The sequence below is a fragment of the Variovorax durovernensis genome (assembly GCF_977011995.1).
In genome coordinates this window covers 366,821-590,463 of the sequence record NZ_CDRNCW010000001.1, presented here as the reverse complement: position 1 = coordinate 590,463, position 223,643 = coordinate 366,821, and the positions used below count along the sequence as shown (strand labels likewise).

The following is a 223,643-nucleotide window of genomic DNA, read 5'->3' as shown; positions in this document are numbered from 1 at the left end:
CGGCTCGATGTCGATGCGGGGGCGGTGCCGAAAGCACGCGGCCTGGTCGCAGCTCAGGCAGCCGCGAGCCAGAGGCATTGCGGCTGGCGCATCCACCTCGTTCGCGCGCCGCAGCACGAGCGGCGCAACGACCGCCGGGAACGGCAAGCGGGCGCGGATGCGCAATACCAGCTCGCTGTCGGTCAGCTCCACTTCGAGCCGCCATGCGTGCCTGGCGCGCAGCTTGAGATCGACGTAGTTCCAGAACACCGTCGCGTCGATCGCATCGCCATCGGCCTCGTCGGCCTGCTCGATGCGCGCCGTGTGTCCGTGGCGCTCGACCAGCTCGAACCCCGCGCGCGCAGCGACTGTCGCCAGCGCGTTCGACAACTGGCAGAGGCCGCCGGCCAGCGTCGGCACCACGCAGCCACCGCGCACTTCGCGCCCGACCACGAAGCCGCGCCAGGCAGCAGGCCGGCCGAGCTGGCGCCAGAAACTCAGCAGCTCGCCCGCCGGCACCTCGACTGCATCGAAGGCGCGGCGCGCCACGCGCAGGTTCTGCACCTTGCCGGCCACCAGCGGAAATTCGTCGGCGCGGCCATCGGACCAGAGGGGCGTGCGGTATTGCGCAATGACCGGCGCATCTGCCAGTGCGTGGCTGCCGGCGTGCCAGCGCCGGGCCGAAGGCCGCAGCGCCTCGCGCAGCGCATGGGCAGTGGCCAGCAGCCGCGAGCGCAGCCAGAAATCGATGGCGTCGATGCGGCGCGGCGGCTGCCAGGCCTGCACGCTCACGCGGAGGGGCCTCGCTTGCGCCATTGGCCGAGGTCGGCTTCGATGCGCTCGTTGATGTCGCCGCTCCAGTGCGCGCCGAAGCCCGCGGCGCGCAGCAGCTCGACGATGCGGCGGCCCACGACGACGGTGTTGGCCTCGCGCTGGTCGATCTCGGGGATCATGCCGCCGCTGAACGCCAGGTGCAGGCGGCCGGTGCGCACTGCCGTGTCGAGATCCTGCGAGTGATAGAAGCAGCAGCCGCGGATGCCCGACGCCAGGCGCCCCGCGGCGCGCCATTGCTCGCGCACGTCGTCATGCCCGTCGGCCAGCGAGTTGCCGGCGCGATGCAGCGCGATGATCTTCTCGGCACGCAGCTGCGCGAACACGGCGTCGAGCCGGTCGTATTCGGTCAGCGCAGGCCAACCTGCCTCGGCGGCGCGCTTGGCGGCGCATGCGTTCGCTGCCTCGGCCTTGATCCATGCACGGTCTTCGGCCGTGAGCTCGTCGGGGTCCAGATACTCGTCGGTGATCATCCATTCGACGTCGGCGTCGGGATGGAAGCCGCACCACACGAGATCGTGGATGCGTCCGCGCGTGTCTTCGGGGTCGAGAGTAAGGGCCATGCGTAAGGGGTTGCCACCTCGGTGGCGACGGATCGTGCTTTCGTTTTTTCCTGGCAGGAGCGCTTCGTATTTTCGCCCGACTGCACCACTATGGCGCATTAATGCGAAAGCATGAGGTCTCGCGGCCTGCCCTTCCGCACCACACCATCATGCGGGATGCCCAGCGGCAAGGCAATGCGCCTTTTGGCGGAGACGGCAGCTATGCTCCGCGCCTTCATGCAAGAGCACCAGCCCGCCATCGACGAACGGCTCCCGGAAGAATGGACTTCGGGCGCACCACAGGCCACCGAGCGCGCACCGAAGTCGCCCGCCGATTGGCTCGGCTGGCTGATCGCGCTCGCGGTGCTGGCTTTCTTCGCGGTCTTCGGCTTCCAGGCCATGACCTGGGCACTGGCCGGAGGCTGGCAATGGCTCTGGATGCTGGTCGGCCTGCCGGTGTTCGCGATGTTCTCGGTGCTGACCGTGGTGTTCGTCTGCACCACGCTGCGCGAGCGGCGCCGCGTGCGCGTGGCGCTGGAGAACATCCGGCTGGAGCGCGGCGAGGGCTTGCGCATCGGCGAGCCGCTCGAACTGCGGCTGCGCGCGACTGCGCCCAATGCCAGCGAGGGTGAGCGCACGACGGCGCCAGTGCGACTCACGCTGCGCCTGATGAAGCGCGGCGCCCCCTCGCTGCCCGACACCTGCTGCGACGAGACCGTCATGCAGTGCGAGGACGCGCAAGCGGCGCGGCTGCTCTACACGGGCACGCTGTGCACGCGGCCTGAGGATGGCGGGGCGGCGCTGTGGTTCGTCACGGTCCACGAGACGGACGCAGTTGACGCCGCGCCCTTCCTCGTCGCCCCGCTGCGGCTGCTGCCTGCCCGCTGAATCAGCGCTGCTGCTGGCCGGCAGCAGCGGCGATGGCCTCCAGCACCACCTCGGTCGAACGCACGCGGCCCATGCGCGGGAACACCTGCTGGTTCGCGAAGTCGTGCGGCTCGGCCGCGAGCGAAGTCATCGCGTCTTCCACGAACACCAGTTCGTAGCCACGGTCGAAAGCCGCGCGCGCCGTGGATTCGACGCCGAAGTTGGTCGCGATGCCGCTCATCAACAGCGTCTTGATGCCGCGGCGGCGCAGCTGCTGGTCGAGGTCGGTGCCGTAGAAGGCACCCCACTGGCGCTTGGTGATCCGCACGTCGGCGGGCTGCACTTCGAGTTCGGGCACCAGTTCGGAGAACTCGGGCGGCGGCACCGGCGACCCGGCGGGCCGGCTGATGGATGCATCCGCCGGCAGGCTCAGCAACGCCGCCACGTCCACACGCACCCAGACCACCGTGCCACCGGCCTCGCGCAGGCTGTCGGCAATGCGCTTGCCGCGCTGCACCACGTCGGCAGCGGCATGCGGCGCAAGCTGCCGGGCCACGTTGCTGTTCTGCAGATCGATGGAGATGAGTGCAGTTTGACCGGGATTGATGTCGAAATGTTGGATTTGCATGCAGACCATGATACGGACGCCGTATGAGCCGGCCATGAGCATCGCCATACGCAAAAAGGCCGGACCATGCAGATGCACGGTCCGGCCTTTTATTGAAAGATGCCCACCGAAGCGGGCATGCTGCCGAAGATTACAGCGGCAGGGCGTCGCCGCGAGCTGCGGCACGGGCTGCTGCGCGCACCGCGGCACGGTCCACGGTGCTGGCCAGAACGGGAGCCACGCCCGACGAAGCGCCTTCTGCGTACGGGTCGGCGCTGTGCGCTGCGGCAACAGCTTCGGCACGGACGGCAGCGCGGCTGGTGTTCGACACGAACACTTGGGCCGGGCCGGCGTTGGCGCCGGTGGCGTAGGGGTTGGCGCTGTGCGCGGCCACGACGGCCTGGCTGGCGACGTCGGCGCGGCTGGCGGCCGAGGTCAGCTGATGCACGCCTTCATAGGTTTCGGCGTGGGCGGCGCCAGCGGCGGCCAACAGGGCAATGGAGATAGCGGAGAGGAGCTTCGAGGCGGTCATTTGGATGTCCTTCAATTGGTTCGGTTCTTGTTTCTTGGTCTGGATCAGCTGAAGGGCTGGTCCATGGAAAGAATTGTGCGCCGATCTCTAAGTAAAAACCCTTAGAAAATGGAACCGCGGTGTTCACACGGTGGAAACAATCACGACTCCGGAAAGGAGAAAACGGCTTGTCGTAGAGTGCCGGGATGAGCGCGCAGCCCCCCTCTTCCACCCTTCCGCCCCTGGCTCCGTGGGGCGGCCCGGACACCGTCTTCGATGCGCTGGCGGGCGCCTGGGTCCTGGCGCGAACCATCGAGGGCCAGGCCACCATGACCGGCACCGCGGTGTTCACGGAGGTCGCTCCGGACATGCTCAAGTACCGCGAGGAAGGCCGCATACGGCTGGCCGACGGCAAGGAATTCGACGGGCATCGCGAATATCTCTTCGAGCGCGCGCCGGGCGGCTTCGTGGTGCATTTCGCCGAAACCCCGCCGCGCCTATTCCACGCCATCGGTATCGAACGCGACGGCGCGGCGCTCGCCGGCTCGGCCGTGCACCTGTGCACGCCCGACACCTATGACAGCAGCTACCGCTTCCTGCCGGACGGCTCGTTCGAGATCCGGCACACGGTGCGCGGCCCGCGCAAGAACTACCTGTCGGCCACGGTATTTAACAGGCAGGGCGCGCGGCCCGGCTGAGGAAGACCGATCAGTCGCGGTCGAGCCGCCAGCCCGGCATGCCGCGCATGACCGTCTGCACGAGCATCGCGCAGATGCCGCACTTGATGAGGTCGCCGGGAATGAAGACCAGCATCGCCAGCGCGGCCTGCGACAGCGACATGTGGGCGATCAGCGAAAGCCCGACGATGCCGAAGGCGTAGACCACGCCGATGCCGCCGACCACCGACGCCAGGAAGGCAGCGGCCAGCAGGCCCGTGCCGGTGGCGCCGGCCATGCGCCGCATCGCCAGGCGCATCAGCAGGCCGCAGGCGAAGGCGCCGAACATCCAGCCGAACAGGAAGCCGCCGGCCGGCGCCACGAACACGCTCAGCCCGCCGCGGCCGCCCGGCAGCAGCGGCAGCCCGAGCGCCACCGCGAGCAAAAACAGCGCGATGGCCAGGAAGCCGCGGCGCGGCCCCAGCAGGCAGCCCGCGAGCATCACGCCCAGCGACTGCAGCGTGATCGGCACGCCGAACGGCAGGTCGATCTTCGGGATCAGGCCGAACACCGCCATCAGCGCCGCGAACAGCGCGATGTACGACAGGGAGCGGGACGAACTGAGGGAGCCGGTGGTGGTCATGGCGGTCAATCGCAATCGAAGAAAAAGAGAAGAAGCTCAGCGGCCGAGCCGTGCGGCCAGCGCATCGGCCACGCGCTCCGCGGTCTGCAGGGTGCGGATGGTCAGCGGCGCCAGCAGCCGCAAGCCGCCGCCGTGGCCCGCGCGGGCGCGGTAGGCGTCGTCCAGGCGCTGCCACTGCACATAGAAATTTTCGGCGAAGCGCAGCATCAGGCCAAGGCCGAGCGCGATCCGCTCGGTCGGCACACCCACGCGCTGCAGCGGATGCAGCACCGCTTCGAGCACCGCCAGCAGGTCTTCGAAGCGCGTGGTCAGCGTCAGCATCAGCGCCAGCGTGGCCGCGCTGGCGAGCCGCAGCGCGCTGGCCACGCCCAGCGCGGTCGTGCCCATGGCCCAGTGGAAGCCGATGATCAACGCACCCGCTATCGCCACGCCGAGCAGCATGCGCACGCGGCGCCACGCAGGCGGCCCGAGCGACGCGAAGATGCCGAGCACCACGACGCAGGCCACGGCCAGCGGCAAAGGCCGCTCGACCAGCACCAGCAGCGTGCCGCACACCGACAGCACCGCGAGCTTGGCCCACGCCGCAATCGCGTGCATCCACGTCGGCTGTTCCGAATAGAGGCTACGCACGGCGGCCTCGCTCCAGCGCGGCGCGTTCGCGCACGTTCTCGGCATAGGCCTCGCACACCTCGCGGCCCGGCCCGTCGGCGCGCACCTTGCCCTGGTCGAGCCACAGCACGCGCTCGAAGTCGTAGACGTGTTCGAGCAGATGCGTGGACACGACGATCTGGTGGCCGGTGTCTTCGAGCTGCGCGGCCAGCCGCGCCTGGCTCAAAAGGTCGAGGCTGGCAAAAGGCTCGTCCAGCAGCAGCGTGGCTGGCTCGCTGATCTGCAAGGCCAGCAGGCACACCTGCTGGCGCTGCCCCTGGCTCAGCTCGCCGACCGCGCGCGAGGCCCAGGCTTCGAGCCCGCGCATTGCGAGGAAGTCACGCGCCTGTTGCCGCGCCGCCTGGCGCGTCTCGCCGCGTGCTGTGAGGCTGAAGGCCAGTTCCTCGGCCACGGTAGGAAAGATGATCTGGTCGTCGGGGTTCTGGAACATCAGCCCGACGTGCTTCGACAGCTGCTTGCGGTCGGCCTGCGTATCGAGGCCATGCACGGTCACGCGCCCCTGCTGCGGCTGGTCGAGCCCGCTGATCAGCCGGAACAGGCTGCTCTTGCCGGCCCCGTTGTCGCCGATCAGGCCGATGCGCGCTTCCTGCAGGCTCAGCGTGAGCCCTTCGAAGACATGCTGGTTGCCGCGCACCAGCGTCACCGCGTCGAGGCGGATGCTGTGCGTGGACATGGGTTCTGGCGGGGTCGGCTGCGGCAAGGGGCGCCCACTGTACCCGAACCCGCCCCGGCGGCAGGCGGCTCAGGGCGTGGCGGGAAAGAGCCCGTTGATCTCGCCGACCGACAGCATGCCCTCGCCCATCGCGTCGAAGCGGCCCTGCGCAAAGGCTTCGCCGGCGATGCGCCCCACGAGCCCCAGCGCCGATTGCAATGGGCCGCAGCCCAGGCTGATGCGCCGCGCGCCTGCGCGCGCAAGCTCGTCGGCCGGCGGAGCGCCCGCATAGCCGGCGTATACGTTCAGGGGCAGTCGCACTGCGCTGGCCAGCTCAGCGATCTCCTCGAGGCTGGACATGCCGGGCACGAAGATGCCGTCCGCGCCCGCCGCCGCGTACAGCCGCGCGCGGCGCAGCGCCTCGTCGAAGCGCGCCGCCGGGTCGTCCCAGGGCACGAAGTAGGCGTCGGTGCGCGCATTGATGAAGAAGCGCGCGTCGACCTTGCGAATGGCGGCGATGCGCTCGCACAGCACCTCCGGCGGCGCAAGCTCGCGCATGCCCGGCCGCGTGCCGTCCTCGATGTTGATGCCGGCCGCGCCCATGTCGAACAGCGCGCCGGCCACATCGCGCACCGCCTGCGTGCTGTCGCCGAAGCCGCGTTCGATGTCCACGCTGACCGGCACGCCGGCAACGCGGCAGATGCGCGTGCAGGCCGCGATCAGTTCGCCGGCAGGCATGCGCTCGCCGTCCGCATGGCCGAACGCCCAGGCCATGCCGGCGCTGGTGGTGCCGATGGCTGTAGCGCCCGCGCGCTCGACGATGCGGGCGCTGACGGCGTCCCAGGCGTTGACGAGAACCAGCGGGGCGGGGACGGTGTGGAGACGATGAAAGGCGTCCGTCTTGTGTTGTCGTTGCGCATCGCTGGCTCGCATGGTCATTCGTCCGGGAAGTTGTGGGATGACAGGAGCGTAGGCAAGGCGCGCCACCGCGACTTGGAAAAAGCTGCTATTTCACGCCGTACCGGCGGGCGGCCCGCAGCGCCGCCAGGCTCACAAGCACGCCGAAGCCCACGTAGAACGCCGGCGCGATCTTGCTGCCTGTGGCCGTGATGAGCCACGCGCTGATGAAAGGCGCGAAGCCGCCGAAGATCGCCACACCGAAGCTGTAGCTGACCGACAGGCCGGTGCCGCGCGTGGCCGCCGGGAACAGCTCGGACATCGCCGCGGAGATGGGCCCCCAGTAAGCGGAGGCCACCACGCCCATGGCGGTGAGCGCCACCATCAGCGCCGGCACCGACGGATGGTTCACCAGCAGGTAGAACAGCGGCACGATCATCACGAGCATGACCAGCGCCGCGCTGCGCATGATGGCCAGGCGCCCCACCCGGTCCGACAGGCAGCCGAACACCGGCACCAGCGCGAACTGCAGCAACCCGAACCAGAAGGTGCCGGCGAAGGCCATCGACGGCGGCAGGCCCAGTTGGCGCACCGCGAAGGTGGGCATGAAGAGGCCCGTGTAGGCCACGATGGTCGCGAGGATGATTAGCCCCATCGCCGCCAGCGTGCGCCCGCGCTGGTCCACCAGCGTGGTGCGCACCGGCGTGGCCTCCTGCGCCGCGCGCTTGAACTCCATGCCTTCGTCGAGGTGGCGGCGGATGTACAGGCCGGCCGGCCCGATCAGCAGGCCGAAGAAGAACGGAATGCGCCAGCCCCAGGACAGCAACTGCTCGGGCGTGAGCAGCGTGTTGAGCCCCATGCCGAAGCCCGCCGCCAGGAAGGTGGTAATGCCCTGGCTCGCGAACTGCCAGCTCGAGAAGAAGCCGCGCCGCCGCGGATCCTGCTCGGCCAGCAGCGCGGTGGCGCTGCCGAATTCGCCGCCTGCCGCAAAGCCCTGCAGCAGCCGCGCGAGGATCACGAGCCCCGGCGCCCAAAGGCCGATCTGCGAGAAGGTCGGCGACACCGCGATCAGCAGCGTGCCAAGCAGCATGAGGGCCATCGACAGCGTCAGCGCGTTCTTGCGCCCCCTGGCGTCGGCGTAGGCGCCGAGCACCAGCGAGCCGACCGGGCGCATCACGAAGGTCACGCCGAAAGTGCCCAGCGTGATGAGCAGCGACACGGTGTCGTTCTCCGCGGGAAAGAACAGCTTGGAGATGGTCACGGCGAGAAAGCCGTAGATCACGATCTCGAACCACTCCAGCGCATTGCCAATGGAAATGGCTGTGATGACCCTCAGCGTGCTCTGTCGGGAGGCTGGCTCGGCGGGTTCGGATAGCTCGGCGGCGCGTGGGGCGAGTGTGCTCATGGTGCTTCGTGCTCCAGGGATGGTTGAACTGCAAGGTCCGCGCCCGTCGCGGGCCGGACGCCGAAGTGATGCAGCACGTTTCGCAGCACCCCTTCGAAACAGGGATCGACGCCGAGCACCCAGCTCGCGCCCACGGCGCCGGCGTTGAACACGCGGCCGCCCTGCGGGCGTTCCCAATAGATCATCTCGGCCGAGAGTCCGTCGAGCGACTCGGTCACGTTGGAGAAGTAGTCGAGGTAGGCGTCGAGCCGGCCGGGCCGGTGGCGGCGCCCCTGCGCGATGACCTCGATGCCGCGCTGCGGCTCGGGCAGCTGCTGGCCGGCCGGCAGCGCGTGCGTCATGCGGCGCAGCGTCGCCACGCTCAGGTCCCATTCGTGACCGATGGCCCGCGGCAGGCCGCCGCCCGGCGCATGGCCGAAAGTCGCGCTCTCGGTCAGCCCCAGTGCATGCGGCTGCGTGAACAGGAAGTGCCGCGGCTGCGTTGCGTGGTACACGCCGAAATCGCCGCCGTCGGCAAAGGCCCAGCCCGCCGACTCCAGTCCGATGATCTCGGCGCAGGAACGCCCGGCCTGCCTGAAATGGCCGCCTCGCGCCCAGTCCTGCGAGTGGTACTGCTCGCCGTAGGGGCCGGCCGGTGGACGCACCTTGGCTGCCTCCTCGCTGTCTTCGTCGTTCGCGCCGAGCACCTTGCGCTGCTCCATCACCGTGCACTCTTCGTTGTAGCTCACGCGCAGGTACATGGTGTTGCCCGAAAGCACGATGGCCGTGCCGCCGCCCGACAGGTAGTCGTCGAGCCCGTCGCAGGCAGGCAGCGACCAGTATTCGCTGTGGCCGTTGACGATCACGGTCTTGTAGGCCTTCAGCAGCCCGGGGTCGCGGTGCAGGTCGAGGTCGCTCACCACGTCGTAGTCGTAGCCGGCCTGGTCCAGCCACACATGCAGCCGGCGCTCCAGCCGGGTCCACTGGCAAAAGCCCGCGTCGGCCGGGTCGTACAGCGCGTTGGGGCTGGCATTGGGCCAAGGCATGCGCAGGCCCACCTGGTAGGTCGGCTGGCCGCCGCGGTGGTAGGTGTAGCTGCAGTAGGCCGGGGCCTCGGGATGGCTGTTCTCCAGGCCCGCCGAACGCCGCGGCCAGACCGGATCGCTCGCCGTGTTCTTCGCAAAGGGCGTGCTGGCATAGGCCAGCCAGCTGTTGGTGGCGCACAGCACCAGCACCGGCGCGGGGGCCCGCTGGGCGGCGCGGCGCACGATGAAGCTGATGTCGTATTCGGCCGGCCGGCCGTCAAGCTGGTAGTGCACGCGGCCCACGTACACGCCGGACTTCGCATCCGGCGGAATGCGGAAGGTATGGCTCTCGGGCCAGCGGCAGTCGTACAGGTCGTCGCTCGCCAGCCGCAGGCCATGGCCGCGCGTGGCATCGGCCAGCGGGTCGTAGCCGTCGTCGGAGAACTCGTCCACGCGCCGCGGCTCGAAGGCGGGGCCGACGATCATCCAGGTGCCGTGGTTGACGATACGGCCGGTGCGCTGCTGGCCGCTGGCGTCGGCCACGGTGTCGCCGCGCTCCTCGCGAAGCGGCCAGCAGGCCAGCACCGTGCGACCGCGCGGCGTGTGCAGGCCGCGGTCGGCGAAACGCGCGCGCACCTCGGCCGGCTGCAGCGCATGCGAATAGATCGCGGGCATGACGATGTCGCCTTCCAGGAACGCATCCGCCAGGCCATCGATGCCGCTGCTGCCCAGGCGCAGCGGCGCATGGCCAGGCTGCACCGGACCGGTCCACCGGCCGCGCGCGACCGCTTCGCCGTCGATCCACAGTACCGTCTGCTCGCCGTCCCATGTGGCGACAAGATGGTGCCAGCGCTTGGGCCGCAACGCACCGCCCGCGAGCTGGCCTTCCGCACGGAACGCAGCGCCGTCGCCCAGATAGAAAACCGCGCACCCGGCCTCGTCGATGAAAAGACCATAGCCGCAGGCGCCCGGCAGGTCGTATTGCCCAACAACGCTCTGGCGCGTGCCGATGCTCCACACCTGCACCCAGCATTCCAGCGTGAGAGCGCGCAGCGGCTGGTCGATCCCTCGTGCCACCTGCACGTAGGAACCGGGGTGGATCGGATGCACGCGCGCCGCCGAGGGCGCGAAGGCGTGCAACACCGTGTCGGCCGTGCGGCCTTCGACATCGGGGCCGAGCTGGCACACCGAAAGCGCGTAGGGCACGTCGCTGCTCAGGTGAAAGCGCACCACCTCGCCGGCGGCCACGCTCTTGCGATCGGTGTAGCCATGCACGCCGGGCACGTGCAGCCCACGGTGCGGCGGAATGGGTTGCGGCATCGTGGCTGCCTTCATTGCACCGAGGTGGCCAGGCCCTTGGCCGCGATCTCGTCGGCCAGGCCGCGCAGCGAAAGCGCCAGCAGGTCGGCCAGTTCGTCGATCTCGGCGGGCGTGATGGTCAGCGGCGGCGTGATCATCTGGAAGTCGCCGAAGGCCCCCAGGTTCGCGCGCCGGTTGTACAGCGCGATGCCGTGCTTGAGCCCGTGTTCGGTGAGGCGCGCCGGTGCATTGAAGCTGACCGGCAGCTGCCGTTTCGTCGCCTTGTCGGCCACGATCTCGATGGCGGTGAATAGCCCCTTGCCGCGCACGTCGCCCACGATGGGTGAGCGCTCGGCCACTTCGCGCAGCCGGGCCATCAGCAGCTCGCCCATGTCGCGCGCGCGGCCGACCAGGTCTTGCCGGATCACCTCGCCGACCACCGCATTGGCCACGGCGCACGACAGCGGATTGGTGAAGTAGGTGTGGCCGTGCACGAAGCCGCCGCTGCCGGCCACGGCGTCGACGATGCGGTCGGGCGCCAGCAGCGCACCCAGCGGTGTGTAGCCCGCGGCCAGCCCCTTGGCCAGCGTGACCAGATCGGGTCGTGCCCCGGCCCAATGGTGCGCGGCCAGGAAGGCGCCGGTGCGGCCGGCGCCGCTCATGATCTCGTCGTAGATCAGCAGCACGCCGTGGCGGTCGCAGATCTGCCGCACGCGCTCGAAGTACGCTGCCGGCGACACCACAGCACCGGTCGACAGGCCGCCGATGGGCTCCAGGATGAAGGCCAGCACGGTGTCGGGGCCTTCGCGCACGATGGTGGCCTCCAGCTCGTCGGCGCAGGCCATCGCATGGCTCTCGACCGTGTGGCCATCGGGCACGCGGTACGACAGCGGCGCGGGCACCTTCGGCATCTCGCGCACCATCGGTCCGTAGATCGACTGCGTGTGCGCATCGCCCGTCACGGCCAGGGCACCGAGCGTGGAGCCGTGGTAGCTCGGGTTGCGCGAAATCACCTTGGCGCGGCGCGGCTGGCCGGAGACCACCGCATACTGCCGCGCCAGCTTGATGGCCGACTCGTTGGCCTCCGAGCCGCCGGAGACGAAGAAGGCCCGGTCGAAGCCCTCGCCCGCCAGCGCGCAGACACGGTCCGCCAGTTCGATGCTGTGCTCGCTCTCGAAGAAGCGCGGGTAGGCAAAGGTGACCTGCGCCGCCTGCGCCTGCATGGCCGCCAGCACCTGCGGGTTGCCGTGGCCTATGTTTGCGACCACCGCGCCGGCGGTGGCGTCGAGGAAGCGGCGACCGCCGGCATCCCACAGGTAGATGCCTTCGCCGCGCGCAATGCGCGGCGGCCGGGGCGAGCCCTTGGCGGCATAGAAGCCGAGCACGGAGCCGCCCTTGGGCGTGTCGCCCACGGTGCGGGCGGTGTCTTCGATCGTGGCGCTCATCGGGAAATATCCATTCGAATGTCTTGAACGGGCCCGACGATAGGCAGAGCCGGGCGACATGGGTAGACGTATGGGACGATGAAGTGCTATACGTCTGGCGCATGAAGAACACCCACGACCGGCTCGACCTGCTGGACACTTTCATCAAGATCGGCGAGAGCGGATCGCTCAGCAAGGCGGCACGCCTGCTCGGCACCACGCAGCCTACGGTGAGCCGCCGCCTGCTGGAACTGGAGCGGCTGCTGGGCTGCAAGCTGGCCATCCGCAACACCGCCAACTTCTCGCTCACCGACGAGGGCCGCTCGCTGCTGGCGGAGGCGCACGACCTCACCGACCGCTGGTCGGGCCTTTCGCAGCGGCTGCAGGGCGGGCAGAGCCGGCCCGAAGGCACGCTGCGCGTCATCGGCCCGTCGGGCTACGGCACCGGCTTCCTGACAGATGCGGTGACCGACCTGCGCGCGGCGCATCCGCAGTTGCGCGTCGAGCTCACGCTGACCGACCGGGTGGTCGACCTCGCGGCCTCGGGTGCCGAATGCTGGGTGTGCGTGGGCGAGGTACGCGACCCCGGGCTGGTGTGCCGTCCGCTCGGACGCATGGACCGCGTGCTGATCGCCACGCCCGAGCTGCTCAAGCGCATCGGCCCGGTCACGCTGGCCCGGCTGCCGCAGCTGCCATGCGTGGGACTGGCGCCCTACGTGACGGGCAACGTGCGCCTGATCGATCGTGGCGGGCGTTCGCGCATCGTGGCGCTGGATACGCCCATCCGCACCGACAGCCTGCTGGCAAGCTACCGCGCGGTGCTCAACGGCGCGGGCATCGGCGCGGCGGCGCCATGGATGTGCCACGAAGACGTGCAGGCCGGCCGCCTGAAGCGCGTGCTGCCGAACTGGTGGCTGGAGCCGGTCGGCGTGCATGTCGCGCTGCCGCCAGGGCTGTACCGGCCGGCGCGGGTCACCGCATTCGTGGAGGCATTGCGTGCGCGCATGCACGCGCTTCCGGGATTCCGGGCCGCGCAGTGACGCACGGCACGGCCTACATCAACGCCACCACCGGATACCGCCGCCACTCCAGCTCCGCATGCCGCTTGCCGTGCGCGAAGAGAAAGCCCAGCACCGCGCCCTGATCGGACAGCTTCGCGGGGTTCGCGGCCTTCCATTCTTCGAACCTGCGCTCGAGGTCCGGCTCGTCCTCGAGCATCTGCAGCGCGGTGTCTTCGAACACATAGGCGGAGAAGGCTTCCTTCTTCTCCAGCACGCTGTTGAAGAAGCCCCAGCGAAAGAAGCTGTCGTGGGCTTCTGGCTCCAGCGTCTCGACGGCATAGCGGGCATTGGGCTGGTCCAGCGGCACCCACATGTCGCCCGCGCGCGCCTGGAATGGCTCTGTGTGCGACGAGAGCACCACCCGGTCATGGAACATGTGGCCTTCGTAGGCGCCCGGGCGCGAGGCAACTTCCTGCACGCGGTACACACGAGCCGCGTCGATCAGCTGGTCGGCTTCCAGCCGCCGCATCGCGACGCCATTCCATTGCAGGCGCTCGATCACTTCGCGCCAGGCCTGGGGCACCAGGTAGGCCTTGGGCGCGGCGACCGCGATGTCTTCCACGCAGCGGTCGAAGTGAACGATGTCCTTCTCCCAGGGCTGGTTGCGGTCGTAGGCCAGCCTTTCGTAATTGCCGAGCTTGCTGGGCGTTCGCACGGCCTGGTAGCCCTTGAAACGCAGGCTGGCCGGGCGCTCATGGTCGTTGCGCCATGTCAGCGGCCAGCGCGCCTGATGCGCGGCGGCAGCCCGGGCATCGCCGCGCAGCGCCTGGATGCGCGCCGCGTTGGCCACGGTGAATGCCAGCACCACTTCGACCAGCGTGCGCATCGACGCCACGCGGTCGGCGAAGGGCTTGAGCATGTGGGTCTCGGGCATGAAGCCGATGGTGTGGTGCAGCGCGGCGTAGCCGGTGGAAAAGCGCGGCAGGTCGAGGAAGTCTTCGATGCCGTCGTCCGGCGTCTCGGCCAGCAGGTTCACGTAGGGGCAGGTCGGCCAGCCGCGCCGGTCCATGTCGCCGTAGATCGCGGGCAGCATGCGCTCGCGCAGGAAGTCGCCCAGCCCGCCGCCCAGCTTGTCGGGCTGCGTCGGGATCAGCGTCATGGTGCAGGCGTAGTCCGCGCCGTTGGAGGTGTGGGTGTCGACCATCACGTCCGGATCCCACGCGGTGAAGAACCGGTTGAACACCTGCGCGGCGAGGCTGTCGCACTTGATGAAGTCGCGATTCAGGTCAAGGTGCCGGCCGTTGCCGCGGAAGCCGAAGGACTCGGGTCCGAGCTGGTTCACGCGCGAGGTGGCCTGGCGGTTGATGCAGCCGTCCACGTTGTAGACGGGAATGAACAGGAACACCGTGTCGCCCAGCGCCGCCAGCCGCTCGGGCTGCAGGCAGAAGTCACGCACCAGCGCCATGCAGGCGTCGATGCCCTCGGGCTCGCCGGGGTGGATGCCGTTGTTGTTGAAGAACACCGGGCGGCGCTGCCGCTGCAGCGTCTCGCGGTCGAACACGCCGTCTGCCGTGACCACGCCGGCGTGCATCGGCGCGCCGGTGTCCGACAGGCCGATCTGCCGCCAATGCAGCACGCCGGGGAACTGCGCGGCGAGCCGCTCGTAGAAGGCGATGCATTCGGCCCAGGTGGCGGTCCGGTTGCCGTTGCCGGATTCGAAGGGCGTGGGGTACGGGGTGTCTTGTGCGGCGGTCATGAAAAAAGCTCCGTTCTTGCGGCAACGGCGCGGGAGCCGCTGCTGTTCACGGGCTTTTAGCACGGCCTCCGGCTACAGTAACGGCCCCAACCGGTCATCCAGCCCTTCTGCAGAGAGCCAGACACGGCCGCAAACACACACTCGAGAAGGAATCAGCCATGGGCGCCCAATGGAAAGCGAAACACAAGGACCTGGCAGCCAATGCCAAGGGCCGGTTGTTCGGCAAACTCGCCAAGGAAATCATGATGGCCGCGCGCAACGGCGCCGATCCGGCCGGCAACTCGCGTCTTCGTCTCGTGGTGGAACAGGCCCGCAAGGTCTCGATGCCCAAGGACACGCTCGACCGCGCCATCAAGAAAGGCGCCGGCCTCACCGGCGAGGCAGTGCATTTCGAGCACGTGATCTATGAAGGCTTCGCGCCGCACCGCGTGCCGGTGATGGTCGAGTGCCTGACCGACAACGTGAACCGCACCGCGCCTGAAATGCGCGTGCTGTTCCGCAAGGGCCAGTTGGGCACCTCTGGCTCGGTGTCGTGGGACTTCGACCACGTCGGCATGATCGAAGCCGAGCCCGCCAAGCCAGACGCCGACGCCGAAGTGGCCGCCATCGAGGCCGGCGCACAAGATTTCGAAACGGCCGAGGAAGGCAATTCCGTGGTCTTCCTGACCGACCCGACCGACCTCGACCTGGTGAGCCGCGCGCTGCCGGCCCAGGGCTTCACCGTGCTGTCGGCCAAGCTGGGCTACAAGCCCAAGAACCCGGTCGACCCGGCGAGCCTGAGCGCGGAAGACCTGGAGGAAGTCGAGACCTTCCTGGCGGCCATCGACGCGAACGACGACGTGCAGAACGTGTTCGTGGGGCTGGCGGGCTGACGCTTCGGCTGTGACCCGCATGCTTGCCGGCAGGTGCCTGTGCGGCGCCGTCCACTACGCGGTGGCAGATGAGTTCGGCTATGCGCTGAACTGCCACTGCGGCGACTGCCGCCGCGCCACCGGCTCGGCCTTCAAGCCCTTCGCGGGCATCGAGCGGCACAAGCTGTCGATCACCCGGGGCGAAGACCAATTGATGGTCCACGGAGAAAAGGACGCGGGCGACCTGCATTGCGGCAAGTGCGGATCGCTGCTCTTCTCGGTGGTGCGCGAAGGCCTGTTCGTGCACGTCACGCTGGGCACGCTGACGGACACGCCGCGCATTCGCCCGAGCGCGCACATCTTCGTCGGCTCGAAAGCGCCCTGGTTCACCATCACGGACGACCTGCCGCAGTACGAAGGCCATGTCGTGGACACGAGGCCGCACGGCGACCGGACCTGACTGGCGGGCAAAGAAAAAGGCCCCTGCCCGGAGAGAGCAGAGGCCTTGCGACGACGAAACCTCGTCAGGGCGCGTCAGGGACGAGTTAGAACGGAATATCGTCATCCATGTCGTCGAAGCCCGACGACGACTTGGCCGGCGCCTGGCGCGGAGCCGGTGCCGGAGCACGCGGAGCCGCCGCGGGTGCACGGGGTGCGTATCCGCCGCCACCGCCACCGCCGTTGCCGCCCTGCGAGTAACCGCCGCCGCCACCGCCTTGCGAGTAGCCGCCGTCGTCCTCGGGACCGCCCGACGGGCCGCCCTGGCCTTGACGGCTGCCGAGCATCTGCATCTGGTCGGCGCGGATTTCGGTGGTGTACTTTTCGATGCCGTCCTTGTCGGTCCACTTGCGCGTGCGCAGGCTTCCTTCGACATAGACCTGCGAACCCTTGCGCAGGTACTGGCCGGCGATTTCGGCCAGGCGGCCGTTGAAGACGATGCGGTGCCATTCGGTGGCTTCGCGCATTTCGCCGCTTTGCTTGTCTTTCCAGCGATCGGTGGTGGCCACTGTGACGTTCGCGACCTGATCGCCGCTCGGGAAGGTCCGCATTTCGGGGTCGCGCCCCAGGTTGCCGACGACGATGACTTTATTGACCGATGCCATATGCACTGCCCCTGATAAGTGGATAAAGGAGAAGGTTGAGAGGAACCCTCCATTGTGCCCGAAGGCCGGCAAGCCAAATACCCCGCCGGTGCCAGAATGCCCTCTCATGAACCGCGAACCCGATTTCCTCGAGCACCTGCGCGCCGAGCTGTCCAGCGGCCGCGTCTGGCTCGACCGGGCCATCGTGCTGGGCTACGCCATCGCGGCCGGGCTGTTCGTGGTGGGCTTCACGCTCGCCAGCGACTGGGTCTTCGGCCAGTTCCACCGCTTCTACCGCGCCTGGCCCTGGGCCGTGCTGCTGACGACGCCGCTGATCACGGCCGGCATCGTGTGGTTCACGCTGCGCTTCTTTCCCGGCGCGGGCGGCTCGGGCATTCCGCAGATCAAGGCGGCGCTGCACCCCGCCCTGCCGGAAGAGCGCCGCTTCTTCTTCGCCTCATTGCGGCTCACGGTCGCCAAGATCGGGCTGGGCGCGGCGGGTTTCGCGGCCGGGCTGTCGATCGGGCGCGAGGGGCCTTCCGTGCAGGTCGCGGCCGGGGTGATGCAGCACGCACGGCGCTGGCTCTCGCCCAACACCACCATCGACAGCCGCGCGCTGCTGGTGGCCGGCGGCGCGGCAGGCATCGCGGCGGCCTTCAATGCGCCGCTGGCGGGCGTGGTGTTTGCCATCGAGGAGCTCTCGGGCCGGCTCGAGGCGCGCTCCAGCGGCCTGATCATCACGGCCATCGTGCTGGCAGGCCTGGTGGCTGTATCGGCGTTCGGCAACACCAGCTACTTCGGCGTGATCCGCGTGCCCCGGCTGGGCTGGGACGCGCTCGGGCCCGGCCTGCTGGTCACGCTGCTCAGCGGCGCGGCCGGCGGGCTGTTCGCGCGGCTGCTGACAGCCTCGCTCACCGGCGCGCCGGGGCGCTTCAACCGCTGGCGGGCGCGTTTTCCGGTGCGGTTCGCGGCTGCCGGCGGGCTGGCGGTGGCCGTCATCGGGCTGGTCACGGGCGGCGTCACCTTCGGCGCGGGCTCCGAGGCGGTCAAGCAGATGCTGCAGGGCCATGACGAGCTGACGCCTCTCTATACGGTGCTCAAGTTCGTCGCCACCTGGCTCACGGCGTGGTGCGGCGTGCCGGGCGGCATCTTCGCGCCGGCGCTGTCCATCGGCGCGGGCATCGGCGACGCGGTGTCGCAGCTGGGCAGCAGCGAACTCGGCCCGGCGCTCATCGCGCTGGGCATGGCCGCCTTCCTTGCAGCGGTGACGCAGGCGCCGCTCACCGCCTTCATCATCGTGATGGAAATGGTCGACGGCCATTCGATGGTGCTGAGCCTGATGGCCGCGGCCATGCTGGCCAGCCTGGTCTCCCGCATGATCAGCCGCCCGCTGTACGACACCCTGGCCGAATACATGGTCGGGCGGGCCATCGGCGCCGCTGAACCGGTGCATCCGCCGCCGCCGCAAGCCCCCGCGCCCGGGGCGCCTGATCCCGCCCGCTCGCCATGAATTCTCCGGCGGTCTATCATGTCCGGTTGCCCTCGGACGATCGCCCCCTTTGAATTCCAAAGCCACTGAACTAGCCGCAGCAGAAGCCGCTGAAGCTGCAGAACGCGCCCGCGATGCGGAACGCGAACGCGACACCTACCTCGGCGCGGTGCTGGCGCAGCAGCGCATCAGCATCCGCGGCGCGCGCACCCACAACCTGAAGAACGTCGACCTCGACATTCCGCGCAACAAGCTGGTGGTCATCACCGGCCTGTCGGGCTCGGGCAAGTCGAGCCTGGCCTTCGACACGCTGTATGCAGAAGGGCAGCGGCGCTATGTGGAAAGCCTCTCGGCCTATGCGCGGCAGTTCCTGCAGCTCATGGACAAGCCCGATGTCGACGTGATCGAGGGCCTGTCGCCCGCCATCAGCATCGAGCAGAAGGCCACCAGCCACAACCCGCGCTCCACCGTGGGCACGGTGACCGAGATCCACGACTACCTGCGCCTGCTGTATGCCCGCGCCGGCACGCCCTACTGCCCCGACCACCACCTGCCGCTGCAGGCGCAGACCGTTTCGCAGATGGTCGACGCCACGCTCGCCCTGCCCGGCGAGCCGCGGCTGATGATCCTGGCGCCGGTGGCACGCGAGAAGAAAGGCGAGTTCCTCGAACTCTTCGCCGAGATGCAGGCGGCCGGCTACATCCGCTTCCGCGTCGACGGGCAAACCTACGAATACAACGACCTGCCCAAGCTCAAGAAGACCGAGAAGCACGACATCGACGTCGTCATCGACCGCCTGCGCGCTCGCCCCGACATGCAGCAGCGGCTGGCCGAGAGCTTCGAGGCCGCGCTGCGCCTGGCGGAAGGCCGCGCCATTGCGCTGGAGCTGGGCGCCGAAGGTGCGGCCGATAAGGAGCACCTGTTCAACGCCAAGTTCGCCTGCCCGATCTGCCACTACTCGCTGTCGGAGCTGGAGCCGCGCCTGTTCTCGTTCAACTCGCCGGTGGGCGCCTGCCCGAGCTGCGACGGCCTGGGCCACAGGGAAGTGTTCGACCCGGCGCGCGTGGTGGCCTTCCCCTCGCTGTCGCTGGCCAGCGGCGCGATCAAGGGCTGGGACCGCCGCAACGGCTACTACTTCAGCATGATCGAGAGCGTCGCCAAGCACTACAAGTTCGACGTCGACGCACCCTTCGAATCATTGCCGGCCTCGGTGCAGCAGGTGCTGCTGCACGGCTCGGCCGCCGAGGAGATCAAGTTCAACTACACCATGGAGTCGGGCAACTTCGCGGGCAAGAAGCTCACGAAGAAGCACCCTTTCGAGGGGATCATCCCGAACATGGCGCGGCGCTACCGCGAGACCGATTCGGTGATGGTGCGCGAAGACCTCGCGCGCTTTCGCAACCTGCAGCCCTGCCCCGACTGCGGCGGTTCGCGGCTGCGGCGCGAGGCGCGCAACGTGTTCCTGGTCGATGAATCGGCGCGTCCGGCCGACGGCGGCGAGCCGCCGCGCATGGCGATCTTCGAGCTCAGCCACCTCACCTTGCGCGATTCGCTGGCCTGGTTCCAGACGCTCAAGCTGCGCGGCGCCAAGGCCGACATCGCCGACAAGGTGGTGCGCGAAATCGGCCTGCGCCTGAAGTTCCTGAACGACGTGGGCTTGAACTACCTGAGCCTGGACCGCAGCGCCGAGACGCTCTCCGGCGGCGAGGCGCAGCGCATCCGCCTGGCGTCGCAGATCGGCTCGGGCCTCACCGGCGTGATGTACGTGCTCGACGAGCCCAGCATCGGCCTGCACCAGCGCGACAACGACCGCCTCATCGGCACGCTGAAGCACCTGCGCGACATCGGCAACAGCGTGATCGTGGTCGAGCACGACGAGGACATGATCCACGCCGCCGACCATGTGATCGACATGGGCCCCGGCGCCGGCGTGCACGGCGGCCGCGTGATGGCGCAGGGCACCTATGCCGAGGTGTCGGCCAACCCCGATTCGCTCACCGGCCAGTACCTGTCGGGCACGCGCAAGATCGAAGTGCCCAAGCGCCGCACCGCATGGCTGCCGGTGGTGAACAAGCCCGCGTTCAATGAAGGCAAGAAGCCCTCGCGCTTTCCGCAGAGCCCGGCCGCCGAGCGCCGCGCGGCGCGCGAGGCCGCCCACCTGGCCACGCAGACCGACCTGCAAGAGATTCGCGTGGTCGGCGCCACCGGCAACAACCTGAAGAACGTGAGCGTCGCCTTCCCGGTCGGCCTGCTGACCTGCGTGACGGGCGTGTCGGGCTCGGGCAAGTCGACGCTGGTGAACGACACGCTCTACACCGCCGTGGCGCGCACGCTGTACCGCGCGCATGAGGAACCGGCCGAACACGAGTCGGTCGAGGGCATCGAGTATTTCGACAAGGTCATCAACGTCGACCAGAGCCCCATCGGCCGCACGCCGCGCAGCAACCCGGCCACCTACACCGGCCTGTTCACGCCCATCCGCGAACTGATGGCAGAGACCAACACCGCGCGCGAGCGCGGCTACGGCCCGGGCCGCTTCAGCTTCAACGTGGCGGGCGGGCGCTGCGAAGCCTGCCAGGGCGACGGCGTGGTGAAGGTGGAGATGCACTTCCTGCCCGACGTGTATGTACCCTGCGAGGTATGCCACGGCCAGCGCTACAACCGCGAGACGCTGGAGGTGCTCTACAAGGGCAAGAACATCGCGCAGATCCTGGAGATGACGGTCGAGACCGCGCACGAGTTTTTGAAGGCCGTGCCGACCATCGAGCGCAAGCTGCGCACCCTGCTCGACGTGGGCCTGAGCTACATCAAGCTCGGCCAGTCGGCCACCACGCTGTCGGGCGGCGAGGCGCAGCGCGTGAAGCTCGCGCTGGAGCTGAGCAAGCGCGACACCGGCCGCACGCTCTACATCCTCGACGAGCCGACCACCGGCCTGCACTTCGCCGACATCGAACTGCTGCTGAAGGTGCTGCACCAGCTGCGCGACGCGGGCAACACCATCGTCGTGATCGAGCACAACCTCGACGTCATCAAGACGGCCGACTGGCTGATCGACATGGGGCCTGAAGGCGGCGCCGGCGGCGGCACGGTGGTGGGCGAAGGCACGCCGGAAGACATCGCGGCGAACGAGGCGAGCCACACCGGGCGGTATCTGAAGCGGCTGCTGTAGCGGCCTCTCCTCGTCACCCTCAGGTCGTTGTCTGCACGTGCAGGCGGCTGGTCTTGCAGCGGTGCAGCGCGCGGTAGTGCTCCAGCGGCCTGCCGTTCGCGCCGTAGGCGATCGACTCGATGCGCAGCAGCGGCTCCGGCGTGGGCAGGTTCAGCAACTGGCAGGTGTCGGCGTCGGGCAGCACCGCGTCGATCCAGCGTTCGGCGCGCACCAGGCGCAGGCCGTACTGGCGGCGCAGCACGTCGTACAGCGAGCGGTCGTCCAGCCGCGTGCGGTGCAGCCCCGGCGCCAGGTCGGCGGGCACCACGGTTTCCACCAGCAGGCGCAGCTCGCCGTCCACGCTGCGCAGGCGCTTGAGCGCCACCACCTGGGTGTCGTCGGTGAGCCCGAGCGAGGCCGCTTCCTGTTCCGTGGGCGCGCGCAGTTCCTGAGTGAGGATCTGCGTGCGCACCGAGCGGCCCTTGCGCTCCATCTCGTCGGAGAAACCGAGCACGGTCGAGACGAAATCTTCATCCCGCTCGCGTGCCGACACGAAAGCGCCGCGGCCCTTGATCTTGTAGATGAGATTGTTGCGCACCAGGTCGGCCAGCGCCTCGCGCACCACGATGCGCGAGATGCCGAACTGCTCGCCCAGCTCGGCTTCTGACGGCAGCTTGGCGCCGATGGGCAGCACGCCTTGCAGGATCTGCAGGCGCAGCGCGTCGCGAAACTGCGCCCACAAAGGCGATTCGGAGCCACGGTCGAGCACGGTCGAGATTTCGGTCGGAGAGTTCACGTCGAGGGTTGGCCCAGGGCCTGAGGAGTCGTCAATGATGCATCGAAAGGTGCGGGCGCATCGGTGGCCACCGGCGAAAGCCGCACGCCGTGGCGCTCGCGCAGGGCGGCGGAGCAGGCCAGCAGTTCGCGCCGCGCAAGGGCCGCGTCCCAGCCCAGTGCCTCGGCCGCGATGCCCGCCATTTCCGCCAGCGCCTCGCCTGTGACGAGGCCGCGAATCGCGAGCAAGGTCCGGCGGATCACGAGATCGTCGAGATGGATCACGCCCGTCTCGAGGCACAGGTAGGACAGCTCGGCAACGGAGTAGTCGGGCGCATGCTGCAGCGGCACGTCGCCCGATGCTCCGAGGCGCTGCGCCAGCGGCAGCGCCTTCGAGCCGTAGCGGCGCAGCAGCACCTGTGCGCGCGCACGGCCCAGGCCGGAGGCCGTGACCATGCGGTCGAGAAAGCGTTCAGTGGCCTGCGTATCGGCAGGCAGTTCCGCGCCACCGCCGATGGGCAGCAGCTCGGTCGATGCGGTGCGCGGGCGGCCCAGTTGCTGCAGCACTTCGTTTGTCGCCTCTTCGGCCAGCGCGCGGAAGGTCGTCCACTTGCCGCCGACCAGGCCGACGATTGGAATGTCGCGCGTGGCGTTGGGCAGGTCGACCACCACCGAGTGGTCGCGCGAGATCTGCCCCGGTTTGTCGGCGTCGGAGCGCGCGAGCGGACGCACGCCGACATAGGTGTACACCACGTTGCCGCGGCCGAACGAGAGGTTCGGGAATACCTCGGCCAACACCTCGAGCAGGTAGTCGACCTCGGCCGGCTCGGTGGCGATCTGGTCGGGGTCTTCCACCGGAATGTCGGTGGAGCCCACCAGCACGCGGTCGAGAAAGGGATAGACGATGCACACGCGCCCGTCCACCGCCTCGAAGTAGGCCATGCGCCCCTGCAGCGCATCGCGCAGCGCGGGATGGTCGAGCACCAGGTGCGAGCCCTTGGTGCCCATCACGCGCGAGCCCGCGCCGCCCAGCACCGCCGTGCTGCGGTCCAGCCACGCGCCGCTGGCGTTCACCACGGTGTCGGCCGTCACGCGCACCAGCGCGCCGGTGATCTCGTCGCGCAGGGTGAGGATGTTGCCCGCGCAGCCCATCACGCGGCAGTAGTTGGCGGCGGCCGAGCGCGGCTGGTCGCGGCAGGCGTCGCCGATGAGTTCCAGCACCAGCCATTCGGGGTGGCTGATCCACGCGTCGAAGAAGGTCGCGGTCCAGCGCACTGCCGCGCGGAACAGGCTGCGGTCGGCGGGCGGCACGCGGCTGATGCGGTGGTTGGGCATCACGCGCTGGCGGCGGCCCAGCAGGTCGTACAGGCGCAGGCCCGCCGCCACGGCCAGCAGGCCGCGCGTGCGTTGCGGCGGCGTGCGGCCGAAGAACTTGAGCGCGCTGCTCATGAGGCCGCCGAAGAAGCTCGACAGCGGCACCACCGTCTTCAGCGGCTGCACCAGGTGTGGCGCGTTGCGCAGCAGCAGGTTGCGCTCGCGCGTGGCCTCGGCCACCAGCGAGAAGCTGCCGTTCTCCAGGTAGCGCAGGCCGCCGTGGATCATGCGCGAAGGCGCGCTGCTGGCGCCCGCGCTGAAGTCGCCCTTGTCGACGATGAGGCAGTCGACGCGCTGCAGGCACAGGTCGCGGAACACGCCCACGCCATTGATGCCGGCGCCGACGATCACCGTCGAAAAATGGCGATCCGCCAGGGAAGCCGGACGCACGAAAGGCAGTTGCCAGGCGCTCATTGCTTGCCCCCGGCCAGATGTGAAAACACAGGAGACATGGTGTCGATCAGTTCGTTGAAGCCGGCCATGAAGTCGGCATGGGCGCGCGCCTGCGCGGCGTCGGGTTCGACCGTGTCGCAGGGCGCGAGCAAGGCGCTGTCTTGCCCGGCGTGGTCAATGCCTTGCGACATGGCGGCGTAGATGGCCGCGCCGCGCGCGCCGGTTTCGTCGTCGGCGCAGCGCTCGACCGGATGCGCCAGAAAGCCGGCCAGCAGGCGCACGAGGCGCGTGTCGCTCGCACCGCCGCCGAGCACGGTCGAGGCCGACACCGGCAGCCCGCAGGCCGCGAGCCGCGCCGTGTGGCGCGCGTGCAGCGCGGCCACCGCATCGACCACGGCGCGCGCCATGTCGCCGCGCGTGTGATGGCTCTTGAGGCCGACGAAGCCCGCCGTCACGCCGCCGCCGCCGTTCACGAACGGCAGGAAGCGCAGGCCGCCCGCGCCCAGCGGCACCGACATCGCCAGGTCGACCACGGCGCGCGAATCCGGCAGGCCCAGCACGCCGGCCAGCCATGCGATGTTGGCCATCGACGAGGGGCTGTTCTCCATGTAGAGCCGCTTGTCCCCGCGCCCGAAGTTCACGACCGCCGCCACGTCGGGCTTGGGCTCGATGACCGGTCCGATGACCGCGTTCACGCACCATGTGCCGAAGACAGACACCGCACGCTCGCGTCCTTCCGCGCAGATCGCGGTCATCGATGCGAGCAGGTCGATGGCGCCCATCGCCACGGGAATGCCGGCGGGCAGGCCGCACAGCGCGGCTTCGGCAGGCCGCAGCTTGCCGACGACCTCGCCGCTGGGCACCAGCGGACCGAAGGCACGCGGCCCGAGGTCAGCGATGCCCGATGCATCGAAGGCCGCCTGCGACCACGTGCCGGTAGCGATCGACACCAACCCGGCGGTGCTCGCATCGCTCGCGTCGGTCGCGATCTCGCCGGTCAGCAGGAAGCCGAGGTAATCCTTCGCGAACAGCAGCCGGCGCACCTCGCCGCGCTGCACGGCGTCCGTGCCCAGCAGCTCGGCCGCGATCACGGTGGGCTGGCCCGGCCAGGGCCTGCAGCCGACATCGGCGAACAGCGCGTCCCCGTGGCTCAGCGACAGCGAACGCGCACGCGCATCGGCACGCTGGTCGGTCGAGGCGACGGCCCTCGCGCCCACGAGTTCGTTGCGTGCATCCAGCGCATAGAGCCCCGCGCCATGGCCGGTGCAGCCGATGGCGCGGACCTCGGCCACGCGGTTGCCGAGCTGGTGGGCGACGTCGCGCAGCACGTGGGTCAGGGCGGAGCGGATGGCGGCCGCCCCCACTTCGCATCCCCCTCCGGGCAGCCGGTCGTGCGGCAGTGGCATGCGGGACAGGGCGACGGCCCGGCCGCTCCCGGCTTCGAGGGCCAGGGCTTTCAGGCTGCTCGACCCCATGTCGATGCCGATCAGTATTTTTGTCTTCATGTCATAACAGCTTCGGCGGAATAAAAGCGCATCGCCAGTAGCGTTTCCCCTAGTTATCCCGCCAAACGGCCAGCGCGTACATTCTAGCCTGTCATAACAACTGTCGTGACAACGAGGATCACAAGGCTGCCTTGAAAAGCAGCATCAGCAAGCTGTGCCACACAACGTGAGGAGACAAGAATGAGGCGTAATTTCCTGAAGTCCGCGGCGGCCGCCGGTATCGGCCTGGCCGGTGCGAGCGCGCTTGCGCAGCAGCAAGCGGCAGCCCCTGCCGCGGGCGCCGGCCTGCGCGGCAATGCCAGCGACGTCTACGTGATGAACGTGATGGTGTCGGGCGTGGAGTACTGGTTTCCGGTCTACGAAATGATGAAGCAGCTCGGCCGCACGCTGGGCGTTCGCACCCGCTACACCGGCACGCCGGAGTACGACGTGAACAAGCAGCTCGCGTCCTTCGAGCAGGAGCTGGCGCGCAAGCCGGCCGGCATCCTGCTGCACCCGATGAACCCCGACCCGTTCATCGAGCCGATCAACCGCGCGGCGGCGATGGGCATCCCGGTCGTCACTTTCGCGGCCGACTCGCCCAACTCCAAGCGCACGTCGTTCATCACGTCCGACAACGACCGCGAAGGCACGCAGGCGGCCGACGCCATCGCGGCCTCGATGGGCGGCAAGGGCGAATACGCCGTGCTGGAGAACCCGGGCCAGGACAACCACGACCGCCGCATCGCCGCCTTCGTCAACCGCATGAAGACCAAGCACCCGGGCATGAAGCTGGTCGGCCGCGCCGCCAGCAACCAGGACCCGAACAAGGCCTACCAGGCCGTGCTGAGCCTGGCGCAGGCCAACCCGAACCTGGGCGCCCTCTTCATGCCCGAGGCCAACTCGGCGCTGGGCGCGGCGCAAGCCAAGGTCGAGACCAAGAAGAACATCAAGGTGATGTGCTGCGACGTGAACGCCAAGATCCTGGACATGATCAAGTCGGGCGACGTGTTCGGCTCCATCAACCCGAACCAGGGCATGCAGGGCTACATGGGCATGATGATGCTGTTCCTGGCCAAGAACCCGACGCTCATCGACCCGATGAACGACGCGAAGCGCAACGGCACCAACCCGATGTCCGTGCCCTTCCTGGACAACGGCCTGGCCGTGGTCAGCAAGGCCAACGCGGACGACTTCTACTGGGACAAGTACCTCGCCCGCCGCGGCACCAAGGGAATCGGCGAGTGAACGCAGTGAGCGCATTGCTCGAACTGAAGGGGATCAGCAAGCGCTTCGGCGCTTCGCGCGCGCTCACGGGCGTGGATTTCTCGCTGCACGCCGGCGAGATCCACGCCCTGTGCGGCGAGAACGGCGCGGGCAAGTCCACGCTGATGAACATCATCGACGGCATCCACCAGCCGGACGAGGGCGAGATCTCGCTCGACGGCCGCAAGGTGGTCATCGACGGCCCGGCGCACGCCATGCGCCTGGGCATCGGCCTGGTGCACCAGGAGATCGCCCTGTGCGGCGACGCCACCGTGGCCGAGAACATCTTCATGCCGGAGATCAACGCCGGCAAGCATGCGTGGATGAACTACGCCAGCCTCAACGCGCGCGCAGCCCGTGTGCTGCAGCGGCTGGGGCAGGACGTGGACCCGTCGGCGCTGGTGAAAGACCTGAGCATCTCGACGCAGCAGCTCATCGAGATCGCCAAGGCGCTCACGCTCGACTGCAAGGTGCTGATCCTCGACGAGCCCACCGCCGCGCTGACCGACAACGAATCGGCCGCGCTCTTCAAGGTGCTGCACGACCTGAAGGCGCAGGGCATCGGCATCATCTACATCAGCCACCGCATGGCCGAGATCTTTGCGCACTGCTCGCGCGTGACGGTGCTGCGCGACGGACGCAACGTGCACTGCGGCCCGCTGGCCGAGCTGGACGCCGACGCGCTGGTGCGCCGCATGGTCGGGCGCGACCTGGGCAACTACTACCCGCCGAAGCATGGCGACGCGGCGCACGGCGAGCCGGTGCTCGAAGTGAGCGACATCGCCGACGGCGAGCGCGTGCACGGCGTGTCTTTCACGCTCAGGCGCGGCGAGATCCTCGGCATCGCGGGCCTCATGGGCGCCGGGCGCAGCGAACTCGCCGAGACCGTCTGCGGCCTGCGCCCCGCCACGCGCGGCACGGTGCGCCTGCGCGGCAGGACACTGACGATCCGCAAGTACAGCGACGCGCTGCGCGAAGGCATCGCCTATCTCAGCGAAGACCGCAAGGCGGCGGGCGTGTACCTCGACCTGCCCATCGCGCAGAACATCGCGTCGATGGCGCTGAAGCGCGTGAGCTCGCGCTTCGGCCTGCTGCAGCGCGCGGCCGAGCACAAGCTGGCGGTGGACCTGGGCGCCAAGCTCAAGCTCAAGTCCGACGGCGTGGCCATCGACGTGGCGAGCCTGTCGGGCGGCAACCAGCAGAAGGTGGCCATCGCCAAGCTGCTGGCCACCAATCCGTCGGTGCTGCTGATGGACGAACCCACGCGCGGCGTGGACGTGGGCGCCAAGTCGGAGATCCATCACATCCTGCGCGAACTGGCGAGCCAGGGCGTGGGCGTGGTGGTGATCTCCTCGGAACTGCCCGAGATCATCGGGCTGTGCGACCGCGCGCTGGTGATCCGCGACGGCCGGCTGGCCGGCGAAGTGCAAGACAACGAAATGACGGAAGAGGCGCTGCTGCGGCTGGCCTCGGGACTTTGCGAAGAGGAAGCGACAGCATGAACTACCCGGCACAACTCGACGCGGGGGCCGCACCGGGCCTCCAGCCACATCAGTCGGGGGGCGGCCCCGCCAAACCCGCCAGCAAGCTCGGCAGCATGCGCGAGATGGGCTTGCTGCTCATCATCGCCGCGCTGTGCGTGGGCATGAGCTTCGCGTCGCCGTACTTCCTCACGTGGGACAACGTGCGCGCGATGCTGCTGTCGTTCTCCATCGAAGGCATCGTGGTGGTGGGCATGACGATCTTGCTGATCGTCGGCGGCATCGACCTGTCGGTGGGCTCGGTGGTGTGCTTCGCGATGGTGGTCACGGGCAAGCTCTTCCTCATGGGCTTCGACCCGTGGACGGCGGGGCTGGTGGCCATCGGCGCGAGCGCGCTCATCGGCGCGATGATCGGCGGCTGCGTCACGCGCATCGGGCTGAACCATTTCATCGCATCGCTGGCCTTCATGGTGATCGTGCGCGGCCTGTGCCTGGCGCTCACCCAGGGCACGCCGCAGTCGCTGTTCTCGCTGCCGGCGGAGTTCAAGTTCATCGGCCAGGGCACGCTGTTCGGCATTCCGGCGGTGATTCTGATCTTCCTGCTGATCGTGGTGGTGAGCGACTTCGTGCTGCGCCGCTCGACGCTGCTGCGCCGCGTGTTCTACACCGGCAGCAACGAGAAGGCCGCGCTGTACTCGGGCATTCGCGTGGGCCACGTGAAGTTCTGGGTCACGGTGCTGTGCTCGGCTTCGGCGGGCCTGGCAGGCGTGATCTACACCGCCCGCTTCGGCGCGGCCACGCCCACCTTCGGCATGGGCATGGAGCTGAACGTGATCGCCGCCGCGGTGATCGGCGGCGCCAGCCTCAAGGGCGGCTCGGGCACGGTGCTGGGCGCGGTGCTCGGCCTGGCGCTGCTGTCGGTGGTGACCAGCTCGCTGATCCTGCTGGACGTGTCGCCCTACTGGCAGGACGTGATCAAGGGCCTGATCCTGCTCGCGGCCGTGACCATCGACCACATCATGAACACCAGAAAGACCAAGCGATGAACAACGCATCGATGAAGAAGACAACGCTGGGCCCCTCGGGCATCGAATGCTCGGCCATCGGCCTGGGCACCTGGGCCATGGGCGGCTGGATGTGGGGCGGCGGTGACAACGCCGCCGCCGTGCTGGCCATCCAGGCCTCGCTGGACGCGGGCGTGAACCTGATCGACACCGCGCCGGCCTACGGCCTGGGCCGCTCGGAAAGCATCGTCGGCACCGCGCTGAAAGGCCGCCGCCACGAAGCCGTGATCGCCACCAAGTGCGGGCTGGTTTGGCACACGCAGAAGGGAACGCACTTCTTCGAAGAAGACGGCCACCCGGTGTATCGCTACCTCGGACGCGATTCGATCTTCCATGAATGCGAAGAGAGCTTGAAGCGCCTGCAGACCGACTACATCGACCTCTACATCACGCACTGGCAGGACAGCACCACGCCCGTGGCCGAGACCATGGATGCGCTGCTCGCGCTGAAGAAGCAGGGAAAGATCCGCGCCATCGGCGTGAGCAACGTGAGCCCCGAGACGCTGGCCGAGTACCTGCAATACGGCCCGATGGATGCCGCGCAGGAGCGCTACAGCCTGATCGACCGCGAGATCGAGCAGACGCTGGTGCCGCTGTGCACCGAGCACGACGTGGCTGTGCTGGGCTATTCGTCGCTCGCGCTCGGCCTGCTGGCCGGCCCCATCGACCCCGCGCGCCAGTTCACCGGCGACGACCAGCGCGCGAGCAACCCGCGCTTCAGCGCCGGGAACCGCGCAAAGCTCAAGGCCTTCTTCGAAGAGCTGGAGCCGCTGCGCAAGCAGCTCGAATGCTCGTTCGGCCAACTGATGATCGCGTGGACGCTGGCGCGCGGCAGCGTCTCGGTGGCGCTGTGCGGCGCCCGCGTGAGCAAGCAGGCGGTCGAGAACGCGGCAGCCGGCTCGGTGCAGCTGCAGGACGACGCGCTGGCGCTCATCGACGCGGCGGCGGCCCGGCACCTGCACGCACTGGCCTGAGGCCCTTCTTCACTACTCTCAACACAAGGATTTCTTTCGTATGTCGAAGGACAAGACCGCACGCCTGAACCGGCTGCTGAACAACGGGCGCTGCCTGGACATCGCACTCGACCACGGAGTGTGCAACGAGCCCTCGTTCCTCAACGGGCTCGAGGACATGCCTCAGGTGATCGACAAGCTCGTGGCCGCCGGCCCCGACGCGATCCAGCTCAACTACGGCCAGGCCGACCTGCTGCAGGACCGCCCCGGCCGTGACAAGCCGGCGCTGGTGCAGCGCATCGACATGGGCAACCCCTACAACGCCACCGCGCACCGCGTGATGTGGGCGGTGCTGCAGAACGAGCACGACCCGGTGCTGCCGGCCGTGCAGCGCGACGCGGCCTGCGTGGTAGTCAACCTGTTCATGCTGCCGAACGAGCCCGACCTGTTCCGCCAGTGCGTGCAGAACATCGCGCGCGTGCGCGCCGACTGCGACCGCTACGGCATGCCGCTGATGATCGAGCCGCTGGTGATGCGCCCGCACAGCGAGCAAGGCGGCTACATGGTCGACGGCGACGCCGAGAAGATCGTCACGCTCGTGCGCCTGGCGCGCGAGATGGGCGCCGACATCGTCAAGGCCGACCCCACCAGCGATCCCGCCGACTTCCACCGCGTGGTGCAGGCCGCGCGCTGCCCCGTGCTCGTGCGCGGCGGCGGACGCGAAGACCTGCAGCAGGTGTTCGCCCGCTCGCGCGTGCTGATGGACCAGGGCGCGGTCGGCATGGTGTACGGGCGCAACGTGTACCAGCACGCCAATCCTTCGGCGGTGGTGGATGCGCTGATGGCCATGATCCACCGCGGCGCGAGCGCCAAGGAGGCATGGGACATCTACGAATCGGGCGGCGCGAAGAAGAGCTGAGCCGAGCCGACGTGAGCTGAACGACGGCGCAACGCCGTCCAGAAAAACGAGGAGGGAGAGGCTGTACGGCCGGCGACACGCGTCGCCGGCCGGGGTGCGCCCTGCGCGCGCGCTTTTGCAAGTGACCGATACAACAACCTGGAGGCGACGATGAGAATCCGGTATTACTTGATGGCGTTCCTGCTGCCGTTCGTCACGCTGCTGACGCACGCAGCAATCACCGGGGTCAGTCCGATGACGACCCTGAACAACATGGCGGCGGCGGTTTCCGCGGCCGTCGCCGACCCGCTGCCGCTGCAGGGACCGGGCCTGGGCAACCTCACCTACACCTCGGCGGAACTGTTCAAGCCGGTGTCGATGATCACCAGCGCCGCGCATCCGCTCGACCCGGCACACAGCAGTGCCTACGAATCGCGCGAGGTGCCCGCCACCTATCCGGGCCGCAAGGACTACGGCATGAACGCGGGCATCATGATCAACGGCTACTTCCTCACCTCCTTCGCGCCGGACAGCGGCCTGGGCCCGGGCGGCTTCCTGCTTTACGACGTGTCGAACCCGCGCCAGATCCAGCTCGTCAAGAAGATCTACGAACCCGAGGCACGCACCAAGGAGTTCCGCGAAACGCACTCCTTCGGCACCGCCAAGATCGGCGGCAAGACCTACGTGGTGCTGCCCACCATCAACGGCGTCGAGTTCTGGGACTTCACCGACATCAACGACATCAAGCAGGTGAAGAAGCTGGCGCTGCCCGGCGTCAACGGCGGCGACTACGAGGACGTGGCCTGGCAGCTCTGGTGGCAGGCGCCGTACCTGTACGTGGCCTCGGCCGGCCGTGGCATCTTCATCGTCGATGCCACGGACCCGGCGAACGCGGTGATCGCGAACCGCGGCGCCGGCAAGCCCAACCCCGTGCCCACCGGCGAACTCGGCGGCTTTCGCATCGGCCCGATCTTCACGATGGGCAACCACATGGTGCTGACCGCGATGGAAAGCAACGGCGGCTTCGCGAGCCTGGACATTTCCGATCCGCTCAACCCCAAGGTGCTCGATTCCATCGTGGGCACCACGCCGTTCTACTACGCGACCTGCTTCGACGGCAGGAACCTGCACGTCTCCACGCGCAACAGCGGCGCCAGGATGTACAGCTACGACCTGAGCGACCGCTCGCGCTTCGTGGCAGAAGACAACCGCCTCGTCATCGACGAGCAGCTTTACTGCGCCACGCAGGACAACTACGTCATCCAGGGCGCGCAGACCCGCATCCACAAGGTCGACGTGAGCAACCCGCTCAACCACGTGGAGGTGGGCCGCGGCAGCATCCTGCGCGAGGACGACCCGAACTTCTCGCATTCGGACAACGGCCAGGTCGCGATGTTCGGCAACCTGGTCTTCGTGGGCAACGACCACGGCTCGGGCAGCGGCTTCATCGTGCATTCGGTGGACCCCGACATCACCAAGCCCGAAGTGAAGCAGGTCTCGCCCGCCAGCGGCGCGAAGCAGCAGGCGCTGACCTCGCGCATCGGCCTGGGCATGACCGACAACATCCGGCCGGAGAGCGTGAACGCCAACACCTTCATCGTGCGGCCGGTGGGCGGCAACACCCTGGCAGGCACCTACAGCGTGCAGCTGGGCATCATCAACTTCTCGCCCGACCAGCCGCTGCAGCCCGGCACCAGCTATGAAGTGTTCCTGCCCGCCAACGGCGTGAAGGACTATGCGGGCAATGCCATCGCGGCGGACTACAAGTCGGTGTTCCACACCGGCAACGCGAGCGACATCAGCCTCATGCACTACTGGACGCTGGCGGGCAGCCTGTCGGACCAGATCGGCGCCAACAACGGCACGCCGGCCACCGGCGACGCCTTCGAGAGCATCGGCCTGAACTTCGCGAACCGCACGGCCGGCGTGCCGCTGAAGAACGACACCGTGGCCACCGTGCTCGGCGGCACCGCTTCGCTGAGCTTCTACATGAAGACCACGCAGACAGGCGCGGCCAACTCATGGACCGCCCCCGGGGTCTTCGGGCGCGACCAGGCGAACGGCACGGACGACGTGTTCTGGGGCTGGCTCGACACCAGCGGGCGCATCAAGCTGTCGGTCGGCAACGACGCGGGCACCGCCTCCTCGGCCGCGGTGAACGACGGCAACTGGCACCACGTGGTGATGACGCGCGACGCCGCCTCCGGCGCGCAGGCGGTGTACGTCGACGGGGTGAAGACCACCTCCGCCGGGCTCACCGGCACCAAGGGCCTCGCGAACAAGTTCCAGCTGCTGGGGCAGATCCAGGGCAATGCCGCGCTCTTCAAGGGCACGCTGGCGGAAGTGCGCGTGTACGGCCGCGTGCTGAGCGATTCCGACGTCGCAACGCTGCGCGGCCAGGCCATCATCGGCGACCCCGGCATCGGCGGCGGACCGAAGCTGGTCAACGGCCAGCTGGTGTTCAACCCCGCCACGCTGGGCGCCAGCGGCGCGCAGTACCGCTGGAACTTCGGCAACGGCACGCAGACGGCCTTCTCCAACCAGGCGAACTACACCTACACCTACACGACGCCCGGCCACTACACCGTGACGCTGACGGTGCGCGACGCCCAGGGCCGCGAGACCTACTACACCTACAACCTGACAGTGATCGCACCGGTCACCGCACAGGCGCCCACGCACACCACCAACATCGCGGGCGACGCCAACTCGGTGTACTCGGTCAACCCCGACAGCGGCACGGTGGCCGCCATCGACGCGCAGACCCTGGCCAAGCGCTGGGAGACCCGCGTGGGCGACGAGCCGAAGACGCTGGCCGTGGGCCCCGACGGCCGCATCTGGGTGCCGGTGCACGGCGAGGACAAGCTGGTGGTGCTCAACCCGGCGGACGGCACCATCTCGGCCACCGTGGCGCTGGCCTACGGCAGCGGCCCCTACGGCGTGGTCTTCACGCCCAATGGCAGCAAGGGCCTGTTGACGCTGGAGAGCAAGTCGGTGCTCATGAGCTTCGACCCAGCCAACGGCAGCACCACCGGTGCGGTGGCGCTCGAAGGCGATGTGCGCGGCATCGCGGTGGCGGCCGATTCGCAGGTGGCCTATGTCACGCGCTTCAAGTCGAAGATGACGGGCAACCAGCTGCACAAGGTCAACCTGCAGAGCATGAGCGGCATGGGCGCGATCGCGCTGCCGGTGGACACCACCACCGTCGACACCGAGAGCCGCGCGCGCGGCGTGGCCAACTACACCGCGCAGGTGGTGATCTCGCCCGACGGCAAGCGCGCCGTGCTGCCTTCGAAGAAGGACAACATCGTGCGCGGCAAATTCCGCGACGGCACGAACCTCGTGCACGACCAGACGGTGCGCTCCATCCTGTCGCAGGTCGACCTGCAGGCGGCGGCACACAAGTTCGACGAGCAGATCGACTTCGACGACCGGGCCCCGGCGCGCGCCGCGCTGTTCTCGCCGGCCGGCGACTACATCTTCGTCGCGCAGATGGAAGGCAACCGCGTGGCCATCGTCGACGCCTACAGCCGCTCCATCCGCGGCGAGATCAACGCCAGCAGCGCACCGCACGGCCTGTACCTGGACGCGGCGCGCAAGCGGCTGTTCGTCAACAACTTCCTGGCGCGCTCGGTGTCGGTGCACGACGTGGCCTCGGTGCTGTCGTCGGAGACCAATGCGCCGAGCTTCCTGCAGAACGTGCAGACGGTGGCGGTGGAACCCATGGGCGCCGCGGCGCTGCGCGGCAAGCAGGTGTTCTACAACGCGTCGGACCGGCGCATGAGCAAGGACAACTACCTGTCTTGCGCGAGCTGCCATGCCGACGGCGGCGACGACGGCATGGTGTGGGACTTCACCCAGCGCGGCGAGGGCCTGCGCCGCACCATCAGCCTGCAGGGCCGGCGCGGCATGGGCCACGGCAAGCTGCACTGGACGGCCAACTTCGACGAGGTGCAGGACTTCGAGAACGACATCCGCAACGAGTTCGGCGGCACCGGCTTCCTGACCAACGCCGACTTCGCGGCCACCTCCGACCCGCTGGGCGCGCCCAAGGCCGGCAAGAATGCGCAGCTCGATGACCTCGCGGCCTACCTGACTTCGCTGAACAAGTTCATGCGCAGTCCGGCGCGCGCGGCGGACGGCAGCCTCAGCGTGGACGCGGTGCGCGGCCAGACCGTGTTCAACACGGCGCAGTGCGCGACCTGCCATACCGGCGCCACCTTCCGCGACGGAGTGCGGCATGACGTCGGCACGATCCAGGCCTCCTCGGGCAAGGGCATGAACCAGTCGCTGGCGGGCGTGGGCTTCGACACGCCGACGCTGCTGGGTACCTGGAACACCACGGCCTTCTTCCACAACGGCCAGGCGGCCACGCTGCAGGACGTGCTCGCCAGCGGCCACGGCAATGCTTCCAGCCTGCCGGCCAACGACGTGGTGGCGCTGCGCGAATACGTTCGCTCGCTCGACAACGACCCGACGCCGGTGGTCTCGCGCATCCGCTCGAACCACAGCAACCTGTGCGTGAACGTCAAGGGCGCGGCGACCACGAGCGGCACGACGGTGGTGCAGTGGCCATGCGGAAACGCCGGCAACGAGCGCTTCACCATGATTCAGACCGGCGACGGCTTCGTGCAGTTCAAGGTCGAGCACAGCGGCCTGTGCCTGGCGCAAAGCGGCACCGCGACCACCAATGCGGCCGTGGTCCAGCTGGCCTGCTCGGCCGGCAACACGACGCACTGGAGCCTGGTCGGTTCAACCCTGCGCAACCGTGCCTCGGGCTCCTGCCTGGACGTGCCCGGCAGCGCGACCGCGCAGGACACGGCGCTGATCACCTGGACCTGCAACGGCGGCAACAACCAGAACTGGACGCAGCTTCCCTGAGGCTTCGACGCTCCGCCTGCAAGCCGGCCGTTTTCACGGCCGGCTTTTTTTCGCTTGCCCCATGACCTCCCACGTCATGGACCGTGTGCACCCGCTCTGGGAAAGTACCTCCATCGATCAACCAACCAGGAGAAAACACCATGACCGGCTTCAACATCCTCCCCCTCGCAGTCGCATTGTTGATTGGCATTGCAGCACTCGGCTCGTGCCTCGGCATCGGGCTGGTGGGCCAGAAGTTTCTGGAAAGCAGCGCGCGCCAGCCCGAGATGGTGGACACGCTGCAGACCAAGTTTTTCCTGATCGCTGGTGTGACGGACGGCGCCTTCATCATCGCCACCGGCATCGGCCTGTGGTTCGCCACGGCCAACCCCTTCGGCTGAACGGAACCGACACGACGCACTGGCACCATTCGTGCTAGTACCGTTGACACCGAATTGTTTATGGCTAAAGTATTTAGCTATCAACGGTTCGATGCCGCCGATGCCGCACGACGCGGCGCCGGTGCGTCGTTTCATCCTTCCACGCCGGAGAACCCATGAGCCATCTGTCCCCGAAGTCGCCCGCGCTGCCGCGCACCCTGCTGTCGCTGCTGCTGTGCGGTGCCGCCCTTGGCACCGCCGTGCAGGCCATGGCCGCGCCCGTGAAGGTGGGCCTGGCGCTCGACATCTCGGGGCCCTTCGCGGCACTGGGTGCCGAAGCGCGCGACGGCTTCGCGCTGGGCATCAAGCAGCTGGGCGGCAAGCTCGGCGGACAGGACGTGGAGTTCGTGCAGGCCGACATGGCCGGCAGCCCCGACCAGGCCAAGCAGCTGGTCGACCGCATGATCCAGCGCGACAAGATCGACCTCTTCAGCGGCCCCATCGGCTCCAACGTGGCGCTGGCCGTGGGCCCCACGCTGTTCAACGCCAAGGTGCCGTACCTCTCGGCCAATGCCGGCCCGAGCCAGTTCGCCGGTGCGCAGTGCAATGCCTACTTCTTCGGCACCGCCTACCAGAACGACCAGTTCCACGAAGCCGCCGGCAAGTTCGCGCAGGACCGCGCTTTCAAGAAGATCGTGCTGATCGCCCCCAACTACCCTGCCGGCAAGGACGCACTGGGCGGCTTCAAGCGCCAGTTCAAGGGCCAGGTGGCCGACGAGCTCTACACCAAGCTCGGCCAGATCGACTACGCCGCCGAACTCGCGCAGCTGCGCGCGGCCAAGCCCGACTCCATCTATTTCTTCCTGCCCGGCGCGATGGGCATCAACTTCATCAAGCAGTTCGTGGGCGCGGGCCTGTCGAAGGACATCACGCTGGTGACCAGCGGCTTCTCGGCCGACGAAGACGTGATCGGCGCCGTGGGCGAGCCGATGCTCGGCCTGTTCAACACCTCGCACTGGGCGCACGACCTCGACAACCCCGCCAACAAGGCTTTCGTGGCCGCCTTCCGCAAGGAATACAACGGCCGCTATCCGTCGGTGTACGCCGCGCAGGCCTATGACGCGATCCTCGCGATGGACGCGGCAGTGAAGCAGTCGGGCGGCAACGCGCAGAACCGCGAAGCCGTGGTGGCCGCGCTGAAGAAGGCCAACTACGCATCGACGCGCGGCAGCTTCAAGTACGCCAACAACCACTACCCCATCGAGAACTTCTACCTGCGCGTGATCGGCAAGGATGCGCAGGGCAAGGTCACGAACAAGCTGATCAATACGGTCCTGACCAACTACGGCGACTCCTACGCCGACAAGTGCGGGCTGAAGTAACCCCCCAGGCTGCGCGGCACTTCGTGTCCGCTTCTCCCCCCCCCTGCCGGGGGCAACACCTGAGGCCCGGCAAAGCCGGTTCCTCGGTGTTCCTTGAATGACAACGCGGGCACACCTGTTGGTTCTTCTATGAGTGGAATTCTTGTTCTGGAGCAGCTGCTCAACGGCCTCGGCTACGGGCTGATGCTGTTCCTGCTGGCGGCCGGGCTCACGCTGGTGTTCGGCATCATGGACGTGCTCAACCTCGCGCACGGCTCGCTGTTCATGGCCGGCGCTTATGTGGCGGCCGAGGCGCACACGCGCACCGGCTCGTTCGCCGCAGCCATCGTCATCGCGGTGGCGGTTACCGTGGTGGTGGCGCTGCTGCTCGAAGTGCTGCTGATGCGCCGCCTCTACACGCGCGACCATCTCGCGCAGGTGCTCGCCACCTTCGGCGTGATCCTGGTGGCCGACGACATCGTGACGATGGCCTGGGGCCCCTCGCCAGTGATGGCGCCGACGCCTGCCGCGCTCTCGGGCCCGGTGCAGCTCATGGACGGCCTGCCCTACCCGGCGTACCGCCTGGTGATCCTCGTGGGCGGGCTGCTGGTGGCACTGGCGCTGTACCTGCTGGTGAACCACACGCGCATCGGCATGCGGGTGCGCGCGGGCGCCTCCGACCGGCCGATGGCCGAGCTGATGGGCGTGCGCGTGGGCCGCATCTTCAACGGCGTGTTCCTGCTGGGTGCCGCGCTGGCGGCACTGGCCGGCGCGCTGATGGGGCCGATCGTCGCAGTGCAGGTCGGCATGGGCGAAGCGATCCTGATCCCGGCGCTGGTGGTGCTGGTGATCGGCGGCATCGGTTCGGTGCGCGGCGCCTTCGTGGCCGCACTGTTGGTGGGCGTGGTCGACACCGTGGGCCGCGCCTTCGTGCCGATGCTGCTGCGCGCGACCTTGCCGCCGGCCACAGCGGCCGACCTGGGGCCGCTGTTCGCCGAAGTCGCGATGTACGCGCTGATGGTGGTGGTGCTCATCTTCCGGCCCTCGGGCCTTTTCTCGGCACGCGCATGAAGTCACCCTCACGCTACATCGGCCTCGGGCTGCTCTTCGTGCTGCTCGCGGCGTTTCCGCTGGTCGCGCCGCTGTTCGGGCTCGAGTTCTACATCGGCTTCGTGCGGCGCGTGCTCATCGTGGCGCTGGCGGCGGCGAGCCTCAATTTCATCCTCGGCTTCGGCGGCATGGTGGCGCTGGGGCATGCGGGCTTCATCGGCATGGGCGCGTACACGGTGGTGGCGCTGAGCGACGCGGGCGTGATGTCGGGCTGGATCATGTGGCCGGCGGCGGCGCTCATCGCCGGCCTGGTGGCCGCGCTGATCGGCACGGTGGCGCTGCGCACGCGCGGCGTGTACTTCATCATGACCACGCTGGCCTTCGCGCAGATGCTGTACTTCGTGGTGGTGTCGCTGCGCCGCTATGGCGGCGACGACGGCTACACGCTGATGTCGCGCCCCACGCTGCTGCCCGGCCTCGACCTGGGCAACGAATCGAACTTCTACTGGGTGGTGCTGCTGATCGTCGCGCTGGCGCTGTGGTGGCTGCACCGCGCGACGCAATCGCGCTTCGGCCATGCGCTGATGGGCATCCGCGACAACGAGACGCGCATGCGGGCGCTGGGCTATCCGGTGTTCCGGCTGCAGCTGGTGGCGTTCGCTATTGCCGGCGCCATCGCGGGGCTGGCGGGTGCACTGCTGGCCGGTGGCAACGGCTTCGTGAGCCCGGCGACGATGCACTGGACGCAATCGGCGACGCTGCTGGTAATGGTGGTCATCGGCGGGCTGGGGCGCAGCTGGGGCGGGCCTGTGGGGGCTGTCGTGTGGCTGGTGCTTGAAGAGGCACTCAAGCAGCACACGGAGCATTGGCACATGCCGCTGGGACTGTTGCTGATTGCCGTTGCCCTGTGGGCGCCCAAAGGATTGGCCGCACTGTACAAGCGCCGCTTGCCCCTCACCCCAACCCTCTCCCCAGAGGGGCGAGGGAGTAAAGCACCATGAGCCTTTTCAGAATCGAAGGGTTGGTCAAGCGCTTCGGCGGACTGCTTGCCACCGACCATGTGAACCTCACGGTCGAGCGCGGCGAAGTGCATGCGCTCATCGGGCCGAACGGGGCGGGCAAGACCACGCTGGTCAACCTCATCACCGGGCTTCTGAAGGCCGACGCCGGCCGCCTGCTGCTCGACGAGAAGGACATCACCTCGCTGAAAGACCACCAGCGCGTGGCCGCCGGCATGTCGCGCTGCTTCCAGGTGACGCGCGTCTTCGCCAAGGAAACCGTGCACGACAACCTGATGCTCGCGGCGCAGGCCCATGCGGGCAGCAGCCTGCGCTTCATGGCGCCGCGCGCGAAGGAACGCGACCTCGTCGACCGCGCGGTGGCACTGGCCGACCGCGTGGGCCTGGGCAGCGAGCGCGACCGTATCGCCGGCACCTTGCCGCACGGCGCACAGCGTGCGCTCGACGTGGCGCTGGCGCTCGCGGCCGAGCCCAAGCTGCTGCTGCTCGACGAGCCGATGGCCGGCATGGGCCCGGACGAATCCGCGCGCATGGTCGAGCTGATCGAATCGCTTCGTGCGTCGATGGCCATCCTGCTGATCGAGCACGACATGGACGCAGTGTTCCGCCTGGCCAACCGGCTCACCGTGCTGGTGCAGGGCAAGGTGCTGATGAGCGGCACCGCCGATGAAGTGCGGGGCCATCCGGATGTGCAAGCGGTCTACCTCGGCACCGAAGCGGAGGGCCACTCATGAACACGGCCACTACATTGCTCGAAGCGAAATCCATCGAAGCCGGCTACGGCGCGAGCCAGGTGCTGTTCGGCATCGACATCGACATCCGCCCCGGCGAAGTGCTTGCGCTGCTGGGCCGCAACGGCATGGGCAAGAGCACGCTGCTCAAGGTGCTGACCGGCACGCTGGCACCGATGCGCGGCGACGTGCGTTTCGACGGTGCTGCCATCGGAGGGCACAAGCCCGATGCCATCGCGCGGCGCGGCGTGGCCATCGTGCCCGAGGGCCGGCATGTGTTCCCGAACCTCAGCGTCGACGAGCACCTGCGCGCCTTCGCTCGGCCACGCCCCGGCAGCGCGCCGCGCTGGACGGTCGAGGCGCTCTACGGCCTTTTCCCGCGCCTGTCGGAGCGCAAGGCCAATGCGGGCAACCAGCTCTCGGGCGGCGAGCAGCAGATGCTGGCCATCGCGCGCGCGCTGTCCACGCACCCGCGCCTGCTGATCCTGGACGAAGCCACCGAAGGCCTCGCACCGGTGATCCGCGAGGAGATCTGGAACTGCATCGCCACGCTCAAGGCAGAGGGCGAAGCGATCCTGGTGGTCGACAAGTACGTGCAGCGCCTGCTGCCGCTGGCCAACCGCCATGTGATCCTGGAGCGTGGACGCGTGGTGTGGCAGGGCGACTCGGCGGCGCTGGATGCCGACCGGTCGTTGTGGACGCGTTACCTGGGCGTTTGAAAATACGGCGCCGCGTCGAGCTGCAGGGTCAGGTCCTGGCTGGCGCGGTTGAGCCCGCTCACTTCCACCACGCTGCCATGCTTGCGCAGCCGCTCGACCACCTTCTTCAGCGCAGCCACTGCCGTCACGTCCCAGAAGTGCGCCCCTGACACGTCGATGTGCACCAGCGCACCGTCGATCTCGCGCACGTCGAAGGCATCGACCAGCATGTCGGCCGAGGCGAAGAACACCTGGCCGGTGACGCGGTACACGCGCGTGCCGTCGGCGTCCTGCGCGGCATGCACGTGCAGCAGCCGCGCCACCTTGAAGGTGAAGAACACACCGCTGAGCATCACGCCCGTGGCCACGCCGGCCGCGAGGTTGTCGGTGGCGACGGTGACGGCCACCGTCGCGAGCATCACCGCGCTGGACATGCGCGGATGCCGCACCAGCGCGCGCAGCGAACCCCGGTCGAAGGTCGATGCCGACACCATCACCATGATTGCCACCAGCGCCGCCACCGGCACCTGCGACACCCAGGGCTTGAGCAGCACCATGAGGATCAGCAGGAAGGCGCCTGCGAAGAGCGTCGACAACCTGCCTCGCCCGCCGTAGCGCACGTTGCTTACCGTCTGGCCGATCATTCCGCAGCCCGCGATGCCGCCGAAGAAGCTGGCGGCCACGTTGGCCACGCCCAGGCCGCTGCATTCGCGGTTCTTGGAGCTTGGCGTGTCTGTCAGCTCGTCGACCACGCTGGCGGTCATCATCGATTCGAGCAGGCCGACCATCGCGATGGCGAAGGCAGGCAGCGCGATGATGCGCAGCGTGTCCAGCGTCAGCGGCACGTCGGGCAGCGCGAAGGCAGGCAACGCGCCGGGCAGTTGCCCGAGGTCGGCCACCGTCTTCAGCGGCAGCCCCAGCCAGTGGCCCACCAGGGTCACGACCAAGATGCACACCAGCGGCGACGGCACCGCCGTGGTGATGCGCGGCAACAGGTAGATCACGGCCAACCCGAGCCCGACCATGGCCCAGGTCGCGGTGTTGGCGCCGATGAAGTGCGGCATCTGCGCCGCAAAGATCAGGATGGCCAGCGCGTTGACGAAGCCGGTACGCACCGACGACGACACGAAGCGCATCAACACCCCGAGCCGCAGCAGCCCGAACACGATCTGCATCAGGCCCGCGAGCACGCCAGCCGCCAGCAGGTACGGCAGGCCGTGCGCATGCACCAGCGGCGCGGCCACCAGCGCCACCGAACCGGCCGCGGCCGACACCATGGCCGGGCGCCCACCGGTGAATGCGATGACGATGCCGATGACAAAGGAAGCGAACAGCCCCACGGCCGGATCGACACCTGCCACGAAAGAAAAAGCGATGACTTCGGGAATGAGCGCGAAAGTGGCGACGGCGCCGGCCATCAGCTCGCGGGGAATGCTCGGGCACCACTCGGCGCGCAGGCGGCTGTGCGGGGAAGAAGACATGAGAAGAAGAAAAATGAAGGCGGCCCGCATCGGCCGACGAGGCGATGCGGGACATGCATGGGCAGGAAACGAAGAAGGAAGCCGGCTTGCTTGCGGCTCTCTCCGGGTGTCGTGGCGGCCAGAGAGGCCGCCGCGCATCACTGCACGGCCTTCAAGGAGGCGTGGGCCGCGAGCAGCCTGACTGCCGGCGGCGAATGGGGAAGCGGGGCATCCTCGGACACATGGGTCGATTGTAGGCAGCCCGCTGGGAGCCCGTTGCTTACACCGAGCGCGTGATGCCGCCGTCCACCCGCAGGTTCTGCCCCGTGATGTAGCCGCCGCCTTCCGACGCCAGAAAGCCGATGACCGCCGCGATCTCGCTGCTCTTGCCGTAGCGGCCCATCGGAATGCGCGACCGGAACTCGGCCTTCTCGGGCAGGCTGTCGATGAAGCCTGGCAGCACGTTGTTCATGCGCACGTTCTGCGCGGCGTATTTGTCGGCGAACAATTTGGTGAAGGCCGCGAGCCCGGCTCGGAACACGCCGGAGGTCGGGAACACCGGGTCGGGCTCGAAGGCAGCGAAGGTGGAGATGTTGATGATGCTGCCGCCTCCCTGCGCCACCATCAGCGGCGCGACGAGCCGGCTGGGTCGCACCGCGCTCAGCAGGTAGACATCCATGCCGCGGTGCCAGTCTTCGTCGGTGATCTCGAGGATGGGCGCACGAGGCCCGTGGCCCGCGCTGTTGACCAGCACATCGACGCGGCCCCACTGGTCGGCGACCTTGTCCACCAGGCGTTTGATGTCGTCGTTCGACTGGTTGGAACCCGTCACGCCGATGCCGCCCAGTTCCGCGGCAAGCGCCTCGCCCTTGCCAGACGACGAAAGAATGGCAACGCGAAAGCCATCGGCCGCGAGCTTGCGGGCCGCAGCCGCGCCCATGCCGCTGCCACCGGCGGTGACTATGGCTACTTTTTTCTGTGCTTCAGAAGACATGCGGAGGTTCCTTGGTTCATGCTGGACCTGCATTTTTAGCCGAGGATTTTTTGGGGGTGCGTGCACAGACCACCGGGCGCTCTGCTCGTGCCGGCAGTTCAAGCACTCTGTCCAACGATCACGCCGACGGGGTGCCTTGCGCAGCGAAATAAAGGAGGAGGCCGAAGGCCGGGGGACATTCGCGGAGCGAGGTACCCCGTCGGCGTGATCACCCCCCGAGCCAAACGAAACTCAGGCGACAGGCAAAGTAGCCTGCATCGAAGCACGCCGGTTGAACACCTCGAACCACTTCGCGCTGCCAGGTGCCTCCGCACGCCAGTCCACATCGGGAAAACGGAAGTCCATGTAGCCCAGCGCGCAACCGAAGGCGATAGTGCCGATGTCCACTCGGTCGCCAAAAGAAGGCGCCGCGGTTTCGAGCCATTCGAGGCCGGTGCGCACCTTCGCCAGCTGGCCATCGGTCCAGTCGGCCCAGCGCAGCGACTCGGGTCGCAGCACGTTCTCGTAGCGTGCGAGCAATGCGGCGCCGGTCATGCCGTCGGCCAGCGACAGCTCGGTCAGGCGCGCCCAACGGTCCGCGCCTTCTGCCGGGAACAGCTTGCCTGACTGCGTGGCATTGAGGTACTCGCAGATCACGCGGCTGTCGAACAGCACCTGGCCGTCGTCGGTGAGGAACGTCGGCACCTGGCCGAGCGGATTCTTCGGGATGATGGTGGCGTCGCGCTTCACGGGGCCGGCCGCGCTCGGCAGCTTCTCGATGCGATCGGCAATGCCGAGCTCGTGCGCCACGACCATGCACTTGCGGACGAAGGGAGATGCGGGAGAGAAGAAGATTTTCATGACGAAGTGCTGTTGTCTTTCAATGGTGTTCGGCGGAGGAACCATGTGCCAGGTGCATGCCCGCCACCCAGCCGAAGGTTAGCGCGGGTCCGAGCGTGATGCCCGGCGCGGGGTACTCGCCACCCATCACCGAGTGCATGTCATTGCCGGCCACGTACAAGCCGGCGATGGGCTCGCCCTGCGCATCGAGCGCACGCGCGTTGCCGTCGGCGCGGATGCCCAGCGCGGTGCCGATGTCGCCGGGGTACACCTTCACGGCATAGAACGACGCCTGCTTCACCGGCGCGAGGCAGGCATTGGGTTGATGCTCCGGATCGCCAAGATAGCGGTTGTAGGCATCGCTGCCCTTGCCGAACACCGGGTCCTGGCCCTGCGCGGCAAGCGGGTTGAACCTGGCAACGGTGCGCGCCAGCCCGGCCGGGTCCACGCCCGCCTGCTGCGCGAGCGCTTCGAGCGTGTCTGCGCGATAGAGATAACCGGCGCGCACCAGATGCTCGCGCGGGCGGCCGCCGGGCAATGCAAGGCCCAGGCCCCACTTCTCCATGAAGGCGCTGTCGCACACCAGCAGCGCGGGGATGCTCGTGGCCTTGGCGTTCGCGCGGTACATGCCGCGCACGAACTCGTGGTACGAGGTCGATTCATTGACGAAGCGCTCGCCGCGCGCATCGACCGCGATCAGCCCCGGCTTGGCGCGGTCCCACACCAGGTGCGGATATCGCAGCACGCTGCCGTCGGGACGCGTGAGCAACGAGACGGGCGCCCACAGCGCCGGCCCCGTGTGGCCCGTGCCGAGCACGCCGCCGGCCTCCTGGACTATCGCGATGCCCTCGCCCGCATTGTCTTGCGGCGACATCGAGTACGGCCCGGTGGGGGCCGGGTAGTGCTGGCCGCGCATGGCGGCGTTCCATGGAAAACCGCCGGTGGCGATGACCACGCCACGCCGTGCGTGCACGGTCAGTTCCTTGCCGTCGCGGCGCAGGTGCACGCCGGTGACGGCGCCTGTCGCGTCCTTCTCCAGCCTCAGCGCCGGCGTGTCCAGCCAGAACGGAATGCCCTTCTTCAGCACGCTGTGAAAGAGCCGCGCAGCCAGCGCATTGCCCAGCAGCAGCCGTGTGCCGCGGTGGTGGCCGCTCAGGCGGTCGCCGAAGTAGCGCAGCACCATCTTCACGCCATGCTTCCAAGATGCGAACGAACGCCAGACTGCGAGCAGGTGCTTCACGTCGGTCATGTTGACCATCATGCCGCCGAGCACGCAGAACTCGGGCAGGGGGTCGCGCAGCGTCTTGAAATGCGGACCGAGCAGCCGGCCATCGAATTCGATGGGATCGAGCGAGCGGCCGCCCATCGCGGCGCCTTCTCGGTCGGGGTAGTAGTCGGGCGAATAGGTGCGCGCGGCGAGCTGCACGTCGGTGCGCTCGCGCAGGTAGCGCAGCGCGAGCGGGCCGGCGTCGAGGAATGCGTGGCGCAGCTCTTCGTCGCCGGCCGCGCCCACGGTGTTCTGCAGGTAGGTCCAGGCCTTGCCGCGCGTGTCGGGGTGGCCGGCCGCCTCGGCCTGGTCGTTGAGCGGCACCCACACTGCACCGCCCGAGATGGCCGTCGATCCGCCGATGCGGTCGGTCTTCTCGACCACGAGCACGTCGAGGCCTTCGAGGCTGGCGGTGAGCGCGGCGGAAAGGCCGCCCGCGCCGCTGCCGACGACGACGACGTCGTACTCGGTCTTTTCCTGCTGTTGCCGCTGTGCCATCAGGACCCCGACCCGCCGAGCGACTTGCCGCCGTCCACGAACAGCACCTGGCCGGTGACGAAGCAGGTCGCCGGCGACGCGAAGAAGGCCACCGCATGCGCGATGTCCTCCGGCCTTCCCGCCGCGCCGGTGGGCTGCAGCGCAAGCTGCGCGGCCAGGCGTTCGGGCGAGAGTGCGCGCAGCAGCGGCGTGTCGATCAGCCCCGGCGCGATGGCGTTGACCATGATGCCGCGCGGCGCAAGCTCCATCGCGCTGGCGCGCGTGTAGCCGACCAGTGCAGCCTTGGAGGCCACGTAGTGCGCGTGGTTCTTCGCGCCCAGGTAGGCACGCGATGCGATGTTGACGATGCGCGCACCGTCCGCCATCTTGCGCGCGGCCTCCTGCGTGAGCGTGGCTACGGTCAGCAGGTTCACTTCGTACATGCGGCGGAAGTCCGCCGAAGTCACGTCGAGGAAGGCACGCTCGTCGAAGATGCCTGCGTTGTTGACCAGCGCGGTGAGCGGCGGCAGTTGCTGCACCATCGCGCGCACGGCGGCCTCGTCGGTCAGGTCGATGGCGCGGCATTCCACGTCGAGGCCGGCGGTGCGCAGCACCTGCGTTTCGCGCTCGGCAAGCTCGCCGTTGTAGTCGGCCATGACCACGCGCCAGCCGTCGCGCGCCATGCGCTCGACGATGGCGCGGCCCATGCCGCTGGCGCCGCCCGTCACGAGGACGAGCGGCTTTTCTGTACTGCTGTTATTCATGATTGTTCCGATGTGCGGCGGTGCTCAGACCGCCAGGTAGCCACCATCGACCGGCAGCACCACGCCATTGACGTAGCTGGCCATCGAGGACGCAAGAAAGACGACCGGCCCGGCGATCTCGTCGGCCTCGCCGTGGCGCTTGATGGGCACGCGGCTCATGTACCAGTCGGTGCCGTGCTCGGTCTCGCGCTGGCCGGCGGTCATGTCCGTGACCATGAGGCCCGGCGCCACCGCATTCACTCGCACGCCGTAAGGTGCGAGGTCGCGCGCCAGCACCTGCGTGAGCGAACGCACGCCGCCCTTCGCCACCACATAGCCGGCCGACGAGATGCCCGCACCGAAAGCCACGATGGACGACAGGTTCACGATGTTGCCCTGCGTGCGCTTGAGCGCCGGCACGAAGGACTGCGTGACGTTGAACACGCCCTGCAGGTTGACCGACATCACGCGGTCCCAGGCTTCGCGCGCGCCGGGCTCGTCGAACTTCGAGCGCGCGGAGATGCCCGCGTTGTTGACCAGCACGTCGATGTCGCCATGCGACGCCGCGACGCGCACCGCGAGCGCGTCGACCGCCGCCGCATCGCTCACGTCGACGCTCTCGGCATCGGCACGGCCGCCGGCTTCGCGGATCGATGCGGCCACCTTCTGCGCGACTTCGAGGTCGCGGTCCACCACCAGCACGTGCGCGCCTTCGGCCGCCATGCGTCGCGCGATGGCTTCGCCCAGCCCGCGCGCGGCGCCGGTGACTAGCGAGAGTTTGTCTTGGAGGAGCATGAACTTTCCTTCGGGGAATCGGCGTCAGACGCCGAGGTAGGCGCGGCGCACGGCCTCGTCGTTTGCCAGTTGTAAGGCGGGACCGTGCAAGGAGATCTCGCCGTTCTCCAGGATGTAGCCGTAGCTCGACACAGCCAGCGCGAGCTGCACGTTCTGCTCGACCAGCAGGATCGTGATCTTCTGTTCGCGGTGCAGGCGCTCGATGATCCCGAACATCTGCTCCACCAGCAGCGGCGACAGGCCCATCGACGGTTCGTCGAACAGCATCACGCGCGGACGCGCCATCACCGCGCGGCCGATGGCCAGCATCTGCTGCTCGCCGCCCGACAAGGTGGCGGCCATCTGGTGCTGGCGCTCCTTCAGGCGCGGGAACATCGTGTAGACCGATTCGAGATCGTTGCGGATGCCAGCGCGGTCGCGCCGCAGGTAGGCACCGAGGTCGAGGTTCTCGCGCACGCTCATGTCGCGGAACACCTGCCGGCCTTCGGGCACCTGCACGATGCCGCGCTTGACCAGCGCGTCGGAGCCCAGCCGGTCGATGCGCTCGCCGTCTAGGCGCACTTCGCCGTGCGTGCAGTCGACCAGGTTCGAGATGCAGTTCAGCGTGGTGGTCTTGCCCGCGCCGTTGCTGCCGAGCAGCGCGACGATCTCGCCCTCGGGCACGTCGACCGACACGTCGCACAGCGCCTGGATGCGGCCATAGGCGGCCGAGATGGCGCGCAGGGACAACAATGCTTCAGCCATGCGCGGCTCCCTTCCCAAGATAGGCTTCGATCACGCGCGCATTGCTACCGATTTCCGCTGGCGTGCCTTCCGCGATCTTCTCGCCGAAGGCCATGACGGTGATGCGGTCCGAAATCGACATCACCAGCTGCATCACATGTTCGACCAGCAGCACGGTGATGCCGTCGCGCGCCACCAGCTCCTTGAGCAGCCGGTCGAGGCTTTCGATCTCGCGGTTGCGCAGGCCGGCCGCGGGCTCGTCGAGCAGCAGCAGCTTCGGCTTGATGGCGAGCGCGCGCGCCAGCTCCAGCAGCTTCTGGCGGCCGAAGTCGAGATCGCGCGCCGGCTGATGGCGCTCGTCGGCCAGGCCGACGCGCTCCAGCAGGTGCATCGCGAAGTCTTCGGTCTCGCGGTCGGGGCGGCGCAGCAGCCGGCCCAGCGTGGCGGCGCCGCGCGAATGCGTGCCGAGCAGCACGTTCTCGAGCACCGAGAGTTCTGCGAACAGCTCCAGGTTCTGGAAGGTGCGCGCGATGCCAAGAGAGGCCATGCGGTGCGGCGACACGCTGGTGAGCTCGCGGCCTTCGAAGGTCACGCTGCCGCTGCTGGGCGTGTAGAAACGCGAGATGCAGTTGAAGGTGGTCGACTTGCCCGCGCCGTTCGGCCCGATCAGCGCATGGATGCGGCCCTGCTCCACCTGGAACGAGAGACCGTTCACCGCCTTCAGGCCGCCGAACACCACGCTGATGTCGCGCACGTCGAGGAATGCGGTCGCGCTCATGCGTGCTTCTCCGTCACGGCCACGGAAGTCGCGCGCTGCGGCTTGCGGCGCGCCGCGAAGAGCGACGCCATGCCCTTGGGCAGGAACATCATGAAGAGCATGAGGATGCCGCCGTAGATGATTTCCTGGTACGACGGCGCCTGCCGCAGCAGCTCCGACGCCAGGCCGAACACGATGGCACCGGCCACCGCGCCGCGCACCGAACCCAGGCCGCCCACCACCACCATCGTGAGGATCAGGATGGTGGTCTGGAAGCCCAGGCTCTCCGGATGGATGAACGAAGTGAACAGCGTGTACATGCCGCCCGCCACGCCCGCGAAGGCGGCCGACAGCACGAAGGCCGTCACCTTCACCGCGCGCGTGTTCACGCCCATGGCGATGGCCGCCACGTCGCTCTCGCGCACCGCGCGGAACGACGATCCCAGCCGCGAGCGCGACAGCGCCACCGTGAGCCACAGCATCAGCGCCGCGATGGCCACCACGAAGGGGTATGCCTGCAGGTCGTTGAGCAGCTGGTAGCCGCCGAGCGCGGCCGGCTTCATCTGCAGGCCGTTGGAGCCGTTGGTCACCGATTCCCAGTTCAGGAACACCCACTGCATCGCCTCGCCGAAGGCGAAGGTGGCCAGCGCCAGGTAGATGTCGCGCATGCGCAGCGCCAGCAGGCCGATCACCCAGCCCAGCGCGGCCGACAGCACGGCACCCGCGAGAATCGACACGAAGAACGGCGGCTGCCACTGGTTGTTGATGAGCCCGGCCGTGTAGATGCCGATGCCGAAGAAGGCCGCGTGCGACAGCGCGAACTGGCCCGTCTCGCCGATGACCAGGTGCATGCCCAGCGCGAGCACCGAAAACACCATCAGCAGGTTGACCACGTACAGCACATAGCCGCTGGTGGTGAAGGGCAGCACCGCGAGCACCACGGCCATGCCGAGCAGTACCGCGCGGTCCCACCACGGGGACGAAATTGTCGAAGCGCTCATACCTTCTTCACCTGAGGCTTGCCGCCGAGCAGCCCTTGCGGACGCACCAGCAGCACCACCATGATCGCCACGAAGGGCGCGACCACGATGGCGTTGGACGAAATGAAAAGCCCCACCAGGTTCTCGACGATGCCGATGATGAAGCCGCCGACCACCGCGCCCGGCAGGCTGGTGAAGCCGCCAACGATGGCGGCCGCGTAGGCCAGGATCGCGATGTGGCCGATGTCTGGCGTGATGAGGATCTTGGGCGTGATGAGCAGCGCCGAGATGGCCGAGATGACACCCGTGAGCGCCCAGATCTTCATGCGGATCGTGCCGAGCTTCACGCCCACGATCTGAGCGCCGCGCGGGTTCATGCCCACCGCGCGCATGGCCTGGCCGGTGCGGGTGCGCGTGAACATCAGATACAGCAGCACCATCACCACCACGGCCGAGCCGAAGATGGCCAGGTCGAGCAGCGTGAGCGAGGCCTGCCCGATCATGATCGGGTCCTGCGGCACCAGCGACGGCAGCGAGCGCGGCGTGTCGCCCAGGCCGGTCTTGCGCACCAGCCCCTTGAGCAGGTACGCAAAGCCGAGCGTGGCAATGACGAGCTGCACGCCCACGCCGCGCGAGGCGGTCACGCGCTGCATCACCACGCGCTGGAACGCCGCGGCCAGCAAGGCGGTGACCACGATGCTCGCGAGCACGGCGGCCCAATAGGGCCAGCCCCACACCACCAGCGGAAAGAGCGCGGCGTAGCCGCCGGCCATGAAGATTTCGCCTTGCGAGAAGTTCGGCACGTCGGTGGTCTTGAAGACCATGACGATCGCCACCGCGAGCAGCGCGTAGACGCTGCCGGTGACGATGCCGGACAGCACGCCCTGCTGGACGAACAGCCAGATGTCGGAAAGACTCATGTCGCGCCGGCCGTCAGGGCTTGTACTGCCACACGCTCTTGTAGCTGCCCGGCACCAGCGCCATGTTGCTGCCGTCGAACTTGATGTAGATCGCCGCTTCCTGCGCCGCGTGGTCCTGCGGGCCGAACTCGATCGGGCCGGCCATCACGCCGGAGTCGAACTTCATCGTCGACAGTGCCGCGAGCACCTTCTCGCGCGTCGGGTTGGGGCCGGCCGCCTTCAGTGCGTTGACCACGGCCATCGCGGGCGGAATGCCGTAGGGCATGTAGGCCTGCGGATGGCCCGGCTTGGATGCCAGGTCGGGGTAAGAGGCCTTGTACATGTCGTACACCCACTTGAGCTTGGGACCGCCGGGAACGTCGGCCAGCACTTCCTGGATGTAGACGTTCTTGAAGGCATCCTTGTTGCCCACGTTCTCCACCAGCTGCTTGAGGTCGGCGGTGGAGTTCACGGCCAGCACGATGGGCTTGTTGAAGCCCAGCTCGAAGGCGCGCTTGACGATCAGGCTCACCGGCCGTGCGTAGGTGGTGAGCAGCAGCACGTCGGGGTTGGCGGCCTTGATCTTCAGCATGGGCGCCGTCACGTCGGTGATGTTCGGGTTGACCGACTGCACCTGCAGGTCGACGCCGCCCAGGGCCTTGGCCTGCGCCTGGGCCGACTCGAGGTTCCAGCCGCCGTAGGCGTCGTCGTGGTTGATGTAGCCGATCTTCTTGGCCTTGAGCTGCTCGCTCGCGAACTGCACCATCGAGCCGCCCACCGCATGCTGCGAGATGGAGAACGCGCCGTAGATGTACTTCGACGGCGGATACAGCGCGCCGTCGCCCGAGGCGTTGAGCATGACCAGCGGGATCTTCGCGCGCTCGACGTATTCGCGCGCGCCCACCACGGCGGCCGAGCAGGAGCCGCCGTTGAGCAGGAACACCTGGTCCTGCTCGGTGAGCTTCTTCACCGCGGCCAGCAGGTCGTTGGCGTTGCAGCGGTCGTCTTCCACCACGAGCTCGATCTTGCGGCCGTTCACGCCGCCTTCCTTGTTGATCTTGTCGTAGTACATCTTCGCGGCGTTGATGACGTCGAAGCCGTAGTTCATCGACGCGCCCGACATCGGCGAGAACATGCCGATCTTGATGGTCTTGTCGGTCAGGCCGGGCTCGGCCTGCGCGAGCGCGGCGGGCGCCGTCGCGCAGAGCGCCGCGCCCAGGGCCAGTGCCGAAATCAGGAAGTTCTTTTTCATGAGCTGTCTCCGTTGGAATGAAAGGGTGAAAGACCTGCGCCGCCGTTACTGCATGCGGTAGCCGCCGTTGACGTCGATCACGTTGCCCGTGATGTACGCCGCCTGCTCCGACACCAGGTAGTCGACCGCGCCGGCCACGTCGTCCACCGTGCCGATGCGCCCGAGCGGGATGCTGGCGGCGGCCGCGTCGAGCGCGCCGCTGCTGCGCACGGTGCCGCGCAGCATGTCGGTGTCGATCAGGCCGGGGGCCACCGAATTGACCGTGACGCCCAGGTGCGCCGATTCGCGCGCCATCGCCTTCGTGAGGCCGAGCACCGCCGACTTGGCGCCGATGTAGGTGGCGCTGGAGCGGTAGCCGCCCAGTTGCGCCGCCACCGAGCCGAAGGTGACGATGCGCCCGTGCGCCACGGGGTTGGCTTCGCGCCGGCGCAGGTAGGCGCGCCCGCAGAGGAACACGCTGCGCGCGTTGACGGCGAAGGTGCGCTCCCAGTCTTCGAGCGTGGTGTCCTTGATCGGCGAGCGCTCGCCACCGGGCATCAGCAGGATGCCGGCCACGCAGACCATGGCGGCCACCGGGCCGAGGTTGGTCTCGATGTCGTCGAACACGGCTTCGACCGCGGCCTCCTGGCTCACGTCGAACTGGCGGAAGTGGTGCCCCTCGCCGAGCGACAGGGCCACGGCTCGGGCGTTGTCGCCGTCGATGTCGGCCACCACGACGCGAAAGCCGCTGGCCGCGAGGCGGCGGCACACGGCCTCGCCGATGCCGCGGCCGCCGCCGGTCACGAGGGCCAGCCGGCCGTGAGGTTGTGCATGATGTTCCGCCATGGGCTGCAAGGTCTCCGGGCCGCGTCGAGGCGGCGTGAAAGTTGATCGAGGGCCGCATTGTGTATACATGAACACTTTTCGAAGTCCTCGTTTTCCCTGATATCACGCCTTATTTCTGACTTTCACTGGCATCATGTATACCTGACATGGACACACTCTCCCAACAAGTCACAGAGACACTGCGCACCTGGATCCTTCAAGGCAGGCTGCAGCCGGGCATGCGCGTGGAAGAAGTGCCGATCGCCGAGACCCTCAAGGTGTCGCGCACGCCGGTGCGCGCCGCGCTGGCCGCGCTGGCGATGGAAGGGTTGATCGACCACCAGCCGAAGAAGGGCTACCTGGTGCGCTCGTTCGCGCTCGAGGACATCCTCGCGGCCTACGAGGTGCGCGCGGTGCTGGAGGGGCTGGCCTGCCGGCGCTTCGCCGCGCTGGGCGTGGACAAGCCGACCGCTGCGCTATTGCAGGAGTGCCTGCGCGAAGGCGACGAAATACTTGCGAAGGGAAAGCTGCTCGCCGAAGACCTCGCGCCCTACCAGCAGATGAACGTGCGGCTGCACAACGCGCTGATGCATGGCGCGGGCAACCAGTGGATCGTGCGATTCGGCGCGCAGGCGCAGGCGGTGCCGTTCGCGTCGGACCGCATCATGCTGTGGCACGACCACGGCGTGATCCTGCGCTCGCACGACGACCACCACCGCATCGTGCAGGCCGTGATTTCAGGCGACGCGGCGCGCGCGGAGCAGCTGATGCGCGAGCATGTGTACTACGCCGGCATCCTGCTGCGCGACAACTACCAGCGGCTGCTGGGCGAACGCAGCCGCGACGGGCTGCAGCAGGCCGCGCTCACGAGCGAGTCGTCGCCGTCACCGGCTTCCTGATGCGCAGCATGCCTTCCTGAGCGGCCGAGGCCACCAGGCGGCCGTCGCGCGCATAGAGGCTGCCGCGGCACAGGCCGCGCGCGCCGCCGGCGCTGGGCGAATCGAGCACGTACAGCAGCCAGTCGTCCATGCGGAAATCGCGGTGGAACCACATCGCGTGGTCCAGGCTGGCGGGGCGCACCTGGCCGCTCATGAAGCTCAGGCCGTGCGGCAGCATGGCGGCGCGCAGCAGGCCGTGGTCGGAGGCGTAGGCCAGCAGTGCGCGGTGCACCATCGGGTCGTCTGGCAGCGGCGCGATGGCGCGCATCCAGATGGCGCTTTGCGCGGAGGCCGGGCGCGGCAGCGGCGCCATCAGGTCTTCGGGGTCGACGCGGCGGTACTCGATGCCGTGCGGCTGGATCGCCTTGCTGCGCCAGGGCTCCGGCAGGCGGTCGCCGAGGGCGATGCGCTGGTCGAGTTCGCTGACGAGGCCTTCGGGGCCGGCCACGGCGGGCATGTCGAACTGGTGTTCGACCCCCTCGTCCACGGTCTGGAACGAGGCCGACATTTCAAAAATGATGCGCTCCTGCTGGCGCGCCACCACGTGGCGGGTGGTGAAGCTGCGGCCGTCGCGCACGCGGTCTACGCTGTATTCGATGGGCGCATGCTCGCCGGGCAGCAGGAAGTAGGCGTGCATGGAATGCACCGGGCGCTCGGCGCCGACCGTGAGGCTGGCGGCCATGAGCGACTGGCCGAGCACCTGGCCGCCGAAGACGGCGGGCGTGCCGATGTCCTCGCTCCGGGCCCGGAAGCGGTCGCCGCCCAGGGGTTCGAGCTGCATGAGCGCGACGAGTTCGTCGACGAGGCGGGAGGCGGTGGCGGAGTCGGTGGTCATCGGGAAAAAGCTGTCGAAGCGGACTGGAAGCAACCCTCCACCATAGCAAAGCCCGGGCCCGCCAGCTGTCGCGGGCCGGTCAGCAGCCCCACCTTCAGCTGCCGCCGCTACTTGTAGAAGCACATGCCCATGAGACGGGCGCGGCAGCCGTAGTCCGTGCCACCCTGCACGACGCGCACCGGCACGCCAGCCAGCAGCAGCGAGCCGTCGTCGGCATACACCAGCGGCGAAGGCGCGGCCTTGCTGAAGGGGGCGCTGAGCGTTTCCTGCTCGACGTAGCTCAGGTACTGGCGCCGGGAGAAGTCGACCGTGTCGGCCGACTTCAGCGGCGCCGCCGCATAGCGCTTGCCATAGACGGTGCCGAAGTAGCGCAGCGCCGGGCCGGTGCGGTCGCCGTATTTCGCGTCGGTCTTCGCGAAGCCGGTCTGGATCAGGAAGGCGCGGTCTTCGGGCGTCAGGTCGGCGTCGAAAGCCATCAGCACGTACTGGCCCTCGAAGCTCTGGTTGCGCGCCACCTTGAACTCGCCGAGCAGCGCGGGGGTGACCTTGGTGCGCCCTTCCCAGCGCAGCAGCGCGGCCACGGAAGGATCGCCGTCGAACACGTAGTGGTAGTTCTCGCCGGCAATGGCGACCTTGCGGCCATCCTTGGCCGCGAAGAAGCTCAGCAGCCGGTCCTTGCCGTGCACGGGCTCGCCTTCGGGGGTACTGGCGCAGCCGGCCAGCATGAGGCCGATGGCGGCGCAGGACAGCGTCAGGAGGGTGCGACGCGCGGGGGTCGACAACGAAGGGAAGTGCACGGTTCGTCCGGGGTTCGAGTTCATCAAGCCCCGGACTCTAGCGCCATCCGGGCGATTGGCGGGCCCGCCGCGTTCAGCGGTCGAGGTCCGCGCCGTCGGCCGCCAGCTTCTGCTGCAGCGCCGCCACGTCCACGCCGGCAAACGCGCCGCCGCCCAGCGACGCCGCCGCCGTGCCCGCCGCCTGCCCCATGACGAAGCAGCCGCCGCTCGCGCGCGCGGCCGACTGGCCTTCGTGCGTCATCGATGCGCAGCGGCCGGCCACCAGCAGGTTGTCGACCTTCTGCGGCACCAGCATGCGCCACGGCAGGTGGTTGTAGGCGTTGTCTTCGTCGCGCGGGAAGGCCCACTCGATGCGGCCGTCGGCATGCATTTCCATCGGCCAGGCATTCAGGCCGATGTTGTCGTCGAACTTGGCCGAGGACAGGATGTCTTCGCGCCCGAGCGCGTACAGGCCCTGGATGCGACGCGTCTCGCGGATGCCGACCTGCGGCGCGATTTCCACGATGGCCGACTGCGCGAAGCCCGGCACCTCGGCCTTCAGGAACTTGAAGTACTCGCTGATCTGGCGGCGGCCTTCGAGCTCGCCTTCGGTCAGCTCGCGCGCATCGACGCCGTTCATCGCGCGGCCCTGGGCGTTGCGGATCTGCGTGACGTTGGCGCGCCATTCGCGCGGGTCCTTGTTGGGCCGCAGAATGGCGCCTTCGCGCGGGAACTTGTAGACGCCCGGCTTCTGCTGCTCGGCGCGGGCCATGAAGTCGTTGATGGCCTTGAACTCGCCCACCGCTTCCAGCGCGGCCGGTGCGTCGACCTGGCCGATGCGGAACATGGTGGTCGGGAACAGCCCGCTGCCGTGGCCGTCGCCAACCTCGAAGGGCACGCCCGCGAAGGCGGCCACGTCGGCGTCGCCGCTGGCGTCGATGAAGGCGTTGGCGCGGATGGCCTGGCGGCCCGACTTGGTCTCGACCACCAGCGCCGCAATGCGGTTGCCGTCGCGGATCACAGCGGCCGCATACGCATGGAACAGCAGCTTCACGCCCGCAGCATCGAGCAGCTGGTCGGCGGCCAGCTTGTAGGCCGAGGTGTCGTACGAGCGCACGCAGATGCGCCCGCCCATGCCGTTCTGCGGCTGGTTCATGCCGTTGAGCCCGGCGATGCGCTCGATCAGCTCGTCGACCACGCCGTGCACCAGTTGCGTCATCTCGCCCTTGCGCTTGCTGTACAGGCCCGCGAAGTTGGTGACGCCGCCGGCCGTGCCCATGCCGCCGAGAAAGCCATAGCGCTCGACCAGCAGCGTGCTGGCGCCGTGGCGCGCCGCGCTCACGGCGGCGGCAATGCCGGCAGGGCCGCCGCCGACCACCACCACGTCGTATTCGCCGAAGACCGGCAGCTCGCGTGCCGGTTCGTGCAAGGTCTGGACTGTCGTCATTACTGCAATTTGATTCCGCGGGCCGAGATGATCTTGGTCATGATGGCCGCCTCTTCGTTCACGCGCGTGCGCATGCCGTCCGGCGATGTGCCCACGGCCTGCCAGCCTTGCTCGAAGAGCTTGCGGCGCACGTCCGGGTCTTTCATGACCACTTCGAGTTCGCGGCTGATGCGCGCCTGCGCGGCCTTCGACAGGTTGGCCGGGCCGAGCAGCGCCACCCACACTTCGAGGTTGAAGTCCTTCACGCCGGCTTCGGACAGCGGCGGGATCTCGGGCACCAGCGCGCTGCGCCCGCCCGTGAGGCCGATGGCCTTGAGCTTGCCGGCCCTGATCTGCGGCATGGCCACGCCCGGCGGGATCAGGCCCATCTGCACCTGGTCGCCCAGCATGGCGGTGATGACCTGCGGGTTGCCCTGGTAGGGCACGTGCTCGGGCTTGAAGCCGGGCACGCGGGTCTTGAGCAGCTCCATGCCCAGGTGGCCGACCGAGCCGATGCCCACCGAGCCGTAGTTCCACTTGTCGCCGGCCTTGCGGCCTGCGTCGAAGAAGGCGGCGCCGGAGGGCAGGTTGTTCTGCGCCACCAGCACCAGCGGCGCGGTCGCGATCAGCGACAGGTACGTGAAGTCCTTGACCGGGTCGTACGGCAGCTTGGCGTACAGCATCTTCGACGACGTGAGGTTGCCGTTGATGACGATGCCCAGCGTGTGGTCGTCGGTGGCCTTGGCCACCTGGTCGGCCGCGATGTTGCCCGATGCACCGGCCTTGTTGTCCACCACGATCGGCTGGCCCAGCGCCTTGGACAGCGGCTCGGCGATGGTGCGCGCGGCAATGTCGGGCGTGGAGCCGCCGGGAAAGCCCACCAGCAGGCGGATCGGCTTGTTCGGCCAGGCGGCGTTCTGCGCGCTGGCGGTCATCGGCAGCGCGGCGGCAGCGGCCAGGCCGCAGGCAATCAGGAGGGCTCTCTTGGTGACGGACATGGAGAAAAGTGTGAAAAAGTTATCAAAAAGGCAACGAGGGCCAGCTTAACTGCCTGACAGAACACCGGGCAAGACGCGGGCCGCGCTAATCGAGGCTGATGTTGCCCCTGCGCACCAGCTCGCCATACACCTTCGACTTGGCCTCGGCATTGCGCTCGATTTCCTCGGGCGACCAGGCCAGCGGCTCGAAGGCGAAGGTGTCGAAGCGGGCTCGGATCTCGGGATCGGCGATGACCTTGGCCACGTCGGCGTTGATCTTCGCCTTCACGGCCGCCGGCACGCCCTTGGGTGCGAGCAGCGACACGAACGAATTGACCTCCAGCGAAGCCGGGCCGCCGGCCTCGGCCATGGTCGGCACATCGGGCATCTGCGGAATGCGCCGGGGCGCCGCGACGGCCAGGTAGCGCAGCTTGCCGGCCTTGTAGATGCCCTGGCTCGACGGAATGCTCGCGAAGGCCCACGGCACTTCGCCGGTGCCCACGTTGGAATACAGCTGCGACACCTCTCGGTACGGCGCATGGCGCATGCGGATGCCGGTGAGCGCCTCGAGCTGCTGCGCGCCCAGGTGGCCGGGGCTGCCGACGCCCCACGAGCCATAGACGATGGCGTCCGGCTCTGCCTTGGCGGCGGCGATCAGGTCGCCCATGTTCTTCCACTTCGAGTCGGTGCCCACCGCCACGAAGAAAGGCGTGCGAAACAGCGAGGCCACCGGGTCGAAGTGCTGCAGCGTCACGAAGTTCTTCGACTTGTACAGGTGCGGCAGCGCGGCGATGTGCTCGCTGTCGAGCTGCAGCAGCGTGTAGCCGTCGGGCGCGGCGCGGCGGGCCTGGTCGATGGCGATGAAGCCGCCGCCGCCGGGCTTGTTGTCGATCAGCACGCGCTGGTTCCACAGGCGCGAGAGCTTGTCGGACACCAGGCGCAGCACCGCGTCGGGGCCGCTGCCGGCCGCGAACGGCGTGACCAGCGTCACAGGCTTGCTGGGGAAGTCGCCGGCCTGTGCCAGAGCGGCGGTGGTGGCGGTGGCGGCAGTCACGGCGAGGATGCCGGTCAGCAGTGCGCGCGGGAAGTTCATGCTTTGTCTCCTGGGCCTTTGGCCTCGAATAGTGATGATGAAGGGAACAGGTTTCAGCGCGGCGAAAGCGCCTGGGGCGCATCGTCCAGGCAGTGCTCGGGCCGCCATGCGTAGAGCCACTCGACCGCATCGTAGAAGCGTTCGGGCGTGCGGCCGGCCCAGAGGCTGTTGCGCACCAGCCGCTCCACGCCCTTGGCGTGATAGATGCGGCCCATCTCGCGCACCGACAGCACCACGCGCGCGGTGCGGGCGACGCGTGCCGCCTCGTACAGCTTGAACGCGGCGGTCATGTCGAAGTCGCAGGCTTTCACGGCTTCGCCCAGCGTTACCGCGTCTTCGAGCGCCATGCAGGCGCCCTGCGCGAGGTACTGCATCATGGGATGCGCCGCGTCGCCCAGCAGCGTGGCCGGGCCGTCGCTCCAGCGCTCGACCGGGTCACGGTCTGCGGTGCTCCAGCGGCGCCACGAGGTCGGGCGGTCCAGCAACTGGCGCGGTCGCGCGTGCACGCCCTCGAAGTAAGACAGCACTTCTTCCTTGCTGCCGTCGGTCACGCCCCACTGTTCCCGCTCGCGGCTGTGGAAGGTGACGACCAGGTTGTATTGCTCGCCGTGGCGCAGCGGGTAGTGCACCAGGTGGCAGTCGGGGCCGGCCCAGACCACCGGCGCGTTCCAGCACAGGTCGGCCGGCATGTCGGCGGCCGGCACCACCGCGCGATAGACCACGTGGCCCGACACGCGCGGCGCATCGCCGATGAGTCTGGCGCGCACCACCGACTTCACCCCGTCGCAGCCGACGATGGCGCCGGCCTTGAAGCGGCGGCCGTCGGTGGTGACAGCCGTCACGCCCTGGGTGCCAATGTCGAGCGCCTCGACCTGCGCCGAGGTGTGGAAGCGGATCAGCGGATGCTGCTTCACCGCCTCGTGGATCGCGCCGTGCAGGTCGGCGCGGTGGCTCACCGCATACGGGTTCCCGAAGCGCGCGCGGAAGGCTTCGCCCACCGGCACGGAGGCCACTTCGCCGCAATCGACGGCGTCCATCATCACCAGCCGGTCGGTAAACACCGAGCCCCGGCGCACCGCCTCGCCCACGCCCAGCGCATCGAGCGCGGCGAAGGCGTTGGGGCCCAGTTGCAGGCCGGCGCCGATCTCGCCGATGGTGGCGCTCTGCTCCAGCAGGTCGATGGACACGCCAAGGCGCGCCAGCGCCAGCGCCGCGGCCATGCCGCCAATGCCGCCGCCGACCAGCAGCACGGAGGGGGGATTCTTCGAAAGGGTCATGGCGCGGGCCTGTGCGATCGGGAAAAGACTCAGTCGATTCGGACCGTCAGCGACGGCAGGCGCTCGATGCTCACCTTGATGGTCTGGCCGGCCTTCACCGCGCCCACGCCTTCGGGCGTGCCGGTGAAGATCAGGTCGCCGGGCTGCAGCGTGAAGAGCGTCGACAGGTTGGCGATGACCTCGTTCACCGACCAGATCAGGTGCGTGATGTCGCTGTTCTGGCGCACCTGGCCGTCGACTTCGAGGGTGATGGCGCCGGCGTTGATCTCGCCCACGTCGGCCAGCGTGCGCAACGGCGCGATGGGCGCGGAGAAGTCGAAGGCCTTGCCGATCTCCCAGGGGCGGCCCTGTTCGCGCATCTTCATCTGCAGGTCGCGGCGGGTCATGTCCAGGCCCACGGCATAGCTGTGGATGTGGCTGGCGGCTTCTTCGACCTTGATGTCCTTGCCGCCCTTGCCGATGGCCACGACCAGCTCGGCTTCATAGTGGTAGTTGCTGGTGAGCGGCGGGTACGGAATGCTGCCGGTCGCGCCTTCGGCCACGGGCACCACCGAAGCGTCGTCATTCGGCTTGCAGAAGAAGAACGGCGGCTCGCGGTCGGGGTCGAAGCCCATCTCGCGCGCATGGGCCGCGTAGTTGCGGCCGACGCAGTACACGCGGCGCACGGGGAACAGCTTGTCGGAATCCACGATGGGCAGGCCGACGATGGAAGGAGGCGTGAAAACGAAGGACATGGGAGGTTCCTGCCGCGCATGGCGGCAAACGGTCAACAAAAGAAAAAAAGAAATTCGGCCGGCGCCGGGCCGCCCCAAGGCGGCCGAGCCTCCCCCTCGGGGGGTGGCGAATTACACGAAGCGAAGCGCAGTGAAAAGCCGGGTGGGTCAACATCCTTCGAGGAAGGCTTCGCGCAGGATGCCCATGGCCTGCTGCACGGGGCGGTCGGAGAAGCTGAAGAGCACGGCGTCTTCGTTCGGCGAAGACAGCCGCAGCGGCGCCCACGACGGCACCACGAAGGTGTCGCGCGGACCGAAGTCGAAGCGCTGGCCCGCGATGTCGGCACTGCCGTGGCCTTCGACCACGCTGTACACCGCGCCGTCGGTGGCGCGGTGGGTCTTGCCCGCAAAGCCCTTGGGCAGCAGCTGCAGGTTGGTCGAGATGGTCGGCATCGGCGAGCCGCCGGTCAGCGGGTTCACGTAGCGCAGCTTGTGGCCCAGCCACGCATCGGGCGTTTCCTGCTTCTGCAACTGGGCCAATGCCTCGCGGCTGCGCGCATAGGGGTAGTTGAAGATCGGCGAGGTGGCCGACACATGGTCGTGGCGCACCGGCACCATGTTGTGGCCGAAGCGCGCGAGGCTGTTGCCTTCGGGGCGCGACACATGCTGCACCTTGGCGTCGTCGTTCTCGGCAAAGCCGGCGTCGAAGAAGCGCAGCATCGGGATGTCGAGTCCGTCGAGCCACACCACCGGCTCCACCGTGCCGCCGATGCCCTCGTTGCCGTGATCGTGCCAGGCCCAGGATGGCGTGATGATGAAGTCGCCGGGGTACATGGTGGTGCGCTCGCCGCCCACCGTGGTGTAGGCCCCCTTGCCGTCGACGATGAAGCGCAGCGCCGACTGCACGTGGCGGTGCGAAGGCGCCACCTCGCCCGGCATGATGAGCTGCAGGCCGGCATACAGCGACTGCGTGATCGACGAGTTGCCGGGCAGCGCCGGGTTCTCGAGCACCAGCACGCGGCGCACGGCTTCTTCGGCGGTGATGAGGTCGGCCGACTCCATCAGCAGCGGGCGGATCTCGTCGTAGCGCCACAGCGCGGGCACGCAGGGCGTCTGCGGTTCGCGCGGCACGAGTGCGTGCAGCGATTCCCACAGCGGCGTGAGGTTCAGCGGGCGGATGCGGGCGTAGTAGTCGCGGCGCTCTGCCGCGTTGGAGGGAACGGGTTTCATTGGCGTGGGTTGTCTGCGTGGCGGCATTGTTGGCCCGCACCACTATTTACTCAAGACCGGTAGCCAATACACGGAATCCGGAATTTCGATAATGGTGCCTTTCGCTGCGGAAAGCACTCCATGTCCAGGCTCGATCTCGAATGGCTCGCCGTGTTCGACGAGGTCTACAAGACCGGCAACGTCTCCAAGGCGGCCGAACGGCTGGGCATGGCGCAGTCGGCGGCCAGCACAGCGCTGAACAAGCTGCGCGCGCACTTCGACGACCGCCTCTTCACCCGCACCGCGCAGGGCATGCAGCCCACGCCGCACGCGGAGCGCATCTACCCGAACCTGCGCGAGGCGCTGGGCCAGCTGGCGCAGGCCCAGGGCAACCGCAGCAGCTTCGACCCCGCGCAGGCGCAGCGGCGCTTTCGCATCTGCATGACGGACATCAGCGAGGTGGTGCTGCTGCCAGGCCTGCTCGACCACCTGCGGCATGCGGCGCCGGGGGTGCACATCGAGACCGAGATCATCTCCACCATCAGCGGCCGCCGCCTGCAGGACGGCGAGGTCGACCTGGCCGTGGGCTTCATGCCGCAGCTGGACGCGGGCTTCTACCAGCAGACGCTGTTCATGCAGAACTTCGTGTGCCTGGCGGCGCAGAACCATCCGCGCATCGGCGCGCGGCTCACGCGCAAGCGCTTCGAGGCGGAGGCGCATGCGGTGGTGTCCACGTCGGGCACGGGGCATGCCATCGTCGACACCACGCTTGCTCGGCTGGGGCTCAAGCGCAACGTGGTGGTGCGGCTGTCGAGCTTCCTGAGCGTGGCGCGCATCGTGGCGCACACCGAGCTGCTGGTGGTGGTGCCCCGCATCCTGGGCAAGGTACTGGCCACGCAGGAGCCGGTGAAGCTGCTGGAGCCGCCCTTCTCGCTGCCCGACTACGCGGTGAAGCAGCACTGGCACGAGCGCTTCCACGCCGACCCGGGTAACGCGTGGCTGCGGCGCACGCTGGCCCAGCTGTTCAGCGGCGCCTGAGAGGGCGTCCGCTCGCATAATCGCGGGCACCCCACACCAGCCACTCCAGAAAAGGCGAACCATGTCCTCGATCACCCTGCGCTTTCTTGCCGAGCCGAACACCGTCAACTTCGGCGGCAAGGTCCACGGCGGCACGGTCATGAAGTGGATCGACGAGGCCGGCTACGCCTGCGCGACCAGCTGGGCCAAGCGCTACTGCGTCACCGCCTTCATCGGCAGCATCCGCTTCCACCGGCCGATCATGATCGGCGACCTCGTCGAGGTGGAAGCCCGCCTGGCCTACACCGGCAAGACCAGCATGAACATCTCGGTCGAGGTGCGCAGCGGCGACATGAAGGGCGGCGCGATGGAGAAGACCACCGAATGCCTGATCGTCTTCGTGTCGGTCGACTCCCACGGGCGGCCATTGGCGGTCGAGAGCTTCATGCCAGGCACCCCGGGCGAAATGGCGCTGGCCGAGCGCGCCAAGGCGCACCTGGACGCCAGCCGCGCCGCCGGCGCGACACCCTGAGTCCAGCGCTAGGCGCAAAGCCCTAATCGCGAGCACCGGGGGCCGCTAGAGTCCTGCGATCGATTCGAATCTTTCAAGGAACACCTCGCATGGCCTCCCAGGACGACAACAACAAAGCCGCCGACCGCATCAAGGACTCCGCCCAGCAGATCTGGCTGGCCGGGCTCGGTGCCTTCGCGAAGATGCAGCAGGAAGGCAGCAAGGCCTTCGAGGCGCTGGTCAAGGACGGCGCCGGCATGCAGAAGAAGACCCAGCAGGCCGCCGAGGAAACGCTGGCCCAGGCCCAGCAGCGCATGGCCGGCTTCGCGAGCGAGTTCGGCACCAAGGCGGCCGGGCAGTGGGGCAAGCTGGAAAACATCTTCGAGGAACGCGTGGCGCGCGCGCTCGACAAGCTCGGCGCCCCCTCGGCCGCCGACATGGCCGCGCTGCAGGCACGCGTCGATGCGCTCGAGGCCCAGCTGAAGAAGCAGGCGGCCGCGGCTCCCCGCAAGGCCGCGGCCCGCAAGACGGCGGCTCCAGCCGCCAGGAAGACCACCTTGCGCCGCAGCAAGGCCGACTGAACCTCCTCGCCGGCCCGCATCGGCCGGCGGGTATTGCGGCACTGCACAAGAAAACAGCCCCGCAAAACATGCACCGCGCCATTCATGGTGCAGTGCACATGCGCTAGAGTGCCTTCAAGAGACAACCGGGGGCACCGAGACATGGCAAAGAAGGCGCCACGCCGCACAGCGCAACGCATCCTCGAAGCCGCATTGGACCTGTTCAACCGCTTCGGGGAGCCGAACGTCTCGACCACCCTGGTGGCAGGCGAACTCAACATCAGTCCGGGCAACCTGTACTACCACTACCCTGCCAAGGAAGAGCTGATCAACAAGCTCTACGAAGGCTACGAAGCCGAGCTCAACGAACTGCTGCACGCAAGCGAAGGCGTGCACGACGTGGAAGACGCCTGGTTCTTCATGCACAGCCTGTTCGAGCTGATCTGGCGCTACCGCTTCCTGTACCGCGACCTCAACGACCTGCTGAGCAAGAACCGCCACCTGGAAACCCAGTTCCAGCTGGTGCTGGAGAACAAGGCCCGCGCCATCCGCCAGCTGATCGCCGGGCTGAGCCGCGCCGGCCACCTGGAGATCGATGCGCACGAGGTCGGCACCCTGGCGCACAGCATGGTGGTGGTGCTGACCTACTGGCTCAGCTACGAGTACGTGCGCAACCCGCGCGAGGCGCTGGAGCCGGCGCATGCCCAGGGCGCGCTGATGCGCGGCGGCAAGCACACGCTGCACCTGCTGGCGCCGTACCTCGGCACCGAGCAAAGGCGGCATCTGCTGACATTGAGCAATGCCTACGGCGCGGAAGATGCCGCCAACGCGACGTCCCCGGTCGATATGGCGGCCTAGACAAGACCATGCCCCACTCCGATTTCAAACCGCTCTCGCTGATGTCCGGCGGCGCCGCGGCCGCCGCCACCGCCGTGGAACCGTGGACGCCCCTGCCCTACGCCGACACGCCCCACTACGACGCCCGCAGCGTCCTGGCGCACTGGCCGCGCCTGCATGCGGGCCACGACCACATGCCGCCGCCCGCCGCGGACACGCCGCTCGCCGAGGGCTGGGCGCTGTACCACAGCGGCGAATTTGAGCGCGCGACCACGGTCGGCCTGCTGCACGGCGCCGAAGGCATGGTGCTGGCCAACCAGGCCACCGCCATCTACGCCAACTACCTGGAGCCGCGCGAATCCGTGCGGCTCACCATGTTCCGCCAGGTGATCGAGCGCGCCGGCGCGCAGGTGCTGGCCGATCCCGGCAATTGCCAGGCCCTCTACTGGCAGGCCTATGCGCTGGGCCGCTACAGCCAGGGCATCAGCGTGGCGCGCGCGCTGGCGCAAGGGCTGGGCAGCAAGCTCAAGGGCGCGCTCGAACACGTGATCGAGCTTCAGCCGGGGCATGCCGATGCGCACGTTGCGCTGGCGGCGTTCCACGCCGAGGTGATCGACAAGGTCGGCGCGCTGGTCGGGCGCATGACCTACGGCGTGCGGGCCGAGACCTCGATCGAGCTGTTCGAACGCGGCCTGGCGCTGAACCCCGATTCGGCCGCCGGAATGATGGAATACGCCCGCGCGCTGCTGATGCTGCACGGCGAGTCGCGCATGCACGAGGCCACGCAGTGGTTCGAGAAGGCCGCCGCGCTGAAGCCGGCCGACGCCCGGGAGCGGCTGGACGTGGAACTGGCGCGTGCAGGCCTGCGCGACTGACGCCGGTACTTTCAAGTACCACGCGATTTAAGATGCGCGTTTTCAGCTTTTCAATTCGACGAAGCCCATGTCCGACCTCAACGCCCAATTCGAAGCCGCCCAGGCCAACTCCAAGCTGCTCGCCGAGCGCCCCGACAACCCGACGCTGCTGAAGATCTACGGCCTGTTCAAGCAGGCCACCGAAGGCGACAACACCGCCAAGAAGCCGAGCTTCAGCGACATCGTCGCGCGTGCCAAGTGGGACGCCTGGACCGCGCAGAAAGGCGCGAGCGCCGATGAAGCCAAGCAGAAGTACATCGACCTGATCGAATCGCTGCGCGGCTGACCGGTCAACCGCCGGCCCTATCCCACGATCCCGCGCGCATGCAGCGCGGCGATCTGTTCTTCGCTCAGCCCGATTTCCTTCAGCACCGCATCGGTGTCCGCGCCCACTGCCGGTGCGTTGTGCCGGTGGCTGGCCGGCGTGAGCGACAGCTTGGGCACGAATCCCGGCACGGCCAGCTGGCTGCCGTCGTTCATTCGCACCTGCTGCAGCATGCCGCGCGCCGCGTAGTGCGGATCGGCAGCGATGTCGGCGATGGTGTAGATACGCCCGGCCGGCACGTGCGCCGCGTCGAGCGCGGCCAGCACTTCTTCCACCCTGTGCCGCGCGGTCCAGTCGCCGATGGCGGCGTCCAGTATCTCGACCTGTGCGACGCGCCCGGCGTTGCCGGCCAGTGCCGGGTCGGCGGCCAGGTCGGGCCGCCCGATGCATTCCATGAGCCTGCGGAAGATGCTGTCGCCGTTGCCCGCGACGATGGCGTAGCCGCCGTCAGCGCAGCGGTAGGCGTTGGTCGGCGCAATGCCCGGCAAGGCGCTGCCGGCCGCCTCGCGCACCGCACCGAAGGCGTCGTATTCGGGCAGCAGGCTTTCCATGCAGTTGAACACCGCCTCGTAAAGCGCCACGTCGATCACCTGCCCGCGGCCCTTGGGGTATTCGGCGCTCACCGTCGCATGCCGGTGCTGCATGGCCAGCAGCACGCCGATCACGCCGTGCAGCGAGGCCAGCGTGTCGCCGATCGACACGCCCACGCGCACCGGCACGCGGCCCGGCTCGCCGGTGAGGTGGCGCAGCCCGCCCATGGCCTCGGCCACCACGCCGAAGCCGGGCCGGTCGCGGTACGGCCCGGTCTGGCCGTAGCCGCTGATGCGCAGCATGACGAGCGCGGGGTTGGCGGCCAGCAGCTCGTCGGGGCCCAGGCCCCAGCCTTCCATCGCGCCGGGGCGGAAGTTCTCGATCAGCACGTCGGCCTCGGCCGCGAGCTTGCGCACCACGGCCTGCGCCTCGGGTTCGCGCAGGTCGAGCGCCAGCGAGCGCTTGTTGCGCGACTGCACCTGCCACCAGACCGAGGTGCCGTCCTTCAGCAGCCGCCAGCTGCGCAGCGGATCGCCCGTGCCGGGCGGCTCGATCTTGACGACCTCCGCGCCGAAGTCGGCCAGCGTGCGTGCCGCGAACGGCCCCGCGATCAGCTGGCCGAGTTCGATGACCTTGAGGCCGGCCAGCGGACCGGCGACATGAGAGGAGGAGGTTGCCGCCGCGGTCATGCCCCGGAACGCTCAGGCCAGCCGGGTGCCGCCGCCGCCGGGCGCGCCGAGCAGCGCGTCGAGGTTGCGCGTGATCTTCTGCTCGATGACCTCGCTGAAGCTGCCGAACAAGAAGCCCAGCGTCGCGTCGAGCGTGAAGGTATTGGCCGTGACCTCGACCGTGCCGTCGATGCCGGCGCGGGTGAACTGCGCCACGTCGCGGTCCTCGCCCTCGGTGTAGGCGCATTCGAGGCCGAATTCCTCCTGGGCCTGCTTCACCCACTGGCGCGCGACTTCGCGTGCGCCGGCAATGCCAAGCGCGTGGTTGCGTTCGATATGGATGTCAGGCACCGGGATCTTCCTTGTTGTCTTTGGGGCTGGAATGGGTCTGCAGCACGCCGCTGGCCGTCTGCAGTGCGGCGCGGCGCGCCTGCTCGGTCGACAGCGCGGCAATGCGCTTGACCTCAGTGTAGAAGCGCGGCCAGTCGCGGCCTTCACGCTCGAAGAGTTGCTCGAAGCTCGGCACCAGGTCGTCGTAGGCGCCCTGCGCACCGAAGGCCGCATTGTTGGCGCGCGCCACCCAGGCGTCGTAGGCGTTCTGGCGCGGGCCGCTCCAGCCGGCCTTCAGACTGGCGTAGCGCTCGCGGAAGTCGGCCATGACGGCCTGCTTCATGGTCTCTACCCTGGCCCAGTCCTTGGCCTTGGCTTCAGGCGACTCGTAGACCTTCATCAGCGCGCGGCGGGTGTCGAGCGCAAGCGCGCGGAAGTCCTGGCGCTGCCTGTCGAACTGAGCGTATTCGCTGCGGGCCGGCTCGCCGGCCTCGCGCTGCAGCCACATCGCGCCGCCGATGCGCTCGACCGCGGTGGCGTAAGACTCGTTGAACACCGTGTCGCCCGGCACGTAGAGCACCTGGTGCGCCAGTTCGTGGAACACGATGCGCGCCAACTCGCCCTCCGGATAGCCGATGAAGGTGGACAGCAGCGGATCGCCGCCGGCCCAGTTCATCCAGCCGAGCGTGGAGTACGCGGGCACGGGGTAGACGGCCACCTCCATGCCTTCTTTCTTCTGCGCCTCGGCTTCGGTCCTGGCCGAGGCTTCGTCGTAGTAGCCGCGATAGCCCACGCAGCCCGCCACCGGGAAGCACCAGCTCTTGAGCGTGAGCGAATACGGCGGCGCGGCCACCACGTTCCACACGGCGGCGGCGCGGTGCAGGTCGGCGTACGACTTGTAGCTGGGGTTGTCGGGCAGGCCGAGCTCGGAAGAAGCGAAGCGGCGGATGCGCTGCGTGAGTTCGAGCTTGGCTTTCAGCGCCGCGGACACCGCCGGGTCGGCCAGCCACTCGGGCACGGGCTTGGCGGCCCGCATGATGCCGATGTGGCCGCTGGCCGACTGCCAGTAGTAGCCGAGGTCGGCACAGCCGGTCAGGAACACCGAGCCTGCCAGCGCGAGCGCTGAAAGCAGCTTCACGCCCTCTCGACCTCGACGAGGCAGTCGTAGAAGGTGGGGCCGCGGCCGATGTCGGTCAGGCGCTGGCTGGTGAGTTCGTTGACGTTGGTGCCGTCCATGCCGAGCTTGCGCCACCAGATGCCCATGCCATGCACCACGCCCTGTCGCGCGCGGCGCGAGACCTCGGCGCGGCAGCGGTGCTCGCCGCGCTTGTTGAACACGCGCACCAGGGCGCCGTCCTCGATGCCGCGCGCGGCGGCGTCGGCCTCGTGGATCTCCAGCAGCGGCTCGACCTCGATGGCGCGCAGGCTCGTCACGTTGACGAAGGTCGAATTGAGGAAGTTGCGCGCCGGCGGCGAGATCATGGCCAGCGGGAACTCGGTCGAGCTGCCGGCCGGCTCCCAGTTGGGCACGTGGTCGGGCAGGCCGTTCATGCCCATGGCCTCCAGCCGCGCGCTGAAGAATTCGCAGCGGCCCGAAGGCGTTGGGAACTTGCCTTCGGCGAAAGGCGCTTGCGGCAGCTTCAGGCTGGTGAAGCCTTGCTCCAGCAGTTGCGGGAAGTCGATCGCGTTCTCGGCGAAGGCGGTGCGGCACAGCGTCTCGTCGGAATCGGAGAAGCAGGGCTCGTCGAAGCCCATGCGGCGCGCCAGTTCGCGGAACACCCAGGCGTTGCTGCGGGCCTCGCCGCGCGGCGCCACGGCCGGGCGGTTCAGCAGCACGTCGGTGTGGCCGTAGCTGCAGTGGATGTCCCAGTGCTCCAGCTGCGTGGTGGCGGGCAGCAGGTAGTCGGCGTAGTCGGCGGTGTCGGTGCGGAACTGCTCGAGCACCACGGTGAACAGGTCTTCGCGCGCGAAGCCCGCAGCCACCTTGGCCGATTCGGGTGCCACCGCCACCGGATTGCTGTTGTAGACCACGATGGCCTTCACCGGGTTGGCGGTGTCCAGCAGCGCGTCGCCGATGGTGCTCATGTTGATGGTGCGCGGCTTGCGCCCGGCCAGCAGGTCGGGGCGCTGCAGCGCGGCGCGGTCGACCGGGTAGTGGCCCGAGCTGCTCAGCAGCAGGCCGCCCGCGCGGTCGCGCCAGGCCCCCACCAGCGCCGGCAGGCAGGCGATGGCGCGGGCCGCGTTGCCGCCGCCGCGCACGCGCTGCATGCCGTAGTTCAGGCGGATCGCGGCCGGCTTCGTGGTGCCGTAGGCCCTGGCCAGCGAGACGATCTGCTCTTCGGGAATGCCGCAGACCTCGGCCGCGCGCGACGGCGGCCATTGCAGCGCGCGCTCGCGCAGCTGCTCCCAGCCCAGCGTGTGGCTGGCGATGTAGTCGTGGTCGAGCCAGTCGTGCACGATCAGCTCGTGCATCAGGGCCAGCGCCAGCGCGACGTCGGTGCCGGGCAGCAGCGCGATGTGCTCGTCGCACTTGTCGGCGGTTTCGGTGCGGCGCGGGTCGATGCACACCAGCCGGGCGCCGGCGCGCTTGGCGGCCTGGGCGTGGCGCCAGAAATGCAGGTTGCTGGCGATGGAGTTGCTGCCCCAGATCAATATGAGCTTGGCCTCGGCGAAGAACTCGATGCGCATGCCGACCTTGGCGCCCAGCGTGTAGACCATGGCCTCGCCGCCGGCCATGGAGCAGATGGTGCGGTCCAGCAGGGTGGCGCCCAGCTTGTGGAAGAAGCGCCGGTCCATCGACTCGCCCTGCACAAGGCCCATGGTGCCCGCATAGCTGTAGGGGACAATACCTTCGGGTTTTCCCTGTAATACTCGAAGATGCGCGGCGATGTCGTCCAGCGCGGCGTCCCAGCTCACCGGCTCGAACTGGCCGCTGCCCTTGGGTCCGACGCGCTTGAGTGGCTGAACCAGCCGCTCGGCGTGGTCGTTGCGCTCTATGTAGCGCGACACCTTGGTGCAAAGCACGCCGCCGGTGTGCGAATGCGCGGCATTGCCCTGCAGCTTCACGGCCACGCCGTCCTTGACTGTGGTGACGAGCGCGCAGGTGTCCGGGCAGTCATGGGGGCAGGCCCCCAGCACGGTGGACGTGGCGGGCGGGGGTGCTTCTTCGAGCAGGGAATCCGGTGCGTGGGGCATCGGGCAAGTCTAATTTGTGCGCGAGTCAGAGCGCGGGAGTGGGTTTTCAACATGACGATGAATCGACGACATTTTTCGCTGGCCGCCGGCGCGGCCGCCGCGCTGGGCGGCTTCGGCATCGCCCGGGCTCAGGGCGACACGCCCCTGGTGCTGGGCCAGTCGGCGCCGTTCAGCGGGCCGTCCGCCCAACTGGGCATCCAGTTCAACCAGGGCGCCAAGCTGTTCCTGGACCAGTACAACGCCCAGCCGGGCCGCCGCAACCTGGTCATCAAGAACCTGGACGACGGCTACGAGCCCGACCGCTGCGCCGCCAACACGCAGAAGTTCATCGAGGAAGACGTGTTCGCCCTGTTCGGCTATGTCGGCACGCCTACCAGCCTGGCGGCGCTGCCGCTGGCGGTGAAGGACAAGGTGCCCTTCGTGGCCCCCTTCACCGGCGCGATGTCGCTGCGCGAGCCCTTCCAGAAGAACGTGTTCCACCTGCGCGCCTCGTACAACGACGAGACGGCGCTCATGGTGAAGCAGCTCACCCACCTGGGCCTGAAGAAGATCGCGGTCTTCTACCAGAACGACGCCTACGGCAAGGCCGGGCTCGACGGCGTGACGCTGGCGCTCGGCGAGCAGCAGCTCAAGCCGGTCGCACTGGCCACCGTGGAGCGCAACTCGGCCGACGTGGCCCAGGCCGTGAAGACGATCGTCGCGGCGCGGCCCGACGCGGTGGTGCAGGTGGGCGCGTACAAGGCATGCGCGACCTTCATCCGCGAGGCGCGCAAGGCGGGCTACGGCGGCACCTTCTTCAACATGTCCTTCGTGGGCACGCAGGCCCTGGCGGACGAACTGGGCAAGGACGCGGCCGGCGTGATGATCACCCAGGTGGTGCCCTCGCCCTACAACCAGGCCAATGCGCTGGCACGCGAGTTCGCCGAAGCGGTGCGCAAGGCCGGCAACGGCGCGAGCGCAAACTTCTCGAGCATGGAAGGCTACCTGGCCGCGAAGGTGCTGGTCGAGGGCCTGCGCAAGGCGCCGGGCAAGCCTGCGCGCGAGAGCCTCATCGCAGGGCTGGAGAGCATCGACCGTCAGCAGTTCGGCGGATTCGAGGTGTCGTTCTCCTCGAAGAACCACGTGGCTTCGAAGTTCGTCGAGCTGTCGATGCTGACCGGAGACGGCCGGGTCAGGACCTGAGACCGTCCACGGCCTGGAACATCGCCTGGCGGGCCTGGCTGACGATCTGCCCGCGCCACGCATCGGTGTCGGTATAGAAGGCCTCCACCATCCGCGCGCGGATCGAATCCGCCAGGTCGGCCGGCGCATCCGGGTGCTTGTGCAGCCAGTGGTCGGCGCGCAGCGCGCCCGTCACCTCCAGGATCGGCAGCGTGCCGTATTCGAGCGCGATGCCCGTGTACTCGGCCTGCGGGCACTCTTCGTACATGGCGTCCCACATCAGCCCGCGCAGCAACGCCGAGGTCGACGAGCCGTCGTAGATCGAGGTGACCGGCGCGGCCGGCGTACCCCACCAGGCGTTGGCGCGGGCGTAGGCGACCTTGTCGTCGCGGCAGGCGAAGATGCGCTCGCCCAGGCCGTTCGGGCCCAGGCCCGTGTGCAGGTCGATCCAGGCCACGCGCCGGGCCTTGCCCGCATGGCGCTTCAGCACGCCGCGGATGGTCCTGTTGCTCCAGGTCGGCGCCTTGCCGCCGAAGAACAGGCCGTCGTCGAACTGGTACTGGCCGCTGGTGACGGCCGCCTGGTAAGCGGTGGCGCCGTGCTTCTCGATCCACTTGGCCACGGCCGCCTGGTTCTCGGGCGTGGGCGGCCAGGTGGCGGGCAGCAGCAGTTCGTGCAGCTTGGCGTAGGGCTCGTTGACCGGCACCGGCTTCGAGAAATCGATGAAGTTGCGGTTCAGGTCGACGTTCTCGTGCGTGACGCGCCGGCCGTACGAAAAGCCGTGCGGGTTGAGCGCATGCACGTACAGCACCGCAACGCCCTGCGCCTTCGCCTTCTCGCGCCATTCGGCGTCGTGCAGCGCGAACACCTGCACGCCGCTGCCGCAGTGGCCTTCCACGCCGTGGCAGGCGCTGGTGACGATCAGCAGATGCTCGGCATCGGCATTGCCGTCGAGCGCCACGTCCATCGACAGCTCTTCGCCGTCGCGCCCCTTGAGCGGATGCGCATGCGGCTCGACCGTGAGGCCGGCGCTCACGCAGGCCTGCAGGAACTTCTGGCGCGCCTGCGCGTAACGCGGCGAAAAGGCTTCGGGAATGGCGATCATCGGGCGGTCACTCCGCGGCGCTGCCGGGCTTGAGGAACTGCTCGGCGATCTGCACCCAGCAGGTGGCGCCCAGCGGAATGAGATCGTCGTTGAAGTCGTAGCTCGCGTTGTGCAGCGTGCACGGGCCCTCGCCGTGGTGCACGTCGCGGTGCGCGCCGTCGCCGTTGCCGATGAATGCATAGGCGCCGGGCTTGGCCTGCAGCATGAAGGCGAAGTCTTCCGAGGTCATGGCCGCCTCCTGCTTCAGCACGTTCTCGGGCCCGACGATGCCGCCCATCACGCGGCGCGCGAAGTCGGCCTCGGCCTCGGTGTTGACGGTGGGCGGGTAGTAGCGCTCGAAGCGGAACTCGCAGGTGGCGTCGTGCGCGGCGCAGATGTTGTCGGCGATCTGCTTCATCTTCGCTTCGATCAGGTCGAGCACCTCCAGCGAGAAGGTGCGCACCGTGCCCGACAGCTCGCAGTTGTCGGGGATCACGTTGTTGGCTTCGCCCGCATGGATGGTGGTGACCGAGATCACGGCCGAATCGGTCGGCTTCATCTTGCGCGTGAGGATGGTCTGGAAGGCCTGCACGATCTCGCAGGCAATCGGCACCGGGTCGATGCCGGTCTGCGGCAGCGCCGCATGGCCGCCCTTGCCGACCACGTTGACGAAGAACTTGTTGCCCGACGCCATCACCGGGCCGGGGCTCACCGCGAACTGGCCGGCCTTCATGCCGGGCCAGTTGTGCATGCCGAAGACGGCATCCATGGGGAACTGCTCGAACAGCCCTTCCTTGATCATTTCGCGGGCACCGCCGCCGCCCTCTTCCGCCGGCTGGAAGATCAGGTACACGGTGCCGTCGAAATTGCGGTTCTTCGCCAGGTGCTGCGCGGCCGCCAGCAGCATGGCGGTGTGGCCGTCGTGCCCGCAGGCGTGCATCTTGCCGTGGTGCTTGCTGGCGTGGGCGAAGGTGTTGAGCTCGGTGACGGGCAGCGCGTCCATGTCGGCGCGCAGGCCGACGGCGCGGTTGCTGGTGCCGTTCTTGACGATGCCCACCACGCCGGTGGTGCCGAGGCCCCGGTGGATGGGAATGCCCCATTCGGTGAGCTTGCCTGCCACCACGTCGGCGGTGCGGACTTCTTCGAAACAGAGTTCGGGATGGGCGTGGAGGTCACGCCGCACGGCGGCGATGCCGGCCGCCTGCGTGACGAGCGAATCGATGAGTTTCATGGCGTGGAGGTCTCAAAATGCCAGTCTATCCACTCTGCCCGCGCGAGGCACCGCGTAGATACACGCAAGCCCGCGCGCACCCGCTCAGTGCGCGGCATGCCAGAAGCCCCGGTGCGGTGCGGCCGCCTCGTCCTCGAGCAGCGGGCCGACCACCTCGACCTTGTGCTGCCCGCGCACGAACACCTCGCGGCAGGGCAGCGAGAAGGTCGGGTTCTCGGGGTGGTCGCCGGTCAGGCCCAGCAGCGTGTGTTCCGACAGCGCATAGACCACGCGGCCGATGTTCGTCCAGTAGATGGCGCCCGCGCACATGCAGCAGGGCTCGGCGCTGGTGAACAGCGTGCAGCGCGCCAGTTGCTCGGGCGTGAGCAGCCGCGCGGCCTGCGCGGCGGCCACCAGCTCGGCGTGCTGCGTGGGGTCGCCCTCGGGCGGCATGGAGTTGTTGCCGGCGCTGGCGACGACCTCGCCGTGTTCGTCGGCCACCAGCGCGGCGAAGGGATGGCGACCGCGCGCCTTCGATTCGTCCGACAGGCGGATGGCCATGCGCAGCAGTTCGAGGTCGCGCGGCGATAGCTCGGCCGGCGTGGCGGGATATGCGTGAGCGTTCATGGAAATGTTCGGGATAAAAAAGAAAGGGCGGCATGCCCCGGATCGATGCACCACAAGCGTGGCAGATCATCGCCGAGAGCCCGGCGGCATGGGCATGTGCACGCATCGTGCCGACTTCCGGGAGAATGCAGCGCATGCTCCACACGCTTTCCCCCCAAAGCCTCCTGCTGGCCCAGACCCTGGTGCGCATGAACACCGTCAGTGCCAACAGCAATCTCGAACTGATCGACTTCGCGCAGAGCCACCTGAAGGCCCTGGGCGTGCAAAGCCGCATTACCTACAACGCCGAGCGCACCAAGGCCAACCTGTTCGCCACGCTGGGCGAAGGCAAGCCGGCCGGCGTCATCGTCTCGGGCCACACCGACACGGTGCCCTGGGACGGACAGGACTGGAGCGTCGACCCGCTCTCGGCCGTCGTGCAGAACGAGCGCCTCTACGGGCGCGGCTCGGCCGACATGAAGAGCTTCATCGCCATCGCGCTGGCCAATGCCCATCGCTTCCTCGAAAGCGACTCCCCCTTCGCGGTGCACTTCGCCTTCAGCTATGAAGAAGAGATCGGCTGCTTCGGCGTGAAGGAACTGATCGCCGACATGCGCGACGCCGGCATCAAGCCGCTGGCCTGCATCGTGGGCGAGCCCACCAGCATGGTGCCGGCCATCGCGCACAAGGGCGTGTATCGCTACAAGTGCTGCGTGCGCGGCAAGGAGGCGCATTCGTCGCTCACGCCGAAGTCGGTCAATGCCATCGAGATGGCGGCGCGCGTGATCGGCAAGGTGCGCGACATGGCGGAAGACTTCGAGCGCAACGAACCGCGCTACGAGGGCTTCGACGTGCCCTTCAGCACCGCCAGCGTGGGCCAGTTCCACGGCGGCATCGCCGACAACGTGGTGCCGCGCGACGCGGAGTTCCGCTACGAGTTCCGCGACCTGCCGACCGCCGATGCCAGGCGCATGCAGGCCGACGTGGTTGCCTATGCGGGCAGCATCGAGCCGGCGATGAAGAAGGTGGCGCCGGATGCGGGCTTCAGCTTCGAGACGATCTGCGAAATTCCGAGTTTCCTGGGCGCGGCCGACAACCCTGTCACCAAGCTGGCGCAGCGCCTGTCGGGCGAAGAAGGCACCACGCTGGTGGCTTTCGGCACCGAGGCGGGCCTGTTCAAGAACGCCGGCATTCCCACGGTGGTGTGCGGGCCGGGCAGCATCGAGCAGGCTCACCAGCCCGACGAGTTCGTGAGCCTCGAGCAACTCGCGCGTTGCGAGCTGTTCATGGAGCGGCTGGCTTCTTCTCCTGCCATCGGCTGACGCGTGTCGGCCGGGTTTGTGGTCCGTCGGTTTTCGGGGCTCGCTCATGCCGACGGGGACATTCGCGGAGGGGAGCACCCGGTGGCCTGCGCACTCGCCCCGGACAGAACCAACACGACCCTCAATTGACAGAACAAAGCAACGGCCTGCAGCAAATGAAGCGCATCGCACTAGGCCTGCTGTGCGGCGCCGCCGTGCTCTACGCGGTAGCCAGCGTGCTGCATGCGCAGCACCCGGCCTGGGGCTACGTCGCCGCGTTCGCCGAGGCCGCGATGGTCGGCGCCATTGCCGACTGGTTCGCGGTGGTGGCGCTGTTCCGCCATCCGCTGGGCCTGCCGATCCCGCACACGGCCATCATCCCCAGCAACAAGGACCGCATCGGCGCCAAGCTCGCCGGCTTCATCTGCGACAACTTCCTGAGCACCGCGCAGGTGCTCGGCAAGCTGCGGGAATTCGACACGGCCGGCCGCATCGCCGGCTGGCTGGCCCGGCCCGAGAGCGGCCAGAAACTCGGCGAATGGGGCGTGGCCGCCACGCGCTACGGACTCACCGCCTTCGACGACGAACGGGTGCGCGACTTCATGGGCCGCGCCGCCGCGGCCGGCCTCGAAAAAATCGACCTTTCGCGCCTCACCGGCCAGGCGCTCGATGCGCTCACCGCCGGCGGACGCCACCAGGCGCTGCTCGACGACGTGTTGCAGCAGGTGGCCGGCCTGCTCGAAGGCGAGGAGGTGCAGGCGCACATCACCGAAGCCATTGCGCGCGAGATCAAGACGCTGCGCTACGTGGGCCTCGACCAGGTGGCCGCCAAGCTGGCCACCCGCAAGATCGTGGCGGCCGTGGCGCACACCATCGGCGAGCTGGCGGCCGAGCCCGACCATCCGATGCGCCGGCGCTTCGACCACTTCGTCGACGACTTCGTGGTGCGCCTGAAGCTCGACCCCGAGTTCCAGCAGCGCGGCGAGCAGATCCGCGCCGAACTCATCGCGCACCCGGCCCTGGGCGACTACCTGCACGGCCTGTGGGGCGAACTGCTCGCGTGGCTGCACGACGACCTGGGCCGCGGCGACTCGACCATCCGCCGGCGCATCGCCTCGATGGCAGGCGCGCTCGGCACCCGGCTGCAGGGCGACGAGGCCATCCGCCGCTGGATCAACGAGCAGATCGAGGCTGCGGCGCCGCTGGCCATCGAGCGCTACCGCGAGGACATCCGCCGCTACATCGAGCAGCGCGTGGGCGAGTGGAACGCGCAGGAAATGACGGTGGAACTGGAGCGGCACATCGGGCGCGACCTGCAGTTCATCCGCATCAACGGCACGCTGGTGGGCGGGCTGGTGGGGCTGCTGATCCATACCGTCACGCAGCTGCTGCGCGGCTAGGCCGCGGCTGAATGGCGGCTGAATGACGGCTGAAGGCTGCGGGTAATCCACAGCAAACGAAAGTCCGCATCCTGTCCCAGGCGCGACGCCGTGGACACGTTCGCCTCCTAGACTGCTTCGCGCATACAGAAACAGAAGAGGAGAAGAACCCATGTCCCGCAGATACTTTCGCGCCGCCGTGATGGCCGCACCCCTCGCCCTGCTGGCCGCCTGCGGCACGGTGATGCCGCCGGCCTCGGCGCCGCCCTCGTCGGCATCGCCGGCTGCTTCGCCCCCACCGCTCGCTCCGACGACGCCGCCCACGCGCCCCGCCGCATGGGCCGCGCCCGAGGCGCTGGTGGCGCCATCGTCCTTCACGGGCGTGCATGGCCTGGCGATCGACGCCAAGGGCCGGCTGCTCGCGGGCTCGGTGCTGGGCAACACGCTGTGGGAGGTCGACCGCGTCACCGGCGCCGCCAAGGTGCTGATCGACGCGCCCGAAGGCCAGGCCGACGACATCGCCGCAGGCCCGAACGGCGAGCTGGCCTGGACCAACTACCTCATGGGCAAACTGCGCTACCGCGAACATGACGGCGCACCGCTGCGCGTGCTGGCCAGCGACCTGCCCGGCCTCAACTCGCTCGACTTCGACCGCCGCAACGGCAAGCTCTACGCCTCGCAGGTGTTCCTGGGCGACGCGCTGTGGGAAATCGACCGTGCTGGCCAGAAGCCGCCCCGGCTCATCAAGAAGGACATGGGCGGCTTCAACGGCTTCGAGGTCGGCCCCGACGGCATGCTCTACGGGCCGCTGTGGTTCAAGGGCCAGGTCGTGAAGATCGACCCCGCCGACGGCCGCATGGCGGTGATCGCGGATGGCTTCAAGGTGCCGGCCGCCGCCAACCTCGACGGCAAGGGCAACCTCTGGGTGCTCGATGCGCGCAGCGGCGAGCTGGTGCGGGTGGAGCTGGCCAGCGGTCGCAAGACCGTGGCCAGGCAGCTGCGGCCCTCGCTCGACAACCTGGCCATCGCACCGGACGGCACGATCTATGTGTCGAACATGGCCAACAACGAGATCCAGGCCTTCGACCCCGCCACCGGTGCGCTGCGCACGCTCACCAGCGGCAAGGTGGCGGTGCCGGCGGGCATGAAGATCGACGGCAACGACCTCTGGGTGGCCGACGTCTTCGGCTTCCGCCGGGTCGACGTGCGCACGGGCGAGGTGCAAGACGTGTTCCGCATGCAGCGCGACCCGGAGCTCGACTACCCGTTCGCGGTCGGCCTGTCGCCCAGGCTGTTCGCACTGAGTTCGTGGTTCACCGGTTCGGTGCAGCTGGTCGACCGCCAGACGCTCAAGACCGTGGAAGTGATCCACGGCCTGAAGGCGCCCTTCGACGCCATCCCCATGCCGGACGGCAGCGTGATCTACGCCGAGATCGCCACCGGCAGCATCACCCGCGCCAGCGGGCCGAAGTTTGCCGAAAAGTCAGTGCTTGCCAGCGGCCTGAGCGGCCCGGTGCAGATGGTGCTGGGCCAGGACGGTGCGCTCTACGTGACCGAGGCGGCCGGCAAGCTGCTGCGCATTCCGCTGGACGCCAGCGCGCCGCTGCGCACCGTGGCCGACGGACTGGCGCTGCCCGAGGGCCTGGCGCAGACCCCGTGGGGTAGCTTCATCGTGGCCGAGAGCGCGGCGCGCCGGCTGGTCGAGATCGACCCGGCCGACGGCAGCCGACGCACCGTCGCGGACAACCTGCCGATCGGCCTGGCGCCCGGCCCGGGCCTGCCGCCGCCTTATGTGGTGACGGGCGTTGCCGTGGGCGCCGACGGCACCGTCTACATGGCGGCAGACCGCAACAACGCGATATATCGAATCCGCGCTGCAAGGTAGGTAACAAGAAGTGTAATTTCCCTGTTTACTTTTTAAAACAAACATTACAAACTGATCGGGACGTCCCAACGGCGTCCCGATCGCATCCGGTTGTCGGGGTCTGCGAGGCGTTTTCTTCTTGAAAGGGAACTGCATGACTCCGCTTGTCGTAGGCCAATTGCTCTCGCCCGAATACACCCCGGGCATGGTCGCCCTCTCCTTCCTCATCTCCTTCGCCGGCTCGCTGGTGGCACTGATCTGCGCGCGGCGCATGATCGGGGCCGACGGCAAGCCCAACCTCGCCGTCGTGGCCTGCGCCGCCGTGGCGCTGGGCGGCATCGGCATCTGGTCGATGCATTTCATCGGCATGCTGGCGTACCGGCTGCCGGTGCCCGTCTCTTACAACATGCCGCTCACGGTGGTGTCGCTGGTGGCGGCCATCCTGATCTCGGGCATTGCGCTCTACATGGCCGGCGGACGGCGCCACTTCAGCCGCTCGGGCTGGCTGGCCGGCAGCCTGCTGGCCGGGCTCGGCGTGTGCGTGATGCACTACATGGGCATGTACGCCATGAACATGCGCGCATCGATTTCCTTCGACATCGCAACGGTGGGGCTGTCGGCGCTCATCGCCGTCACGGCTGCCGCCGCCGCGCTGTGGCTGGCGTTCAACCTGCGCAAGTTCACGCACCAGGTCGCGGCCGCCGCGGTGATGGGCGTGGCAGTGTGCACCATGCACTACGTGGGCATGAGCGCGGCCAGCATGATCTGCACCGCGAGCGCACCCGCCGACGCATTGGCCATCGGCGGCAGCTACATGGGCCTCATCGTGTTCGGCACGGCCGGCGCGGTGCTGATCTTCATCTACTGGGTGGTCACCGGCAACAGCCTCGACACGCCGGTCGCCGCCGGGCGGCGCCCGCACCCGGGCTGACGCGCGCCGGCTGACCAGCCAATTGGCGCAAGCGGGCGCGAGGACCCGCTTCTACAGTCTGTGCAGAACGAAAACACACGATCCGCACAGACTCCCATGCCCGTCATCGAATCCCGGCTGCACGCGGCCAGCGACACCTTCCAGGCCAACCGCACCGGCATGCTCGCGCTGCTCGAACAGGTGCGGGCGCACGAGGCCCGCGCCGCGGCGGCGTCGGGCGCGTCGGCCGAGCGCTTCGCAAGGCGCGGGCAGCTGCTGCCGCGCGAACGCCTCGCGCTGCTGCTGGACACAGGCGCGCCCTTCCTGCCGCTGGCCACGCTCGCGGGGCTGGGCCACGACAACCCTGATCTGTCGAAGAGCGTGCCCGGCGGCGGCCTGCTGTCGGGCATCGGCCAGGTGTCGGGCGTGCGCTGCATGGTCAACGCCTCCGACTCGGGCATCGACGCCGGCGCGCTGCAGCCCATGGGCCTGGACAAGCAGCTGCGCGTGCAGGAGATCGCGCTGGAGAACAAGCTGCCCTATGTGCAGCTGGTGGAAAGCGCCGGCGCCAACCTGATGCAGTACCGCGTGCAGGACTTCGTGCGCGGCGGCAACATCTTCCGCAACCTCGCGCGGCTCTCGGCGGCCGGGCTGCCGGTGGTGACGGTGACGCACGGCTCCTCGACCGCCGGCGGCGCCTACCAGACCGGCCTGTCCGACTACATCGTGATGGTGCGCGACCGCACCCGCGCCTTCCTGGCGGGCCCGCCGCTGCTGAAAGCCGCCACCGGCGAGATCGCCACCGAAGAAGAACTGGGCGGCGCCGTGATGCACACCCACATCTCGGGCCTGGGCGACTACCTGGCCGAAGACGACCGCGACGCCATCCGCATCGCGCGCTCGATCCTCGGCGGCATCGACTGGGCGCGCGACGAAGCGCCGCGCCAGTTCGCGCCGCCGCGCTACGACGCCGAAGACCTGCTGGGCATCATGCCCAGCGACGGACGGCGGCCGGTGGACATGCGCGAGGTCATTGCGCGCATTGCCGACGGCTCGGAGTTCCTGGAGTTCAGCGAACACTACGGCAGCGCCACTGTCTGCGGCCACATCCGGCTCGAAGGGCATGCGGTCGGCATCGTCACCAACAACGGCCCGATCGACTCCGACGGCGCGACCAAGGCCACGCACTTCATCCAGGCCTGCTGCCAGTCGCGCACGCCCATCGTCTACCTGCAGAACATCACCGGCTACATGGTGGGCCGCGCGCACGAGGAGGCCGGCATCATCAAGCACGGCGCCAAGATGATCCAGGCCGTGACCAACGCCAGCGTGCCGCAGATCACGCTGCACTGCGGCGCCTCCTACGGCGCAGGCAACTACGGCATGTGCGGCCGTGGCTTCGCGCCGCGCTTCTGCTTCAGCTGGCCCAACGCGCGCACCGCAGTGATGGGCGGCGAGCAGGCCGCGAAGACCATGGCCATCGTGATGGAGGCCGGCATGGCGCGCAAGGGCGCCGTGGACCACGCGAAGATCGACGCGATGCAGCAGCAGATCGTCGAGCGTTTCGACCGGCAGATGAGCGTCTTCACCACCAGCGCGCTGCTGCTGGACGACGGCGTGATCGACCCGCGCGACACGCGCGCGGTGCTGGCCGAGGTTCTCTCGGTATGCCGCGACGCCGATGCGCGCGTGCCGCAACCCATGCAGTTTTCGGTGGCACGGCCATGAGCACGAATTTCCGGAAGATCCTGGTTGCGAACCGCGGCGAGATCGCGGTGCGCGTGATGCGAACCGCGCGTGCCATGGGCTGGCGCACCGTCGCCGTTTACTCCACAGCGGATGCCGACGCCGAGCATGTGCGGCTAGCCGACGAGGCGGCGTGGATCGGCGAATCGCTGCCCGCGCAGAGCTACCTGAACATCGCCGCCATCATCGACGCGGCACGCACGAGCGGCGCCGATGCGGTGCACCCCGGCTACGGCTTCCTGGCGGAGAACGCCGCGTTCGCGCAGGCCTGCAGCGACGCGGGGCTGGTGTTCATCGGGCCTTCTCCGGAAGCCATTCGCGCGATGGGCGACAAGGCCGGCGCCAAGCGGCTGATGCAGGCGGCGGGCGTGCCGTGCATTCCGGGCTACCAGGGCGAAGACCAGGGCGCCGCCAGGCTCGCGGCGGAGGCTGAGCGCATCGGCTGGCCCGTGATGATCAAGGCGACGGCGGGCGGCGGCGGGCGCGGCATGCGGCTGGTTTCTTCGGCCTCAGGCTTCGCGGAGGCGCTGCAGAGTGCTCAGTCCGAGGCGCTCAATGCCTTCGGCGACGCGACGGTGATCCTGGAGCGCGCCATCGTCGCGCCGCGCCACATCGAGATCCAGGTGTTCGCCGACCGGCACGGCAATGCGATCCACCTTGGCGAGCGCGACTGCTCGGTGCAGCGGCGGCACCAGAAGGTGATCGAGGAAGCGCCCTCGCCCGCCGTGTCCGACACACTGCGCCAACGCATGGGCGCCACCGCCGTCGCCGCTGCCAAGGCCATCGCCTACGAGGGCGCGGGCACACTCGAATTCCTGCTCGACGCCGACGGCCAGTACTGGTTCATGGAAATGAACACGCGCCTGCAGGTGGAGCACCCGGTGACCGAGGCGGTGACGGGCCTGGACCTGGTCGAGCTGCAATTGCGCGTGGCGGCCGGCGAGCCCCTGCCGCTGGCGCAGCAGGACGTGCGCATCGCCGGCCACGCCATCGAAGTGCGGCTGTGCGCCGAAGACCCGCTGAAGGGCTTCATGCCGCAGAGCGGCACGCTCGCCGCATGGCGGCCTTCGCCGGCGCTTCGCACCGAACATGCGTTGCGCGACGGCGCGGCCGTGCCGCCGTTCTACGACTCGATGATCGCCAAGCTCGTGGCGAGCGGCCGCACGCGCGACGAAGCCCGCCGCAAGCTGATCGCCGGCCTCGCCGACAACGTGGCGCTGGGCGTCGCGACCAACCAGCAGCTGCTGCAACGCGCGCTCTCGCACGAGGTGTTCGCCGGTGGCGGTGCGACGACCGCCTTCATCGCCGATCACCTCGATGCGCTGCTCGCGCCCGATGCGGCCACCGACACACAGGCCGCACTGCTGGCCGCGCTGCTTCTGCAACTGGGCGAGCGCGGCCGGCCCTCTCCGCTCGCGCACACGCTGCCGAACGCGCTGCGCTTTTCGCTCGACGACACGGTGCATGCTGCCCGCGTGACGCCACGCGGCACAGGCCGCTTCGACATCGCGCTCGACGAGGGGGCGCCGGCACAGGTCGCATTGCTCGCGCTGCCCGGCGACGGCACGGTGCGCTTTTCATGCGGCGGGCTTTCGGAGCAGGCCTTCGTCGTGCGGGACGCGGGCCGCGTGAGTTTCCATTTCCGCGGCCGAGCCTTCCAGCTGGACGACCTCACGCATGCCGCCGTCGCGCGCGCCGATGCGGCGGGCGGCGACGGCCTGCTGCGCGCGTCGATGAACGGCCGCGTCATCGCGCTGCTCGCGGCCGAGGGCGACACCGTCGCTGCCGGGCAGCCGCTCGTCACGCTCGAGGCCATGAAGATGGAGCATGTGCATTGCGCCCCGCGCGCCGGCCGCGTCGCCGCGCTGCACGTGGCGGTGGGCGCGCAGGTCGCGGCCCGCCACGTGGTGGCCGAGATTGCCGACACCTGATGAAACCGGTCGCAGCCATTTACGCAGTTTCCAGAAAGCATTTCGAATGAACGCATCTCCTGCGAGCTACCGCTCCATCTTCACGCCCGGCCTCTTCGGCGGGCAGGTCATCGTGGTGACGGGCGGCGGCTCGGGCATTGGCCGCTGCACGGCGCACGAACTCGCATCGCTCGGCGCGCAGGTCGTGCTGGTCGGCCGCAAGCCGGAGAAGCTGGAAGCGGTGAAGGCAGAGATCGAGGCCGCGGGCGGCAAGGCCGCCACGCAGGCCTTCGACATCCGGCAGGAAGACGCGGTGCAGGGCGCAGTGGCCGCCATCGTCACGGCGCATGGCCGCATCGACGGACTGGTGAACAACGCGGGCGGCCAATACATCACGCCGCTGGCGGACATCTCGGCCAAGGGCTGGGAGGCGGTGATCCACACCAACCTCACGGGCGGCTTCCTGGTCGCGCGCGAGTGCTTCGTGCAGAGCATGCGCGCGCACGGCGGCGCCATCGTCAACATCGTGGCCGACATGTGGGGGTCGATGCCCAACATGGGCCACAGCGGCGCGGCGCGCGCGGGCATGGTGAGCTTCACCGAGACCGCCGCGCTCGAATGGGCCGCGAGCGGCGTGCGCGTGAACGCCGTGGCGCCGGGCTACATCGCATCGAGCGGCATGGACCACTACCCGCCCGAGGCCGGCGACATGCTGCGCGCCATGCGCAAGACCGTGCCCGCGGGCCGCTTCGGCACCGAGGCCGAGACCTCCGCCGCCATCGCATTCCTGCTGAGCCCGGCTGCCAGCTTCATCAGCGGCAGCGTGCTGCGCGTGGACGGCGCGCGGCCGCAGGTGCGCATGGGTTGGCCGATGGCGCTGCCGGACGCGCAGGCACGGCAGCGCCTTGCCGTGAAGCCCTTCGACGGATTCCACCTCGCGCAGACGCCGCGCGTGTTCCAGGACAAGTAAAGAACGAAAGACCGGAGACACACCTCATGCAGTACACGCACGAACACCTCGAGATCCAGAAAACGCTGCGCCGCTTCATCGACGAAGAAATCAACCCGCGCGTGGACGAATGGGAAGAGGCCGAGATCTTTCCCGCGCACGAGGTCTTCAAGAAGCTCGGCAACCTGGGCCTGCTGGGCCTGAACAAGCCCGAGGCCTTCGGCGGCGGCGGGCTCGACTATTCGTATGCGATGGCCATGGCCGAGGCGCTGGGCCACATCAGCTGCGGCGGCGTGCCGATGGCCATCGGCGTGCAGACCGACATGTGCACGCCGGCGCTCGCGCGCTTCGGCAGCGACGAGTTGCGCCGCGAGTTCCTGGCGCCGGCCATCGCGGGCGACATGGTCGGCTGCATCGGCGTGAGCGAGCCCGGCGCGGGCAGCGACGTGGCGGGCCTGAAGAGCCATGCGCGCAAGGACGGCGACGACTACCTCATCAGCGGCCAGAAGATGTGGATCACCAACAGCCTGCAGGCCGACTGGATGTGCATGCTGGTCAACACCAGCGACGGACCCGTGCACCGCAACAAGTCGCTCGTGATGGTGCCGATGGACAGCCCCGGCATCGAGAAGGCGAAGAAGATCCGCAAGATCGGCATGAATTCGAGCGACACCGGGCTCATCTACTTCGACAACGTGCGCGTGCCGCAGCGCTACCGCGTGGGCGAGGAAGGCCAGGGCTTCGTCTACCAGATGCAGCAGTTCCAGGAAGAGCGGCTGTGGGCGGCCGCGAGTTCGCTGGAGCCGATGGAAGACTGCATCGCGCAGACCATCGAATGGGCGCAGCAGCGCAGCATGTTCGGCGCCACGCTGGCCGACCAGCAGTGGGTGCAGTTCAAGCTGGCCGAACTCAAGACCGAGGTGGAGGCGCTGCGCGCGCTCACCTACCGCGCCTGCGACCTGCATGTGCAGGGCCAGGACGTGCTCGAACTCGCGTCGATGGCCAAGCTCAAGACCGGCCGCCTCACGCGGCAGGTGGCCGACACCTGCCTGCAGTTCTGGGGCGGCATGGGCTTCACGCTGGAGAACCGCGTGTCGCGGCTGTACCGCGACGGCCGGCTGGGCTCCATCGGCGGCGGCGCGGACGAGGTGATGCTGGGCATCCTCGCGAAGACCATGGGCATCGCCAAGCGGCCGCCGCGCGGTTGAGCACGGCATGGACGCCGAACTACAGGCCGACCGGGCGGCGCTCGCCGACACGGTACGGCGTTTCGCCGAAAACGAGATCGCACCGAACGTGCAGGCGTGGGACGACGCGGGCGAGTTTCCGCGTGCGCTGTACACGCGCGCCGCCGAGCTGGGCTTGCTAGGGCTGGGCTACCCCGAAGCGCTGGGCGGCACGCCCGCCTCGTATGCGCTCAAGCTGCCCGCGTGGGTTGCGCTCGCGCGCCACGGCAAGAGCGGCGGAGTGCTCGCGAGCCTGTTCTCGCACAACATCGGCCTGCCGCCGGTGGTGCTGCACGGCAGCGAAGCAGTGCGCCAGGAAGTGGCGCCGCCGGTGCTGCGCGGCGAGAAGATCGCGGCGCTGGCCATCACCGAGCCCGGCGGCGGTTCCGACGTGGCCGCGCTGCGCACCACGGCACGGCGCGACGGCGACGGCTACGTGGTGAACGGCGAGAAGACGTTCATCACCTCGGGCATGCGCGCCGACTGGATCACCGTGGCGGTTCGCACCGGCGAAGGGCGCGGCGCGGGCGGCATCTCGATGCTGCTGGTGCCGGGCGATGCACCGGGCCTTTCGCGCACGCGCCTGTCGAAGATGGGCTGGCTGTGCTCCGACACCGCCACGCTGCACTTCGACAACGTGCGCGTGCCGGCGCGCTACCTGCTGGGCGACGAAGGTGCTGGCTTCCGCATGATCATGGGCAACTTCAACGGCGAGCGCATCGGCCTTGCGGCGGGCGCCCTGGGCTTCGCACAGGCCTGCCTCGACGAGGCGCTGGCATGGGCGCGCGAGCGCAGGGCTTTCGGTGCCGCACTCATCGAGCACCAGGCGGTGCGCCACAAGCTGGTCGACATGCAGATGCGCATCGCCTCCACCGAGGCCTGGATCGAGGCGGTGTCGGCCGACGGCGACGCGCTCGAGGCGGCCGGGCGCTTCAACGCACCCGAATGGGTAGCGCAGATCTGCCTGCTGAAGAACCACGCCACGCAGACCATGCAGTTCTGCGCCGACCAGGCGGTGCAGATCCTCGGCGGCATGGGCTTCATGCGCGGCACGGTCAGCGAGCGCATCTACCGCGAAGTGAAGGTGATGATGATCGGCGGGGGTGCCGAGGACATCATGAAAGAGCTGGCGGCCAGGCAGCTGGGCTGGTAGGGCCGCCGCCGCATCCTCTCTGTTCAGCCTTCGCTCTTGCCGCCGGCAGTGTCGCGTGCCGCGGCGCGCAGCTTGTCCTTCTTGCTCGGCCGCTTGCCCTTGATGCCGCCCGTGCCCGACGCATCGACCACCGGCGGCGCCACCTCCGTCGGCTCGAAGCCTTCGACCTGCTCGCGCGGCAGGCTCAGGCCCTGGCGCTTCTCGATCAGGCGGAAGTGCGCCTCGCTCGCCGCGCTCACGAAGCTGATCGCCAGGCCGCTTTCTCCCGCGCGGCCGGTTCTGCCGATGCGGTGGATGTAGTCGGTCGGCGAGCGCGGCAGGTCGTAGTTGATGACCACCGGCAACTGCGCGATGTCGATGCCGCGCGCGGCCAGGTCGGTGGCGATCACCACGTCCCAGCGGCTCTGCTTGAACTGCGCAAGGATGTCGGTGCGCGTGCCCTGCGCGATGTCGCCGTGGAAGGGCACGGCGTAGATGCCGTTCTTGTAGAGCTTCTCGGCCACGGTCTGCGCGGCATGCTGCGTGGCGACGAAGACCAGCACACGGTCCCACTCGCCTTCGTGCTGCTTGAGCAGGTGGCGCAGCAGCTGCGTGCGGCGCGCGGCGTCGACCTCGATCACGCGCTGCACGATGTTGGGCTCGGTGCCGGGCTCGCCCTGCACGTCGATGACGGCGGGGTCGCGCAGCGTGGCGTCGGCCAGCGCCTGGATGGCGGGCGGGAAGGTGGCGGAGAACAGCAGGTTCTGGCGCTGCTTAGGCAGCATCGCGAGGATGCGGCCCAGCTCTTCGGCAAAGCCGAGGTCGAACAGGCGGTCGGCCTCGTCGAGCACCAGCGTGGCGACGGCGTCCAGCCGCAGCGCGTTGTGGTCGGCCAGGTCGAGCAGCCGGCCGGGGGTGGCGACGACGATGTCGGCGCCGCCGCGCAGGCTCATCATCTGCGGGTTGATCGACACGCCGCCGAAGGCGACGACGATCTTCAGCCGTTCGGGCAGGTGCTGCGCGAGGCTGCGCAGGGTCTCGCCGACCTGGGCCGCGAGTTCGCGCGTGGGCACCAGCACCAGGGCGCGCACGCGGCGCGAGGAGCCCTGCTGGCGCTCGGCGCCCAGGCGCTGCAGCAGCGGCAGGGAAAATGCGGCGGTCTTGCCGGAGCCGGTCTGCGCCGAGCCCCGCACGTCGCGGCCTTGCAGAATCGCGGGGATGGCCGCGGCCTGGATGGCGGTCGGTGCGGCATAGCCGCTTTCGGCGGCGGCGTGCACGAGCGCGGGGGCCAGGCCCAGTGAATCGAATGGCATGTGAGCAGACAGAGAGAGAAACCCGGTAACAGAGAAGAGATGGATCGAATGGCGACGACGAAAAGCAATCAGGCCGGCAGCACCCTGGTGTATTCCACCGAGGCGGGCGGGCGCATGTGCCCCGGCTGCGGGGCGCCGGTGGCGCAGTGCCGCTGCAAGGAACTCAAGGCGCGCCTGCCGGCCACTGACGGCATTGTGCGTGTATCGCACGAAACCAAGGGACGCAAAGGCAAGGGCGTGACGGTGGTCAAGGGCGTCGCGCTCGATGCCGCGGGCCTCACGGCGCTGGGCAAGCAGCTGAAAACGGCCTGCGGCTCGGGCGGCACGGTGAAGGACGGCGTGATCGAGATCCAGGGCGACCACCGAGAACTGGTGATCGCGGCGCTCGCCAGGCAAGGCTACACGGTCAAGCGCGCCGGCGGCTAGAAGGAGAAAACCGCCGATGAACCCCGAAGACCTGCAGCGGCTCGTGACGCTCCAAATGCCTTTCGGCAAGCACAAGGGCATGCTGATTGCCGATTTGCCCGGAAATTACCTGACCTGGTTTGCACGCGAGGGTTTTCCCTCAGGAGAAATTGGCCGGCTGCTCGCCTTGATGCATGAAATAGACCACAACGGGCTCTCGGACCTGCTCAAACCGTTGCGAAACCGCCCGTCGGCCCGCGATGTTTCTCAATAACACACGAATTTCCCACCCTTTTTGCAATTGCGCTGGATAATCCGGCTTACGTGTCTGTGAGCCTTGTCTCCCGTGCACGTATTTTGGTGATCGGTCAGTTTCGCGCCACAGCGCATTTTGTTTGTTGTGATTCTGGGACTCCATCGCTTTGTTTTGTTGGTTTGAATTAGGAGTCCCTCAATGGGCAAGAAACTCTACGTAGGCAACCTCGCCTACTCCGTGCGTGACAACGACCTGGAACAGGCTTTCGGCGAGTTCGGCTCGATCGTCAGCGCCAAGGTCATGATGGAACGTGACACCGGCCGTTCGAAGGGCTTCGGCTTTGTCGAAATGGGTTCGGATGCTGAAGCACTCTCCGCCATCGAAGCCATGAACGGCCACTCGCTGCAGGGCCGCGCCCTGACGGTGAATGAAGCCCGTCCGATGGAAGCTCGTCCCCCCCGCACCGGTGGTGGCGGCGGCTACGGTGGTGGTGGCGGCGGTGGCGGCTACGGCGGTGGTGGTGGCGGCTACGGCGGCGGCGGCGGTGGCCGCAGCGGTGGTGGCGGCGGCTACGGCGGCGGCGGCGGTGGCCGCGGCGGCTACTAAGCCCTCACCCACACTCCGAGAGCTCCGGCTCTCCGAATGAAAAGAAAGCTCCTTCGGGAGCTTTTTTCGTTTCAGGGCGAGCGAAGCCGGGACAACCCTTGCCCTGCGGTACGCATTTGTTCGTACCGTGCCGGTCAGCCAACGGTCAGGCCCGCAGAACGACCCTCGTCTCTCCATAACAAGAGGAGAGAGACAGTGCGCATCAAGAGCCAGGCAGACTTCTTTTCAGGAGTCATGTTCACCACCGTGGGGGGCGCGTTCGCGATCGGCGCGACCACCTACACCATCGGCAACGGCGCCCGCATGGGCCCCGGCTACTTCCCGTTGATGCTCGGCATCCTGCTGGCCGTGCTCGGGATCATCATCATGTTCCAGGCGATGGTGGTGGAAACCACCGACGGCGATCCGATCGGCAAATGGGCCTGGAAGCCGCTGGCCTTCGTGCTCGGCGCCAACCTGGCCTTCGGCGTGCTGCTGGGCGGCCTGCCCAGCGTCGGCGTGCCGGCCATGGGCATGATCATCGCGATCTACGCGCTCACGATCATCTCGAGCATGGCGGGCGAGCACTTCAAGCTGCGCGACGTGCTGATCCTCGCGACCATCCTGGCGGCCGGCAGCTATGTGGCCTTCATCTGGGCGCTGAAGCTCCAGATCCAGGTCTGGCCCACTTTCATTTCGGGCTGAGGAGAGAAACACCATGGACCTGATCCACAACCTCTCCATCGGTTTCGGCGTTGCCTTCACCTTCACCAACCTGCTGTACTGCCTGGTCGGCTGCATCCTGGGCACGCTGATCGGGGTGCTCCCCGGCATCGGCCCGGTCGCGACCATCGCGATGCTGCTGCCCGCCACCTACGCGCTGCCGCCCGTGTCGGCGCTGATCATGCTGGCCGGCATCTACTACGGCGCGCAGTACGGCGGCTCCACCACCGCCATCCTGGTCAACCTGCCGGGCGAGTCGTCCTCGGTGGTCACCTGCATCGACGGCTACCAGATGGCCAGGCAGGGCCGCGCGGGGCCGGCGCTCGCCGCGGCGGGCCTGGGCTCGTTCTTCGCGGGCTGCGTGGGCACGCTGATCCTGGCCGCCTTCGCACCGCCGCTGACCGAGCTGGCCTTCAAGTTCGGCCCCGCCGAATATTTCTCGCTGATGATCCTGGGCCTGATCGGCGCCGTGGTGCTGGCTTCGGGCTCGCTGCTCAAGGCCATCGCGATGATCGTGCTGGGCCTGCTGCTCGGCCTGGTCGGCACCGACGTGAACTCGGGCGTGGCGCGCTACAGCTTCGACATCCCCGAGCTGACCGACGGCATCGGCTTCGTGGTCATCGCCATGGGCGTGTTCGGCTACGGCGAAATCATCGGCAACCTCTCGCAGCCGGACGACGAGCGCGAAGTGTTCACGCACAAGGTCAAGGGCCTGTGGCCGACCAAGGAAGACTTCAAGCGCATGACGCCCGCGGTGCTGCGCGGCACCGCGCTGGGTTCGGCCCTGGGCATCCTGCCGGGCGGCGGCGCCCTGCTGGCTTCGTTCGCCTCGTATGCGCTGGAGAAGAAGATCAAGATGCGCCCCGGCGAAGTGCCCTTCGGCAAGGGCAACATCCGCGGCGTGGCATCGCCCGAGTCGGCCAACAACGCCGGCGCGCAGACCTCCTTCATCCCGCTGCTGACGCTGGGCATTCCGCCCAACGCGGTGATGGCGCTGATGGTGGGCGCTATGACCATCCACAACATCCAGCCCGGCCCGCAGGTGATGACCAGCAACCCCGAGCTGTTCTGGGGCCTGATCGCCTCGATGTGGATCGGCAACGCGATGCTGATCATCCTGAACCTGCCGCTGATCGGCATGTGGATCAAGCTGCTGACGGTGCCCTACAAGTTCCTGTTCCCGGCGATCGTGCTGTTCTGCGCCATCGGCGTGTACTCGACCAACAACAACACCTTCGACGTGTGGATGGTGGCGGCCTTCGGCTTCATCGGCTACCTGTTCATCAAGCTGCGCACCGAGCCGGCACCGCTGCTGCTGGGCTTCATCCTGGGGCCGATGATGGAAGAGAACCTGCGGCGCGCGCTGCTGCTGTCGCGCGGCGCCTGGAGCGTGTTCGTCACGCGGCCGCTGTCGGCCGGGTTGCTGGTGGCCGCCGTGGCGTTGCTGGGTATCGTGCTGCTGCCGGCCATCAAGGCCAAGCGCGAGGAAGCCTTCGTGGAGGAATAGGCTCGCCCCCAGGCTGCGCGCACTTCGTGTCGCTTCGCCTTCCCCCTACCGGGGGCAACACCTGTGGGCCGGCAGAGCCGGTTCCGCGGTGTTTCTGGAAAGAAACGGCCCGGAGTTCCGGGCCGTTTTCATTTGAGGAACGCGTCGTAGGCCGTCTTGAGGATCAGCGCGCTCACCACCACGATGAACACCACCCGCACGAAGCCCGCGCCGTGCCTGAGCGCCACGCGGGTGCCCAGCAGGCTGCCCGCCACGTTGGCCACCGCCATCACCAGCCCGTAGTGCCACCAGACGTGGCCCTTGGCGGCCAGCAATATCAGCGCGGCGGCGTTGGTCAGGGTGTTGATAATCTTGGCCGAGGCCGAGGCGTTGAGGAAGTCGTAGCCCATCCAGCGCACGAACAGGAACACCAGGAAGCTGCCGGCGCCCGGGCCGAAGAAACCGTCGTAGAACCCGATGGACAAACCGATGGTGCAGGCCGCCAGCGTCTCGGCACGGCCGCTGAAGCGTGGCGCATGCAGCCGGCCCATGTCCTTGCGCGCCAGCGTGTAGAGCAGCACGCCCAGCAGAATGACCGGCAGCGCGCGGCGCAGAAAGTCGCCCGGAAACAGCGTGACGCCCCAGGCGCCCAGCATCGAGCCGACAAAACCGAGCAGCGCGGCCGGCCACAGGGCGCCCCAGCGCATCTGCACCCGCTGGCTGAATTGCGCGGCGGCGGCGGCCGTGCCCCATATCGACGCACTCTTGTTGGTGCCCAGCAGCGTGGCCGGTGGTGCACCTGGGAACACGGCAAACAACGCCGGCACCAGAATCAGCCCGCCTCCGCCCACGAGCGAATCGACAAAACCCGCGAGCAGCGAGGCCCCCGTCACCACCAGCATTTCCATAGGGGGCGGATTCTCTCACCTGGTGGCGCTATCAAAACAGTAGCAGGAGACGGCGTCGTTTCAGGCCGTGCGGGCATAAAAAAGGCGCCGACCAGCGGCGCCTTTCAAACTCAAACACGGCATCTCGTACGGAGCCTTTGAAGCATTTTTTTCTAGTTGCTTGGAAACTGTCTCCTCGGACCCTCGGCAGCACGAGCAGGGCCCGTTCGCGAGTGGCGTGACTTTAGGGCGTGCACCGGCCCAGTGCATTAGGAATTACCCGCTTTGCATTAACTCGGAAGGCAGATTCGCAAACCAAAGTGTTTCTGCTAGTTAACGACGTGGCACGACTTGTGCACGTCCAGCCACAGTCCAACACTCGAAGAAGAAACGACCATGGCACTGGCATCGCAAGCCTCCATCAACGCGGCAGACACCGCCTGGATGATGACCTCGACCGCGCTGGTGCTGCTGATGACGCTGCCCGGCATCGCGCTCTTCTACGCTGGCATGGTGCGCCGCAAGAACGTGCTGGCCACGATGGCGGCCGTGGTGGCAGTCGCCGCGGCGGTGTCGCTGACGTGGTTCGCGGTGGGCTACTCGCTGGCTTTCACCGAAGGCTGGCCGTGGCTCGGCGGCGCGGGCCGCTTCTGGTTCTCGGGCTTCGAATACCTGAAGGAGGCCGGCCAGGTGGCGGTGAGCCACGTCGCGCCCAACGTGCCGGAGTCGGTCTACGCGATGTTCCAGCTGACCTTCGCGATCATCACCACCGCGCTGGTGCTCGGCGCCTTCGTCGAGCGCATGCGCTTCTCGGCGGTGCTGTGGTTCGCGCTGCTGTGGAGCGTGCTGGTCTATGCGCCGATCGCGCACTGGGTGTGGGAGCCGGGCGGCTGGCTCGCGCAGATGGGCGCGCTCGACTTCGCGGGCGGCTCGGTGGTGCACGTCAACGCGGGCATCGCGGGGCTGGTGTGCGCCTACGCGCTGGGCCCGCGCAAGGGTTACGGGCGCGAGGCCTTCGAGCCCTACAACCTGGCGTTCACCATGATGGGCGCGGGCCTGCTGTGGGTCGGCTGGTTCGGCTTCAATGCGGGCTCGGCGGTGGCGGCCGACGGGCGCGCGGGCCTGGCGATGCTGGTGACGCACATCGCGGCGGCGGCCGGCGCCATGAGCTGGATGCTCGGCGAGTGGATCGTGCGGCGCAGCCCCTCGCTGCTGGGCCTGTGCTCGGGCCTGGTGGCCGGGCTGGTGGCCATCACGCCGGCGGCCGGATTCGTCACGCCGCTGGCGGCGCTGGCCATCGGCGCCATCGCGGGGCTGGCGTGCTACTGGGGCGCCACCGGGCTGAAGCACATGCTGGGCGCGGACGACTCGCTCGACGTGTTCGGCGTGCACGGCATCGGCGGCATCGTGGGCGCACTGCTCACGGGCGTGTTCGCCGACGCGCGCATCTCGGGAGCCACGGGCGACGTGCTGACGCAGGCGATCGCGGTCGGCAGCGTGGCGATCTACAGCGCAACGGGAACGGCGGTGGTGCTGTTCCTGGTGCATGTGATGGTCGGGCTGCGCGTGGAAGCCGACAGCGAAATGCTGGGCCTCGATCTTGCACAGCACAAAGAACAACTGGGGAGTTGATCCACTGACGGAGGAACCATGCCATCCATGTCCGAAAGCGAACGCATCGCCCTCGCAGCCCGCCTTCACGTGGCGCTGCGGCGAAAGCATGGGCGCGTGACCGACACCGAGTGGATGGCGACCAACGCCGAGTACGCCGCCGAAATCGTGCGCATGACGCGCGCGCACGCGGCCGACACCAAGGACGAGGAGCTCTACCAGCTCGCCACGCGGCTGGAGCAGGCGATGGAGCCGCTGGCGCGCGCGGCCCGGCTGGCGGCGCGGCAGCCCGACGGCCAGCCGCCCACGCCGCCGCCGCGCTATGTGGGCGGGCTGCGCTGAGGCGCCCGCCGGCCTCGGCTCGTCAGCTCACTCGAGGGCTTCGCAGGCCGCGACGATGCGCTTGCACGCTTCTTCCAGCTGCGGCATCGAAGTCGCATAGGAGATGCGGAAGTACGGCGCCAGCCCGAACACGCTGCCCGGCACCACCGCCACCTCGAAGTCCTGCAGCAGGTAGCGGCAGAAGTCGCTGTCGCTTTGCAGCACGTCGCCGCCGCGGGTGCGCTTGCCGAGCACGCCGGCGCAGCTCGCGAAGGTGTAGAACGCGCCTTCGGGCACGCGGCAGCCCAGGCCCGGCGCGCGGTTCAGCGCGGCCACCACGAAGTCGCGGCGCGCCTGGAAGTCGGCGCAGCGCTCGGCCACGATGTCCTGCGGGCCGCTCAGCGCCTCGATGGCCGCGGCCTGGCTGATCGACGAGGGGCACGAGGTCGTCTGGCTCTGCACCACGGCCATGGCCGCGATCAGCGCGCGCGGACCCGCGCCGTAGCCGACGCGCCAGCCGGTCATGGCATAGGCCTTGGACACGCCGTTGACCGTCAGCGTGCGCTCGCGCAGGCGCGGCTCCACCACCGCCGGCGTCGCGAACGCGAGCCCGTCGTAGAGGATGTGCTCGTAGATGTCGTCCGCCAGCACCCACACCCGCGGATGGCGCAGCAGCACATCGCACAGCGGCTTCAGTTGCCCGGCGCTGTAGGCCGCGCCGCTCGGGTTCGACGGCGAGTTCAGGAAGATCCAGCGGGTGCGCGGCGTGATCGCGGCTTCCAGCTGCGCGGCGTCGAGCCGGAAGCCGTTCGCCTCGGTGCAGGCCACCGGCACCGGCACGCCGCCGCAGACCTGCACGATGTCGGCGTAGGAGGTCCAGTACGGTGCGGGCAGGATCACCTCGTCGCCAGGGTCCAGGCTGGCCATCATCGCGTTGAAGATGACCTGCTTGGCGCCCGCGCTCACGCTGATCTCGTCGAGCGCGAATTCGAGCGCGTTGTCGCGCCTGAACTTGAGCTGCACCGCAGCCTTCATAGCCGGGCTGCCGTCGAGCACGGTGTAGCGCGTGTCGCCGCGCCCGATGGCGCGCACCGCGGCGTCGCGCACGTTCTGCGGCGTGTCGAAGTCGGGCTCGCCTGCACCCAGCACGATCACCGGGCGGCCCGCGCGCTTCAGCGCGTTGGCATGGTCGGTGATGCGCAGGATCTCCGAGACGCCGATGGCGCGCACGCGCTGTGCCGGCTCGAACTCGGCGGAGGTGGTTGCTGCGGTGTCCGTGGTCACTTGGCGTAGCTCTCCAGCGGCTTGTCGTTGGGCTCGGCAACAAGCTGCTTGAGCGTCGCGCTCATCGGCAGGTTCAGGCTGGTGTTCTTCGGCGGAATGGCGGCCACGAACCACTTGGTGTAGATCTTCTCGAGCTCGCCGCTCTTCATCATGCGGCGCAGCGAGTCGTCCACCGCGGCCTTGAAGGCCGGGTCGTCCTTGCGGAACAGCAGCGCGATTGGCTCCGAGCCCAGCGCCTCGCCGACGATGCGGTAAGAGGCGGGGTCCTTCGAGTTGGCGATGATGCCGGCCAGCAGGTTGTCGTCGAGCACGAAGGCGTCGGCGCGGCCCGACTCCAGCAGCAGGAAGCTCTCGAGGTGGTCCTTGCCGAGCATGGTCTTGTACGACACGTTGTTCGCGCGCTCGCGCTTGCGCAGCAGCTGCACGGCGGTGGTGCCGGTCGACGCCGACACGTTGCGCCCCGAAAGCTGGTCGAGCGTGGTGATGCCCGAGTCGACCTTGGTGGCCATGCGCACTTCGCTCACGTAGGTGGTGAGGGCGAAGGCCACCTGCTGCTGGCGCGCGGTGTTGTTGGTGGTCGGGCCGCAGCCGATGTCGAGCGTGCCGTTCTGCACCAGCGGGATGGTGTTCTGCGCCGTCACGGCCATGTATTCGAGCCTGGCCTGCGGCGCGATGTCCTTCAGCACGCGTTCGCACAGCTCGACGTGGTAGCCCACGTACTTCTCGCCCGCGCCCAGCATGTAGGCCATGGGCGGCGAGGCTTCGCGCACGCCGAGCACGGCCTTGCCGCTGGTCTTGATCTTGTCGAGCGTGCCGGTGGCGGTCTGCGCGGCGGCGCCGAACGCGAGCGCGAGCAATGCGACGGCCGCGGCGGTCTTGAAGGGAATGTTCATGGGTCCTATCTCCTGTGGTTTTGTGATCTGCAAGGCGAAGGCTGCCCCCGGGCAGCGGACAGCCCATTCGCAAGACATCGCGCAAACCGGCTTTGCCGGGCCGGCGATGTCGCCCCCCGGTGAGGGGGTTGGCGCCGCGACACGAAGTGCGCGGAGCCTGGGGGGACCGACTCAGCCTTCGATGTCGAAGGTGACGCCCTGGGCGAGCGGCAACGCGGTCGAATAGTTGATGGTGTTGGTGGCGCGGCGCATGTAGGCCTTCCAGCTGTCGGAGCCGGCTTCTCGGCCGCCGCCGGTTTCCTTCTCGCCGCCGAAGGCGCCACCGATCTCGGCGCCGCTCGGACCGATGTTGACGTTGGCAATGCCGCAGTCGGAACCGGCGCTCGACATGAAGCGCTCGGCCTCGCGCACGTTGAGCGTGAAGATCGACGACGACAGGCCCGCGCCCACCGCGTTGTGCCATTCGATGGCCTCGTCGAGCGAGCTGTAGCGCACCACGTACAGGATGGGCGCGAAGGTTTCGCGCAGCACCGGGCCGTCGTGCGACTTGAGCTCGACCAGCGCGGGGCGCACGTAGTAGGCGTCCTGGGTGCCGATGCCTTCCACGCGCTGGCCGCCGTGCACCGTGGCGCCGATCTCGCGGCTTTCGCCCAGCGCCTTCTGCATGCCGTCGAAGGCGGCGCGGTCGATCAGCGGGCCGACCAGCGTGCCGGCCTCGCGCGGATCGCCGACCCGCACGTTGCCGTAGACCTTGGCGAGCTTGGGCACCAGCTGGTCGTACACGCTGTCGTGCACGAACAGGCGGCGCAGCGTGGTGCAGCGCTGGCCGGCCGTGCCCATGGCCGCGAAGGCGATGCCGCGCAGCGTGAGGTCCAGGTCGGCCGAGGGCGTGACGATGGCGGCGTTGTTGCCGCCGAGTTCGAGGATGGCGCGGGCAAAGCGCGCGGCCAGCTTCGGCCCCACCTGGCGGCCCATGGCCGTGGAGCCGGTGGCGGAGAGGATCGGCACGCGGTGGTCGTCGACCAGCACCTCGCCGATGTCGCGCTGGCCCAGCAGCAGGCCCAGCAGGCCTTCGGGCGCGTCGCCGAAGCGTTCGATGGCGCGCTGCGCGATGGCATGCACGGCCAGCGCGGTCAGCGGCGTCTTCTCGGACGGCTTCCACACCACCGAGTCGCCGCACACCAGCGCCAGCGCCGCGTTCCACGACCACACGGCCACCGGAAAGTTGAAGGCCGAGATCACGCCGCACACGCCCAGCGGATGCCAGGTTTCCATCATGCGGTGTTCGGCGCGCTCGGTGGCCAGCGTGAGGCCGTAGAGCTGGCGCGAGAGGCCGACCGCGAAGTCGCAGATGTCGATCATTTCCTGCACTTCGCCCGCGCCTTCGGACGGGATCTTGCCGGCCTCGAGCGTGACGAGCAGGCCGAGCTCGCGCTTGGCGGCGCGCAGCTCTTCGCCCAGCAGCCGCACCAGCTCGCCGCGGCGCGGCGCGGGCACGTTGCGCCAGGCCTTGTAGGCCTCGTGCGCCCGGCCGATGGCGTCGGCGGCCTCGGCCGGCGTGGTCTGCGGCACCTGCGCGATCACCTCGCCCGTCACCGGCGAGCGCACCGCCAGCGTGCCGCCGGTGTACGCCTCGCGCGGCACGCCCAGGCGTTCCAGCAGGCGTTCGATTTCGGCGGGCAGGGAGGTGTGGGTTTCGGACATGTGCGCTCCAGCGGAGAAGGAAAAGAAAGGCAACAGGGCAAGGCTCGAAGCGGCCAATGTCTGCGAATTCCGCGCGGTTGCCTAATGAAAATATGGAAGGACTTGATGCGTTTCGCGAAGGAACTGTGCCACGCCACCTGCGCTCAGCGCACGAGCCGCACGGCCGCCGACACCCACAGCATCACCAGCACGCCGTTGCTCGCGGCGAACAGCACGAGCCGGTGGATCACGTGGTTGTACGTCAGGTGCACCACGCTGTGCAGCACGCGCAGGGCGACGTAGGCCCAGGCCAGGGCAACGGCCGCCGTGGAAGGCGTTGCCGCCATACAAGAGAGCAGGCACACCACATAGAACAGCACCGGGATTTCCAGCAGGTTCATGTAGTTGCGGTTCGGAATGCGCACCGCATCGGGCACGGCCGCCGATTCGCCGAGCCTGAAGTCGTGCGGCCCCACCTCGCTGCGCATGGCCGCGCGGATGCGCCTGAAGGGAATCAGCAACAGGACGAGGCCGGTCCAGCCGGCGAGGGCGAAGACGGGGTAGAGGATGGAAGGGTTGTTCATGGGGCCCTCATTCCGAGGCCTCGGGCACGCCGATGCGCTGCCCCGCCGGCGAGCTCGCCAGGCTCTGCGCCGGCCGCCTCAGCGTCGCGTCGAACGGATTGATCTTCGGCCCGATGGCGGTGGCCTCGCGCTTGAGCAGTTCGACCACCGTCGGCATGCGGTCGGCATTGAGCCGGTCTGCGATGGTGCCCACGCTCAGCGCGGCCACCGCGCGGCCTTCGCGGTCGAGGATCGGAACCGCCACGCCGGCCATGCCTTCGAGCAGGCCGGTGTTGCGCCCCGCGTAGCCCTGCTGCCGAACGCGCTCGATCTCGGTGCGCAGGTAGACCTCGTCGTACACGCCGTACTCGCGCACGCGCGACAGGTTGAAGCGGATCACTTCCTCGCGCTCGGCCTCCGGCAGGAACGCGAGGATCGCCAGCGCGCCCTGCCCCACGCCCAGCGCGATGCGCCCGCCGATGTCGCCGGTGAAGGAGCGGATGGGAAACGGGCCTTCGCTGCGGTCCAGGCACACCGCGTCGAAGCCGCTGCGCGCCAACAGGAAGATGCTGTCGCCCAGGCTCGCGCACAGCCGCAGCAGCACCGGCCGGCAAATGGAACGCAGGTCGCCGGGGTTGCCCGCGCTCGCGGCCAGCGCGAAGAAATCGATGCTGAGCCGATAGAGCTTGCTGCGCTCGTCCTGCTCGACCATGCCCTCGGCCATGAGCGACTGCAGCAAACGGTGCGTGGTGGCCTGGGTGAGGCCCACGGAACGTGCGATCTGGGTCACGCGGCCGCCCTCGGCCTGCACCGCGCCGAGCGCGCGGATCACCGAGAAGACGCGCGGCACGCCGCCGCTGGCCGCCGATGGGGTTTCCATACCTTCTTCCTTTGGAATTTCAATGATGCCTTCTGCGCATGATATTCCATTGAACGGAATAAATTAAACAAATATTCTGATTAATGGAATACCCGAGGCGATCTGGCTCAATCGTTGCAATAGAGTGAATTGAAAGACGCAAGCTGTCCATGGCATGCACCAAGCTGAAACAAGCTGCCCGCAGCCATCTTTTTCGCCACCGCAGAAAGGCCTGTTCCATGTCATTCCTCCGGCTCACCGACGTGACCAAGTTCTACGGCGCCACCCGCGCGGTGTCGGCCATGAACCTGGCGGTGGAAAAGGGCGAGTTCGTCTCGCTGCTCGGCCCTTCGGGCTGCGGCAAGACCACCACGCTGCAGATGATTGCGGGCTTCGAGGCCGTGAGCAGCGGCCGCATCGAACTCGCGGGCAAGGACATCACGCATGCCAAGGCCAACACGCGCGGCCTGGGCATCGTGTTCCAGACCTACGCGCTGTTCCCGCACATGACGGTGGCCGACAACGTGAGCTTCGGCCTGGAGATGCGCAAGATGCCCAAGGCCGAGCGCACCGAGCGGGTGAAGCAGGCGCTGGCGCTGGTGCACCTGGAGGCGCACGCCGGGCGCTATCCGCGCGAGCTTTCGGGCGGCCAGCGGCAGCGCGTGGCGCTGGCACGCGCGCTCGTCATCGAGCCGCCGGTGCTGCTGCTCGACGAACCGCTGTCCAACCTCGACGCCAAGCTGCGCGAGGAAATGCAGTTCGAGCTGCGCCAGATCCAGCGCAAGGTCGGCACCACCACGGTGATGGTCACGCACGACCAGAGCGAGGCCATGTCCATCAGCGACCGCGTGGTGGTGATGGAAGGCGGCCGCGCCACGCAGATCGACCATCCGCAGCGGGTGTACGAGCATCCGAGCACACGCTTCATCTCCACCTTCGTGGGCAAGGCCAACCTGCTCGACTGCCGCGTGTCGAACAGCAGCGCCACGCGCACCTGCGTGGAGGTCGGCGCGCTCTCGCTCGACGTGGACGACACCGGCTTCGGCATCGACGCCGCCGCGCTGCTGAGCGTGCGGCCCGAAAAACTGCAGCTGGTGCCGCCGGGCGGGGGCCGCGTCGACGGCGAGGTGCAGGAGCGCTTCTTCCTCGGCAGCCAGTGGCTCTACCGCATCGCCACGCCGGTCGGCGACCTCACGGTGCTGAGCCCCAACGACGGGCGCGACGCGCTGGAAGAAGGCAGCCGCACCGGCATCGACTGGCCGGCGCACTGCATGCGGCTGCTGCCGGCCGAAGAAAAGGCTGTCGCAGCATGAGCGCCTTGAAGAGCAAGGCTACGCCGTGGTGGCTCTCCGGCCCCGCGCTGCTGCTGTTCACCGCACTGCTGCTGGTGCCGCTGGCGCTCACGGCCGTGCTGTCGTTCAACGTTTACGACCCGGCCACCGGCCCCAAGTCGGGCGAGTTCACGCTCGCGCACTACGCGCTGGTGTTCTCCGATTCGTACTACCTCGGCATCTTCTGGCGCACCTTCTGGGTCTCGGCGCTGGTCACGCTGATCTGCGTGGTGGTCGGCGCGCCCGAGGCCTATGTGCTCAGCCGCATGCGCAACCCGTGGCGCTCGGTGCTGCTGCTGGTGGTGCTGGCGCCGCTGCTGGTGTCGGTGGTGGTGCGGGCCTTCGGCTGGAGCATGCTGCTGGGCCCGGAGGGCGCGGTGAACGGGCTGCTGGGCCTGCTCGGCATCGGGCCGGTGAAGATCCTCTACACCAACGCGGCCGTGGTCATCGCGCTGGTTCACGTGATGCTGCCCTTCATGGTGATCCCGGTGTGGACATCGCTGCAGAAGCTGGACCCGGGCGTGGAGAACGCGGCGCTGTCGCTCAACGCCACGCCCTTCACCACGCTGCGGCGCATCGTGCTGCCGCAGGTGATGCCGGGCATTCTTTCCGGCAGCCTGATCGTGTTCGGCCTGGCCGCGAGCTCGTTCGCGATTCCGGGGCTGCTGGGCGGGCGGCGGCTGAAGATGGTCGCGACCATCGTCTACGACGAGTACCTGAGCGAGCTCAACTGGCCGCTGGGTGCTGCTGTTGCGCTGGTTCTGCTGGTAGCGAACCTCGTGGTGATGCTCAGCTACAACCGCCTAGTAGAAGGCCGCTACAAGAAAGCGCTGGGCTGAAGCGATGAACAAGAACGGCCCCATCGCCCTCGCGTTCAACGCGCTCGTCATCGTCTTCATGCTCGCGCCGCTGGTGGTGGTGTGCATCGTGGCGTTCACGCCCGAGAACACGCTAACCATCCCGACCACGCACTTCTCGCTGCGCTGGTTCGAGGCGGTGTTCGCGCACCCCGACTTCATGCAGTCGTTCTGGAACAGCCTGTGGCTGGCGCTCAGCTCGGCCACCATCGCGACGCTGCTCGCGGTGCCGGCTGGCATGGCGATCACGCGCTACGAGTTTCCGGGGCGCGATTTCCTCAACGGCCTGTTCCTGTCGCCGCTGATCGTGCCGCACCTGGTGCTGGGCGTGGCGCTGCTGCGGCTGTTCGCGCTGGTCGGCGGCACCGGCAGCTTCGGCTGGCTGGTGATGGCGCATGCGCTCATCGTCACGCCCTACACGCTGCGGCTGGTGGTGGCGGCGCTGGTGGGCTTCGACCGCAGCGCCGAGCAGGCCGCGCTGTCGCTGGGAGCGAGCCAGGCCACGGTGTTCCGCCGCATCACGCTGCCGATGATCCTGCCGGGCGTCACGGGCGGCTGGATGCTGGCCTTCATCAACAGCTTCGACGAAGTGACGATGTCGATCTTCGTTACCGCGCCGAGCACGGTGACGCTGCCGGTGCGCATGTACATGTATGCCACCGAGTCGATCGATCCGCTGATGGCGGCGGTGTCGGCGCTGATGGTGGCGGTGACGGCCTTCGCGATGGTGCTGCTGGACCGCATCTACGGCCTGGACCGCGTGCTGGTGGGGCGCAGATAAATGACGAGAACTTCAAACGCCCTGCTTCACCGCGTGGCCGAAACCACCGGCCGCGAGGCCGTGCACTTCACGCTCGACGGCGCTCCCGCCAGCGCGCTGGCCGGCGACACCGTGCTGACCGCCGTGCTCACCCAATGCGCCCAATTGCGCCGCAACGAATTCAGCGGCCTGCCGCGCGCGGGCTTCTGCATGATGGGCGCCTGCCAGGACTGCTGGATCTCCAAGGACGACGGCGAGCGGCTGCGCGCCTGCTCGACCTTCATCGCGCCCGGCATGGCGCTCGTCACCGGAAAGAACGGCGCATGACGACGACAGGCGAACTCCGACCCGCGATCGTCGGCGCCGGCCCGGCCGGCGTGCGCGCTGCGCAGACGCTGGTGGCGCACGGCCTGCGGCCGGTGGTGATCGACGAGGCGCCGCGCGCCGGTGGCCAGATCTACCGGCGCCCGCCCGCTGGCCTCGCGCAGCGAACCGCGCGAACGCTCTACGGCTTCGAGTCGAAGCGTGCCGATGCGCTGCACCAGGCCTTCGACGCATTGCAGGGCCGCATCGACCACCGCCCCGACAGCCTGGTGTGGAACGCGCAGGACCACCAGCTCGACGTGCTGCACAACCCGACGCGCGGCACCAGCCGCGTGCCTTACAGCCATCTGATCGTGGCGACGGGCGCCACCGACCGCGTGCTGCCGGTGCCGGGTTGGACGCTGCCGGGCGTGTACACGCTGGGCGGTGCGCAGGTCGCGCTCAAGTTCCAGGGCTGCGCCATCGGCCGGCGCGTGGTGTTCATGGGCACCGGGCCGCTGCTGTATCTGGTGGCGTACCAGTATGCGAAGGCCGGCGTGCAGGTGGCGGCGGTTCTCGACACCGCGCGCCTGGCCGACCAGCTCGCCGCCACGCCTGCGATGCTGGCGCAGCCGGCGGTGTTCGCCAAGGGCGTGTACTACGTCGGCTGGCTGCGCGCGCACGGCGTTGCGCTGCACGGCGGCGTGCGTCCGTTGCGCGTGCTGGGCGACGAGGCGCAAGGCCGCGTCACCGGCGTGGCATGGCAGGACGGCAATGAAGAGCGCACGCTGGCCTGCGATGCCGTCGGCTTCGGCTACGCGCTGCGCTCCGAAACGCAACTGGCCGACCTGCTCGGCTGCCGCTTCGACTACGCGCCGCTGCACCGCGCGCATCTGCCGGTGCGCGACGCGGCGGGACGCGCGAGCGTCGAGGGCGTGTACCTGGCCGGCGACGGCGCCGGCATCATGGGCGCGGACGCGGCCGAGTGGGCCGGCGAACGCGCGGCGCTGGCGCTGCTTTCGGACAACGGCGTGGCGGTCGACACCGCGCGCGCCGCCGACCTCGAGCGCAGGCTCGACCGGATCACCGGCTTTCGCCACGGCCTGGAGCGCGCCTTCCCCGTGCCCGGCGACTGGGCCGCGCACGCGCCCGACGAGCTCGTGATCTGCCGCTGCGAAAACGTCACGGCCGGCAGCCTGCGCCAGACGATCGCCGATGCCGGCGCCAGCGAGATGAACCGACTCAAGGCCTTGTCGCGCGTCGGCATGGGCCGCTGCCAGGGCCGCATGTGCGGCGTGGCCGCAGCCGAGATCCTGGCGCATGCCACGCAGCAGCCGCTGCAGCAGGTCGGACGGCTGCGCGGGCAGGCGCCGATCAAGCCGATACCGATCCGGCTCGTGCCTGTGGAAGGAGCCGGCACATGAGCGGCATCAAGAAGATGCAGACCGAGGTCGCCATCGTCGGCGGCGGCATCGTCGGTTCTTCCGCCGCGCTGGCGTTGCGGCGCATGGGCGTCGACGTGGTGCTGCTGGAGCGCGACTTCTGCGGTTCGCGCTCCAGCGGCGTGAACTTCGGCGGCGTGCGGCGCCAGGGCCGGCCGCTGAGCCAGTTGCCGCTGGCGCAGCGCGCGCACCGCATCTGGGGCCGGCTGCCCGAGCTGCTGGGCACCGACGGCGAATACGTGCGCTCGGGCCATTTCAAGATCGCGCGCAGCGAGGCCGACATGGCGTCGCTGGAGCGCTACAGCGCGCTCAGCAGCGACTTCGACCTGGGCCTGGAGCTGCTCTCCGCCGCGCGGCTGCGCACCGAGTGCCCCTGGCTCGGCACGCGCGCCGTGGGCGGCTCGCTGTGCATCGAGGACGGGCAGGCCAATCCGCGCCTGGTGTCGCCGGCCTTCGCGCTGGCGGCGCGCCGCGCGGGTGCGCAGGTCTTCGAGCGCCACAAGGTCGACGAGGTGACGCACGACGGCGCGCTGTTCACGGTGCGCTCGGGCAACGAACTCGAAGTGCGGGCGCCGGTACTGCTCAACTGCGCGGGAGCCTGGGCCGCTGCCATCGCCAGCCAGTTCGGCGAGACGCCGCCGATGCGCTCGCGCAGCCCGCTGATGGCCGTGACCGAGCCAGTGCCGCGCTTCATGACATGGAGCCTCGGCGTAGAGGGCGGCGGCATCTACTGCCGGCAGGTGGAGCGCGGCAACCTCGTGCTCGGCGGCGGCACCGGCATCACGCTCGATGCCGACCGCGCACGCGCCGAGCGCGACGGCATCGCCACGCTCGCGATGCAGGCGGTGGAACTGCTGCCGGCGCTGCGCCATGCGCACATCATCCGCACCTGGGGCGGCACCGAAGGCTACCTGCCCGACCGCGAACCGGTGCTGGGGCCCAGCCGCACCACGCCCGGCCTGTTCCACGGCTTCGGCTTCGCCGGCGCGGGCTTCCAGATCGGCCCGGCCGCCGGCGAGGTGCTGGCCGAACTGGCGCGCGACGGACGCAGCGACACGCCCATCGACGCCTTCGCCATCGAGCGCTTCGACGAACAACCCGTTTCTTCACCCGTCCCCACCTGAACTTGATTGGAGAGCATCACCATGTCACGCACCGCCAAGTCCCCGACCTCCGTCCTTCTCCTGGCCGCCCTGCTCGCGGCTGCCGGCAGCGCCGGCGCACAGACCAAGACCATCTACATCGGCATGAACGGCGGCACCATGGAGAAGGCGTACACGCAGTACGTGTTCCCCGCCTTCGAGAAAGCCTACGGCGCCAAGGTGGTGGTGGTGCCCGGCACCTCCTCCGACATCCTCGCGAAGGCGCAGGCCAACAAGGACAAGCCGCAGATGCACGTGATTTTCCTGGACGACGGCATCATGGTGCGCGCCATCGGCATGGGCCTGTGCCAGAAGCAGAAGCCCAGCCAGTCGCTCAGCGAGATCTATCCCGCGGCGCGCTTCAAGGACGACATGGCCAGCGGCGTGAGCCTGGGCATGACCGGCCTGGCCTACAACGCCAAGATGTTCAAGGAGAAGGGCTGGGCGCCGCCCACTTCGTGGATGGACCTGGCCGACCCCAAGTACAAGGGCAAGGTGGTGTTCCAGTCGATGTCGTCCTCGTCCTTCGGGCTGCACGGCTTTCTGATGTTCAACCGCATCCAGGGCGGCAACGACAAGAATGTGGAGCCGGGCTTCAAGGCCTGGCCCACCACCATCGGGCCGAACGTGCTGGAGTACATCCCGAGCTCGGCCAAGCTGTCGGAGATGGTTCAGACCGGCGAGGCGGCCATCTTCCCGCTGACGCCCACGGCCGTCGCGGCGCTCAAGACCAAGGGCATTCCGGTGGAGTACGCGCCGCCCAAGGAAGGCGCGGTGGTGCTGATGGTGGGCCAGTGCGTGATCGCCAACAACAGCGAGCCGGAGCTGTCGCAGAAGCTCGCCGAGTTCCTGCTGAGCCCGGTGGCGCAGGCCAACGTGCTGCAGTACGGCGCGCAGATCCCGACCAACCCCAAGGCCCCCGCCGAGGGTGAAGGCGCGGCGCAGGTGGCGGACATCAACAAGTGGATGAAGACCGCAGTGACCATCGACTGGGAAAGCATCAACGCGAACCGCCCGGCGTGGAACGCCCGCTGGAACAAGACGATCGAGAAGTGATCCGTCAGCCCTGCGCGCCGGTTCTTCCGGTCCTGCGCAGCAGTACCGGCAGGCACAGCAGATAGAGCGACGCTCCCGCCAGCCACACGATGCCCGGGAAGCGCGTGCGAAACGCGAAGTAGAGGGGGCTGATGAGCAGCGGTCCGAACACCGCCGCCAGGCTGGTGATGCTCGCGAGCACGCCCTGCAGCCGCCCCTGCTGCGCCTCGCCCACGCGCGCCGAGAGCGTGGCCTGCAGCGCCGGCGCACAGACGCCGCCCATGCACAGCAACGGCAGCATCGCGATGGCCATCCAGCCCTGCGTGGCGAAGGCGATCAGCGCATAGCCCGTGCCGTCGGCGATGGTGCCGATGGCGATGGCCGCGCGCTCGCCCCAGCGCTCGACCACCGGGCCGGCGACGAAGCCCTGCACCAGCGCATGCAGCAGGCCGAAGACCGCGAGCGAGAGGCCGACCATGGTGCCGTTCCAGGCGTAGCGGTCCTGGCCGTAGATCACCCAGGTCGTGCCGGCGACCTCGCCCACCAGCACCAGCAGCAGGAACACGCCGAGCAGGGGCAACAGCGCCGCAAAGCTGTTGGCCCAGCGCAGCGGCGCGAGCGGATGCAGCACGCCGCGGTCGAAAGGTTTTGTGGCGAGCGCCGGCGGGCGCGACTCGCGCAGCACCAGCAGGCCGACGAGGAAGGTCACGCCGTTGAGCACCGCAGCCGCGATGAACGGCAGCCGCACGCCGTGGTCGCCGAGCACGCCGCCGATGGCGGGCCCGGCGATGAAGCCCAGTCCGAAGCAGGCGCCCATGCGGCCGAACCAGCGCGCGCGCTGGTTCTCGGGCGTGAGGTCGGCAATGGCGGCGGAGGCCACGGCGGTGCTCGCTCCCGTCATGCCCGCGATGGCGCGGCCCACGAACAGCATCCACAGCGAGGGCGCGAAGGCCATGAAGAGCGCGTCGATGGCCGCGCCCGCCACCGAGATGAGCAGCACCGGCCGGCGGCCGAAGCGGTCGCTGAGCGCGCCGAGCACGGGTGCGCAGAGGAACTGCATCAGTGCGTAGAGCGAGAGAAAGGCGCCGAAGCGCCAGCCGAGATCGCCGGTGTGGCCGACCTCGCGCAGCAGGCCCGGCACGATCGGCATGACCGGGCTGATGCCGATGGCGTCGAGCGTGACGATCGCCAGGATCACTGCATGCGCATGGCGGCCCTTCGCGGCGGAAGGCGTTGGGAGTGTGGTGGAATTTATCATTGATAAGGAATTATCAGCGATAAATTCCGGGCTGTGAAGTACCCTCCCGAATCGACATCGGCATGCACATCTGAATGAAACTGGACCGCGAAGTGATCCTCGAGACCGCCCTGGGGCTGCTCGACGAGGTCGGAATGGACAAGCTCAGCACCCGGCTGCTGGCCGAGCGGCTGGGCGTGCAGCAGCCGGCGCTGTACTGGCATTTCAGGAACAAGCGGGCGTTGCTCGACGCGATGAGCAGCGAACTGCTGCGCCGCGCCCACAAGCGGCAGCTGCCGCTGCCCGACGAATCGTGGGAAACCTTCCTGCGCGAGAACGCGCGCAGCTTCCGGCGCGCGCTGCTGGCGCGGCGCGACGGCGCGCGGCTGCACGCCGGCACCGAGCCCGATCCGGGCGACCTGGAAATGGTGGAGGCCCAGCTGGCGGCCGTGGTCGACCGCGGCGTGCCGGCAACGCAGGCCATGACGCTGCTGATCGCGCTGGGCCGCTACACGGTGGGCTGCGTGCTGGAAGAACAGGCGGCGCCGCCCGACGCCGAGGCGCGCCAGCAGGCGCTCGATGCCTCCGCGGCCTCGCGCCCGCTGCTGGCCGAAGCCTTCGCGAGCTACCGCGAGGCCGGGCCGGACGCGATGTTCGACATTGGCGTGGACCTGATGATCGAGGGCGCCAAGGCGCGCCTCGAAAACATCGAGGCGGCCGGGGCTAGTCCTGCGCCTCGCCGCAAATCCAGCCGGCGGCCTTCTCCGCCATCATCAGCGTAGGGCTGTTGGTGTTGCCGCTGGTGATGGTGGGCATCGCGCCCGCATCCACCACGCGCAGGCCCCGCACGCCGCGCACGCGCAGCTTCGAGTCGAGCACCGCCATCGGGTCGCCGTCGGCGCCCATCTTGGTGGTGCCCACCGGGTGGAAGATGGTGGTGGCGATGTCGCCGGCCAGGCGGGCCAGGTCTTCGTCGGTCTGGTACTGCACGCCGGGCTTCCATTCCTCGGGCTTGTACTTGGCGAGCGCGGGCTGCGACGCGATGCGGCGCGTCACGCGCAGCGAGTCGGCCGCCACCTTGCGGTCTTCGTCGGTGCTCAGGTAGTTGGGGGCGATGGCCGGCGCGTCCTGGAAGCGCCCGCTCTTGATGCGCACAGCGCCGCGGCTGGTGGGGTTGAGGTTGCACACGCTGGCGGTGAACGCCGGAAAGCTGTGCAGCGGATCGCCGAAGGCATCGAGCGACAGCGGCTGCACGTGGTACTGCAGGTTCGGCCATTCGTGCTCCGGCGAGCTGCGCGTGAAGGCGCCGAGCTGCGAGGGCGCCATGCTCATCGGCCCGCTGCGCTTGAGCACGTACTCGAGCCCGATCTTCGCCTTGCCGACCATCGACGAGGCCAGCACATTGAGCGTGGGCGCGCCGCTGATCTTGTAGACCGCGCGGATCTGCAGATGGTCCTGCAGGTTGGCGCCGACGCCGGGGGCATCGAGCACCACGTCGATGCCGTGCTGGCGCAGCAGAGCGGCCGGGCCGATGCCCGAGAGCTGCAGGATCTGCGGCGAGCCAATGGCGCCCGCGCTCAGGATCACCTCGCGCGAGGCTTGCGCGGTAACCGTCTCGCTGCCGTTCCACACCTCGGCGCCGGTGCAGCGGCGCGTGCCGTCGGGCAGCGTCTCGAACAGCAGGCGCGACACCTGCGCGCCGGTCCACAGCTCGAAGTTGGGCCTGCCATAGCAGGTCGGACGCAGGAAGGCCTTGGCGGTGTTCCAGCGCCAGCCGTTCTTCTGGTTGACCTGGAAGTAGCCCACGCCCTCGTTGCTGCCGCGGTTGAAGTCGGTGGTGTGCGGCACGTCGGCCTGGGCCGCGGCTTCGGCAAAAGCGTCGAGGATGTCCCAGCGCAGCCGCTGCTTCTCGACGCGCCATTCGCCGCCGGCGCCGTGCATTTCGTCGGCGCCTAGATAGAAGTCTTCGTGTTTCTTGAAGGCCGGCAGCACGTTCTGCCAGCGCCACGACTCGTCGCCGGTGAGCTGCGCCCACTGCTCGTAGTCGCGCGACTGGCCGCGCATGTAGATCATGCCGTTGATGCTGGAGCTGCCGCCCAGCGTCTTGCCGCGCGGATAGCGCAGCACGCGGCCGTTGAGGCCGGCGTCGGGCTCGGTGCTGTAGAGCCAGTCGGTGCGCGGATTGCCGATGCAATACAGGTAGCCGACCGGAATGTGGATCCAGTGGTAGTCGTCCTTGCGGCCGGCCTCGATGAGCAGCACGCGCTTGCTCCTGTCGGCGCTGAGCCGATTGGCCATGAGCGAGCCGGCGGTGCCGGCCCCGATGATGATGTAGTCGAATTGGGTCTCGCTCATGGCGTTTGACTTGTCTCTCTTTTTTGTTCGACGAAATTACTGGCCGGGATGGCGGCGCCCCTCGCGCCGCACCGCATGCTACTTGGCTGTAGGCATGACGAACTCGGCACCCTTGCCGATGCTCTCCGGCCAGCGCTGCATGACCGACTTCTGCTTGGTATAGAAGCGCACGCCCTCTTCGCCGTAGGCGTGCATGTCGCCGAACAGCGAACGCTTCCAGCCGCCGAAGCCGTGCCAGGCCATGGGCACCGGGATCGGCACGTTGATGCCGACCATGCCCACCTGGATGCGGCGGCTGAATTCGCGCGCCACGTTGCCGTCGCGGGTGAAGCAGCTCACGCCGTTGCCGAACTCGTGCGCGTTGACCAGGTCGACCGCGTCCTTGAAGTTGGCCACGCGCACGCAGCTGAGCACCGGGCCGAAGATTTCTTCCTTGTAGATGCGCATCTCGGGCGTGACGTGGTCGAACAGCGTGCCGCCCATCCAGAAGCCGTCGCCGCAGCCTTCGCCCGCCTTGTTGCCGTCAAACTGGCGGCCGTCCACCAGCAGCTTCGCGCCTTCCTTCTCGCCCAGGTCGATGTAGCCGGTGATGCGTTCATGCGCGGCGCGCGTGACGATCGGGCCCATCTCTGCCGCGAGGTTGGTGCCGTTGAGCACCTGCAGCGTCTTGGTACGCTCGATGAGCTTGGGAATGATCTTGTCGGCCACGTCGCCCACCAGCACCGCCACGCTGATCGCCATGCAGCGTTCGCCGGCCGAGCCATAGCCCGCGCCGATCAGCGCGTCGACCGTCTGGTCGATGTCGGCGTCGGGCAGCACCACCATGTGGTTCTTCGCGCCGCCCAGGGCCTGCACGCGCTTGCCGTGGCGTGCACCGGTTTCGTAGATGTAGTTGGCGATGGGCGTGGAGCCGACGAAGCTGATGGCCTTGACGTCGGGGTTCTCCAGCAGCGCGTCGACCGCGACCTTGTCGCCCTGCACCACGTTGAACACGCCGTCGGGCAGGCCGGCTTCCTTCAGCAGCTCGGCCATGCGCAGCGAGGGCGTCGGGTCGGTCGGGCTGGGCTTGAGCACGAAGGTGTTGCCCGCGGCAATGGCCACCGGGAACATCCACATCGGCACCATCACCGGGAAGTTGAAGGGCGTGATGCCGGCGACCACGCCCAGGGGCTGGCGCAGCGTCCAGTTGTCGATGCCGGTGCTCACCTGGTCGGTGAAGTCGCCCTTGAGCAGCTGCGGAATGCCGCAGGCGAACTCGACGATGTCGATGCCGCGCGAGACCTCGCCCTGTGCGTCGGTGAAGACCTTGCCGTGCTCGGCGGTGATCATGCGGGCCAGCTCGTCCTTGTGCTCGTTGAGCAGCTGCAGGAACTTGAACATGACGCGCGCGCGGCGGATCGGCGGGGTGTCGGCCCAGGCCGGGAAGGCGGCCTGCGCAGCAGCCACGGCGGCGGAAACCTGCGCTGCATCGGCCAGGCCGACCTTGCCGGTGACGGCGCCGGTGGCAGGGTTGGTCACGTCCTGCGTGCGGCCGGAAGTGTTGGCGGCAGGCTGGCCGGCGATGAAGTGGTCGATGTTGGTGGTGGGCATGGGCTGTGCTTTCGCGTGACGGGTCAAGAGGTGAATGCGGCCAGTTTAGGCAGCGGCCTCCCTCGCGCCTAGACACGAAACTTGAATTTATTGTTCACCATAGCGAACAATGGATGGATGAAACCCCAAAATATCGAGTCGCTCTGGACCCACCTGCACTGGCTCACGGTGCTGGCGCAGCAGGGCAGCTTCACCGCCGCCGCGCTGCGCCTGGGCGTGAGCAAGGCGGCCATGAGCCAGCGCATCGCCGAGCTGGAGCACGCGGCCGGCGCGCCGCTGGTGCAGCGCACGACGCGCAGCGTGCGGCTCACCGAGGCGGGCCGGCGGCTGGTGGACGACATGCGCGCGCCCTTCGAGCAGATCGCGCACAGCTTCGCGGGCGTGCGCGACCTTGCCGGCGTGCCGCGCGGGCTGGTGCGGGTGACGGCGCCTGTGGCCTTCGCGCGCCAGCAGCTGGTGCCGCGGCTGGCCGACTTCCTGCGCGCGCAGCCCGAGGTGCGCATCGAGCTCGACCTGTCGGACCGGCTCAGTTCGCTCGCGATGGAAGGCTTCGACCTCGCGATCCGCCACACGGCGGCACCGCCGGACACCCACGTGGCCTGGACGCTGTGCGAAACCCAATCGGTGCTGGTGGCCAGCCGCGCCTACCTGCGCCGCCGCGGCACGCCGCGCGAACCGCAGGCGCTGGCCGACCACGACTGCCTGCACTACCCGCGCGCGCAGGAAACGCCGACCTGGCACTTCGAGGCCAAGGCCTCGGCGCCGCGCATCACGGTGCCGGTGTCGGGGCCGCTGGTGGCGAACAACAGCGAGGCGCTGCGCGACGCGGCGCTGACCGGGCTGGGCATCGCGCTGGTGCCCGACTTCAGCGCGCAGTCGGCGCTGCAGTCGGGCAAGCTGCAGCAGGTGCTGCCGCAATGGCGATCGGTGGGCGCGTTCGGCGAGCGGCTGTATGCAATACGGCCCTACGCCACGCACGTGCCGCAGGCGGTGACGGCGTTCGTGGCATGGCTGCGCGAGGCGCTGGCGGAGGGGTTCGCGGCCTGAGCGGGCGCGCTTTCAGGCGGACACCCCAGGTGTGAATTAAGAAAAGCTGAAGAAACGGCGTGGAGCCCTACGCAAACGAGGGGTCTGCAACACGCGCACAGCGGATGCACCCGGTTACGATGCGCGATTCGCACCCTGGCTTTTGTTAACTTTCCTGCTCGTCCGCCCTATGTCCCCTGCCCACTCGCCTGCCGACGCTCCAGCCGCCGACAGCGCGTGGCCTCGCCTCGGACAGCAGGAGCGGGACGGCCGGCAGTGGACCGTGGCCACAGGCCGCTGGACCACGCTGGCGATGTCTTCCAAGCCGGCCTGGCAGGCACTGTCGAAGAACCTGGAGGCGGCCCCGGCGGCCGACGACCGCGCCTGGGACCTGCGCGCGATCGAGCAGCTCGACCACATCGGCGCGCAGCTGCTGTGGGAACACTGGCGCCACGCCTGGCCCGCCGCGCTGGAGATGGCGCCGCAGCACAAGGCGGTGCTCGACCATGTGGCGCAATACACCGTCGCCACGCCCGAGGAACCCTTGCCCACGCTGAACGACCGCATACGCGCGTTCTCGCACAACGGCCCGCGCGCGATGATCGTGATGCGCGACTTCACCAGCCTGCTCGGCCAGCTGGCGATCGATGTCTGCGCGCTGATCCGCGCGCCGCACCGCGGACCGTGGCGCGATTTCTCCGGGCACCTGTACCAGTTCGGCGCCACGGCGCTGCACATCACGGCGCTGGTGGGGCTCCTGATCGGCGTGGTGCTGGCCTACCTGATCTCGCAGCAGCTGCGGCAGTACGGCGCCGAGACCTTCGTGGTGAACATCCTCGGCCTCTCGCTGATCCGCGAGCTGGGGCCGGTGCTGGCGGCGGTGCTGATCGCCGGGCGCTCGGGCTCGGCCATCACGGCGCAGATCGGCGTGATGCGCGTGACCGAAGAGCTCGACGCGATGCGCGTGATGGGCATCGCCCATGGCTTCCGGCTGGTGATGCCTCGCGTGCTGGCGCTGGCCATCGCAATGCCGCTGATCAGCCTGTGGACCTCGATGGCGGCGCTCGCGGGCGGCATGCTGGCGGCCGACGCGGCGCTCAATATCTCGCCGTCGTACTTCCTGTCGGCGCTGCCGCGCGCGGTTCCTATTTCCAACCTGTGGCTGGCCATGGCCAAGTCGGCGGTGTTCGGCGTGCTGATCGCGCTGATCGGCTGCTACTTCGGCATGAAGGTCAAGCCCAACACCGAGAGCCTGGGGCGCGGCACCACCTCGTCGGTGGTGACCTCGATCACCGCGGTGATCCTGGTGGATGCGCTCTTCGCCGTGCTCTTCAAGGGCATCGGCTTCCGGGGATGACACGATGAGCATGCCCGTGCGCCCCGACACCGACCAGACCGTGGTGGACATCCGCGGCCTGTGGACGGTGTTCAAGAACGCCGAAGGCGAGCAGGTGGTGCATCGAGACCTGCGGCTGCACATCGACCGCGGCGAGGTGCTGTCGCTGGTCGGCGGCTCGGGCACGGGCAAGACGGTGCTGCTGCGCCAGATCCTCGGGCTGGAGAAGCCGACGCGCGGCCATGTCGAGGTGCTGGGCCAGGAGCCCGGCGAGCTCAGCGCCTCGGGCGCGGCCAACGTGGGCATGCTGTTCCAGCACGGTGCGCTGTTCTCGGCCTTCAGCGTGCTGGAGAACATCGCGTTTCCGCTGCGCGAGCTGAAGCTGCTGCCCGACGAGCTGATCCGCCATGCGGCGCTGGTGAAGCTGCAGATGGTGGGCCTGGAGCCCCGGCACGCCAACATGAGCCCTTCGGACCTGTCGGGCGGCATGATCAAGCGCGTGGCGCTGGCGCGCGCGCTCATCATGGACCCGCCGCTGCTGCTGCTGGACGAGCCCACGGCCGGCCTCGACCCCGAGGCCTCCGACAGCTTCTGCAACCTGCTGCGCGGCCTGCACCGCGAGCTGGGCCTGACGGTGGTGATGGTCACGCACGACCTGGACACGCTGTTCGACCTGAGCACCCGCATCGCGGTGCTGGCCGACCAGAAGGTGATCGTCACCGGCACGGCGCGCGAGGTCATTGCGTACCCGCATCCGTTCATCCACGAATATTTTCTCGGCGGGCGCGGCCAGCGCGCCCTGGAGGCCCTGCATGACAAGCCCGCCGACGCATCTCTCGCATCGCAGCCCGCCGCCGAGGCGGGCCGCTGAAAGGTAGGTAGCCACCATGGAAAACAAGGCCCATGCCCTCGCCGCCGGCGCCTTCGTGCTCGGCCTGATCGCCGCGCTCGTCGCGCTGGTGATCTGGTTCACGCGCGACAACACCGTGCGCAACGTCTACGAACTGTCCACGCGAGAGGCCGTGAGCGGCCTGCAGCCGCAGGCGATGGTGCGCTACCGCGGCATCGCGGTGGGCAAGGTGACGTCGATCGACTTCGACCCCAAGGTCAAGGGCAACGTGCGGGTGCGCATCACGGTCGACGAACGCGTGCCGCTCACAACCTCGAGCTTTGCCACGCTGAGCTACCAGGGCGTGACCGGCCTGGCCTTCATCGCGCTGGACGACAAGGGCGAGTCGACGGTGTCGCTCAAGCCGGACAACGACGACCCGCCGCGCATTCCGCTCAAGCCGTCGATGCTGGCGCAGCTGCAGGACCGCGGCGAAGCCATCATCAACCAGGTCGAGGAAGTGACCAAGCGCGCCAACCAGCTGCTGAGCGACCCGAACCAGAAGCGCGCGGCCGACGCGCTGGAGAACATCGCGGCCGCCTCGGCCAGCGCCAACACGCTGCTCAAGACGCTCGACAACACGGTCAAGACCGGCCTGAACCCGGCGCTGACGAAGCTGCCCGACACCATGGCCTCGGTGAAGAAGGCGGCGGGCGACGTCTCGCGCGTGGCCAACAACTTCAACACCACCGTCGTGCGGCTGAACGCGCCCGACGGCCCGGTCGAGCGCCTGAGCGACGGCACCAAGGCGCTGGCGCAGGCGGTCGACTCGTTCAATTCGGCCACGCTGCCGCGCGTGAACCGCGTGGCGGACGACACCTCGCACGCCATCCGCCGGCTGGGCCGCGCGGCCGACAGCATCAACGACAACCCGCAATCGCTGCTGTTCGGCAACGGCGGCACGGTGGCGGGCCCGGGCGAGCCGGGTTTCAGCGCGCCCGCCGCGACGCGGCCCTGAGGGAGAGAAGAGGCCCATCATGACCATGAACGCCACCATCCACGCCATCCGATCCCTGGCGCAGCCGCGCCGCGCTGCCAGCGCCGCGGCGCTGGCCGTCGGCTTCGCGCTGCTGGCCGCCGGCTGCGGCGCGCTGCCCGACAAGCCCGCGCGCGCCGCGCTGTACGACTTCGGCCCCGGCCCCGCCGCCACGCAGGCCCCGGCATCGGCCCCGGCTCAGATGCGCCCCACCCTGGCGCTGGCCGAGTTCGAGAGCAACAGCCGCCTCGACGGCACGCAGATCCTCTATCGCCTGGGCTACGCCGACGCCAACGAGCTGCGGCCCTACAGCCAGTCGCGCTGGAGCCAGCCGCCGGCGCAATTGCTGCGCCAGCGGCTGCGCGACACGCTGTCGGAGCGCCGCACGGTGCTCGGCCCGGAAGAAAGCGCGACCATCTCGCGCAGCAAGGGCGAAGTGCCCGACACGCTGCGCATCTCGCTCGACGAGTTCACACACTATTTCGATTCGGCCAGCGCCAGCGTGGGCCTGGTGCGCCTGCGCGCCACGCTGATCCGCGGCACCCCCGCCGGCGACCGGGTGCTGGGCCAGCGCCTGTTCACCGTGCGCAGCCCCGCCCCCAGCGCCGACGCGCCCGGCGGGGTGAAGTCGTTGATCTCGGCCAGCGACGCTGCAGTGGCCGATGTGGTGCAGTGGGTCGACCAGTTGCAGCAGCAACAGCCCCGGCAGTAACCTGCGGCCAGAACGGAGGAGCTACACCATGAACGCAACACGCATCGTCGGCATCCTGCTGATCGTGGCCGGCATCGCAGCCTTGGGCCTCGGCAGCTTCAGCTTCACCAAGGAAACCCACGAGGCCAAGCTCGGCCCGCTTGAGTTCTCGATGAAGGAGAAGCAGACCGTCAACTTCCCCACCTGGGCCAGCGTGGCCGTGATCGTGGTGGGCGGGGCGCTGGTGCTGCTGGGCGGCAGGAAGGGCTGAGCGGCCTCACTCGATGGCGGATGGCGCTTCGACGCCGAGCTTTTGCTTGACTGCCTGTGCCATGCGTTCGCCCAACACAAGCAGACCGCGCGTGGAAATGTGGGTGTCGTTCGGAAAATAGAAGTCCCGCATCCCGGTCTTCTCCTGCTGAACGAACGCAAACAGATCGGGCCCCAGGTCGGTCTGCCGCAGCGCCTCCACGAATGCCTGCGACCGCGAGGGCTCGATATAGGCTGTCCACTTGTTCGGAACCACCATCCAGAGCACGGGCGTCTTGGCGTGCGTGCTCGATAAAGCCTGCATGCCGGCTACGTTGGCTGCCGTGAGTTCCCCGTGATTCAAGTCGTCCGCCAGGAAGAGAGCGAGATCACAGCGTCGATGACTGAACAACGCGCAGCCGTCAGCCACAGGCCGCGCCAGCGTCATGGAGTTGCAGCCGCTGCGCACCTTGCCGGCGATCGCCGCGCGGGTACACCTGTTCGTCATCCAGCCCGAAAAGAGCTGCGCGTCCCAATTGAGAGCGAAGGCGGGCACGTGCGCCAAGGGCGGTGATGCCGGCTCGACTGCAGCCGTCAAAGGGCGCTTCAGGGGCGTGCATTTGCGTGAATGCGCGAGCCGCACATTCAGCAGGCGCTCCACACTCTCGATGACCACCAGCTTGCCGCGAAAACCGATCTGCGAGAGCCATTCATCGAAATCGGCGCAGAGCATCTCGTCGAGCTGCGACCAGTATGTCGTTGCCACGGCGTAGTCGTCTCTTGCCAGCGCTGATTGCCAGACATGCGATGCCGAGAAACTGTCGCCGATCACCAGGATGTCGGCTTTGTCGATGGGAACACCTTGCAGCAGCTCGCTGCCAATATGCGGCGGGTCGATCTTCCAGCCGAAATCATCTTCAGAGACACGCCCGACACGGGAGAGGTCTCCATAGGGAGCAAGCGTCAACAGAGACTGCAGCAGGAGGCACGCGCATACGGCAAAGCCCGACAAAAATATCGACAACCAGAGTTTTGCGGGCGCCATTCTTTGGATCAGGTATGCGGAAGCGCGAACATGTGACGCCTCCCGGGGCGCCCGAGTTTAGACCGTCGCCATGGCGTAAATACCCGCCCCACATCCGGCTTTCAGCCCAGCCCCGCCAGCAACTTCGGCAACAGGTCTTCCGACGCTCCCCTCAGCACCACGGAGGCCGCATCGTCCAGGTGCGGCAGCGGCTCCAGGTTCAGCGTGATGAGCCGCGCCCCGTGCGCCAGCGCCGTCTGCGGCAGCTCGGCCGCCGGGTAGACGATGGTGGTGCTCCCCACCACCATGAACAGATCGCACTCCTGCGCGGCCACCTGCGCGTCGAGCAGCACGCTGGCGTTCAGCATCTCGCCGAACATCACGACGTCGGGGCGCGCATGCGAGCCGCAGCGCAGGCAGCGGTGGAAGGGCCAGGGGCCGCTGCGGTTGCCGCAGTGGTCGCAGCGCCAGCGGCGCAGCGAGCCGTGCAGTTCGAGCACGTCCTGGCCGCCGGCCAGCGTGAGCAGGCCGTCGACGTTCTGCGTGACGAGCCGTGTGGCGGGGCGCAGCCGCTGCAGTGCCGCGAGCGCGGCGTGGCCCGGGTTGGGCTGCGCCGACTCGATCACCGACACACGCTGCGCCCAGAACTTCGTGAAGCCGGCCGGGTCGCGCGCCAGGTCTTCGGCGTGGGAGAACTGCAGGGCGTTCTGGCTCTTCCAGAGGCCGTCGGCGTCGCGGTAGGTCGGAATGCCGGAGGCGCGGGACAGGCCGGCGCCGGAGAACACGACGATGCGCCGGGCATCGCGCAGCAGCCGTGCGGCCGCCTGTACTGCTTCGAAGGTGGAGGTGTTTTCTGGTGTGACGCGCGTCATCGCTCTGGTTTGGGGGAGTTCGCCGGGGTGAGAACGGCGGTTGCGCCCAGGCGCTGCGACACGGTGCCGGCGCAGGCCTTGAGCGCGCGGGAAATCTCGCCGTCCCACGCGGTGTCGAAGATGCCGGCCGGGCCGATGGCGGTGACGGCCAGCACGATGGCGCCAGTGTGATCGAACACCGGCGCGGCCATGGCGCTCACGCCCTCGATGACCTCGCCGTCGGAACGGCTGATGCCGTGGTCGCGCACTTCCTTCAGCTGGCGCTCGAAGTCGCTCCATGAAGGCAGCGGCTGCAACGGCGGCATGCCGGCCGGTTGCGCGGGCTCGCCGCCCTTGCGCTGCTTCTGGCGCTGGCGCTCTTCCTCGAGCAGGCGGCGCACCACCTCGGCGTCGAGGTACGCGGCGAAGACACGGCCCGAGGCGGTGTTGGTCAGCGAGAACACCGTGCCGTGCCGCATGTTCACGTGCACCGGCGAAGGCGACTCGGCCGTGCGGACGATGGTCGCGCCGCGCGCGCCCCATACGGCCAGCGCCACGGTGTGGCCGATCTGCTGCGCGAGCTGGCCGATCAGCGGCGTGGCGATGTGCACCGGGTCGGCTTGCTGCAGGCTGATGAGCCCCAGTTGCAAGGCAAGCGGGCCGAGCAAATAGTGGCCGCTGGCGCGGTCCTGCTCGATGAGGCCCAGGCGCCCGAAGCTGACCATGTACGGGTGCGCCTTGGCGGGCGTCATGTCGGCTTCCCGCGCCAGGTCCTTCAGCGCCATCGGCCGGCCGTGGTGCACCAGCGCCCGCAGCAACTGGCCGCCGACCTCGATGCTCTGGATGCCGCGCTGGGCGCGGTCGGTGTCAGTGGCCATGGCTGCCTTTGGCGTCCGGTTGTTCGTTCATGAAGAAGGGATTAGACATTAACTGATCCGGCGCTTACACTCCGAAAATTCGTTAACCGCGAATTCGTTCGACTTAGACGAATCCCAAATTCCACCCCACCGACGGAGACACCCGATGAGCCAAGCCAAGAAATTCGCCAGCCAGGCCGACATGGAAGAGAAGAAGATCACCTTCAGCCAGATCTCCGAACATGCCTGGGCCTACACCGCCGAAGGCGACCCCAACACCGGCATCGTCATCGGCGACGACTGCGTGCTGGTGGCCGACACCCAGGCCACCCCTGCCATGGCCGCCGACGTGGTGCGCCGCATCCGCGAAGTGACCGACAAGCCCATCAAGTACGTGGTGCTCACGCACTACCACGCCGTGCGCGTGCTGGGCGCGGCAGGCTACGGCGCCGAGCACATCCTGGCCAGCCAGGACACGCGCGACCTGATCGTCGAGCGCGGCGAACAAGACAAGGCCAGCGAGATCGGCCGCTTCCCCCGCCTGTTCCAGAACGTCGAGACCGTGCCTCCGGGCCTGACCTGGCCCACCATGACCTTCACCGGCAAGATGACGCTGTGGCTGGGCAAGCTCGAAGTGCAGCTCATCCAGCTGGGCCGCGGCCACACCAAGGGCGACACCGTCGTCTGGCTGCCGCAGGAACGCACGCTGCTGTCGGGCGACCTGGTCGAGTTCGGCGCCACGCCGTACGCCGGCGACGCCTACTTCAAGGACTGGCCGCAGACGCTGGACAACATCGCCGCGCTCAAGCCCGTGGCGCTGGTGCCGGGCCGCGGCGCCGCACTCACCACGCCCGAAGCCGTGGCCGAGGGCCTGACAGGCACGCGCGACTTCATCTCCGACGTGTACGCCAGCGTGCAGGAAGGCGTGAAGGCCGGCCGCGACCTGAACGCGGTCTACAAGGAAACCTACGAAAAGCTCAAGCCCAAGTACAGCCAGTGGGTGATCTTCGACCACTGCATGCCCTTCGACGTGAGCCGCGCGTACGACGAGGCCTCGGGCCATGCCGATCCGCGCGTGTGGACGGCCGAGCGCGACATCGAGATGTGGAAGGCACTGGAAGGCTGATCCCGCATCGCTCCCTCCCCCGCTGGGGGGGCTGGGGTGGGAGGCAGGCAGAGCGTCCGAAGTGAACGCCGCGTGCCCCCATCCCAACCTTCCCCCAACGGGGGAAGGGGCAAGACAAAGACAAATGCACGGAGACAACACGTGATCGACTATCAGAGCCTGCGCTTCGACTACAAACGCCACGCCGACCAGGACGCGGCGGCACCGGCGCACCACCCCGTCGTGATCGTCGGCGCCGGCCCGGTGGGCCTCACGCTGGCCATCGACCTCGCGCTGCGGCAGGTGCCGGTGGTGCTGCTCGACAACGACAACACCCTGTCCAGCGGATCGCGCGCGATCTGCTTCGCCAAGCGCACGCTCGAGGTGTTCGACCGCCTCGGCTGCGGCGACCGCATGGTCGACAAGGGCGTGTCGTGGAACGTGGGCAAGGTGTTCTTCCATGACGAGCAGGTCTACAGCTTCGACCTGCTGCCCGAGCCCGGCCACGAGCGCCCTGCCTTCATCAACCTGCAGCAGTACTACGTCGAGGGCTACCTCGTCGAGCGCGTGGCCGCGCTGCCGCTGATCGACCTGCGCTGGAACCACAAGGTGACCGGCATCGAGCAAGGCGACGACGGCGCGGTGCTGACGGTGGAAACGCCCGAGGGCGAGTACCGGCTGCGGGCCGGTTACGTCGCCGCCTGCGACGGCTCGCGCTCCAACACGCGCCAGATGATGGGCCTGGAAGCGAAAGGCCGGATCTTCCGCGACCGCTTCCTGATCGCCGACATCACTATGGACGCGCACCTGCCCACCGAGCGCCGCTTCTGGTTCGACCCCTCGTTCCATCCCGGCCAGAGCGTGCTGCTGCACAAGCAGGCCGACGGCATGTGGCGCGTCGACTTCCAGCTCGGCTGGGACGCCGACCCGGCGGAAGAACGCAAGCCCGAGAACATCACGCCGCGCGTGCGCGCGCTGCTCGACAGCATCGGCTTCGAGGGCGTGCAGTTCCAGATCGGCTGGGCCAGCGTCTACACCTTCGCCTGCCAGCGCATGGAACATTTCCGCCACGGCCGCGTGCTGTTCGCTGGCGACTCGGCGCACGGCGTGTCGCCCTTCGGCGCGCGCGGCGCCAATTCGGGCGTGCAGGACGCGGACAACCTCGCCTGGAAGCTCGCGGCCGTGGTGCAGGGCCAGGCGCCCGATGCGCTGCTCGACAGCTATGCCAGCGAGCGCGAGTTCGCAGCCGACGAAAACATCCGCAACTCCACGCGCGCCACCGACTTCATCACGCCCAAGAGCGACGTGAGCCGGCTCTTCCGCGACGCGGTGCTGGAGCTGACCCGGCGCCATGCCTTTGCGCGCACGCTGGTCAACAGCGGGCGGCTGTCGGTGGCCACTGTGCTGCGCGATTCGCCGCTCAACACGCCCGATGCCGATGGCTTCGCCGGCACGATGGTGCCCGGCGCAGCGGCGGCCGACGCACCCGTGGCACGCGCCGACGGCGGCACCGGCTGGCTGCTGCGCGAATGCCATGTGGAGCGCTTCACCGCGCTGGTGTTCGGCCGCGGCGAGGCCGCCAAGCGCAGCCTGCAGGCATTGAAGGAATGCGACTTGCCGCTGCACGTGGTGCGCGTGGAAGACGCCACGCCCGACGGCGAACTCGCCACGCGGCGCTACGACGCGCAGCCCGGCACCGTCTACCTGCTGCGGCCCGACCAGCATGTGTGCGCGCGCTGGCGCAGCCCCACGCCCACCCTCATCCGCGCGGCCGTCGACCGCGCACTGGCCAAGGCATGAAAGCCATGCAAGCACCACAGCAACTGATCACCACGCCCAACCTCGAGGCACCCGACGATTTCTACGAGGCGCTCATCGAGGCCCACCAGGGACTTTCCAACGAAGAGAGCCACGCCTTCAACGCACGCCTGGTGCTCGTGCTGGCCAACCACATCGGCTCGCTGGCCGTGCTGCGCGAAGCCTTCGACGCGGCGCGCGCCGGCTGAGCTCCCCGGCATCCACGCATTCCAACCTCATCGCGATTTTTCGAAAGAGAAAGCACATGACCCAAGCAACCCCGCCCTCCGAACGGCGCTACCAGAGCGGCTTCGGCAACGAATACGCCTCCGAGGCGGTGCCCGGTGCCCTGCCCCAGGGCCGCAACAACCCGCAGCGCGGCCCCTTCGACCTCTACACCGAGCTGATCTCCGGCACCGCCTTCACCGCGCCGCGCCACGAGAACCGCCGCACCTGGCTGTACCGCCGCCAGCCCTCGGTGGTGTCGGGCCGCTACCAGCCGTATGCGCAGCCGCACTGGACCACCGGCGCCGACCGCGAGATCGCGCTGCCGCCCGAGCCGCTGCGCTGGCATCCGCAGCCGCTGGACGGCGCGGCGGGCGTCGACTTCATCGACGGCATGCACACCATCGCGGCCAACGGCGACGCCGAGTCGCAGGTCGGCATCGGCTCGCTGATGTACCTGGCCGGCCGCTCGATGGAGCGCCGCGCCTTCGTCAACGCCGACGGCGAGATGCTGCTGGTGCCCCAGCAAGGCCGCCTGGTCGTCACCACCGAACTGGGCGTGCTCGACGTGAAGCCCGGCGAAATCGCCGTGCTGCCGCGCGGCATGGCCTTCAAGGTGGCGCTGCCCGACGGACTCTCGCGCGGCTACGTGTGCGAGAACTACGGCGCGCATTTCCGCCTGCCCGAACTCGGGCCCATCGGCTCGAACGGCCTGGCCAATGCGCGCGACTTCCAGGCGCCGGTGGCGGCCTTCGAATCGGAAGAAGGCGGCTACGAAATCGTCAAGAAATTCGGCGGCCGCTTCTGGCAGGCGCCGATGAAGCAGTCGCCCTTCAACGTGGTCGCCTGGCACGGCAACCTGTCGCCGGTGAAGTACGACACGGCGCACTTCATGGTGATCGGCTCGATCAGCTTCGACCATCCCGATCCGTCGATCTTCACCGTGCTGACCTCGCCCAGCGACACGCCCGGCACCGCGAACTGCGACTTCGTGATCTTCCCGCCGCGCTGGATGGTGATGGAGAACACCTTCCGCCCGCCGTGGTTCCACCGCAACCTCATGAGCGAGTTCATGGGCCTGGTGCTGGGCGAATACGACGCCAAGCCGGGCGGCTTCAAGCCCGGCGGCGCGAGCCTGCACAACTGCATGGTGCCGCACGGGCCGGACGAGGAAGCCTTCGACAAGGCCACGAATGCCGACCTCAAGCCGCACAAGCTCGACAACACGCTGGCCTTCATGTTCGAGAGCCGCTACCGGTTCATTCCCACCAACTTCGCGCTGAAAAGCAGCGCACTCGACACCGACTACGCCGACTGCTGGGCCGGCCTGAAAGATCAATTCAAAGCATGAAGAAAACATTCACCCTGACCCGCCGTGCAGCGGCCGTTGCGCTGCTCGCAGTGCCATTTGCGGCTCAGTTCGCGGCGCAGTTCGCACACGCCGCCGACTACCCGTCCAAGCCCATCCGCTTCGTCGTGCCCTACACGCCCGGCGGCACCACCGACCTGGTGGCGCGCACGGTGGGCCAGAAGGTGTCGCAGAAGCTGGGCCAGCCGGTGCTGATCGACAACCGCGGCGGCGCGGGCGGCAACATCGGCATGGACGCGGTGGCCAAGGCGGCGCCCGACGGCTACACCATCGGCTTCGGCGCCATTTCGACCAATGCGCTGAACCCGCACATCTACAAGTCGATGGCCTTCGACCCGCGCAAGGACTTCACCGCCATCAGCCTGCTGGGCACCTCGACCATCGTGCTGGAAGTGCCCGCCGCCTCCGCCATCAAGACCGTGCCCGACCTGATCGCGGCCGCCAGGAAGAACCCGGGCATGCCCTACGCCACCGCGGGCGCCGGCACCTCGATGAACCTGGCCGGCGTGATGTTCGCGCAGATGACCGGCACCGACCTCGTGCACGTGGCCTACAAGGGCAGCGGTCCGGCCATCACCGACATGCTGGGCAACAACATCGGCGTGATGTTCGACAACCTGCCAGCCTCGCTGCCGCACATCCAGGCCGGCAAGCTGCGCGCGCTGGCGGTGGCGGGCCCGGCGCGCTCGCCCTCGCTGCCCGACGTGCCGACCATGGCCGAGGCGGGCCTGAAAGGCTATGCGCTGGAGCCGTGGTTCGGCGTGTACGGCCCGGCCAACCTGCCGGCACCGGTCGTCAAGGCGCTGAACGAAGCCTTCGTCGAAGCGCTTGCCATGCCCGACGTGAAGGCCAAGCTGGCACAGGCCGGCTTCTCGCCGCGCGGCTCGACGCCGCAGGAGCTCGCGAAGCTGAGCGATACCGAATACAAGCGCCTGGGCGACGTCGCCAAGAAGGCCGGCATGTCCGCCGAGTAAGGCTCGCCTCCAGGCTTGCCCACTTCGTGTGGCTGCCACCCCCCTCCCGGGGGCAACACCTGCGGCCCGGCAAAGCCGGTTCCGCGGTGTTTCCCGAACGAACCCCAGGCTGCATAGAACATTTGCTTGAAAGACACACATGACCGCACTGAACGCCACCCATGACCCGAAGCTGCGCAGCTGGGTCGCCTCGGCCAACGAGGCCGGCAACGACTTCCCGATCCAGAACCTGCCCTTCGGCCGCTTCCGCGCCGCGGGCAGCAGCGAGGCCTTCCGCATCGGCATCGCCATCGGCGACCAGGTGCTGGACCTGCGCGCCACCGGCCTCGTCGACACCGACGACATGAACGTGCTGATGAACGCCAGCGTGAAGGACCGCCAGGCCCTGCGCGCCGCCATCTCCGCCGGCCTGGCCGAAGGCAGCGACAAGCAGGCCGCATGGTCGAAGGCGCTGCTGGCGCAGGCCAAGGCCGAGATGACGGTGCCCTGCCGCATCGGCGACTACACCGACTTCTACACCGGCATCCACCACGCGACCACCATCGGCAAGCTGTTCCGCCCCGACCAGCCGCTGATGCCCAACTACAAGTGGGTGCCCATCGGCTATCACGGCCGCGCCTCGTCGATCGGCATCAGCGGCCAGAGCTTCAAGCGCCCGCAGGGCCAGACCAAGGCACCGGACGCGGAAACGCCCAGCTTCGGCCCTTGCAAGCGGCTCGACTACGAACTGGAGCTGGGCTTCCTGGTCGGCCAAGGCAACGCGCAGGGCGAGCCCATTGCCATCGGCGAGGCGGAAGACCACCTGTTCGGCGTGACGCTGCTCAACGACTGGTCGGCGCGCGACATTCAGGCCTGGGAATACCAGCCGCTCGGCCCCTTCCTGTCGAAGAATTTCGCGAGCACGCTGTCGCCGTGGATCGTGACGGCCGAGGCGCTGGCGCCGTACCGCGCGAAGTTCGAGCGGCCTGCCGGCGACCCGCAGCCGCTGCCCTACCTCGACTCGCCCGCCAACCGCGAAAGCGGCGCACTCGACATCACGCTCGAAGTGCTGCTGCAGACCGCGAAGATGCGCGCGGCCGGCGAGGCGCCCGTGCGTCTCACGCGCAGCAACACCACCCAAGCCGCCTACTGGACCGCCGCGCAGCTCATCGCGCACCACACGGTGAACGGCTGCAACCTGCAGCCGGGCGACCTGCTGGGTTCGGGCACGCTGTCGGGCCCCGGGCCCGGCGAGGCGGGCTCGCTGATCGAGCTGACGCTGGGCGGCAAGCAGCCGATCACGCTGGCGAACGGCGAGAAGCGCACGTTCCTGGAAGACGGCGACACGCTGGTGATCCGCGGCTACTGCGAGCGCGCCGGAGCCGTACGCATCGGCCTGGGCGAAGTCAGCGGCACGGTGGTTTGATGTCTCAGGGCGCGGTGGCGGGCGTTGTGGTTGCCGCGGCCGGCCACGCCACTTCGCTCGCCACGCGCGGCTTGCCGATCGGCGCGGTCGCCTTGCCGATCTTCAGGGCCGCCATGTCGGCCTCGCTCGGGTACTGGTCGGCGAGCCAGTAGTCGAACACCCGGCGCGCGATGGGCGCCGCAGCGCCCGCGCCCCAGCCCGCGTTCTCGACGATCACGGCGATGGCGATCTTCGGGTCGTTCACCGGCGCGAAGCCCATGAACAGCGCGTGGTCCCGCTGGTGCTCTTCGAGCGCGCGGGCGTTGTACTTGGTGTTCTGTGCCTGCGTCACGGCCTGCGCCGTGCCGGTCTTGCCGGCCGCCTGGTAGAGCGCGCCCGCGAACACGCCACGCGCCGTGCCGCTGGTGACCACGCTGGTCAGACCCTCGCGGATCACCGAAATGGCCGACGCCGTGTAGCCGAGGTTTTCCGCCGGCGGCTGCGGCATCGGCACCACCTGCCCGCTCACCGTGTTGCGCGTGGCCAGCACGAGGTGCGGCTTGTGCTTGAGGCCGCCGTCCGCCACGATGGCCGTGGCCTGCGCCAGCTGCAGCATGGTGAAGTTGTTGTAGCCCTGCCCGATGCCCAGCGAGATGGTCTCGCCCGCGTACCACTTCTTGGCCTCGGGGCGCTTGTAGGCGTTGCGCTTCCACTCGGTGCTCGGCAGCACGCCGCGCACCTCGCCGCCCAGGTCGATGCCGGTGATCTGGCCGAAGCCCAGCGGCTTCATGGAGTCGTGGATCAGGTCCACGCCCATCTCGTTGGCGAGCGAATAGAAATAGATGTTGCTCGACAGCTGGATCGCGCGGCGCATGTCGACGCCGCCCAGGTTGCCTTCGGGGCTGCCGAAGCGGTGGCCGCCGAAGTTGAAGTAGCCGGGGTCGTTCACCACCACGCTGGGGCCGCGCTTGCCGGTCTGCAGCGCCGCCAGCGCCATGAAGGGCTTGTAGGTGGAGCCGGGCGGATAGGTGCCGCGCAGGGCACGGTTCAGCAGCGGCTTGTCGATCGATTCGGTCAGCGCGGCCCAGCTCTCGTTGTCGATGCCCTCGACGAACAGGTTGGGGTCGAAGGTGGGCTTGCTCACGAAGGCCAGCACCTCGCCGGTCTTGGGGTCGATGGCCACCACCGCGCCGCGGCGGTCGCCGTACATGTCCTCGATCAGCTTCTGCAGCTTGATGTCGAGCGACAGCATCACGGTGTTGCCCGGCGTGGCCGGATGGCTGGCCAGGCGGCGCACGGCGCGCCCGCCGGCGGAGGTTTCCATCTGCTCGACGCCGGTCTGGCCGTGCAGCGTCTTTTCGTAGCTCTGCTCGATGCCGAGCTTGCCGATGTAGTCGGTGCCCTTGTAGTTGGCCTGCTCTTCCTCGTCCCAGTCTTCCATCGCGGTCTTCTCGCGCTGGTTGATGCGGCCGATGTAGCCGAGCACGTGCGAGGCCAGCTCGCCCTGCGGATAGTTGCGGAACAGCCTCGCCTTGATTTCCACGCCCGGGAAGCGGTAGCGCTGGGCCGCGAAGCGCGCGACTTCCTCGTCGCTCAGGCGGGTGCGGATGGGGATGGAGTCGAAGCTGCGCGAGTCTTCGCGCAGGCGCTTGAAGCGGCGGCGGTCGCGCGGCGACACTTCGAGCACCTGGGTCAGGCTGTCGATGGTTTCCTCGACGTCGTTGACCTTGGAGGGCGTGATCTCCAGCGTGTAGGCCGAATAGTTGGACGCCAGCACGATGCCGTTACGGTCGAGGATCAAGCCCCGGTTCGGCACCACAGGCACCACCGCCGTGCGGTTGCTCTCGGCCTGCTCGGCCAGGTCTTCGTGCCGCGTGACCTGCAGGTACACCAGCCGCGCGCACAGCAGCCCGAAGGCGAACAGCACCGCCAGCCCTATGACGATCACGCGGCGCTTGAAGCGCGCGAGGTCGGCGGCGACGTTGCGGATTTCGGTCATGGCGGTGGGAGCTTAGGCGCGCGCAGGTGCGATGGCAAATGCAGCTGGCTGCGGCCGCCGCCGGGCCGCCCCAAGGCGAGCCGCGCCTCCCCCATGGGGGGTGGAGTTACACGCAGCGATGCGAAGTGAAAAGCCGGGGGGCATCATGACTAGAGGGGGCGGTTCTCGTCCGGTTCCGGGGTGCGGCGCTGCGGAGCAAGTAACAGTGCGGTGACCAAGGGCCAGAGCGCTGCCTCGACGGCTGGCGAAATCAGCACCGTCCAGCCCGGGAACACCCCGCCACCGATCATCCGCGTGACGACCTCGATCAGCTGCGACAGCGCAAAGAGCGGCAGCACCTGCAGCGCCTGCGAGAACACCGGATACCAGAGCAGGCGCCGGTGGATGGTGATCGCGAAGAAGCCCAGCGTGGTGTAGGACAGCGCATGCTGGCCCAGCATCGACGACTGGTGCACGTCCATGCACAGGCCGAAGACGAAGGCCGCGCCTATGCCCACGCGCATGGGCTGGTGCACGCCCCAGAACACGATCACCAGTGCCAGCAGGTCGGGCATCCAGACGGCCCGGCCGATCGGCACCATGTTGACGAGCAGCGCCACCACGAGGCTGGTCCACATGAAGAACGGGCTGACGGGCAGCAGGAGCTGCTGCTGGCCGGGGCGCTTGATCATCGACGTTCTCCCGGCTTCTTTTCGTTCTTGCCCGCGCCGGGCTTGCCTTCCGGCCGCTTGCGCTGGGTGGTGGCGGGCGGTGCCGGCGGCGGCGCGGTCGGCGCGCCGGTGGGCTCGAGCACCAGCACGTAGCGCGCGGCCGTCACATGGGCCAGCGGCACGCAGTAGATGCGGGCGAAGGCCGAATCGGCGCGGCGCTCGATGCGCTCGATCTTCGCCACCGGGAGGCCGGTGGGATAGATGCCGTCGACGCCGCTGGTGGAGAGCAGGTCGCCCTCCTGCAGGTCGGCATTGGCGGCCATGAAACGCAGCTCCAGGCCGCCGCCGTGGGCCGAGGCGTCGCCGAAAGCCACGCTGCGCACGCCGGTGCGGGTGTTCTGCACGGGAATGGCCAGGTCGCGGTCGATCACCAGCGTGACCTCGCTCGTGAAGGGCAGCACCTGCGTGACCTGGCCCAGCACGCCGCGCGCGTCGATCACCGGCGAGCCGGCCACCACGCCCTGGGTCATGCCCTGGTCGATCACGATCTTGCGGGTGTAGGGGTCGGCCGCGTCGTACAGCACCTCGGCCGCGCGGCCCGGGGTGGTCGTGGCCTGGCGCAGCTCGAGCAATTCGCGCAGGCGGGCGTTGTCCTGGGCCAGCGTGTCGGCCTGGGCGGCGCGCTCGGCCTGCATCATGAGCGCCTTGCGGGCGTCGGCCTCGTTGCGCTGGGCGGTCTGCAGGTCTTCGAGGTAGCGGCTGCCGCCCAGCAGGGCCTGCACCGGCTTCAGCGCCACCCATTGCACCGGGTACAGCACCGCGCCGATGCCAGCGCGGATGGGCTGCACGATGTGGAAGCGCGCGTCGGCCACCATGAGGAACAGGGCCAGCGCGCCGAAGAAGATCAGCTTGCTGAGTGCCGACTGCCCCTGGTTGAACAGGGGTGGCGCTGTGCGATCGAGCGTGCCCAGAGGCATGAATTCAGACCCGGCGGTGGTGCGGAATCAAATAACAAAAAGCCGGCCTGCGCAAGCAGAGGCCGGCCGATGATGCAGCTGCCTGCTTACTCGCTCGTGAAAATGCTGCCCAGGCGGTCCATGCGCTCGAGGGCGATGCCGCAGCCGCGCACCACGCAGGTCAGCGGATCTTCGGCCACCAGCACCGGCAGGCCGGTTTCCTCGGCCAGCAGGCGGTCGAGGTCGCGCAGCAGCGCGCCGCCGCCGGTCAGCATCATGCCGCGCTCGGCGATGTCGGCACCCAGTTCGGGCGGCGTCTGTTCCAGCGCGTTCTTCACGGCCGAGACGATGTTGTTGAGCGGATCGGTCAGGGCTTCCAGCACTTCGTTGCTGCTGATGGTGAAGCTGCGCGGCACGCCTTCGGAAAGGTTGCGGCCCTTGACTTCCATTTCCTTGACTTCGGAGCCCGGGAAGGCCGAGCCGATGTTCTTCTTGATGACTTCGGCCGTCGGCTCGCCGATCAGCATGCCGTAGTTGCGGCGGATGTAGTTGATGATGGCTTCGTCGAAGCGGTCGCCGCCCACGCGGACCGAGCCCTTGTAGACCATGCCGCCCAGCGAGATGACGCCCACTTCGGTGGTGCCGCCGCCGATGTCCACCACCATCGAGCCCGAGGCTTCGCTGACAGGAAGGCCGGCGCCGATGGCCGCGGCCATGGGTTCTTCGATGAGGTAGACGGAAGTGGCGCCAGCGGCCTCGGCCGCGTCCTTGATGGCGCGGCGCTCGACCTGGGTCGAGCCGCAGGGCACGCAGATGATGATGCGCGGGCTCGGCGTGAGCAGCGTGCGCGGGTGCACCATCTTGATGAACTGCTTGATCATCTGCTCGGTGATCACGAAGTCGGCAATGACGCCGTCCTTCATCGGGCGGATCGCCTCGATGTTGCCGGGCACCTTGCCCAGCATGGCCTTGGCCTCGCGGCCTACGGCCTGGATCACCTTCTTGCCGTGGGGGCCGCCTTCATGGCGGATCGCCACGACGGACGGCTCGTCCAGCACGATGCCCTTGTTGCGGGCGAAGATCAGGGTGTTGGCGGTGCCGAGGTCGATCGCAAGGTCGGTGGAAAAGTACCGACGGAAAGCTCCAAACATGTGCGGAATCCTCTGAGCACGGCCTGCGCATCGGCAGGTCGTCGCTCTATTTTTTGGGTCGTTTGACGGGGTGAATTGATCGTTTTTGGCGCAAAAGCCGGCGCGTTCGCGGGGGTTGCGGCAAAGGCGGGATAATAACCGAATCCCCTCTGATTCCCGTATTAGCACCGGCTTCGCGGTGCGATTCCCCCTGCTTTTTTTAGCGTTTCGACCCTATGGCACTTTCTGCTTCCGATATTGCGCGCATCGCCTCGCTGGCGAGGCTGCAGCTTGCTCCCGACGAAAGCGAGCGCATGCTCAGCCAGCTCAACGGCTTTTTCGACGTAGTCGAACGCATGCGTTCGGTGGACACCTCCGGCGTCGAGCCGCTGGCCCACCCCGTGGCGGCCATCGAAGACATCACGCTGCGTCTTCGTGACGACGTGGCGAGCGAGCCCAACAATCGCGAAGCCAACCAGAAGAGCGCCCCGGCCGTCGAAGCCGGCCTGTTCCTCGTGCCCAAGGTGATCGAATAATGAGCAGCAACACCGAACTGCACCAGATGGGCGTGGTCGCGCTGGCCCAGGCGCTGGCCGACCGCAAGGTTTCGGCCGTCGAGGCCTCCCAGGTATTCCTCGGCCGCATGAAGGCCCATGAATCGCTCGGCACCTTCGTCGACGTCAACGAAGAGGTCACGCTGGCCCAGGCCCGCGCCGCCGACGCGCTCATCGCCGCCGGCAACGCCCCGGCGCTGGCCGGCGTACCCATTGCGCACAAGGACATCTTCGTCACCACCGATTTCGCCACCACCGCCGGCTCGAAGATGCTCGCGGGCTACCGCTCGCCCTTCGACGCGACCGTGGTCAAGCGCCTGGCCGAGGCCGGCGCGGTCACGCTCGGCAAGCTGAGCTGCGACGAATTCGCGATGGGCTCGGCCAACGAGAACATCGCCGTGCCCGCCGTGGGCCACGACAAGGCCGTACCCGTGCAGAACCCCTGGAACCGCGAGCGCATTCCGGGCGGCTCCTCGGGCGCCAGCGCGGCTGCGGTCGCGGCGCGCCTGGCCCCCGCGGCCACCGGCACCGACACCGGCGGCTCGATCCGCCAGCCCGCATCGTTCTGCGGCGTGACCGGCATCAAGCCCACCTACGGCCGCGCTTCGCGCTACGGCATGGTGGCCTTTGCGTCGAGCCTGGACCAAGCCGGCCCGATGGCCCGCTCGGCCGAAGACTGCGCGCTGCTGCTGTCGGCCTTCTGCGGCCCCGACCTCGACCGCGATTCCACCTCGCTCGACAAGCCTGCCGAGAACTTCGGCCGCTCGCTGAATGACTCCCTCGAAGGCATGCGCATCGGCGTGCCGAAGGAGTTCTTCGGCGAAGGCGTGGCGCCCGGCGTGCGCGCGGCCATCGATGCCGCGCTCGCTCAGTACGAGAAGCTCGGCGCCAAGCGCGTCGAGGTGACGCTGCCGCGCACCGAGCTGTCGATCCCCGTGTACTACATCATTGCCGCGGCCGAGGCCTCGAGCAACCTGAGCCGCTTCGACGGCGTGAAGTTCGGCCACCGCGCCAAGGACTTCATCGACCCCGCGAGCAAGAAGAGCGCGCTCACGCAGATGTACGAACGCACGCGCGCCGAAGGCTTCGGCGACGAGGTGAAGCGCCGCATCATGATCGGCACCTACGTGCTCTCGCACGGCTACTACGACGCCTACTACCTGCAGGCGCAAAAGGTGCGCCGCATGATCGCCGACGACTTCCAGCAGGCCTTCAAGCAGTGCGACGTGATCGTCGGCCCCGCCGCGCCCACCACCGCATGGAAGCTCGGCGAACACGGCGGCGACCCCGTGGCCGACTACCTTGCCGACATCTTCACGCTGCCCGCATCGCTGGCCGGCCTGCCCGGCATGAGCGTGCCCGCGGGCTTCGACGGCGGCATGCCCGTGGGCCTGCAGCTGATCGGCAACTACTTCGGCGAAGCGAAGCTGCTGAATGCAGCGCACCGCTTCCAGCAGGCCACCGACTGGCATGCGCGCACGCCGGAGGGTTTTTGAGATGAGCGAGACCGTGAACACATTCGAAGCACAACAACAGGGCCGCCCGACAGGTCCGCTGGTGCGCGGCTATGAAGTCATCATCGGCTTCGAGACGCACGCCCAGCTGTCGACCGCGAGCAAGATCTTCAGCCGCGCCTCCACCGCTTTCGGCGCAGAGCCCAACACGCAGGCCTGCGCAGTCGACCTCGCGCTGCCCGGCACGCTGCCCGTGATGAACAAGGGCGCGGTCGAGCGCGCCATCAAGCTCGGCTTGGCGCTGGGCTCGCACATCGCGCCGCGCAGCGTGTTCGCGCGCAAGAACTACTTCTACCCCGACCTGCCCAAGGGCTATCAGATCAGCCAGTTCGAGATTCCCGTGGTGCAGGGCGGCGCGGTGTCGTTCTTCGTGGGCGAAGAGCAGAAGACGGTGCGCCTGGTGCGCGCCCACCTCGAGGAAGACGCGGGCAAGTCGCTGCACGAGGACTTCATCGGCCAGAGCGGCATCGACCTGAACCGCGCCGGCACGCCGCTGCTGGAGATCGTGACCGAGCCCGACATGCGCTCCACCGCCGAGGCCGTGGCCTATGCGAAGGAACTGCACAAGATCGTCACCTGGATCGGCATCTGCGACGGCAACATGCAGGAAGGCAGCTTCCGCTGCGACGCCAACGTGTCGGTGCGCCGCCCCGGCGACAAGCTGGGCACGCGCCGCGAGATCAAGAACCTGAACAGCTTCAAGTTCATGCAGCAGGCGATCGACTACGAGATCCGCTGGCAGATCGAGGAGATCGAGGACGGCCGCGCGATCGAACAGGCCACCGTGCTGTTCGACCCCGACACCGGCGAGACGCGCGCGATGCGCGCCAAGGAAGACTCGGCCGACTACCGCTACTTCCCCGATCCGGACCTGCCGCCGCTGGTCATCGCCGCAGACTGGATCGAGCGCGTGAAGACCACCATGCCCGAGCTGCCGCGCGCGATGGCCGAGCGCTATGTGCGCGACCACGGCCTGTCGGAATACGACGCCGCCCAGCTCACGCAGAGCGCCGCGCTCGCCGGCTACTTCGACGAAGCCGTGAACGCGGGCGCCACGCCCAAGCTCGCGAGCAACTGGATCACCGGCGAAATGGCGCGCCGCCTGAACGCCGCTGAAATCGGCATCGAGGCCGCGCCGGTGAAGGCGCAGCAACTGGCCCAGCTGGTGAAGCGCATCGCCGACGGCACGCTGCCCAACAACGCCGCGCGCCAGGTGTTCGAAGCGCTATGGACCGGTGAAGGCAGCGATGTCGACGCCATCATCGAAGCCAAGGACCTGAAGCCGATGGCCGACACCGGCGCGCTCGACAAGATCCTCGACGAGGTGATCGCAAAGAACGCCAAGAACGTCGAGGAATACCGCGGCGGCAAGGAGAAGGCGCTCAACGCCCTCGTGGGCCAGGTCATGAAGGCCAGCGGCGGCAAGGCGAACCCGGCACAAGTCACCGAGCTGCTGAAGGCCAAGCTGGCCTGATCGAATGAAGCCGGGGCCTTGCGCAAGGCCCCGGTTGCTTCAGCGGTTGGTGCCGCCGTTCTGGGGCGACCAGAGCAACTTGAGGCGCACGCGCTCTTCGTCGAAGCGCGCATTCACCCGCTTCTTCTCTTCTTCCTGCTCGCCGATGAAGCGGTTCTGCACCGCCACGCTCTGCGTGTTGTCATCGAGCCTGCGCCGCACCGAGCCGGGCGCCTTGCTCGGGTCCTGCTTGTAGAACTCCATCTCTTCGTCGATCTTCTTGCGCTCTTCGCCCAGCTCGGCAATGCGCTTGCGCGCCGCCTGCGTCACCGCATCGATCTGCGACAGCGCCTCGGCACGTTCGCGGTCGTGCGTGGCGGCGTTCGGGTAGCGCACCAGCAAGGCCCGCTCGCGCCGGCGCTCGTCGGTCAGGCGGGCGGCCTGGATGGCGGCTTCGCGGGCGCGGTCTTCGCGCTCCTGCAGTTCACGCGCCGTGTAGGTCGGCTCGACCTTGCGGCGCACGGAGCCGCTCGGGTTCAGCTCGCGCTGCTCGCGGTCGCTGCACTCGGCGATCGGCCGGTCGGCCGTCAGCGTGCGGCCGCGGGCGTCGGTGCAGGTGAAGATGCCGGGGGAGGCGCCTTCCGGTTTCTGCGATTGCGCATGCAAGGCGCCGCAGAAGCCCGAAGCCGCCATGATCGATGCCGCTGCCAGCAGGCGAATCGGCTTGCCGTTGTCGCGTGCGTCGTGCATTGGCTGTGCGCCTCAGCTCGCGCCGTAGCGCGTGCGGTAGGCCAGCACGCGTTCGCGGTGCGTGCCCAGGTCGGCCGCCGCGCTGCCCGACAGATAGCTCAGCAGGTCGTCCAGCGTGGCGATGGCGATCACCGCCAGGCCGAGCTGGTTGCGCACGTACTGCACGGCGCTGTGGTCCACGTCGACGCCGTTCTCGGTCGCCTTCTCCTGGCGGTCGAGCGCGATGGCCACGGCATGCGGCGTGGCGCCGGCGGCCTGGATGGCGGCGATCGACTCGCGCACTGCCGTGCCGGCCGACATCACGTCGTCGACGATCAGCACGCGGCCCTTGAGTGGCGCGCCGACCAGGTTGCCGCCTTCGCCGTGCGCCTTGGCTTCCTTGCGGTTGTAGGCAAAGGGGTAGTTGCGGCCCCGGCGGGCCAGCTCGGCGGCCACCGTGGCGCCCAGCGGAATGCCCTTGTAGGCGGGGCCGAAGATCATGTCGAATTCGAGCCCGCTCTCGATCAATCGGTCTGCATAGAATCCCGCGAGACGGGCAATCTTGCCGCCGTCGTCGAAGAGTCCCGAATTGAAGAAATAAGGACTCATTCGGCCGGCTTTTGTCTTGAATTCGCCAAAACGCAGCACGCCGGCATCCAACGCGAACTGGACGAAGTCCTGTGCGACCGCGCTGCTTTTCTGACTATCTACAGCCATCGGAATTTCCTTGTGTTCAAACTGACCAGTCTCAATCTCAATGGCCTGCGTTCGGCCGCTACCAAAGGCGTGGCCGACTGGGTGGCCGAACTTGCGCCGGATTGTATTTGCATGCAGGAGATCCGCGTCCAGGCCAGCGACGTCGAAGGCCGCTTCGAAGAGATGGCGGGCCTGAAGGGCCACTTCCACTTCGCCGAGAAAAAAGGCTACGCCGGCACCGCCATCTACACCAAGCACGCTCCGAGCCAGGTCGTGGTGGGCTGGGGCGATACCGAGTTCGACGCCGAGGGCCGCTATCTGGAACTGCGCTTCGACACGCCCGAGCACAAGTTCTCCGTCATCAGCTGCTACTTCCCGAGCGGCAGTTCCGGCGAGGAACGGCAGGAGGCCAAGTTCCGCTTCCTCAAGGGCTTCTTCCCGCACCTGGTGGCACTCAAGAAGGAACGCGAGTTCGTCCTGTGCGGCGACATCAACATCGCCCACCAGCAGATCGACCTGAAGAACTGGCGCGGCAACCAGAAGAACAGCGGCTTCCTGCCGGAGGAGCGCGCCTGGATGACCCGCCTGCTCGACACCGGCACCGAAGGCGCGGGCCTGGTCGACGTGTATCGCAAGCTCAAGCCCGACACCACCGACGAGGCCTACACCTGGTGGAGCAACCGCGGCCAGGCCTACGCCAACAACGTGGGATGGCGGCTGGACTACCACCTGGCCACGCCGGCCATCGGCGCGCTGGCGCGCACCGAGCAGATCTACAAGACCGTGAAGTTCTCGGACCACGCGCCGATCACGGTGGAATACGACTTCACGCTGTAAGCCATCATTCCATTCAGGCCTGATGCCGCTGCCACCGCCCACCGCCAGTTCCCCTTCCACGGCCGCCTACCTGCCGCGCGACGTGCTCAACGCGCCCGAGGTCAAGGCCGCGATCGCGCGCCGCAGCTCTGAGCGCGGCGACGACGCCGACATGGCGGCCTGGCTGCGCAACCACTTCTTCCGCTGGGCCATCGGCAGCTTCGAGCATGTGCTGCCGGTGCAATCGGTGGCCGACTACCAAGCTGCGGCCGGCTCCGGCAAGCCCGTGCCCGAATGGCTGGCGAGGCTGCTGCAGCCGCGCGCCGACGCGGCGGCCAAGATTTGCTGGTACCTCGACCCCGATCACCTGCTGCTGATCGAGCGCGAGCGCGTGCTGATCGAATTCCTGCGCTCGCGGCGCGGCACGCGGCTGGAGCAGAAGCTGCAGCGCATCAACTGCTTCATGGCGCTCGCGATGTGGGAGCAGGAACACCAACGCATGCAGGCCCGGCGCAGCAAGGGCTGGGTGCCCAGCAGCGGGCTCGCGCTGCGCGAGGTGCTGCGCACGCCCAACGGCGTGATCTTCGAGTTCGACGGCCAGCATGCGGCGCTGCGCGAGGAAATGGCCTACGAGTCGTACCACATGCAGCATTGCCTGGGCCAGTTCGCCAGCCTCAAGAAGCTCAGCGGCGGCTACGGCGAGCAGTACGCGCAGGCCACGCAAGACGGCCGGCTGCGCCTGTTCACGCTGCGCAGCGCTGGCAACCTGCCGCACGTGACCATCAGCCTCACGGTGCATGCGGACGGCCTGCGCGTGGACCAGATCAAGGGCAAGCAGAACCGCCACCCGATCCGCAGGTACGCCGACGACGTGTTGCAGTTCCTGCGCACCGTGCCGCCGCGCGGCGAGCGCCATGCCGATTGCGAAGGCATGGGGCTGGTTTTCGAGCCCGAGGCCGCCGGAGCCGCCTCCGGCCGGTGGAAGTTCGTCACCGACGTGGCCGACGCCAATCACCTGCTCAGCGTGATGAGCGCCAACTTCCACCTGATCGAGCATTTCGAGCAGCCGCCGCCCGCGCTGCAATGGCTGCTGCTGCGCATAGCGCCGGGCGAACTGGCACGGCTGCGGCAGGTCGATCCCGCCGTGGCCGCGGCCGCGCGGCTCATGCGGGCGCACGCCGCGCCACCGGCCGATGCGGCATACGGCATCGAGGGCATTCCGCTCGACTTCGTACCGGAGAACGCCGCATGCTGAGCGCGCTGCTATGGCTCGCGGGCCTGGTGGTGCTGTTCTTCGTGTACCGCGCCGTGGTCATCCTGCGCGGCGTGATGCGTGAGGGCGACGACGGGGAACATCGTGCGGACGCGGCAACGCCGGCAAGGGAAGACCCGGCCCTGCGCGCCGCCCGCGCCAAGGCGGAGAACGCACCGCCCAATCGCCGCCGGTGGGCAATCGCGCTGGGCGACATCCTGCTGGTCCGCAACGGCCTGCCGTGCAACGGCGACACGCTCGCGCTCGACCTGCCCGCCGACAGGCGCGAGCGGCTCGCGCGCCAGGTGCTGCGCGAGATGAACCTCGCCGCCGACCTGCCCGACGCCGACATCTCCACCCGCATGCGCGCCGCGCTCACCGGCTGGGTGGGCGGGCTCGGCCGCTCGCACGACGGCTTCTACGAGCAGCTCGCGGCGCAGGGCCGCGTGCGCGATGCGCTGGCCTTCGACTGCGCGCGCACCGCCTTCCTGGTCCGCTGCATCGCCCTGCTCGGATGGGTGCCCGAAACACAAGCCTGGATGGTGCTGTTCCTCAATGCGCAGCGCGCACAGGACAGCTTCGAGAGCTGGGAAGACTTCGGCATGGCCTACGCGCGGGCACGCGAGCACTGGCTGCGCATCAGCACCCAGGACGGCCCCGCCTCGACGCGCGCCGCCATGGAAGTGCGCGAGCACCTGCGCAACGCCGACGGCAGCTGGCTCGCGCTGCCCTGGAAGCGCTACCGCATCTTCGACCCGCAACCGCTGCCGCCCGCCTGACACCGGCCCGGCGTTTTCACTCTTCCTTCCCGCCATGACCATGATCCCGCCCGCCCCCTCGCCCTGGCAAGTCTGCGACGCCGACACCTTGCTGCGTGCAGGGGACTACGCCACGCTCGACCGCCTGTTCGACGAGGCGCTTGCCGCGAGCTTCCACGACCGCGACGCCGAAGAGCGCTACTACGGCGCGCTGCCCGCCGACATGAAGCGCTGCACCGAGGCCGGCGCCGAGGGGCTGGCGCTGCTGCGCGCCTGGCAGGCCGCCAGTCCGCGCTCCGCGCACGCCTGGCTGTGCGAGGCGCACTACTGGTTCCACTGGGCCTACGAATACCGCGGCTCCGGCTGGGCGGACTCGGTGACCCAGCTGGGCTGGACCTGTGCCCACGCCTGCGCCACGCACACGGCCGCCTGCGCCATGCAGGCGCTGGAACGCGAACCCACACTGTGGAGCGCGACCGCGCTGCTGATGCAGAGCGTGTCTGCGTTCGAAGAGCCCGAATGGCTGTCAGAAATGCTACGCAGCGGCCGCGGTCCGGCCGACGCACCGACGCACGACCTGCCCACCGACGCGCGCGAAGAACTGCTGGCCATGTTCGCCCGCTCCGGCCTGCGCGTCGACGAACGCATCGCCTGTCCGCCGAACGCACCGTCCGCCCTGCCCTCGCCAATGCAGGGCAAGAAGCTGCTGGCCGGCAAGCAGTACTGGATGCACGCCACGATGCAATTGCATCCGCGTCTGTTCTTCTTCCTGCGCAACTGCGTCTGGTTCATGCAGCCGCGCTGGGGCGGCAGCCACGACCGGGTGCGCGCCTTCATCGCCTCGCCCGCCTGCGCGCACCTGGACGAGGTCGAGAAAGACCGCCTGCGCCACGAGATCTGGCGCGACGACTATCTGGAGAACAAGGTCGACGAAGACGACGACCCCGAAGACGTTCGCCAGTGGATCGCCGCCACCCGCCAGCGCGCCGACGAAGCGCTGTACGCCTATCACCGCTGGGAGACGCTGTACTGGATCTCCAGCGCCCACTACGGACGCGACGACCGGCCGCAGGCACTCGCCTTCCTGAAGGAAGCCGAGACGCACTGGCCCATCGACGACAACGAGGCGATGGCCCGCGCGGTGCTGTTCGCCTGCCAGGTAGAGCCGCACGACCTGTCGTGGCTGGGCCAGGCCATCGTGCGAAGCGCCAACGCCCGCAAGTGCACGGCCGCGATGATCCTGCACGGCTACTGCAGCCTGAAGGGCGTGCTGGGCTTCGTGCCCAACGCGGCGGCCGGCGAGGCCTGGCTCGACGCCGCACGCCTTCATGATCCCGGCTCGCTCGCATGGAACAAGGTGGCCTACGCCTTGCGGCGGGGCGGGCGCGAGGCCGACGCCTTCGAGGTAGCCACCATGGGCCTGGCCGCGGGCGGCGATTCATGCGGCTACCTGCTCGGGCTGTTCCACGAAGAGGGCGTGCACGTGGCACCCGACCTGAAGAAGGCCATTCCGTATTACCGCGAGACCGCCGAGGCCGGCGGCAACATGGGCGCCTACCAGTTGGGCTACGCCTGCTACAACCTCGGCCGGGCCACCGAAGAGCCTGTAGAGCGGGCCCGCCTGCTGCGGGAGTCCGTGGAGGCGGCAGCCAAGGCGCACGAGATGGGTCACACCGAGGGCCTCGAAAGCATGCTGATGTTCATCGGCGATCTGGAAGACATTCCCACGCGCCACGACTACGTCGAACTGGTGCGCGAGCACGCGCAGCAAGGCAACGTGGTCGCAATGGCAACGATGTCGGCACTGCTGGGCGACAGCAGCGACAAGAAGCTCTATGACTACCGTGAAAGCGTGCGGTGGATCATGGGCGCGCAGGCCGTGGACCCCGAGAGGGAGTACGTCAAGAACGTGACGAAGCAGACCCACCAGGACGGCTTCCTCGCGTCCACGCTCTACAAGCTCACGCGCCGCCAGATCAAGGCGCACGAGATTCCGGGCGCCGACAACGCGATGGTCTGAACGTCAGTCAGCGCGACAACTCGGGCAGCGCCTTCACCAGCGTGGCGACGAAGGCCTGCATGGCTTCGGTCTCGTGTGCGCCGCGCTTGGTGATGCGGTAGAAGTCGAGCCCCACCTTCGGCTTGGTCAGCACGTCGGTACGCACCCGGTGGCGGCGGCAGGCCGCGAGCGCGAAGGTCGGCATCACGGCGGTGCCGAAGCCGGCCTCCACCATCGAGATCAGCGTGCCGAAGAAGTTGAACGCGGGCCGCTGCGCGTCGGCGCGTCCGATGGTGGCCAGGTGCTGGTCGATCACCTTCTGGATCGGGTTGCCGGGCGGCAGGCCGACCAGTTCCGCGCCGCGCAAGGACGACCACGGCGCGATGCCGACGCCTGGCGCCGCATCGGCATCGTCATCGAGGCGGGCCACCCGCATCAGCTGGAAACGGCCGACCGGCGTGCGCTCCAGCCCCGGCGCTGCCTTGAAGAAAAAGCCCAGGCCCATGTCGGCATCGCCGGCCGCGACCATCGCCTCCACGTCGCGCAGGTCGGCGTCGAACAGCCGCAGGCTGACCTGCGGATGCGCCGCGCGGAAGGTGGAGAACACCTGGGGCAGCAGGTGCGACGACACCAGCGGCGTGGCCGCGATGCGCAGCGTGCGGCGCGCCGCGTCGCCCGCCGCGCCCAGTTCGGCGGCCACGTCGTCGAGGTCGGTCATGAGCCGCTCGACCACCGGCAGCAGCCGCCGGCCTTCGGGCGTGAGGCTCACCACGCGCGTGGTGCGCTCGAACAGCCGGCAGCCGAGCTGCTTTTCCATCTCGCGGATCAGGATGCTGAGGCCGGCCTGGGTGATGTGCGCCTGCTCGGCCGCGCGGGTGAAGTTGCCAATGCGCGCCACGTGCAGGAACGCGCGCATCTGGCGGGTCGAGAGGTTCATAAGGATTCATGATAAATCCATATCACATCTAAATTTCCCAAATGGTTTGACTGCGTTCCTAATGCGCGCCGAGGCACAACGCAACACCACGAACGACCATGAGCAACGAAGTCATCATCCTGGGCGCCGGCATCGGCGGCCTGACCCTGGCGCTGAGCCTGCACCAGGCCGGCATCCCCTGCCGCGTGTACGAGGCCGTGCCCGAGCTGAAGCCGCTGGGCGTAGGCATCAACCTGCTGCCGCACGCGGTGCGCGAGCTCAGCGAGCTTGGCCTGCTGCCCGCGCTCGACAAGGTAGGCGTGCGCACGCAGGAGGCGGTGTTCTTCACCGAGAACGGCCAGCTGGTCTTTCGCGAGGCGGCGGGGCAGCACGCGGGCTACGACTGGCCCCAGTTCTCGATCCACCGCGGCGACCTGCAGACCGTGCTGCACGAAGAGACGCTCGCGCGCCTGGGGCCCGACAGCGTGGTATGCGGCCACCGCTGTACCGGGGTGACGCAGGACGCCGACGGCGTCACCGTGCACTTCGCCGATGCGCCTGCGGTGCGCGGCGCAGTGGCTGTCGGCTGCGACGGCATTCACTCGGCATTGCGCAAGCAGCTCTATCCGAACGAAGGCGCGCCGCGCTACTCGGGCATCAACATGTGGCGCGGCACCGCGCGCTGGAAGCCCTTTCTCTCGGGTGGCAGCATGGTGCGCGCGGGCTGGCTGTCGGTCGGCAAGATGGTGATCTATCCGATCCGCAACAACATCGACGCCGAAGGCCACCAGCTCGTGAACTGGGTCGCCGAGATCCACGCGCCGCAGCCCGCCATGCGCGACTGGAGCCGGGCCGGCCGGCTCGAGGATTTCCTGCCCGCGTTTGCCGACTGGCACTTCGACTGGCTCGACGTGCCGGCGCTGATCCTCGCGTCGGACACCATCCTCGAATATCCGATGGTCGACCAGGACCCGCTGCCGCGCTGGACCCATGGCCGGCTCACGCTGCTGGGCGACGCCGCGCACCCGATGGTGCCGCGCGGCTCCAACGGCGCCGGGCAGGCGATCATCGACGCGCGCTTCCTGGCAGGCGCGCTCAAGGACCAGGGCGTGGGCACGGCCGCGCTGGAAGACTACGACCGCGTGCGCGTCAAGGCCACCACCGAGGTGGTGCTGACCAACCGCAGCAACCCGCCCGACGCGATCCTGCGCGAGGTGTTCGAACGCTCGGGCGGCAAGCGCTTCCAGAAGATCGAGGACGTCGTGCCCGTCGCCGAGTTGCAGGCCATCTCGGACAACTACAAGCGCGTGGCCGGCTACGACCCGATAACGCTGAAGGCGCGCGCTTCCTACCTTTGAGCATCACTGAAAAGAACACGGAGACACAACCATGCATTCGCTTGTCAAGAAGACCCTTGCCGCCCTGCTTTTCGCAGCCGGCGCCACCGCCGCCTGCGCCTGGCCCGACCAGCCGATCACGCTGGTGGTGCCCTACACCCCCGGCACCGGCATCGACCTGGTGGCACGCCAGCTATCGGCCCGCCTGCCCGCGAAGCTGGGCCAGCCGGTGATCGTCGAGAACGTGGCCGGTGCCAGCGGCAACATCGGCAGCGAGCGCGTGGCGCGCGCCAAGCCCGACGGCTACACGCTGATGGTGCAGGTCAACACGCTGGTCATGAACCGCAGCCTCTACCGCTCGCTGAGCTACGACCCGGTGGCCGACTTCGCGCCGGTGTCGCTCACCTCGTGGGGCACGCTGCTGCTGGTGACCAACCCGAACGTGCAGAAGGCGACGACCGTGTCGCAGATGGTGAGCGCGGCCAAGGCGGCGCCCGGCAAGCTGACGTATGCCACGCCGGGCGTGGGCACGCCGCACCACCTGTCGATGGCGCTGTTCATGCAGGGCACGGGCACCGAGATGCTGCACGTGCCGTACAAGGGCACGGCCGGCGCCGTGACCGACCTGCTGGGCGGGCGCATCGACTACATGTTCCTGCCGGTGCACGTGGCGCTGCAGCACATCCAGGTCGGCAAGCTCAAGGCAATTGCCACCGGCAGCGGCAAGCGCCTGCCGCAGCTGCCCGACGTGCCCACGCTGGCCGAGGCCGGCGTGACCGCCGACAACGTCGACATGTGGTACGGCGTGCTCGCGCCCAAGGGCACGCCGCCTGACGTGGTGGCGCGGCTCAACAAGGAAATTGCGGCAGTGCTCAAGCAGCCCGAGGTAGCGACGTCCTTCGAGTCGCAGGGCATGGTGCCCGCAAGCTCGACGCCGGCGGAGTTCGGTGCGTTGATGAGGAAAGACGCCGACCGCTGGGCCGCGGTGGTGAAGCGCGGCAACATCACTGCTGACTGAAGCAGCAGCAGCAGGCTCAGCGCGGCGCCGAGGCCTTCCCCGCGTGCCGCGCCAGATGCACCTGGTGCAGCGTGATCTTGCGCACCTCGGCCTGGCTGGTCTCGATGTGCGCGCGCAGCAGCATCGCGGCCTGGTCGCCGCGATTGGCGCGCACGGCCTTCAAAATCTTCGCGTGCTCGTCGTAGGTGGCGTCGATGCGCGGCTGCTTGGTGAAGTCGAGCCGGCGGATGATGCGGATGCGGTCGGTCACGTCGCCGTGTACGCGTGCCATCTCGGCATTGCCGGCCGCGGCCACGAGCGAGCAATGGAAAGCCTCGTCCCACTGGGCCACCTGCGCCATGTCGGCGCTGCGCTGCGCCGCCGGCACGAGCCAGATGCCGGCCAGCGTTTCCAGCATGCCGCGGTCGATGTGGCGGTCGGTTTCGCACAGCCGGTGCACGGCGGTGGTCTCCAGCACCATGCGCAGGTCGTAGAGCTGCTCGAACTGGTCGAAGTCGAAGGGCAGCACGCGCCAGCCGCTGCGAAACAGCACTTCGACGAATCCCTCCTGCTGCAGCCGGAACAGCGCCTGGCGGATCGGCGTGCGCGACACGCCCAGGCGCTCGCTGATCTCGTTCTCGGTGAAGCGGTCGCCGGGCACGAGGATGAAGTCGGCCACGTCGCGCTTGAGCTGCGCGTAGACCTCGTCGGCGCGCGTGCGGAAAACGGTGGGGTCGGCGGGAGAGGCGGGGCTGGGTCGATCGGTAGACACGGAAGGGATGTTAGTCGCAGGAGGGTGCGTCACGACGGGCTGCGCAGCACAGCGAGCAGCGCCGCGCTCGGCGCGGTCCAGCCGACGATGCCGCCCTGGGCGCGCACCATGTCGAGCGTGGCCGCCTTGAACGCCGGGAAATAGCTTTCGGTGCAATCTTCCAGCAGCAGGCTGTCGTAGCCGCGGTCGTTGGCTTCGCGCATGCTGGTCTGCACGCAGACCTCGGTCGTGACGCCGCCGAACAGCAGGTGGGTGATGCCGCGCTGCTGCAGCAGTTCATGCAGGCCGGTGGCATAGAACGCGCCCTTGCCGGGCTTGTCGATGACGATCTCGCCTTCGATGGGGGCGAGTGCTTCGATGATCTGGTTGCCGGGCTCGCCGGCCACGAGGATGCGGCCCATGGGGCCTTCGTCGCCGATGCGCAGCGTGGGGTTGCCGCGGTTGCGCTTGGCTGGAGGACAGTCGCCGAGGTCCGCTGCGTGTGCTTCCCTTGTGTGCACCACGAGGCCACCGGCTTGCCTCCACGCTTGCAGTGCTTTTTTGGTTGCGGGGACGATGGCTTCGAGCAGCGAGACATCGTTTCCCAGCGTTTCGCCGAAGCCGCCTGGTTCGATGAAGTCGCGCTGCATGTCGATGAGGACCAGCGCTGTCTTTGCTACGTCGAATTCGTAGGGGAAGGGGTTGGCTTGTTCTATGCGCATGCTTCTGCTCGCTGGTTCCGTGGACGGGGGTGCGGCGATGGGCGGTATGCCTCCGGCCGGCCGACGTCACCGGCCCTTCGGGCTTCCCTGCGCTGCTCACGACAGGCGGGGTCTCGCCCAAACTCGCTTCGCTCAAACAAGGGCGAGCCCTGATCCGCCTGTCGCTGCGCTGCTCGGCGGTGCCTCAACGGCCGGCCGGAGGCATACCGCCCATCGCCGTGGATGCACCGAGGCAACTCGCAAGAAAACTGAGCGCTCATGCCGCTGCCTTCAACGGCTCGTGATGCCCACCGCCCATGTGGGCCCCGATCACATGCCGTTCGGCTCCGGCAGCCGGAGTCTCGAACACGATCTGGCCCTCGCTCATCACGACGATGCGGTCCGCCAGTTCAAGCAGTTCGTCGAGGTCTTCGCTGATCAGCAGAACGGCACCGCCCTTCTCGCGCACCTGCACGATGCGTGAGTGGATTTCGGCGACGGCCGCGAAGTCGAGGCCGAACACCGGATTCGCGGCGATCAGCACGTTGATGTCTCCGGCCAGCTCCCGCGCCAGCACCGCGCGCTGTACGTTGCCGCCCGAGAGGCTGCGAATCGGCGCGCCCTCGCCCTGCGTCTTCACGCCGTACTCCGCAATCCATTCGCGTGCGCGGCTGCGCCAGTACGGAAAGCTCAGCACGCCGCCGCGCGACAAAGGCGGCTGGTCGAAGTCCCGCAGCGCCATGTTCTCGGCGACGCTGAGGTCGCCGACACAGGCGTTGCGCAGCGGCTCTTCAGGAAGGCTGCGGACCTTGAGCTTGCGGTTCTCGGCGCGGTGCGCACCGTAGGGCTGCCCCATCACCGTGACCTTGCCCGCAAGGCGCGGACGCTGGCCGACGAGTGCCTCTACAAGTTCGCGCTGCCCATTGCCGGAGACGCCAGCCACGCCAAGGATTTCTCCCGCGCGCACGGACAGGCTCAGGTCGTGCAGCGCCAGCGTGCCGCGATCGCCCTGTGCCTTGAGCCCTTCGACCTTCAATGCAACCGGCGCATTGGCAGGCACGGGTTTCCTGGCAAAAGGCGTCGATGCCGATGCCTGCTCGCCACCCATCATGGCCTGCGCCAGTTGCGCCGGGCTGGTATCGGCCACGCGGCAGTGATGCACCGCCTTGCCCCGCCGCAGCACCGTCACGCCGTCTGCATACGCCATCACCTCGCGGAACTTGTGCGTGATGATGAGCACCGTGCACAGCCCGCTGCGCGCGAACTCGCGCACGTGGCCCAGCACTTCGTCGGCCTCCTGCGGCGTGAGCACCGAGGTCGGCTCGTCGAGGATCAGCAGGCGCGGCTTCAGGTACAGCTGCTTGAGCAGTTCGAGCTTCTGCTTCTCGCCAGCCGCAAGCTCGGAGGGGCGCACATCGAGGTCGAGGCTGAACGGCGTGGTCGCAAGAAAGTCTTTCAGTTCCGCGCGCTTCGTCTTCCAGTCGATCAACGCCGGCGTCTTGCCACCCGCGAGCAACAGGTTCTCCGCCACAGTCATGCCCGGTGCCAGCGTGAAGTGCTGGTACACCATGCCGATGCCCAGCGCACGCGCCACGATGGGGTTGGCGATGTCCTGCTCGCGCCCGTCGATCAGGATGCTGCCCTCCTCCGCGCGCTGGAAGCCGGCCACGCATTTCACCAGCGTGCTCTTGCCCGCGCCGTTCTCGCCGAGCAGCGCATGCACCGTGCCGGGCTCGACGCGCATGGTCACGCGGTCCATGGCGGTGAAGGCGCCGAAGCGTTTGGTGAGTTCATAGGTGTCCAGCGCGAGAGCGCCGGTGCCTGCGGGGAGGCCGCCGATGGCGTGAGGTGATGTGGCGCTCATATCGGTTTTCCGTCGCGTCGATGCATGTTTCGGGGTGCGTGCACAGGGCACCGGGTGCTGCTCTTGTGCTGGCCGATCAACAAGTGCTCTGAACGATCACGCTGGCGGGGTGCCTTGCGCAGCGAAATAAAGGGGGAGGCCGAAGGCCGGGGGACATTCGCGGAGCAAGGTACCCCGTCGGCGTGAGCCCGCAACGAACAAAGCAGCCTCATACAACCGCCAGCAACGCCTGCGAGGTGGCATGCGCCCCGAACACACCGCCCTGCATCGTGATCATCTTCAGCGCCGCAAGATGATTGCCGTAGTCCGTCGCAGCCGTGCAGTCCGACAACAGCAGGCACTCGAACCCTCGGTCGTTGGCGTCACGCATCGTCGTGTGCACGCACACGTCGGTGGTGATGCCCGCAAGGATGATGTTCTCGATGCCACGCGTACGCAGGATCAGCTCGAGATCCGTCGCATAGAACGAGCCCTTGCCAGGCTTGTCGATCACCACCTCGCCCGGCAGCGGCGCCAGCTCCGGAATGATTTCCCAGCCCGGCTCGCCGCGCACCAGAATGCGCCCGCACGGCCCGTCGTCGCCGATGCCCACGCCGTTCGCGCCGATCTGCCGCGAACGCCAGCGCTTGTTGGCCGGCAGGTCGCCGAGGTCGGGCCGGTGGCCTTCGCGCGTGTGGATGATGTGATAGCCCAGCGGCCGCAGCGCCGCCAGCGTGCGCGCGATCGGCTTGATCGGCGCCTGCACCAGCGACAGGTCGTAGCCCATCACGTCGACATACCCGCCCTTGCCGCAGAAGTCGGTCTGCATGTCGATGACGATGAGCGCTGTGTTGTCGGGCCGCAGCGCGCCGTTGTAGGGCCAGGCATAGGGCTCCGCGGCCACGTGGCGTTCGGTGGTGTTGGCGATGGTGGTGGTCATGGTCGTCATCCCGCGTAGTTGCGCTGCGGCGGCGCGAAGCCGCAACTCGTGCCGTCGGTCACCTTCACCTCGGCGCTCCACGGCAGCCTGTAGGTGCCTGCGGCCATGTCGTGCATGTAGGTGTAGGGGCAGTCCTGTGCGCCGCCCATCACCGCAACGTATCCGCGGTGATAGAGCTGGTAGATGTTGTTCTCCACGCCCCAGCCGGTGCGGGCCTCGCGCACGAGGTCGGGGCGCAGCTCGGCGGTGATGATCTCGTCCACGCGGCCGCCACCCTCGACCAGCACCGTGCCGTCGAAGTTGCAGAACATGCCCTCGCCCATCGAGTCGAAGCTGCCGTCGCTGCCGCACAGGCACACGCTCGCGGTGTATGCGAGATTGCAGAAGGCATTGGCCTGGTTGGTGATCTTCCACGCGTGGCGGATGGGCGCGGTGTAGCCGGCCGTGCGCAGGATGATGTCCGCGCCCTTGTACGCGGCCTCGCGCGCCATCTCGGGGAACATGCCGTCGTGGCAGATGATGAGCGACAGCTTGCTGCCGTTGGGTCCGTCGCACACCGGAATGCCGAGGTTGCCCGGCTCCCACGGCTCCACCGGCACCCACGGATGCAGCTTGCGGTAGTAGAGCCTGATCTCGCCGTGGTCGTCGATGATCAGGCCGCTGTTGTAGGGGTTGCCGCCGGGGTTGGCCTCCATGATGGAGAAGCAGCCCCAGATTCGGTGTTCGATGCAGGCCTGCCTGAAGGCCGCGACCTCGGGCCCATCGAGCGTGCACATGATCTCGGGGTTGGTGTCCATCGAGAGCCCGTGCAGGGCGTACTCCGGGAACACCACGAGGTCCATGGTCGACTGGTTGCGGCGCGCCTTGCCCACCATCTCGCAGATGCGCCGCGCCTGTGCGGCGAGGTCGGCCGGCGTCTTCACGCTCGGCAGTTGCAACTGCACCAGACCGACGACGACGCCGTGCGCCGATTTGTTGAGGCCTCCGAGACCGCTCATGAAGTTCAGCTCCTTGTGGACGAAAGTTCGCCGGGGCTGCCGGCTGCCGCGCTGCCCGGCTTGCAGGTGAACACCAGGATCACCAGCGTGAGCACATACGGCACGGTGTTGAAGAGGTGATAGCCCCAGCCGATGCCGATGGATTGCAGCGCCGGGCCAATGGCACCGGCGCCGCCGAAGAGCAGCGCCGCGCCAACACAGCGCAGCGGGCTCCAGCGCGCGAAGATCACGAGCGCGACGGCGATCAGGCCCTGCCCGCTGGAGATGCCCTCGTTCCAGCTGCCCGGATAGAACAGCGTGAGCGACGCACCACCGAGCCCCGCGATGAAACCGCCCGCCGTGGTGGCCGCGATGCGCAGGCCCGAGACCGAGTAGCCGAGCGCGCGCGTGGCCTGTGCCGAATCGCCGGCCATGCGCACCAGCAGGCCGGCACGCGTGCGCGCGAAGCCCCACCACAGCAGCACCGCGAGCGCCACGCCGATGGGCACCAGCGCGTTGAGCTGCAGTGCCGAGCGCACCACCGTGTTGTCGCTCCAGAAGCCCAGCGGAATCGCGGGAATCTGCGGCGCCTGCGGCTGGATGAGCGGCTTGCCGAGATAGAACGCGAGCCCCGTGCCCAGCAGCATCAGCGCGATGCCGGTGGCCACGTCGTTCACGCGGTCGAGCGAGCACAGCAGGCCATGCAGCAATGCGAGCGCCGCGCCGGCCATCGCGCCGACCAGTACGCCCAGCCAGGCCGAATCGGTGAGGTACGCGCCGCCGAAAGCCGCCATGGCCGACAGCACCAGCACGCCCTCGAGGCCGAGGTTGATGCGTCCGGATTTTTCGGTGAGGCATTCGCCCAGGCTCACGAACAGGAACGGGGCGCCCACGCGCAGCGCGCCGCCGACGATGCCGGCCACCAGCGCGATCCATTGGTCGGCAGTCATGCGATGTAGCTCCTGTCGTAGTGCTTCGCCTCGGGCAGCATGCGGTCGCCGAACTTCTTCCAGTTGACCGTGCGCAATCCCTCGCTCGCGAGGATCAGCACGAAGGCGATGCCCTGCAGCACCAGCACCGATGCATCGGGCAGGCCGAGGCGCCGCTGCAGCAGGCTGCCCGCCGCGCCGAAGCCGCCGAACAAAATCGCCACCGGCACGATGGCCACCGGGTTGTGCCGCGCGATGAACGACACCAGGATGCCCGCGTAGCCGTAGCCCGCGATCAGCGAGGCGTTGGCGTTGGTGTGCACCGCCGCCACCTCGACCGCGCCCGCCAGCCCCGCGCACGCGCCGCCGAGTCCGCAGGCCGAAAGAATGAGCCGCGTGGCCGGCAGCCCCACCAGCTGCGCGGTGCGCGGGTTGCCGCCCACCACGCGCACCGAGAAGCCCGAGGCCGTGGCACGCAGCCACCAGCCGAGCCCCAGGCAGGCCACGACGCCGATCACCAGCCCCCAGTGCACGTCGGAACCGCCGATGCCGCCTATCAGCAGCCCGTCGTTCAATGCATAGGTCGAAGGCTTGTTCAGGCTCGCCGGGTCGCGCAGCGGCCCTTCGACCAGGTGCTTGAAGATGCCGATGGCGATGTAGGCCAGCAGCAGGCTGCTGATGGTTTCGTTGATGCCGCGAAACTGCCGCAGCCAGCCCGCGAGAACGATCCACACCGCACCGGCGATGGCGCCCGCAATGCACACGATCACCGTGCCGACGGCATTGCCGGGCAGCGGCACCGCATGCGCCAGCGCCGCGCAGGCCAGCCCGCCCAGCACCAGCGCACCCTCGCCGCCGATGATGATGAGCCCCGCGCGCGCGGGCAACGCCACGCACAGCGCGGTGAGCATCAGCGGCGCGGCGCGCTGCAGCGTGTTCTGCCACGAGAACCAGTCGCCGAAGGCGCCCTTGAACAGCGTGGCCCAGACCTCCACCGGATCGACGCCCGCGAAGGCCACCAGCAGGCCGAACACCAGCAGTGCCGCCGCGATGGCGAACACCGGCAGGGAGAACTCCTTGAGGACACTGCGCATGATGAAGCTCGCTTTCAGGCCAGGGCCGTCGCGGATCCGGCTTCGCCGGGCCGCTGACGGCGCCCCCTTGCAAAGGGGGTGGGCGAAGCGACACGCAGTGCGCGAAGCCTGGGGGATGTCATCCGATGCTTCCGACCACGCCCTCGACGAGGTAGTTCATCTTCTCGAGCTCCAGGTCGGTCTGCTTGAGCACCTTGCCGGCCGGCACCACGACCGCGCCCTTGTTGTCCTTGATGCCGTCCTTGAAGATGTCGAAGCTGCCCGCGATCATCTTCGCCTTGATCTCGTCGGCCTGCTTCTTCGCGGCATCCGGCACCATGGGGCCGTAGGCGGACATCTTCACGTAGCCTTCCTTCAGGCCACCACGCAGGAAGTTGGGATGCGGCTTGCCGGTTTGCGCGGCTTCGATGGCGGTCTTGTAGGCGGTGAGCCAGTTCCATTCGGCGCCGGTGAGGTACGCATTGGGTGCCAGCCTGGCCTGGCTCGCGTGGTAGCCGCAGACCATCTTGCCGCGCTTGGCTGCGGTCTCGACCACCACCTTGGGGCCGTCCACGTGCATGGTGAACACGTCGCAGCCCTGGTCGGCCAGGCTGTTGGTGGCTTCGGCTTCCTTCACCGCCATCGACCAGTCGCCCGTGAAGATCACGCTGCAGGTGATGTTCGGCTTGACCGAGCGCGCGCCCAGCGTGAAGGCGTTGATGTTGCGCAGCACCTGCGGAATGGGCTTGGCCGCGACGAAGGCGATCTTGTTGCTCTTCGTCATGTGCGCGGCGATCACGCCGTTGAGGTACTGGCACTCGTCGATGTAGCCGAAGAAGCTGCCGACGTTCTTCGGGTGCTTGCCCTCGGTCCAGAGGCCGCCGCAATGCGAGAAGCGCACGTCGGGGTACTTGGGGGCCACCGCGAGGATGTGCGGATCGAAGTAGCCGAACGACGTGGGAAACAGCAGCCCGGCGCCGTCCTGCGAGATCATGCCGGCCATGGTCTTCTGCACGGCGGCCGTCTCGGGCACGTTTTCTTCTTCCACCACCTTGATGCCGGGCAGCTTCTTGATCTCTGCGGCGGCCATGGCGTGTGCCTGGTTGTAGCCGTAGTCGTCGCGCGCGCCGACGTAGATCACGCCGACGGTGAGCGGCTTGGGCTTGGCCTGCGCGCTGGCAAGGGCGCTCCAGCTTCCGAGCGATCCGGCGGCGCCCAGCGCGGCCAGGGTCTTGAGGGAATCGCGGCGATTGAGAGGGCTGGTCATGACGTACTCCGTTGCTGGAAAACAGGTTGAAGGACTGAAGGAAAAAGAAGTGCCTGGGGGGGTCAGCCGAGCAGGCTGACGTGCGCCGAGACCACGCGCCAGCCCTCGGGCGTGCGCATCCAGGTCTGGCTCTGGCGGCCGGTGCGCTCGGCGCCTTCGCGGCGGAACTCGCAGTTTGCGGTGGCGAAGTCGCGCCCGTAGGTGGTGATGACGGTGACGAGCAGTTCGCGCGCAAGACCCTGCGAGGGGCGCGATGCGCGAAAGGCCCGGATCTCGTCGTAGCCGTAGAGGTTTTCGGTGGCGCCGTAGCGCAGCGTGGTCGGGCTGTTCCAGAACAGTTCGTCGAGCAACTCGACCTTGTTGTTCACCAGCGCATCCTCGTAGCGGGCGAAGGCGGCCTGCACTTCGGCCAGCACGTCGGGCAGGTTGATGTCGCTTGCGTTCATGCGGGTGCTTTCTCCGAATTCAGTGCGGCGACGGGCGCATGCGCCACGCCCGCGGCTTCGAGTGCCGCGGCCACGCGCAGCACGAGGTCTTCGCGCCAGGGCGCGGCGATCACCTGCACGCCGATCGGCAGGTTGGGCAGATCCGGCAGGTTGGCGTGCGCGCTCCAGACCGGCACCGCGCACACCGGCAGGCCGATGCATGAGAAGGGCTGGGTCAGCAGGCCCATGTTGGGCCGCACCGGCAGCACGTGGCCGTTGACCTCGAAGCTCTCCGCGCCGATCGGCGTGGCCGCGCTGGGCGTGGCCGGGGCCAGCAGAATGTCGTAGCGGGCGAACAGGCGCGCCACCGCCTCGGCATACACCCGGCGCACGCGCTGCGCGCGCGCCACCCAGGCGGCAGGCAGCAGCGCACCGGCCAGAAAGCGGTCGCGCGACAGCGGCTCGAACTCGTGCGCGCGGCGGCGCAGGTCATCCAGGTGCAGCGCGGCGCCTTCGGCGTTGGTGATGAGGAAGGCGGCGGCGCGCCCGGCCTCGACCAGCGGCAGTTCGACGCTGGCCTGCGAGACGCCCGAGCCCAGCGCATCGGCGACCAGATCGACGGCGGCCAGCGCCTGGGCGCCGGCGCGCTGGTGAAAGTAGCCGCCGAGCACGCCGATGCGCAGGCCTCGCGTGCCCTGCGCCAGCACGCCCGACACGGGTTCGACGGCACGCTGGGCGCAGCCGGGGTCGTGCGGGTGGCCCGCGTCCTCGGGTCCCTGCAGCGCGTCGTAGACCAGCGCCAGGTCGCGCGCCGAACGGGCGAAGGGGCCGAGATGGTCCAGGCTGGACACGAACGGAAAGCTCCCGGTGCGCGGCAGCCGCCCGAAGGTGGGCTTGAGGCCGAACACGCCGCACAGCGACGCGGGCACGCGGATCGATCCGTTGGTGTCGGAGCCCAGCGTGAGCGGCACCTGCCCGGCGGCCACCGCGGCGCCCGAGCCGCCCGACGAACCGCCCGCGATGCGCGTGAGATCATGCGGGTTGCGCGTGGGGCCTTCATGGCTGTTCTCGGTGGTGAAGCCGTAGGCGTACTCGTCCATGTTGAGCGCCCCCACCAGCACGGCGCCCGCACGCTCCAGCCGGCGCACCAGCGCGGCGTCGGCGCGTGCGGGTGCGGGTGCGGTCTGGCGCTCGATCTTCGAGCCCGCGAGCGTGGGCAGGCCGGCAATGTCGAACAGGTTCTTCACCGCGAAGGGCACGCCGAGCAGCGGCAGTTCGCGGGTGCGCGCGCCGTTCGTCGACGCCAGCGAGGCATCGACCTGCGCCGCGCGGCGCAACGCGCGTTCGGCCAGCACTGCGGTGAAGGCGTTGACCTGGCCATCGGTGGCGTCCACACGCTCGAGGCTGGCCTGCACCAGCGCGGTGGCGCTCGCGGCGCCGGAGCGCACCGCTCCGGCCATGGCGGTCGCATCGCGCCCGAGAAGATCCGCTGCGGTCATGCTTCCTTCTCCTCGGGCTCGACCGGCGAGAAATGCACTGCCGGCTCGGCTGACATGGCCAGCGGTACCGACTCGACCAGCGCGGCAAATTCGGCCGCGAGCGCGAAGTAACGCAGCACGCCGGGGCGGTGCGCGGGCGACAGGGGCAACGCGAGCACCGCAGCGGCGGCGTCGACATAGCTTTCGATCTGCGTGGGTGTCATGGTCGGCTCCTTGTGTCGATGCCCTACCGGCGGACTTCGCGCTGGAAGATGTCGAGGCTGAGCTTTTTCATGGCCACGAAGCTCTCGGTGCTCAGCGTTTCCACGGTGCGCGGGCGGGCATCGCCATAACGCAAGATCTCGGCCACCCGGGTGGGCCGCTTGGTCAACAGCAGTACTTCGTCGGCCAGGTACACCGCCTCTTCGAGGTCGTGCGACACCAGCAGCATGGTGGTGCCGGTCTGCATGAACACCTCCTGCAGCTTCTCGCGGATGAAGAGGGTCATCTCGAAGTCGAGCGCCGAGAAAGGCTCGTCGAGAAACAGCACCTCGGGGTTGGGTGCGAGCGCACGCATGATCGATGCGGTCTGCTGCTGGCCGCCCGAGAGTTCGTAAGGAAAGCGCTTGAGGTCGAACTTCACGTCGAAGGACGCCACCAGCTCTTCCATGCGCCGGTCGACCTCGGCCTTGCTGCGCCCTTCGAGCTTCAGCGGATAGGCGATGTTGTCGATGGTGCGCATCCAAGGGAACATCGCCTCGCGGTAGTTCTGGAACACGTAGCCGATCTTGGTGTCCAAGCGCCGCTTGCCGTCGAACAGGATCTCGCCCGAATCGATGGGAATGAGCCCCGCGATCATGTTGATGAGCGTGGACTTGCCGCAGCCGTTGGGGCCGAACACCGAGACGATGGCGTGCTTGGGAATGTCGAGGTCGAAGTTCTCGTACAGCGGCCAGCCCGCGAAATACTTGGTGAGACCGCGGATGGTGATGTGCGTGCCGGCCGGACCGGGCTTGAAGGCAGGCTTGGGCACGTCGGCGTACACCGGGCCGTTGAGGACGATGTCAGTTGAAGCTCGCATGGATGCGCTCCTGTTGGGGTCTTTGCGTGAGCTGCCACGGAACCGGCTTTGCCGGGCCGCAGGCAGCGCCCCCTCGCAGGGGGTTGGCGGCTACGCGCAGCGAGCAAGCCTGGGGGTGGTCCATTACCTTCCGCTCCAGTGCACGATGCGGCGTTCGGCAATGAGGAAAAGGATGTTCAGGGCGTAGCCCAGCGCACCGGCCGCAAGAATGGCCGCGTACATGCTCTTCACGTTGAGCACCTGCTGCGCATCGATGATGCGGTGGCCGAGCCCCGTGTCGGAGCCGATGAACATCTCGGCCACGATGACGATCACCAGCGCCATCGACACCGCGGAGCGCAGCCCGACGAAGCTGGGCTGCAAGCTTTCCCACACCAGCACGTCCTTGAAGATCTGCCAGCGCGAGGCGCCCATGACGCGCGCTGCCATCACGCGCTGCTTGCGCGCATTGATGACGCCGTAGGCGCTGTTGAACACCACGATGAGCAGCGCCCCGAAGGCCGCGATGGCCACCTTGTTGACGTCGCTCACACCGAAGATCAGCAGGAAGAGCGGGATGAGCGCGGACGACGGCGTGGAGCGGAAGAAGTCGATCAGGAACTCCACGCTGCGGTACGCCTTCTCGTTGCTGCCGAGCAGCACGCCCAGCGGCACGCCGATGGCCGCCGCGATGACGAAAGCCTGCACGGTGCGCCACACGGTCATGACGAAGTCGGTGAGCAGCGGACCGCCGGCCAGGCCGGTGATGAGCGCGGCGATGGTGTCGGCGGGCGTGGGCAGCAATATCGGCTTGATGAAGCCGAGCCGCACCACCAGGTCCCACACGATGAACAGCACCACCGGGCCTATGAAGGGCAGCATCCGGTCGCGCAGCGGCGGCTTGGGCGCCGCAGTAGCGGCACTGGCAGGCGGGGTCCACGGCGCGGCCGTGGTGACGTTGGCTTCACCCATTGGGAACTCCTTCAGGATTGCTTTTTCAGGAACACCGAGGAACCGGCTTTGCCGGGCCTCAGGTGTTGCCCCCGGTAGGGGGTTGACGAAGCGACACGAAGTGCGCGAAGGCTGGGGGCGAGCCTCATGTCAGGCCTTGTAGAGGAGTGTGTCCACCGCGACCTTCTTCTCGAAGATGCCTTTCTCGGTGAACAGGTCGTAGAACTTCTGGAAGTACGCGACGTCGCTGGGCTTGAACTCGTTGTAGAGCATGTACGACGCGAGCGGCACTTCGGCCGTGAGCTTGCCTTCGATGGCGGTGTAGCCCTTCATGAACTGGCGTGCCTCGTCGGGCTTGGTGCGCACCAGTTCCACGCCGCGCGCATAGGCGGCGATGTACTTCTTCGCGATCTCCGGGTTCTTCTTGATGAACTCGGTGGTGAGGCTGGCTGCGCCGCCGTGCCAGGGCGCCATCGGGTCGCCGAGGATGTACTTCGCGACCACGCCGGCCTCGATGACGCGCGTGGTGCCGTTCATGCGGCCCACGGTGCCGGTGGGCTCCAGCGTGTAGCAGGCGTCGACCTGGCCCGCGACCAGTGCGGCCACATGCTGGCCGATGGGCAGCTCGCTCACCGTCGCGCCCTTGGCGCCCGCGCGCTCCAGCATGGTCTTGCACAGCGTGACGTTCTGGATGCCGGGGCCCGAGGCGACCTTCTTGCCGGCCAGCTCGGCCATGGTCTTGATGGGGCTTTCCTTGGCGACGATGAATTCGTCGAGCACGTACTTCGCATTGCTCGGGTTGGTGCAGAAGATCTTGAAGAGGCCGGGCTGCGCGATCTCGCCGATGGCGAGGTTGGCCGAGCCGGTGCCGTTGGCGCTGCCGTCGCAGCGGCCGGCGAGCATGCCTTCCATCACCTGCTGCGCGCCGGCGAACTTGAGCGGCTCGACCTCGAGGCCGGCTTCCTTGAAGTAGCCCTTGTCGACTGCCGCGAAGAACGGCAGGCCGGCGGCCACGGGCCAGAAGCCGATGCGCAGCTTCGCCGCGCCCTGCGCACGCACGATGGCGGGCGCGGCCAGCACGGCCAGTCCGGCGGCGCCGGCCTGCAGCAGCTGGCGGCGGCTACTGATGCTGCTCGACGCGGGAGGTTTTTCTTGGTTGCTCATCGGGACTCCTGATCAGTTGGAACTCGGTGTGGCGCGGCTCGCGACGTATGCGCGCCAGCCGCCGTGGAGGGTCACGTCCTGCGCGCCGGCCAGGGCGTGGCCCTCGCAGATGAAGCCTTTCACCCAGCTGCCGTCGGCCAGCTCGACGCTGCCCAGGCCGAGGGGCGGTGGAATGAGAGCGAGAAAGCTGCCGACCTGCGCCAGTGGCACGGCCCAGACTTCGAGCGCGATGGCGGCGCCTTCATCGCCTTCGACCACGCGCTGCAGGCCGGGCTTGGGCGGCACGGTGCCGGGCAGTGCATAAAGGCGGTAGAAGGGCGAGGTCGTCGTGGCACGCAGCAGCGTCGCCCCGCGTTCAGTGAGCTGGCTGTTGAGCGGCATGTCCGAGAGATGCGCACCGACCACGGCGATGGGCAGGGTGCCCGCGTCTGGCGCAGCGAGACCCGGAATGGCGCGCGGCGCGGGCAGCGGCTCGTCGGTCGCGCCTGGCGCGAGCCCGGTGGCGTGGTGGTAGCGCTGGCCCAGGTCGGCCAGCGCGAGGTCGCTGCCGCAGGGACCGATCAGCGTGATGCCGAAGGGCAGGCCGTCCGCGCGCAGGCTGCTGGGCACGGAGAGCGCGGCGTAGTCGAGCAGGTTGACGAAATTGGTGTACGCGCCGAGGTTGCGGTTGAGCGCCACCGGGTCGGCGCGCATCTGCTCGCGGGTGTAGTGCGTGGGCGCGGTGGGCACGAGCAGCACGTCGATGTCGCGCCACATCGGCTCGACCTGCTGCGCGATGGCGCGCAGCCGCGTCTGGGCTTCGAACACGTCGGCGGCGGTGTAGTTGCGCCCGCTCGCGAGGATGCCGCGCACGGGCTCGATCACCTCGTCGCCGTGCGCATCGAGGAACTCGCGCACCGCGGCGTAGCGTTCGGCGACCAGCGCGCTTTCATAGAGCAGCGCGGCGGCCTCGGCGAGCGGGGCGTAGGCGATGGTGACGGGCGAGCCGCCCATGGCCAGCAGGCGCGCGGTCGCGTCGTTGAACGCCCGTTCGGCGGCGGTGTCGCCGAAGAAGCTGAGCCTGTCGGGCACGCCGAAACGGAAGTGCGCGGGCAGCGGCTTGCGGCTCAGGGGGATGTCGCGGGAGTACGGGTCGCGCGCGTCGTGGCCGACAGCGGCGAGCAGCACGTCGACCGCGGTAGCGACGGTGCGCGCGAAGATCGAGACGCAGTCGGCGCTCTGCGCCGCGGGCACCACGCCGAAGGTGCTCAGCAGGCCACGCGACGGCTTGAGGCCGACGATGTTGTTGAGCCCGGCCGGCACGCGGCCCGAGCCTGCCGTGTCGGTGCCCAGCGCGAAGTCGACCTCGCCGGTTGCCACCACATAGGCCGAGCCCGAGCTGGAGCCGCCCGAAACGTATCGCGCGTCGAAGGCGTTCGGCACCTCGCCGTAGGGCGAGCGCGTGCCGTTCAGGCCGCAGGCGAACTGGTCGAGATTGGTCTTGCCGGCCAGCGATGCACCGGCTTCGAGCAGGCGCTGCACCACGGCCGCGTGGGCCTGGGGCAGGCGGTCGAACGCCGGGCAGGCGGCCGTGGTGGGCACGCCAGCCACGTCGATGTTGTCCTTGACCGCAAAGCTCAGTCCGGCGAGCGGCAGGGCAAAGCCCAGGGCCTTGCCAGCCGCGGCGTCCGCCACGGGAGCCGCGAATTTCGCGATCCAGGCGGCGGCGGGCGATCCGCTTTTTCCGTTTTCTTCATGCACCATCATTAGGCATCCAAACATGTGTACAAGTTGAGATGCAAACGGCGTGCCAGCGGTTACCTGCGTGGTCCAGCCCGCTCAATACGTGTCAGTCAGTGGAAACTCTTTAGTGAAACACCGCGGAACCGGCTTTGCCGGGCCGCTGGTGTTGCCCCCTGCAAGGGGGTGGGCGTAGCGACACGAAGTGCGCGAAGCCCGGGGGTGAGTTACTTCCTTGCGTCGCGGTAGAGCTTCTCGACCTTCGGCAGGTTCGCCTCGAGCTTCGTGATGCGATCCGGCCCGCTCGGGTGCGTCGAAAGGAAGCTCAGGCTGCCCTGGTTCTTGGACGCCGCGGCCATCTTCTGCCACAGCGAAACCGACGCCTTCGGGTCATAGCCTGCGCGCGCCGCGAGTTCCAGCCCCACGAGGTCGGCCTCGGTCTCGTCGCTGCGGCTGAACTTGAGGGTGATGAGCTGCGTGCCCGCGCGCGCCGCCAGGTCGCCCACCTGGCCCCAGCCGAGCATCTGCGCACCGAGGGAAAGCACCGCGCCGGTGCCCGCGCTCTTGGCCATGCGGGCGCGCGCGTGTTCGCGCAGCGCGTGGGCCATTTCGTGGCCCATGACCATCGCGACCTCGTCGTCGGTGAGCTTGAGCTGGTCGAGGATGCCGGTGAAGAAGGCGATCTTGCCGCCGGGCATGCAGAAGGCGTTGATCTGCTTGCTGCCGATCAGGTTGACCTCCCACTTCCAGCTGCGGGCGCGTGAATTCCACGGCGTGGCAAACGGAATGAGGCGGTTCGCGATGGCGCGCAGGCGCTGCAGCTGCGGGTTGTTGTCGCCGGCGAGCGCGCCCTTGGCTCGGGCCTGCTCGAGCAGCTGGCCATATTGCTGAACGCCGGCCGCCTCGATCTTGTCGGCGGGCACGAGGTTGCGCGCCACCGATGCATTGCCCACGTCGACCTGCGCCAGCGCCGGGCCGCCCAATGCCGCGCCGGCCGCGGCCAGCAGGAAGGCGCGCCGGGGATTCCAGGGCGAGGCCGCGGAAGGAAGGACGGAGCCGGCGGCGGTGCCGGAGGAAGAGCGCTCGCATCGTATGCACATAGGGGCCGGATCATAGGAACAAATGAAGACAAAGGGGCCGCCCGAGGGCCTGCGCCGCTCATGGACAATCCGGGCACATGTCCGCCTCGCCCGTCGAAACCCCCACCACCCCCTCCCCGCCCTGGCGCGACGCCCTCAAGGTCTACCTGGAGCCCGCCACGCTGCGCATGCTGGCGTTGGGCTTCTCGGCCGGGTTGCCGCTGCTGCTGGTGCTGGGCACGCTGAGCTTTCGCCTGCGCGAGGCCGGCATCGACCGCACCACCATCGGCTACCTGAGCTGGGTCGGGCTGGCCTACGGCTTCAAGTGGGTCTGGGCACCGCTGGTCGACCGGCTGCCGCTGCCACCGCTGACCACGCTGCTGGGGCGCCGGCGCGGCTGGCTGCTGCTGGCGCAGGGGCTGGTGATCACGGGGCTGGTCGGAATGGCGATGAACGACCCGCGCCTGGGGCTCACGCCGCTGATCTGGTGCGCGCTGCTGGTGGCCTTCGGCTCGGCCACGCAGGACATCGCACTCGACGCCTTCCGCATCGAATCGGCCGAGCCGCGCAAGCAGGCCGCAATGGCGGCCGCCTACCAGACGGGCTACCGCCTCGCGATGATCTGGGCCGGCGCCGGTGTGCTGTGGGTCGCGGCCTGGGCCGAGGTGGCGCCCGCCGTGGCGGCCACCGGCGCAGCCGCCTACCAGGACGGCGCCTGGAAGACCGCCTACCTGGTGATGGCGGCTTCGATGGCGGTGGGCGTGTTCACGGTGCTGCTGTCCCCCGAGCCGGTGCCGCGCCTGCTGCCCAAGGCCCGCAACGCGGCCGAGTGGCTGCGCAGCGCGCTGATCGAGCCCTTTGCCGACTTCATCGGCCGCTACAAATGGCACGCGGTGCTGATCCTCTCGCTGATCGCCGTCTACCGCATCAGCGACGTGGTGATGGGCATCATGGCCAACCCTTTCTACGTGGACATGGGCTTCACCAAGGACGAAGTCGCCACGGTCAGCAAGATCTACGGCGTGATCATGACGTTGGTGGGCGCCTTCGTGGGAGGCGTGCTGTCGATGCGCCTGGGCGTGATGCGGGTGCTGATGATGGGCGCGGTGCTCAGCGCGGCGAGCAACCTGCTCTACGCCTGGCTGGCGACGCGCGGGCACGACACCACGGCGCTGATCGCGGTGGTGTCGGCCGACAACCTGGCCGGCGGCATCGCCTCGGCGGCCTTCATCGCCTACCTGTCGAGCCTCACCAACATCAGCTACTCGGCCACGCAGTACGCGCTGTTCAGCTCGCTGATGCTGCTGCTGCCGAAATTCATCGCCGGCTATTCGGGCGTCTTCGTCGACGCCTACGGCTACAGCAACTTCTTCGTCGCCACCGCGCTGCTGGGCGTGCCGGTGCTGGTGCTGGTGGCGCTGGCCTCGCGGCTCACGATCATCACAAGCCCGGCGGAGCGTCAATAGGGCACGGGCCTTATAGGAATCCGCCGACGCGGCGCGGCGCAGGCAACTGTTAGGCTGTTCCACGTTTACATTCGCTCTTCCATATTTGTTTCCAGTTGTCAGCGAGCCCGCAAAAGATCGTGCCGTCCCGAATCCCCCCTCTACAAATCAGCGCCTTCACGGCGACCTCGGCCGTCGGCGTCGGCAAGGAAGCGCTCGCTGACGCGCTGGCGCAGTCGCGCAGCGGCCTGCGCGCCAACGACTTCGGCGACGACCCGCTGCCCACGTGGATCGGCCGTGTCGACGGCGTGGAAGAAATCCGCCTGCCCGAATCGCTCGCCCAATGGGACTGCCGCAACAACCGGCTCGCCTGGCTGGGGCTGCATGCCGACGGCTTCATCGAGGCGGTGGCGGCTGCGCGCAAGAAGTACGGCGCGTCGCGCATCGCGCTGATCCTGGGCACCTCGACCGCGAGCATCGGCGAGACCGAGCTGGCCTACACCCAGCTCGACGCCGACGGCATGTTCCCGCTCAACCAGCGCCGCGGCGAAGTGCACACGCCGCATTCGCTGGCCATGTTCACGCAGCAGGTGCTGGGCATCAGCGGCCCGAGCGAGACCATTTCCACGGCCTGCTCTTCGAGCGCCAAGGTGTTCGCCTCGGCCGAGCGGATGATCCGCCTGGGCCTGGCCGACGCGGCCGTGGTCGGCGGCGCGGACACGCTGTGCGGCAGCGTGCTGTTCGGCTTCAACTCGCTCGAACTGGTGTCGAGCGAACCGTGCCGGCCCTTCGACGCCGGCCGCAAGGGCATCAGCCTGGGCGAGGCCGCGGGCTTCGCGCTGGTGGAACGCGTGCAGACCGGCGCCGATGCGTCCCCGCTGCACCTGCTGGGCTACGGCGAGGCGAGCGACGCTCACCACATGTCGACGCCGCACCCCGGAGGCCTGGGCGCCGAACGCGCGCTCGACGAGGCGCTGGCGCGCGCCGGCCTCGCGCCCGACGCCATCGACTACATCAACATGCACGGCACCGCGAGCCAGAAGAACGACGAAGTCGAGGGCGCGCTGGTGGCGCGCCGCTTCCCGGCGCGCACCCATGCCAGCTCGACCAAGGGCTTCATGGGCCACACGCTGGGCGCGGCGGGCATCGTCGAGGCCGTCATCAGCCTGCTGGCCATCGAGCGCGGACTGATGCCGGGCACCGTCAACACCCACACGCTGGACGAAGGCTTCGGCCCGCAGATCAGGCTGGAGCCCGTGCGCGGCGAAGTGCGCTATGCCCTGAGCAACTCCTTCGGTTTCGGCGGCAACAACTGCTCGCTCGTATTCGGAAAAGCGGCATGAGCGAAATGAACCGAGCCCCCACGCCCCCCACCCTGTACATCGAAGGCCCGGCCTTCTGGACGCCGACGCTGCCGGGCTGGGAAGCCGCGCGCGCCGCTTTCCGCGGAGAAGGCACGCTGACCGATCCGCCGGCCAGGCGCCCGTCGCCGCAGGTGCTGGCCCCGGCCGAGCGCCGCCGCGCGCCCGACACCGTGGCGCTGGCGCTCGAAGTTGCTGCCGCGGCCATGGCCGCCTCCGGCCGCAATGCCGCCGACGTGCCCTGCCTCTTCACCTCGGCGCACGGCGACCTGTCGATCAACGACTACATGTGCAGCACCCTCGCGACCGAGCCGAAGATGCTGTCGCCCACCAAGTTCCACAACTCGGTGCACAACGCCGCCGTCGGCTACTGGACCATCGGCACCGGCTGCATGGCGGCCAGCAACGCCGTCTCGGCCTTCGAGCACAGCTTTGCCGCCGGCCTGTTCGAGGCGGCGGTGCAATGCGCCGCCGACCACGACCCGGTGCTGCTGGTGGGCTACGACACGCCCACGCTGGGGCCGCTGGTTTCCGTGACCGACAGCCGCGGCCTGCTGGCCGTGGCGCTGGTGGTGGCGCCCGAGCGCACCGAGCGCACGGTGGCATCGTTCGAATGGTCGCTGGAAGGCGATGTGGCCCCGAAGCCGACCGCGCCGCGCTCCGCCGCCGCGCGCACGCTGGTGGGCATCAATCCGATGGCAGACGCCCTGAGCCTGTTCGAGGCGCTGGCGCAGGCCGAAGGCAGCGCCGGTGTGCCGATCGACCTGCCGCTGTCGAGCGCGCTGGCCCTGCGGCTGCGGCTGAGCCCTGCGGCATGACGGCGCGCCCGTGCAGGCGGGCGTGCAACGAGACGAATCCATGGCGCCCATGAACAGCGGGCGGGGCGCTATGGTTTTCGCAGCGCGCAAGGTTGACAGGCCGGCGCGAGGTTTACCCAACTTTACGGAGCGTTCAAGCCCGCTTGCTCCCTGTGGACGACCATGAAGCGCATGAGCACCCCCCAACTCCTGATGATCGAAGACGACACCCGCCTGGCACACATGGTGGGCGAATACCTGACGCAGTCCGGTTTCGGCTTCAGCCACGCCGGTGACGGCGCCGCCGGCCTTGAGCAGCTGCAGCAGCACGCACCCGACCTCGTGATCCTCGACCTGATGCTGCCCGACACCGACGGCCTGGAGGTCTGCCGCCGCATCCGCGCGCTGCCCGGCCCGATTTCCAAGGTGTCGGTGCTGATGCTGACGGCCAAGGGCGACCCCATGGACCGCATCATCGGCCTGGAGATCGGCGCCGACGACTACCTGCCCAAGCCCTTCGAGCCGCGCGAACTGCTGGCGCGCATCCGCGCGGTGCTGCGCCGGCGCAGCGAGAACGCCACCGAGGCCGAAGTCTCCACCGTGATGCGCTTCGGCACGCTGGAAATCGACCGCAACGCGCGCACCGTGTCGGTGGCCGGCGCGCTGGCCGACCTCACCTCTTATCAGTTCGACCTGCTGGTGGCCATGGCCGAGCGCGCGGGCCGCGTGCTCACGCGCGACCAGATCATGGAAGCCGTGCGCGGCCGCGAGCTGGAAGCCTTCGACCGCTCGATAGACGTGCACATGGGCCGCATCCGCGCCGCCATCGAGGTCGATGCCAAGAACCCCAAGCGCATCCTGACGGTGCGCGGCGTGGGTTACGTGTTCGCGAAACAGCAAGACTGAGCGGCAATAGATGCTGCGCAGCCTTTATTCCCGCCACCTCTATGTGCGCATCTGGCTCGCGGTGGTGGGCGGCGTCGTGATCCTCACGCTGATGGCCAACTGGATCGTGCGCGAAGCGGCACAGGCCGAGCGCGAACGGCTGGCACCTGTGCCGCGCGAGGTGATCGTGCTCGACGCGCAGGACAAGAAGATCGGCACCGGCACCGCGCTGCGCGTGCCGGGCCAGGGGCTGGAGTTCGACGTGACGCTCAGCGACGGCAAGGACATCACGCTGCGCGTGGCGCCGCGCGAGCGGCCCACGGGTGCATCCGGCTTCGCGCCGTGGCGCACGCCCTTCGGCCTGGGCTGGATGATCGCGCTGGTGGGGGTGGCGGTGGCGCTGGGCGTCTACCCGATCGTGCGGCGCATCACGCAGCGGCTGGAATCGCTGCAGCGCGGCGTGCAGCGGTGGGGCGAAGGCGATCTCTCGGTGCGGGTGACCGAAGAAGGGCAAGACGAAGTGGCTGATCTCTCCAAACGATTCAACGCGTCGGCGCAACGCATCGAACAGCTGGTGCGTTCGCACAAGTCGCTGCTGGCCAATGCCTCGCACGAGCTGCGTTCGCCGCTCACCCGCATCCGCATGGGCCTGGAGCTGATGGGCGAGCGCCCGAGCGCCACGGCGCGCGAGGAAATCTCGCGCAACATCGGCGAGCTCGACCAGCTCATCGACGAAATCCTGCTGGCCAGCCGGCTCGACGCCAGCGAGGCCGACATGGGCACCATCGAGCCGGTCGACCTGACCGGCCTGGCGGCCGAGGAATGCGCGCAGGTGAATGCCGAGCTCGACCTGGCCGAAGGCACCGACAACGCGAACCTCACGGTGCCGGGCGTGTCGCGCCTGCTGCGCCGGGCCATCCGCAACCTGCTGGAAAACGCCCGCCGCTACGGCGCCGGCGAAATCGCGGTGGAACTGGGCAGCGCCAACGGCTTTGCCACGGTGCGCGTAAACGACCGCGGACCGGGCGTGCCGGCCGCGCTGCGCGAACGCATCTTCGAGCCTTTCTACCGGCTGCCCGGCGCCAGCGAACGCAACGGAGGCGTCGGGCTGGGGCTGTCGCTGGTGAAGTCGATCGCCGAGCGGCATGGCGGCACGGTGCGCTGCGAAGACCGACCGGGCGGCGGCGCGAGCTTCGTCATTCGCCTGCCCACCGCGCGCGGGCACTGAATCCATTGAGCCCGGCACGGCCGGGGCAAAGTCAGGCCGCGCTGGCGGGGGCCACCTAAAATCCCGCCCCTATGCAGAGATCGCACATCGTTCGGCCCGCGGCCATGTTCTGGGGGCTGGTGGTGTTCATGCCGGTCGGCGTCACCTACCTCTCGGCCCTCCTGTTGCTCGCCACGATGCTGGTGGCCGGCGGAGGGCGGGAACGCCTGGCGCGGCTTCGCGCCAATCCGCTGTGGTGGCCGGTCATGGCCTACCTGGCCTGGATGCTGATCGTGCTGGCCATCAGGCCGCACTACCCCGAAACCCCCTCCAATCTGTTCCACGGGCTGCGCATCGGCGTGACGATGCTGATGGCGATGGCGCTCACGCGCGAGGAAGCCCTCTGGGCGCTGCGCGGCTTCCTGCTGATCGCGGCGCTCAACGTGCTGCTGGTCATCTTCTTCTATGCGGTCGGCGGCTTCCACATCTGGTCGCCGCTGCGCGCGGTGGTCATGGAAGTGGGCAACAAGTCGATCAGCAACGCGCTGCTGTTCAGCGTGGTGGCGTCCACGGCGGCGGTCTGGGGCATCGCGCAGATCGCGGCGCACCGGCCGCTGCGCGCCATTCCCGCCTTCGTGCTGGTGCTCGGGCTGGGCCTGGTGGTGGCCTTGCCGCTGACCTCGCGCACGTCGGTGCTCGCGCTGCTGCTGGTGATTCCGGCGGTGTGCGTCCACCAGTGGCGCAGCCACCTGAAGATGCTGGTGGGCGCGCTGGTGCTCGGCACCGTGGTGCTCGGCGCCGGGCTCTACCAGCTGCCGCAGCTGCAGAAGAAGGTCGAGACCGGCGTGCAGGAACTCGAAGAGGCGCAGGCCGGCGCCGTCTTCAAGGGCAGCTGGGTCATCCGCTACTACATGTACCGCGACACCAGCCTCATGATCGCCGACCGCCCGCTCGCGGGCTGGGGCATCGGCGGCTGGACCGAGCAGTGGCACAAGCGCGGCCCCGCGCTCTTCGCCGACTCGAACATGCCGCACAACGACTTCCTGTGGGTGGGCGCGCAAGGAGGCGTGCCCGCGCTGCTCAGCCTGCTGGTCATCATGATGGCCGCCGTGTGGCAGGCGTGGAAACGGCCGGACATGGCCGGCCGCTACGCGCTGGGCGCCACGCTGATCGCGCTCATCGCGTCGAGCGTCAACTCGGCGCTGCGCGACGCGCAGATCGGCCTGGCGCTGCTGTGGATCGCGATGATCTACCTGCGGCTGGCGCAGGAAAGGCAAGACCCGGATCCGTGGCGCGGCCTGTGGCCGCGGCGCCGCGAGAAAGAAACCGCCCCTCAGGCTGGCTGAAGGGCGGTGGCGTCGGCTCGGCTCAGTGCCGCGACGACACCGTTTCGCCGGCCTTCAGGCGGTATACCGTGCCGCAGTACGGGCACTTGGCTTCGCCGGTGCGCGCCACGTCGAGGTAGACCTTCGGGTGGCTGTTCCAGAGCTTCATGTCGGCCTTGGGGCTGGGGCAGAACACGCCGCCCTGATGATTGAGCTCCTTGGCCAGGAGTTCGACGACTGCATTGGTGGACATGGGTTCTTTCAGACTTTCGTGAGCCAGTGGGCGTATTTGGGGTTCTTGCCGTTCACGATGTCGAAGAAGGCAGACTGGATTTTTTCGGTGATCGGGCCACGGGCGCCGCCGTCGCCGCGGTTGCCGATCTCGACGCGGTCGAGTTCGCGGATGGGCGTCACTTCAGCGGCGGTGCCGGTGAAGAAGGCCTCGTCGGCAATGTAGACCTCGTCGCGCGTGATGCGCTTTTGCACCAGCTCCAGGCCCAGGTCCTTGCAAACGTGCAGGATGGTGTTGCGCGTGATGCCGTTGAGCGCGCCGGCCGACAGGTCGGGCGTGTACACCACGCCGCCCTTGACCACGAAGATGTTCTCGCCCGCGCCTTCCGACACGAAGCCGCTCGCGTCGAGCAGCAGCGCTTCGTCGTAGCCGTCGTCCAGGGCTTCCATGTTGGCCAGGATCGAGTTGGTGTAGTTGCTCACCGTCTTGGCCTGCGTCATCGTGATGTTGACGTGGTGGCGGGTGTAGCTGGAGGTCTTCACGCGGATGCCGCGCTTCATGCCCTCCTCGCCCAGGTAGGCGCCCCAGGACCAGGCAGCGACCATGGCGTGGATCTTGTTGCCCTTGGGGCTCACGCCCAGCTTCTCGGAGCCGATCCAGATGAGGGGGCGCAGGTAGCAGCTTTCGAGCTTGTTCTCGCGAACCACCTGTTTCTGGGCCTCGTTGAGCTGTTCCTGCGTGAACGGGATCTTCATGCGCAGGATCTTGGCGCTGTTGAACAGGCGCTCGGTGTGCTCGGCCAGGCGAAAGATCGAGGTGCCGCCGTCCGCCGTCTTGTAGGCGCGTACGCCCTCGAAGGCGCCGCAACCGTAGTGCAGCGTGTGGCTCAGCACGTGGATCTTGGCGTCGCGCCAGTCCACGAGTTCGCCGTCCATCCAGATCTTGCCGTCACGGTCGTCCAGCGAGGGGGGGATCGAGCTCATTTCCTGATTCCTTTGGGAGCGATGGGGGAAGTCGCAAAAGCTTTCGATTTTACGGCGGCGTCCGGAACGGGGTGCCCGACAATGGCCGGTTGTCCAAACCAGTGGAAAAAAGGGTTTCCGTGTCCGTATTCAAGAACGTCATCGTCTATCGCATCGAACCTGCCTGGTCCCAAACACTGGCCGAGGCGGAAGAAGGGCTCGGAAAGCAGCGCTTCGTGCCCTGCGGCCCCTCGCAGGAAAAGTCCGCCGGCTGGGTCGAGCCCCGCGGCGAGGCCAACGGCCCGCTGGTCGAATCCATCGACGGCCAGTGGCTGGTCGAATACATGATCGAGAGCAAGCAGGTGCCCGGCTCCGTGGTGCGCCGCAAGCTCGACGAGCGCTGCGCCAGCATCGAGGCCACCACCGGCCGCAAGCCCGGCAAGAAGGAAAAGAAAGAGCTCAAGGAAGACATCACGCTCGAGCTGCTGCCGATGGCCTTCACCCGCAGCGCGCGCGTGACTGTGTGGATCGACAAGGCGGAGAACCGCCTGGTCATCAACAGCGGCAATGCATCGCGCGCCGACGAGGTCGTCACCAGCCTCGTGAAGTCGCTCGACGGCTTCGCGGTGGCGCTCATCAACACGCAGATCGAGCCGGCCGCGGCCATGGCCAACTGGCTGCTGACGCAGGAGCCGCCGGCCGGCTTCACCATCGACCGCGAGTGCGAGCTCAAGGCCTCCGACGACTCCAAGGCCGTGGTGCGCTACGCCAAGCACCCGCTGGACATCGACGAAGTCAAGCAGCACATCACCGACGGCAAGCGCCCCACGCGGCTCGCGCTGACCTGGGACGACCGCGTGTCCTTCGAGCTCACGCACGGCCTGCTGATCCGCAAGATCACCTTCCTCGAAGGCACGGGCGACGGCGCCGCAGGCGGCAAGAAGGAAGACAACTTCGACGCCGACGTGGCCATCGCCACGGGCGAGCTGGGCCAGCTGGTGCCGGCGCTGCTCGATGCGCTGGGCGGCGAGGCAGCGTTCTCGGCCGCACCGCCGGACGACACCGTGAAGCCCGCTGCTGGCGCAGCACCGGCAGCGCCCGCCACGACGACACCGGCAGACGCGGCTGAGGAAGAAGACGCGCCGTTTTAGTTCAGGGCGCGTCGAAGACGTGAAGAAACCGTAGCGAGCACCCCGAGCTTGCATCGAGGACCGGAACCGTACTCGCGTACGGTGAGGACCGCAGGTGCGAGATCGGGTTGCGCAGCAGGTTTATTCACGTCTTCGCCAGGTAAGTCTGCGCCAGCCGCACCCAGCAGGCCGCCCCCAGCGGCAGCACTTGGTCGTTGAAGTCGTAGCCGGGGTTGTGCACCATGCAGCCCCCGAACTCGCCCTCCCCGTTGCCGAGCATGAAGTAGCAGCCCGGCAGCGCGGCGAGCATCCAGGCGAAGTCCTCGCTGCCCGCGAAGCCGCGGGGCACCTGCGTGAGCACGCTCGCCTCGCCCACGATCTCGGTGCACACCTGCGCCATCAGCCGCGTCTCGGCCGCGGTGTTGACCACCGGCGGCACCAGCTGGCGGTAGTCGATCTCGGCCTCCACGCCATGCGCCTGCGCGGTGAGGCTCACGATCTCGCGGATGCGCTGCTCGACCAGCGCGCGCGTCTCGGGCCGCGCCGCGCGCACGTTCAGGCCCAGCGATACCGATTGCGGAATCACGTTGTGCGTGGCGCCGCCGCGGATGAAGCCGACCGACACCACCGCCGTGTCGTCGGGCGCCACGTTGCGCGCCACCACCGTCTGCAGCGCCGTCACCACCGCCGCGGCCGCGGCGACCGGGTCGCGCGCGCGATGCGGCATGGCGCCGTGCCCGCCCACGCCCTTGATGGTGACGTCGGCCACGTCGGACGACAGCGTGACCGGGCCTTCCACCGCCAGCACCGTGCCCACCGGCACGCCGGGCGCGTTGTGCAGCGCGTACACCGCATCGCAGGGGAAGCGCTCGAACAGGCCGTCCTCGATCATCGCGCGCGCGCCGCAGAGGTTTTCCTCGTCGGGCTGGAAGATCAGGTTCAGCGTGCCGTCGAAGCTGCGCGCCGCCGCCAGCGCCTTGGCCGCGGCCAGCAGGATGGCGGTGTGGCCGTCGTGGCCGCAGGCGTGCATGCGGCCATGGTTGCGGCTCGCATACGGCAGGCCCGTGGCCTCGACGATGGGCAGCGCGTCCATGTCGGCGCGGATGCCCAGCCGGCGCGTGCCGCTGCCGAGCTTGAGCTGCGCCACGATGCCGGTCTTGCCGATGCCCGTGTGCACCTCGTAGCCCCAGCTGCGCAGCAGGTTGGCCACCAGTTCGCTGGTGGCGCTCACCTCGAAGCCGAGCTCGGGGTTGGCGTGGATCCGGCGGCGGATGTCGACGAAGGCCTGTGTGTCGATGTCGGCCTGCGGCAGCAGCCGGGACAGCAGCCTGTTGGTCTGGGGGCTGAGTTCGCGTGTCATGTGAAGGAAGTCGTTGTTCGTGGGGAGGGTCAATCGGCCTTGTGCTCGCGCAGGCTCAGCAGCGCGCCGAGGCTCAGCAGCCCGCAGGCCATCATGTAGAAGGCCGGCGCCATCGGGCTGCCGGTGCTCGCGAGCAGCCAGGTCACGATGAACTGCGACGAGCCGCCGAACACCGTCACGCCGATGCTGTAGACCACCGAGATGCCGCTGGCGCGCACGCCGGCCGGCAGCATCTCCAGCAGCATGAGGAACATGGGCGTGGTGCCGATGTTCACGCTCGCGGTCAGCAGCGCCGACAGGCACAGCACCAGCGGCACGCTCGGGTAGTGGCTGATCAGCCAGAACGCGGGGTACACCGCGACCACGCTGAACAGCAGCGAACCGACGACCAGCGGCTTGCGCGCCGGCAGCCGGTCGGCCAGCCGGCCCGCCGCCAGCGACACCACGAACAGCGTGATGCCGGTGACGCAGCCCGACAGCAGCGACAGCGACGGCGGCATGTGCAGCACGCGGATCATGTAGGTGGGCATGAAGAACACCACCAGGTACATCGTCGCCGTGCCCGCCGTGGTGGCCAGGATGCCCTTGAGCACCAGGCCGCCGTGGTTGCGCAGCAGCCGCCCGATGGGGCTGGACTCGTGGCTTTCGGCAACGTGCGTTTCCTCCAGCTGCGAGCGGATGTACAGCCCCACCGGCGCGATCAGCAGGCCGAGCAGGAACGGCAGGCGCCAGCCCCAGCTCTCGAGCGAAGCCTGCGGCAGCGCCGCATACAGCGCCGCGCCGGTGAGCGCGCCCAGCAGTGCCGACACGCCCTGGCTCGCGAGCTGCCAGCTCACGCGGAAGCCCCGGCCCTTCACGCCGCCGGACTCCATCAGCATCGAGGTGGCCGCGCCCACTTCGCCGCCGAGCGAGAAGCCCTGCAGCAGCCGGCCCGCCACGATCATCAGCGAGCCGAACACGCCGGCCGAGGCATAGCTGGGCGCCAGCGCGATGCACAGCGTGCCGAGCACCATGAGGCCGATGGTCAGCGTCATCGCGGCCTTGCGGCCCTTGCGGTCGGCGTAGTTGCCGATGATCACGCCGCCCAGCGGGCGCATCACGAAGCCGATGCCGAAGGTGGCCACCGCCAGCAACAGCGAGCCGTAGGGGCTGTCGGAGGGAAAGAACAGCTTGCCGATCAGCAGCGCGAAGAAGCTGTAGACGGTGAAGTCGTACATCTCCAGCGCGTTGCCCAGCGAGCAGGCGGCGATCAGGCGGAACTGGCTCTGCTCTCCCTTGCCTTGCACGGTGGTGGCCGGTGAAGGGGCCCGGATCGGGCTTGCGGGCAATGCGGCTTCGCTCATCTAATGTCACTCCACGAACAGGTTGCTGGGGGTCGGACCGGCCCCTTGGCGGCGGAGTATTCAGGCAAAGCGCCTTGGCAAAGAATCACAAATTTTCATGCTGATAACCAAATGGCATCCCCGTCATAAACAGGCACGAGAAGCCATCGGGACAACCACCAAGACGCACTTTTCCGTGAGACCGGCACCACGATGAAGCTGCAACAGTTGCGCGTCCTGCTGGCGGTGGCGCAGCACGGCAGCATCCACGAGGCCTCGCGCAGCCTGCACACCACGCAGCCCGCGCTGTCGAAGACCATCTCCGAGCTGGAGCGCGAACTGGGCGTGACGCTGATGTCGCGCTCCACGCGCGGCGTGAGCCTCACGCCCTACGGCGTGGCGCTGGTCAAGCGCGCGAGCCTGGTCGAGCAGGAACTGCGGCATGCGCTGGAAGACATCGAGGCGATCCGCGGGCACGACGAGGGACAGCTGCACATCGGCTTCACCGCGGTGGCGTCGAGCGGGCCGCTGCCCGACGCGATGGCGTCGTTCCGCCAGCGCTTTCCCAACGTGACGATGCGCGGCTTCGAGATGCGCCCGCAGCAGATCTTCGAGGGGCTGCGCGAGGGCCGGCTCGACCTGGGGCTGATCTCCACCTGCAACGGGCCGGGCACCGGCGCCTTCCAGTGGGAGCCGCTGTTCTCGGTGGCAATGCACCTGTCGGTGCGCGCCGGCCACCCGCTGCGGCGTGTGCGCCGGCTGCAGCCGCTGGTGGACGCCGACTGGCTGGTGCTGGACCCGGTCGACGACGCCGGCAGCCCGCTGGTGAGCATGATGAACATGCACGGGCTGCAGATGCCCCGGCGCATGGTGCACAGCGCGTCGAACCTGCTGGGGCTGCAGCTGGCCACCCAGACCGACCTGATCAGCATGTGGTCGGACTTCGTGTTCCATGGCGCCGGGCCGCTGCGGCTGCAGCCCGGCCTGCTCGAGAAGCTGCCGATCACCGACGAGGTGCCGGACTTCGACGTGTTCCTGGTCTACCGATCGGCAGACCTCATGACGCACGTGTGCGCAGAGTTCGTGAAAGAGGCGCGCCACCACGCCAAGGCCAATCCGCCGTGGCGGCAGCCCAAGCGCAAGGGGAGCGCGGGAGCCTAGGGGGTCAGGCCGCGGGAGTGGCGCCGTCTTCCCCGTCGACCGGGTTCTCGGGCCGCGTCATGGACCAGCTCTGCAACTTGCCGCCGTTGAACACCGCATCCACGTACGAGCCGCCGCCATCGGTCCAGCGGTACACCTCGGGCTGCGTGTCCTTGGGCGAGCGCAGTTCACCAAGGGCGCGGGTCATGGCAATGACGTGCATCAGCGTCGCGTTCGGCTTGAGCTTGGCATTGAGCATCACCGCGCTGCCGACGTAACCCACCGGCCGTTCGGCCGCGCGCTTGAGCACTTGCATCGCCCGGTTGAAGTGCAGCAGCAGGAACATCACGATCGCGCCGCCGGCCAGGGCGACGCCGCCCCAGCCACCGCTGCGCCAGGCCAGCCCGAGAACGACGATGGCGCCCACGGGCACCAGAAATTTCTTGAAATTCATGGCGCGCATTGTCGCCGCCAAGCCGGGGGTGTCGGGCAAAAGGCCTCAGGCCGGGGCCGCACGGGCCGATGCGGTAGCCGCCCTGGCTACCGCCAGGCGCGCAAGGCGGTACTCGCCGCGAAAAGCGCTCCCCGCGACGGGCAGAGCCGGCACATTTCACCGCACGGGCATCTGCCCGGGCCACTGAAAAGCATATGAACATTCCGCGCTCCGTCACTTTCGTTCGTCTCACGCTCGTCACCGCGCTCGCGGGCACCGCGCTCAGCGGCTGCTACGTGGTACCGCTCGGCCAGCCCGCACCCGTGGCGCCGCCCTCGCAGGTGTACGCGGTGCCGCCGGGCCCGGTCGCACAGACCTTCAGCGCGCGGCTGTACCCGTCGAATGCCGAAGCCGCGCGCTACGGGACCATCGCCGGCACCGTGACCAATGACATGAACGGCCGCGGCCACTTCAGCGCGCAGATCGGCAATGAACAGTTTCAGGGAGAGGCAACACGGGTCGCAGGCTCACGGGGAGCAGGCCTGGCGAATGCCGCCGGCAGTCGCGGCGGCAACCTGAGTTGCCAGTACACGATGAACTCGGCCACGTTGGGCAGCGGTCAATGCGTGCTCAACGGCGGACCGGCGTTCACGATGCACATCGGGGGGTAGGGAGGGTAGGCCCGGCGCGCCTTGCTGGCGCGCCGGGCGCTTTTTCCGGCGGCCCCGCCGGATCAGTCGAGGCGGCGGACCACGTCCATCGCCTCTTCGATGCGTTCGACGGCGTGGATCGTCAAGCCTTCGATCTCTTTCGTGCCCTTGCGCGGCGCATTGGCCTTGGGCACCACCGCCACGCTGAAGCCCAGCTTGGCGGCCTCGCGCAGGCGCTCCTGCCCGCGCGGCGCCGGGCGCACCTCGCCGGCCAGGCCCACTTCTCCGAATGCGATGAAGCCCTTGGGCATCGGCTTGCCGCGCAGGCTGGAGGTGATGGCCAGCATCACGGCCAGGTCGGCCGCCGGTTCGCTGATGCGCACACCGCCCACCGCGTTGACGAACACGTCCTGGTCCATGCAGGCCACGCCGGCATGGCGGTGAAGCACCGCCAGCAGCATGGCCAGCCGGTCGCGGTCCAGGCCCACCGACAGGCGGCGCGGGCTCGGGCCGCCGTTGTCGACCAGCGCCTGGATCTCCACCAGCATCGGCCGCGTGCCTTCGAGCGTGACCAGCACCACGCTGCCGGGCACCGGCTCGGCATGCTGGCTCAGGAAGATGGCGCTGGGGTTGGTCACACCTTTGAGGCCACGTTCGGTCATGGCGAACACGCCGATCTCGTTGACCGCGCCGAAGCGGTTCTTGATGGCGCGCACGAGGCGGAAGCTCGAATGCGTGTCACCCTCGAAGTACAGCACCGTGTCGACCATGTGCTCCAGCACGCGCGGGCCGGCCAGCGCGCCTTCTTTAGTGACGTGGCCCACCAGCACCACGGCCGTGCCGCTGGTCTTGGCAAAGCGCGTGAGATGGGCCGCGCATTCGCGCACCTGCGCCACGGAACCGGGCGCGGAGGTGAGCTGGTCGGAGTACACCGTCTGGATCGAGTCGATCACCGCGATGGCCGGGCGCGTGGCGTCGAGCGTGGCGATGATTTTTTCGAGCTGGATCTCGGCCAGCACCTGCACCTGCGAGTGGTCGAGTCCCAGCCGCTTGGAGCGCAGCGCGACCTGCGAGCCGCTTTCTTCACCCGTCACGTAAAGCGCGTTCTGCCCCGCCCGCTGCAGCGCATCGACCGCCTGCAGCAGCAGCGTCGACTTGCCGATGCCCGGGTCGCCGCCGATCAGAGTGACGCCGCCGGAGACGATGCCGCCGCCGAGGACGCGGTCGAGTTCGTCGAGCCCGGTGGGCGTGCGCGCGACATCGGTCGCCTCGATTTCCGACAGCGTGGCGAGCTCCGACGCCCCAGCGAGCGACGCGAACTGCGTGCCGAAGCGGTTGTTGGCCGTGCCGCCGCCGGCGGGGCCCGCGACCTGTTCAATGAGTGTGTTCCAGGCGCCGCAGCTCGGGCATTTGCCGAGCCACTTGGGGCTGGTGCCGCCGCATTCACTGCAGACGAAAGTTGTTTTGTCCTTGGCCATCCTTCGAGTTTAGGTGGCCGGACAGTCGATGCTCAGTCGTTCGCCTGGAAGTTCACCGCCTTCATGATCGCCGCCCAGCGCGCCGTGTCCTCGCGCATTGTCTTCAGCAGTGTCTCGGGGCCGTCGCCCACCGGGTACATGCCGTTCTGAAGCAATTGCTGGCGCACCTCGCGCGAGTTCACGGCGCGCATGAATTCGGCGCGCAGTTGGTCTACCACCGGCTTGGGCGTCTTCACCGGCGCGTAGTAGGCGAACCATGCGGTAGCGACCACGTCCTTCAGGCCGTCCTCCACGAAAGTAGGCACGGCGGGCATCAGCGGCGAGCGCTTCTCGCCGCTGGTGGCGATCACCTTGACGCGGCCGCTCGGCAACATCTGCAGCGCACCACCCACGGTGTCGAAGTAGGCCGGAACGGTGCCTCCCATCACGTCCTGGCGTGCCGGCGTGGAGCCGCGATAGGGCACGTGCACCATAGACAGGCCGGTAGCGCGGTTGAGCATCTCGCCGAGGAAATGCGAGGGTGTGCCCGCGCCGTACGACGCGAAACTCGCACCGCCTGGCTGCTTCCTGGCCCAGGCGATGAACTCGGACAGCGTGCTGGCCGGCACGTCCTTGTGCACCACGAGCGCGAGCTCGAAGCGCGCCGCGTTGACGATAGGCTGGAAATCCTTGATCGGGTCGTACGGCAGATTCCTGTAGGCGCTCGGGAACATGGTCATCATGCTGGCCGTGCCCAGGAGCAACGTGCGGCCATCGGGCGCCGCGGTCTTCACGGCTTCGACCGCAATGCGCCCGGCGGCGCCGGAACGGTTGTCGACGATGAGCGGGCCGAGCGAGTCGCGCACTTCCTGCGCGATGGCCCGCGTAAGCACGTCCTGCGTGCCGCCGGCGGGCACGCCTATCAGCACGCGAATGGGGGTTCCCGGCGCGATCGCCGGTTGCGCCTGCTGCGCCCATGCCGCGGTGGCAAGCGGCGCGAGGGCCACGCCGCCGAGCGTGGCGAGCACGCTGCGGCGCCTCGGGTGATACAGGGGCTGTGGGGTTGCTCTCATCCGTCTTGTCTCCGTTGTCGTCGGCACTGGGTCTGCTGCAATGGGCGCGGCCACTGTAGAGCGCCGACAATTGATTCATCAAATCAATCATCGCCGGGACAAACCCTATGCACGCACCGCCGCGCACGCTCGACGACCTGCTGCTCTACCGCACCAGCCGGCTGCTTTCGGTGGCGGGCAGCCTGGTGATCCGGCTGTGCGAAGGGCGCTTCGGCATCACGCGGCGCGAATGGCGGCTCATCGCCACGCTCGCGGGCCACGGAGCGCTGGGCTCGTCGCAACTGGCAGAGCAAGCGCAGCTCGACCGGGCGCGCACGTCGCGCGCGGTGACTTCGCTGGTCGGCAAGGGGCTTGTTTCGCGCGAGCAGCCCGCGGGCGACCGGCGGCACGTGCTTCTCAGCCTCACCGCACCGGGCAGGAAGCTCCACGCGCAGCTCTATCCGCTGGTTTCGTCAATCAACGCAGAACTGCTGGACGCGCTGAAGGCCGACGAGGTGGCGCTGCTCGACGACATGCTGCAGCGCCTGCACGCGCGCGGCGAGGCGATGGTCGCAGCCGCGGCCGACCTGCCCAGGGCCGACCGGCGCCGCCGCGAGGCATCCACCGCGCGCTGAAGCGCCGCGATGCACAGCGGCGGCAGGCGCGCAGGCTGCACGCCTCATCCGTGCATACCCTAGGTTTTCGAATCGGGGGGAACCAGCCACTAGGAAAGCCTCGACGAATCATTTAACATGTTAAGTAATTTCGGAAGAGACAAGCCTTGAGCACGACATTCACGCACCGCAATTTGCCGCGCCTGCTGCTGCAGGCCCGCGAAGCCGTGATGGCACACACCCGGCCCAGCCTGCGCGAGCACGCCCTGTCCGACCAGCAATGGCGCGTGCTGCGCGTGCTGGGCGAACACGGCGCGGTCGACACCGGCAGGGTCGCGCGCGAGGCCTTCATCCTCGGCCCCAGCCTTACCGGCGTGCTCGCGCGCATGGAGCGCGACAACCTCATCACCCGCGCCCGCGACCCGGCCGACCAGCGCCGCACCGTGGTCGAAGCCACGCCGTACGGCATGAAGCTGGTGAAGCGGCTGTCGACCAGCATCGAGGCGCACTACGAGTGGATGGAAAAGTCGCTCGGCAAGGCCAAGCTCACGCAGCTCTACGGGCTGCTCGACGAACTGATCGCACTGGAGCAACCCTCGCCATGAGTACCCCCCATTTCCTGCCCACCGGCACGGTGTACGGCACGCTGCTGAACTTCCGCGCCGAAGTCGAGGCGCTCGCGCCGCAGATGACCCAGCCGCCTTACAAGGCACCGCCGAAGGCGCCCGTGCTCTACGTGAAGACGGCCAACACCTGGAGCCCGCACGGCAGCGCCATCACGGTGCCCGCTGGTGTGCCCGAGGTGGAGATCGGCGCCAGCATCGGCATGGTGATCGGTGCCGAAGGCGACGTCGAAGGCTTCGTCCTGATGAACGACCTGTCGATTCCGCATGCCAGCTTCTTCCGGCCGCCGGTGAAGTTCAAGTGCGTCGATGGCTTCCTGGGCATCGGCCCGGCGCTGCGCGACGCGCAAGAGGTGGCAGACCCCGCCAACTTCCGCGTCGAGGTCCGCATCAACGGCGAGCCGAAGCAGTCGATCGACTTCTCTCGACTCGTGCGCCCTGCTCGACAGCTGCTGGCAGACGTCGGCGATTTCATGACCTTGGCGCACGGCGACGTGCTGATGCTGGGCTGCGGCCCTGGCCGCCCGCTGGCGCGCGCCGGCGACCGCATCGACATTTCCGCGCCGGGCTTCGAGACCCTGAGCAACACGCTGGTGAAGGAAGCCGCATGAAGCACGCACGCGTCATCTTCGAGGGCCGCGAACACACCGGCACCGCCCACGAACTGAACGGCCAGCAAGACGCCGCCGTGCGCCTGGAAGACGGCCGCATCGTGCCGCAGGAGCAGCTCACATGGCTGCCGCCGCTCGCGCCCACGGCACGCCCGCGCACCATCCTCGCGCTGGGCCTCAACTACGCCGACCACGCCAAGGAACTCGAGTTCAAGGCGCCCGAGGAACCGCTGGTTTTCGTCAAGGGCCAGAGCGCTCTCATCGGCCACCGCCAGCACACGCATCGCCCGGCCGACGTGCAGTTCATGCACTACGAATGCGAGCTGGCCATCGTGGTCGGCAAGACCGCCAGGAACGTGAAGCGCGACGATGCCTACGACTTCATCGGCGGCTACACCGTGGCCAACGACTACGCCATTCGCGACTACCTCGAGAACTGGTACCGCCCCAACCTGCGCGTGAAGAACCGCGACACCTGCACGCCGCTGGGCCCGTGGTTCGTCGATGCGGCCGACGTGCCCGACCCGATGGCGCTCGCGCTGCGCACCACCGTCAACGGCGCGGTCACGCAGCAGGGCAACACGCGCGACATGATCTTCGACGCGCCCTTCCTCATCGAGTACTTCAGCCGCTTCATGACGCTCTCGCCGGGCGACCTGATCCTCACGGGCACGCCCGACGGCGTGGTCGACTGCAAGCCGGGCGACGTCATCGTCACCGAGATCGAGCGCATCGGCGCGCTCATGAACACCATCGAGACCATCCAAGGAAAAGCATGAGAGTCGATCACCTGATCAACGGCAAGAGTGTCGGCGGCACCGACTACTTCGAGACCGTCAACCCCGCCACGCAGGAAGTGCTGGCCGAAGTCGCCTCGGGCGGCGAAGCCGAAGTGAACGCGGCCGTGGCCGCCGCCAAGGAAGCCTTCCCCAAGTGGGCGGGCATGCCCGCGCCCGAGCGCGCCAAGCTCATCCGAAAGCTCGGCGACCTGATCGCGAAGAACGTGCCCGAGATCGCGCAGACCGAAACCAACGACTGCGGCCAGGTGATCGCGCAGACCGGCAAACAGCTGGTGCCGCGCGCGGCCGACAACTTCTATTACTTCGCCGAGATGTGCACGCGCGTCGACGGCCACACCTACCCCACGCCCACGCACCTGAACTACACGCTGTTCCACCCGGTGGGCGTGTGCGCGCTCATCAGCCCGTGGAACGTGCCCTTCATGACGGCCACCTGGAAGGTCGCGCCCTGCCTGGCCTTCGGCAACACCGCCGTGCTGAAGATGAGCGAGCTGTCGCCGCTCACCGCCGCGCGGCTGGGCGAGCTGGCGCTGGAAGCCGGCATTCCGCCCGGTGTGCTGAACCTGGTGCACGGCTACGGCAAGGAAGCCGGCGAGCCGCTGGTGGGGCACCCCGACGTGCGCGCCATTTCGTTCACCGGCTCCACCGCCACGGGCAACCGCATCGTCAAGAGCGCGGGCCTGAAGAAGTTCAGCATGGAGCTGGGCGGCAAGAGCCCCTTCGTGATCTTCGACGACGCCGACCTCGACCGCGCGCTCGACGCGGCCGTGTTCATGATCTTCAGCAACAACGGCGAGCGCTGCACGGCCGGCTCGCGCATCCTGGTGCAGCAGTCGATCTATGCCGACTTCGCGGCCAAGTTCGCCGAGCGCGCCAAGCGCATCGCCGTGGGTGACCCGCTGGACGAGAAGACCATCGTCGGCCCGATGATCTCGCAGGCCCACCTGGCCAAGGTGCGCAGCTACATCGAACTCGGCCCGAAGGAAGGCGCGACGTTGCTGTGCGGCGGCCTCGATGCGCCGGGCAATCTGCCCGACCGCGTGAAGAAGGGCAACTACGTGATGCCCACCGTTTTCGCCGACGTCGACAACCGCATGAAGATCGCGCAGGACGAAATCTTCGGCCCGGTCGCCTGCCTGATTCCGTTCAGGGACGAGGCCGATGCCATTCGCCTGGCCAACGACATCCAGTACGGCCTGAGCAGCTACGTGTGGACCGAGAACATCGGCAAGGCGCACCGCGTGGCCGCCGCCGTGGAAGCCGGCATGTGCTTCGTCAACAGCCAGAACGTGCGAGACCTGCGCCAGCCCTTCGGCGGCACCAAGGCCTCGGGCACGGGGCGCGAAGGCGGCACCTGGAGCTACGAGGTGTTCTGCGAGCCGAAGAACGTTGCGGTGTCGATGGGCTCGCACCACATTCCGCACTGGGGCGTGGCGTGAACACTCAACGACGCACGCTGCTGCAAGGCGCGGCCGCTCTCGCGGCCCTGCCCTCGCTGGCGCGCGCACAGGCGGCATGGCCCGACAAGCCGATCCGAGTGATCGTGCCCTTCACGCCCGGCGGCACCACCGACTTCGTCGCGCGGCTCGTGGGCGTGGAATTGTCGAAGACCCTCGGCCAGCCGGTGATCATCGACAACAAGCCCGGCGCGGGCACGGTGATCGGCGTCGATGCCGCAGCCAAGGCCGCGCCAGACGGCTACACCTTCGTCTGCGTGGCCAACAGCTTCACGGCCAACCAGACGCTGATCCGCAAGCTGCCGTACGACACGCAGAAAGACCTGCGTCCGGTCGCGCTCATGGGCATGTCGGAGCATGTGCTCGCCACGCACCCCAACAGCGGCCTGAAGACGCTGGCCGACCTGCGCAACGCAGCCAAGGCCAAGCCGGGCACGCTGAGCTTCGCCTCCTTCGGCAACGGCACCTCGGCGCATCTGTCGGGCGAGATGCTCAAGCAGCAGATGGGCCTGGACATCGTGCACGTGCCCTACAAGGGCCAGGGCCCGGCGCTCACCGACCTGCTCGGCGGCCAGGTGACGATGATGTTCGGCAACTGGCCCGAGTTCCGCAGCCACGTGCAGAACGGCAAGCTCATCGCGCTGGGCATGGCGACCGCGCAGCGCTCGCAGTACGCGCCCTCCATACCCACACTGGCAGAACAGGGTGTGGCCATCGAGTCCAATTCATGGAATGGCCTGCTGGCGCCCAGCGGCACGCCCGATGCCATCGTGCAGCGCATGAACGCCGAGGTGAACCGAGCGCTCGCGGGGCAGGTGGTGACGGATGCCTTCCACAAGGGCGGCATCGCGTCGCTGTCGGGCACGCCGGAGCGTTTTGCGGCTTTCATCCAGAGCGAGATCGCGAAGTACGGCGACGTGATCCGCAAGGCCAACATCCAGATCGAGGGCTGAGCGATGAGCCTCTATGCGATGCAGAAATTCCTGTTCGCGCTCAACCGCGAGCAAGAGGTGCAGCGGCGTTATGCCGAGGGCGGCGACACGCGCGCGGCGCTGCTCGCCGGCTACGACCTCGACGGCGAGGAGCGCGAAGCCATCGACACCGGCGACATCGGCAAGCTCTACGTGCTCGGCTGCAACGGCCAGCTACTGATGCACTTCGCGCCGCTGCTGGGCATTGCATGGGCCGACTACCTCGAAGCCATGCGCGAAGGCGTGCGCAAGTACGGCCCGGTGCGCGCCGGCATCTACGCGATGACAACAGGAACCGACGAGAAGGTGGCAGGCGTATGAGCTTGGTTTTTGCAGGCGTGTGCAGCCACGCCCCCGGCATCACGGGCCGCGCCCATCTGGCCGACCCTGCCGTGAAGGACGAGTTCCACGCGCAGTTCCACCGCTTCGGCGAGGCGATGCGCGCCACGAAGCCCGACGCGGTGATCGTCATCGCGGCAGAGCACTTCGCGAACTTCTTCATGAACAACATGCCGGCCTATGCCATCGGCATGGCCGACAGCTACGAAGGCCCGATCGAGGACCCGAAGTGGCTGGGCATCGAGAAGACGAAGGTGCCCGGTGACGCCGCGCTCTCGCAGCGCCTGATCCGCGAAGTGATGCAGACGGTGGACGTGGCCTACGCGGAAGAATGGAAGTTCGACCACGGCATCATGGTGCCGCTGAACTTCCTCACGCCGAAGTTCGACACCAAGGTCATCCCGGTCAACATCAACTGCCAGGGCCCGCCGCTCACGCCGCTGCACCGCGCCTGGGCCTTCGGCGAGGCATTGCGCCGCGCCTGCGACAAGGCGCCCGAACGCATCGCACTGGTGGGCACGGGCGGCATCTCGCACTGGCCGGCCACGCCCGATTCGGGCAAGGTCAATGCCGAGTGGGACGCCGAGTTCATGCGCCGCTGGTGCGCCAACGACCGCGAGGCACTGCTTTCGCAGACCGACTACAACGACGAGGCCACCTACCGCGAAGCGGGCCAGGGCGGCTTCGAGATCCGCACCTTCCTGAGCGTGGCCGCCGCCGCGCGCGGCAAGGGCGAGATCTTCCACATGAAGGCCATCCCGATCTTCGCGGTGACCTGCACGGCCGCCGTGATGTCGGTGGCATGAAGAAGAACGGAGCCACGACATGCCGCACCTGGTGATCCTGTACACGCCCAACATCGAGGCCGAGACCGACATGTCGGCGCTGTGCCGCACGCTGGCCGACACCATGCTCAAGCAGCGCGACGAGGCCGACAAGCCGGTGTTTCCCATCGGCGGCACGCGCGTGCTGGCCTACCCCGCCGCGCACTACGCGGTGGCCGACGGCAAGGCCGACTACGCCTTCGTGTACCTCAACATCCGCATGGCCGCGGGCCGCTCCGAGGCGGTGAAGAAGAAGGCCGGCGACGAGCTTCTGGCGGATGTGCGCGCGCATTTCGCGCCCATCTTCGACAAGCGGCACATCGGCATCACGCTGCAGATCGACGAAAGCCCCGGGCAGGTGTACGACGGCAAGCACAGCAACCTGCATCCCCTGTTCAACAAGTCATAAGAAGCGAGCCGACATGCTGTCCAAAGCCACCATCGCCCAACTGGCCGCCGAACTGCACGAGAGCGAGAAGTCGCGCGTGCAGGTCGAGCATTTCTCCAAGCGCTTTCCCGAGATGACCATCGAGGACGGCTACGCCATCTCGCGCGAGTGGGTGAAGAACAAGATCGCCGAAGGCCGCGTCGTGCGCGGCCACAAGATCGGCCTGACCTCGCGCGCCATGCAGCAGGCCAGCCAGATCACCGAGCCCGACTACGGCACGCTGCTGGACGACATGTTCTTCGAGCAGGGCGGCGACATCCCGTTCAAGCGCTTCATCGCGCCGCGCATCGAGGTGGAACTGGCCTTCATCCTCGGCAAGAAGCTGCAGGGCCCGAACGTGACCATCTTCGACGTGCTGGCGGCCACCGACTACGTGGTGCCCGCCATCGAGATCATCGACGCGCGCATCGAGCAGTTCGACCGCAACACCAAGGCCATGCGCAAGGTGTTCGACACCATCGCCGACAACGCGGCCAATGCGGGCATCGTGATGGGCGGCCGTCCGGTGAAGCCCGATGCGGTCGACCTGCGCTGGGTGAGCGCGCTGCTCTACAAGAACGGCGTGATCGAGGAATCGGGCGTCGCCGCGGCCGTGCTGAACCACCCGGCCACCGGCGTGGCGTGGCTCGCGAACAAGCTCGCGCCGTGGGACGAGTGCCTGGAAGCCGGCGAAGTGGTGCTGGGCGGCTCGTTCACGCGTCCCACCAACGCTGTACCGGGCGACACCTTCCATGCCGACTACGGCCCGCTGGGCTCCATCGCCTTCCGCTTCGTCTGAAAGCCATCTTCATGCAAACACCCACCAACACCTTCAAGCAGGCCCTGCAGGCCGGCAAGCCCCAGATCGGCCTGTGGGTCGGCCTGGCCGACGGCTATGCGGCCGAGATCCTGGCCGGCACCGGCTACGACTGGCTGCTGGTCGACGGCGAGCACGCGCCCAACGACGTGCGCTCGGTGCTCGGGCAGTTGCAAGGCATCTCGAGCGCATGGTCGGCGCAGCCGGAGGCGGAGCGCTCGCACCCCATCGTGCGCATTCCGGTCGGCGACACCACGCTGATCAAGCAGTACCTCGACATCGGCGCGCAGACGCTGCTGGTGCCGATGGTCGACACGGCCGAGCAGGCGGCGCGGCTGGTGCAGGGCATGCGCTATCCGCCCGAAGGCATCCGCGGCATGGGCAGCGCGCTGGCACGCGCCTCGCGCTGGCAGGCCTACCCCAACTACCTGCACGAGGCCAACGCGCAGACCTGCCTGCTGGTGCAGGCCGAGACGGTGGAGGCGATGAAGAACCTCGACGCCATCGCGGCCACGCCGGGCGTGGACGGCGTGTTCATCGGACCGGCCGACCTGTCGGCCTCGATGGGCTTCGTGGGCCAGCCCAACCATCCGGAAGTGCAGGCCGTTATTGCGGACGCCATCGCGCGCATCCTCAAGGCCGGCAAGGCGCCGGGCATCCTGTCGACAACCGAGGAGCAGGCGCGAAAGTGGCTCGCGGCCGGCGCGCTGTTCGTGGCGGTGGGCGTGGACACCATCGTGCTGGCGGCGGCGGCGAAGCAGCTGCTGGCCAGGTACAAGGCCGCACCGGGCGCAGCCTCGCCCAACGGCTACTGATTTCCTTCACACACAGGAGCACCCTTGATGCAACGCATGACTTTGGCGGCCGTGGCCGCGGCAACCACCCTGTTCCTCGCCGCCTGCGCACCGATGGGCGCCGGCAAGCAGGGCCCTACCGCCCAACAGGAAGCCAACCGCCAGGCCGTGCTCGCCTTCTACGAGAAGGGCCTGAACCAGAAAGACGCCGACGCGGCCCTGCAATACGTGGGCAACCGCTATGTGCAGCACAACCCCACTGCGGCCGACGGCCCCGAGGGGTTCCGCAAGTTCGTCGCCTTCCTGCGCGAGAAGTTTCCGAAGTCGCACAGCGACATCAAGCGCAGCTTCGTCGACGGCGACTACGTGATCCTGCATGTGAACGCGGTGCGTGAGCCGGGCACGCGCGGCAACGCCATCGTCGACATCTTCAAGCTGGAGAACGGCAAGATCGTCGAGCACTGGGACGTGGTGCAGCCCGTGCCAGAGACTGCCGCCAACAAGAACGGCATGTTCTGACGACACACCGCCGACAACCCAGCCAGCCCAAGCCAGCCGAATGACCACGCCCACCGACCCGACCAAGCGCTTTCGCTCCGCCACCATCCGCGAGGGCACGATCCGCGCGACCACGCGCAGCTTCCTGCATGCGCTGGGCCAGGACGACGAGGACATTGCGCGTCCGCACATCGGCGTGTTCCACACCGGCGGCGAGATGAGCCCGTGCAACCTGAACCTGCGCGAGCAGGCGCAGCATGCCAAGACCGGCATCTACGCGGGAGGCGGCACGCCGCACGAATGCCCGGTGGTGTCGATCAGCGACGGGCTGACGATGGCGCATTCGGGCATGCGCTTCTCGCTGGTCTCGCGCGAGTTGATCGCCGACAGCGTGGAAGCCTCCACGCGCGGCCACCAGTGGGACGGCATCTTCGCCATCGGCGCGTGCGACAAGAACCTGCCGGGGCTGATGATGGGCATGGTCCGCTGCAATGTGCCGAGCGTGTTCGTGCACGGCGGCTCCGCGCTGCCGGGGCAGATGCCGGGACCGGACGGCCGCGACCTGAACGTGGTCGACACCTACGAGACCATCGGCAAGGTGCTGGCCGGCACCGCCACGCACGACGAACTCGACGCCATGAGCCGCGCCTGCCTGCCCACGGCCGGTGCGTGCGCAGGGCAGTTCACGGCCAACACCATGGGCATGGTGTCGGAGGCGCTGGGCCTGGCGCCGATCGGTTCCAGCATGGTGCCGGCGGTGTTCAGCGAACGCGCACCGCTGATGCGCCGCGCCGCGAAGAACCTCATGAAGGCGGTGATGGGCGACAGCCCGCTGCCGCGCGACATCGTCACGCGCAAGGCGCTGGAAAACGCCTGCGCGGTGGTGTCGGCCACGGGCGGCTCGACCAATGCCGCGCTGCACCTGCCGGCGATCGCGCATGAGGCAGGCATCAAGTTCCACCTCGACGACGTGGCCGAGATCTTTGCCCGCACGCCGCTCATCGCCGACCTGCGCCCGGGCGGCCAGTACCTGGCGCGCGACGTGTTCTACATCGGCGGCGCGGGCGTCATCCTGCGCACGCTGCTGGAACAGGGCTTCCTGCACGGCGACGTGCTCACCTTCACCGGCCGCACGATGGCCGAGGAACTGGCCGGCGCCCTGGCGCCCGATGGCCGCGTGGTGCGCGAGGCCGGCAACCCGATCACGCGCGACGGCGGGCTGGCGGTGCTCAAGGGCAACCTGTGCCCCGACGGCGCGCTGCTCAAGACGGCGGGCCTGAAGGGCCTGGTTTTCCGCGGGCCGGCACGCGTCTTCAACTCCGAAGAAGAAGCGCAGACCGCCGTGCAGAACCGCCTGTACGAGGCCGGCGACGTGATCGTGATCCGCAACGAAGGCCCCAAGGGCAGCCCCGGCATGCGCGAGATGCTGGGCATCACCGCCCTGCTCTATGGCCAGGGCATGGGCGACAAGGTGGCGCTGCTGACCGACGGGCGCTTCTCGGGCGCCACGCGCGGGCTGTGCATCGGCTATGCGGGGCCTGAAGCGGCGGACGGCGGCCCGATCGCGGCGCTGCGCGACGGCGACGTGATCGCCATCGACGCGCGGGCCGAGGCCCGCTCGATTTCGGTCGAACTGAGCGCGGAGGAAATCGCCGAGCGGCTCGCCGGACGTGAGGTAAACGCGGGGGTCGCGCGAGGCGGCGTGCTGGAAAAATACGCGCTCACCGTGCGCCCTGCCCACCAGGGCGCCGTGACCCACTCGGGCGCGGTCACCTGGCTGCGCGACGAGTCTTGATCGACCCTCCATAACCACCGTCCGGAGAGAGACACCATGAGCTTCACGCGCCGCCAGATCCTGCAGACCTCCAGTGCATCCGCCTTGATGGCCAGCCTTGGCCAGAACGTCTTCGCGCAGGCGACGACGCACATCGAGACCGCAACCATCGTCACCGGCTTCGCGGCCGGCGGCACGTCGGACACCACCTGCCGGCGCCTGGCGACCAAGCTCAGCCCCGAGTACGCGAAGACCGCCGTGGTCGAGAACCGCACCGGCGCGGGCGGCCAGATCGCGGTGGGCTACGTGAAGGGCCGCCCGGCCGACGGCAGCACCATCCTGCAGACGCCGACCTCGATCCTCACGATCTACCCGCACATCTACAAGAAGCTGCCGTACGACCCGGTGACCGACATCACGCCGGTGAGCCTTGCCTGCGTGTTCGACTTCGGCTTTGCCGTGGGCCCGGCCGTGCCGGCCAGCGTGAAGACCGTGCCCGAATTCCTGGCCTGGGCCAAGGCCAACCCGGCCGGCGCCAACTACGGCTCGCCGGCGTCCGGCTCCACGCCGCACTTCATTGGCGCGCTGCTGGGCAAGAAGGGCGGCGTCGAGCTCAAGCACGCGGCCTATCGCGGCACGCAGCCGGCCATGCTCGACCTGCTGGGCAGCAACATCTCCGCGGTGTCGGGGCCCATCGGCGACATCACGCAGCACCTTCCCACGGGCAAGGTGCGCATCCTGGGCGTGTCGGGCGCCAAGCGCAGCCGCTTCGTGCCCGACGTGCCCACCTTCGGCGAACAGGGCCTGAAGGACATGGCGCACAGCGAGTGGTTCGCCTTCTTCCTGCCGGCCAAGGCCTCGCCCGAGCTGGTGGCGAAGCTGAACACCGCGATGAAGAACGCGCTCGCGCAGAAGGACGTGATCGACGGCCTCGGCACCTTCGGCCTGGAAGCGATGTCTTCCACGCCCGCCGAGCTGACGGAACTGTTGAAGAAGGACACCGCAAAGTGGGGCCCGATCGTGAAGGACGTCGGCTTTACAGCGGAAGGTTGAAACACATGAAGGAACTGCCATGAACACTCTCGCCACCCCGACCGCCTCGGCGCTGGTCCATCCCTCGATCCATCCCGACGAGCGCGCCGCGCGCGAGGAGCTCGCGGCCTGCTACCGCGTGTTCGCGATGCTGGGCTGGGTCGAGATGATCTACAACCACATCACGGTGCGGCTGCCCGACAGCGTGACGGGCGGGGAGAAGCAGTTCCTCATCAATCCCTTCGGCCTGCACTACAGCGAGGTCACGGCCAGCAACCTGGTGAAGATCGACCTGCAGGGCAAGGTTCTCGATGGTTCGTCGTATCCGGTGAACCCGGCCGGCTTCGTGGTGCACGCAGCCATCCACGACGGCCTGCCCGGCGCGCACTGCGTGATGCACACGCACACCACGGCCGGCGTGGCCGTGGCCTGCCTGCAGGGCGGGCTGCAGCAGACCAACTTCTATACCGCCCAGCTGCACGACATGGTGGCGTATCACGACTTCGAGGGCATCACCATCCATGCCGACGAAGGCCCGCGCCTGCTCAAGAGCATCGGCAACCGCAACGCGGTGATCCTGCGCAACCACGGCCTGCTGGCATGGGGACAGACGCTGCCGCAGACCTTCGCGATTTTGTGGACGCTGCAGCGCGCCTGCGAGATCCAGATGGCCACCTTCTCGATGGGCGCGGCCATTCCGGTGAGCGAGGAAATCGCCCGCCGCTGCACCCGCGACGCGCTGCAGTTCAGCCCCGAGCACGGCGCCGGACAAGATGTGTTCAATGCACTGGTGCGGCAGGTGGACCGCATCGACCCGAGCTACAGAAACTGAGGCGAGCTTTCCCATGAAGATTTGCATCTACGGCGCCGGTGCCATCGGCGGATGGATCGGTGCCGGCCTGGCGCAGGCGGGCCAGCGGCTGAACGTGGTGGCGCGCGGCGCCACGCTCGAGGCGCTGCAGCGCGACGGGCTCTCGCTGATGCGCGGCGACGCGCGCACGCGCGTGCCGGTGAACGCGGTGGCCGACCCTGAAGCGCTCGGCGTGCAGGACCTGGTGGTCATCGCCGTGAAGGCGCCTGCGCTGGCCGGCGTGGCCGAGCGCATCGGACCGCTGATCGGTGCCGACACCATCGTGCTGGTGGCCATGAACGGCGTGCCGTGGTGGTTCCTCGAAGGCGGCTTCGGCGGCGAGATCACCGGCCACCGGCTCGCGGCGGTGGACCCCGAAGGCGCCATTGCCAAGGCCATTCCGGCGCGCAACGTGATCGGCTGCGTGGTGCACGCGAGCTGCTCGCTCGACGGTCCCGGCGTGGTGCGGCATCACTTCGGCAACGGACTGATCGTGGGCGAACCTTCGGGCGAGGCCACGCCGCGCGTGCAGAAACTGGTCGAGCTGCTGAACGCCGCGGGCATCGACACCACGCTGTCGCCGCAGATCCAGAAGGACGTGTGGTTCAAGCTGTGGGGCAACATGACGGTGAACCCGATCAGCGCGCTGACGGGCTGCACCACCGACCTCATCATGGGCGACGACTATGTGCGCGGCTTCATCTCGGCGGTGATGCTGGAGGCCAAGGAAATCGGCCGGCGCATCGGCATCGAGATCACGCAGAGCCCCGAAGACCGGCACGCGATCACCAAGAAGCTCGGCGCGTTCAAGACGTCGATGCTGCAGGACGTGGAAGCCGGCCGCTCGGTGGAACTGGATGCGCTGGTGACCGTGGTGCGCGAGTTGGGTGAACTGACCGGCGTGGCCACGCCGTTCACCGATGCGCTGCTGGGGCTGGCGCGGCTCAGGACGCGGCAGCTCGGCCTTTACTGAGCGCCGCCGCCAGTCAGGCGGCGCGCAGGTTCGGTCCGCAGACTGAAGAAGCGGGTGTGGATACGGGGCTCAAACCCTGTAACCCCCGCTTTTCTTCTTGGGCTATCCTCTCGCCACTCAAAAATGCACGTAGCGATTTCTTACACACCAACAAGGCTGCAGGCATGGCTGAGAACAAGGGGAGAAGGATGCGCTTGATCTTCATCGAACTGCTCGTGGCGCTGGTGCTGCTGCCCATCAGCGGCCTGTTCTGGTGGTGGGCCTTCGGCATGGGCGGTGTCGCAGTCGCCGGCTTCGTGCTGATCGGGGGCGCCGCGCTGTACCTCGTCCTGCGCGGTGTGCGCTCGGCCAAGCGCCAGCTCGGCCAGCCCGGCGACGACCGCGAGCAATAAGCTGCAGGCCTGCCGCCAGCCTGTCGCACAGGAACGTTCGCATTCAATTTGCCGGGTATTCCGGCACATTCCCCTCCTCGAATTCGCACCCGCCTGCCCCTAATTCGGCCGGCATTGAAATCTTTTTTCTGATTCGCTCTAGCTGCCGGGCGGCTCGACCCTGGTTTCAATGATGGAAATTCGAAACATCTTCCGGCACCCGGAATGATGCAAATAGAAGAGCACTACAAAAGTGTCCATTGGGATGGCGCAAATCAACGCCTCCTTCAATTGATCCGAAAATTAGCCTTAAATCATTCATCGATTTACTGAAACACCATTGCACATACTTGGTGCTTTCGGCTCCGACACGGGGCGGGCAATTCCGGAATTAATTAGAAAAACCTATCTTTGCGGTGGTGCCCGCAGTCATCTCCTGCCGAGGGCAGGCTGCCGCCTCCAGCAGTCATATTGACGCTTCCGGCCTACGCCTTGTCGGCCAATTCCTACCCCGACACATTTCTTAACAAAATTGCATGCAATATCAAAAACCCTATGCAGCCTGACTTTGTGGATCGGAAACCACAAATCCCCGGCTGTGCGAGGTAATTAATAAGTCGCAATTTTCGATTTCTGGAAACGCCCTGAAAACAGGCAATCCAGCCCCCGCTCCCCAATGAAAAATGGCCTTCCGGCGCCTTGCCGGAAGATAACCATGCGCGAGGCGTGGTCGCACCACGAATAGACACGTCTTTTGCGTCTACTCCACGAAAAAGTCGTGCCGCGAAGGCAGCGACAATTTCCTTCAGGCCGGCCCTCCGATAAAGCGCCGATTGCCCGGAATAAACACCCTGTCAATAGAAAGATTTAACCGGCGCAATCAATCCAAATCAGGCTCGGGCTTTGCATGTGGAATCGCAGTTTTTGAAATAACCAAGTTCGCAATGGAGTTCCATTTGACTCGCTACCTGTACCTGACGAGGTGGAGTGCCGCCCTGGCCGGCGCGTTGTTGCTGCTTCAGGGATGCGCGCCAGGCTTCGGATCGCTGGCGGCCTACGAGCCCGACCAAGGGCCGGCGCCGCGTCTTTCAGCCGACGGCAGGCCCGAAGAGCCGCTGGTCCCGATCTCGCCGAGCCTCATCCGCGCGATGGCCGAGGCGCAGCCGGCGTCGATCCCGCCCGAAGTGAAGGCCCTGTTCGGCGAAGCCCCGGCCTACACCATCGGGCCGGGCGACGTGATCGGCGTCATCGTCTACGACCACCCCGAGCTGCTGCCCAACGCCGGTGCCGTGATCTCCCAGCAGGCGGACCCCACGGGCATCAACGTGGCGCCGGGCTTCATCGTCGGCGCCAACGGGCAGATCAGCTTTCCGTACATCGGCCGCGTCCAGATGCAGGGCCTGACGGAGATCGAGGCGTCCGACCTGATCGCCAGCCGCATCGCGCGCTACATCAAGGATCCGCAGGTGACGGTGCGCATCCAGTCCTTCAGAAGCCGCCGCGCGTTCGTCGAGGGCGAGGTGCGCACGCCGGGGCTGCAGATCTTCACCGACGTTCCGATGACGCTGGCCGAGGCGCTCAACCGTGCCGGAGGCATCACCGCGAACGGCGACCGCTCGTTCATCACGCTGACGCGCGGCGACAAGACCACCCTCATCGACCTGCCCAGGCTGCAGGACCTGGGCGGCAGCGCCGGCAGCATTCCGCTGCAGAACGGCGATGTGGTGCAGGTGCGCAACCGCGACGAGAGCAAGGTGTTCGTGATGGGCGAAGTGCTCAAGCCCTCGGCGCTGACCATGCACAACGGCAGGCTCAGCCTCAACGAGGCGCTGGGCGAGGCCGGCAGCGCCAGCCTGGGCACGGCGAACCCGGGGCAGATCTACGTGGTGCGCAACAACGGCAGCAGCGCGAATGGCTCGCCCTCGGTCTTCCACCTGAACGCGAAGAACCCCGCCGCGCTGGCACTGGCCGACCGCTTTCCCCTGCAGCCGCGCGATGTCGTCTACATCGACTCCGTGCCGCTGGCCAGCTGGAACCGGGTGGCCAGCCTGATCCTGCCGGCCGCGCAGGTGCTCGACATCGGCGACCGCGTCTACCTGAACCACCGATGAGATCCGTGCTGACAGTCTGCATCGGCAACATCTGCCGAAGCCCGATGGCGGAAGGCCTGCTCGCGGCGGGATTGCCGCACCTGCGCGTGTTCTCCGCGGGCATCGGCGCGCTCGTCGGCCAGCCGGCCGACGCGACGGCCCAGGCGCTCATGCGACGGCGCGGCATCGACATCTCGGGCCACGTCGCGCAGCAGGTGAGCCAGCTGCTGTGCCGGCAGGCCGACCTGATCCTGGTGATGGAGCGCGAACAGCGCCGCCACCTCGAGTCCGCCTACCCCTTCGTGCGCGGCAAGGTCTTTCGCATCGCCGAGTTCACGGGGCAGGACGTGCCCGACCCCTACCGGCAGGACGAGGCCGCGTTCGAGCACGCCTTCGCCCTCATCGACACCGGCGCGCGCGCGTGGATCGAGCGCATTCTGAAAATCACGAACCCCGAGCAGCAAACGACATGAACGCTACCCAGCAAGCCGCGCTGCCGCCGATGCAGGCACTGGACGAGGATGACAGCGGCATCAACCTGGCCGAGTACCTGGACATCCTCATCGACAACCGCTGGCTCGTCTCGGCCATCGCCGCCGCGACCGTGCTCCTGGGCACGGCCTATGCCCTTCTTGGCAAGCCCGTCTATGAGGCCAACGTCGCGGTGCAGGTGGAAGACTCCGGCAACTCCGCCGGCAGCTTCCTGGGCGATGCCGCTTCTTCGCTGCTGAGCGTGAAGACGCCGGCCGCGGGCGAGATCGAGATCCTTCGCTCGCGCGCCATCCTCGGCAAGGCGGTGGAGAACACCAAGCTCTACATCAGCGCGCGGCCGCGCTACGCGCCCATCGTGGGCAGCTGGCTCTCGCGCCGCGCCACCGAACTGTCCGACCCGGGCTTCATGGGCCTGTCCGGCTACGTGACGGGCAACGAGAAGATCCTCGTTCCCAAGTTCGACGTACCTGCCGATTTCGAGGAGAAGCAGTTCACGCTGACTGTCGGCACCGACGGCCAGTACGAACTGAGCAACCCTGACATCGACACGCCCATGAAGGGCACCATCGGCACCTTGCTGCAGGCGAGCGTTCCGAACGTCCCCAACGGCAACCTGAGCCTGATGGTCAGCAGCATCAGCGCAAAGCCCGGCGCGCAGTTCGTGCTCGTGCGGTCTTCCACGCAGCTGACGCTTCTTGCACTGCAGGACAGCCTGAAGGTGGTGGAAAAGGGCAAGCAGTCGGGCGTGCTCGACGTGAGCTGGAAGGGCCCCGACGCGGAGAAGCTGACGCAGCTGCTCAACGAGATCGGACGCCTCTACGTGCGCCAGAACATGGAACGCAAGGCGGCCGAGGCCGAGAAGACGCTGGGCTTCCTCGATGGCGCGCTGCCCCAGTTCAAGAAACAGCTGGAGCAGTCGGAAGACATCTACAACCGCTACCGCAACCAGAACGGCACGGTCAGCCTCGACGACGAGGCGAAGAACGCGCTCGCGCAGACCGTCGACCTGCAGTCCAAGCTGCTCGAAGCGGAACAGAAGCGGCGCGAACTCATCGCGCGCTTCGCGAGCGAGCACCCCGCCGTCCAGACGCTCGACACCCAGGTCGCCGCGTGGAAGAGCGCGATCGCCACGATCGACGCGCGCATCCGCAAGATGCCCGAACTGCAGCAGAACACGGTTCGCATGCAGCGCGACATCAAGGTGAACACCGACCTCTACGTCTCGCTGCTCAACAGCTCGCTGCAGATGCGGCTGGCCAAGGAAGGCAAGGTGGGCAACGTGCGCCTGCTGGACGAAGCCATCGTTCCGGAGGAACCGGTGTGGCCCAAGCGGCCGCTGGTGATCGCGCTGGCGGCGATCCTCGGGCTGGCGGCCGGCATCGGCGCCGCGGTCGCCAGGAGCGCCTTCTTCGGAGGCATCCGCAACCCGGGCGAGATCGAAAGCCACACGGGGCTGAACGTCTACAGCAGCATTCCGCTGAGCGCCGCCCAGCGCGCGATCGACCGGAACATCGAGAACAAGACCACCGGCAAGCACGTGCTGGCGCATCTCTACCCCGACGACCCGGCGGTGGAAAGCCTGCGCAGCCTGCGCACCGCGCTTCAGTTCGCGATGCTGGAGGCGACCGACAACCGCCTGCTCATCTCGGGCGCGACGCCCGACGTCGGCAAGACCTTCATCTCGGTCAACTTCGCAACGATCAGCGCCGCAACCGGAAAGCGCGTGCTCCTGATCGACGCGGACCTGCGCAAGGGCCGGGTCAACCAGTTCCTCTCGATCCAGCGGTCTTCGGGCCTGTCCGAGCTGATCGCGGGCACGCTGGATTTCAGCCAGGCCATACGGCCGGCGGTGCTGCCCAACCTGGACGTCATCACGACGGGCATGCTGCCGCCGAATCCGGCGGAGCTGCTCACCAGCGAGTCCTTCGTCCACGTGCTGGAGAAGCTGTCGCCGCAATACGACCTCGTGATCATCGACACGGCCCCGGTTCTCGTGGCCGCGGATACCGCCTCGGTCGCCCCGCTCGCCAGCACCCTGCTGCTTGTCGCGCGCGCCGAAAAAACGCAACTCGGCGAATTGAACGAGTGCGTCAGAAGGCTCGCGCACGCTGGCAGATCGGTAAATGGCGTAATTCTGAATGCTATAGATCTAAGCCGGCGCCACGCCGGAAGCGGTGGCTACAAATACGGCGCTTACAAGCAGTTGCAATACACATACAATGCCAACAGGGATTCCACTTAAGCCAGCGGAATTGGAGTTAAATTAAAAATCACTCGCCCAGCCTCGACCGTGCGTCGATCGAATAATTAAATAGTATTCCGAATAAAAAGGCACTACAAATGGCAATTAGTCCATTCGTATTGCCTTCATCGAGTCATTTGGCCGTGCAATGGTTTCTGCATCGCAGATCCCAAGAGGCATTTGTGCGGATAGTGTCGGCCAAAAAAACAAGGCCATAACCAGAGGACATGCGGGCATTTGCCCGCATGAGGAAAGGTGCGTCAAAAATGAAAGCATTTCGACGGGAAATCTTGTCGCGCTTCAAATCCGGACCGAGAAATCCCATGGGAAATCTCCGCCCCGAGGAATCGCTGGTGCCGCAAGGCTGGGACGTGAATGGTGAAATGCCTCGAGGCAATTCGCGGACCGGATTCCATCATCCTGCCGCGCTTCGCGCCGGAAAAAGATCGGTGGATATCGCCGCCGCGCTTTTCTTTTTCACGGCTTTCGGCTGGCTTTTCGTCCTGATCGGCATTTTCGTGCTGATCAGCTCCGGATCTCCAGTCCTCTATTACCAGCCGCGCTACGGCAAGAACGGGCGGGTATTCAGGTTCTACAAATTCCGCTCGATGATCGCCAATTCGGCCCAGGTGCTGGAAGAGCACCTGAAGAACAATCCCGAGGCCCGGCGGCAGTGGGACGAATACCAGAAGCTGGACGACGATCCGCGCATCACCCGCTTCGGCAAATTCATCCGGAAGACGAGCCTGGACGAATTGCCGCAATTCTGGAACGTGCTGGTGGGCGACATGAGCCTGATCGGCCCCCGCCCGTGCATGCTGGAGCAAAAGGAGCTCTACGGCCACGACTGGTCCCATTACTGCGCCGTGCGGCCCGGAATCACCGGCCTCTGGCAGGTCAGCGGGCGCAATCAGCTGACCTACAACGCACGTGTCGCGCTGGACGTGAGATATGTCGAGACCCTCTCCGTGTCGAGGGACGTGGACATATTCTTCAGAACCATCTGGGTGGTTGCCGCCGGTCACGGGTCGCGATGAATTTCGTCGGCTGCGGATGAGTCACGCCATGCCAGGACGAGCAATGCGGCGCAGCACCCACCGCGTCAACCAATTCTCCATTGCGGGAATATTGATCGTGCTCGTGTACACGGTCATCTATGCGTATTTCCGGGAAATGCTTCCCGAGAAATGGAGCGTCGACTCTGCAAAGATCATCGAGATCCTCAATTACGGGGGGACCGGTGACATGGACAACTCGTTCGCGGTCACCGCGGCGCTGTTCAGCATTATCGGCGTTGACAACCTGGATGTCTTCACCTGCGGCGTAAGCGCAATAGTCCTGCTTTTTGCGACGCACGGCATCCGCAAGGCCGGCGATTTCTTCTCGAGGCTGCTGCTGATTGCGCCTTGCATCATGCTGAACATGTTTGCTCCGTCCAAGGAGACGGTCGTGCTCATCATGACCATGTGCATCACCGTCTCGTCGATCTATTTCCGGACTTCGAAAATACTGACCTACGGGGCGTTTCTTTCGCTTTACGCGATCTACGGCATTTTCGTGCGCCAATACTATCTTTTGATAGTCGGCGTCTTCTTTGCCGTCTATTACCTCTGGTGCCGCCCGCTCAAATACCATTTTCTGGCGACCATTGTTGTCGTAGGAGCGGTCATGGCCGCACCCTCTTCCCTTTTGCAGACCTTGCAGTCGCCGCGCGATACCTCGAATGCTTATGCGGAGCAGATCGGCAGCGACAACCGGACGGCCTTCACCAATATTGCGTCTCCGGCCAGCGGCCCCGGATTCCTGGCCAATTACGCCTATGCCGCCACGGTGCTGATCACGCCGGTTCTCTATTTCCAGACGGCGAGCGACGCGTTCATGCAATTGATGATCGCGGCCATGCTGATCATTCTCCATAAAGCAAGGCGAAGATCGAAACGGGAGCCGGAGCGGTTCGAGCCCCGGTTTTTCGGCAGCCTCTTTATTGCGCACATTCTCGTGCAATTGATATTCGAACCCGATCTCGGAAGCTTCACCAGGCATTTGACCTCCGTGATGCTTTACATCATCGCGATCAAGGTTTCCGAGAACAAACCAATTCAAAGATGAAAAAAATCCTGATTTGCGCGGTGCCGTTCAGCGACAACCTGGGCGACGGGGTCATCGCAGCCTCCCTGGCCCACATCGCCGGCATGAAGTACCCCGATGCGAGGGTGGAATTTCTCGACATCGCCGGCCGCGTCGCGTTCGACGAATCGAACCTGCGCGGCGGCGGCGCGTTCGGAATCTTCCAGAAGCTGCCTTCGCTGCTGCGCAGCGCAATCGTTTTCGCGTACTGCCTGAAGAACTACCTGCTGGCCTGGCGCAGGCAATGGCGCGCCGCGGTGGCCGATGCGGACCTGGTCATCATCGGCGGGGGCCAGCTGTTCTGCGACGTGGCCCTGAACTTCCCCTCGAAGCTCTTCCTGCTGGGCAGGCTGCTTCGGGGCAAGAGAGTGGCCGTGGTGTCGGTCGGTGTCACGGCCCGGTGGTCCTTCTGGGGAAAACTGCTCGTCGGCAAGTTCCTGCGGAACGCCGCGCCGCTTTTCTACGCGACGCGCGACGTGGATTCCGCGAACAACCTGCACGCGTTCTTCGGCATCCCGCGCAGCCGCATCGACGTGGTTCCCGATCCGGCGCTGGTCTGCGCGAGCGCCTTTTCGCAGGAGGTTTCTCCGGAAAAGAAATGGGACGTGGGTATCTGCGTCAGCAGCCTCGACGCGCTGGTGATGAATTCGGAATACGGAAGCACGCGCACCAGCGGGTCCGCGGAGTTCTTCTCGGGCCTCGCGCAAGCGCTGCAGGCGGAAGGCGCCCGGGTGCTGTACTTCACGAACGGCGCGGCCGAAGACAACAAGATCCTCGCCGAGATTTCCGCCCGGTCGGCGGCCCCGGGCTTCTCGTTCGTCGTTCCGAAGCGACCGGACGATCTTGTCGCGCTGATCGCCGCCTGCTCGTGCATCGCCGCGCACAGGCTGCACGCAAACATCGTTGCCTACAGCCTGGGCATTCCCTCCATCGGCATGAATTGGGACAAGAAGGTCGAGTCCTTCTTCCAGCTCACGAACCGCACCCGCTACCTGTTCGGCCTGTCGCCGCGCCATGACGAGCTGAAGGCCTCCGTGCTGGACCTGCTCAGGGAGAAGAAGAGCGACCAGGGGCGGCTGGACGAGCTGAAGTCCCAGGTCATCGCCGGAACCCATGCATTGATCTGATCCGAGGAGCAAAACCCCATGAAAGTCCTGCACGTCGCAGAAACGCTCAAGGGCGGGTTGGAAACCTATCTCCGGATCGTTTCGAATTTCCAGCGGAATTCGCCGGAAATCACCCAGGTGAAGTTCATCCTGCCCGGAAGGGTCGACTGGCTGAATCCCGAGAGCGCCCACGTAGTGCCTACCGCGCGCAGCCCGCTGTCCCTGGTGGGCTATGCCGCTCGCGTCAAGAAGATCATCGAGTCGGAGCGCCCGGCGGTGCTGCACCTGCACAGCTCGATCGCGGGGGGCATCGTGCGCTCGATGGCATTGCTCGGACAGATACCGAGCGAGGTGAAGATCGTCTACTGCTCCCACGGCTGGGCCTTCGACCAGGCGGCATCGGGCTACAAGAAGTCCGCCTACCGCTGGATCGAGAGGCTGCTGTCCTCGCGCAGCGACGCCATCATCTGCATCAGCCGCCATGAAGTGCGGATCGCGGCGAAGTCCGGCATCAGGCGATGCAAGTGCATTCCCAACGGGATCGATTCCGTGAGCCCCGCGCCAGCGCGCCCGGCGCTGCGCGCGGACGAGGCCGGGCCGCGAAAGATCCTGTTCGTCGGCCGGCTCGACCGGCAGAAGGGCATCGACCTGCTGCTCGACTCCTACGCCAGGGTCAGGCCCGATTTCAGGCTGATCGTGGTCGGCGACTCCGTGCGCAAGGACCTCCAGCTCGCACACCCCGAGCGCGTCGAGTTCAAGGGCTGGCTGGAGAAGGACGCGCTCGACGCGGTCTACCAGTCCTGCGACGCCATCATCGTTCCGTCGCGCTGGGAAGGCTTCGGGCTCGTCGCCGTCGAGGCGATGGCCAGGAGCAAGGCGGTATTCGCGTCGGCCGTGGGCGGCCTCGTCGACATCGTGGAGAGCGACCGGAGCGGCCGGCTCTTCGCCCTGGAGCACATGGACCAGATGCTGCGCGAGATCGACCGCATGCCGGCCGAAACACTGCGTCAGATGGGGCAGACCGGGCGAAGGATCTTCAAGGAGAAGTTCACCTCGCAGCGCATGAACGCCGCCATCGTCGACCTCTACAAGGAATCGGTGCTGCCATGAAGATGACCTGCGGCTTGCCCGCGCGTGGCCTCCAATGGCTGCTGGGCGTCCTGCTTCTCGCGGCCGCGCTGGCCGGCGCGGCCGAGGCCCGGGGCATCGACGGCCTGGGTTCCGAGTACCCGGTGGCGCTGAGCGTGCAGATCGATCCCGCGAGCATCACGGACGACGACCTCCGGGAAATCCGCGCGGCCGGCTTCGAGTTCGTGCGCTTCGGCGTGCGGCCTCCTCTGAAGAGCGTCAACCCCGGCCTGATCGACTACCCGCGCCTGATCCGGCGCGTGCGCAAGGCCGGGCTGAACGCGATCGTCACCCTGTTCGGGGGCCGCGAGATCTGGGGCCACGAGCCCGCCGACCTGCGCGCCGCCGGCCGCAGCAGGCAAAGCCTGTTCGCCGATTTCGCGAGCGACTTCATCAAGGCCCATTCGGCAGACGTCGCCGTGTGGGAGATATGGAACGAGCCGGACAACAAGACCTTCCTTCAGCCCGGCCTCCTGCCGGACTTCGAGGCCGCTTCGTCCGAGCTTTGCAGCAGGCTCGCCGAGCGCAGGATCGAGCCGGAGATCATCGTCGGCTTCGGCTTCGCGAAGCTGCCCTTCGACGGAGGAAAGATCGCCCCGGAGCTGGAGAACGCTTTCGTCTCGGCCGCCCGCAGCGGCTGCCTGACGGACATCTCGATCCACCCGTACCGCTCCGTTCCCGAAACGGCGCTGGCCGACTACCAGAAGCTGCGCGCGCAACTGGATCAGCGCCAGCTGAAGAAGACCGGCATCGTCGCCTCCGAGTGGGGCTATGCGTCGTACATGCCGGTTCGCGACCGCGGCGCGCAGGCTTCGCTGATCTTCAGGGAATACCTGATCAACGCCGCGGCGGGCATCAAGCTGCTGAACCTTTATTCCTGGCGCGACCGGGGGCGCTCCTACTTCTCGAAGGAAGACAACTTCGGGCTCAAGTCGAATGCCGGCGAGAAGAAGGAGGCCTACTCGGCCCTGACCGAATTCCTCAAGATCGCCAGGCATTCGCAGAAGGTGTCGTACCAGGATGACAAGGGCCTGAGCCGGCTGGTGCTGCGCCGCGGCGAAACCTTGCTGCACGTGGTGTGGACGCGGGGCGCCGAACAGACAGTGTCGGTCCCCGCCGGCAACGCAAAGAAATGCACACGCGTCGATTTCTTCCCCCGGATGCGCGAAGGCAGCTGCGGCAGCCGCTCGGCTGAGGGATTCACCGTCAAGGCGACCTCCAACCCTGTTTTGCTTTCGATATCGGACTGATTGGAATGACACGCCTGTCCGGTCTCAGAAAGCGCCTTGGCGGTCCGATCTACGCAGTTGCGGACCAGTGCATCTACAGCGCGAGCCAGCTTTTGCTGAGCTTCGCGCTGGCCCGCGTGCTCTCGCCCACGGACTTCGGCGTCGCCTCCGCGTTCCTGGCGGTGGTCAGCTTCCAGTACATCCTGCACATGGCGATGGTGCACGAGCCCCTGCTGATCAGGCGCTACTACACGCACCGGTCGGCAGCGTGGCTGGCCTGGGCCCTGGTGGTGCTCTTTTCCCTGCTCGGCTTCCTGGCCTGGCAGCTGGTGGCGTTTCCCGGGCGGCTTCACTGGGTGGGCGTGGCGCTGATCGTGGGCTACGAGATCTTCTGGATCTCGCGCAGCCTGCTGCTCGCGGGGCGGCGCTACGGAGTGTTGTGCATATCGGGCGCGCTGGTCGCGCTGGGGTACGTCGTCGTGCTTAATGCGCGGGAACCCGCCGGCTGGGCAGGCGCGCTGCTGCTGGTGTCCGTCGTCCAGCTCCCGTTTCTCCTGCTGGTGCTGAGGAACACGCGCAACGTGGTGCTGCCGCTTCCGGCGGCGAGCGACGCGCAGGGGCTGACGGTCGGCGAATCGATGGCTTACGGCTGGAAAGCCAGCCTCTCGCAGTTCATGAGCTGGATCATGACGGGCGGCGCCATCCTGCTGCTCGGCTCCTCGGCGGACGCCGAGCAGGGCGGGCTGCTCAAGATCTACATCACCTTCCTGCTGCCGATGCAGTACGTGCTGTCGGCGCTGGGCTACTACCTGCTTCCCCAGCTGGCGGCCAACTGGCATTCCACGCAAAGGGGCAAGGCGTTTCGCGACTTCATCGGGTTCGTGCTGCTCGGGTTCGCGGTCGCCGAGGGCGTGGGCGTGGTGCTGGGCCTGCTGGGGCCCCGCCTCGTGGTGCTGGCATTCGGCGCGAACTACAAGGGAATGGATTTCTCCCCCTTCTTCTACGCGCCCGCGATCTTCGGACTGACCATGTGCCTGAGGACCGGCTTCAGGGCGGCCGGCCGGCCGGGCGCCCTCCTGCTGTGCTCGGCCGTCGGCGCGGTGGTGTTCGCGATCTTCATGCTCGCGGCGACGCCACCCGCCTCCTACATCCAGACGATCCACGCCATGACCTGGGGTTTCGCCTGCATGGCGGTGCTGATGATCGGCTGGCTGTTCCTTTCCATGCGAACCGCGGCAGGAAAGAGTGCCTGAGAAAGGCAAGCCGGCCCTGGAGACCCTCATGAGCAATCCTTTGCTTCGCAGCGTAGGCATCGACGAGCGCCTCCGGTTCCTGAGGGACGGCGTCGTGTGCCTGCGCAAGATCATCTCGCCCGAGTGGATACAGCTGGCCCGGGACGGCATCGAGCAGCAGCGCAGAGCTCCCTCGCCCTACGCGACAGTGCCGGACGCCGATCCGCTCTACCTGCTGATCGGCGAGATCGCCAGCCAGTTGACCGTGACGCGGCGGCTGCGCTGGATCTACGACCAGCTGTTCTACAAGGGCACCGGCCCGGCGGCCGGGACCCCGTGGCACCAGGACACCTCGTACGGGCTGGCGGACAGCCATCGCATCGTGCGCGTGTGGATGCCGGTCGATCACATGCCGCGCGAGCCCGCCATCGAGGTGGTGCGCGGCTCGCACCTCTGGAAAACGCACTATGGGCTGAGCGGCAGCAAGATCGAGGTGCTGGACGATGAAGTCGAACTGCCGGACATCGAGGCCAACCGCGCCGCCTTCGACATCGTGGGCTACGAGGTCGATCCGGGCGACGTGGTGGCCTTCAACTACCGGGCCCTGCACCATGCAGGCCCCGGCGTGAACTTCAACGAGAAGCGCAGGGCCTTCGCCGTCCTCTATGCCGACGAAGAGCTCACGCTGAAGCATCGTCCGTCGCCGGTGCCCGGGGCGCTGGACACTGCGGGCCTCGCGTGGCGCGACGGGCAGAAGACGGGCGATTTTCCGCGGGCGTTTCGCGCCGTGTAGAGCGCTCGGACGTCACCCACCAGGCCGCGCAGACAATCAGCAAGCCCCCGGCCCATCCCCAGGGCCCGATCCGCTCGCCGAATCCGTACACCGCGATCAGCGCGCCGAACACCGGCTCGCTGCCCATCAGCAGCGACACCCGGCTCGGGCTCGAACGCGAGGCCGCGTGGTTCTGCGCGAAGAATGCGAACACGGTGCACAGCAGCACGAGGTACGCCATGCCCCACCAGAACGACGCGGTGGCCGGCGGCATGTGCCATGCGCCATGGGCCGGCGAGGCAACGAGCGAGATCGCCGCCGCGCCGAGGGCCATCACGCCCGACTGCACGGCCGTCAATGTCAGAGCCGGCATCGAATGCCGCCCGGCCAGCCGCCGCGTCAGGCACACCATCACGGCGCGAAGGAAGGCCGCGATCACCATCAACCCGTCGCCCCAGCCCACCGACAAGTCCACGGGCGAGGTGGCCGAGAGCATCGCCGCCCCCAGCGCCGACAGGCCCGCCGCCCAGAACATGCGCCGTGCCGGCCGCCGGCCCAGCAGCCACCATTCGACGAACGGCGTGAGCGCAACGCACAGGCTGATGAGGAACGCGGCATTGCTCGCCGTGGTCAACGACACGCCGAAGGTCTCGCACACGAAGATCGCAAGCAGGTTCGCACCGAGCAGGCCACCCACCGCGAGGCCCTGTCGCCACTGCACATCGAACAGCGGCCTCAACGCGGGCAGCAGCACGACGAAGGTCAGCCCGAAGCGCAGAGCGATGAACTCCAGCACCGGCAACTGCTGCGTCGCCTGCTTGGCCACCGCATAGCTGCCGCCCCACACCGCGGCCACCAGCAGCAGCATGATTTCGGCCAGGCCGATGCCAGCCCCGATGCCACCCCGCTTCTTTGAATCCATACTGTCGGCCCGCCGTCCATGAACAACCAAAGAGGGAATTGTTCTGGGCATCACCCGGGCCGCACAGCCATCGGCCGGAACAGGACTATTGCGTCGTGGGAACGAATTCATTTCTCAAAGTGCTGCCGGAGATGGTGACCTTCCTGCGGGTCGCCGAGCTGGGCAGCTTCTCGGCGGCGGCCGATCTGCTGGGCATGACGCCCTCGGCCGCGAGCCGGCAGGTGAAGCGGCTCGAAAAGGAAATCGGCGTGCAGCTGCTGCAGCGCACCACGCGCCAGTTGCGGCTGACCGAGCCCGGCGCCGAAGCCTTCGCGCGCTGCCGCGAACTGGTGCTGGCGGCGCAAGGCACGATGGACATCGCGCAGCGCTTCTCGAAGAAGCCGGCCGGGCTGGTGCGCATCAGCGCGCCGAAGGCCTTTGCGCGGCGCGTGCTGCATCCGCACATCCTCGATTTCCTGGAGCGCTACCCCGAGGTCGACGTGCAGCTCATCGTGGCCGACCGCGACGTCGACCCGATCCGCGAGGGCGTGGACCTGGTGGTGCGGCTGACCACCGAGCCGCCCGAGGGGCTGGTGGCACGCCGGCTGATGCCGGTCGAGCACATCCTGTGCGCGACACCGGCCTATTTGGCGCGGCACGGCGCCATCGCGCATCCGCTCGATTTGCCGGCGCACAGCTGCCTGTCGCTGGGCGAGCACGAGCGCGACAACCACTGGCGCTTCAGGCAGGGCGACGAAGAGACCGAGGTGGTGGTGCGCGGGCGCTATGTGTCGAACCACAGCGAGGTGCGGCTCGACGGCGCGCTCGCGGGGCTGGGCGTGGCCTGCCTGCCGGCGTTCATCGCCCGGCCTGCGCTGGACGACGGCAGCATGGTGCGGGTGCTGGCCGACTGGGAGTTCCAGGGCAACTATCGCGGGCACGCATACATCCTGCACCCGCCCGATCGCTTCATGGCGCCCAAGTGCCGGGTGCTGATCGAGCACCTGCTCGGCGCGCTCAGTGCGTCTTCGTCAGGACGCGCACGGCCTCGGGCAAGGAGTTGACCTGCGGCATGAAGTGATCGAGCAGCGCGCCGAGCGCGACGGCGCAGATCACCGAGCCCAGTAGCGGCTTCCAGGTGAGCCGTACGGCGGCCATGAGCCAGCCTTCGCGCGCCACGCGCACAGCGGCGCGGGCCGACACGTATGAGAACGCGATCTCGATCGCCACGGCCAGCAGCGCGTCCCAGCTGAAGTACAGCAGCACCAGCGACCCCGCGCCGAGCACCACGGCCACGCAGATCAGGAAGACCGCGACGATCGGCACGACGATGATCGCGCCCTCGTCGGCACTGCCCGCGACTTCGAGCGCGCCGCCGGCCATGTCGGAAAGGCCGCCGTCGCTTCCGCCGCCGCCTCCATCCCCCAGGTTCACGTGGCTGTGCGAACTGCTGCTGCCGCGTCCGCCGCCGAAGTCGACATCGGGCGCATCGAGGTCGACATCGAGCTCCCGGCCCTCGACCAGCCGCTTCGCCCACCAGCGCAGCACCAGCAGGTAGCCCAGGTATCCCACGCCCAGCGTGAGGAAGTAGCGCACCGCCAGCGAATCGACGTGCAGCAGGTGCATCTGCAGCGCCGACACGCACCACATGAGCAGCAGCGTGAAGCTGCCGATCAGGATGCCGTGCGTGCGCAGGCTGTAGTTGCGATGCAGGTCGCGTTCGACCTGCGTTTCCCAAAGGCGCACGGAGCGCCAATTGGAAAGAACCTTCATTCGCCTTCGGTGGCGGGGGCGAAGGGCACGCGCTGGGCCACGGCGCACATCAGCTCGTAGCCGACGGTGCCGGCGGCCCGCGCGACTTCGTCGATGGGCAGCACCGCGCCGGTCTTCGCCGAGTTGCCCCACAGCGTGACCTCGCTGCCGAACTTGGCATCGGGCACCGGCGTGAGGTCGACGGTGATCATGTCCATGCTCACGCGCCCGACCATGCGGGTGCGCACGCCGTTCACCAGCACCGGCGTGCCGGTGGTGCAGTGGCGCGGATAGCCGTCGGCATAGCCGACCGCCGCGACGCCGATGGTAAGCGGGCCCTCGGCCGTGAAGCTGGAGCCGTAGCCGATGGTGTCGCCGGCCTTCAGCGTCTGCACCCCGATGAGCTGGGTCGACAGCGTCATGGTGGGCTGCAGCTGCCAGTGCGCGGCGTCGTGTTCGGGGTAGTCGGGGGCGCTGCCGTACAGCACGATGCCGGGGCGCACCCAGTCGCCGCGCGTCAGCTTGGCGTGGCGCAGCGTGGCCGCGCTGTTGGCGACGGAGCGCTCGCCCGGCAGGTCGCGCGTGAAATGCTCGAACACCTCGAGCTGGTGGGCGATGCCGCGCGGGCCGTCGGCGTCGCTGAAGTGCGTCATGAGCGAAATCTCGTCGACCTGGGTCAGCGCGTTGAGGCGGGTCCAGGCGGAGCCGAAGCGCTCGGGCGTGAAGCCCAGGCGGTTCATGCCCGAATTCATCTTCAGGAACACGCGCTGCGGCTTCAGGGTCTTGTGCGCGGCGAGCATGTCGATCTGCTCGTCGCAGTGCACCGCGTGCCAGAGGTCCAGGCGCGAGCACAGCTCCAGGTCGCGCGCGTCGAACACGCCTTCGAGCAGCAGGACCGGGCCGCGCCAGCCGAGCGCGCGCACGCGTTCGGCCTCGGCCAGGTCGAGCATCGCGAAGCCGTCGGCCCCGCGCAGGCCCTCATAGACCCGCTCTATGCCGTGGCCATAGGCATTGGCCTTGACGACGGCCCATACCCGGGCTTCGAGGGCCGAGCGGCGAGCGCGCTCGAGGTTATGACGCAGCGCGTCGGTGTGGACGGTGGCGAGAATGGGGCGCGGCATGGGGTCTCTGGCAAGTCGGAGAAAATGCAGACCACGTTTTAGCACCTTCGGGAATGGGGTCGAACACCGTGGGGATGCGCAATTGCAGGCCGCACCCCCATGCTATAACCGCCCATTCGCCTCGGACGCGACACTTTTTCACTACCGCCAGCAGACCCTCTGGCCAGCCAGCCCATCGATGAAGCGCGGTTTCTACACGATCATGTCGGCCCAGTTCTTTTCGTCGCTGGCCGACCAAGCGCTCTTCGTTGTTGCGGTCGACCTGATGCGAACTTCGGGCGCCCCCGAATGGCAGCGGGCCGCCCTGGTACCGATCTTCGCCGTCTTCTACGTGGTGCTCGCCCCGCTGGTGGGCGCCTTCGCCGACGCCTTGCCCAAGGGCAAGGTCATGTTCATCAGCAACGCGATCAAGGTGCTCGGCTGCCTGATGATGCTGTTCGGCTCGCACCCGCTGCTGTCCTACTCCATCGTCGGGCTGGGCGCGGCGGCGTATTCGCCGGCCAAGTACGGCATCCTGACCGAGCTCCTGCCGGCATCCCAGCTGGTCAAGGCCAACGGCTGGATCGAGGGCCTGACCATCGCCTCGATCCTGCTGGGCATCGTGCTCGGCGGCACGCTGGTGGGCCACGCGGTGTCCAGCAAGCTGCTCGCCTTCGACTTCCCGTTCATCGACACCGGCGTCAGCTCGCCGGCCGAGGCCGCGATCACGGTGCTGATCTTCGTCTACGCGCTGGCCGCCTGGTTCAACACGCGCATCCCGCACACCGGCGTCGAGATGCGCCCGCTGCGCTCCAACCCCGAGCACGGCCTGGCGCGCAACATCGCCGCGCTGCTGCCCGACTTCTGGCACTGCAACGCCCGCCTCTGGCGCGACCGCCTCGGCCAGATCTCGCTGGCCACCACCACGCTCTTCTGGGGCGCGGGCGGCAACCTCAAGTACATCGTGCTGGCCTGGGCCGCGCTGGCGCTGGACTACAACACCACCCAGGCCTCGGCGCTGACCGGCGTGGTGACCATCGGCACTGCCGTGGGCGCGATCGTGGCGTCGATGCGCATGCGGCTGGACATGGCCACCCGCGTGATCCCCATGGGCATCGCGATGGGGCTGATGGTGATCGCCATGAACTTCATCGGCAACGTCTGGCTGGCGGTGCCGTTCCTCATCATGCTGGGCGGCCTCGGCGGCTTCCTGGTGGTGCCGATGAACGCGCTGCTGCAGCACCGCGGCCACAACCTGATGGGCGCGGGCCGCTCCATCGCGGTACAGAACTTCAACGAACAGGCCTGCATCCTGCTGCTGGGCGCCTTCTACAGCGTGTGCACCGGCCTGGGCCTGTCGGCCTACGGTGCGATCAGCGCATTCGGCCTCGTGGTGGCCGGCTGCATGTGGATCATCAAGCGCTGGCACGAGAACAACCTGAAGAAGTACCCGGAAGAAGTCGAACACCTGCTGGCCATCGCCCGCAGCGACAAGCATCATTGAACTCCCCCAGGCTGCGCGCACTTCGTGTCGCTTCGCCTACCCCCTCGCCGGGGGCAACACCGGCGGCCCGGCAAAGCCGGTTCCGCGGTGTTTCTGAAAAATACGCGCCGTCATGCCAGCCCTTGCACTGATGTTCAACGCCTTCGTCTGGGGCGTTGCCTGGTTTCCGTTCCGCCAGATGGCCGGCCATGGGCTGCATCCGCTGTGGACCACCTGCCTGATCTACCTGGCCATCGCGGTCGTGATGGGCCTCGTGCGACGCCACGCCTGGCGGAGCTTCGCGGCTTTTCCGGGGCTGGTGCTGCTGGGGCTGGCGGCCGGGCTCACCAACGTGGGCTTCAACTGGGCGGTGACGCAGGGCGACGTGGTGCGCGTGGTGCTGCTGTTCAATCTGATGCCGCTGTGGAGCGTGCTGCTGGGCTGGCTGCTGCTGGGCGAACGGCCCACGGGCGGCGCGCTGGCGCGGGTGGCGCTGGCGCTCACCGGCGTGGTCGTTGTGCTGAAGGCGCCGGGCACCGACTGGCCGGTGCCGTCGAGCCTGCCCGACTGGCTGGGCGTGGGCGCCGGCTTCAGCTTCGCGGTGACCAACATCGTGCTGCGCCGCCTGCGCGCGGCACCGGGCGAATCGCGCGCGCTTGCCATGTTCTGCGGCTGCTCCGCGGTGGCAGGCGTCGCAGCGCTGGCGGGCACGGCCTTCGGCGCCATCGATTCGCCGATGCTGGCGTCGCCCGGCTGGCTCGGCTGGGCCGCACTGCTGGGCACGGGCTTCATCGTTGCCAACGTGTGCCTGCAATATGGCGCGTCGAGGCTGGCTGCCAGCGCGACCTCCGTGATCATGCTGTCGGAAGTGCTGTTCGCGAGCGTCTCGTCGGTGGCGCTCGGCGCGGCCACGCTGGACTCGCGCATCCTGACGGGCGGTGCGCTGATCGTGCTGGGCGCCCTCTGGTCGGCGTTTGCACGAACGCCTGTGCCGCGCGATGATCGCGCTCCCGCTCCCACCTGAGGAAAAACCGCATGACCAGCATCTACGACTTCGAGGCCAACCAGATCGACGGCAAGCCGGTGAAGCTCTCTGCCTACAGGGGCAAGGTGCTGCTGATCGTGAACACGGCCAGCAAATGCGGCTTCACGCCGCAGTTCGCCGGCCTCGAGGCGCTGCACGAGAAGTACGCGGACCAGGGGCTCACGGTGCTGGGTTTTCCGTCGAACCAGTTCGGCTCGCAGGACCCGGGCAGCAACGAAGAAATCGGCGCCTTCTGCACAAAGAACTATGGCGTGAGCTTTCCGATGATGGAGAAGATCGACGTCAACGGCAGCAATGCCGCACCGCTGTACCAGTGGCTCACCAAGGAAAAGCCGGGCCTGCTGGGCAGCACGGCCATCAAATGGAACTTCACCAAGTTCCTGGTCGGGCGCGACGGAACTGTGCTCAAGCGCTACGCGCCGCTCGACACGCCGGCTTCCCTCACGCGCGACGTGGAAGCGGCATTGGCGGCAGCGGGCTGACCCGGCCGCAATGCGTCAGAAGCGGAAGTCGGCGGTCTTGGAGCCGCCGCCCACCGTCACTGTCTGGGACTTCGCGGCGCCACCGGCCGTGGATGCATCGATGACATAGCGACCGGCGGGCACGTCGACCAGGCAGACCGGGCCGTTGGCGCGGAACGCCAGCGCCGCGGCGTTGTTGGCATCGCCGCCCTTGATCGTGACTTCCACATTCGCCAGGTAGGCGCCGTCGGCGCGTGCGAACAGCAGCGCCAGCGGATGCTCCTTCATGGCGGCGCGCATGGCTTGGGATTCGTCCGAGCCGATGCCGCCGCACACATAGCGCGCCGAGCCCGCGCCCTGCCACGCCGGCATGGCGCCCTGTGCCTGCGCCGCCACGGCGCCGGCCGCGCAGATGCCTGCGAGCAGCATGCGCCGCAGCAGCCTGGAAGAAACGAGGGGGGCGGAAACATGGGACATGGCACTGGCTCCTTGCGAATTCGGTGCCGTCATGATGCGCCCCCAACGGCTTTCGCGCGAGTCGGACCGCGCCCTCCCCTGCTGTGCGATCAGGCCGCGTCCAGCGCGGCGTCCAGCAGCTCGATCCAGTGCCGCACCGGCGTGTCACCGCTGCCGCTTTGGAGGTGCGTGATGCAGCCGATGTTGGCCGAGGCGATGACGCTCGGCTGCAGCTGTTTCAGGTGCCCGAGCTTGCGGTCGCGCAGCGGATAGGCCAGCTCGGGCTGCAACACCGAATAGGTGCCGGCCGAGCCGCAGCACAGGTGCGATTCGTTCATGGCCACGCGCATGTCGAAGCCCAGCGCGCGCAGCTGCGTCTCGACGCCGCCGCGCAGCTTCTGGCCGTGCTGCAGCGTGCAGGGCGGGTGATAGGCCACCACGCCCGCAGGCGCCTTCACGCGGGCCTTTAGCAAGGGCACGAGGTCGGGCAGCAGTTCGCTCAGGTCGCGCGTGAGTTCGCTGATGCGCGCAGCCTTCAGCGCGTAGGCCGCGTCGTGCTGGAGGATGTGGCCGTACTCGCGCACGGTGACGCCGCAGCCCGATGCGTTCATGACGATGGCCTCGACCTCGTTGCGCTCCACGAAAGGCCACCAGGCGTCGATGTTGGCGCGCATCTGCGCCTTGCCGCCATCCTGGTCGTTCAGATGGAACTTCACCGCGCCGCAGCAGCCGGCCTCGGGCGCGATCACCGCCTGGATGCCGGCCGCGTCGAGCACGCGCGCGGTGGCGCTGTTGATGTTCGGCATCATCGACGGCTGCACGCAGCCCGCGAGCATCAGCACCTTGCGCGCATGCGTGGCGGTGGGCCAGGCGCCGGCCTCCTGTTTCGCGGGCACCTTGGCCTTCAGGGCCTCGGGCAGCAGGCCGCGCACCGCCTGGCCGAGCTTCATCGCGGGGCCGAAGAGCGGCGACGGCAAGCCTTCCTTCAACAGCCAGCGCTTCGCCGATTCGGTTGCGGGGCGCGGCACTTTCTCGTCGACGATCCTGCGGCCGATGTCGACGAGGTGGCCGTACTGCACGCCGCTCGGGCAGGTGCTCTCGCAGTTGCGGCAGGTGAGGCAGCGGTCGAGATGCAGCTGCGTGCTGCGCGTCGGCGCCTTGCCTTCGAGCACCTGCTTGATGAGGTAGATGCGGCCACGCGGGCCATCCAGTTCGTCGCCGAGCAACTGGTAGGTCGGGCAGGTGGCCGTACAGAAGCCGCAGTGCACGCATTTGCGCAGGATGGCTTCCGCTTCGCGGCCTTCGTCGGTGCCACGGAATTCGGGGGCGAGTTCGGTTTGCATGGTCGTTCTTGTTTTGCTCAGGTGGGCGCGAGCAGGCGGCCGCGATTGAAGAGGCCGTGCGGATCGAACTCGCGCATCAGCGCGCGGTGGATGCGTTCGATGGGCGCGCTCATGCTGTCGAAGCGCGGCACGCCGTGGCCCGGCGCGCCCGCAGCGGGCAGGCGAAACAGCGTGGCATGGCCGCCCGCCGCGCGTGCGATCTCGCGGATGCGCGAGGCCTGCCCGGGCGGCGCCTTGTACCAGCGCTGCCCGCCATGCCACTCGACCAGCGGCGCGGCGGTGCCGTCGAGCGCCAGCACGGGCGCGGTCTGCGGCACGCTGAGGCGCCACAGCGCATCGCCGCCTTCGTCGGTGGAAAACCACGGCAGCTGCTGGTCGCGCAGCGACTGCCAGTCGGCGGCAGCGCGCATGTTGTCCTTGCGCTCGCCGCCCAGATGCGCGCATGCGGCCTCCACGGCAGCGACAGCGCCGCGCAGCCGCAGGTACAGCGCGCCCGCACCGGCGTATTCGAACCAGCAGCTCGCATTCAGCGGCAGCGGCCGGCCGCCCCATTCGTTGAGCAGCCGCAGCGCATCGGCCTGGCCGCAGGCGAATTCGAGCGTAGCCTCGGCCGGCGGAACCGGCAGCACCTTGAGGCTCACCTCGGCGATCACGCCCAGCGTGCCGAGCGAGCCCGCGAGCACGCGCGACACGTCGTAGCCCGCGACGTTCTTCATCACCTGCCCACCGAAGCTCAGCACCTCGCCGCGTCCGTTGACGAGCGTGGCGCCGAGCACGTAGTCGCGCACTGCACCCACGCTGGCTCGCGCAGGCCCGCTGAGCCCCGCCGCGACCATGCCGCCGACGGTTCCGTTGTCGCCGAAGCACGGCGGTTCGAACGGCAGGCACTGGCCTTTTTCGGCGAGCGCCGCTTCGAGCTCGGCGAGCGGCGTGCCGGCGCGCACGGTGACGACCAGTTCGCTCGGTTCATAGCTCGTGATGCCGGTGAGGCCAGCAGTACTCAGCACTTCGCCTTGCGGTGTCTCGCCGTAGAAGTCCTTCGTGCCACCGCCGCAAATGCACAGGGGCTTGGCGTCTGCAGCCGCGGCACGAATGCGCTCGGCTATCTGGTGGAGTGCGGTGTCGATGCTCATCGGGCTTGTTCTCTTTGATGTTGTTGTTCGGGGGGCGTGCACAGGCCACCGGGTACTTCCCTCCGCGAATGTCCCCCGTCGGCGTGATCGCGCTCCGAACGAACCTCACCGCACAAAACAGGGAAGCAACCGTTCATCAGAACCTCGGCAAATCCGGATGCGACAACTTCCCCCCCGCACCACCTGCTTGCCGTACTCGGCGCAGCGCTGCAGCGTGGGAATTACCTTCCCGGGGTTCAGCATCCCCTCGGGATCGAAAGCACGCTTCACCCCGAACATCTGCTCGTTCTCCGCTGCGGTGAACTGCACGCACATGCTGTTGAGCTTCTCCACGCCCACGCCATGCTCGCCCGACACCGTGCCGCCCATAGCGACGCTGGTCTCCAGGATGTCCGCGCCGAAGAGCTCGCAGCGGTGCAGCTCGTCGGGGTCGTTGGCGTCGAACAGCACAAGCGGGTGCAGGTTGCCATCGCCCGCGTGGAACACGTTGCAGCAGCGCAGGTTGTATTTTTTCTCCATCTCCTGAATGGCCAGAAGAATGTCCGCGAGCCGCTTGCGCGGAATCGTCGAGTCGAGGCACATGTAGTCCGGGCTGATGCGGCCCGATGCGGGAAACGCGTTCTTGCGCCCGCTCCAGAACTTCATGCGCTCTTCTTCGCTGTTGCTGCACGTGATGGCAGTGGCGCCACAGCCGCGCAGCACGGCGATCATGCGGCCGATTTCTTCTTCCACCTCTTCGGGCGTGCCGTCCGATTCGCACAGCAGGATGGCGGCGGCATCGAGGTCGTAGCCCGCGCGCACGAAGTCTTCCACGGCGGCGGTCATGGGCTTGTCCATCATCTCCAGCCCGGCCGGGATGATGCCGGCCGCAATCACCGCGGCCACCGCGTCGCCGGCCTTTCGCACGTCGTCGAAGCTGGCCATGATGCAGCGCGCGAGCTGCGGCTTGGGCACCAGCTTGACGGTGACCTCGGTGGTCACGGCCAGCATGCCTTCGCTGCCGATGACCAGCGCGAGCAGGTCGAGCCCCGGTGCATCGAGCGCCTCCCCGCCGAACTCGATGGGCTCGCCCTCGGCGGTGAAGCCGCGCACGCGCAGCACGTTGTGCAGCGTCAGGCCGTACTTGAGGCAGTGCACGCCGCCCGAGTTCTCGGCCACGTTGCCGCCGATGGTGCAGGCGATCTGGCTCGACGGATCGGGCGCGTAGTAAAGGTTGAAAGGCGCGGCGGCCTCGCTGATGGCCAGGTTGCGCACGCCGCACTGAACCACCGCCGTGCGGCTCACCGGGTCGATCTTCAGGATGCGGTTGAACTTGGCGAGCGACATCGTCACGCCCATGGTGTGCGGCATGGCACCGCCCGACAGCCCGGTTCCCGCGCCTCGGGCCACCACGGGCACGCCGAGCTGGTGGCAGGCCTTGAGCACGGCGGCCACCTGCGCCTCGGTCTCGGGCAGGGCCACCACCAGCGGACGGGCACGGTAGGCGGTGAGGCCGTCGCACTCGTACGGCGTGGTGTCTTCGGCGTGCCAGATCAGCGCGTGGGCTGGCAGGTGTGCCTGCAGCGCACGGACCACCTGGGACTGGCGCTCTGTTTTCTGTAGCGAATCTTGTTGCGTGGGAGTGAGCGGCGCGTTCATCGGCGGGCCTCTTTTCTTCTGTTCGCGGATGTCTCGGGTGTACCGCACTCTACGGACATTCCGGCAGCCCCGGGTTGATGGATTTTTGCCGGGTGCTTGAGAGAACTTTGCCGGCGTCGTCAGCGCAGGCTCTGCTCGAGCCAGTCGGCAAAGGCCGCGCACTCCCAGCGCTCCAGCGTGCCCGGCTGCCAGCAGATGTAATGCCGGTGCGGCGACGCCACCGCCTGGTCGGACAGCGCCACCAGCCGCCCCGACTCGAACCACGCCGCGCCCATCTTCTGCCGCACCAGCGCCACGCCGAAGCCGCTGGCGGCGGCGTCGTACACCAGCCCCAGGTCGTTGAACTGCGAGCCGACGTGCGGCTCTGGCTGGTCGAGCCCGCAGCTCGCGAACCAGGTGCCCCACGGTTCTAGCGGGCTGCGGATCAGCCGCGCGCTCGCGATTTCCGCCTCGCTGCGGAAGCCATGGAACGGACCGAATTCGTTGAGGTAGCTCGGGCTGCAGGCGGGCACCACCTGCTCCTCGAGCACGAGGCGGTGCTCGCAGTCGGCGTAGCCGCCGGGGCCGTAGCGCACTTCAAGGTCGGCCTGCTCTGCCGTCACGTCGAGCAAAGGAATCGACACCTGCAGCACCAGCTCGATGTCGGGGTAGATGTTGCGAAACAGCTCGAGCCGGGGCATCAGGAACTGGCGGCTGAAGGTCGGCGTGACGGCGATGCGCAGGCGCGTCGCGCGCTGGGCCGCGCCTGCGCCCAACGGCGTGGCCTGCAGTGCGGCAAGCCCGGTGCGCACGTTCGCAAGATACGCCGCGCCGTCGGCCGTGAGGCTGAAGTCGCTGCGCCCGAACAGCTTGAAGCCCACGTGCGCCTCGAGCTGGCGAATGCGGTGGCTCACCGCGCTTGGCGTGACGCACAGCTCGTCGGCCGCGCGGCCCGCATGCCGCAGCCGCGCCACGGCCTCGAAGGTCAGCAGGCACTGGATGGGCGGGATGTGCTGCAGGGCCATGCGCGCCTGGGAGCCCTCGTCGGCCTTCAGTCTTCGAAGAAGCTCACCGGCAGGCCCGGCGTGTCGACCCGCATCGCGATCACCGTGCCCGAGGCCGGGCGCTGCGCGATCTCGTCGGCGGGCCGGCCCTTGCGGGCGCTGGTGACGAACAGGGTTTTCAGGTCGTCGCCGCCGAAGCAGGGCATGGTCGGGCACTGCACCGGCACCGCAACGGCCGCCACGCGTTCTCCCGAGGGCGAAAAGCGCAGCAGCTGCGCGCCTTCGAACATGGCCACCCAGTAGTGGCCCTGCGCATCGATGGTGGCGCCGTCGGGGCGGCCGTCATAGTGCAGCGGCGACGCGGGCGTCCAGCCTTCGGGCTTGGCGTCGAACTGCTGGAACACGCGGGCGTGCGAGAGCGAATTGGCCTCGGCGTCCCAGTCCCATGCGTGCACCACGTGCGCCGCGGTGTCGGCCCAGTAGAGGGTGCGGGCGTCGGGCGAGAAGGCGAGGCCGTTGGCGGTGGTGGCCTGGTTCGCCATCTGCGTGATGGTGGGCGAGATGCCCGTGTCGCTGCGCGCGTCGAGGCAGTACAGCGCGGCGTTGGGCCGGTCCTTGGCCTCGTTGAGCGAGCCGCCCCAGAAGCGGCCCAGCGCGTCGCACTTGCCGTCGTTGAAGCGCATGGTGCGCACGTCGTGCTCCACGCGCGCCATCGCGACCAGCTCGCCGCCCCATTCGCGCGCGCGGTAGATGCCGTCGCGCAGCGCAATGACGAGGCCGCCGCGCCGCGCCGGTGCCATGCAGCCGGGCTCCGTGGGCAGCGCCCAGCGCTCGACCGTGGCACCCGTCGTGCCGATGTCGCCGCGCGTTCGCAGCACGGTGCGGCCGGGAATGTCGAGCCAGTAGAGCGATCGTTCCTGGGGGTGCCAGAACGGCGATTCGCCGAGCTCGCAGAGGCTGTCTTCGATGGAGGTCCACATGGTGGGCCGATTGTGCTCCCGCCCATTGCGCCGACGGGCAAAAAAAAGCCCGCCGGCGCCGGAGCGCTTGCGGGCTGAACATCCAAAGGAGACCTCGCTTGAAAAACTCGTTCTTCAATTCAGGAGCACCGCGGAACCGGCTCCGCCGGGCCGCAGGTGCTGCCCCCTGCAAGGGGGCATTGGGGGTTTACCTGTTGTATGCGGTCTCGCCGTGCGAGGAGATGTCGAGGCCTTCGCGCTCTTCTTCTTCCGACACACGCAGGCCGAGGGTCAGGTCGGCGATCTTGTAGGCGATGAAGGCCACCACGCCGGACCACACGACCGTGAGCGCCACGCTCTTGATCTGGATCCAGACTTGCGCGCCCATCGAGAAGGTATCGGGCGTCGCGCCGCCGGTGCCGCCGAGGCCCTTGGCAGCGAACACGCCGGTCAGGATGGCACCCAGGATACCGCCCACGCCGTGCACGCCGAACACGTCGAACGCGTCGTCCGCACCCAACATGCGCTTCAGGCCGCCCACGCCCCACAGGCAGACCAGGCCGGCCAGCAGGCCCAGCACGATCGAACCCATCGGGCCGACGAAACCGGCGGCGGGCGTCACAGCCACGAGGCCGGCAACGGCACCGGACGCAGCGCCCAGCATCGAGGCCTTGCCCTTGTGCAGGCTCTCGCCCAGGATCCACGACAGCGCGGCGGCAGCGGTGGCGAGCACCGTGTTGATGAAGGCCAGGCCGGCCAGGGCGTTGGCGGCACCAGCCGAGCCGGCGTTGAAGCCGAACCAGCCGACCCACAGCAGCGAAGCGCCGACCATGGTGAGCGTGAGCGAGTGAGGCGTGAACGCTTCCTTGCCGTAGCCGACGCGCTTGCCGACCATGTAGGCACCCACGAGACCGGCCACACCGGCGTTGATGTGCACCACGGTGCCGCCGGCGAAGTCCAGCGCGCCGTCCTTGCCCAGCAGGCCGCCGCCCCACACGATGTGGGCGATCGGCACGTAGCTGAAGGTGAACCACAGCACCGAGAACAGCAGCACGGCCGAGAACTTGGCACGTTCCGCGAAGGCGCCGACGATCAGCGCCACGGTGATGGCCGCGAAGGTGCCCTGGAAGGCGACGAACACGTATTCAGGAATGGTGGTAAGCGCACCGAAGGTTTCCTGCGTGATGCCCTTCATGAAGATCTTGTCGAAGGTGCCGAAGAAGTTTCCGTCACCCGAGAAGGCCAGGCTGTAGCCGTAGATGGCCCACAGGATGCTGATGAGCGAGAAGATCACGAAGACCTGCATCAGCACCGACAGCATGTTCTTCGAACGGCCCAGGCCGCCGTAGAACAGCGCGAGGCCGGGGATGGTCATCAGGATCACGAGGAGGGTCGAAGTCAGCATCCAGGCGGTGTCGCCGGAGTCGATCTTCGGAGCCGGTGCAGCGGCGGGTGCGGCTGCAGGCGCAGCAGCGGCCGGTGCCGCAGCTGCATCGGCCGCCGGAGCCGCAGCGGGCGCTGCCGCTGCGGGAGCCGTTGCGGCCGGTGCCTCGGCAGCGGGCGTTGCCGGGGTCTGTGCGAAGCCGGAGGTACCGGCGGCGAGCACGCTCAAGCCGAGCGCAAGAGAGACAAGCAGTTTTTTCATAATCGTTGTTCTTTCGGGCCTGGACTCGATCAGAGGGCTTCGCGGCCCGTTTCGCCGGTGCGGATGCGAACGACCTGCTCGAGGTTGTAGACAAAAATCTTGCCGTCACCGATCTTGCCGGTGCGGGCGGCGCCTTCGACGGCTTCGATCACGCGATCGACGAGGTCGTCGGAGACGGCCGCTTCGATCTTGACCTTGGGCAGGAAGTCGACCACGTACTCCGCGCCGCGATAGAGCTCGGTGTGGCCCTTCTGGCGTCCGAAGCCCTTCACCTCGGTGACGGTGATCCCCTGCACGCCGATGGCCGACAGTGCTTCGCGCACCTCGTCGAGCTTGAACGGTTTGATGATGGCTGTGACCAGCTTCATGAGTTTTCTCCTTTGGATGGAAATGAAACGATGCGGCAGCTTGGGCCGCACCTCGTTGTTCTGCTGCTTACAGCGTCTTCGTCAGCGTGAGGATGAAGCGCGCCTTGTTCGGCGAGTAGGTGGTCTGGCCGATGGGGCCGAAGCCGAGGTCGACGCCGGGGTTGGACACCGCGAGGTACGAGCTCTGCTTGTTGGCGCCCTGCACCGAGCCGGTCAGCGACAGGCCGTTGCCGAAGTCGTAGCTCGCGCCCACGTTGTAGTCCACGTAGCTCTTGTAGCCCAGGCTGCGGATGTCGCTGGACATGTTGGTGTAGCCCACGGCTGCCTTCAGCGTGACCTTGGGCACGATTTCCTTGCTGTACGACAGGTTCAGGTAGCCGGTGTTGGTGCCCTTCAGGCCCGAGCCGGCCTTGTTGCCGGCGTAGCCGAAGTAGTCCTTCGACACGGTGTGCGAGTACTTGGCGGTGAACGAGCCGAAGGTTTCGTTGGCGTACGTGCCGGCAACGTACAGCTCGGTGGTGTTGCCCGCCGAGTTGCCCGGGTAGATATAGGTGAGCGCGCCCACGTCCATGTCGAGCGGACCGGCCTTGAACTTGTAACCGCCGTAGAGGTCGCTCTCGATGCTGTTGCCCTTCTGCCAGTTGACGCTGGAGTTCCAGTTGCCCACGTAGAAGCCGCTGCTGCCGAAGGCGTAGTCGAAGCCGCCCTGGATCGCGGGCTTGAAGCCCTTGGTCTTGGCATAGTCGTTCTTGCCGATCATGTCCTGGTCCTGGCCGCGGAACTTGTAGTTCGAGGTCAGCGAGATGTTGCCCGTGAAATCCGGGGCGGGCGCGGGCGCTGCTGCTGCGTCGGTCGTTGCCTGAGCCAGGGCTGCGCCCGAAGCGGTCAATGCAGCGGCCAGAACGATCATCGCCTTGGCGGCGGTACGGTGCGTCATCGGGAAACTCCTCGCGTGTGAAGTGTGTTGTTGGACCTGAGAGGCTCAAAGCAGGGAGCGTGCCAAACTGCACAAATACCTGTGCCCCATGCGACTCGCTGGCGTCGCGTTGTGAGCGAAATCGTTACAACGCTTGTTTCGAGCGGTTGCGGCTTTCAACAGGTTCGCACCACCGCGGACACACCAAAGATGGACGCACCATCTTGGGGACAGGGAGAGAAATGAGTTTGTCTTTGGTGCAGGGCCGAGCCTTGCTGGGGCTGGAAGCGGCCAGTGTCACGGTCGAGGTGCATCTGGCCAACGGCCTGCCCAGCTTCACGCTGGTCGGCCTGGCGGAAACCGAGGTCAAGGAAGCCCGCGAACGGGTGCGCTCGGCCATCCAGAACGCGGGGCTCGAATACCCCAACAACAAGAAGATAGTGGTGAATCTGGCCCCCGCGGACCTGCCCAAGGACTCCGGGCGCTTCGTTAGAGAGCGTTCACTCTGTTAGAACAGAATGTGTTCTCTGACAGTCTCGTTAGAGATGAGTAGCAGGAGGGGTCCGGGGAGGGGCACATGACGCGGAAGGCTGTGGATAACTTTCGATTGGAGCGCTGGCGCGGGCTGCACGCGGCCGTCTTGCTGCCGCTCCTGGCTGACTTCGCGAAGCAGGACGCGAACTTCCGCCCCATCAAGGAACCTGGTACTACTCGCTGGCATGTTTCGGCGGGTGGAAGCGACTTCGAGTTGGTTTGCACGGGGCCGCGGTTCCTAGACACCAGGGCCAGGACCGGCGGCGCTGGCGCCGTGGACTTGGTTGTTGATTTCCATCCAGAAGTGACCCACTTGGCCCGGTGATTTCCATCTAAATCTGACCCACGTGATAACCCTAACCTGCTGCTTTTAGCAGCAGGAGCACAGGAGTGATTGACGTGGCGACACTGAGTGTCATCAGGCGTTGGGCACTGCGAGAGCAACTGTCCATCCGAGAGATAGCCCGGCGCACGGGCTTGTCTCGCAACACCATCCGCAAGTACCTTCGCGAGGGCGAGGCGGCGCCCAGCTACGCGAAGCGCATCAGCCCGAGCAAGCTCGACGCGTTCGCCGAGAAGCTCGGCGGCTGGCTCAAGAGCGAGGCGTCTAAGTCACGCAAGCAGCGGCGCACGCTCAAGCAGATGCACGCCGATCTGGTGGCGCTGGGCTACCAGGGCTCCTACAACCGCGTGGCGGCCTTTGCACGAGCGTGGCATGCGCATCTCCACGAGGTCCAGCAGACGACCGGGCGCGGCACCTTCGTGCCTCTGGCCTTCGGTCCCGGCGAGGCATTCCAGTTCGACTGGAGCGAGGACTGGGCCGTCATCGCTGGTGAACGCACCAAGCTGCAGGTGGCGCACTTCAAGCTCAGCCACAGCCGTGCGTTCATCGTGCGCGCCTACCTGTTGCAGACCCACGAGATGCTGTTCGATGCGCACAACCGGGCCTTCGAGGTACTCGGGGGCGTGCCTCGGCGCGGCATCTACGACAACATGAAGACCGCCGTGGACAAGGTACGCCGCGGCAAGGAGCGCGACATCAACGCGCGCTTCAGCGCCATGGTCAGTCACTACCTGTTCGAGGCCGAGTTCTGCAACCCGGCCTCGGGCTGGGAGAAGGGCCAGGTCGAGAAGAACGTGCGTGATGCGCGCCACCGGTTGTGGCAACCTGTGCCGGCGTTCGCCACGCTGGCGCTGCTCAACGACTGGCTGGAGGACCGCTGCAAGGCGCTGTGGGGCGAGATCGTCCACGGCAAGCTGCCAGGGACCGTAGCCGATGTCTGGGCGCAGGAACGGCCACTACTGTTGCAGATCCCCAGACCCTTCGATGGTTTCGTGGAACACACCAAGCGCGTCTCGCCCACCTGCCTGGTGCACTTCGAGCGCAACCGTTACAGCGTTCCGGCCTCCTACGCGAACCGGCCAGTGAGCCTGCGCGTGTACGCCGAACGCCTCGTCGTGGCGGCCGAGGGCCAGATCGTGTGCGAGCACACGCGCATCATTGACCGTCGCCACGACACCGCAGGTCAGACCGTCTACGACTGGAGGCACTACCTGGCAGTGCTGCAACGCAAGCCAGGAGCGCTCAGGAACGGAGCGCCCTTCAGCGAGCTGCCGCAGGGCTTCCGGCGGCTGCAGGCCGCGCTGCTGAAGCAGCCAGGCGGAGACCGCGAGATGGTGGAGATCCTGGCGCTGGTGCTGCACCACGACGAGCAGGCAGTGCTGACCGCGGTCGAACTGGCGCTGGAAGCCGGCGTGGCCAGCAAGACTCATGTGCTGAATGTGCTGCACCGACTGCTCGATGCCAAGCCCATTGCGCCGGCGCCTGTCACGGCACCGCAGGCACTGCGCCTGATGAACGAGCCGAAGGCCGATGTGCTGCGCTACGACACGCTCCGGGGGCGTGCCAGCGCTGCTGGCGGCCTGCGCGGGCCGCTGAACTCCAAGTCGAGTAGCCAGGAGGTGCGCCATGCGACATGACCCTGCCAGCGGCGCCATCGTGATCATGCTGCGCGAACTCAAGATGCACGGCATGGCCCAGGCCGTCGCGGAGCTGGCCGAGCAGGGATCGCCGGCCTTCGAGGCGGCCCAACCGATGCTCTCGCAGTTGCTAAAGGCAGAGACAGCCGAGCGGGAGGTACGCTCGGTGGCCTACCAGTTGAAGCTCGCTCGCTTCCCAGCCTATCGCGATCTCGCTGGCTTCGACTTCGCCAACAGCGAGGTCAACGAGGCGCTGGTGCGTCAGCTACACCGATGCGAGTTCATGGACGATGCGCAGAACGTGGTGCTCGTGGGCGGTCCGGGCACCGGCAAGACCCACATCGCCACGGCGCTGGGCGTGCAGGCCATCGAGCACCAACACCGCCGGGTGCGCTTCTTCTCGACGGTAGAACTGGTCAACGCACTCGAGCAAGAGAAGGCCAGTGGCAATCCCGGCCACATCGCGCACCGACTGATGTACGCGGACATGGTGGTGCTCGATGAACTGGGCTACCTGCCGTTCAGCGCA

211 protein-coding genes and 2 pseudogenes (2 of these 213 running past the window's edge) are annotated in these 223,643 nt (G+C 68.0%); 115 read left to right on the top strand and 98 right to left on the bottom strand.

The window, feature by feature from the left end:
• Positions 1-771 carry the 5' end (the start) of a VanW family protein gene (locus tag ACWV14_RS02735; protein ID WP_454902460.1) on the bottom strand. It extends 1,032 nt beyond the left edge of the window, so the window shows 771 of its 1,803 coding nt (coding positions 1-771); the start codon lies at positions 769-771; its stop codon lies beyond the left edge, outside the window.
• Positions 768-1,373, bottom strand: coding sequence for a DUF6891 domain-containing protein (locus tag ACWV14_RS02730; protein ID WP_422088636.1), 606 nt, complete (start codon positions 1,371-1,373; stop codon positions 768-770). The genes ACWV14_RS02735 and ACWV14_RS02730 overlap by 4 nt, the downstream gene beginning before the upstream one ends.
• A 201-nt stretch (positions 1,374-1,574) precedes the next feature.
• Here ACWV14_RS02730 and ACWV14_RS02725 point away from each other — a divergent pair, with 201 nt between their 5' ends.
• The gene (locus ACWV14_RS02725) at positions 1,575-2,240 is read left to right on the top strand and encodes a hypothetical protein (protein WP_454902458.1); all 666 of its coding nucleotides are present in this window, start codon (positions 1,575-1,577) and stop codon (positions 2,238-2,240) included.
• Between the two features lies 1 nt (position 2,241).
• Here ACWV14_RS02725 and ACWV14_RS02720 read toward each other — a convergent pair whose 3' ends face one another.
• Together ACWV14_RS02720 and ACWV14_RS02715 are read right to left on the bottom strand one after the other, a co-directional pair.
• On the bottom strand, positions 2,242-2,847 hold the full coding sequence (locus tag ACWV14_RS02720) for an isochorismatase family protein (protein WP_454902456.1): 606 nt from the start codon (positions 2,845-2,847) through the stop codon (positions 2,242-2,244).
• A 130-nt stretch (positions 2,848-2,977) separates the two neighbouring features.
• Positions 2,978-3,358 carry a helicase SNF2 gene (locus tag ACWV14_RS02715; protein ID WP_454902454.1) on the bottom strand — a complete coding sequence of 127 codons (381 nt, stop codon included), beginning with the start codon at positions 3,356-3,358 and terminating at the stop codon, positions 2,978-2,980.
• 185 nt (positions 3,359-3,543) lie between these two features.
• Between ACWV14_RS02715 and ACWV14_RS02710 the strand changes: the two genes are divergently transcribed.
• On the top strand, positions 3,544-4,035 hold the full coding sequence (locus ACWV14_RS02710) for a DUF6314 family protein (protein ID WP_454902452.1): 492 nt from the start codon (positions 3,544-3,546) through the stop codon (positions 4,033-4,035).
• A gap of 10 nt (positions 4,036-4,045) precedes the next feature.
• Here ACWV14_RS02710 and ACWV14_RS02705 read toward each other — a convergent pair whose 3' ends face one another.
• From ACWV14_RS02705 to ACWV14_RS02675, 7 genes are all read right to left on the bottom strand, one after another.
• Complete coding sequence (locus ACWV14_RS02705) at positions 4,046-4,636, bottom strand: biotin transporter BioY (RefSeq protein ID WP_409194702.1); 591 nt, start codon at positions 4,634-4,636, stop codon at positions 4,046-4,048.
• 36 nt (positions 4,637-4,672) lie between these two features.
• Positions 4,673-5,266, bottom strand: coding sequence for an energy-coupling factor transporter transmembrane component T family protein (locus ACWV14_RS02700; protein ID WP_454902450.1), 594 nt, complete (start codon positions 5,264-5,266; stop codon positions 4,673-4,675).
• Positions 5,259-5,978 (bottom strand): energy-coupling factor ABC transporter ATP-binding protein, encoded by a 720-nt coding sequence (locus ACWV14_RS02695; RefSeq protein WP_454902448.1) that lies wholly within the window; start codon positions 5,976-5,978, stop codon positions 5,259-5,261. Before ACWV14_RS02695 ends, ACWV14_RS02700 begins: the two co-directional genes overlap by 8 nt.
• 69 nt (positions 5,979-6,047) lie before the next feature.
• On the bottom strand, positions 6,048-6,890 hold the full coding sequence (locus ACWV14_RS02690; RefSeq protein WP_454902446.1) for an isocitrate lyase/PEP mutase family protein: 843 nt from the start codon (positions 6,888-6,890) through the stop codon (positions 6,048-6,050).
• 73 nt (positions 6,891-6,963) lie between these two features.
• The gene (locus ACWV14_RS02685) at positions 6,964-8,259 is read right to left on the bottom strand and encodes an MFS transporter (protein WP_454902444.1); all 1,296 of its coding nucleotides are present in this window, start codon (positions 8,257-8,259) and stop codon (positions 6,964-6,966) included.
• Positions 8,256-10,583 (bottom strand): N,N-dimethylformamidase beta subunit family domain-containing protein, encoded by a 2,328-nt coding sequence (locus ACWV14_RS02680; RefSeq protein WP_454902443.1) that lies wholly within the window; start codon positions 10,581-10,583, stop codon positions 8,256-8,258. The genes ACWV14_RS02685 and ACWV14_RS02680 overlap by 4 nt, the downstream gene beginning before the upstream one ends.
• 11 nt (positions 10,584-10,594) lie before the next feature.
• The gene (locus tag ACWV14_RS02675; protein ID WP_454902442.1) at positions 10,595-12,007 is read right to left on the bottom strand and encodes an aminotransferase family protein; all 1,413 of its coding nucleotides are present in this window, start codon (positions 12,005-12,007) and stop codon (positions 10,595-10,597) included.
• Between the two features lie 101 nt (positions 12,008-12,108).
• Between ACWV14_RS02675 and ACWV14_RS02670 the strand changes: the two genes are divergently transcribed.
• Complete coding sequence (locus tag ACWV14_RS02670; RefSeq protein ID WP_454902441.1) at positions 12,109-13,026, top strand: LysR substrate-binding domain-containing protein; 918 nt, start codon at positions 12,109-12,111, stop codon at positions 13,024-13,026.
• 13 nt (positions 13,027-13,039) lie between these two features.
• Here the strand turns inward: ACWV14_RS02670 and ACWV14_RS02665 are convergent, their stop codons facing one another.
• Complete coding sequence (locus ACWV14_RS02665; protein WP_454902440.1) at positions 13,040-14,743, bottom strand: M14 family zinc carboxypeptidase; 1,704 nt, start codon at positions 14,741-14,743, stop codon at positions 13,040-13,042.
• Between the two features lie 158 nt (positions 14,744-14,901).
• Here ACWV14_RS02665 and ACWV14_RS02660 point away from each other — a divergent pair, with 158 nt between their 5' ends.
• Together ACWV14_RS02660 and ACWV14_RS02655 are read left to right on the top strand one after the other, a co-directional pair.
• Positions 14,902-15,615 carry a YebC/PmpR family DNA-binding transcriptional regulator gene (locus ACWV14_RS02660; protein WP_454902439.1) on the top strand — a complete coding sequence of 238 codons (714 nt, stop codon included), beginning with the start codon at positions 14,902-14,904 and terminating at the stop codon, positions 15,613-15,615.
• A gap of 19 nt (positions 15,616-15,634) precedes the next feature.
• Entirely contained in the window at positions 15,635-16,054 is a 420-nt protein-coding gene (locus tag ACWV14_RS02655; protein WP_454902438.1) for a GFA family protein, read from the top strand.
• Between the two features lie 85 nt (positions 16,055-16,139).
• On the opposite strand, the gene ssb is transcribed toward ACWV14_RS02655, so the two are convergent.
• A complete protein-coding gene (gene ssb, locus ACWV14_RS02650) occupies positions 16,140-16,697 on the bottom strand; it encodes a single-stranded DNA-binding protein (RefSeq protein ID WP_081270734.1) in 558 nt (185 codons plus the stop codon).
• Positions 16,698-16,803: 106 nt separating this feature from the next.
• Between ssb and ACWV14_RS02645 the strand changes: the two genes are divergently transcribed.
• Positions 16,804-18,186: a chloride channel protein gene (locus tag ACWV14_RS02645; RefSeq protein ID WP_454902435.1), complete on the top strand. Its 1,383-nt coding sequence runs from the start codon at positions 16,804-16,806 to the stop codon at positions 18,184-18,186.
• Positions 18,187-18,235: 49 nt separating this feature from the next.
• Positions 18,236-21,334, top strand: coding sequence for an excinuclease ABC subunit UvrA (gene uvrA / locus ACWV14_RS02640; RefSeq protein ID WP_454902433.1), 3,099 nt, complete (start codon positions 18,236-18,238; stop codon positions 21,332-21,334).
• Between the two features lie 19 nt (positions 21,335-21,353).
• Here uvrA and ACWV14_RS02635 read toward each other — a convergent pair whose 3' ends face one another.
• The 3 genes from ACWV14_RS02635 to ACWV14_RS02625 are packed head-to-tail and all read right to left on the bottom strand — an operon-like array spanning position 21,354 to position 25,359.
• Positions 21,354-22,109, bottom strand: coding sequence for a GntR family transcriptional regulator (locus ACWV14_RS02635; RefSeq protein WP_237678235.1), 756 nt, complete (start codon positions 22,107-22,109; stop codon positions 21,354-21,356).
• Entirely contained in the window at positions 22,106-23,875 is a 1,770-nt protein-coding gene (locus ACWV14_RS02630; protein WP_454902431.1) for a glycerol-3-phosphate dehydrogenase/oxidase, read from the bottom strand. Before ACWV14_RS02630 ends, ACWV14_RS02635 begins: the two co-directional genes overlap by 4 nt.
• Entirely contained in the window at positions 23,872-25,359 is a 1,488-nt protein-coding gene (locus ACWV14_RS02625; RefSeq protein ID WP_454902429.1) for an FGGY family carbohydrate kinase, read from the bottom strand. Before ACWV14_RS02625 ends, ACWV14_RS02630 begins: the two co-directional genes overlap by 4 nt.
• Before the next feature lie 180 nt (positions 25,360-25,539).
• Between ACWV14_RS02625 and ACWV14_RS02620 the strand changes: the two genes are divergently transcribed.
• From ACWV14_RS02620 to ACWV14_RS02565, 12 genes are all read left to right on the top strand, one after another.
• Positions 25,540-26,586: a substrate-binding domain-containing protein gene (locus tag ACWV14_RS02620; protein WP_422088655.1), complete on the top strand. Its 1,047-nt coding sequence runs from the start codon at positions 25,540-25,542 to the stop codon at positions 26,584-26,586.
• Positions 26,583-28,106, top strand: a complete 1,524-nt coding sequence (locus ACWV14_RS02615) for a sugar ABC transporter ATP-binding protein (RefSeq protein ID WP_454902427.1) — start codon at positions 26,583-26,585, stop codon at positions 28,104-28,106. The genes ACWV14_RS02620 and ACWV14_RS02615 overlap by 4 nt, the downstream gene beginning before the upstream one ends.
• Positions 28,103-29,131, top strand: a complete 1,029-nt coding sequence (locus ACWV14_RS02610; RefSeq protein ID WP_409194690.1) for an ABC transporter permease — start codon at positions 28,103-28,105, stop codon at positions 29,129-29,131. Before ACWV14_RS02615 ends, ACWV14_RS02610 begins: the two co-directional genes overlap by 4 nt.
• Before the next feature lie 11 nt (positions 29,132-29,142).
• Complete coding sequence (locus ACWV14_RS02605) at positions 29,143-30,123, top strand: aldo/keto reductase (protein WP_454905990.1); 981 nt, start codon at positions 29,143-29,145, stop codon at positions 30,121-30,123.
• Between the two features lie 40 nt (positions 30,124-30,163).
• On the top strand, positions 30,164-31,021 hold the full coding sequence (locus ACWV14_RS02600) for a class I fructose-bisphosphate aldolase (protein WP_454902425.1): 858 nt from the start codon (positions 30,164-30,166) through the stop codon (positions 31,019-31,021).
• A gap of 150 nt (positions 31,022-31,171) precedes the next feature.
• On the top strand, positions 31,172-35,881 hold the full coding sequence (locus ACWV14_RS02595) for an RICIN domain-containing protein (RefSeq protein ID WP_454902423.1): 4,710 nt from the start codon (positions 31,172-31,174) through the stop codon (positions 35,879-35,881).
• Positions 35,882-36,021: 140 nt separating this feature from the next.
• On the top strand, positions 36,022-36,261 hold the full coding sequence (atpE, locus tag ACWV14_RS02590; protein ID WP_081270724.1) for a F0F1 ATP synthase subunit C: 240 nt from the start codon (positions 36,022-36,024) through the stop codon (positions 36,259-36,261).
• Positions 36,262-36,416: 155 nt separating this feature from the next.
• A complete protein-coding gene (locus tag ACWV14_RS02585) occupies positions 36,417-37,622 on the top strand; it encodes an ABC transporter substrate-binding protein (protein WP_454902421.1) in 1,206 nt (401 codons plus the stop codon).
• A gap of 129 nt (positions 37,623-37,751) precedes the next feature.
• Complete coding sequence (locus tag ACWV14_RS02580; RefSeq protein ID WP_081270722.1) at positions 37,752-38,672, top strand: branched-chain amino acid ABC transporter permease; 921 nt, start codon at positions 37,752-37,754, stop codon at positions 38,670-38,672.
• Positions 38,669-39,652, top strand: a complete 984-nt coding sequence (locus tag ACWV14_RS02575; RefSeq protein ID WP_454902419.1) for a branched-chain amino acid ABC transporter permease — start codon at positions 38,669-38,671, stop codon at positions 39,650-39,652. The genes ACWV14_RS02580 and ACWV14_RS02575 overlap by 4 nt, the downstream gene beginning before the upstream one ends.
• A complete protein-coding gene (locus ACWV14_RS02570; RefSeq protein ID WP_081270720.1) occupies positions 39,649-40,404 on the top strand; it encodes an ABC transporter ATP-binding protein in 756 nt (251 codons plus the stop codon). Before ACWV14_RS02575 ends, ACWV14_RS02570 begins: the two co-directional genes overlap by 4 nt.
• Positions 40,401-41,120 (top strand): ABC transporter ATP-binding protein, encoded by a 720-nt coding sequence (locus ACWV14_RS02565; RefSeq protein ID WP_285411554.1) that lies wholly within the window; start codon positions 40,401-40,403, stop codon positions 41,118-41,120. Before ACWV14_RS02570 ends, ACWV14_RS02565 begins: the two co-directional genes overlap by 4 nt.
• Here ACWV14_RS02565 and ACWV14_RS02560 read toward each other — a convergent pair.
• From ACWV14_RS02560 to ACWV14_RS02505, 12 genes are all read right to left on the bottom strand, one after another.
• Positions 41,105-42,580, bottom strand: a complete 1,476-nt coding sequence (locus ACWV14_RS02560) for a SulP family inorganic anion transporter (protein WP_454902416.1) — start codon at positions 42,578-42,580, stop codon at positions 41,105-41,107. The genes ACWV14_RS02565 and ACWV14_RS02560 overlap by 16 nt on opposite strands.
• Positions 42,581-42,839: 259 nt before the next feature.
• Positions 42,840-43,553 carry an SDR family oxidoreductase gene (locus ACWV14_RS02555; RefSeq protein WP_454902414.1) on the bottom strand — a complete coding sequence of 238 codons (714 nt, stop codon included), beginning with the start codon at positions 43,551-43,553 and terminating at the stop codon, positions 42,840-42,842.
• Positions 43,554-43,784: 231 nt separating this feature from the next.
• On the bottom strand, positions 43,785-44,393 hold the full coding sequence (locus ACWV14_RS02550; RefSeq protein WP_454902412.1) for a glutathione S-transferase: 609 nt from the start codon (positions 44,391-44,393) through the stop codon (positions 43,785-43,787).
• A gap of 19 nt (positions 44,394-44,412) precedes the next feature.
• Positions 44,413-46,137 carry an FAD-dependent oxidoreductase gene (locus ACWV14_RS02545; protein WP_454902410.1) on the bottom strand — a complete coding sequence of 575 codons (1,725 nt, stop codon included), beginning with the start codon at positions 46,135-46,137 and terminating at the stop codon, positions 44,413-44,415.
• Positions 46,137-46,880, bottom strand: a complete 744-nt coding sequence (locus ACWV14_RS02540) for an SDR family NAD(P)-dependent oxidoreductase (RefSeq protein WP_454902408.1) — start codon at positions 46,878-46,880, stop codon at positions 46,137-46,139. Before ACWV14_RS02540 ends, ACWV14_RS02545 begins: the two co-directional genes overlap by 1 nt.
• Positions 46,881-46,904: 24 nt before the next feature.
• The gene (locus ACWV14_RS02535; RefSeq protein ID WP_454902406.1) at positions 46,905-47,654 is read right to left on the bottom strand and encodes an SDR family NAD(P)-dependent oxidoreductase; all 750 of its coding nucleotides are present in this window, start codon (positions 47,652-47,654) and stop codon (positions 46,905-46,907) included.
• 24 nt (positions 47,655-47,678) lie between these two features.
• Entirely contained in the window at positions 47,679-48,398 is a 720-nt protein-coding gene (locus tag ACWV14_RS02530; RefSeq protein ID WP_454902404.1) for an ABC transporter ATP-binding protein, read from the bottom strand.
• Positions 48,391-49,155 carry an ABC transporter ATP-binding protein gene (locus ACWV14_RS02525; protein ID WP_454902402.1) on the bottom strand — a complete coding sequence of 255 codons (765 nt, stop codon included), beginning with the start codon at positions 49,153-49,155 and terminating at the stop codon, positions 48,391-48,393. The genes ACWV14_RS02530 and ACWV14_RS02525 overlap by 8 nt, the downstream gene beginning before the upstream one ends.
• Positions 49,152-50,135: a branched-chain amino acid ABC transporter permease gene (locus tag ACWV14_RS02520; protein WP_454902400.1), complete on the bottom strand. Its 984-nt coding sequence runs from the start codon at positions 50,133-50,135 to the stop codon at positions 49,152-49,154. The genes ACWV14_RS02525 and ACWV14_RS02520 overlap by 4 nt, the downstream gene beginning before the upstream one ends.
• Positions 50,132-51,034 (bottom strand): branched-chain amino acid ABC transporter permease, encoded by a 903-nt coding sequence (locus ACWV14_RS02515; RefSeq protein WP_081270710.1) that lies wholly within the window; start codon positions 51,032-51,034, stop codon positions 50,132-50,134. The genes ACWV14_RS02520 and ACWV14_RS02515 overlap by 4 nt, the downstream gene beginning before the upstream one ends.
• A 13-nt stretch (positions 51,035-51,047) precedes the next feature.
• Entirely contained in the window at positions 51,048-52,265 is a 1,218-nt protein-coding gene (locus tag ACWV14_RS02510; RefSeq protein WP_454902398.1) for an ABC transporter substrate-binding protein, read from the bottom strand.
• A 45-nt stretch (positions 52,266-52,310) separates the two neighbouring features.
• Positions 52,311-53,090, bottom strand: coding sequence for an SDR family NAD(P)-dependent oxidoreductase (locus ACWV14_RS02505; RefSeq protein WP_454902396.1), 780 nt, complete (start codon positions 53,088-53,090; stop codon positions 52,311-52,313).
• 146 nt (positions 53,091-53,236) lie between these two features.
• Here ACWV14_RS02505 and ACWV14_RS02500 point away from each other — a divergent pair, with 146 nt between their 5' ends.
• Positions 53,237-53,968 carry a GntR family transcriptional regulator gene (locus ACWV14_RS02500; protein ID WP_422088673.1) on the top strand — a complete coding sequence of 244 codons (732 nt, stop codon included), beginning with the start codon at positions 53,237-53,239 and terminating at the stop codon, positions 53,966-53,968.
• Here ACWV14_RS02500 and ACWV14_RS02495 read toward each other — a convergent pair.
• From ACWV14_RS02495 to gtdA, 8 genes are all read right to left on the bottom strand, one after another.
• Complete coding sequence (locus ACWV14_RS02495) at positions 53,934-54,842, bottom strand: acyl-CoA thioesterase (RefSeq protein ID WP_454902394.1); 909 nt, start codon at positions 54,840-54,842, stop codon at positions 53,934-53,936. The genes ACWV14_RS02500 and ACWV14_RS02495 overlap by 35 nt on opposite strands.
• A gap of 107 nt (positions 54,843-54,949) precedes the next feature.
• Positions 54,950-55,663, bottom strand: a complete 714-nt coding sequence (locus tag ACWV14_RS02490) for a hypothetical protein (RefSeq protein ID WP_454912678.1) — start codon at positions 55,661-55,663, stop codon at positions 54,950-54,952.
• 49 nt (positions 55,664-55,712) lie between these two features.
• Positions 55,713-57,065, bottom strand: a complete 1,353-nt coding sequence (locus tag ACWV14_RS02485; RefSeq protein ID WP_454902390.1) for an FAD-dependent oxidoreductase — start codon at positions 57,063-57,065, stop codon at positions 55,713-55,715.
• Positions 57,065-58,042 (bottom strand): Bug family tripartite tricarboxylate transporter substrate binding protein, encoded by a 978-nt coding sequence (locus tag ACWV14_RS02480; protein ID WP_454902388.1) that lies wholly within the window; start codon positions 58,040-58,042, stop codon positions 57,065-57,067. Before ACWV14_RS02480 ends, ACWV14_RS02485 begins: the two co-directional genes overlap by 1 nt.
• Positions 58,043-58,127: 85 nt before the next feature.
• A complete protein-coding gene (locus ACWV14_RS02475; protein ID WP_454902386.1) occupies positions 58,128-59,114 on the bottom strand; it encodes a Bug family tripartite tricarboxylate transporter substrate binding protein in 987 nt (328 codons plus the stop codon).
• Between the two features lie 53 nt (positions 59,115-59,167).
• Positions 59,168-60,391 carry a 3-hydroxybenzoate 6-monooxygenase gene (locus ACWV14_RS02470; RefSeq protein ID WP_454902384.1) on the bottom strand — a complete coding sequence of 408 codons (1,224 nt, stop codon included), beginning with the start codon at positions 60,389-60,391 and terminating at the stop codon, positions 59,168-59,170.
• A 29-nt stretch (positions 60,392-60,420) separates the two neighbouring features.
• On the bottom strand, positions 60,421-61,125 hold the full coding sequence (locus ACWV14_RS02465) for a fumarylacetoacetate hydrolase family protein (protein WP_454902382.1): 705 nt from the start codon (positions 61,123-61,125) through the stop codon (positions 60,421-60,423).
• A 147-nt stretch (positions 61,126-61,272) separates the two neighbouring features.
• Entirely contained in the window at positions 61,273-62,334 is a 1,062-nt protein-coding gene (gene gtdA, locus ACWV14_RS02460; RefSeq protein WP_454902380.1) for a gentisate 1,2-dioxygenase, read from the bottom strand.
• A 120-nt stretch (positions 62,335-62,454) separates the two neighbouring features.
• Here gtdA and ACWV14_RS02455 point away from each other — a divergent pair, with 120 nt between their 5' ends.
• The 6 genes from ACWV14_RS02455 (at position 62,455) to ACWV14_RS02430 (ending at position 66,438) form a co-directional block, all read left to right on the top strand.
• Entirely contained in the window at positions 62,455-63,351 is an 897-nt protein-coding gene (locus ACWV14_RS02455; RefSeq protein ID WP_454902378.1) for a LysR family transcriptional regulator, read from the top strand.
• Between the two features lie 61 nt (positions 63,352-63,412).
• Entirely contained in the window at positions 63,413-63,862 is a 450-nt protein-coding gene (locus ACWV14_RS02450) for an acyl-CoA thioesterase (protein WP_454902376.1), read from the top strand.
• An 89-nt stretch (positions 63,863-63,951) separates the two neighbouring features.
• Positions 63,952-64,422, top strand: coding sequence for a phasin family protein (locus tag ACWV14_RS02445; protein WP_454902374.1), 471 nt, complete (start codon positions 63,952-63,954; stop codon positions 64,420-64,422).
• Positions 64,423-64,563: 141 nt separating this feature from the next.
• Positions 64,564-65,259: a TetR/AcrR family transcriptional regulator gene (locus ACWV14_RS02440; RefSeq protein WP_454902372.1), complete on the top strand. Its 696-nt coding sequence runs from the start codon at positions 64,564-64,566 to the stop codon at positions 65,257-65,259.
• 8 nt (positions 65,260-65,267) lie between these two features.
• Positions 65,268-66,113 (top strand): hypothetical protein, encoded by an 846-nt coding sequence (locus tag ACWV14_RS02435; RefSeq protein WP_454902370.1) that lies wholly within the window; start codon positions 65,268-65,270, stop codon positions 66,111-66,113.
• 67 nt (positions 66,114-66,180) lie between these two features.
• Positions 66,181-66,438: an acyl-CoA-binding protein gene (locus ACWV14_RS02430; RefSeq protein WP_007835415.1), complete on the top strand. Its 258-nt coding sequence runs from the start codon at positions 66,181-66,183 to the stop codon at positions 66,436-66,438.
• A 17-nt stretch (positions 66,439-66,455) separates the two neighbouring features.
• Here the strand turns inward: ACWV14_RS02430 and ACWV14_RS02425 are convergent, their stop codons facing one another.
• Genes ACWV14_RS02425 through ACWV14_RS02410 form a run of 4 tightly spaced genes read right to left on the bottom strand, consistent with a single transcriptional unit; the run spans position 66,456 to position 71,201 of the window.
• Positions 66,456-67,697 carry a CaiB/BaiF CoA transferase family protein gene (locus ACWV14_RS02425; RefSeq protein ID WP_454902368.1) on the bottom strand — a complete coding sequence of 414 codons (1,242 nt, stop codon included), beginning with the start codon at positions 67,695-67,697 and terminating at the stop codon, positions 66,456-66,458.
• A 12-nt stretch (positions 67,698-67,709) separates the two neighbouring features.
• Positions 67,710-68,027, bottom strand: a complete 318-nt coding sequence (locus ACWV14_RS02420) for a polyhydroxyalkanoic acid system family protein (RefSeq protein WP_454902366.1) — start codon at positions 68,025-68,027, stop codon at positions 67,710-67,712.
• Positions 68,020-69,144: an aminopeptidase gene (locus tag ACWV14_RS02415; protein ID WP_454902364.1), complete on the bottom strand. Its 1,125-nt coding sequence runs from the start codon at positions 69,142-69,144 to the stop codon at positions 68,020-68,022. The genes ACWV14_RS02420 and ACWV14_RS02415 overlap by 8 nt, the downstream gene beginning before the upstream one ends.
• A complete protein-coding gene (locus tag ACWV14_RS02410) occupies positions 69,141-71,201 on the bottom strand; it encodes a molybdopterin-containing oxidoreductase family protein (RefSeq protein WP_454902363.1) in 2,061 nt (686 codons plus the stop codon). Before ACWV14_RS02410 ends, ACWV14_RS02415 begins: the two co-directional genes overlap by 4 nt.
• Positions 71,202-71,252: 51 nt before the next feature.
• On the opposite strand from ACWV14_RS02410, the gene ACWV14_RS02405 reads away from it, so the two are divergent.
• Positions 71,253-72,383: an ABC transporter substrate-binding protein gene (locus ACWV14_RS02405; RefSeq protein WP_454902361.1), complete on the top strand. Its 1,131-nt coding sequence runs from the start codon at positions 71,253-71,255 to the stop codon at positions 72,381-72,383.
• Here the strand turns inward: ACWV14_RS02405 and ACWV14_RS02400 are convergent.
• The 3 genes from ACWV14_RS02400 to ACWV14_RS02390 all read right to left on the bottom strand — a co-directional run bounded on the left by ACWV14_RS02400 (position 72,373) and on the right by ACWV14_RS02390 (position 75,283).
• Complete coding sequence (locus tag ACWV14_RS02400; RefSeq protein WP_454902359.1) at positions 72,373-73,467, bottom strand: M14 family metallopeptidase; 1,095 nt, start codon at positions 73,465-73,467, stop codon at positions 72,373-72,375. The genes ACWV14_RS02405 and ACWV14_RS02400 overlap by 11 nt on opposite strands.
• A gap of 7 nt (positions 73,468-73,474) precedes the next feature.
• A complete protein-coding gene (locus tag ACWV14_RS02395; protein ID WP_454902357.1) occupies positions 73,475-74,677 on the bottom strand; it encodes a M20 aminoacylase family protein in 1,203 nt (400 codons plus the stop codon).
• A gap of 84 nt (positions 74,678-74,761) precedes the next feature.
• On the bottom strand, positions 74,762-75,283 hold the full coding sequence (locus ACWV14_RS02390; RefSeq protein ID WP_454902356.1) for a nucleoside deaminase: 522 nt from the start codon (positions 75,281-75,283) through the stop codon (positions 74,762-74,764).
• Positions 75,284-75,417: 134 nt separating this feature from the next.
• On the opposite strand from ACWV14_RS02390, the gene argE reads away from it, so the two are divergent.
• From argE to ACWV14_RS02345, 9 genes are all read left to right on the top strand, one after another.
• Positions 75,418-76,584, top strand: coding sequence for an acetylornithine deacetylase (gene argE / locus ACWV14_RS02385; RefSeq protein WP_422088697.1), 1,167 nt, complete (start codon positions 75,418-75,420; stop codon positions 76,582-76,584).
• Positions 76,585-76,709: 125 nt separating this feature from the next.
• Complete coding sequence (locus tag ACWV14_RS02380; protein WP_454912677.1) at positions 76,710-77,963, top strand: DUF445 domain-containing protein; 1,254 nt, start codon at positions 76,710-76,712, stop codon at positions 77,961-77,963.
• Positions 77,964-78,114: 151 nt separating this feature from the next.
• Positions 78,115-79,827 (top strand): hypothetical protein, encoded by a 1,713-nt coding sequence (locus ACWV14_RS02375; protein ID WP_454902354.1) that lies wholly within the window; start codon positions 78,115-78,117, stop codon positions 79,825-79,827.
• Between the two features lie 133 nt (positions 79,828-79,960).
• Positions 79,961-80,737 carry an MHYT domain-containing protein gene (locus ACWV14_RS02370; protein WP_454902352.1) on the top strand — a complete coding sequence of 259 codons (777 nt, stop codon included), beginning with the start codon at positions 79,961-79,963 and terminating at the stop codon, positions 80,735-80,737.
• 96 nt (positions 80,738-80,833) lie between these two features.
• A complete protein-coding gene (locus ACWV14_RS02365) occupies positions 80,834-82,444 on the top strand; it encodes an acyl-CoA carboxylase subunit beta (RefSeq protein ID WP_454902351.1) in 1,611 nt (536 codons plus the stop codon).
• Positions 82,441-84,393 (top strand): acetyl/propionyl/methylcrotonyl-CoA carboxylase subunit alpha, encoded by a 1,953-nt coding sequence (locus tag ACWV14_RS02360; RefSeq protein ID WP_454902349.1) that lies wholly within the window; start codon positions 82,441-82,443, stop codon positions 84,391-84,393. Before ACWV14_RS02365 ends, ACWV14_RS02360 begins: the two co-directional genes overlap by 4 nt.
• A gap of 46 nt (positions 84,394-84,439) precedes the next feature.
• Complete coding sequence (locus tag ACWV14_RS02355) at positions 84,440-85,342, top strand: SDR family oxidoreductase (protein WP_454902347.1); 903 nt, start codon at positions 84,440-84,442, stop codon at positions 85,340-85,342.
• A gap of 26 nt (positions 85,343-85,368) precedes the next feature.
• Positions 85,369-86,529: an acyl-CoA dehydrogenase family protein gene (locus ACWV14_RS02350; protein ID WP_454902345.1), complete on the top strand. Its 1,161-nt coding sequence runs from the start codon at positions 85,369-85,371 to the stop codon at positions 86,527-86,529.
• Positions 86,530-86,536: 7 nt separating this feature from the next.
• Entirely contained in the window at positions 86,537-87,700 is a 1,164-nt protein-coding gene (locus ACWV14_RS02345; protein WP_454902343.1) for an acyl-CoA dehydrogenase family protein, read from the top strand.
• 23 nt (positions 87,701-87,723) lie between these two features.
• Here ACWV14_RS02345 and ACWV14_RS02340 read toward each other — a convergent pair whose 3' ends face one another.
• Complete coding sequence (locus ACWV14_RS02340; RefSeq protein ID WP_422088706.1) at positions 87,724-88,992, bottom strand: DEAD/DEAH box helicase; 1,269 nt, start codon at positions 88,990-88,992, stop codon at positions 87,724-87,726.
• A 48-nt stretch (positions 88,993-89,040) separates the two neighbouring features.
• Between ACWV14_RS02340 and ACWV14_RS02335 the strand changes: the two genes are divergently transcribed.
• The 5 genes from ACWV14_RS02335 to ACWV14_RS02315 all read left to right on the top strand — a co-directional run bounded on the left by ACWV14_RS02335 (position 89,041) and on the right by ACWV14_RS02315 (position 92,468).
• Positions 89,041-89,418, top strand: a complete 378-nt coding sequence (locus ACWV14_RS02335) for a translation initiation factor Sui1 (RefSeq protein WP_454902341.1) — start codon at positions 89,041-89,043, stop codon at positions 89,416-89,418.
• Between the two features lie 16 nt (positions 89,419-89,434).
• Positions 89,435-89,671: a DUF3820 family protein gene (locus ACWV14_RS02330; RefSeq protein WP_454902339.1), complete on the top strand. Its 237-nt coding sequence runs from the start codon at positions 89,435-89,437 to the stop codon at positions 89,669-89,671.
• A 180-nt stretch (positions 89,672-89,851) separates the two neighbouring features.
• Positions 89,852-90,259, top strand: coding sequence for an RNA recognition motif domain-containing protein (locus tag ACWV14_RS02325; protein ID WP_081270674.1), 408 nt, complete (start codon positions 89,852-89,854; stop codon positions 90,257-90,259).
• A 195-nt stretch (positions 90,260-90,454) separates the two neighbouring features.
• Complete coding sequence (locus tag ACWV14_RS02320; protein WP_454902337.1) at positions 90,455-90,943, top strand: tripartite tricarboxylate transporter TctB family protein; 489 nt, start codon at positions 90,455-90,457, stop codon at positions 90,941-90,943.
• Positions 90,944-90,956: 13 nt separating this feature from the next.
• Positions 90,957-92,468 carry a tripartite tricarboxylate transporter permease gene (locus ACWV14_RS02315; RefSeq protein WP_454902335.1) on the top strand — a complete coding sequence of 504 codons (1,512 nt, stop codon included), beginning with the start codon at positions 90,957-90,959 and terminating at the stop codon, positions 92,466-92,468.
• A 128-nt stretch (positions 92,469-92,596) separates the two neighbouring features.
• Here ACWV14_RS02315 and ACWV14_RS02310 read toward each other — a convergent pair whose 3' ends face one another.
• The gene (locus tag ACWV14_RS02310; RefSeq protein ID WP_454902333.1) at positions 92,597-93,355 is read right to left on the bottom strand and encodes a TSUP family transporter; all 759 of its coding nucleotides are present in this window, start codon (positions 93,353-93,355) and stop codon (positions 92,597-92,599) included.
• A 375-nt stretch (positions 93,356-93,730) separates the two neighbouring features.
• Here ACWV14_RS02310 and ACWV14_RS02305 point away from each other — a divergent pair, with 375 nt between their 5' ends.
• Both ACWV14_RS02305 and ACWV14_RS02300 read left to right on the top strand, forming a co-directional pair.
• Positions 93,731-94,966 (top strand): ammonium transporter, encoded by a 1,236-nt coding sequence (locus ACWV14_RS02305; RefSeq protein ID WP_454902331.1) that lies wholly within the window; start codon positions 93,731-93,733, stop codon positions 94,964-94,966.
• A gap of 18 nt (positions 94,967-94,984) precedes the next feature.
• Entirely contained in the window at positions 94,985-95,287 is a 303-nt protein-coding gene (locus ACWV14_RS02300; RefSeq protein WP_106936043.1) for a hypothetical protein, read from the top strand.
• 27 nt (positions 95,288-95,314) lie between these two features.
• On the opposite strand, the gene ACWV14_RS02295 is transcribed toward ACWV14_RS02300, so the two are convergent.
• The 5 genes from ACWV14_RS02295 to ACWV14_RS02275 all read right to left on the bottom strand — a co-directional run bounded on the left by ACWV14_RS02295 (position 95,315) and on the right by ACWV14_RS02275 (position 100,569).
• Positions 95,315-96,550 (bottom strand): pyridoxal phosphate-dependent aminotransferase, encoded by a 1,236-nt coding sequence (locus ACWV14_RS02295; RefSeq protein ID WP_454902329.1) that lies wholly within the window; start codon positions 96,548-96,550, stop codon positions 95,315-95,317.
• Positions 96,547-97,443, bottom strand: coding sequence for an amino acid ABC transporter substrate-binding protein (locus ACWV14_RS02290; protein ID WP_454902327.1), 897 nt, complete (start codon positions 97,441-97,443; stop codon positions 96,547-96,549). Before ACWV14_RS02290 ends, ACWV14_RS02295 begins: the two co-directional genes overlap by 4 nt.
• Before the next feature lie 171 nt (positions 97,444-97,614).
• Positions 97,615-99,147: an L-piperidine-6-carboxylate dehydrogenase gene (gene amaB / locus ACWV14_RS02285; protein WP_454902325.1), complete on the bottom strand. Its 1,533-nt coding sequence runs from the start codon at positions 99,145-99,147 to the stop codon at positions 97,615-97,617.
• A gap of 143 nt (positions 99,148-99,290) precedes the next feature.
• Positions 99,291-99,710 carry an MAPEG family protein gene (locus ACWV14_RS02280; RefSeq protein ID WP_454902323.1) on the bottom strand — a complete coding sequence of 140 codons (420 nt, stop codon included), beginning with the start codon at positions 99,708-99,710 and terminating at the stop codon, positions 99,291-99,293.
• 7 nt (positions 99,711-99,717) lie between these two features.
• Positions 99,718-100,569, bottom strand: coding sequence for an IclR family transcriptional regulator (locus ACWV14_RS02275; protein WP_422088717.1), 852 nt, complete (start codon positions 100,567-100,569; stop codon positions 99,718-99,720).
• Positions 100,570-100,787: 218 nt separating this feature from the next.
• Between ACWV14_RS02275 and ACWV14_RS02270 the strand changes: the two genes are divergently transcribed.
• From ACWV14_RS02270 to ACWV14_RS02240, 7 genes are read left to right on the top strand one after another with little or no spacing between them, the layout of a single operon-like run.
• Complete coding sequence (locus tag ACWV14_RS02270) at positions 100,788-101,861, top strand: ABC transporter ATP-binding protein (RefSeq protein WP_454902321.1); 1,074 nt, start codon at positions 100,788-100,790, stop codon at positions 101,859-101,861.
• Positions 101,858-102,718 (top strand): ABC transporter permease, encoded by an 861-nt coding sequence (locus ACWV14_RS02265; protein WP_454902319.1) that lies wholly within the window; start codon positions 101,858-101,860, stop codon positions 102,716-102,718. Before ACWV14_RS02270 ends, ACWV14_RS02265 begins: the two co-directional genes overlap by 4 nt.
• A 4-nt stretch (positions 102,719-102,722) precedes the next feature.
• Complete coding sequence (locus tag ACWV14_RS02260) at positions 102,723-103,517, top strand: ABC transporter permease (RefSeq protein ID WP_454902317.1); 795 nt, start codon at positions 102,723-102,725, stop codon at positions 103,515-103,517.
• On the top strand, positions 103,518-103,823 hold the full coding sequence (locus ACWV14_RS02255) for a (2Fe-2S)-binding protein (protein ID WP_454902315.1): 306 nt from the start codon (positions 103,518-103,520) through the stop codon (positions 103,821-103,823).
• Positions 103,820-105,223, top strand: a complete 1,404-nt coding sequence (locus tag ACWV14_RS02250; protein ID WP_454902313.1) for an FAD-dependent oxidoreductase — start codon at positions 103,820-103,822, stop codon at positions 105,221-105,223. The genes ACWV14_RS02255 and ACWV14_RS02250 overlap by 4 nt, the downstream gene beginning before the upstream one ends.
• The gene (locus tag ACWV14_RS02245; RefSeq protein WP_454902311.1) at positions 105,220-106,365 is read left to right on the top strand and encodes an NAD(P)/FAD-dependent oxidoreductase; all 1,146 of its coding nucleotides are present in this window, start codon (positions 105,220-105,222) and stop codon (positions 106,363-106,365) included. The genes ACWV14_RS02250 and ACWV14_RS02245 overlap by 4 nt, the downstream gene beginning before the upstream one ends.
• Positions 106,366-106,386: 21 nt before the next feature.
• Positions 106,387-107,439 carry an ABC transporter substrate-binding protein gene (locus ACWV14_RS02240; RefSeq protein WP_454902309.1) on the top strand — a complete coding sequence of 351 codons (1,053 nt, stop codon included), beginning with the start codon at positions 106,387-106,389 and terminating at the stop codon, positions 107,437-107,439.
• A 4-nt stretch (positions 107,440-107,443) separates the two neighbouring features.
• Here the strand turns inward: ACWV14_RS02240 and tet are convergent, their stop codons facing one another.
• Positions 107,444-108,676: a Tet(A)/Tet(B)/Tet(C) family tetracycline efflux MFS transporter gene (tet, locus tag ACWV14_RS02235; RefSeq protein ID WP_454902307.1), complete on the bottom strand. Its 1,233-nt coding sequence runs from the start codon at positions 108,674-108,676 to the stop codon at positions 107,444-107,446.
• Positions 108,677-108,750: 74 nt separating this feature from the next.
• On the opposite strand from tet, the gene tetR reads away from it, so the two are divergent.
• Complete coding sequence (gene tetR, locus ACWV14_RS02230; protein WP_454902305.1) at positions 108,751-109,437, top strand: tetracycline resistance transcriptional repressor TetR; 687 nt, start codon at positions 108,751-108,753, stop codon at positions 109,435-109,437.
• Here tetR and ACWV14_RS02225 read toward each other — a convergent pair.
• Positions 109,379-111,010 (bottom strand): GMC family oxidoreductase, encoded by a 1,632-nt coding sequence (locus ACWV14_RS02225; protein WP_454902303.1) that lies wholly within the window; start codon positions 111,008-111,010, stop codon positions 109,379-109,381. The two genes, tetR and ACWV14_RS02225, sit on opposite strands and share 59 nt — an antisense overlap.
• Before the next feature lie 78 nt (positions 111,011-111,088).
• Positions 111,089-112,600: a CoA-acylating methylmalonate-semialdehyde dehydrogenase gene (locus ACWV14_RS02220; RefSeq protein ID WP_454902301.1), complete on the bottom strand. Its 1,512-nt coding sequence runs from the start codon at positions 112,598-112,600 to the stop codon at positions 111,089-111,091.
• 117 nt (positions 112,601-112,717) lie between these two features.
• Here ACWV14_RS02220 and ACWV14_RS02215 point away from each other — a divergent pair, with 117 nt between their 5' ends.
• From ACWV14_RS02215 to ACWV14_RS02190, 6 genes are all read left to right on the top strand, one after another.
• The gene (locus tag ACWV14_RS02215) at positions 112,718-113,647 is read left to right on the top strand and encodes a LysR family transcriptional regulator (RefSeq protein WP_454902299.1); all 930 of its coding nucleotides are present in this window, start codon (positions 112,718-112,720) and stop codon (positions 113,645-113,647) included.
• Between the two features lie 169 nt (positions 113,648-113,816).
• Positions 113,817-114,983, top strand: coding sequence for an MlaE family ABC transporter permease (locus tag ACWV14_RS02210; RefSeq protein WP_454902297.1), 1,167 nt, complete (start codon positions 113,817-113,819; stop codon positions 114,981-114,983).
• Between the two features lie 4 nt (positions 114,984-114,987).
• On the top strand, positions 114,988-115,833 hold the full coding sequence (locus tag ACWV14_RS02205) for an ABC transporter ATP-binding protein (RefSeq protein WP_454902295.1): 846 nt from the start codon (positions 114,988-114,990) through the stop codon (positions 115,831-115,833).
• A gap of 16 nt (positions 115,834-115,849) precedes the next feature.
• The gene (locus ACWV14_RS02200) at positions 115,850-116,809 is read left to right on the top strand and encodes an MlaD family protein (protein ID WP_454902293.1); all 960 of its coding nucleotides are present in this window, start codon (positions 115,850-115,852) and stop codon (positions 116,807-116,809) included.
• A 19-nt stretch (positions 116,810-116,828) separates the two neighbouring features.
• On the top strand, positions 116,829-117,539 hold the full coding sequence (locus ACWV14_RS02195) for an ABC-type transport auxiliary lipoprotein family protein (RefSeq protein ID WP_454902291.1): 711 nt from the start codon (positions 116,829-116,831) through the stop codon (positions 117,537-117,539).
• Positions 117,540-117,567: 28 nt separating this feature from the next.
• Positions 117,568-117,789 carry a hypothetical protein gene (locus tag ACWV14_RS02190; protein WP_454902289.1) on the top strand — a complete coding sequence of 74 codons (222 nt, stop codon included), beginning with the start codon at positions 117,568-117,570 and terminating at the stop codon, positions 117,787-117,789.
• A gap of 6 nt (positions 117,790-117,795) precedes the next feature.
• On the opposite strand, the gene ACWV14_RS02185 is transcribed toward ACWV14_RS02190, so the two are convergent.
• From ACWV14_RS02185 to ACWV14_RS02175, 3 genes are all read right to left on the bottom strand, one after another.
• Positions 117,796-118,812 (bottom strand): hypothetical protein, encoded by a 1,017-nt coding sequence (locus ACWV14_RS02185; RefSeq protein ID WP_454902287.1) that lies wholly within the window; start codon positions 118,810-118,812, stop codon positions 117,796-117,798.
• A 101-nt stretch (positions 118,813-118,913) separates the two neighbouring features.
• A complete protein-coding gene (locus ACWV14_RS02180) occupies positions 118,914-119,663 on the bottom strand; it encodes an SIR2 family NAD-dependent protein deacylase (RefSeq protein ID WP_454902285.1) in 750 nt (249 codons plus the stop codon).
• Positions 119,660-120,520: an IclR family transcriptional regulator gene (locus tag ACWV14_RS02175; protein ID WP_454902283.1), complete on the bottom strand. Its 861-nt coding sequence runs from the start codon at positions 120,518-120,520 to the stop codon at positions 119,660-119,662. The genes ACWV14_RS02180 and ACWV14_RS02175 overlap by 4 nt, the downstream gene beginning before the upstream one ends.
• A 145-nt stretch (positions 120,521-120,665) precedes the next feature.
• On the opposite strand from ACWV14_RS02175, the gene ACWV14_RS02170 reads away from it, so the two are divergent.
• The 6 genes from ACWV14_RS02170 to fahA all read left to right on the top strand — a co-directional run bounded on the left by ACWV14_RS02170 (position 120,666) and on the right by fahA (position 127,374).
• Entirely contained in the window at positions 120,666-121,625 is a 960-nt protein-coding gene (locus tag ACWV14_RS02170; protein WP_454902281.1) for an MBL fold metallo-hydrolase, read from the top strand.
• A 141-nt stretch (positions 121,626-121,766) separates the two neighbouring features.
• The gene (locus ACWV14_RS02165; protein WP_454902279.1) at positions 121,767-123,404 is read left to right on the top strand and encodes an FAD-dependent oxidoreductase; all 1,638 of its coding nucleotides are present in this window, start codon (positions 121,767-121,769) and stop codon (positions 123,402-123,404) included.
• A gap of 5 nt (positions 123,405-123,409) precedes the next feature.
• Entirely contained in the window at positions 123,410-123,610 is a 201-nt protein-coding gene (locus ACWV14_RS02160) for a DUF2783 domain-containing protein (RefSeq protein ID WP_081267002.1), read from the top strand.
• Between the two features lie 56 nt (positions 123,611-123,666).
• Positions 123,667-124,977 (top strand): homogentisate 1,2-dioxygenase, encoded by a 1,311-nt coding sequence (gene hmgA / locus ACWV14_RS02155; protein WP_422088738.1) that lies wholly within the window; start codon positions 123,667-123,669, stop codon positions 124,975-124,977.
• A complete protein-coding gene (locus ACWV14_RS02150) occupies positions 124,974-125,969 on the top strand; it encodes a Bug family tripartite tricarboxylate transporter substrate binding protein (protein WP_454902277.1) in 996 nt (331 codons plus the stop codon). Before hmgA ends, ACWV14_RS02150 begins: the two co-directional genes overlap by 4 nt.
• 139 nt (positions 125,970-126,108) lie before the next feature.
• Entirely contained in the window at positions 126,109-127,374 is a 1,266-nt protein-coding gene (fahA, locus tag ACWV14_RS02145; protein WP_454902275.1) for a fumarylacetoacetase, read from the top strand.
• A gap of 4 nt (positions 127,375-127,378) precedes the next feature.
• On the opposite strand, the gene mrdA is transcribed toward fahA, so the two are convergent.
• The 4 genes from mrdA to ACWV14_RS02125 form a co-directional block, all read right to left on the bottom strand.
• The gene (gene mrdA, locus ACWV14_RS02140; protein WP_454902273.1) at positions 127,379-129,352 is read right to left on the bottom strand and encodes a penicillin-binding protein 2; all 1,974 of its coding nucleotides are present in this window, start codon (positions 129,350-129,352) and stop codon (positions 127,379-127,381) included.
• A gap of 149 nt (positions 129,353-129,501) precedes the next feature.
• A complete protein-coding gene (gene mreD, locus ACWV14_RS02135) occupies positions 129,502-130,023 on the bottom strand; it encodes a rod shape-determining protein MreD (RefSeq protein ID WP_422088742.1) in 522 nt (173 codons plus the stop codon).
• Complete coding sequence (gene mreC, locus ACWV14_RS02130; RefSeq protein ID WP_454902271.1) at positions 130,020-130,979, bottom strand: rod shape-determining protein MreC; 960 nt, start codon at positions 130,977-130,979, stop codon at positions 130,020-130,022. The genes mreD and mreC overlap by 4 nt, the downstream gene beginning before the upstream one ends.
• Before the next feature lie 86 nt (positions 130,980-131,065).
• The gene (locus tag ACWV14_RS02125; RefSeq protein ID WP_007833435.1) at positions 131,066-132,109 is read right to left on the bottom strand and encodes a rod shape-determining protein; all 1,044 of its coding nucleotides are present in this window, start codon (positions 132,107-132,109) and stop codon (positions 131,066-131,068) included.
• Between the two features lie 215 nt (positions 132,110-132,324).
• On the opposite strand from ACWV14_RS02125, the gene gatC reads away from it, so the two are divergent.
• Genes gatC through gatB form a run of 3 tightly spaced genes read left to right on the top strand, consistent with a single transcriptional unit; the run spans position 132,325 to position 135,630 of the window.
• Positions 132,325-132,624 (top strand): Asp-tRNA(Asn)/Glu-tRNA(Gln) amidotransferase subunit GatC, encoded by a 300-nt coding sequence (gene gatC, locus ACWV14_RS02120; RefSeq protein WP_081266987.1) that lies wholly within the window; start codon positions 132,325-132,327, stop codon positions 132,622-132,624.
• Positions 132,624-134,138: an Asp-tRNA(Asn)/Glu-tRNA(Gln) amidotransferase subunit GatA gene (gatA, locus tag ACWV14_RS02115; RefSeq protein WP_454902268.1), complete on the top strand. Its 1,515-nt coding sequence runs from the start codon at positions 132,624-132,626 to the stop codon at positions 134,136-134,138. Before gatC ends, gatA begins: the two co-directional genes overlap by 1 nt.
• Before the next feature lies 1 nt (position 134,139).
• A complete protein-coding gene (gene gatB / locus ACWV14_RS02110; RefSeq protein WP_454902266.1) occupies positions 134,140-135,630 on the top strand; it encodes an Asp-tRNA(Asn)/Glu-tRNA(Gln) amidotransferase subunit GatB in 1,491 nt (496 codons plus the stop codon).
• 39 nt (positions 135,631-135,669) lie between these two features.
• On the opposite strand, the gene ACWV14_RS02105 is transcribed toward gatB, so the two are convergent.
• Positions 135,670-136,359, bottom strand: a complete 690-nt coding sequence (locus ACWV14_RS02105) for a DUF4124 domain-containing protein (protein ID WP_454902265.1) — start codon at positions 136,357-136,359, stop codon at positions 135,670-135,672.
• Positions 136,360-136,371: 12 nt separating this feature from the next.
• The gene (gene pyrE / locus ACWV14_RS02100) at positions 136,372-137,055 is read right to left on the bottom strand and encodes an orotate phosphoribosyltransferase (protein WP_081266990.1); all 684 of its coding nucleotides are present in this window, start codon (positions 137,053-137,055) and stop codon (positions 136,372-136,374) included.
• 12 nt (positions 137,056-137,067) lie between these two features.
• On the opposite strand from pyrE, the gene ACWV14_RS02095 reads away from it, so the two are divergent.
• Genes ACWV14_RS02095 through ACWV14_RS02080 form a run of 4 tightly spaced genes read left to right on the top strand, consistent with a single transcriptional unit; the run spans position 137,068 to position 141,880 of the window.
• Entirely contained in the window at positions 137,068-137,871 is an 804-nt protein-coding gene (locus ACWV14_RS02095; RefSeq protein ID WP_454902263.1) for an exodeoxyribonuclease III, read from the top strand.
• Positions 137,872-137,893: 22 nt separating this feature from the next.
• Positions 137,894-139,105, top strand: coding sequence for a hypothetical protein (locus ACWV14_RS02090; protein WP_454902261.1), 1,212 nt, complete (start codon positions 137,894-137,896; stop codon positions 139,103-139,105).
• Entirely contained in the window at positions 139,099-139,881 is a 783-nt protein-coding gene (locus tag ACWV14_RS02085; RefSeq protein WP_454902259.1) for a DUF1266 domain-containing protein, read from the top strand. The genes ACWV14_RS02090 and ACWV14_RS02085 overlap by 7 nt, the downstream gene beginning before the upstream one ends.
• A gap of 40 nt (positions 139,882-139,921) precedes the next feature.
• Positions 139,922-141,880: a DUF4034 domain-containing protein gene (locus ACWV14_RS02080; protein ID WP_455342632.1), complete on the top strand. Its 1,959-nt coding sequence runs from the start codon at positions 139,922-139,924 to the stop codon at positions 141,878-141,880.
• A gap of 7 nt (positions 141,881-141,887) precedes the next feature.
• Here ACWV14_RS02080 and ACWV14_RS02075 read toward each other — a convergent pair whose 3' ends face one another.
• A complete protein-coding gene (locus tag ACWV14_RS02075) occupies positions 141,888-142,796 on the bottom strand; it encodes a LysR family transcriptional regulator (RefSeq protein ID WP_454902255.1) in 909 nt (302 codons plus the stop codon).
• Positions 142,797-142,894: 98 nt separating this feature from the next.
• On the opposite strand from ACWV14_RS02075, the gene ACWV14_RS02070 reads away from it, so the two are divergent.
• Together ACWV14_RS02070 and ACWV14_RS02065 are read left to right on the top strand one after the other, a co-directional pair.
• On the top strand, positions 142,895-144,133 hold the full coding sequence (locus tag ACWV14_RS02070; protein ID WP_454902253.1) for a flavin-dependent oxidoreductase: 1,239 nt from the start codon (positions 142,895-142,897) through the stop codon (positions 144,131-144,133).
• 31 nt (positions 144,134-144,164) lie between these two features.
• Positions 144,165-145,130: a tripartite tricarboxylate transporter substrate binding protein gene (locus ACWV14_RS02065; protein WP_454902251.1), complete on the top strand. Its 966-nt coding sequence runs from the start codon at positions 144,165-144,167 to the stop codon at positions 145,128-145,130.
• A gap of 16 nt (positions 145,131-145,146) precedes the next feature.
• Here the strand turns inward: ACWV14_RS02065 and ACWV14_RS02060 are convergent, their stop codons facing one another.
• The 16 genes from ACWV14_RS02060 to ACWV14_RS01985 form a co-directional block, all read right to left on the bottom strand.
• Positions 145,147-145,881: a GntR family transcriptional regulator gene (locus ACWV14_RS02060; RefSeq protein WP_454902249.1), complete on the bottom strand. Its 735-nt coding sequence runs from the start codon at positions 145,879-145,881 to the stop codon at positions 145,147-145,149.
• A gap of 29 nt (positions 145,882-145,910) precedes the next feature.
• Complete coding sequence (locus ACWV14_RS02055; protein ID WP_454902247.1) at positions 145,911-146,582, bottom strand: cysteine hydrolase family protein; 672 nt, start codon at positions 146,580-146,582, stop codon at positions 145,911-145,913.
• Positions 146,583-146,838: 256 nt separating this feature from the next.
• A complete protein-coding gene (locus ACWV14_RS02050; RefSeq protein ID WP_454902246.1) occupies positions 146,839-148,425 on the bottom strand; it encodes an ABC transporter ATP-binding protein in 1,587 nt (528 codons plus the stop codon).
• Positions 148,426-148,633: 208 nt separating this feature from the next.
• Positions 148,634-149,344 (bottom strand): biuret amidohydrolase, encoded by a 711-nt coding sequence (gene biuH / locus ACWV14_RS02045; protein WP_454902244.1) that lies wholly within the window; start codon positions 149,342-149,344, stop codon positions 148,634-148,636.
• Between the two features lie 5 nt (positions 149,345-149,349).
• The gene (locus ACWV14_RS02040; protein WP_454902242.1) at positions 149,350-150,342 is read right to left on the bottom strand and encodes a formamidase; all 993 of its coding nucleotides are present in this window, start codon (positions 150,340-150,342) and stop codon (positions 149,350-149,352) included.
• Positions 150,343-150,347: 5 nt separating this feature from the next.
• Positions 150,348-151,271, bottom strand: a complete 924-nt coding sequence (locus ACWV14_RS02035) for an ABC transporter permease (RefSeq protein WP_454902240.1) — start codon at positions 151,269-151,271, stop codon at positions 150,348-150,350.
• Entirely contained in the window at positions 151,268-152,344 is a 1,077-nt protein-coding gene (locus ACWV14_RS02030; protein WP_454902238.1) for an ABC transporter permease, read from the bottom strand. The genes ACWV14_RS02035 and ACWV14_RS02030 overlap by 4 nt, the downstream gene beginning before the upstream one ends.
• A gap of 118 nt (positions 152,345-152,462) precedes the next feature.
• Positions 152,463-153,590, bottom strand: coding sequence for a BMP family ABC transporter substrate-binding protein (locus ACWV14_RS02025; RefSeq protein WP_454902237.1), 1,128 nt, complete (start codon positions 153,588-153,590; stop codon positions 152,463-152,465).
• Positions 153,591-153,652: 62 nt separating this feature from the next.
• A complete protein-coding gene (gene hpxZ, locus ACWV14_RS02020; protein WP_422088762.1) occupies positions 153,653-154,036 on the bottom strand; it encodes an oxalurate catabolism protein HpxZ in 384 nt (127 codons plus the stop codon).
• Positions 154,033-155,514 carry an AtzE family amidohydrolase gene (locus tag ACWV14_RS02015; RefSeq protein WP_454902236.1) on the bottom strand — a complete coding sequence of 494 codons (1,482 nt, stop codon included), beginning with the start codon at positions 155,512-155,514 and terminating at the stop codon, positions 154,033-154,035. Before ACWV14_RS02015 ends, hpxZ begins: the two co-directional genes overlap by 4 nt.
• Positions 155,511-155,717 (bottom strand): AtzG-like protein, encoded by a 207-nt coding sequence (locus ACWV14_RS02010; protein WP_454902235.1) that lies wholly within the window; start codon positions 155,715-155,717, stop codon positions 155,511-155,513. Before ACWV14_RS02010 ends, ACWV14_RS02015 begins: the two co-directional genes overlap by 4 nt.
• Positions 155,718-155,740: 23 nt before the next feature.
• On the bottom strand, positions 155,741-156,574 hold the full coding sequence (locus ACWV14_RS02005; protein WP_454902233.1) for an ABC transporter ATP-binding protein: 834 nt from the start codon (positions 156,572-156,574) through the stop codon (positions 155,741-155,743).
• Positions 156,575-156,697: 123 nt separating this feature from the next.
• Positions 156,698-157,525 carry an ABC transporter permease gene (locus ACWV14_RS02000; protein ID WP_454902231.1) on the bottom strand — a complete coding sequence of 276 codons (828 nt, stop codon included), beginning with the start codon at positions 157,523-157,525 and terminating at the stop codon, positions 156,698-156,700.
• 129 nt (positions 157,526-157,654) lie between these two features.
• On the bottom strand, positions 157,655-158,668 hold the full coding sequence (locus tag ACWV14_RS01995; protein WP_454902229.1) for an ABC transporter substrate-binding protein: 1,014 nt from the start codon (positions 158,666-158,668) through the stop codon (positions 157,655-157,657).
• A 12-nt stretch (positions 158,669-158,680) separates the two neighbouring features.
• Positions 158,681-160,414: an allophanate hydrolase gene (atzF, locus tag ACWV14_RS01990; RefSeq protein ID WP_454902227.1), complete on the bottom strand. Its 1,734-nt coding sequence runs from the start codon at positions 160,412-160,414 to the stop codon at positions 158,681-158,683.
• Positions 160,415-160,614: 200 nt separating this feature from the next.
• The gene (locus tag ACWV14_RS01985) at positions 160,615-161,487 is read right to left on the bottom strand and encodes a M48 family metallopeptidase (RefSeq protein WP_454902225.1); all 873 of its coding nucleotides are present in this window, start codon (positions 161,485-161,487) and stop codon (positions 160,615-160,617) included.
• Between the two features lie 77 nt (positions 161,488-161,564).
• On the opposite strand from ACWV14_RS01985, the gene ACWV14_RS01980 reads away from it, so the two are divergent.
• The 6 genes from ACWV14_RS01980 (at position 161,565) to ACWV14_RS01955 (ending at position 168,507) form a co-directional block, all read left to right on the top strand.
• Positions 161,565-162,932 (top strand): AmpG family muropeptide MFS transporter, encoded by a 1,368-nt coding sequence (locus ACWV14_RS01980; protein WP_422088769.1) that lies wholly within the window; start codon positions 161,565-161,567, stop codon positions 162,930-162,932.
• 119 nt (positions 162,933-163,051) lie between these two features.
• Complete coding sequence (locus ACWV14_RS01975; protein WP_454902223.1) at positions 163,052-164,254, top strand: beta-ketoacyl-[acyl-carrier-protein] synthase family protein; 1,203 nt, start codon at positions 163,052-163,054, stop codon at positions 164,252-164,254.
• Positions 164,251-165,090, top strand: a complete 840-nt coding sequence (locus ACWV14_RS01970; RefSeq protein ID WP_454902221.1) for a beta-ketoacyl synthase chain length factor — start codon at positions 164,251-164,253, stop codon at positions 165,088-165,090. The genes ACWV14_RS01975 and ACWV14_RS01970 overlap by 4 nt, the downstream gene beginning before the upstream one ends.
• A 162-nt stretch (positions 165,091-165,252) precedes the next feature.
• Complete coding sequence (locus tag ACWV14_RS01965; RefSeq protein WP_454902219.1) at positions 165,253-165,975, top strand: response regulator; 723 nt, start codon at positions 165,253-165,255, stop codon at positions 165,973-165,975.
• 10 nt (positions 165,976-165,985) lie between these two features.
• Entirely contained in the window at positions 165,986-167,182 is a 1,197-nt protein-coding gene (locus tag ACWV14_RS01960; RefSeq protein WP_454902217.1) for an ATP-binding protein, read from the top strand.
• 71 nt (positions 167,183-167,253) lie between these two features.
• A complete protein-coding gene (locus ACWV14_RS01955; protein ID WP_454902215.1) occupies positions 167,254-168,507 on the top strand; it encodes an O-antigen ligase family protein in 1,254 nt (417 codons plus the stop codon).
• 22 nt (positions 168,508-168,529) lie between these two features.
• On the opposite strand, the gene ACWV14_RS01950 is transcribed toward ACWV14_RS01955, so the two are convergent.
• A complete protein-coding gene (locus tag ACWV14_RS01950; RefSeq protein WP_007836801.1) occupies positions 168,530-168,739 on the bottom strand; it encodes a zinc-finger domain-containing protein in 210 nt (69 codons plus the stop codon).
• Between the two features lie 8 nt (positions 168,740-168,747).
• Positions 168,748-169,701 carry a branched-chain amino acid transaminase gene (locus ACWV14_RS01945; protein WP_422088775.1) on the bottom strand — a complete coding sequence of 318 codons (954 nt, stop codon included), beginning with the start codon at positions 169,699-169,701 and terminating at the stop codon, positions 168,748-168,750.
• A gap of 119 nt (positions 169,702-169,820) precedes the next feature.
• On the opposite strand from ACWV14_RS01945, the gene ACWV14_RS01940 reads away from it, so the two are divergent.
• Positions 169,821-170,831 carry a recombination-associated protein RdgC gene (locus ACWV14_RS01940; protein ID WP_454902213.1) on the top strand — a complete coding sequence of 337 codons (1,011 nt, stop codon included), beginning with the start codon at positions 169,821-169,823 and terminating at the stop codon, positions 170,829-170,831.
• A 124-nt stretch (positions 170,832-170,955) separates the two neighbouring features.
• Here the strand turns inward: ACWV14_RS01940 and ACWV14_RS01935 are convergent, their stop codons facing one another.
• A complete protein-coding gene (locus ACWV14_RS01935; RefSeq protein WP_454902211.1) occupies positions 170,956-172,170 on the bottom strand; it encodes a M20 aminoacylase family protein in 1,215 nt (404 codons plus the stop codon).
• A 29-nt stretch (positions 172,171-172,199) separates the two neighbouring features.
• Positions 172,200-173,513 carry an MFS transporter gene (locus ACWV14_RS01930; RefSeq protein ID WP_454902209.1) on the bottom strand — a complete coding sequence of 438 codons (1,314 nt, stop codon included), beginning with the start codon at positions 173,511-173,513 and terminating at the stop codon, positions 172,200-172,202.
• A 192-nt stretch (positions 173,514-173,705) separates the two neighbouring features.
• Here ACWV14_RS01930 and ACWV14_RS01925 point away from each other — a divergent pair, with 192 nt between their 5' ends.
• On the top strand, positions 173,706-174,653 hold the full coding sequence (locus ACWV14_RS01925) for a LysR family transcriptional regulator (protein ID WP_454902207.1): 948 nt from the start codon (positions 173,706-173,708) through the stop codon (positions 174,651-174,653).
• A gap of 4 nt (positions 174,654-174,657) precedes the next feature.
• Here ACWV14_RS01925 and ACWV14_RS01920 read toward each other — a convergent pair whose 3' ends face one another.
• Positions 174,658-175,095, bottom strand: a complete 438-nt coding sequence (locus ACWV14_RS01920; RefSeq protein WP_422088780.1) for a glycerate kinase — start codon at positions 175,093-175,095, stop codon at positions 174,658-174,660.
• Between the two features lie 185 nt (positions 175,096-175,280).
• Here ACWV14_RS01920 and ACWV14_RS01915 point away from each other — a divergent pair, with 185 nt between their 5' ends.
• On the top strand, positions 175,281-175,736 hold the full coding sequence (locus ACWV14_RS01915) for a hypothetical protein (RefSeq protein ID WP_422088781.1): 456 nt from the start codon (positions 175,281-175,283) through the stop codon (positions 175,734-175,736).
• A 62-nt stretch (positions 175,737-175,798) separates the two neighbouring features.
• Here the strand turns inward: ACWV14_RS01915 and radA are convergent, their stop codons facing one another.
• Positions 175,799-177,193, bottom strand: coding sequence for a DNA repair protein RadA (radA, locus tag ACWV14_RS01910; protein ID WP_454902205.1), 1,395 nt, complete (start codon positions 177,191-177,193; stop codon positions 175,799-175,801).
• A gap of 32 nt (positions 177,194-177,225) precedes the next feature.
• A complete protein-coding gene (locus tag ACWV14_RS01905; protein WP_454902203.1) occupies positions 177,226-178,245 on the bottom strand; it encodes a Bug family tripartite tricarboxylate transporter substrate binding protein in 1,020 nt (339 codons plus the stop codon).
• Between the two features lie 107 nt (positions 178,246-178,352).
• Between ACWV14_RS01905 and ACWV14_RS01900 the strand changes: the two genes are divergently transcribed.
• From ACWV14_RS01900 to ACWV14_RS01770, 27 genes are all read left to right on the top strand, one after another.
• The gene (locus tag ACWV14_RS01900; RefSeq protein WP_454902201.1) at positions 178,353-178,859 is read left to right on the top strand and encodes a MarR family winged helix-turn-helix transcriptional regulator; all 507 of its coding nucleotides are present in this window, start codon (positions 178,353-178,355) and stop codon (positions 178,857-178,859) included.
• A 146-nt stretch (positions 178,860-179,005) separates the two neighbouring features.
• Positions 179,006-179,443, top strand: coding sequence for a homoprotocatechuate degradation operon regulator HpaR (gene hpaR / locus ACWV14_RS01895; RefSeq protein ID WP_454902199.1), 438 nt, complete (start codon positions 179,006-179,008; stop codon positions 179,441-179,443).
• A complete protein-coding gene (locus ACWV14_RS01890; protein WP_454902197.1) occupies positions 179,440-180,072 on the top strand; it encodes a fumarylacetoacetate hydrolase family protein in 633 nt (210 codons plus the stop codon). The genes hpaR and ACWV14_RS01890 overlap by 4 nt, the downstream gene beginning before the upstream one ends.
• A complete protein-coding gene (locus ACWV14_RS01885) occupies positions 180,069-180,851 on the top strand; it encodes a fumarylacetoacetate hydrolase family protein (RefSeq protein WP_454902195.1) in 783 nt (260 codons plus the stop codon). Before ACWV14_RS01890 ends, ACWV14_RS01885 begins: the two co-directional genes overlap by 4 nt.
• Positions 180,848-182,311 (top strand): 5-carboxymethyl-2-hydroxymuconate semialdehyde dehydrogenase, encoded by a 1,464-nt coding sequence (hpaE, locus tag ACWV14_RS01880; RefSeq protein ID WP_454902193.1) that lies wholly within the window; start codon positions 180,848-180,850, stop codon positions 182,309-182,311. Before ACWV14_RS01885 ends, hpaE begins: the two co-directional genes overlap by 4 nt.
• The gene (locus ACWV14_RS01875) at positions 182,308-183,282 is read left to right on the top strand and encodes a tripartite tricarboxylate transporter substrate binding protein (RefSeq protein WP_454902192.1); all 975 of its coding nucleotides are present in this window, start codon (positions 182,308-182,310) and stop codon (positions 183,280-183,282) included. The genes hpaE and ACWV14_RS01875 overlap by 4 nt, the downstream gene beginning before the upstream one ends.
• A gap of 3 nt (positions 183,283-183,285) precedes the next feature.
• Positions 183,286-183,621: an aromatic ring-opening dioxygenase subunit LigA gene (locus tag ACWV14_RS01870; protein WP_454902190.1), complete on the top strand. Its 336-nt coding sequence runs from the start codon at positions 183,286-183,288 to the stop codon at positions 183,619-183,621.
• Positions 183,618-184,445 (top strand): DODA-type extradiol aromatic ring-opening family dioxygenase, encoded by an 828-nt coding sequence (locus ACWV14_RS01865; protein WP_454902188.1) that lies wholly within the window; start codon positions 183,618-183,620, stop codon positions 184,443-184,445. The genes ACWV14_RS01870 and ACWV14_RS01865 overlap by 4 nt, the downstream gene beginning before the upstream one ends.
• Before the next feature lie 19 nt (positions 184,446-184,464).
• A complete protein-coding gene (locus ACWV14_RS01860) occupies positions 184,465-184,872 on the top strand; it encodes a 5-carboxymethyl-2-hydroxymuconate isomerase (protein WP_454902186.1) in 408 nt (135 codons plus the stop codon).
• A gap of 13 nt (positions 184,873-184,885) precedes the next feature.
• Entirely contained in the window at positions 184,886-185,689 is an 804-nt protein-coding gene (gene hpaH / locus ACWV14_RS01855; protein WP_454902184.1) for a 2-oxo-hept-4-ene-1,7-dioate hydratase, read from the top strand.
• 11 nt (positions 185,690-185,700) lie between these two features.
• The gene (gene hpaI, locus ACWV14_RS01850; RefSeq protein WP_454902182.1) at positions 185,701-186,522 is read left to right on the top strand and encodes a 4-hydroxy-2-oxoheptanedioate aldolase; all 822 of its coding nucleotides are present in this window, start codon (positions 185,701-185,703) and stop codon (positions 186,520-186,522) included.
• A gap of 27 nt (positions 186,523-186,549) precedes the next feature.
• Complete coding sequence (locus ACWV14_RS01845) at positions 186,550-187,020, top strand: nuclear transport factor 2 family protein (protein WP_454902180.1); 471 nt, start codon at positions 186,550-186,552, stop codon at positions 187,018-187,020.
• A gap of 40 nt (positions 187,021-187,060) precedes the next feature.
• Complete coding sequence (gene ilvD, locus ACWV14_RS01840) at positions 187,061-188,794, top strand: dihydroxy-acid dehydratase (RefSeq protein WP_454902178.1); 1,734 nt, start codon at positions 187,061-187,063, stop codon at positions 188,792-188,794.
• A gap of 36 nt (positions 188,795-188,830) precedes the next feature.
• Complete coding sequence (locus ACWV14_RS01835; RefSeq protein WP_081270038.1) at positions 188,831-189,826, top strand: Bug family tripartite tricarboxylate transporter substrate binding protein; 996 nt, start codon at positions 188,831-188,833, stop codon at positions 189,824-189,826.
• A 19-nt stretch (positions 189,827-189,845) separates the two neighbouring features.
• Positions 189,846-190,637: a class II aldolase/adducin family protein gene (locus tag ACWV14_RS01830; protein ID WP_454902176.1), complete on the top strand. Its 792-nt coding sequence runs from the start codon at positions 189,846-189,848 to the stop codon at positions 190,635-190,637.
• A 13-nt stretch (positions 190,638-190,650) separates the two neighbouring features.
• Positions 190,651-191,628: a 2-dehydropantoate 2-reductase gene (locus ACWV14_RS01825; protein ID WP_454902174.1), complete on the top strand. Its 978-nt coding sequence runs from the start codon at positions 190,651-190,653 to the stop codon at positions 191,626-191,628.
• A 188-nt stretch (positions 191,629-191,816) separates the two neighbouring features.
• Entirely contained in the window at positions 191,817-192,020 is a 204-nt protein-coding gene (locus ACWV14_RS01820; RefSeq protein WP_454902172.1) for a hypothetical protein, read from the top strand.
• Positions 192,021-192,943: 923 nt separating this feature from the next.
• Positions 192,944-194,110, top strand: a complete 1,167-nt coding sequence (locus tag ACWV14_RS01815; RefSeq protein ID WP_454902170.1) for a polysaccharide biosynthesis/export family protein — start codon at positions 192,944-192,946, stop codon at positions 194,108-194,110.
• On the top strand, positions 194,107-194,562 hold the full coding sequence (locus tag ACWV14_RS01810; RefSeq protein ID WP_454902168.1) for a low molecular weight protein-tyrosine-phosphatase: 456 nt from the start codon (positions 194,107-194,109) through the stop codon (positions 194,560-194,562). Before ACWV14_RS01815 ends, ACWV14_RS01810 begins: the two co-directional genes overlap by 4 nt.
• Positions 194,559-196,823: a polysaccharide biosynthesis tyrosine autokinase gene (locus ACWV14_RS01805; protein ID WP_454902166.1), complete on the top strand. Its 2,265-nt coding sequence runs from the start codon at positions 194,559-194,561 to the stop codon at positions 196,821-196,823. Before ACWV14_RS01810 ends, ACWV14_RS01805 begins: the two co-directional genes overlap by 4 nt.
• A gap of 323 nt (positions 196,824-197,146) precedes the next feature.
• Positions 197,147-197,860: a sugar transferase gene (locus ACWV14_RS01800; protein ID WP_454905987.1), complete on the top strand. Its 714-nt coding sequence runs from the start codon at positions 197,147-197,149 to the stop codon at positions 197,858-197,860.
• A gap of 43 nt (positions 197,861-197,903) precedes the next feature.
• On the top strand, positions 197,904-198,932 hold the full coding sequence (locus tag ACWV14_RS01795; RefSeq protein WP_454902164.1) for a hypothetical protein: 1,029 nt from the start codon (positions 197,904-197,906) through the stop codon (positions 198,930-198,932).
• Positions 198,929-200,077, top strand: a complete 1,149-nt coding sequence (locus ACWV14_RS01790; RefSeq protein ID WP_454902162.1) for a polysaccharide pyruvyl transferase family protein — start codon at positions 198,929-198,931, stop codon at positions 200,075-200,077. Before ACWV14_RS01795 ends, ACWV14_RS01790 begins: the two co-directional genes overlap by 4 nt.
• Before the next feature lie 18 nt (positions 200,078-200,095).
• Positions 200,096-201,166 (top strand): glycosyltransferase, encoded by a 1,071-nt coding sequence (locus tag ACWV14_RS01785; protein WP_454902160.1) that lies wholly within the window; start codon positions 200,096-200,098, stop codon positions 201,164-201,166.
• Positions 201,163-202,434, top strand: a complete 1,272-nt coding sequence (locus tag ACWV14_RS01780; RefSeq protein WP_454902158.1) for a hypothetical protein — start codon at positions 201,163-201,165, stop codon at positions 202,432-202,434. Before ACWV14_RS01785 ends, ACWV14_RS01780 begins: the two co-directional genes overlap by 4 nt.
• A 5-nt stretch (positions 202,435-202,439) precedes the next feature.
• Positions 202,440-203,666 (top strand): lipopolysaccharide biosynthesis protein, encoded by a 1,227-nt coding sequence (locus tag ACWV14_RS01775; protein ID WP_454902156.1) that lies wholly within the window; start codon positions 202,440-202,442, stop codon positions 203,664-203,666.
• Between the two features lie 28 nt (positions 203,667-203,694).
• Positions 203,695-204,438, top strand: coding sequence for a phytanoyl-CoA dioxygenase family protein (locus ACWV14_RS01770; RefSeq protein WP_454902154.1), 744 nt, complete (start codon positions 203,695-203,697; stop codon positions 204,436-204,438).
• Here the strand turns inward: ACWV14_RS01770 and ACWV14_RS01765 are convergent.
• Positions 204,326-205,339 (bottom strand): DMT family transporter, encoded by a 1,014-nt coding sequence (locus ACWV14_RS01765; RefSeq protein ID WP_454902152.1) that lies wholly within the window; start codon positions 205,337-205,339, stop codon positions 204,326-204,328. The two genes, ACWV14_RS01770 and ACWV14_RS01765, sit on opposite strands and share 113 nt — an antisense overlap.
• Positions 205,340-205,434: 95 nt before the next feature.
• On the opposite strand from ACWV14_RS01765, the gene ACWV14_RS01760 reads away from it, so the two are divergent.
• Complete coding sequence (locus ACWV14_RS01760; protein WP_454902150.1) at positions 205,435-206,382, top strand: LysR family transcriptional regulator; 948 nt, start codon at positions 205,435-205,437, stop codon at positions 206,380-206,382.
• On the opposite strand, the gene ACWV14_RS01755 is transcribed toward ACWV14_RS01760, so the two are convergent.
• Positions 206,336-207,091, bottom strand: coding sequence for a hypothetical protein (locus ACWV14_RS01755; protein WP_454902148.1), 756 nt, complete (start codon positions 207,089-207,091; stop codon positions 206,336-206,338). The two genes, ACWV14_RS01760 and ACWV14_RS01755, sit on opposite strands and share 47 nt — an antisense overlap.
• The gene (alr, locus tag ACWV14_RS01750; protein WP_454902146.1) at positions 207,088-208,191 is read right to left on the bottom strand and encodes an alanine racemase; all 1,104 of its coding nucleotides are present in this window, start codon (positions 208,189-208,191) and stop codon (positions 207,088-207,090) included. Before alr ends, ACWV14_RS01755 begins: the two co-directional genes overlap by 4 nt.
• A 178-nt stretch (positions 208,192-208,369) precedes the next feature.
• Here alr and lplT point away from each other — a divergent pair, with 178 nt between their 5' ends.
• The 3 genes from lplT to ACWV14_RS01735 all read left to right on the top strand — a co-directional run bounded on the left by lplT (position 208,370) and on the right by ACWV14_RS01735 (position 211,180).
• Entirely contained in the window at positions 208,370-209,674 is a 1,305-nt protein-coding gene (gene lplT, locus ACWV14_RS01745; protein ID WP_454902144.1) for a lysophospholipid transporter LplT, read from the top strand.
• Positions 209,675-209,786: 112 nt separating this feature from the next.
• The gene (locus ACWV14_RS01740) at positions 209,787-210,677 is read left to right on the top strand and encodes a DMT family transporter (RefSeq protein ID WP_454902142.1); all 891 of its coding nucleotides are present in this window, start codon (positions 209,787-209,789) and stop codon (positions 210,675-210,677) included.
• An 11-nt stretch (positions 210,678-210,688) separates the two neighbouring features.
• Positions 210,689-211,180 carry a glutathione peroxidase gene (locus ACWV14_RS01735; protein WP_454902140.1) on the top strand — a complete coding sequence of 164 codons (492 nt, stop codon included), beginning with the start codon at positions 210,689-210,691 and terminating at the stop codon, positions 211,178-211,180.
• Positions 211,181-211,195: 15 nt separating this feature from the next.
• Here ACWV14_RS01735 and ACWV14_RS01730 read toward each other — a convergent pair whose 3' ends face one another.
• From ACWV14_RS01730 to ACWV14_RS01690, 9 genes and pseudogenes are all read right to left on the bottom strand, one after another.
• Complete coding sequence (locus ACWV14_RS01730; RefSeq protein WP_454902138.1) at positions 211,196-211,636, bottom strand: carboxypeptidase regulatory-like domain-containing protein; 441 nt, start codon at positions 211,634-211,636, stop codon at positions 211,196-211,198.
• An 89-nt stretch (positions 211,637-211,725) separates the two neighbouring features.
• Positions 211,726-212,958: a glycolate oxidase subunit GlcF gene (glcF, locus tag ACWV14_RS01725; RefSeq protein ID WP_454902136.1), complete on the bottom strand. Its 1,233-nt coding sequence runs from the start codon at positions 212,956-212,958 to the stop codon at positions 211,726-211,728.
• A gap of 17 nt (positions 212,959-212,975) precedes the next feature.
• Complete coding sequence (glcE, locus tag ACWV14_RS01720) at positions 212,976-214,091, bottom strand: glycolate oxidase subunit GlcE (protein WP_454902134.1); 1,116 nt, start codon at positions 214,089-214,091, stop codon at positions 212,976-212,978.
• Between the two features lie 136 nt (positions 214,092-214,227).
• Positions 214,228-215,729, bottom strand: a pseudogene (locus tag ACWV14_RS01715) (FAD-linked oxidase C-terminal domain-containing protein).
• Between the two features lie 119 nt (positions 215,730-215,848).
• Positions 215,849-216,733, bottom strand: a complete 885-nt coding sequence (locus ACWV14_RS01710) for a LysR substrate-binding domain-containing protein (protein ID WP_454902132.1) — start codon at positions 216,731-216,733, stop codon at positions 215,849-215,851.
• 26 nt (positions 216,734-216,759) lie between these two features.
• The gene (locus ACWV14_RS01705) at positions 216,760-217,692 is read right to left on the bottom strand and encodes an SMP-30/gluconolactonase/LRE family protein (protein WP_454902130.1); all 933 of its coding nucleotides are present in this window, start codon (positions 217,690-217,692) and stop codon (positions 216,760-216,762) included.
• A gap of 187 nt (positions 217,693-217,879) precedes the next feature.
• On the bottom strand, positions 217,880-219,316 hold the full coding sequence (locus ACWV14_RS01700; protein WP_454902128.1) for an ammonium transporter: 1,437 nt from the start codon (positions 219,314-219,316) through the stop codon (positions 217,880-217,882).
• A 29-nt stretch (positions 219,317-219,345) separates the two neighbouring features.
• Complete coding sequence (gene glnK / locus ACWV14_RS01695; RefSeq protein WP_007833403.1) at positions 219,346-219,684, bottom strand: P-II family nitrogen regulator; 339 nt, start codon at positions 219,682-219,684, stop codon at positions 219,346-219,348.
• Between the two features lie 67 nt (positions 219,685-219,751).
• A complete protein-coding gene (locus tag ACWV14_RS01690) occupies positions 219,752-220,621 on the bottom strand; it encodes a TorF family putative porin (protein WP_454902124.1) in 870 nt (289 codons plus the stop codon).
• Between the two features lie 221 nt (positions 220,622-220,842).
• Between ACWV14_RS01690 and ACWV14_RS01685 the strand changes: the two are divergent.
• The 3 genes and pseudogenes from ACWV14_RS01685 to istB form a co-directional block, all read left to right on the top strand.
• A pseudogene (locus ACWV14_RS01685) lies at positions 220,843-221,088 on the top strand (magnesium chelatase domain-containing protein); the annotation flags it as partial.
• 436 nt (positions 221,089-221,524) lie between these two features.
• Positions 221,525-223,114 carry an IS21 family transposase gene (istA, locus tag ACWV14_RS01680; RefSeq protein WP_454901620.1) on the top strand — a complete coding sequence of 530 codons (1,590 nt, stop codon included), beginning with the start codon at positions 221,525-221,527 and terminating at the stop codon, positions 223,112-223,114.
• A protein-coding gene (gene istB / locus ACWV14_RS01675) for an IS21-like element helper ATPase IstB (protein WP_454901618.1) crosses the window boundary here: on the top strand, positions 223,104-223,643 show its 5' portion. It continues 264 nt past the right edge of the window; the window shows 540 of its 804 coding nt (coding positions 1-540); it begins with the start codon at positions 223,104-223,106; its stop codon lies beyond the right edge, outside the window. The genes istA and istB overlap by 11 nt, the downstream gene beginning before the upstream one ends.

Excerpts from the sequence above, each read along its gene's own strand:
- ACWV14_RS02730 (WP_422088636.1), bottom strand. The coding sequence starts at position 1,373 with ATGGCCCTTACTCTCGACCCCGAAGACACGCGCGGACGCATCCACGAT.
- ACWV14_RS02725 (WP_454902458.1), top strand. The coding sequence starts at position 1,575 with ATGCTCCGCGCCTTCATGCAAGAGCACCAGCCCGCCATCGACGAACGG.
- ACWV14_RS02720 (WP_454902456.1), bottom strand. The coding sequence starts at position 2,847 with ATGCAAATCCAACATTTCGACATCAATCCCGGTCAAACTGCACTCATC.
- ACWV14_RS02715 (WP_454902454.1), bottom strand. The coding sequence starts at position 3,358 with ATGACCGCCTCGAAGCTCCTCTCCGCTATCTCCATTGCCCTGTTGGCC.
- ACWV14_RS02710 (WP_454902452.1), top strand. The coding sequence starts at position 3,544 with ATGAGCGCGCAGCCCCCCTCTTCCACCCTTCCGCCCCTGGCTCCGTGG.
- ACWV14_RS02705 (WP_409194702.1), bottom strand. The coding sequence starts at position 4,636 with ATGACCACCACCGGCTCCCTCAGTTCGTCCCGCTCCCTGTCGTACATC.
- ACWV14_RS02695 (WP_454902448.1), bottom strand. The coding sequence starts at position 5,978 with ATGTCCACGCACAGCATCCGCCTCGACGCGGTGACGCTGGTGCGCGGC.
- ACWV14_RS02690 (WP_454902446.1), bottom strand. The coding sequence starts at position 6,890 with ATGCGAGCCAGCGATGCGCAACGACAACACAAGACGGACGCCTTTCAT.
- ACWV14_RS02685 (WP_454902444.1), bottom strand. The coding sequence starts at position 8,259 with ATGAGCACACTCGCCCCACGCGCCGCCGAGCTATCCGAACCCGCCGAG.
- ACWV14_RS02680 (WP_454902443.1), bottom strand. The coding sequence starts at position 10,583 with ATGCCGCAACCCATTCCGCCGCACCGTGGGCTGCACGTGCCCGGCGTG.
- ACWV14_RS02675 (WP_454902442.1), bottom strand. The coding sequence starts at position 12,007 with ATGAGCGCCACGATCGAAGACACCGCCCGCACCGTGGGCGACACGCCC.
- ACWV14_RS02670 (WP_454902441.1), top strand. The coding sequence starts at position 12,109 with ATGAAGAACACCCACGACCGGCTCGACCTGCTGGACACTTTCATCAAG.
- ACWV14_RS02665 (WP_454902440.1), bottom strand. The coding sequence starts at position 14,743 with ATGACCGCCGCACAAGACACCCCGTACCCCACGCCCTTCGAATCCGGC.
- ACWV14_RS02660 (WP_454902439.1), top strand. The coding sequence starts at position 14,902 with ATGGGCGCCCAATGGAAAGCGAAACACAAGGACCTGGCAGCCAATGCC.
- ACWV14_RS02655 (WP_454902438.1), top strand. The coding sequence starts at position 15,635 with ATGCTTGCCGGCAGGTGCCTGTGCGGCGCCGTCCACTACGCGGTGGCA.
- ssb (WP_081270734.1), bottom strand. The coding sequence starts at position 16,697 with ATGGCATCGGTCAATAAAGTCATCGTCGTCGGCAACCTGGGGCGCGAC.
- ACWV14_RS02645 (WP_454902435.1), top strand. The coding sequence starts at position 16,804 with ATGAACCGCGAACCCGATTTCCTCGAGCACCTGCGCGCCGAGCTGTCC.
- ACWV14_RS02630 (WP_454902431.1), bottom strand. The coding sequence starts at position 23,875 with ATGAGCGCCTGGCAACTGCCTTTCGTGCGTCCGGCTTCCCTGGCGGAT.
- ACWV14_RS02625 (WP_454902429.1), bottom strand. The coding sequence starts at position 25,359 with ATGAAGACAAAAATACTGATCGGCATCGACATGGGGTCGAGCAGCCTG.
- ACWV14_RS02620 (WP_422088655.1), top strand. The coding sequence starts at position 25,540 with ATGAGGCGTAATTTCCTGAAGTCCGCGGCGGCCGCCGGTATCGGCCTG.
- ACWV14_RS02610 (WP_409194690.1), top strand. The coding sequence starts at position 28,103 with ATGAACTACCCGGCACAACTCGACGCGGGGGCCGCACCGGGCCTCCAG.
- ACWV14_RS02605 (WP_454905990.1), top strand. The coding sequence starts at position 29,143 with ATGAAGAAGACAACGCTGGGCCCCTCGGGCATCGAATGCTCGGCCATC.
- ACWV14_RS02600 (WP_454902425.1), top strand. The coding sequence starts at position 30,164 with ATGTCGAAGGACAAGACCGCACGCCTGAACCGGCTGCTGAACAACGGG.
- ACWV14_RS02595 (WP_454902423.1), top strand. The coding sequence starts at position 31,172 with ATGAGAATCCGGTATTACTTGATGGCGTTCCTGCTGCCGTTCGTCACG.
- atpE (WP_081270724.1), top strand. The coding sequence starts at position 36,022 with ATGACCGGCTTCAACATCCTCCCCCTCGCAGTCGCATTGTTGATTGGC.
- ACWV14_RS02585 (WP_454902421.1), top strand. The coding sequence starts at position 36,417 with ATGAGCCATCTGTCCCCGAAGTCGCCCGCGCTGCCGCGCACCCTGCTG.
- ACWV14_RS02580 (WP_081270722.1), top strand. The coding sequence starts at position 37,752 with ATGAGTGGAATTCTTGTTCTGGAGCAGCTGCTCAACGGCCTCGGCTAC.
- ACWV14_RS02575 (WP_454902419.1), top strand. The coding sequence starts at position 38,669 with ATGAAGTCACCCTCACGCTACATCGGCCTCGGGCTGCTCTTCGTGCTG.
- ACWV14_RS02570 (WP_081270720.1), top strand. The coding sequence starts at position 39,649 with ATGAGCCTTTTCAGAATCGAAGGGTTGGTCAAGCGCTTCGGCGGACTG.
- ACWV14_RS02565 (WP_285411554.1), top strand. The coding sequence starts at position 40,401 with ATGAACACGGCCACTACATTGCTCGAAGCGAAATCCATCGAAGCCGGC.
- ACWV14_RS02560 (WP_454902416.1), bottom strand. The coding sequence starts at position 42,580 with ATGTCTTCTTCCCCGCACAGCCGCCTGCGCGCCGAGTGGTGCCCGAGC.
- ACWV14_RS02555 (WP_454902414.1), bottom strand. The coding sequence starts at position 43,553 with ATGTCTTCTGAAGCACAGAAAAAAGTAGCCATAGTCACCGCCGGTGGC.
- ACWV14_RS02550 (WP_454902412.1), bottom strand. The coding sequence starts at position 44,393 with ATGAAAATCTTCTTCTCTCCCGCATCTCCCTTCGTCCGCAAGTGCATG.
- ACWV14_RS02545 (WP_454902410.1), bottom strand. The coding sequence starts at position 46,137 with ATGGCACAGCGGCAACAGCAGGAAAAGACCGAGTACGACGTCGTCGTC.
- ACWV14_RS02540 (WP_454902408.1), bottom strand. The coding sequence starts at position 46,880 with ATGAATAACAGCAGTACAGAAAAGCCGCTCGTCCTCGTGACGGGCGGC.
- ACWV14_RS02535 (WP_454902406.1), bottom strand. The coding sequence starts at position 47,654 with ATGCTCCTCCAAGACAAACTCTCGCTAGTCACCGGCGCCGCGCGCGGG.
- ACWV14_RS02530 (WP_454902404.1), bottom strand. The coding sequence starts at position 48,398 with ATGGCTGAAGCATTGTTGTCCCTGCGCGCCATCTCGGCCGCCTATGGC.
- ACWV14_RS02525 (WP_454902402.1), bottom strand. The coding sequence starts at position 49,155 with ATGAGCGCGACCGCATTCCTCGACGTGCGCGACATCAGCGTGGTGTTC.
- ACWV14_RS02520 (WP_454902400.1), bottom strand. The coding sequence starts at position 50,135 with ATGAGCGCTTCGACAATTTCGTCCCCGTGGTGGGACCGCGCGGTACTG.
- ACWV14_RS02515 (WP_081270710.1), bottom strand. The coding sequence starts at position 51,034 with ATGAGTCTTTCCGACATCTGGCTGTTCGTCCAGCAGGGCGTGCTGTCC.
- ACWV14_RS02510 (WP_454902398.1), bottom strand. The coding sequence starts at position 52,265 with ATGAAAAAGAACTTCCTGATTTCGGCACTGGCCCTGGGCGCGGCGCTC.
- ACWV14_RS02505 (WP_454902396.1), bottom strand. The coding sequence starts at position 53,090 with ATGGCGGAACATCATGCACAACCTCACGGCCGGCTGGCCCTCGTGACC.
- ACWV14_RS02500 (WP_422088673.1), top strand. The coding sequence starts at position 53,237 with ATGGACACACTCTCCCAACAAGTCACAGAGACACTGCGCACCTGGATC.
- ACWV14_RS02495 (WP_454902394.1), bottom strand. The coding sequence starts at position 54,842 with ATGACCACCGACTCCGCCACCGCCTCCCGCCTCGTCGACGAACTCGTC.
- ACWV14_RS02490 (WP_454912678.1), bottom strand. The coding sequence starts at position 55,663 with ATGAACTCGAACCCCGGACGAACCGTGCACTTCCCTTCGTTGTCGACC.
- ACWV14_RS02485 (WP_454902390.1), bottom strand. The coding sequence starts at position 57,065 with ATGACGACAGTCCAGACCTTGCACGAACCGGCACGCGAGCTGCCGGTC.
- ACWV14_RS02480 (WP_454902388.1), bottom strand. The coding sequence starts at position 58,042 with ATGTCCGTCACCAAGAGAGCCCTCCTGATTGCCTGCGGCCTGGCCGCT.
- ACWV14_RS02475 (WP_454902386.1), bottom strand. The coding sequence starts at position 59,114 with ATGAACTTCCCGCGCGCACTGCTGACCGGCATCCTCGCCGTGACTGCC.
- ACWV14_RS02470 (WP_454902384.1), bottom strand. The coding sequence starts at position 60,391 with ATGACCCTTTCGAAGAATCCCCCCTCCGTGCTGCTGGTCGGCGGCGGC.
- ACWV14_RS02465 (WP_454902382.1), bottom strand. The coding sequence starts at position 61,125 with ATGTCCTTCGTTTTCACGCCTCCTTCCATCGTCGGCCTGCCCATCGTG.
- gtdA (WP_454902380.1), bottom strand. The coding sequence starts at position 62,334 with ATGAAACCCGTTCCCTCCAACGCGGCAGAGCGCCGCGACTACTACGCC.
- ACWV14_RS02455 (WP_454902378.1), top strand. The coding sequence starts at position 62,455 with ATGTCCAGGCTCGATCTCGAATGGCTCGCCGTGTTCGACGAGGTCTAC.
- ACWV14_RS02450 (WP_454902376.1), top strand. The coding sequence starts at position 63,413 with ATGTCCTCGATCACCCTGCGCTTTCTTGCCGAGCCGAACACCGTCAAC.
- ACWV14_RS02445 (WP_454902374.1), top strand. The coding sequence starts at position 63,952 with ATGGCCTCCCAGGACGACAACAACAAAGCCGCCGACCGCATCAAGGAC.
- ACWV14_RS02440 (WP_454902372.1), top strand. The coding sequence starts at position 64,564 with ATGGCAAAGAAGGCGCCACGCCGCACAGCGCAACGCATCCTCGAAGCC.
- ACWV14_RS02435 (WP_454902370.1), top strand. The coding sequence starts at position 65,268 with ATGCCCCACTCCGATTTCAAACCGCTCTCGCTGATGTCCGGCGGCGCC.
- ACWV14_RS02430 (WP_007835415.1), top strand. The coding sequence starts at position 66,181 with ATGTCCGACCTCAACGCCCAATTCGAAGCCGCCCAGGCCAACTCCAAG.
- ACWV14_RS02425 (WP_454902368.1), bottom strand. The coding sequence starts at position 67,697 with ATGACCGCGGCGGCAACCTCCTCCTCTCATGTCGCCGGTCCGCTGGCC.
- ACWV14_RS02410 (WP_454902363.1), bottom strand. The coding sequence starts at position 71,201 with ATGCCCCACGCACCGGATTCCCTGCTCGAAGAAGCACCCCCGCCCGCC.
- ACWV14_RS02405 (WP_454902361.1), top strand. The coding sequence starts at position 71,253 with ATGACGATGAATCGACGACATTTTTCGCTGGCCGCCGGCGCGGCCGCC.
- ACWV14_RS02400 (WP_454902359.1), bottom strand. The coding sequence starts at position 73,467 with ATGATCGCCATTCCCGAAGCCTTTTCGCCGCGTTACGCGCAGGCGCGC.
- ACWV14_RS02395 (WP_454902357.1), bottom strand. The coding sequence starts at position 74,677 with ATGAAACTCATCGATTCGCTCGTCACGCAGGCGGCCGGCATCGCCGCC.
- ACWV14_RS02390 (WP_454902356.1), bottom strand. The coding sequence starts at position 75,283 with ATGAACGCTCACGCATATCCCGCCACGCCGGCCGAGCTATCGCCGCGC.
- argE (WP_422088697.1), top strand. The coding sequence starts at position 75,418 with ATGCTCCACACGCTTTCCCCCCAAAGCCTCCTGCTGGCCCAGACCCTG.
- ACWV14_RS02375 (WP_454902354.1), top strand. The coding sequence starts at position 78,115 with ATGTCCCGCAGATACTTTCGCGCCGCCGTGATGGCCGCACCCCTCGCC.
- ACWV14_RS02370 (WP_454902352.1), top strand. The coding sequence starts at position 79,961 with ATGACTCCGCTTGTCGTAGGCCAATTGCTCTCGCCCGAATACACCCCG.
- ACWV14_RS02365 (WP_454902351.1), top strand. The coding sequence starts at position 80,834 with ATGCCCGTCATCGAATCCCGGCTGCACGCGGCCAGCGACACCTTCCAG.
- ACWV14_RS02360 (WP_454902349.1), top strand. The coding sequence starts at position 82,441 with ATGAGCACGAATTTCCGGAAGATCCTGGTTGCGAACCGCGGCGAGATC.
- ACWV14_RS02355 (WP_454902347.1), top strand. The coding sequence starts at position 84,440 with ATGAACGCATCTCCTGCGAGCTACCGCTCCATCTTCACGCCCGGCCTC.
- ACWV14_RS02350 (WP_454902345.1), top strand. The coding sequence starts at position 85,369 with ATGCAGTACACGCACGAACACCTCGAGATCCAGAAAACGCTGCGCCGC.
- ACWV14_RS02345 (WP_454902343.1), top strand. The coding sequence starts at position 86,537 with ATGGACGCCGAACTACAGGCCGACCGGGCGGCGCTCGCCGACACGGTA.
- ACWV14_RS02340 (WP_422088706.1), bottom strand. The coding sequence starts at position 88,992 with ATGCCATTCGATTCACTGGGCCTGGCCCCCGCGCTCGTGCACGCCGCC.
- ACWV14_RS02335 (WP_454902341.1), top strand. The coding sequence starts at position 89,041 with ATGGCGACGACGAAAAGCAATCAGGCCGGCAGCACCCTGGTGTATTCC.
- ACWV14_RS02330 (WP_454902339.1), top strand. The coding sequence starts at position 89,435 with ATGAACCCCGAAGACCTGCAGCGGCTCGTGACGCTCCAAATGCCTTTC.
- ACWV14_RS02325 (WP_081270674.1), top strand. The coding sequence starts at position 89,852 with ATGGGCAAGAAACTCTACGTAGGCAACCTCGCCTACTCCGTGCGTGAC.
- ACWV14_RS02315 (WP_454902335.1), top strand. The coding sequence starts at position 90,957 with ATGGACCTGATCCACAACCTCTCCATCGGTTTCGGCGTTGCCTTCACC.
- ACWV14_RS02310 (WP_454902333.1), bottom strand. The coding sequence starts at position 93,355 with ATGGAAATGCTGGTGGTGACGGGGGCCTCGCTGCTCGCGGGTTTTGTC.
- ACWV14_RS02305 (WP_454902331.1), top strand. The coding sequence starts at position 93,731 with ATGGCACTGGCATCGCAAGCCTCCATCAACGCGGCAGACACCGCCTGG.
- ACWV14_RS02300 (WP_106936043.1), top strand. The coding sequence starts at position 94,985 with ATGCCATCCATGTCCGAAAGCGAACGCATCGCCCTCGCAGCCCGCCTT.
- ACWV14_RS02290 (WP_454902327.1), bottom strand. The coding sequence starts at position 97,443 with ATGAACATTCCCTTCAAGACCGCCGCGGCCGTCGCATTGCTCGCGCTC.
- amaB (WP_454902325.1), bottom strand. The coding sequence starts at position 99,147 with ATGTCCGAAACCCACACCTCCCTGCCCGCCGAAATCGAACGCCTGCTG.
- ACWV14_RS02280 (WP_454902323.1), bottom strand. The coding sequence starts at position 99,710 with ATGAACAACCCTTCCATCCTCTACCCCGTCTTCGCCCTCGCCGGCTGG.
- ACWV14_RS02275 (WP_422088717.1), bottom strand. The coding sequence starts at position 100,569 with ATGGAAACCCCATCGGCGGCCAGCGGCGGCGTGCCGCGCGTCTTCTCG.
- ACWV14_RS02270 (WP_454902321.1), top strand. The coding sequence starts at position 100,788 with ATGTCATTCCTCCGGCTCACCGACGTGACCAAGTTCTACGGCGCCACC.
- ACWV14_RS02265 (WP_454902319.1), top strand. The coding sequence starts at position 101,858 with ATGAGCGCCTTGAAGAGCAAGGCTACGCCGTGGTGGCTCTCCGGCCCC.
- ACWV14_RS02260 (WP_454902317.1), top strand. The coding sequence starts at position 102,723 with ATGAACAAGAACGGCCCCATCGCCCTCGCGTTCAACGCGCTCGTCATC.
- ACWV14_RS02255 (WP_454902315.1), top strand. The coding sequence starts at position 103,518 with ATGACGAGAACTTCAAACGCCCTGCTTCACCGCGTGGCCGAAACCACC.
- ACWV14_RS02250 (WP_454902313.1), top strand. The coding sequence starts at position 103,820 with ATGACGACGACAGGCGAACTCCGACCCGCGATCGTCGGCGCCGGCCCG.
- ACWV14_RS02245 (WP_454902311.1), top strand. The coding sequence starts at position 105,220 with ATGAGCGGCATCAAGAAGATGCAGACCGAGGTCGCCATCGTCGGCGGC.
- ACWV14_RS02240 (WP_454902309.1), top strand. The coding sequence starts at position 106,387 with ATGTCACGCACCGCCAAGTCCCCGACCTCCGTCCTTCTCCTGGCCGCC.
- tet (WP_454902307.1), bottom strand. The coding sequence starts at position 108,676 with ATGATAAATTCCACCACACTCCCAACGCCTTCCGCCGCGAAGGGCCGC.
- tetR (WP_454902305.1), top strand. The coding sequence starts at position 108,751 with ATGAAACTGGACCGCGAAGTGATCCTCGAGACCGCCCTGGGGCTGCTC.
- ACWV14_RS02225 (WP_454902303.1), bottom strand. The coding sequence starts at position 111,010 with ATGAGCGAGACCCAATTCGACTACATCATCATCGGGGCCGGCACCGCC.
- ACWV14_RS02220 (WP_454902301.1), bottom strand. The coding sequence starts at position 112,600 with ATGCCCACCACCAACATCGACCACTTCATCGCCGGCCAGCCTGCCGCC.
- ACWV14_RS02215 (WP_454902299.1), top strand. The coding sequence starts at position 112,718 with ATGAAACCCCAAAATATCGAGTCGCTCTGGACCCACCTGCACTGGCTC.
- ACWV14_RS02210 (WP_454902297.1), top strand. The coding sequence starts at position 113,817 with ATGTCCCCTGCCCACTCGCCTGCCGACGCTCCAGCCGCCGACAGCGCG.
- ACWV14_RS02205 (WP_454902295.1), top strand. The coding sequence starts at position 114,988 with ATGAGCATGCCCGTGCGCCCCGACACCGACCAGACCGTGGTGGACATC.
- ACWV14_RS02200 (WP_454902293.1), top strand. The coding sequence starts at position 115,850 with ATGGAAAACAAGGCCCATGCCCTCGCCGCCGGCGCCTTCGTGCTCGGC.
- ACWV14_RS02195 (WP_454902291.1), top strand. The coding sequence starts at position 116,829 with ATGACCATGAACGCCACCATCCACGCCATCCGATCCCTGGCGCAGCCG.
- ACWV14_RS02190 (WP_454902289.1), top strand. The coding sequence starts at position 117,568 with ATGAACGCAACACGCATCGTCGGCATCCTGCTGATCGTGGCCGGCATC.
- ACWV14_RS02185 (WP_454902287.1), bottom strand. The coding sequence starts at position 118,812 with ATGGCGCCCGCAAAACTCTGGTTGTCGATATTTTTGTCGGGCTTTGCC.
- ACWV14_RS02180 (WP_454902285.1), bottom strand. The coding sequence starts at position 119,663 with ATGACGCGCGTCACACCAGAAAACACCTCCACCTTCGAAGCAGTACAG.
- ACWV14_RS02175 (WP_454902283.1), bottom strand. The coding sequence starts at position 120,520 with ATGGCCACTGACACCGACCGCGCCCAGCGCGGCATCCAGAGCATCGAG.
- ACWV14_RS02170 (WP_454902281.1), top strand. The coding sequence starts at position 120,666 with ATGAGCCAAGCCAAGAAATTCGCCAGCCAGGCCGACATGGAAGAGAAG.
- ACWV14_RS02160 (WP_081267002.1), top strand. The coding sequence starts at position 123,410 with ATGCAAGCACCACAGCAACTGATCACCACGCCCAACCTCGAGGCACCC.
- hmgA (WP_422088738.1), top strand. The coding sequence starts at position 123,667 with ATGACCCAAGCAACCCCGCCCTCCGAACGGCGCTACCAGAGCGGCTTC.
- ACWV14_RS02150 (WP_454902277.1), top strand. The coding sequence starts at position 124,974 with ATGAAGAAAACATTCACCCTGACCCGCCGTGCAGCGGCCGTTGCGCTG.
- fahA (WP_454902275.1), top strand. The coding sequence starts at position 126,109 with ATGACCGCACTGAACGCCACCCATGACCCGAAGCTGCGCAGCTGGGTC.
- mrdA (WP_454902273.1), bottom strand. The coding sequence starts at position 129,352 with ATGACCGAAATCCGCAACGTCGCCGCCGACCTCGCGCGCTTCAAGCGC.
- mreD (WP_422088742.1), bottom strand. The coding sequence starts at position 130,023 with ATGATCAAGCGCCCCGGCCAGCAGCAGCTCCTGCTGCCCGTCAGCCCG.
- mreC (WP_454902271.1), bottom strand. The coding sequence starts at position 130,979 with ATGCCTCTGGGCACGCTCGATCGCACAGCGCCACCCCTGTTCAACCAG.
- ACWV14_RS02125 (WP_007833435.1), bottom strand. The coding sequence starts at position 132,109 with ATGTTTGGAGCTTTCCGTCGGTACTTTTCCACCGACCTTGCGATCGAC.
- gatC (WP_081266987.1), top strand. The coding sequence starts at position 132,325 with ATGGCACTTTCTGCTTCCGATATTGCGCGCATCGCCTCGCTGGCGAGG.
- gatA (WP_454902268.1), top strand. The coding sequence starts at position 132,624 with ATGAGCAGCAACACCGAACTGCACCAGATGGGCGTGGTCGCGCTGGCC.
- gatB (WP_454902266.1), top strand. The coding sequence starts at position 134,140 with ATGAGCGAGACCGTGAACACATTCGAAGCACAACAACAGGGCCGCCCG.
- ACWV14_RS02105 (WP_454902265.1), bottom strand. The coding sequence starts at position 136,359 with ATGCACGACGCACGCGACAACGGCAAGCCGATTCGCCTGCTGGCAGCG.
- pyrE (WP_081266990.1), bottom strand. The coding sequence starts at position 137,055 with ATGGCTGTAGATAGTCAGAAAAGCAGCGCGGTCGCACAGGACTTCGTC.
- ACWV14_RS02090 (WP_454902261.1), top strand. The coding sequence starts at position 137,894 with ATGCCGCTGCCACCGCCCACCGCCAGTTCCCCTTCCACGGCCGCCTAC.
- ACWV14_RS02085 (WP_454902259.1), top strand. The coding sequence starts at position 139,099 with ATGCTGAGCGCGCTGCTATGGCTCGCGGGCCTGGTGGTGCTGTTCTTC.
- ACWV14_RS02080 (WP_455342632.1), top strand. The coding sequence starts at position 139,922 with ATGATCCCGCCCGCCCCCTCGCCCTGGCAAGTCTGCGACGCCGACACC.
- ACWV14_RS02075 (WP_454902255.1), bottom strand. The coding sequence starts at position 142,796 with ATGAACCTCTCGACCCGCCAGATGCGCGCGTTCCTGCACGTGGCGCGC.
- ACWV14_RS02070 (WP_454902253.1), top strand. The coding sequence starts at position 142,895 with ATGAGCAACGAAGTCATCATCCTGGGCGCCGGCATCGGCGGCCTGACC.
- ACWV14_RS02065 (WP_454902251.1), top strand. The coding sequence starts at position 144,165 with ATGCATTCGCTTGTCAAGAAGACCCTTGCCGCCCTGCTTTTCGCAGCC.
- ACWV14_RS02055 (WP_454902247.1), bottom strand. The coding sequence starts at position 146,582 with ATGCGCATAGAACAAGCCAACCCCTTCCCCTACGAATTCGACGTAGCA.
- ACWV14_RS02050 (WP_454902246.1), bottom strand. The coding sequence starts at position 148,425 with ATGAGCGCCACATCACCTCACGCCATCGGCGGCCTCCCCGCAGGCACC.
- biuH (WP_454902244.1), bottom strand. The coding sequence starts at position 149,344 with ATGACCACCACCATCGCCAACACCACCGAACGCCACGTGGCCGCGGAG.
- ACWV14_RS02040 (WP_454902242.1), bottom strand. The coding sequence starts at position 150,342 with ATGAGCGGTCTCGGAGGCCTCAACAAATCGGCGCACGGCGTCGTCGTC.
- ACWV14_RS02035 (WP_454902240.1), bottom strand. The coding sequence starts at position 151,271 with ATGACTGCCGACCAATGGATCGCGCTGGTGGCCGGCATCGTCGGCGGC.
- ACWV14_RS02030 (WP_454902238.1), bottom strand. The coding sequence starts at position 152,344 with ATGCGCAGTGTCCTCAAGGAGTTCTCCCTGCCGGTGTTCGCCATCGCG.
- ACWV14_RS02025 (WP_454902237.1), bottom strand. The coding sequence starts at position 153,590 with ATGACCAGCCCTCTCAATCGCCGCGATTCCCTCAAGACCCTGGCCGCG.
- hpxZ (WP_422088762.1), bottom strand. The coding sequence starts at position 154,036 with ATGAACGCAAGCGACATCAACCTGCCCGACGTGCTGGCCGAAGTGCAG.
- ACWV14_RS02015 (WP_454902236.1), bottom strand. The coding sequence starts at position 155,514 with ATGACCGCAGCGGATCTTCTCGGGCGCGATGCGACCGCCATGGCCGGA.
- ACWV14_RS02010 (WP_454902235.1), bottom strand. The coding sequence starts at position 155,717 with ATGACACCCACGCAGATCGAAAGCTATGTCGACGCCGCCGCTGCGGTG.
- ACWV14_RS02005 (WP_454902233.1), bottom strand. The coding sequence starts at position 156,574 with ATGCGAGCTTCAACTGACATCGTCCTCAACGGCCCGGTGTACGCCGAC.
- ACWV14_RS02000 (WP_454902231.1), bottom strand. The coding sequence starts at position 157,525 with ATGGGTGAAGCCAACGTCACCACGGCCGCGCCGTGGACCCCGCCTGCC.
- ACWV14_RS01995 (WP_454902229.1), bottom strand. The coding sequence starts at position 158,668 with ATGAGCAACCAAGAAAAACCTCCCGCGTCGAGCAGCATCAGTAGCCGC.
- atzF (WP_454902227.1), bottom strand. The coding sequence starts at position 160,414 with ATGATGGTGCATGAAGAAAACGGAAAAAGCGGATCGCCCGCCGCCGCC.
- ACWV14_RS01985 (WP_454902225.1), bottom strand. The coding sequence starts at position 161,487 with ATGTGCATACGATGCGAGCGCTCTTCCTCCGGCACCGCCGCCGGCTCC.
- ACWV14_RS01980 (WP_422088769.1), top strand. The coding sequence starts at position 161,565 with ATGTCCGCCTCGCCCGTCGAAACCCCCACCACCCCCTCCCCGCCCTGG.
- ACWV14_RS01970 (WP_454902221.1), top strand. The coding sequence starts at position 164,251 with ATGAGCGAAATGAACCGAGCCCCCACGCCCCCCACCCTGTACATCGAA.
- ACWV14_RS01965 (WP_454902219.1), top strand. The coding sequence starts at position 165,253 with ATGAAGCGCATGAGCACCCCCCAACTCCTGATGATCGAAGACGACACC.
- ACWV14_RS01960 (WP_454902217.1), top strand. The coding sequence starts at position 165,986 with ATGCTGCGCAGCCTTTATTCCCGCCACCTCTATGTGCGCATCTGGCTC.
- ACWV14_RS01955 (WP_454902215.1), top strand. The coding sequence starts at position 167,254 with ATGCAGAGATCGCACATCGTTCGGCCCGCGGCCATGTTCTGGGGGCTG.
- ACWV14_RS01950 (WP_007836801.1), bottom strand. The coding sequence starts at position 168,739 with ATGTCCACCAATGCAGTCGTCGAACTCCTGGCCAAGGAGCTCAATCAT.
- ACWV14_RS01945 (WP_422088775.1), bottom strand. The coding sequence starts at position 169,701 with ATGAGCTCGATCCCCCCCTCGCTGGACGACCGTGACGGCAAGATCTGG.
- ACWV14_RS01935 (WP_454902211.1), bottom strand. The coding sequence starts at position 172,170 with ATGACACGCGAACTCAGCCCCCAGACCAACAGGCTGCTGTCCCGGCTG.
- ACWV14_RS01930 (WP_454902209.1), bottom strand. The coding sequence starts at position 173,513 with ATGAGCGAAGCCGCATTGCCCGCAAGCCCGATCCGGGCCCCTTCACCG.
- ACWV14_RS01925 (WP_454902207.1), top strand. The coding sequence starts at position 173,706 with ATGAAGCTGCAACAGTTGCGCGTCCTGCTGGCGGTGGCGCAGCACGGC.
- ACWV14_RS01920 (WP_422088780.1), bottom strand. The coding sequence starts at position 175,095 with ATGCGCGCCATGAATTTCAAGAAATTTCTGGTGCCCGTGGGCGCCATC.
- ACWV14_RS01915 (WP_422088781.1), top strand. The coding sequence starts at position 175,281 with ATGAACATTCCGCGCTCCGTCACTTTCGTTCGTCTCACGCTCGTCACC.
- radA (WP_454902205.1), bottom strand. The coding sequence starts at position 177,193 with ATGGCCAAGGACAAAACAACTTTCGTCTGCAGTGAATGCGGCGGCACC.
- ACWV14_RS01905 (WP_454902203.1), bottom strand. The coding sequence starts at position 178,245 with ATGAGAGCAACCCCACAGCCCCTGTATCACCCGAGGCGCCGCAGCGTG.
- ACWV14_RS01900 (WP_454902201.1), top strand. The coding sequence starts at position 178,353 with ATGCACGCACCGCCGCGCACGCTCGACGACCTGCTGCTCTACCGCACC.
- ACWV14_RS01890 (WP_454902197.1), top strand. The coding sequence starts at position 179,440 with ATGAGTACCCCCCATTTCCTGCCCACCGGCACGGTGTACGGCACGCTG.
- ACWV14_RS01885 (WP_454902195.1), top strand. The coding sequence starts at position 180,069 with ATGAAGCACGCACGCGTCATCTTCGAGGGCCGCGAACACACCGGCACC.
- hpaE (WP_454902193.1), top strand. The coding sequence starts at position 180,848 with ATGAGAGTCGATCACCTGATCAACGGCAAGAGTGTCGGCGGCACCGAC.
- ACWV14_RS01870 (WP_454902190.1), top strand. The coding sequence starts at position 183,286 with ATGAGCCTCTATGCGATGCAGAAATTCCTGTTCGCGCTCAACCGCGAG.
- ACWV14_RS01865 (WP_454902188.1), top strand. The coding sequence starts at position 183,618 with ATGAGCTTGGTTTTTGCAGGCGTGTGCAGCCACGCCCCCGGCATCACG.
- ACWV14_RS01860 (WP_454902186.1), top strand. The coding sequence starts at position 184,465 with ATGCCGCACCTGGTGATCCTGTACACGCCCAACATCGAGGCCGAGACC.
- hpaH (WP_454902184.1), top strand. The coding sequence starts at position 184,886 with ATGCTGTCCAAAGCCACCATCGCCCAACTGGCCGCCGAACTGCACGAG.
- hpaI (WP_454902182.1), top strand. The coding sequence starts at position 185,701 with ATGCAAACACCCACCAACACCTTCAAGCAGGCCCTGCAGGCCGGCAAG.
- ACWV14_RS01845 (WP_454902180.1), top strand. The coding sequence starts at position 186,550 with ATGCAACGCATGACTTTGGCGGCCGTGGCCGCGGCAACCACCCTGTTC.
- ilvD (WP_454902178.1), top strand. The coding sequence starts at position 187,061 with ATGACCACGCCCACCGACCCGACCAAGCGCTTTCGCTCCGCCACCATC.
- ACWV14_RS01835 (WP_081270038.1), top strand. The coding sequence starts at position 188,831 with ATGAGCTTCACGCGCCGCCAGATCCTGCAGACCTCCAGTGCATCCGCC.
- ACWV14_RS01830 (WP_454902176.1), top strand. The coding sequence starts at position 189,846 with ATGAACACTCTCGCCACCCCGACCGCCTCGGCGCTGGTCCATCCCTCG.
- ACWV14_RS01825 (WP_454902174.1), top strand. The coding sequence starts at position 190,651 with ATGAAGATTTGCATCTACGGCGCCGGTGCCATCGGCGGATGGATCGGT.
- ACWV14_RS01820 (WP_454902172.1), top strand. The coding sequence starts at position 191,817 with ATGCGCTTGATCTTCATCGAACTGCTCGTGGCGCTGGTGCTGCTGCCC.
- ACWV14_RS01815 (WP_454902170.1), top strand. The coding sequence starts at position 192,944 with ATGGAGTTCCATTTGACTCGCTACCTGTACCTGACGAGGTGGAGTGCC.
- ACWV14_RS01810 (WP_454902168.1), top strand. The coding sequence starts at position 194,107 with ATGAGATCCGTGCTGACAGTCTGCATCGGCAACATCTGCCGAAGCCCG.
- ACWV14_RS01805 (WP_454902166.1), top strand. The coding sequence starts at position 194,559 with ATGAACGCTACCCAGCAAGCCGCGCTGCCGCCGATGCAGGCACTGGAC.
- ACWV14_RS01800 (WP_454905987.1), top strand. The coding sequence starts at position 197,147 with ATGGGAAATCTCCGCCCCGAGGAATCGCTGGTGCCGCAAGGCTGGGAC.
- ACWV14_RS01795 (WP_454902164.1), top strand. The coding sequence starts at position 197,904 with ATGCGGCGCAGCACCCACCGCGTCAACCAATTCTCCATTGCGGGAATA.
- ACWV14_RS01790 (WP_454902162.1), top strand. The coding sequence starts at position 198,929 with ATGAAAAAAATCCTGATTTGCGCGGTGCCGTTCAGCGACAACCTGGGC.
- ACWV14_RS01785 (WP_454902160.1), top strand. The coding sequence starts at position 200,096 with ATGAAAGTCCTGCACGTCGCAGAAACGCTCAAGGGCGGGTTGGAAACC.
- ACWV14_RS01780 (WP_454902158.1), top strand. The coding sequence starts at position 201,163 with ATGAAGATGACCTGCGGCTTGCCCGCGCGTGGCCTCCAATGGCTGCTG.
- ACWV14_RS01775 (WP_454902156.1), top strand. The coding sequence starts at position 202,440 with ATGACACGCCTGTCCGGTCTCAGAAAGCGCCTTGGCGGTCCGATCTAC.
- ACWV14_RS01770 (WP_454902154.1), top strand. The coding sequence starts at position 203,695 with ATGAGCAATCCTTTGCTTCGCAGCGTAGGCATCGACGAGCGCCTCCGG.
- ACWV14_RS01765 (WP_454902152.1), bottom strand. The coding sequence starts at position 205,339 with ATGGATTCAAAGAAGCGGGGTGGCATCGGGGCTGGCATCGGCCTGGCC.
- ACWV14_RS01755 (WP_454902148.1), bottom strand. The coding sequence starts at position 207,091 with ATGAAGGTTCTTTCCAATTGGCGCTCCGTGCGCCTTTGGGAAACGCAG.
- alr (WP_454902146.1), bottom strand. The coding sequence starts at position 208,191 with ATGCCGCGCCCCATTCTCGCCACCGTCCACACCGACGCGCTGCGTCAT.
- lplT (WP_454902144.1), top strand. The coding sequence starts at position 208,370 with ATGAAGCGCGGTTTCTACACGATCATGTCGGCCCAGTTCTTTTCGTCG.
- ACWV14_RS01740 (WP_454902142.1), top strand. The coding sequence starts at position 209,787 with ATGCCAGCCCTTGCACTGATGTTCAACGCCTTCGTCTGGGGCGTTGCC.
- ACWV14_RS01735 (WP_454902140.1), top strand. The coding sequence starts at position 210,689 with ATGACCAGCATCTACGACTTCGAGGCCAACCAGATCGACGGCAAGCCG.
- ACWV14_RS01730 (WP_454902138.1), bottom strand. The coding sequence starts at position 211,636 with ATGTCCCATGTTTCCGCCCCCCTCGTTTCTTCCAGGCTGCTGCGGCGC.
- glcF (WP_454902136.1), bottom strand. The coding sequence starts at position 212,958 with ATGCAAACCGAACTCGCCCCCGAATTCCGTGGCACCGACGAAGGCCGC.
- glcE (WP_454902134.1), bottom strand. The coding sequence starts at position 214,091 with ATGAGCATCGACACCGCACTCCACCAGATAGCCGAGCGCATTCGTGCC.
- ACWV14_RS01710 (WP_454902132.1), bottom strand. The coding sequence starts at position 216,733 with ATGGCCCTGCAGCACATCCCGCCCATCCAGTGCCTGCTGACCTTCGAG.
- ACWV14_RS01705 (WP_454902130.1), bottom strand. The coding sequence starts at position 217,692 with ATGTGGACCTCCATCGAAGACAGCCTCTGCGAGCTCGGCGAATCGCCG.
- ACWV14_RS01700 (WP_454902128.1), bottom strand. The coding sequence starts at position 219,316 with ATGAAAAAACTGCTTGTCTCTCTTGCGCTCGGCTTGAGCGTGCTCGCC.
- glnK (WP_007833403.1), bottom strand. The coding sequence starts at position 219,684 with ATGAAGCTGGTCACAGCCATCATCAAACCGTTCAAGCTCGACGAGGTG.
- ACWV14_RS01690 (WP_454902124.1), bottom strand. The coding sequence starts at position 220,621 with ATGACGCACCGTACCGCCGCCAAGGCGATGATCGTTCTGGCCGCTGCA.